Source organism: Caulobacter sp. DWR2-3-1b2 (assembly GCF_049896345.1).
Lineage (GTDB): Bacteria > Pseudomonadota > Alphaproteobacteria > Caulobacterales > Caulobacteraceae > Caulobacter.
The window spans coordinates 281535-507728 of sequence record NZ_JAFCUC010000003.1 but is presented as its reverse complement, the minus strand read 5'-3'; the positions used below and the strand labels follow the sequence as shown (position 1 = coordinate 507728).

Below are 226194 nucleotides of genomic sequence, written 5' to 3'. Positions count from 1 at the left end.
CAAGCAGTTCCGCCGCATCGCAACCCGGTACGACAAGCTTGCAACCACCTTCATGGGCTTCGTAACCCTCGCCGCCATCATGCTATGGCTCAAATAGCTAAATCGTCACTACGGCCTAGTCAACAACGATTGTCATCCCGGATCGGCGCTTCGCTTGTCCGGGATGACGACCGTTTGAGCTAGGCCGCCGCCCGCTTCGAAAAGGGTCGTGTCGCCAGAACTTCCGCCGAAAGATAGGCCTGCGCCTCGACGTCCAGGCCCAGCGTCCGCAAGTCCTCGCACAGCGCCCGACGCGGCTCCTGTTCCAGGAACGCGCCGGCGTCGATGACCAGCACCCCGCCGGGGCGCAGCATGGTCATGGTCGAGGCTGCGGCGGCCCGGGCATCGGCGAGCGTGGAACAGCCGACCACCAGCAGCACGTCGCTCTGTTCGTCGGCGGCGCGACAGGTGGCGCGGCGAGCGGCCTCCACCCGGTCGTAGCCCTTGCGCCAAAGCACGCTCATCGCCTCGCCCGCCTCGGGTCCGGTCACCGCCACGAAACACAGCGGCGTGGCCTGGGCGAGGGTGAGCATGCGCCCTAGCGTGTGGTGGATGCCACCGGTCGGAACGCCCAGCAGGAACTGCGCGGCCTGACGAAATGGGTGGGACGACATGTCGAAACCTCTGGGCTGGTCGGATGCATCACCAGACGCGCCGACCGCCGCAAACTGCGCCAAGGGGACCTAAGGCCTCCATTCCGAAACCCGCCGTCCGCATAAGGGCGGCATAAGGATCAGCCGATGTTCGACGACAACGCCGCCGCCGCGCCGCCCGTCTGGCGACAGATCGACCGCCGTTCCCGCGCCCTGGGCTTCGACATGCCGTCGGAGCCCGACACCGGAGCCATGCTACGCTTCCTCGCGGCTTCAAAGCCGGGCGGCAGGCTTCTGGAGTTGGGAACCGGCACGGGCCTCGCGACCGCTTGGCTGCTGGCCGGGATGGGGCAGGGGGCGTCGCTGGTCTCCGTGGACAGTGATCCAGCGGTCCAGACCGTGGCCCGCGATGTGTTGGGCGGCGACCCACGCGTGACGTTTGCGATTGGCGACGGGCTGGACTATGTGCGCGCTCATCCCCCGGCCGCGTTCGATCTGATCTTCGCCGACGCGTGGCCGGGCAAGTACGAGGGGCTGGACGAGACGCTGGCGCTGCTAAGGCCCGGCGGGTTCTATGTGATCGACGACATGAGCCGCCAACCCAACTGGCCGCCAGGCCATCAACCTCGCGTTGACGCCCTGGCGGCGCGGCTGAAATCCCATCCCGACTTGGCGACCGTGGCCCTGGGCTGGGCGTCGGGCCTGGTCATCGCGGCGAGACGGCCATGATCTGGATTCCCATCACCATCGCCGCCGCTGGCTTCCAGGTGGCCCGCAATGCGGCCCAGCGCTCGCTCATGGGCGGGGCGGGGCCCTGGGGCGCGACGCTGGTGCGGTTCCTGTTCGGCCTGCCCTTCGCAACGCTATTCGCAGCCATTGCTTGGGCCGTGACGCCGGGCGCCAGCGCCCACGCCACGGTGTGGTTCTGGCTGGCTTGCGTGGCCGGGGCGGCCCTGCAGATCGGCGCCACCGCGGCGCTGCTGACCGCCATGCACCGCTCGTCCTTCGCCTTGGGCACGGCCTTGCAGCAGAGCGGCCTGCCGTTCGCTCTCGTCTGGGGCGCTCTGCTGTTCGGCGACAAGATCTCGGCCGTCACCTGGATCGGCGGGCTGATCGCCACCATCGGCCTCGCCGCCTTGACCTGGCCGCGCGGCGGACCGCCGATGCGACGCGGCGCGGTGCTGGCGGGACTGGCCTCCGGCGCGGCCTTCGCCTTGTGCGCCAACTGTTTCCGTCAGGCCGCTCTGGCCTTCGATCCGGCCCATCCGCCGGTCTCGGCCCTGGTGACGGTGATGATCGTCCAAGCCATCCAGACCGTCGCCCTGACGGCCTTCCTGGCGGTTCGCAATCCCGACGCTCTGGTCGCGGTGGTCAAGGCCTGGCGGCGGTCGCTGGGGGCGGGGTTTTGCGGCGCGGTCGCCTCGGGCCTGTGGTTCACCGCCATGGCGCTGAGCCCCGTGGGACCCGTACGAGCGGTCGGGGTGGTCGAAATGCCGATGGCCGCCTTGGCCGGACGCCGGCTGTTCGCCGAGCGGCTGAGCCCCGCTCAGATGGTCTTCGGACTGATCGCGGCGGTCGGCGTGGTCATGGCGGCGCTCGGCTAGAAAACGCCATGTTTCTGGGTTGAACCTCCCGGCGTCGCCGTTCTGCGAAATGAGGTGAGCCAAGCGTTTTAATAGACCTTGAAATCAACGCTTTCGCAGGGCAAACGGGCATCGTCGATACGCTTTACGGCAGTTGGACGACGGCGCGGCAGAGGCTCGCGCTCCCGTCGCGCGGCGAGCGGTCATCACTGGGACGAAAGCCCGCAAATGCGGGAATCATGTTGTCCTCGGGGGGAATTGAAGTAGGAGCCATCTTTTCCCTTCGCCTTCGTCGTCAATACGCCGCAAATGGCTCCGCTTCGCCTACCGATCTCGCCCGCCCCGTCCTACCTGTCCGTCGTACCGCTTCGCCCCCCTATCCCCTCAGTCAGGGCTTTCAATGTTTTCTTCCCTCTTCGGCGTCATTTCCAACGATATCGCCATCGACCTGGGCACCGCCAACACGCTCATCTACATGAAGGGCAAGGGCATCGTGCTGAACGAACCGTCCGTCGTGGCGTTGCGCAATGTCGGCGGCCGAAAGATCGTTCACGCCGTGGGTATCGAGGCCAAGCAAATGCTGGGCCGCACGCCGGGCCACATGGAAGCCATCCGCCCCATGCGTGACGGGGTCATCGCCGACTTCGAAGTCGCCGAGGAGATGATCAAATACTTCATCCGCAAGGTTCACAACCGCAAGGGCTTCGTGAACCCCAAGGTCATCGTCTGCGTGCCGTCGGGCGCCACAGCCGTCGAACGCCGGGCGATCAACGACAGCTGCCTCAATGCGTCCGCCCGTCGCGTGGGCCTGATCGACGAGCCGATGGCCGCCGCGATCGGCGCCGGCCTGCCCATTCACGAGCCGACTGGCTCGATGGTCGTCGACATCGGTGGCGGCACCACCGAGGTAGCCGTGCTGTCGCTGTCGGGCATCGTCTATTCGCGTTCGGTCCGCGTCGGCGGTGACAAGATGGACGAGGCGATCATCAGCTACATGCGCCGTCACCATAACCTGCTGATCGGCGAGACCACCGCCGAGCGCATCAAGAAGGAAATCGGCACCGCCCGCGCCCCGGCCGACGGCGAAGGCCTGTCGATCGACGTCAAGGGCCGCGACCTGATGCAGGGCGTGCCGCGCGAGGTGCGCATTAGCGAAAAGCAGGCCGCCGACGCCCTGGCCGAGCCGGTCGGGCAGATCGTCGAGGCCGTGAAGGTGGCTCTGGAAGCCACCCCGCCGGAACTGGCCAGCGACATCGCCGACAAGGGCATCATGCTGACCGGCGGCGGCGCGCTGCTGCGCGGCCTGGACGCCGAGATCCGCGACCACACCGGCTTGCCGGTCACCGTGGCCGACGATCCGTTGTCGTGCGTGGCCTTGGGCTGCGGCAAGGTGCTCGAACATCCCAAGTGGATGAAGGGCGTTCTTGAATCGACTCTCGCCTAGGCGTCAATTTAATCTGGACGCCGCGGGGGGCGTCGGGAGAACTCGTACGTGCCCTTTCGCGAAGGTCCGCTCGGTGACCTGAAAGTGCCGCTGACCTGGACCGCGGCCGTGGCGTTGATCGTCGCCGTCGTGATCGCGGTGGCGTTCCTGCTGGCCGACCGGCGGGAGAGCCTTCAGCAGCAGGCCTATGGCGTGACCCGCCAGACCATGGACACGGTATCCAAGCCGGTCAGCGGCGCCATCGCCGCTCCAGGGCGCTGGACCGGCCTGGGCGTCGATTTCGTCAGCAGCTACTTCTTCACGGCGTCCGAAAACCGCCGACTGAAGGCCGAGCTCAAGGACATGCGCGGCTATCGCGACCAGTATCTGGCCGAAGTCGACAAGAACGACCGCTATCGCTCGCTGCTGGGCCTGCGCACAGATCCGCCGATCCCGATGGTCGCCGCCCGCGTGGTCATCGACACCCGCGGCCCTTTCGCCAACACTCGCCTGGCCGACGCCGGCGCCGAGCGCGGCGTGGTTGTGGGCAATCCAGTCATGAACGAGCGCGGCCTGGTCGGCCGTGTGGTGGGCGTGGCCAATGGCGCCAGCCGGGTGCTGCTGCTGACCGACATCGCCTCGCGGACGCCGGTGATGATCGACCGCACCAACGCCCGCGCCATCCTGACCGGCGACGGCGGTCCCAATCCCAAGCTGGACTATCTGCGCGGCGCCGATCCGATCAAGGAGGGCGACCGTGTCGTCACCTCGGGCGATGGCGGCGTGGTGCCGCGCGGCTTGCCGGTAGGCGCGGCGGTCAAGGGCCTGGACGGCCGCTGGCGCGTGGTGCTGTTCGCCGACGACACCGCCATCGACTATGTCCGTATCCTGTTGTTCACGGACTTCTCGCAGCTGGCCGACCAGAAAGCGCTACTGGCCCGCAGCCTGCCGCCGGTGACGACGGAAGACCCCAACGTCTCGATCCTCGGCCCAGCCATGGCGCCCAAGCCAGCGACGACCACGCCAGCGACGACCGCGCCAGCGACCTCGCCCAAGCCGGCTACCGCCGGCTCAGCCAAGCCGCCGGCGACAACCTCGGCCACACCCAAGCCCGCAACCGCGCCGCCGAAGCCTGCGGTTTCAAAGCCGGCCGCGCCCAAGCCGCCGGCCACGGTTCCCGCGGCGGCCCAGCCGCCAGGCGGCGCGCTATGAGCATGGGCGGCGCGCGGCCTCTGCATCCCGCGCGCTGGCTGGGCGTGCCGCTGCTGCTGTCGATCTTGGCGACCGTCGTCTTCGCCGCGCCGATCCGCCTCTATGGCCTGCAACTTCCGGAGCCCGTGTTCGCCATGGTCCCCGCCTTTGCCTGGGCCCTGATCCGCCCGTCGATCCTGGCGCCCTTCGCCCTGCTGGTTCTGGGCCTGTTCCTGGATGTGTTCTGGGGCGGGCCTTCGGGCCTGTGGGCGCTGTCGCTGCTGGTGGCCTACGCCACCGCCCTGGCCGGCCGCAACATGATGACCGGCCAGAGCCGGCCAATCATGTGGGCCTGGTTTTCCGGAGTCACTGCCGTGGCGATGATCGGCGGTTTCCTGTTCACCATGCTAGACAGTCTGGCCATGCCCAGTCTGCTGGCCGTGTTCTGGCAATTCCTGGTGACCGCCTTGCTGTTTCCGTTCGCCCACCGGCTGATCGACCGGTTCGAGGACGCGGACGTTCGGTTCCGGTGACGCCATGAGCGAACCGTCCATCTTCTTCTTCGAGGTCAATGAGCGGCAGGGGGTCTTCCACCGCCGGGCGTTTCTGATGGGCGGCCTGGCTGGCGGCGGGTTGCTTGCCTTGGGCGGACGGCTGGCGCAGCTGCAGTTGGTCGAGGCCCAGCGCTATCAGAAGCTCTCGGCCGGCAACCAGTTCAACTACCGCCTGGTGCCGCCGCCCCGCGGCCTGATCCTCGACCGCAACGGCGTGGCCCTGGCCTCGAACCGGCCCAATTTCCGGCTGCTGATCACCAAGGACTCCAAGGATTTCGACGTCGAGGCCTCCCTCGACGACCTGGCCACTCTGGTGCCGATCGACGGTACGCGCCGGTCGCGCCTGATCAAGGACATCGCCCGCGCGCCCAAGAAGGCTCCGGTGGCGGTGATGGAAGACATGACCTGGGAGGAGTTCTCCCGCGTCAACATCCGCGCCCCTGAGCTGCCGGGCGTCACCGCCGACATGGGCGAGGTGCGGGTCTATCCGTTCGGCGGGGCCTTCGCCCACGTGATCGGCTATGTGGCCAAGGTCTCGGATCGCGACCTGGAAAAGGCCAAGGACGAGCCCGACCAGGACCTGCTGCACCATCCGGGGTTCCGGATCGGCAAGGCGGGGATCGAAAAGGCCCTCGACCGCGACCTGCGCGGCCGTCCCGGCGCGACCAAGGCCGAGGTCGACGCCCAGGGCCGCGTCGTGCGCCTGGATCCCGAGGGCGACATCCTGCCGACCGCCGGCAAGGAAGTGCGGCTAACGCTGGACGCCGACATCCAGAACCGCGCGCTGGAAGTGATGGGTGAGGAAAGCGGCGCGATCGTCGTGATCGATATCCGCAACGGCGACCTGCTGGCCATGGTCTCGGCCCCCAGCTTCGACGCCAACCGCTTCGTCAAGGGCCTGTCGGGTCCCGAATATCGCGCCTTGGCCGAATATGAGCGCAAGCCGCTGCTGGACAAGGTGCTGAACGGCACCTTCCCGCCCGGCTCGACCTTCAAGCCGACCGTTGGTCTGGCCGCTCTGACTGCGGGCGTGGACCCCGAGGCGCGGGTCAATTGCGGCGGCAGCTGGTACTATGGCAACCGCACCTGGCGGTGCTGGGAGAAGCGCGGGCACGGCTCGCAGAACATGCACGAGGCCATCAAGAACTCCTGCGACATCTATTTCTACCAGACGGCGCTGAAGGTCGGCCCCGACGCCATCGCGACGACCGCCCGGGCCATGGGCTTTGGCCAGACCTTCGATATCGGCATTCCCGGCCAGAAGAAGGGGCTGGTGCCTGATCGTGCCTGGAAGAAGCGGGCAAACGTCAAAAATCCCCCGAACCAGACCTGGTTTCCGGGCGAGACTCCCAGCTATGGGATCGGGCAGGGGGCTCTGAACGTCAATGCCCTGCAGCTGGCGGTGATGACCGCGCGTCTGGCTAACGGTCGCAAGGCGCTGAACCCGCGGCTTATCAAGTCAGTCGGCGGCGTCGAGCAGCCCAGCGGCGCGGCCGTGCCCGACCTGCCGTTCACGATGGAGCACCTGGCCTATGTGCGCGGCGGCATGGAGGCGGTCGCCAATGACGTGCGCGGCACGGCCTATCGCCAGAGCCAGCTGGGTTTGGGCGACGTCAAGATGGCCGGCAAGACCGGCACCGCCCAGGTCCGCAGCTATGACAAGGTCGCCAACCGCAAGAGCGACAGCGTCGCCTGGAAGCTCAAGGACCACAACCTGTTCGTGGCCTTCGCGCCCTATGATGACCCGCGCTACGCCGTCGCCGTGATCATCGAGCATGGCGGCATGGGCGGCGCCACCGCCGGCGCCCCGCGGGCCCGCGAGGTGATGCGCGTGGCGCTGCTGAAGGATCCCGAAATCCGCGCCCGCATCGAACGCCCCGCGCCGCTGCCTGACGCGCCGGTCGAGGCCGCCGACGGCGCGGTCGAAGGCGCGGCGCCCGAAGATCCCACCGAGGGCGCGCCTCCGCCGCCTCCCGTTCCCGCCCCCGTTCCTGGAACACCCCGATGACCCTCAGCGGCGGCCTCAGCCGGCCCGGCGAACGCGACCGGCCGATCATCAAGTTCATGGAGATCGACTGGACCCTGTGCTTGGTCCTTTGCCTGATCGCAGGCACCGGCGCGCTGATGTTGTTCTCGATCGCAGGCGGCTCGTGGGAGCCTTGGGCCGACAAGCACCTGCTGCGCTTCGGGATCTATTTCGTGTTCATGATCGGCCTGGCCATGCTGGACCTGCGGGTCTGGTTCAGCCTGGCCTATCCCATCTATACTGCGGGCCTGATCCTGCTGGTGCTGGTCGAACTGATCGGCGACGTCTCGTTGGGAGCCCAGCGTTGGCTGCAGCTAGGCCCCCTGAGGTTTCAGCCGTCCGAGGTGATGAAGATCGGCGTCGTCCTGGCCCTGGCTCGCTATTATCACGGCCTTTCGGCCGACAGCGCCCGGCTGTCGTGGAAGCTGCTGGTGCCGGTGGTGTTGATCGGTCTGCCCACCTTGCTCGTCGCTCACCAACCCGACCTGGGGACCGCTGTGCTGATCGCCCTGCCGGGCCTGGCGGTGATGGTGCTGGCCGGCCTGTCGCTGCGCCTGATCATCGGCGGGATCGTGCTGGGGCTCGCGGCCCTGCCGCCGTTCATCTTCTTCGTGCTGCACGACTATCAGCGCAACCGCATCCTGACCTTCCTGCACCCGGAAAACGACCCGTCGGGCAACGGCTATCACATCATGCAGTCGAAGATCGCCCTGGGTTCCGGCGGGCTGATGGGCAAGGGCTTTGGCCTGGGCTCGCAGAGCCAGCTGAACTTCCTGCCCGAGAAACAGACCGACTTCATCTTCGCCACCCTGGCCGAGGAATTCGGCTTCATCGGCTGTTTCAGCGTGCTGTTCCTGTACGGCGTGGCGATCTTCATGGCCCTGCGCATCGCCTCGATCAGCCACAGCCACTTCGGCCGGCTGTCGGCGGCGGGCGTCACCGCGACCTTCGCGCTCTATGTGCTGATCAACGGCGCCATGGTGATGGGCATGGCCCCGGTGGTGGGCGTGCCGATGCCGATGCTGTCGTACGGCGGCACGGTCATGCTGACGGTGATGGTCGGGTTTGGGCTGGTCCAGGCCGTGCGGGTGCACCGCTATACCGAGGTGACCAGCGGCAAGGGTTCGTTGATGTAGGATCTAGGGGGGCGATCACTTGCCCCCTAAGGATCGCTTCGCGATCGTCTTCCCCCAGAGGGGGAAGAGCTCAGGCGCCGGCGCTGGCGCGAAGCTCCGCCCCCTCGCCGCGACAGACGGCGAAGCCGTCAGGTGGGGGCAAGTGGGTGAGCCACCTACTTTCCCTTCAAAGCCCGCCCGGTCATCACCGCCCCCGCCCCGTACTTCCCGCGCAGCCCGTCGATCACCGTCTCGCTTTTCAACGCCTTGCGCTCGTCTCCCGCGAAGAAGTCGTCGGCGGCCCCCTCGGCCGGCACGAAGTCCGTCAGCCCCGCGCCGATCAGGCGATAGTGCAAGCCACCCGGCTCGGCGGCCAACAGCTCACGCGCCACCTGAAACAACGTCCGGGCCGTCTGGATCGGCACCGGCAGAGTGCGGCGACGGGTGCGGATCTTGAAGTCCGGCGTGCGCAGCTTGAGGGTAATGACCCGGCCGGCCACCCCGCCGGCCCGGGCCTGGCGGGCGACCTTCTCGCATAGCGGCCACAGCTCGTCCTCGAGGTCGTCGCGCTTGTAGAGGTCGTCATTGAAGGTGGTCTCGGCGCTGATCGTCTTGCGTTCTTGCTCGGGATCGACCGACCGCACGTCGCGGCCATGGGCCAGGTGATGCAGCCGCAGGCCGCTGGAGCCCAGCACCTTGACCAGCCACTTCAGGTCGGCCGCCGCGATGTCGCCGACCGTGCGCAGGCCCTCCGAGGCAAGGCTGGTGACCGTGACGGGACCCACGCCGGGCAGGATCGACACCGGACGCGACGCCAGGAAGGCCTCGACTCCTACGGCGCCGATCACCGAAAAGCCGCGCGGCTTGTCGAGCTCCGAAGCGATCTTGGCCAGAAACTTGTTGGGCGCCAGGCCGATCGAGACGGTGATCCCCACCTCGGCCTCGATCTCCCGCTGAACCTTGGCCAGCATCACCGCCGGCGGGGCGCCGTGCAGGCGCTCGGTGCCTGACAGGTCGATCCAGGCCTCGTCCAGCGACAGGGGCTGAACCAGGGGCGTCAGGGCCTCCAGCTTGGCCATGATCCGCGCGCTCTCGTGCTTGTACTTGGCGAAGTTGGGCTTGATGACCACGGCGTCGGGGCACAGCTTCAACGCCTTGTACATCGGCATGGCCGAGCGCGGTCCGCTCATCCGGGCGATGTAGCAGGCGGTGGTCACCACGCCGCGCTTGCCGCCGCCGACGATCACCGGCTTGTCGCGCAGGCTGGGATCGTCGCGCTTCTCAACCGAGGCATAGAAGGCGTCGCAGTCCAGGTGGGCCATCGACAGCTGGCCCAGCTCCTCGTGAAAGATCACCCGCGGCGACTGGCAGGACGGACAGCGCGAGACCTTGGCCTCGCCCGTCGCCAGGCAGTCGCGGCACAGGGCTTTCACAAGAAAAGCTTTAGCTCGATGGCCGTCTTGAGGTCCGGCCAGAGATCGATGCGGGTGTGGCGCTCCGGATCGGCAGGGGCGAGGGGGCGCAGGCGTTCGTCGGCCACCATCTGAAAACGGGTGATGGCCGGCGCGCTGGTCGCAACCGAGTCGAGCTGCGGCAGCAGATCGTCGATGAATACCGACGGGCCGCTGGTGCGACTGGCCAGGTCGGCCGCCGACGGTCCCTTGGGGCCGCTGTTGATCACCAGCGGATAGTCGAACCCGTGGGTCTTCAGCCAGCGGGCTCGGGACTGACGGCCGTGCTCAGGGGCGTTGGTTAGAATCACCACGTCGGCCCTGCCCGACAGGTCGGCCAAGGCGTCGGCCGCGCCGATCGCCGGCAGCAGATCGCCAGATCCATCGCGGAAGAAATCATCGAACAGCATCCGCCCGGCGATCAGGTCCAGATGCTCGGTCTCGCCGGGCCGGTAGATGTTCTGGAACAGGGCGTAGCGGTCGAACCGCAGTTCGAAGCCGTGCCGGGCGATGAAGGTCCCGAAGCCGTGCATGAACCGGGCGAGCACCTCATCGACATCGACGATGACGAGCGGCGCATCCGCGCGAACCTTGCAGGTCTGGAGGTCGGTAGAACTGGGTTCCATGATCCAAGGTCGATGTTGGTGAACGCGATTAGCGCGGGCTTAAGGATATTCGTGGCATCTGGAACCCAGAAGCGACGCAAATCCCTCATGCGCCGCCACGGACCGGAATGGTCGGGGTCAGGATGACGAAGAAGGTCCTCATCGTGGAGGATAATGAGCTGAACATGAAGCTGTTTCATGATCTGCTCGAAGCCCAGGGTTACGAGATCTTGCAAACCCGCGAGGGCCTGCAGGCTCTGTCGATCGCCCGTGAGCACCGTCCCGACCTGATCCTGATGGATATCCAGCTGCCGGAGATCTCGGGTCTTGAAGTCACCAAGTGGCTCAAGGAGGACGACGATCTGTCACACATCCCCGTCGTCGCCGTTACGGCATTTGCCATGAAGGGCGACGAGGAGCGCATTCGCGAGGGCGGTTGCGAGGCCTATATCTCCAAGCCCATCTCGGTGTCGCACTTCCTCGACACGATCCGCCGGTTGCTGGAGAGGTAGGCCCGTGAGCGCGCGCATTCTCGTCGTCGACGATATCGACGCCAATGTGCGGCTGCTCGAGGCTAAGCTTTCGGCTGAATATTATCAGGTTTCGACCGCCAGCGACGGCACCACGGCCCTGGCCATGGCGGCGGCCGAGCTGCCCGACGTCATTCTGCTGGATGTGATGATGCCCGGCATGGACGGCTTCACTGTCTGTAAGCGGCTCAAGGAAGACCCGATCACCCGGCACATCCCCGTGGTGCTGGTCACGGCGCTGGATGGCCGCGCCGACCGTATCCAGGGCCTTGAGGCGGGCGCCTCGGACTTTCTGACCAAGCCCATCGACGACGTCATGCTTTTCGCTCGCGTGCGCAGCCTGACCCGCTTCAAGCTGGTGATCGACGAACTTCGCCAGCGCGAGGCTTCGGGCCGCCGCATGGGCGTGATCGCCGGCGCCGCCTCTCGCCTCGACGGCCTGGGCGGCCGGGTGCTGATCGTCGATGACAATGAACGCCAGGCCCAGCGCGTCGCCAACGAGCTGTCGATCGAGCACCGCCCGGTGATCGAGATCGATCCGGCCAAGGCTCAGATCAGCGCCGGCGGGCCGGTCGACCTCGTCATCATCAACGCCGCCGCCAAGAGCTTCGACGGCCTGCGCTTTGCCGCCGGCCTGCGGTCGGACGAGCGCACCCGCCACCTGCCGATCCTGGCCATGGTCGATCCCGATGAGCGGACGCGCCTGGTCAAGGCGCTGGAGATCGGCATCAACGACATCCTGCCGCGGCCAATCGACCCGCAGGAACTGTCGGCCCGGGTCAAGACCCAGATCCAGCGCAAGCGCTACACCGACTATCTGCGCCAGAACCTCGACCACAGCCTTGAACTGGCGGTCACCGACCAGCTGACCGGCCTGCACAACCGCCGCTACATGGCCGGTCAGCTCGATTCGCTGGTCAAGCGCGCGGCCCTGGGCGGCGACCCGGTCGCGGCCCTGCTGATCGACATCGACCATTTCAAGAAGATCAATGACGGCTTCGGCCACGACGTCGGCGACGAGGTGCTGCGCGAGTTCGCCCTGCGCCTGGCCTCCAATGTCCGCGCCATCGACCTGCCTTGCCGCTACGGCGGCGAGGAGTTCACGGTGATCATGCCTGACACCCAGCTGGAAGACGCCCTGCGCATCGCCGAGCGGATTCGCATGCACGTGGCCGGCTCGCCCTTCCGCGTAGCCCACGGGACAGAGTTACTGACGGTGACCATCTCGATCGGTGTTTCGGTCAGCTTTGGCCCCAACGACACGCCCGAGACCCTGCTCAAGCGCGCCGACGAGGCGGTGTACGAAGCGAAAGCCTCCGGACGCAACGCCGTGGTGGGCAAGGCGGCGGCTTAACAGTCGGGGACACGCCCGAGGGCATGTCCCCGACCTTGGATTAAGGCTTCGCCACCAGCCTGATCTCATACAGCCGCGGCCAGAATTTCCCTGTCACGATCAACCGGTCCGTCTCGGCGTCATAGGCGATGCCGTTGAGCACATCGACACCGGCCTGATCCGCGACCGGCAACAGCCCGGTCAGGTCGATCCAGCCCTTCACCTCGCCCGTCAGGGGGTCGATGCGGGCGATGCGGTCGGTCTGCCAGATATTGGCGTAAATCTCGCCCTTGACCCATTCCAGCTCGTTGAGCTGGTCCACCGGCTGACCCTCGTCGGTGACGGTGACGCCGCCGGTTTCCCTGAGTGTCTCGGGATCCAGGAACCGCAGGCGGGAGGTGCCGTCGCTCATGTAGATCTGGTGATCGTCGCGGGTCAGGGCCCAGCCCTCGCCGGGATAGCTGAATTCACCGCGCGTCTCAAAATCGTCGAGACCGTAGACGAAGCCGACCTGGTTCTTCCAGGTCAGCGAGATCAGCCGATCCTTCCAGTCGATGATGCCCTCACCGAAGAATTGGCTGGCGATCGACCGCTCCAGCTGAACCTGGCCGGTTTCGAGGTCGAGCTTGCGGATCGACGAGGCGCCTTCCAGGCCGGTGCTCTCATATAGAAAGCCATTGCGCAGGAAGAGGCCCTCTGTGAAGGCGTGGGGGTCGTGTGGATAGGTGCGCACGACCGCGTAGCCATAGACTGGAGTCGCGGCGCGCGCCTGCGGCGAACAGGCGCTCAGCAGGGTGGCGACAAGCCAGACGGCGAGAAGCGGGAGTTGGCGCATGGCCCAGCTAGGCCTTCCTCAGGCGGCGAAAACAAGACGGGTCGCGAAAGAGAGGGGCAAAGAAAAACGCCCGACCTTGCGGCCGGGCGTCTATCCTATCGAAAAGGGTGGCAAGACCTACTTGATCTTGCCTTCCTTGAATTCGACGTGCTTGCGGATGACCGGATCGTACTTCTTCAGCACCATCTTTTCGGTCTTGGTGCGGGCGTTCTTCTTGGTCACGTAGAAGAAGCCGGTGTCCGCCGTCGAGTTCAGGCGGATCTTGATGGAAGCCGGTTTGGCCATGGTCGAATCCCTGCGATGGTCGCGCAGGTCCCTACGCGGTCGAAATAAGAGGCGCGGAACATACTCACCGGCGGCGCAAAGTCAATTGCCGTGAGCGGGCAATTCCTCCCCCTGTGGGGCAGGTTTCGGCGAAGCCGACGGAGTGGGGCGTGATCGGACGATGGCCAGCTTACGGATCTTCGATCCCGAAACTCCCCCCGCCGGTCGCTGCGCGACCACCTCCCCCACGGGGGAGGGGCTTGATCACAGATAGGTCAGCTGCCGCGCCCCGCGCAGAAACCGCATGAACGGGGCCGGGCGGCCAGAATCCACTAGGCGCTGCTCCACTTCATGAACGACGAAACGGGTGATGTTGGGGAGATCCAGGGCCCGGGCCTCGTCGAAGTCGAACCAGCCGATCTCGTCCAACTCGCCGCAGTCGGGCTGGCGCTCCAGGCTCAGCAGGGCCGAGGCCGGGGCCATGAAGAACCGTGCGTCGAAACGCCGCGTGCGATAGGGCGGGGTGATGGCGCGGGCCACGAAGGCCAGGGAGGCTAGGTCAGGAAGGGCGCCCTGCGCCAGGAACGGCCGCCAGGCGCCGGCGCCTGGGCGCGCGGGCGCGGCCTTGGCCAGCAGCAGGCCCGTCTCCTCGAAGGTCTCGCGCACCGCCGCCAGGGCCAAGGCGCGGGCCAGGCGGGCCGGCGAGGGGTGGCGCGGCTCCAGGGTCAGACGGGCGGCGGCCTCCGGCGCCAGTTCGGTCGCCGAGGGCGCGGCGTAGTCGCCGCGATCGACCCGACCCCCGGGGAACACCCACTTGTCGGCCATGAAGGCCAGGCCGCGATTGCGCCGGCCCATCAGCAGCTGGGGCTTGGGGCCCTCATCGCGGACAATGATCAGGGTCGCGGCGTGGCGCGGCTTCAGCGGTCCGGCGTTCGCGTCGCGCACGTCGCCGTCGTTGCGGGTGTCGAATTTGGCCTCGATCGGCTCATCCATGATGGGGAGCTTAGTCTCGATGCCGCGCGGCGCCAGCCGTCCGTAGCGGCAAGGGTTCGGATTGGGGACATGCCCGTGGGCGTTTCCCTACCAACATCTCCCGCGCTTGACCCTCATCCCCCGTCCGCTCAATCTCGCGCCGCAATCGAGGAGTCGGGGGATGGCCATGTTCGCACGTGTTTCGGGACTGGCGCTGGTCGTCACCCTCTCGACGGGATCGGCCTTCGCCGCCCCCTCCACCGCCCAGGTCGCCGCCGCCGCCAAGGCCGTCCAGCCGAAGGTCGTGGCTTGGCGACGCGACATCCACGAACACCCCGAACTGGGTAACCAGGAGGTCCGCACCGCCGCCCTGGTGGCCAAGGAACTGAAGGCCCTGGGCTTCGAGGTCCGCGAGGGCGTCGGCCGCACCGGCGTGGTCGGCGTGCTGAAAGGCGGCAAGCCCGGCAAGGTGGTGGCCCTGCGCGCCGACATGGACGCCCTGCCGGTCCAGGAAAAGACCGGCCTGCCGTTCGCCTCCAAGGTCACGGCCCAGTGGGAAGGCAAGACCCTGCCTGTCATGCACGCCTGCGGCCACGACACCCATGTGGCCATGCTGCTTGGCGCGGCGACCGTGCTGGCCGGCATGAAGGCCGAGATCCCTGGGACCGTGGTGCTGATCTTCCAGCCCGCCGAGGAAGGTTCGCAAGCCGGCGAAGAGGGCGGCGCCCTGCTGATGATCCGCGACGGGGCGCTGGACCATCCCAAGGTGGACGCCATCTTCGGCCTGCACATCGGTCCCGCCGACGCCAACCTGCTGAACTACCGGGCCGGCGGGTTCTATGCCGGGTCCGAGCGGATGACCATCACCGTCAAGGGCAAGCAGACCCACGGCGCGCGGCCCTGGGCCGGCGTCGACATGGCCAGCGTCGCGGCCGACATCATCCAGGCCTTCAACCAGCTGTCGGCCCGCCAGATCGACGTCGCCGCCTCGCCCACCGTCCTGACGGTCGCCACCATCAACATGGGGGTGCGCAATAACATCATCCCCGAAGACCTGGTGATGACCGGCACCCTGCGGACCTTCAACCCGCAACGCCGCGCCGACGTCATCGACAAGGTCCAGAAGACCGTGGCCGCAATCGGCGAGCGCTATGGCGCCAAAGCCCAGGCCGTGTTCACCCAGCCCTATCCGGTCACCTATAACGACCCGGCCCTGTCGGCCTTCATCAAGGCCAGCCTGGAAAAGGCCTCGCCGGGCAAGGTCGACGACCAGGCGGCCCTGGTCACCGGGGCCGAAGACTTCTCCCGCTATGGCGAGAAGATCCCGGCGGTGTTCGTCCAACTGGGCGGTCGGCCGGCGTCTGTGCCGGCGGCGACGGCGCCGGCCAACCACTCGCCCTATTTCGATGTGGACGAAGCGGTGTTCGAGACGGGCGTGAAGGCCGAGGTGCTGATGGCGCTGGATTATCTGGGACGCAAATAATGGCAATCCTTCTCCCGCAAGGGGGAGAAGGAAGAAGAGCTACCGCCGCGTGCCCCGTCGAACCCCCTTGGGCAGTCCCCCGCGCGGCTTGACCGGCGGGCGCGATCGCACGCCAAGCCTGGGCTTTGGAGCCTTGGGATCGTTCGGCAGGGCGTCGGTCAACATCTCGAACAACAGGCCGCCGGTCACTGGCGTGGCCTCGCGCAGCTTGACCTCGACGCGCAGTCCCAGCGGGAAGCGCTTCCCGGTGCGCTCGCCGACCAGGGCGTGCATGCGGTCGTCGTGGACGAAATATTCTTCCCCCAGCGTCGAGACCGGCACCAGGCCGTCGGCCCCCGTCTCGTCCAGCTTCACGAACAGGCCAAAGCGGGTGACGCCGGTGATCCGTCCACTGAAGGTCGCGCCCACCCGGTCAGACAGGAAGGCCGCGATGTAGCGGTCGGTGGCGTCGCGCTCGGCGGCCATGGCCCGGCGCTCGGCGTGGGTGATGACCTCGGCGGTGTCCTTGATCTGCGAGATGTCCTGGTCGGTCAGGCCGTCGTCGCCCAGCTTCAGGGCGCGGATCAGCGCTCTATGGACGATCAGGTCGGCGTAGCGGCGGATCGGGCTGGTGAAGTGGGCGTAGCGCGCCAGGTTCAGGCCGAAATGGCCCAGATTGTCGCTGGAATAGTGCGCCTGCATCTGGGTGCGCAGGACAACCTCGTTGATGATCGCCGCGTGCGGGCTCTCGCGCGTGTCGTCCAGCAGCTTGTTGAAGCGCGCCGTGGTTGGGGCCTCGCCCTTCGACCACTTGACCTCCAGGGTCTGCAGGAACTCCACCAGGCTCATGACCTTTTCCTGGCTCGGCGTATCGTGCACCCGGTAGATCAGTGGCGTGCGCTTGGCTTCCAGGCTCTCGGCGGCGCAGACATTGGCCTGGATCATCATTTCCTCGATCAGCTTGTGGGCCTCGAGGCTGGGACGGCGGGTGATCGAGGCGATCTCGCCCTCTTTCGTGATGATGATCTTGCGCTCGTCGCTCTCGATGCCCAGCGGCGAGCGCTGCTCGCGGCCCACGCCCATCAGGCGGAAGGCGGCCCACAGCGGCGCCAGGATCGGATCCAGCAGGGGCGGGCCCTTGTCCGGGTCCTGGCCCTCCGGCGGGGCCACGCCGTCGATGGCGGCCTGAGCCTGCTCGTAGGAGAGTTTGGCGGCCGAGCGCATCAGGCCGCGCACGAAGCGGTGGCTCTTCTTGCGGCCTTGGTTGTCGAACACCATCCGCACGGCCAGCGTGGCGCGGTTCTCGCCCTCGCGCAGGCTGCACAGGCCGTTGGACAGCACCTCGGGCAGCATCGGCTCCACCCGATCGGGGAAATAGACGCTGTTGCCCTTCTCGCGGGCCTCGCGGTCGAGGGTGGTGCCCGGGCGCACATAGGCGGCGACGTCGGCGATGGCCACCCAGACGATCCAGCCGCCCAGATTGCCGGCGTCCGGATCGGGATGGGCATAGACGGCGTCGTCGTGGTCGCGCGCGTCGCTGGGGTCGATGGTGATGAACGGCAGGTCGCGCAAATCATCGCGGCCTTCCAGGGTCGGCGGCTTGGCGGCGGCGGCTTCGGCCTCGGCTTCCTCGCTGAAGCCGGTCGGAATGCCGTGGCTGTAGATGGCGATCAAGGAGGCGGCGCGGGGGTGATCCTCGCGGCCGACCACCTCCAGCACCTTGCCGAACTTGGGACCGTAGCGGCCAGACGCCGTGCCCACCTGGGCAAGAACGAGGTCGCCGTCCTTGAGGTCCTTGGCCTCCTGCTCGTTGAGCAGCAGGCTTTCCTTGGACTTGCGGTCGACGGGCTCGACACGGGTCTCGCGGCGGTGCTTGCGGATGACGCCCAGGATCTTGTGGGCGCTCTGGCCCAGGCGCTTGATCAGCCGGGCCTCGGTCTCGCCGTTCTCAAGCACCTCGAAGCGGACCAGCAGGCGATCGCCCATGCCCGGCGCGCCGCCGGCGTTGCTGTCGCCCTTGCCGGGCGCCAGGCGCACCAGCGACAGGTCCTCGCCGCCCTTGGTCAGGCGGACGAACAGGTCGCCGTCGGTGTCGGTCTCGACCACGTCGGCCACGCCGACGGGGGGCAGCGCCCCCGCTTCCGCGAAACCACGTCTCCCGCGCTTGCCCAGGGCGCCCTGGCTTTCCAACTCGCGCAGCATTTCGCGCAACGCCCGGCGGTCGGCGCCCTTGAGGCCGAAGTGACGGGCGATGTCGGCCTTGGCGCTCTCGCCGGCGTCGCGCAGGAAGGCGATCAGCGTCTCGCGATCAGGCAGTCCGGCGGGAGGCTTGGCCGTCTTGGTGGCGGCGGGGAATTTCGAGGATTTGGGCGAGCGCGGTTTAGGCATGGGTGAGGTTTAGCGCGTCGGGGCGGGGATGTCGTTATTCCTGGGTTGGGTCCGCGTCGACGACTGGCGTTTTGCCTGCGGTGGGGATGCGGTGTCCGAAATCGGCTGTTGGATTGGCGGACGCTTTCGGCCTTAGTCGGACTCTAATCGGGCTTAAGGCAGCCCCATCCGTCCATTCTCCCATTCAGCTCTCTAGCGATAATGCTAAGGCTAACTTCCGCATCGGTTATCCCGTCTAGCGAGGGTATCATTTTGCGACTAGCGACGCTGTCCCATGGATGGCTAGCGACAGCTTGGCTCAGTTCGATATCGATCGTGTAGCCTAGGGCTTGAACCCTCTGGGCGAAGGTCAAGGCGGACGCCTCGTCAACGAACACGGCGGTGTAATCAACTACCCGCGCTTTGCTGAGGTCGTCGCCGCGAGCAGCCATGCCTTGAAGCACGATCTCGTTTTCAACTTTCAGAGTGGTGCTCATTGAGGTTGCCTATCCGATCAATGACCCGAGGTCGTCAAGGAGCTGCCGCACTTCCTGCCGCTGTCCGCCCAAGCGTGTCGCGAACTCTGCATCATCGATATCTATACCGTTGCAAACTTCGTTCAGCGCATTGCTGATGAGGGCAAGCTCGTCGCTTGAGAAGCGTACGTCAGCAAACTTGTCGCTTTGGCCAAGCTTGATCATCCGAGCACCTTAGTCTTCATCTGAAGTTAGTTGCGATAGGTCGGTCTGTGCGATCGGGGCCAATGCCGTTCCGCACCACGGACAGAAGCCGATCTCGATGACACTTGAACCGTAACCGTTCTCGCCCGTCCGAACATATAGGCCGTAACCACCACGAACCTCGGCGATCATGGCGTTCGGGCACGCTGCACGATCGCGGTGCAACGCACACACTTGGTTGAGGTCGAAAGCCATTCGGTCACAGCAAGACATGGCCTCCAAGACCGCCAAAACGATCCGGCGTCAATGACCGCAACCAACCCTAGCTGACCTTCAGAACGTCCGCTTCCCAACAAAGCCCGCATCCGCCCCGGATGCGGCCACGCCTTAAAGCCTTGGTGGATCGGAGCTCTGGCGTCTGGCCGAGTCAAGGACGGCCCGAAGGGCCGCCGCGGCGCGGCGACGCGAGAGCGTCGTCCTTGACTCGGCCAGACGCCAGAGCAAGCTCGCCATCAAGGTTTTAAGCCGAGGCCTCGCCGTTGCGGGCGAATGGGAAAGGGGCTGGGCTTTTGGCGTGGGCCGCCGCTCGTGGGGATCGACGCCCCTCCATCCCCACAATCGCCTACCCCAAACCTCAACAATTCCAACGCCCTATAAAATAATCAGCGTCACGACCGCTGGCGCACCCACCACGGCCTCATACTGGACCCTGTCTCCGTCGCGGAGGAGGGCGCTTGGTACCGACCCGAAGCGGCGATGGAGGTGGAACCGAGCGGGGCCGTGCAGGGCCACGCGCGAGGCAGGTGTGGGTTGTCGGAGAAATCCGCCGCCCATCAAAACCTCGCCGGGATCTGCGCGGGTCGACGGGGCCGGGAGTCAAACCGGTCTGTTCCAGGATCTGTCGGAGTCGCTGACGGCCCCTTCCGGGCGACTTTGATCCTGCCCGTCCGAGGGGGAACGACGACCGGGATGAAACAAGCCCTCAATCGTCGTCCCTCGAGACAAACGGTTTCGCGGAGCGGTCGGTCCACGCCGAAACGCAAACTCTAAACCCACGGTCATCCGGGCTTGGCCCGGCCGCTCCGCGCCTCCTCACCCCTTCAGCGGTCGTCCGCGTGAAGCGGCCAAGTCGTGCGTGAACAAGGTCCTCCCCCTGTGGGGGAGGTGTCGGCGAAGCCGACGGTGGGGGGAGTGATCGGATGACGGCCAGAACTGCGATCGACGATCCCAATCGTTCCCCCTTCGATCGCTTCGCGATCGCCTCCCCCACAGGGGGAGGACCTTGGCGATCGGCCCTAGTACAGATCCTCGATGCGCTGCGGCGTGGTCTGGGGCGGGGGTTCGGGCTTCTTTTCGGGCTCGGTGGGGACGGGTGGGGCCTCGACCGCCGGCGCGGCGTCGGCCGGAGTCTCCGCAACGGCCTCGACGGGCTTGGGCTTGGGCGCCTCGACGGGCGGCGGCGGGGCGATGATCGCCACCATCGGCTGGGCGTCGCGGACCGGCACGCCGGAGACCTCGGCCAGGGGCGCGGTCGAGGCCGCCTGGTGGTCTTCCTTCAGCAGCGCGCCCTTCAGGCCGAACGCGAAGCCGCCGACGCTGATCGCCGCCAGGATCAGCACCACCACGGGCAGAGGAAGAGGGCGTTCCAACGACGTCATGAGCCTAGCCTAACCCCCAATCTTCCTCTGACCAAGTGGCCGAGATGCGTTACGCTTCGGCCTTGGCTTTCTTGGCGGCGGGCTTTTTCGCCGCCGGTTTCTTGGTCGCCGGCTTCTTCGCCGGCGCCTTCTTGGCCGGAGCCGCCCCATCGGCCGCGGCGGCCTTGGCCTTGGCGGGCGCCTTCTTCACCGGCTTCTTGCCGCCGCCCTTGGCGACGCGGTCGGCCAGCAGCACCACGGCCTCGGCCAGAGTCATGGCAGCCGGATCGGCGCCCTTGGGGACATTGGCGTTGGTGTCGCCGTGCTTGATGTAGGGCCCAAAGCGACCCGACAGCACCTTCACCGGCTTGCCGTCATCCGGGTGGACGCCCAGGTCGGCCAGGGCAGCGGCTTGTCCCCGCTGAGGACGCCCGCCGCCGGCCCGCTTGTCGGCCAGCAGGGCGACGGCGCGGTTCAGGCCGATGTCGAACACCTCCTCGGCGTTCTCCAGATTGGCGTAGGTGCCCTCGTGCAGCACGAACGGTCCGAACCGGCCGAGGCCTGCGGTGATCTTCTTGCCGTCGTCGGGGTGCAGCCCGACCTCGCGCGGCAGGGACAGCAAGCGCAGGGCCTTTTCCAGGTCCAGCCCCGCCGGAGTCCAGCCCTTGGGCAGGCTCGAGCGTTTGGGCTTGTCGGCGCTGTCCGTCGCCGGCGGCTCCTCGACATAGGGGCCAAAGCGACCGTTCTTCAGCCAGACGGCGCGGCCGGTCTCGGGATTGATGCCCAGCTCCTTGTCGGCGGCTTCCGCCTCGCCCTCGCCTTCGCTCGTGGCCAGTTGGCGGGTGAAGCGGCATTCGGGATAGTTCGAGCAGCCGATGAAGGCCCCGAACTTGCCGACCTTCAGCGACAGCATCCCCGTGCCGCAGGTCGGGCACAGGCGCGGGTCGCTGCCGTCGCCCTTGTCGGGGAAGATGTGCGGGCCCAGCGACTCGTTGAGGGCGTCGAGCACATTGGTGGTGCGCAGCTCGGCGATCTCGCCGACGGCGGCGTGGAAGTCCTTCCAGAAGTCCCGCAGGAATTCCTTCCAGTCCAGCTTGCCGTCCGACACCAGGTCGAGCTTTTCCTCCAGGGCTGCGGTGAAGTCGTACTCCACATAGCGGCGGAAGAACTGTTCGAGGAAGGCGGTGACCAGGCGGCCCTTGTCCTCGGGAATGAACCGCAGCTTGTCCATGCGCACATATTCGCGGTCGCGCAGCACAGTCAGCACCGAGGCGTAGGTCGAGGGGCGGCCGATGCCCAGCTCTTCCATCTTCTTGACCAGGCTGGCTTCCGAATAGCGCGGGGGCGGCTCGGTGAAGTGCTGGTCAGCCCGGGCGTCGATGACCTTGGCGGTTGCCCCCTCCTCGATCAGCGGCAGGCGAGCGCTGTCCTCGTCATCGGCGTCGTCGCGGCCTTCCTCATAGACTGCCAGGTAGCCGGGGAAGAGGATCACCTGGCCCGAGGCGCGCATTCCGGTCTGGCCGTCGCTGCTCTCCAGGTCGACGGTGGTCCGCTCGATGCGGGCGCTCTCCATCTGCGAGGCGATCATCCGCTTCCAGATCAACTCGTACAGGCGGCCCAGATCCGACTCCAGACGCAGCGAGCCGGGGTTGCGGCTCAGGCTGGTCGGGCGGATGGCTTCGTGGGCCTCCTGGGCGTTCTTGGCCTTGGCCTTGTAGTAGCGCGGGGTCTCGGGGACGTAAGATGCGCCATAGACATTGCCGATGACGCTGCGCGCCTCGGCTATGCCTTCGGGCTCCACTGACACGCCGTCGGTCCGCATATAGGTGATCAGGCCGACGGTCTCGCCGCCGATGTCGATGCCTTCATACAGCTTCTGAGCGGCCTGCATGGTGCGTTGGGCCGAGAAACCCAGCTTGCGCGAGGCTTCCTGCTGCAGGGTCGAGGTGGTGAAGGGCGGGGCGGGCGAGCGCTTACCGGGCTTCTTCTCGACGGCGGCGACCTTGAATACGGCCTTTTCGACTGCGGCCTTGGCGGCCAGGGCCGAGCCCTCATTGCCGAGGTCGAACTTGGTGAGCTTCTTGCCCTCGTACTTGACCATCCGGGCCAGGAATGGATCAGCGCCGGCCGTGACATCGGCCTCGACGGTCCAGTATTCCTGGGTCTTGAAGCGCTCGATCTCCAGCTCGCGATCGACGATCAGACGTAGGCATACCGACTGCACCCGTCCGGCCGAACGGCTGCCCGGCAGCTTGCGCCACAGCACCGGCGACAGGGTGAAGCCGACCAGGTAGTCGAGCGCCCGGCGGGCCAGATAGGCCTCGACCAGCTCCATGTCGATGTCGCGCGGATGGGCCATCGCCTCCAGCACGGCGGTCTTGGTAATGGCGTTGAAGGTGACGCGCTTGACCGTTTTGTCCTTCACCGCCTTCTTCTTCTGCAGAACCTCCAGCACGTGCCAGCTGATGGCCTCGCCTTCGCGGTCGGGGTCGGTGGCCAGGATCACGCCGTCGGCGCCCTTCATGGCGTCGACGATGTCGGCGATCCGCTTGGCGCCCTTGGCGTCGGCCTCCCAGTGCATGTGGAAGTCGTTGTCGGGCTCGACCGAGCCGTCCTTGGACGGCAGGTCGCGGATGTGACCGTAGGATGCCAGCACCGTGAAGCCGGGGCCGAGATACTTGTTGATGGTCTTGGCCTTGGCCGGGCTCTCGACGACGACGACGATCATTAGGACTCTGGACCTGGGGAGAAAGGGGTCTGCCTCGGGCGCGCCTTTGGGGCGAACCTTGGACGAAGCGCCGGAAAGTGGGGGCGGCGCCAGGGGTCTGTCAACGTCGGCTGTGGCGAACACCGCATTTGGCGAGCGGCTCTCTCTTAAGAGAGAGGAATATCTCGGCGGCGGTCAGGCGGTTTTGGTCTTGGGCGGTCGCCCGCCCTTAGCGCCGTTGGCACGGGCTGCGGCAGCCTTGGCCGCGGAAGCGCCTCATCCGGCGAGCCTGGCCATGTGAGCCCTGGTTCCGAAGATGCCGGCGGCCAGCCCCGGTATCGACAGATCGACGTCCAGAGCTTCCCAGTGCAGGCCGTACCCTGCCCCCGGAATGACGACCCTCGCCAGCTCTTCATCGGTGGCCGCCTCGAGCCCTTGGCCAAGGCGCGCTGGAAACGCGAAAGCCGATCCGCTGGCCAACTCCACGACAATGCGACCCGTTGGTTGGTCGTAGCGAGCGGAGGCCGCTCTCGGCTCATTCAGGGACAGCTTGTCACCGAGCGCGATGGCGGCGTCGATGTCCGTGTCAGTCGAGTCAGCCATGAACCCCTCTCTAGCGCGCCAGCAAATCGTTACGCAGTTCCCCGACGATCGCCATCGCGCGCCGAATATCCGCGCGCCTCATGTGACGATGCGCATCCCGGAAGCGCGATGAACGGTGAACATCGACAGACTGCCCTATCTTGATGGGTTCAAATCCCCGCCACCATTCCGCCCGGCAGCAACTCCGCCCGCTCCGCCAAGGCCAGCTCCACCAAGGCCGCCATCACCGCCGAGGTCGGGGCGCGGGTGGCGCGGACCAGCTCGTCGCGGGAGACGGGGGTGGGCGAGAGCAGGGCGGCCACCTGGGCGCGCAGAGCGTTGTGGTCGATATCCATCGGCTCGTCGGGATCGTAGGTGCGTTCGCGCTCGCGCAAGGACGCCTGGCCCGACAGCGAGCGCAGCACGTCCTCGACGCTTTCGCAGAGGATCGCGCCCTGGCGGATCAGGTCGTTAGGACCCCTGGCGCGGGGATCGAGCGGCGAGCCGGGCACGGCGAAGACGTCGCGGCCTTGCTCGGCGGCCAGGCGGGCGGTAATCAGCGAGCCGGACTTCAGCTCGGCCTCGACCACAATGACGCCCAGGGACAGGCCCGAGATGATGCGGTTGCGGCGCGGGAAGTCCTTGGCGATGGCCCGCCGGTCGCAGGCGCTTTCGCTGACGATGCAGCCGCCTTCGCCGGCGATCCGGGCGTGCAGGGCGGCGTGTTCAGGCGGATAGATGTCACAGACCCCGCCGCCAAGCACCGCCACGGTGCCGGTCGCCAGGGCGCCCTCGTGGGCCGCGCCGTCTACGCCGCGCGCCAGACCCGAGACGACGACATAGCCGTGCTGCCCTAACTCCGCAGCCAACTGTCGGGCGAAGCGCTGACCGCCGGCCGAGGCGATGCGAGCCCCCACGATGGCCAGACTGGGCTGGGGCAGCAGTTCGGCGTGGCCGAGGCTCCACATCACCGGCGGCGGCGGATCGAGGGCGGCCAGGCGCGAGGGGAAGTCCGGCTCGCAGGCGCAGATCAGCCGCGCACCGAGCCTGGCGCCGGTTTCCAGCTCGCGGAGGATTTCGTCCTCGGGCGGCGAACGCAGGGGCGCCGCCCGACCGGAGCGGCGGGCCAGTTCGGGCAAGGCCTGAAGGGCGCGCTCGGCGGAGCCGAACCGCTGCAAAAGATGCTCGAAGGCGACGGGGCCGACCGTCTCGGTGCGCGCCAGCCTCAACCAGGCAAGGCGCTCAGGGTCCGAGAGGCGGCGAGTCGTCACGCGCCCTCTGTCGTGCTTGGGGGAGGCGGCGCTTCGGCCGTCTTCTTCTTGCCGATGCGGGGCTCCTCGCCCTTCAGCAGCCGGCCAATATTGTCCTTGTGTCGGATGAAGATCAGCACGGCCATGAACAGGCAGAGGACCAGGAACGGATAGGGCTGGTCGGTGGCGAGGGCGAACGGCGCGGCCAGGGCTGCGGCGACCAGGGCGGCCAGGGAGCTGAGGCGCAGCAGGGCCGCCACGGCCAGCCAGGTCACGGCCGCTAGCACGCCCACCGGCCAGCAGGCGGCCAACAGCACGCCGTAGAAGGTGGCCACGCCCTTGCCGCCCTTGAACTTCAACCAGACTGGAAACAGGTGGCCTGTGAAGGCCGCGCCGCCGGCCAGGGCGATGATCGCCGGGTTGCCGTGGCTTAGCCAACGGGCCAGGAGCACCGCCACCACGCCCTTGCCGGCGTCGCCGATCAGGGTAATGGCCGCCAGGTCCTTGCGGCCCGAGCGCAGCACGTTGGTCGCGCCGATATTGCCCGAGCCGATCTGCCGGATGTCGCCCGCCCCGCCTAGCCGCGTGGCGATCAGGCCGAACGGAATCGAGCCCAGCAGATAGCCGCCGAGGATCGTGATCCCGAGGGTCAGGTAGACGGCTTGGGCGAGATCTTGCACGGTTTGCGACCTATGGGTGTGGTGAAGGTTGCCGGGCGTGGCTGGAGCATGGCAAGCGCGAAAACGCCGGTTTCGGCTTTATACCCGAGCGTGCGGCAAGCACTCCACGGTTTTCCCGCCCTGATCTCGGCGCCTCTTCGCGCGGCGGAATATAGAAGGGCGTATCTCATGGCTGTGCGGATCGGTTATCTATCCCTAAATAGGGCCGGTATAGCCTTTCGCCGCAAGCGAGCGTTCAGAAGGATACGCCCCGGTCCCCGCGAGGCCCGTGGCGCCAATGGTCCCCAGCTAAAGAGTTTGCCCTTTGTCCGCTGCACAATCTAACCCTCAGCTGTGGGATACCAAACAGCTCCGCCGGGCGCTTGTTGCGGCGGGCGTCGCCCTTTGGTCATGGAATGTCGACTCCGACCAACTGGTGATGGACGAACTTGGCTATGGCCTTTGGGGCGTACCGATCACCAAGGCGGTGTGTTTCGAGGATCTGTCCGCTCACATCCACCCGGCCGACCGCGACCGGGTTCATGCGGCCTTCGCCGCGACGCGCGGGATCGTCGGCCCCTATGAGATAGATTTTCGCGTCATGGTCGAGGACGAGATCCGGTGGATTTCGGCGCGTGGCCAGGGCGACGACGAGGGGATCATCGCGCGCGTGATGGCCGGAGTGTTCCTCAACGTAACCGGCCGCAAGCAGGCGGAGGAAGCCAACGAACTGCTGGCCGGCGAGATGAGCCACCGCGTCAAGAACCTTCTGACGATCGCCTCGTCCCTGACCGCGATCACCTCGCGCTCAACGGAAACCACCACGGACATGGCTCGTGAGCTGACGGAGCGCTTGACCTCCCTGGGTCGCGCCCATGACCTGGTTCGTCCCATACCCGGCCAGCACGGCAAGGCCGCGCTGCTCGGCGATCTGATTTCCGTCCTTCTCGCGCCCTATGACGACCTCGGCGCGTTCAGCGGCCGCATCCGCGTCTCCGTGCCCCGGATGGGCGTCGGCGAGGCTGCGGCGACCACCCTGGCCCTGGTCATCCATGAACTGGCGACAAACTCCCTCAAATACGGCGCACTCTCGGTCGGGACCGGCACGCTGGACGTGTCGTGCACGGCGCAGGAGCAGGACGTCGTGGTGGTCTGGACCGAGCGCGGCGGCCCACCCGTCAAGGCGCCTGACGGGACCGGAGGTTTCGGCAGCAAGCTCGTGACCCGGGGCATGTCGGCGCAACTGGGCGGGTCCATAACCTATGAGTGGCCCAAGCATGGCGTCATCGCCACGCTGCGGATGCTCAGGGACCGGCTCGCGCGCTGAGAACGGGGTCGTCGCGTCGCCCTGGACTGAAGAGTCGCGACCAGAGACAATCGCTCTATCGAAACAAGCGGCCGACCGGGCCTGATCCAGTCGGCCGCCTTGGACGAAAGCGGAGGTGCGCCTGCGCCGCGTCGCTAGTCTTCCGCCGCTTCCGCTTCGGCCTTGGTCTTGAAGTTGACGCCTTCGTCCTCGGCCGGCGGCGAATAGACGGTAAAGAGCTTCAGTTCGACGTCGCCCTTGTTGATGATGTTGTGCTTGGCGCCCTTGGGGATGACGATCAGGTGGCTCTCGGTCAGCTTCGATCGCGCGCCGTCGACCACGGCCTGGCCCTCGCCCGACGCGATGAACGTGGTTTGGTCGGCGTCATGGGTCTCTTCGCCGATTTCCTCGCCGACGGGGATGCTCATCATGACGATCTGAGCCTGCTTGTCGAAATAGACTTCCTTTTGCCAGTTCTTGTTGGTCGTCGTCAGCTTGATGATGTCTTTGTTGAAGATGGCCATGTCGCGCTCCGCTGGTCTGTGAACCGCGTGAATACCTCAAGGCGCGGGGCGGTTGCGTGGATCGGGGCAGGCCATTCAAATCCGAATTGGCTAGACCGACATGGCGATCCGCTTCGAAAAGGTGTTCGGCGTGCGCGCGGACACCTTGGTGCGGATGCAGGCCGCCTATGATCTGGCCCAGGCGCGGGCTCATGAGGGCGACATCGAGGTCGAACGGGTCGCGGCTGAGTTAGAGACCTAGCCTGAAAAGAGTTTGTGTCCCTCTTTTACGCCGAGCGACGCGCCAAAGCCCAACCAAGTAACCCCAGCTTTTCCGGAAACGGTGGGAACTCCCCCAGTGGAAGCTTGGGCTCCAACCGTTATACCCGGTATAATTATCCACTTGGCCCGCTTACCAAACATCTTCTTGGCGAAACCCTTTGCCGCGCCCTTCGCGAAGAATGGATTCAGCTCCACCGCCCCGCCGACTTCGATTTGACGACGGAGCGTCGTCGATTTCCATCGCGCGTCGAAATCCCTAATAATAGCATTGGCATTGTCGCTGAAAGACTTTGGAGCGGAATATTGATAATTTGCGGCCGTGTAACGTAAGGCAACAATCGCGCCGTCCAATGAAGTGGGCATTGCTATTTTTTACCAATTAGCATTGCACTGAAACGACAGAACACTTCGGCTTTCGCCTATATCGGCGCATATTTTCTGAAGTCGGCAAATGGCCGGCAGATATGAGCCATATATCTTCTTCATTGAAATGTGAAATCGGCCCCCGTTCCTCTGCATTTCAACATAGGATTCTTGAGGCAGAGCAGACAACATCAGATTGCGGATCTCATTTCTCGAATCTCCGGCCTCTCTGTACACGCGAGATAAGTAATAATGCTGCATTGGCTTATCTGTAACGTCGCCGCTCATCGGCGAGTCGGGGCGAAGGCCAGCCGTTGCGGTCGCGTAGAATTTCCCGCCTGGCATTATGTCTTCGAATGGTTTTTCGTCAGAAACCTTCTCTCCGCGGACGGAAAGTTTTTTTTCGATAAGCCGGTTGTCCATATTCAATATCTCTGAAAATAGAGAACAGCTCTCGGCCTTCGATGAAGATACCGAGTACTCTTCATTCGAAATATCAACCTCAGATCTATGCTCACACCCCCAAAGCGCGGCTACCGCAACAACTGATAGGCCGCATGAAATAAAGTTGATCATGCGGTAAGAGTTGAATGCCATCAATTTCACCGCTCTCTCCCCGCCTCTGACACCGTCTTCGCCACCGGCGACCACACAAAATCAATCACCCGCCGTTTCCCCGTCACGATCTCGACCGAAGCGCTCATGCCAGCCGACAGCAAAGCTTGCCGGCCGTCAACCGTAAGACGCGCCCGTGACAGCTTCACCCTGACGGGAAACACCAAGCCCCTTTTTTCATCGACGATGGCGTCCGGCGAGACCTGGATCACTTGGCCGCTCAGCGCGCCGTAGCGGGTGAACGGATAGGCCTCCAGCTTGACGACGGCGGGGTCGCCGGTGTGGACGAAGCCGATGTCGCGGCCCAAAACGAGGGCCTCGACCACCAGGGCCTCGCCGTCGGCCACCAAGGTGACGACCGGCTTGCCGGTCTCGGCCACCTCGCCCAGCGTCGTCACCGAAACGGCCTGGACGATGCCGCCGACCGGGGCGGTCAGGGTCTGCAGGCCGCGCTTCTGCTGGGCCTTGCGCAGGGCGTCGCCCCGGGTGGCGGCCAGGCCCTCGGCCTCGGCGCGTTCCTGGGCGGCCTGGCCGACGAACGACTGGGTCAGCTCCGCGCCGTCGCGTGACAAGGAGCTGACCTGGGCGCGGGCCTCGTCCAGCCGGCCGCGCTGGGCGATCAGGTCCTGCTCGGCGGTGACCATGGCCTGTTCCTGCTGCAAGAGCTTTTGGCGGGCGCCATAGCCCTTGGCCTCCAGCATCTTCTGGTCGTCGAGTTGCCGCTGGAGGATCGGAAGCGTGCGCTCCAGCTTGACGATCTCGGCCTGGGCCGAACGGGCCGAGGCCTCCGCGCCGGCCCGGCGCTCCGGGGCTCACCAGCTTACAGGCGATCGTGAGGGCGTCTGGTCGCTGACGGTGACGAAGAACTGGCGAATGACATTTCGGATCGATGACGCCCTCGCGATCGAGGACATGGACCGGGAGGACTATCGCTGATGGCGCTCAAGCTTCATTCCAGCTTCACCGTCCATCCGGGCGTGTGGCTCCGCACCGAGATCGTCGAGGCCCATGGGCTGAACGTGACCGTGACCGCCGGAAAGCTGAAGGTCACTCGCCAGGCCATGAGCAACCTGCTCAACGGCCGGGCCGGACTGTCGGCCGACATGGCGATCCGCTTCGAAAAAGCCTTCGGCGTGCGCGCCGACACCCTGGTGCGGATGCAGGCCGCCCACGATCTGGCCCAGGCGCGGGCTCATGAAGCGGACATCAAGGTCGAACTGGTCGCGGCTTAGTTAGGCGGTGGAGGCCCGAATAGAGTGTGTGTCCCTGTTTTCATTATTCGCGGGCATTTAAACCTCATCCCCCTTTTTATTTAGATAATATATCAGTTCAAAATCTTTAACCATGAGGCTCCCCACTGCCAACATCACGAATAAGAATATAGACCAAACAAACGGACCCGTTATAAACCTCATCTTAAAAAGATATGATTTAGTTGACAGACTGGATGCAAATTCACTCAGCGCTAGTAATGCGTTCGCAATAACGAATATTGTAGTAATTACGACAATAGGTCGTACTATCGCGCTATGGCCTCCTTTCTTATACTTTGTCTTACCCGGTCCGAACAATTGAGGCTTCGCACCTAAGGCGTTGAAGCTCGCGCCGGCGGCAAACGACACAAATGCAATGAGGGTCAAGCAAACTCCTGAAATATTTGGTAGCGGCTCCCCCACCATTGCCGCCCCAGCACGATATCTTTCAGCAAAATGGATCAAGGGAATAATGGAGGACTTATTTTCAATATTCGCTACGAAGCTATTTTTAGGCCCCGCAATCAAGGCGGCGTCGTAAATAACGCTTAATATTATAAGTAGCCACGCGCTTAACGAGATGATGTTGTTGAACCCCGAAAGCCTGTCCTTCTCGCTCGTTGGTGTCTGAGTGAGTCTGACCGCCCACCACGTCGCGAGGCAGACGAGCGCAACTACGAAAATGACAATAGGCGCGGCGGGAAGCGTATAGAGCAGGATCAACCCGTAGAGCATCATTGTGGAGATCGGCCGCCAATGACCGCTATAGACCTTGGGATTATTTAACACGAACTGCTCCACGATTTTTTTCTGGCTGAACTCGGCCAAGTCGCAGTGCTCGCGATGTTGTCGACAACAATGATCGCCCCACTATTAGACTGCCTCTCACCTTTCTCTTCCCGCCTCGGAAACCGTCTTCGCCACCGGCGACCACACAAAATCAATCACCCGCCGTTTCCCCGTCACGATCTCGACCGAAGCGCTCATTCCAGCGGAAAGCATAGCTCGCCGGCCGTCAACTGTAAGACGCGTCTGCAACAGCTTCACCCGCACAGGGAACACCAAGCCTCTTTTCTCATCGACGATGGCGTCCGGCGAGACCTGGATCACCTGGCCGCTGAGCGTGCCGTAGCGGGTGAACGGATAGGCCTCCAGCTTGACGACGGCGCGGTCGCCGGTGTGGACGAAGCCGATGTCGCGACCCAAAACGAGGGCCTCGACCACCAGGGCCTCGCCGTCGGCCACCAGCGTGACGATCGGCTTGCCGGTCTCGGCCACCTCGCCCAGGGTGGTCACCGAAACAGCCTGAACGATACCGCCGACCGGGGCGGTCAGGGTCTGAAGGCCGCGCTTCTGCTGGGCCTTGCGCAGGGCGTCGCCCCGGGTGGCGGCCAGGCCCTCGGCCTCGGCCCGCTCCTGGGCGGCCTGGCCGACGAACTGCTGGGTCAGTTCAGCCCCGTCACGCGACAGGGAACTGACCTGAGCGCGGGCCTCGTCGAGCCGGCCGCGCGAGGCGATCAGGTCCTGCTCGACGGTGACCATGGCCTGTTCCTGCTGCAAGAGCTTTTGGCGGGCGCCATAGCCCTTGGCCTCCAGCATCTTCTGGTCGTCGAGTTGCCGCTGGAGGATCGGAAGCGTGCGCTCCAGCTTGACGATCTCGGCCTGGGCCGAACGGGCCGAGGCCTCGGCGCCGGAGCGGCGCTCGCCGATCCAGGCGTCCTACCCCTCCGCCCGGTGCACCACTCGCCCGTCGACGATCGTCATCAGCACCTGCCCCTGTAGCCTCCGCCCGTCAAAGGGCGAGTTCTTGGACTTCGACAGCAGTTTGTCGGCGTTGATGATCAGCGGGGCGTCGAGGTCGCAGAGCACCAGGTCGGCCGGGGCGCCAGGGGCGATGCGGCCCGACTGCAGGCCGATCAGGGCGGCGGGGGCCAGGGTGACGGCGCGGATCAGGTCAACCAGCGGCAAGCGCTCCTCATGGTACAGGCTCAGCAGGGCCGGCAGCAGGGTCTCCAGCCCCACGGCGCCCGGCGCGGCCTCGTCATAGGGCAGGCGCTTGTCCTCGGCCGGGGCCGGGGCGTGGGCCGAGACGACGATGTCGATCAGGCCGTCGGCCAGCGCTTCGATCAGCGCTTGGCGATCGTCCTCGCCGCGCAGGGGCGGGGTGACCTTGGCGAAGGTGCGGTAGTCGCCGATGTCCAGCTCGTTGAACGAAAGATGGTTGATCGACACGCTGGCGTGAATGCGCAGCCCCTTGGCCTTGGCTCGGGCCAGGGTTTCCAAAGCCTGGGCGCTGGTGATCTGATCCACCAGCAGGCGTCCGCCGGTGGCCTCCAACAAGGCCACGTCGCGCTCCAGCATGATCCGCTCGGCCATCGGCGAGATCGAGGGCAGGCCCAGGCGGCCGGCGAACTCGCCGCCGATCGCCGCGCCGCCCTTGGCCAGCCAGGGGTCCAGAGGCCGGTGGGCCAGCAGGGTGTCGAAGCCCTTGGCATAGGTCAGGATGCGCTGCATCACCTTGCTGTCGACGATCGGCCGGTCGGCGTCGGTGACATAGACGCATCCGGCTTCGCGCATCAGGCCGATCTCGGCCATTTGCTCGCCGCCCAGCCCCTTGGTCGCCGCACCGGCGCACAGGATGCGGGCGCTGTCGATGTCGCGAGAGCGGCGCAGGATGAAGTCGACGACGCTGGGATCATCGACCGCCGGGTCGGTATCGGGCTGGACGACGAAGCTGGTGACGCCGCCGGCCGCGGCGGCCTTGGCGGCGCTCGCCAGGGTTTCCTTGGTCTCGGCTCCGGGCTCGCCGGTCTTGACCCGCAGGTCGATCAGGCCGGGGGCCAGCATGGCGCCGCCGCAGTCGACGACGCGGACGTCCTTGGACAGCTTGCCGAACTCGCGGCCTTTGGCGACGTCGGCGATCACGCCCTCGGAGACGATGACCCCGCCGGGACCGTCATAGCTGCTCTCGGGATCGACCAGGCGGGCGTTGATCAGGGCCAGGGGCTGGGGGGCGTTCATCTAAAACCTCCGCTCATCCCGGCGAATGCCGGGACCCAGATGGAGTGGCTTTGAGGTGGGTTCCAGGAACGCCGAGTTCTTCCAATCATCCCCTCAGCCTTGGGATCTAGGTCCCGGCATTCGCCGGGCTGAGCGGAAAATAGAGGGACGGACTTCACTTCCCATGCTCCTCGAGCCGATGGGCCAGGCTGGCCAGCACCGCCATGCGGGCGGCGACGCCCATCTCGACCTGGTCCTGGATCAGGCTGATCTCGGGATCGTCGGCGACGTCGGAATCGATCTCCACGCCCCGGTTCATGGGTCCAGGATGCATGACCCTGGCCTTGGGCGCGGCGCGGGCCAGCTTCTCGCGGTCCAGGCCGTAGAAGCGGAAATATTCGCGGGTCGAGGGCACGAAGGCGCCTTGCATCCGCTCCATCTGCAGGCGCAGCATCATCACCACGTCGACCCCGGCGAGGCCGGCCTTCATGTCATGATGGACGGTGACCCCCCAGCGCTCGGCGTGGGCCGGCATCAGGGTGGGCGGTCCCACCAGCCGAACACTGGCGCCGAGCGTGTGAAGCAGGGCCACGTTGGAGCGGGCCACCCGGCTGTGCAGCACGTCGCCGCAGATCGCCACGGTCAGGCCCGAGACCCGGCCGAAGGCGCGGCGGATCGACAGGGCGTCCAGCACCGCCTGCGTCGGGTGCTCGTGCTGGCCGTCGCCGGCGTTGATGACGCTGCCGCTGACCTTCTGGCTGAGCAGACTGGCCGCGCCCGACGAAGCATGGCGCACCACCAGCAGGTCGGGCCGCATGGCGTTCAGCGTGACGGCGGTGTCGATCAGGGTCTCGCCCTTGGTGATCGACGAGGTGCGCGGGCTCATATTGACCACGTCGGCGCCCAGGCGCTTGCCGGCGATCTCGAAGCTGGACTGGGTACGAGTGCTGTTCTCGAAGAACAGGTTCATTAGCGTCCGGCCCTTGAGAATGTCGAGCGACTTGGACGTCTGGCGATTGAAGGCGACGAAGGCGTCGGCCAGGTCCAGCAGATCGGCCGCCTGCGGAGCGTTCAGGTCGCCGGCCGACAGGAAGTGGCGTCGGGGGAATGAAAAGATGCGCTGGAGGATCGGATCGATCGCGGAAGCGGGGTCATGAGGAGCTGGGGGGGCTTTGGCCGTCATGAAACGTGGTCATAGGCGGCTTTGGACGGGGAGGGAAGTGTTCGTCCGTACCGCTCCTCCCCCTGTGGGGGAGGTGGTCGCGCAGCGACCGGTGGGGGGAGGTTTTGGGTCTCTGTCCGGGGTGTGGCGATCGTCCGATTACTCCCCCCTCCGTCGGCTTCGCCGACACCTCCCCCACAGGGGGAGGAGTTTCTTAGCCGTCTCTCAGAACCCCTTGCCCGCTTCCTCGCGCATCCCCCGCATCCGCTCCAGCGCGCCCTGCAGGATCCAGCCGGCGGCCATCTTGTCCACCACCTCGGCGCGGCGCTTGCGGTTGACGTCGTGTTCCTCGATCAACACCCGGGTGACGGCGGCGGTCGACAGGCGCTCGTCCCAGAAGGTGATCGGGATGTGGGGCTGCAGGCGCAGCAGGTTGCGGCCGAAGGCGCGGTTGGACTGGCAGCGCACGCCCTCGGTGCCGTCCATGTTCATCGGCAGGCCGATGACGATGCCGGCCGCCTTGCGGCTGCCCATCAGCTTGAACAGCACCTCGGCGTCTTCGCTAAACTTGGTCTTCTTGATCAGGGCCAGCGGGCTGGCGACCGTCAAGGTGACGTCGGACACCGCCACGCCAATGGTCTTCTCTCCCGGATCCAGCCCGACGATCGGCAGGTAGTCGGGGATGGCGGCGGCGAATTCGGCGATGTCGAGAACGGGCATGGCTGCTCATAACATGCTCCGGCAACCTCGGAACAAGGGAAGCGCTTGTCAAAGCGCCCCTCGCACGGCTAACCCACACGCTCGATTTCCTGGAGGCCCCCATGGCCATTGACGCCGCCACCGTGCGGAAGGTCGCGCGGCTCGCGCGTATCGCCGAACCCGAAGAGCGCATCGAAGCCCTGGTCCAGGAGCTGAACGGCATCATGGCGTGGATCGAGCAACTGGCCGAGGTCGACACCGATGGCGTCGAGCCGATGACCAGCGTCGTGGGCGCCGGCGCCCCGCTGCGCGAGGACGTGGTGACGATGGGCGGCGATGTCGAGGCCGTGACGATCAACGCCCCGAAGTCCGTCGGCGGCTTCTTCGTCGTGCCGAAGGTGGTTGAATAATGAGTGCTCTGACAACCCTGACGCTGAAGGGCGCCCTCGATGGCTTGGAGGCCGGTGAGTTCACCTCGGTCGAGCTGACCCGCGCCCATATCGAGGCCGTCGAGGCCGCGCGGCCGCTGAACGCCTTCCTGCTGGAAACCCCCGACCAGGCCCTGGCCATGGCCGCCGCCTCCGACGCGCGCCGGGCCTTTGGCGTGACCGGCCGCCTGGACGGCATCCCGCTGGGCATCAAGGACCTGTTCTGCACCAACGGCGTGCGCACCACGGCCGCCTCGAAAATCCTCGAGCCCTTCGTCCCGCAATACGAATCCACCGTCACCAGCCAGCTGTGGCGCGACGGGGCGGTGATGCTGGGCAAGCTGAACCTCGACGAGTTCGCCATGGGCTCGTCCAACGAGACCAGCGGCTATGGCCCGGTGACCAACCCCTGGCGCAAGGCCGGCTCCAACCAGGCCCTGACCCCGGGCGGCAGCTCGGGCGGCTCTGCGGCCGCCGTGGCCGCCGACCTGTGCCTGGGCGCCACCGCCACCGACACCGGCGGCTCGATCCGTCAGCCGGCCGCCTTCACCGGCACCGTAGGGATCAAGCCGACCTATGGCCGCTGCTCGCGCTGGGGCGTCGTGGCCTTCGCCAGTTCGCTGGACCAGGCCGGTCCGATCGCCAAGACCGTCGAGGACGCGGCGATCCTGCTGACCTCGATGTGCGGCTACGACCCCAAGGACTCCACCAGCCTCGATGTGCCGGTTCCCGATTTCGCGGCCTTCGTCGGCAAGTCGGTGAAGGGCCTGCGGATCGGCGTGCCCAAGGAATACCGCCTCGACGGCATGCCCGCCGAGATCGAGAAGCTGTGGGAAGAGGGCATTGCTTGGCTGAGGGACGCCGGCTGCGAGATCGTCGAGGTCAGCCTGCCGCACACCAAATACGCCCTGCCGGCCTATTACATCGTGGCCCCGGCCGAGGCGTCGTCGAACCTGGCCCGCTATGACGGCATGCGCTTTGGCCTGCGGGCCGACGGCGCCAACCTGACCGAGGTCTATGAAAACACCCGCGCCGAGGGCTTTGGTGACGAGGTCAAGCGCCGCATCCTGATTGGCACGTATGTGCTGAGCGCCGGCTATTACGACGCCTATTATCTGAAGGCCCTGAAGGTTCGCCGCCGGATCGCCGAGGACTTCGACAAGGCCTGGGAAAAATGCGACGCCCTGCTGACCCCGACCGCGCCCTCGGCGGCTTTCGGCCTGGGCGAGAACAGCGACGACCCGATCGCCATGTACCTCAACGACGTGTTCACGGTGACGACGAACCTGGCGGGTCTGCCGGGCCTGTCGTTGCCGGCCGGCCTGGACGCCAACGGCCTGCCGCTGGGTCTGCAGATCATCGGCAAGCCGCTGGACGAGGGCACGGTGTTCTCGGTGGCGGGAGCCATGGAAAAGGCCGCTGGGTTCAGCGCCAAGGCGGCGAAGTGGTGGTGATCCAGCGCTAGAGCATTTTTCGAGCGAAGTGGTTCCGGTTCGCGTGAAGAAAAATGCGTCAAAACAAAAGATTCGAGCTCACGGCCTGACGCAGTCAGGTCGGGAAATGCTCTAGCCGTAGAGACCAAGAAAAAGGGCGGCCCCGCGAGGAGCCGCCCTTCTTTTTTACGCGATACTTACGCTTACATGGGGGCGTCCGGCGTGGTCGGCGTCGCCACCGGGGCGGGCGTCGGAGCCGGGGCGGCGGCGGCCGGAGCGGCGATCACAACCGGCGCGGCCGGAGCAGCGGCGACCGGAGCCGCTACCGTTGCGCTGACATTCGACGAGGCCGAGCCGGCGTCAAGCAGGGTTTCCGGAGACGCCCGGCGGGCCGGGGCGGCGCGGCGAGCCGGAGCGGCGCGCTTCGTCGTTTCGGCGCGAGCTACCTGAACCGGAGTGGGGGTCGCCATTGTAGGGGCCACAGCTGGCGTCGGGATGACGGCGGGCAATGTGGTTTCCGGCAGCGGGGTCGGCGTCGCCTCGGCCACCTGGGCCGTCGGAGCGATGTCGGCGACGGGGGCTTCGGCAGGACGGCTCATCAAACCCCAGGTAAGGGCCCCGACGGCGATTGCCGCCACAGGCAAGCCGATCAGCAGCGGCAGGTTTGGCTTGCTGGAAGTCTTTCGGGTGTTGGCGCGAGCATAGATCGGCGCGGCCGTGAACAGTGCGGAGCCATCGTCCGAAGCGTTGGAAGCGATATAGGGTTCGCTGGCGTCGAGGTTCAGAACAGCCATGATTTCCTCCTGAGCGTTATTCGAATTCAGGGAGTCAACGAGAGGGAGCGGTGACGGTTCCACTCGGCGTGAAATGGTCCCGGTCTTGACAAGAAGTCGCCATTTTGTCGCTTGGCGCCTTCCAATCCCTTCCTTCACTCTTTCCCTCCCCTTATGGGAAGTGTGGCCCCAGAGGGGTCGGGCGGGGCTACACCATGAGCGTCAAACGCGCGCTAGAGCATTTCCCGACCTGACTGCGTCGGGCCGTGACCTCTAATCTTCTGTTTTTGCGCATTTTTCTTCACGCGAACCGGAATCACTTCGCTCGAAAAATGCTCGAGCCTTGCGAAAGGCCATGACAACCCAGGAAGTTCGCCTGTGGGTACGACGGCTCCGGACACTGAGAGCCAACGGCTTTTACTTCCGGAAGCGGGCGCCGTTCCTCGACTACATCCTCGACTTTGTCTGTTTCGGCCGCCGGCTGATCGTGGAAGTGGATGGCCATCACCATGCTGAGCTGGAACAAGCCGGCCGCGACCAGCGCCGAGATCGGGTTTTGAGCCTTACGGGCTTCCAAACCTTGCGCTTCCCAACCCGTGCGGTGCATGAGGATATCGACCCCGTCATGAGCGTGATTTGTCGTGCTCTCGACGCCGCGAGCCCCACCCGATCCCTTCGGGGCCACCCTCCCCACAAAGGGGAGGGAAGGGAGCTAAACTGAAGTGGCCACCCCTGCGGCCAGGAATTGAGACATGACCGAAACCGCCTCCGCAAAGCAGATCCAAGGCCGCACCGGCCCGTGGGAAATTGTCCTCGGCCTCGAGATCCATGCCCAGGTCGCCAGCAAGTCCAAGCTGTTTTCTGGCGCCGCCGTCGGGTTCGGCGCCGGGCCAAACCAGCAGGTCAGCCTGGTGGACGCGGCCATGCCGGGCATGCTTCCGGTGCTGAACGGCTTCTGCGTGGAGCAGGCGGTCAAGACTGGCTTGGGTCTTAAAGCCCAGATCAATCTGAAGAGCCGCTTCGACCGCAAGAACTACTTCTATCCCGATCTGCCTCAGGGCTATCAGATCAGCCAGTTCGACCAGCCGATCGTCGGCGAGGGCGTCGTCAGCGTCGAGCGCGACGACGGCACGACCTTCGACGTGCGCATCGAGCGCTTGCACCTGGAGCAGGACGCCGGCAAGTCGATCCACGACCTGGATCCCAACGCCACCTATGTGGACCTAAACCGCGCGGGCACGGCGCTGATGGAGATCGTCTCCAAGCCCGACATGCGCACCTCGGAAGAGGCGGCGGCCTATGTGAAGAAAATCCGCACGATCCTGGTCTATCTGGGCACCTGCGACGGAGACATGGAGAAGGGCAACCTGCGGGCCGACGTCAATGTCTCGGTCTGCCGCCCCGGCGCCTATGAGAGGTTCCGCGAGACCGGCAGCTTCAGCCATCTGGGCACGCGCTGCGAGATCAAGAACGTCAACTCCTACCGCTATATCCAGCAGGCCATCGAGTACGAGGCCCGTCGCCAGATCGAGATCCTGGAGGACGGCGGCAAGATCGACCAGGAGACCCGGCTGTTCGACCCGACCAAGGTCGAGACCCGGTCGATGCGGTCGAAGGAAGAGGCGCACGACTATCGCTACTTCCCCGATCCGGACCTGCTGCCGCTGATCCTCGACCCGGCCTGGGTCAAGGCGATTGAGGAAACCCTGCCGGAACTGCCGGACGCCAAGAAGCAGCGCCTGCAGAGCCAGTACGGCCTGTCGGCCTATGACGCTGGCGTGCTGATCATCGAAAGCGACCGCGCCGACTATTTCGAAGCCGCCGCCCAATCTCTTTTCGAAAAGACAGGGGGCCGCGACGCCAAGCTGGTGTCCAATTGGGTGACCAACGAGCTGCTGTCGAAACTGGCGGCGAACGGTCGCGAAATTGCCGCCTCGCCGCTGCCGGCCTCGGACATCGCTCAACTGGTCGAACTCATCGAGAACGGCACGATTTCGTCGAAGATCGCCAAGGAGGTCTTCGAGCACATGTGGGCGGGCGAGGGGCGTCCCGCGCAGATCGTCGAGGCGCGGGGCTTGGTTCAGATCAACGACACGGGCGCCATTGAGGCGGCCATCGACGCCCTGATCGCCGCCAATCCAGACAAGGCCTCGGCCGTGAAGGAAAAGCCCCAGGCCGTCGGGTGGTTCGTCGGCCAAGTGATGAAGGAGACCGGCGGCAAGGCCAATCCGGCGACCGTGAATGAACTGCTGCGGGGCAAGCTGGGGCTCTAGGCCCGACTGACGGAGCGGCGCTCACGGGATTGCCCGGAGCGCCGCCCATCGTTTCAGATCGACGTCACTAGTTATTGATGATGTCGAAGATCAAGCCCGTGGCGATCGCCGCCAGCACGTAGTCGCTACCCGCCCGGTACCAGTGATAGCCCCGGGGCGGCGGACGCAGGCGGTAGTAGCCATAGTCGTTGATCACGTAATCGCCGCCGCGATAGTAGGACGGCAGGTAGCCGCCGCGGCGCCAGGCGGTGTAGCCGGGACGGTAGCCGGGGTGTCCGTAATAGGCGGCCGGCGGCGCGCCATAGCTCCAGCGATTGTTATAGTAATAGCCGTTGTGGCGGCCGTTATCCCAGCGCTTGTCGCTGCGGTCCCAACCGTTGTGGCGACCGTTGTCGTGACGACCGTCATGGCCACCGCCGTCGCCGTCTCGGCCGTCGCCGCGATCATCGCCGCGACCGCCGCGGTCGTGATCCCCGCGGCCACCCTGGTCGCCGCCGCGGCCGTGGCCGCGATTCTGGGCCGAAGCCTCGCTGGCCAGGGCCATCGGGCCGGCCACGGCGGCCACGGCCGCGATAGTGAGTAAAAGACGTTTCATCTCATCCGTCTCCTTTGGTCGGGCCTTTCGGCCGTCTCATCCCTCGTTCTTGAACGACAGAATGCTCCGGTCTCGCTGAACCTGATCTGAACGGCGCGGTCAGGCTAAGGCTCCAACCCATCACCGGCCTTGGCGTGACGCGCGCGCGAGACCATGTTGGAGTCAACGAAGAGGGAAAACAGCATGAGCGGTTCGATCGCACTCTATTACTGGCCTACGCCCAATGGCTGGAAGATCTCCGTCGCCCTGGAAGAGATGGGTCTGCCCTACACCATGGTTTCGGTGAACATCGGGACGGGCGAACAGTTCAAGCCTGAGTTCCTGGCCATCAGCCCCAACAACCGCATGCCGGCGATCGTCGATCCGGACGGTCCCGAGGGCCAGCCGATCTCGGTCTTCGAGTCCGGGGCCATCCTGCAGTATCTGGGTCGCAAGACCGGGCAGTTCTACGGGACCAATGAGCGCGAGCGGGTCGATATCGACCAGTGGCTGATGTGGCAGATGGGCGGCCTCGGTCCGATGGCCGGCCAGACCCACCATTTCCGGCAATATGCGGCCTCGATCGTCAGCGACCAGCGGCAGATCGCCTATGGCGCCGTCCGCTACACCAACGAGACCCACAGGCTGTACGGCGTGCTCAACAAGCAGCTGGACGGGAAGGATTTCATCTGTGGCCAATTGTCCATCGCCGACTTCGCCTGCTGGGGTTGGGTTGTGCCATGGAAAAATCAGGGCATTATTCTGGAAGAATTTCCGCACTTGAAGACGTGGTTCGAGCGCATGGCGGCCCGCGAAGGCGTCGAGCGCGGGTTCAAGCTGGGGGCGGAATTGCGCCGCCCGGCCCTGCAAACCCCCGGAAAAGCGCAGGAAGAGGCCCGAAAGGTGCTGTTTGGCCAGCGCGCTCGTTAACGCGCTGTATACGGGGGTTTACGTCTAGTAACACCGGTGAACGCAACGTAATACCCGTGAAGGGTTTATGTATTCATGGCCAAGATTCATGCTGTCGCCGGCCTTAACTATATGTTCAATCAAGAAGGACTTTTGTGTCTCCACAGAGAGCTTGGCGCGGCCAGAACGACGGCGCGGGCTGCAAGGAGAACCACGGTCATGATGATGAGCATTGAACCACCCGCCGCCATCCACGGCATCCCGCTGCCGACCGCCGACACCTCGGGCGACGAGCTGTTTCGCATGGGCCTGCTCTATTCGACCGGTCAGGGCGGCGCGCCGCTCGACTACGTCTCGGCCCACATGCTGTTCAACCTGGCCGCCATGCGTGGTTCGGTCGAAGCCAAGGTCTATCGCAAGGAAATCTCGCAGGAGATGGCCAGCGAGGATGTCGCCGAAGCGCAGCGCCAGGCGCGCGAATGGCTGGCCAACGGCTGAACCCTGACGGGTTCAGCCCACGCCTTCCCTTTCCCGGACGTCTGAAGCGCCGGGTGGGCGACCTAGAGTATTTCCCGACCTGACTGCGTCAGGCCGTGAGCTCTAATCTTCTGTTTTAACGCATTTTTCTTCACGCGAACCGGAACCACTTCGCTCGAAAAATGCTCTAGTTTCCGTTAAAGCCGTTGACCGCGTAGCTGAAATTGATCGGCAGCAGGTCGCGGAAATATTGCTGCATGAACAGGCCCGCCTCGGCGACCCCGCTGCGCGGCACATAGACGATGTCGAACCGACGTAGCGGCACCAAGTCCGCCCCGCCGCCTGTCATTCCCGAAAGCAGGTTCGCGGTGCGCAGCATCGGACGACCGCCCGGGCCCCGGCGAATGATCACCACCGAGCTGCGCTTGGACGAGGCCTTGAAGCCCCCGGCCTGGATCACCGCCCGCAGGGCGTCGCCGTCGCCGGCCATGTCATAGACGCCAGGATTGCCAACCTCTCCGCCCACGAAAATCTTCAGCGGCGCCGTGGTCTTGACCGACACCTCGACCTTCGGCCGCAACAACTGGGCGCCATAGGCCTGGGTGATCGAGGCCTCAAGTTCACCGATGGTGCGGTCGGCGGCCATCACCGGACCGATCAACGGCAAAGCGACGCGGCCATCGGGTTGGATCACCGCAGACTTGTTCAGCTCGACCGCCGAGGGCACGCGGACATCGATTTCGTCCCCCGGATAGAATCGGTAGTCTGGCTCGTCGTCTGTCCATTCGGCGTAGCCGATGTCGGGAAAATCGGCCGTCGGGCGGGCCGTGGGCGTGATGGGCTCGCCGTCCACGTGGCCGCAGGCCGAAAGACCGCTGGCCAGGAAGGGCAGGGCGAAAGCCGCCGAGAGGATGGTGCGCCTGTGCATGCGGCAAGTCTTAACAGGAATGGGTAACGAAGCCTTAAGGCGCGACCGACCAGGGTAAGGTCGAGACTTGAACCCATCGGATTCGCATGTCGACGACGAGCGCCTGGACCAGCGTGCCGCACGAACCCCCGTCGCGAAGCGACTGGGCGGCGCGCGCCCGCTACGCGCCGACCGATTTCGTCACCTTGCTTTGGCGCGAGCGCTGGCTGATGCTCGGCGTGTTCATGGTGATCTTTTGCATCGGCCTGGCCTTCGCCACCACGATGAAGAAGACCTATACCGCCAGCTCAAGCCTGTTTGTCCGCCTGGGCCAGGAATATGTCTACGAGCCCCGAGCCGGCGACGCCGCGCGGGGCGCGGTGCCGGACGTCGACCAGGTGATCCAGTCGGAAGCGGAAATCCTCGGCAGCAGCGAACTGCGCGAGCGGGTGATCCGCAAGGTCGGCTTTGGCAAGATCTTCCCAGCCCATGCCACCAAATATTCCAGGGCCTCGCCCGAGGGGAAGCGCAAGCTGATCGCCGAGGGACGTGACGCGCTCGCCCGCAACCTGAAGATCGAGACCGCCCCCGACAACTCGATCATCCGGCTGTCCTATTCCAACAAGAACGCCGAGGTCGCCGAGAAGGTGCTCAACACCCTGCTCGAGGAGTATCTGATCTATCGCCGCAGCCTGCTGATCGGCTCCAGCGACAATGGCCTTGAGCGTCAGCGCGACATCTTCGCCGACAAGCTGGCCGAGACCGATACCGCCTATCAAGCCTTCCTGTCGGGCAACAACATCGGCGACTTCACTGCCCAGAAGACGGCCTTGACCCAGCTGCAGGCCCAAGCCGAGTCGCAGAAATACGCCACCGAAGCGCAGCTTCAGGACCGCAGGGGCCGCCTGGCCTCGGTGCGGGGCGAGCTGGCGCGCACGCCAGCCGACATGGTGCTCTATCGCGACAGCGACATGTCTGCGAGCGGCAAGCTGGCCCAGCTGAAGCTGGATCGCGAGGGCCTGCTGTCGCGCTATCGGCCCGGCACCCAACCGGTCCGCGACATCGAGGCCCAGATCTCTCAGCTGGAGCAGGGCATCGCCTCGGGCCGCACTAACGGCGATGGCGCGCGGCGAAGCGGTCCCAATCCGATCTGGCAGACCCTGCAATCCACTCAGAACGACTTGGCGGCCGAGGTCGCGGCCCTGCAACAGGCGCAGGTCGCCTACAGCCAGCAAGTCCAGGACGTGAACCAGCGCCTGCTGCGGTTGTCGGAGCTGGAGCCCACTTTCAACCAGCTCAGCCGCGACCGTGACGTGCTATCTTCCAATGTTCGCGACTTCACGGTCAAGGAACAGCAGGACCAGGCCCAGCGCCGGATGTCGGCCGAGGGCAGCGACAATATCCGCATCGTCCAGCGCGCCGTGGCGCCCTCGACCGGCAAGAGCCTGAAAAAGCCGATCCTGGTCCTGGCCTTCCTGTTCGCCGCGTTCTCGGCCGCCTGCGCCGGTCTCGTGCGGATGCTGCTACGTCCGGGCCTGCAAACTCCGGCTTCGGCCGCGCGCACCCTGAACCTGCCGGTGCTGGCCACGGCGGCCTACAAGCGCTGAAATGAACCTAACAGCCTGGGGCGGCTTTATCAGCTTGGCCCTGGGCGCTTTCGTCGCCTTTCACGCGAAAGCGTTTGGGCCTTAAGGTGAACGGACTTCAACGCGTAGCGATTCGGCGAATGGTGGACTTGAACGTCGAGATGGCTGAGCTGTGGGGGTCCTTGGGCGCCCCCGCGCCCGGCCGCGCGCATGTCGTCCAGTTCGTATCCGCCCGGCGTGGGGAGGGGACTTCGACCGCCGCCCGCGAATTCGCCCGCTTCGCCGCCAAGCGGGCCGGTCGCAAGACCTGGTTGATCGACCTCGACCTCGTCACTTCGCCGCAATACCAGGCCATCGCCGCCGACCCCGAACGCTACGGCGCCATGGGCCCCGGCGCGCCGGCCTCGCCGGACGGCTCGGCCTTTTTTACCGTGCAGCCGCCGGCCCCCAAGCCCGACGGCGGCGTCTGGCCCGACGCCAAGTACCTGACCGCCCATAGCGTCGGTGGGCCGAGCTTGTGGGTTACTCGATTTAACCGCGAGGCCCTGCGCGGCCGCCAGAAGGTCCATATCCTGCCCGGCGTCGAATATTGGTCGGCCCTGCGCCGCCACGCCGAGATCATCATCGTCGATAGTCCCTCAGCTGACACTTCCCAGGCGGCCCTGACCCTGGCCCAGCACATGGACCAGATCGTGATGGTGGTCAGCGCCCAGCAACCCGACGTGCGGCCGCCCGGCCTGTTGCGCGACGCCCTGGCCTCGGCCGGCGGCCGCTGCGCTGGCGTGTTCTTCAACCAGGCCTCGGTCCAGCCGCCCCGTTTCCTGAAGGCCATCCTGCCTTGAGGAGCCCGGCGTGAGCCTCTACGGAACGGCGCCCGCCGCCGCGCCGGCCCGCCTGACCTTCGCCCACATCGCCCTCTTCGCCTTGGCGGTCTTCGCCCTGCTGCTTTATAGCGGCGGCTGGGAATTGCCGTTGGTCGGTGAGAGCGCCACCGAGGCCGGCTCTGCGATCCTGCGAGTCGCCTACCTGCCCGCCTATGCCGCCGGCTTCGCCCTGATCGCCCTGCGGCCTGGCGCGACCTTCCGGGTGCTGATCCGGCAGCCGTTCCTGATCGTGCTGCTGGTCGTGGTTGTCGCCTCGATGGTCTGGTCGGTGAACCCCGACCAGACAGCCCGGCGCTGTTTCGCCTTGGTCTGCACCACCCTGGGCGGCGTCGCCCTGGCGGCGCGGTTTCGCTGGCCGCAGCTGGCCGAGGTGGTGGGAGCGGCCTTCGCGGTCTTGATCATCGCCAGTTTCGTCGTCTGTCTGGCCGTGCCGCGCATCGGGATCATGACCGAGCTTTTCCCCGGCGCCTGGCGCGGCCTTTGGCGCGAGAAGAACGGCCTGGGCGGAAACATGGCCTTCGGCTTCTGCATCCTCTCGGCTGCCGCGCTGCTCAACCCCCGGCGCGCTCACCTGTGGTGGACCTTCGCGGGCCTGGCCTTGGTGCTGGTGCTGATGTCGACGTCAAAGACCTCGCTGGTCTCGCTGGTGCTGGGCATGGGCGCGATCGGCTTCGTGCTAGTGGCCCGCCGCAGCCCCGCCGCTGGAGTCGCCGCCACCTGGGCCGGCGTAACCGGCGTGGTGCTATTGGCCGCCTTCATCCTGTTCGCCGCCGATGTGTTCTTCTCGATCCTCGGCAAGGACGCCACCCTGACCGGCCGCACCAAGATCTGGAGCGCGGTGATGCGCGAGATCGAGGACCGGCCCTGGCTCGGCTATGGCTACCAGGCGGTGTGGGGCGACAAGACCGGCTGGGGCCCCTTTGCCTGGATCAGCAAGAACGCTGGCTTCCAGGCCCAGCACGCCCATAACAGCTGGCTGGAACAGTGGCTGGGCATGGGCCTGGTGGGGTTGATCGCCTGGGGGCTATTCTACTTGCAGACCATGACCTTGGCGGTGATCGCGGTGTTCCGCGACCGGGGCGCGCTGCTCGCCTTCCCCTTCTTGGTCGTCTACAGTCTGGTGGCCCTGACCGAGAGCATCGCGGTGGTCTATAATGACTTTCGCTGGGTGCTGTTCGTGGCCTTCGCGGCCAAGCTGGCCTTCCCGGACCGCGAGATCGAGGCCTAGAGCGGTTTGCTTCCGATGGAAGCAACACCCGAAATTCCTTTTATCCGGGCCTCCGCCGGGATGAGAGGATGAAAAAGCAGCGATCAATTTTCGGCAGATGACCAAGGTTGAGGGTTCCACGCCTCCCCGCAAAGGATAGAAAGGCGCGTGAGCAGTTCGACGCGAGTGGTCACGAAACAAAGTCATTCAAAATCAACGCTCTAAACTTTCTCAATCTTTTTGACGCTCACCCCTTTTGGGCGCCCTCATAATGATCTCACCCCATCGCACGGGGAGGGACGTCGGCCGGCGACCTGACGGGCGGTGGGAAGTGGTCGAGCGGGAAGGCTTGGCCGCCGTGTCTTCTTCGGGAGACGCCCCAAGGTCGGTTCGGAGCAGGTTCGCCCCCGCGGCGACAAAACTTCGGCGCCCGGGTAGGCGGCCGTTGCCAACAGGTACGGGCTGAAATCGCCTGTACGGTCCGGAGGGTCAGCCAACCCTCCGCCCGCCGAGGGCCCACTTCGGAAGCGGGTTAAGACCCCGCGCGCCGATGGCTCTCGTCTGAAGGCCACGCGAAGCGCTCGTCTTCGTCGAAACGGTATCAAATCTGCAAATCCTCCGGGCGGAGCCCGGGCGCTTCGCACCCTCCCCATCCCATCGCAGCTTTGGCGCGTGAGCGTGAACCCGCGCCTGCTGATGGGGACAGGCGCATGCGCCTGTCCCCAATCGTGGCAAAGTCCTCCCCCTGGAGGAGAGGAGCCCTACAGCCCGATCCGCCGCGCGCCTTCGGCCACGGTCACCACGTCGAAGCCCGCCACCAGCGCCCCATCCACCAACCGCTCCAGCGTTCCGATGGTGCAGCCCCACTGGGATGGTTCTGCCGCGACGTCGTGGGTGTAGAGGATCAGCCAGGCGTTGCGGGCATGGGCCTTGTCCAGCCAATCCAGGGCCACGGCCTCGCCGTCCTCGCCCTCGATGCCGACGGCGGGGGCCTGGTTGAGGTCGGCGCCGTTGGCGATCAGACCGTGGTGCAGGGCCCTCAGGGTCTTGAAGCGGCTGGCCAAGGCGGTCTTGGCTGGGCCGGCGACGTCGCCGTAAGGATAGGCGAAGCTGACCGGCTCGCCGACGCCCCAGGTCGCCAGGGCCGCGCTGTTGCGGTCGACGTCGGCCCGGGTCTCGGCCGCCGAGGACTGGCCGCAGTCGAGGTGCGAGAAGGTGTGGCAGGCGATCTCGTGGCCGGCGGCGTGCAACCTCGCGGCGTCCTCACCGGTGGCGAAACGGCCCATGGGCCCGTCGCGGCCGGCGAGGCCGGCCGCGAAATAATAGGTGCCGCGCAGGTCGCGTTGCTCCAGCACCCGGGCTCCGGCCTCGCAGGCCGTGGCGGGGGCGTCGTCAAAGCTGAACGACACCATCGGCCGCTCCAGTTTCACCTTGGCGGGTCGGCGATGGGCCAGGCGGATCAGTCGTCGCCTCAGCTTGCCCTTCAATGTGACGTCGGGCTCGTAGGCGTCGACTTTTTCGCCAATCTCTTCAGCGGGGAAGGTCTGCATCAGACGGCGTCCGAATAGAGGGCGGCGCGATAGAGCCGCATGGCGAGGGCCCGCAGCGGCGTCGGAGCCGCCTCGCAGAGGGCGATGGACTTGAGCATCGGCCGCCAGAGGGGCCGCAAAGGCAAGGGCTTGAGCGCCTTGGCGACACGGTAGCTGGGATAGTTTCGAACCACCGCAAGGTGGCCTTGCACGACCCGCGCGAAGTTGGCCGCTGACTGTTCGTATTTGGCGGCGAGGGCCTGGGCCGTGTCCAGTCCCAGATGGGTGGCCGAATTGTCGATATGGACGATCGGATAGAGCGCCGACACCCGCATGGCCCACTCGACGTCCTCCCACCCCCAGCCGGCGAAGCCTTCGTCGAAAGCCACGGTGTCGAAGACGTCTCGGCGGACCAAGAGGTTGGAGGTGAAGACGTGCTTTTCGGGTTCCCTGGCCCGTTCAGGCGCTGAGGTGCAGTCACTTTTCAGGGCCATGGCCCGGTGCAGGTCGTGCTCGGGCCGGTGGGGCGTCTGGTCCAGGGTAAACCCACCGAAGGCCACGGCCACGTCGTCCCCGGCCAGCGCTGTCCAGCGAGCCAGGAAACCGATCGGGTCGGGCAGCATGTCGCTGTCGAGAAACAGCAGGTGGCCGCCCCGGGCGTGGCGCGCCAGGCGGTTGCGGCCCTTGGCGCGGCCCTCGTTGGACGACAGCACGACCAACCGGGCCGGCAGCGTCATCGTCTCGATGCGCTTGGCCATCCGCTCGACCAAGGCCGCGTCGCCGCCGCCGTCGTCCAGCAGGATGACCTCGGCCTCGACGCCGCGCTCATCGAGCGCCTTGAGCAGGGCGCTGGGATCGTCGCGGAAGGTCGGGATCAGCACCGACAGGCGCGGCTGGGCGCCCGTCTCGGAGAGGGACGTCCAGGCGATGTTGTCGGTCAGGGTTTCGGAAACGACGGTCATGTGGCTCTCAACCGGCGCTGGAGAATTTCGTTCAGGCGGCCGCGCAGGCCACCGGCGTCGACAGCCAGCACCGCGAGGCCATACACCAGGGCGCCGAGCGCGGCCTTGATCAGCAGCTCGACGACCCCGCCGAAGGCCGGCACGGCCAACACAACGGCGCCCATCAAGGCGCAGGCCACACCGGCCTTCAACAGGTTGGACCAGGGCACGGGCAGGGGGCAGACGCGGCGGCCCAGGACACCCGCCCCAATCGCGCCAATCGCGTAGCTGGCGGCGGTTGACCAGAGCGCTCCGTCCAGGCCAAAGCGCGGGATTAGCAAGAGGTTCAGGGCGACATTGGTGCTGGCTGGAATGGCCATGCAGACAATCAGCATCGGGGTCTTCCTACCCAGGGTGAAGGCCTGCAGCAGGTAATAGGTGGTCACGCCCGACAGCCAACCGGCCAAGGCGATCCAAGGCACGACGCCGCCGGCGCCGGCGCTCAGTTGCGGTCCGATCATCACCTGCGCCAACGGACGACCGACCAGGGCCAGGCCCACGGCGGCGGGCAGGGTCAGCAGCACCATGAAGCTGGCCTGCTCGTGAGCGGCGTCCTTCAGGGCGGGGTGGCCGCCGCGCTCCAGGGCCGCGACCATGGCGGGACCACCGGCCATGCCCAACCAAATGAACACCACGTCGAGCGTGCGGCTGCCAAGCGAATAGCCGGCGTGATAGACGCCGACCGCCTTTTCGCCCAGGAAGGCCGCCAACAGGAAACGGTCGGTGGTCGAAAGCACCAAGGCCAGGATCAGCGACAGGGCCACCGGCAGGCCATAGGCGGCATAGGCCTTGGCCATGGCGGCGTCATACCGACCACCCTGGGCGCGGCGCAGGTCGGTCGGTAGCACGAACACCAGGCACAGCAGCGAGATCGCCCCCATGCCGAGGATCGGCGCGGCGCCGCCCAGGCCGACCAAAGCCAATACGAGGCCCAGGGCGAAGCCGCCGATCGTCTGGACGATGTCGAGCAGGGCCGCGCTGGAGACCTCGCCGGACGCGCGGCGGCGCTCCTGCGACAGTTTGGTCAGGCTCTTGACCACGACAGCGGCTAGGGAGGCGGCAACGGCGATCTTCAGCGGAGCGGCCAAGGGCGCGAACTTCAGCACCAGCACCGCGACCACCGGGACGGCCAGGACGAGGGCGAACCACAGGCGATAGATCGTGGCGAAGTGATCGGGCAGCCGGCCGTCGGCCTCCTGCCGCGCATGGAAGCGGGCCATCGCGGCTTCCGTCCAGGTGAGCAGGATCGTCTGGGTCAGGCTGAGCGCCGAGAAGGCGAGGGCGTAGACGCCATACTGCTCAGGCGTCAGGACACGGGTAAACAGCACGATGGTGAGCAGGCCCACCACGCCTTGAGCGATATTGACCGGCAGGTATCCCAGTACGCCACGCCAGAACATGATCGGGTCCTCAGCGCACCGCCGACCGGTCCCCGAGCAGGCAGGGGATGGTCATGGCGATAATGTAGAGGTCCAGCCAGAACGATTGGCGCTCGATGTAGTCCACGTCCAGGGCGACACGCTCCTGGACCAGCTGCGCCGTATCGACCGGGCCGCGCGAGCCGTTGATCGCCGCCCAGCCGGTGACGCCCGGCTTCATGCGGTGGCGGTGGGCATAGTGGGCGACCAGCTTGGCCGACTCCACGTCGCCGCTCTTCATGCCGATGGCGTGGGGGCGGGGGCCGACCATCGACATCTCGCCCTTCAGCACGTTGAACAGTTGGGGCAGCTCGTCGAGGCTGGTCTTGCGGATGAACTTGCCGACCTTGGTGACGCGGTCGTCATTGGCGCTGACTTGGCGGGCGGCCTTGGCGTCGGCCATCTCGTGTCGCATCGACCGGAACTTCCACACCAGGATGGCCTCGTTGTTGAAGCCGTGGCGACGCTGGCGGAAGAACACCGGGCCAGGGCTGTCCAGCTTGATGGCGAGGGCCACCAGCAGCATGATCGGCGAGGCGACCAGCAGGCCCAGCCCGCCGACCACGATGTCCTGGGCGCGTTTTGCGATGGCGCGGCGAGCGTCAGTGGTCGCGCCCGACAGGTCGACGAAGCGGGCCAGGGAGGCGCTACGCTGGGCCTCGTGACCCACGTCTACGAACAGGCTGACCGGGTTAGGCAGCACTTCCAGCCGCTCAACCAACTGGCGGACGCGGGCCTCGGCCGAGGAGCTCACCGCGATGATCACCCGGTCGACATAGGGCATGATGCGGTGGTCGATCAGGGCCGTGGTGTCGCCCAGAACCGGCACCCCCATGACCTGGGGCGGGGCGCGGTCGGCGCGGTCGTCGAACACGCCCAGCACATTGACGTCGCCAGTGGCCAGGGCGGTGCGGATGAAGCGCTCGGCATTGACCGTGGCGCCCACGACCACGACGTTGGGAGTCAGGCGACCCTCGCGACGGCCGTGATCAACGGCGCGCCACCAGATCGTGTGGAGAAGGCCGGTCACGGCGACCAGGGCCGCGCTCCATCCCGCGACGACGAAAAGGGGCGCGGCGCGAGCCTCGCCAAAGCCTAGGGTGGCGGCCAACACCACCAGGGCCGTCGCGCCATAGGCGGCCAGCAAGCGCAGGCCATGGCGGCGGAAGCTGTCGCGGCGATGGAAGGCGTAGGCCTCGAGCGCGTAGAGGACGGGCACGAGGGCCAGGGCGCCCAGCACCAGCGGCGCGAAGGCGGCGGCCGGCAGGTGGGTGATCATCATGGTCGCGGCGGTCGTCGCCGCCACGGCGAGCGCGTCGACCATCCGAAAGGCGCGGGAAAGACTGCGGACCTGCATGCGAGCCCGGGCCGGCACCAGGCGGCCGGGACGGAACGGGCCGCGCCGACCGACGCCTACGGCGTCTTCGTCCTCGATCATCGGCAAGGTCGGCGTCGTCTCGACGTCGGCCGCCGGGACATCTTCGGTCTCGAATGATTGTGCGATCGCAGACGACATGAGGCCCCAAGCCCGTTGTAAAACAGGGTTCAGGCTAGTCTCGCGGTCTGAGCTTCACGTTAACGCGGATTTTTCCGATAGCTCGATTGTCACGGCCCGGCGAACAGGCTATCGAACCGCTCCCCTCTCAGGAGGAGACGTGGCCGAGAGGCTGAAGGCACCGCTTTGCTAAAGCGGCATACCCCAAAAGGGTATCGAGGGTTCGAATCCCTCCGTCTCCGCCACCACCCCATCCATGGGCGTCCACCAATGTCCAGGCGGGTCCGTTAAGCCCCGTATTTCATTGAGTAAATCTCGAACTCGTGTCTGGACGCGTCCAGGCTGATCCAGCACCGTCGGCTCGGCTTCTTGAGCGCCTTACGGCTCTGCAGGTTCGACGACTCGATGAGCCCGGTTGGTATCCGGACGGGGGAGGCCTGTACCTACAGGTCAGCGGCGAGGCGGGGCGGTCGTGGGTTTTCCGCTATTGGAAAGGGGATCAGGAACGTCGAACGGGCCTGGGACCGCTGCATTCGGTCACCCTCAGCGAAGCGCGGGGACTGGCCCGCGACGCTCAAAGGCTGCGGCTAGCCGGCCTGGATTCGATCGACGAGCGTCGGAAACGTGAGGCGGCGGAGGCGCAAGACAACGCTGTCAATGTCAGCTTCGACAACGCGGTCGATGCCTTCATCGAAGATAACAAGGCGTCCTGGCGCAACGACAAGCACGTTAAACAGTGGAAAAGCACCCTGACGACCTACGCCTCGCCGCATATGGGAGGACTGGATGTCAGCACGGTCGAGACGTCCCATGTGCTCTTGGCGATCAAGCCCATCTGGGCCAGCAAGGCCGAGACGGCGAGCCGGGTTCGAGGCCGCATTGAGAACGTGATCGACTGGGCCACAGCTCACGGTCACCGCGAGGGCGACAATCCCGCCCGATGGAACGGCCACCTCGACAAGATCCTTCCGGCCAAGTCCAAGGTTCGATTGGTCAAGCACCACGCGGCGCTGCCGTTTTCCGAGATCGTGGCGTTCATGACGAACCTGGCGGCCGTGCGCGGCGTGGCGGCGCGGGCGCTGGAGTTTACGATCCTCACGATCGGACGCACCAACGAGATCCTCGGCGGTGTCTGGGAAGAGATCGATCTTGCCAAGGCCCTCTGGACTATTCCCGGCGAGCGGATGAAGGGAGGCAAGGAGCACCGAGTGCATCTGTCAGCACCGACGATCGCCATTCTCGAAGGGCAATTGGTCCGCCGGCGGCGCGCTCAGACGTATCTGACGGGAGAGCAGGCGGCGTTGGCCTCGCCCATAGGTCCCATCTTCCCAGGTCTTCGACCGGGCAGGGGTCTATCCAACATGAGCCTGCTCAAGGTGCTCAAAGATCTTGGCCGAGGCGATCTTACAACCCATGGCTTTGGGAGCACCTTCCGCGACTGGGCGGCGGAAACCAGGGATTATCCTGGCGAACTCGTCGAGATGGCCTTAGCGCACACCATCGGAAACAAGGTCGAGGCCGCCTATCGTCGTGGCGATCTGTTCGAAAAGCGTCGGACGCTTATGGACGATTAGGCGGCGACCTGCTTCGCAAGGGCGGCCTAGACAATCGGGCAGTGTCTTCGAGGCGATCGAGATAGGCCACCAGCTCTGTATGTCGAACCAAGGTTCGCGCGCCGTCTTTCAGAACGCGGATGTCGCCAGCGGCGACGAGCTCATAAAATCGACTTCGGCTTATCGCCAGCGCATCAGCGGCTTCCTTTACCCGGTACGCCAAGCGCCCAAGGCTGCCCAATTGGGGGGAGGAGGTGGGATCCGCTTGCATGTCTGGCCCTTGTCGGTCGCAGCCATGATTTCGTCCCGCAAGAATGTTAGCGCAATGCGCTCCGAGCCGCGATCGTACTGTGGCGTGCAGTGACAGGCGTTCGGCGGTTGCGGACCCTGGCGGTGATCGACAACTGCACCCGCGAGTACCTGGCTCTGGTGCTGACACTTCGCTGTCAAGGCTCAGCCAGCCCATCCCAGCCCAACGCCGCCACGACCTTTTCGACGGCCTCCCGGAAGGGTTCGGCGTCGACAGTCTCCCGAACGGCCCCGGCCCCGGCCTTGCGGGGAAAGGTGGTCAGATTGCGATAGGCCATCATCGCCGCCAGCCTGCCCTTGTCGGCCAGCGCGGCGACGCAGAAATCCTCGCCCGGAACCAGGCTTTGGAGCAGGAGGGTAGGGGTAAAGCCCAGCGCCTCGACCTGCTCGATCGCCTCGTCAGTCGACCCCGCGATGCTCACCCCCGGCCACCGGCTCCGTCGCTGGGCTTGACGATGAGCGGGTATTCCAGCGTCGGCGCCAACCGCGTCAACGCCGCGCGGTCCGGCACGATCCGGGTCCTCGGGGCCGGAAGATCATCGCTTTCGACTAGCTTGGCCAAATGGTCCTTTGGATGGACAACACTGATGCTCTTCCACAACGGCGCGGCGAGCTTGACCGCGGGCTCGAAGCGCGCGCGGTGGCGTGCGATCAACTCGCCCTCTGTGAACACGGGCATCAGGACGTAGGGGCGTTCATCGCGCAGCGCATATTCGCGCACGGCGGCTTCCAGTTCGTCGAGGAAATCGTCGGGCCGAAGCTTCCAGGGCGCGACGGTGAAGGTCTCCTTCACATGCTTTGAGAACGACATCACCGCCAGGTCGACATCGTCGCACCCTATGACCTCGACACCGCGCTGGGCCAGCGAGCGAGCAATGACCAAGGCCATCAGGCTTCGGCCGTAGGTGAGGATGACCCGACCGTTCGAGGCCAGGGGAAGTGTTCGGACAAAAGTGTGCTCCGGCTAAGGCAGAGCTTTAGCGATCCGGTGGGGCGGTTGGTTCCCATGTGTATTGCGAGCAGCCGTTACGATGAATGGCAACGCGAAAACGCCAGGTGTCGACGCCATGGCGCGCACGGTCGGCGCCGCGGCCGCGCAGGAACCGGCCCGTCCGCAGACAGCGATGACTTATCGCGTCCGCTGCACCGGGCGCGTCCGCCGGGTCTGGACATCGGGACCCTCGGCGGGGGCGGCCGACGGGTCTAGAGCGGCGTGCTTGCGGTGCGCCAGCCAGGTTTCGATCTCGCCCAGATCCCAGATCCCAGATCCCAGATCCCAGATCCCAGATCCCAGACCACGCAGCAGCGGGTCAGCGAAAACCGGCGGGGAAATTCTCCGCGACGCTCCATCTCATAGATGGTCGTGTCGGTGAGCGGCTCGATCTTGCGCAATTCTGGCCGGCGGATGGCGCCGGTGGCGGGCAGGGCGCCCACGGGACGGGGCGGCGGCGCGAGGTCTTGCGGCATGGCAGGCTCGCTTTTGGCCCATAGTTCAAGGCCTTGCCCACGCAGCAAGCGACCATAAGGTCAAGGTGGGCTCTGGCGTGGAAAGACAGGCGTTCGGCGGTTTTGGAACGCGCCTCCTCGTGGTCTTGACATCGGCTCCGCAGGCGGCGCGGGTGCTTGGTTTGGGGATGCCAGGGCGACCGGCCGGCAAAGGGGTGTCTCCTGGAGACCCTGAGACCGCGGTGCAAACGCCCCAGCGCCTTTGGGGCGATCTCAGGCCCGTTGGGCCTGCGGACCGTGAGCCCGTCGATCTCGTCGAGCCCGGCGTCCTCACCGGGATGCAGACACTGCGGCGCTAGTCGGGGCGGCAGGGTCCACCTTTTGCAAACGCTTCGCCAGAGGTTCACGCCGAGCGCTTTCGCGCCCGGCTTCACCCAATATCGAGAGCGGCCGGCGGTCACGCTCGGTCCCGCGGCTTTCGCCGCTCCCACGGGCGCGACGCCTGGCGGGCGCCCCCAAGACAAGGAATGGGGGTCGCCGCCGGCCGCTCGACGCCGCCTCCCGCCACGCGCATGCGCGGGCTCCTGTGCAGGCTTCATTTTTCGAAGAGCGATCACGAGGTGATCGCGTGGCTTGGGGCTCCGCCCCTGGCGCACTTCGGATCGGCTTCCGCCCAGCTTCGGTCGCTACGGGAGCGGTCGACAGGCTGGGCAGCAACGCCCTGCAGCCGGGTCCCCGCGAAGCCGCCCCTCCGTTTGCACCCCCGGTCTCGCCGACGGGCAGGGGTTCAGGCGCGCCTTGCGCCTGCACCCCTGCCCAAGGAAAAAGACCATGACCCAAGTTCAAGACACCGCCCGCGCCCCAGCCGTGAAGGCCGGGCGCGTTCCGGTCCAGCCCGGTGAGGTGCGTGACATCGCCCTCAACAAGTTGAAGGCCTCGCCGCGCAACGCGCGGCGTGTCGGCCATTCGGCCGAGGATATCGAGGCCCGCGCCGCCAGCATCCGCTTCAAGGGCCTGCTCCAGCCCCTGGTGGTCGAGCCGGAGGTGAGGGAAGGCGGCCAGGAAAGCGGCTACTACCTCGTCACCATCGGCGAAGGTCGCCGTCAGGCCCTCAAGCTCCTGGCCAAGCGCAAGCTGCTGAGCAAAACTGAGCCTGTGCGCTGCGTGGTCGATACGACCAACGATCCCGCCGAGATTTCCTTGGATGAAAACATTTCGCGTCGGGACAAGGGCGTCGTTGACCTCCAGGCCGCCATCAACCGCTTCGTCGCCGATCACAACCAGCAGCCCAAGCCCTTCGTCTGGACCGCCGACCCCGACAAGATCATCGCCGCCGCCGCCCGTGGGCACCAAACGTTGGAATCAATCCACTAGCGGCCGAGGTGGACCAAGCCGAAGTCGTCGCGGAGCTTGACGCCGAAGTCGTCGAGACTGTCGCGGCCCAGGCGGTCGCGGTCGCGGCCGAATAGGCGAGGGCGGGGCGGTCCAAGACCGCCCCGCCTTTTCCACGATGTTGAAAGCTGGGGTGGCCGATCCTTGGGATCGACCACTTTCTGTGCGTGGATGGACGCGCGCAGGCGCGCCGGCGCGCCGGGCGAGCAAGGCCCGTGCGCCACCCGACCACGCTCAAACCGGTTTGGCGTGTGCCGGTCTTCGCGTGAGGGCGATGGGTTCATCGCCACCAGGCCGCGATCGAATGCGGCGTGATCAAGATTCTCAAATATTCGGAGATGTGATAGATTTTCGCGAACGGTGACGGATTCCCGCAAGCGGGCCGCAGCCCGGTGATCGAATTTCGCGGGGTTTGAAATGGGTGAATGGCCTACGCGCGCGGTGACCGAGTTTCGCGGTCGCGCCCTTCCCGAGCCCGGGGAGCTCGCCGGCTACGCCGCGCTGATCGCCCGCTATGACCTCGTCCTGCCGCTTCCGGTCCAAACGGCCGCCATCGCCGCCCGCCACCATCCCGTCTCGACCCCCGACTGGCTGATGCTGACACCCCGGCACCGGCCGGAGGCGACGCTCGCCGCTCAGCTGACCCTGGCCTTGCGCTATGAAGGCGTCGACCTGCAGGTGCTGTCCAAGCTGTTCGACCAAGTCGCGTCTTCCGACATCGAGGCGATCGTCAGGGCCACGCCGACCGGCGCCTTCGCCCGCCGCCTCTGGTTCCTCTACGAATGGCTGACGGGCGGCCAGCTCGATCTGCTTGATCCCGGCAAGGTCCGGCTGGTTCCGGTGCTGGATACCGACCAGCAATACGCTCTGGCCGTCGCCGAGCCTTCGCCCCGCCACAAGGTCCTCAACAACCTGCCGGGCACGGCGGCCTTTTGCCCGCTGGTCCGCAAGACCGCCGAACTCATCGCCTATGGCGACAAGGCCCTGGGCGAGCAGGCGCGCGACGCGATGGGCCGGGTGCGGCCCGACCTGATGGCGCGGGCGGCAGCCTTCATTCTGCTGAGCGACTCCAAGTCCTCTTTCGCCATCGAGGGCGAGCGGCCGACCGGGCAGCGCGCCGCCCGCTGGGGCCAGGCCATCGCCCAAGCCGGGGCGCGGCCGCTGGATCTGGCGGAGCTTGATCGCCTCCAGGAGGTGGTCATTGGCGACGCCCGGTTCGTTCGCCTGGGTCTTCGGGACGAGGGCGGCTTTGTCGGCGTCCACGACCGCGACAGTAACATCCCGCTTCCCGACCATGTCAGCGCCCGCCCTGATGATCTCCGGAGCCTGATCGACGGCGTGGCGGCCTTCGCCGAGCGCGCGGCGCGCGGCGGCATGGATCCGGTGGTGGCGGCGGCCAGCCTGGCCTTCGGTTTCGTCTATATCCACCCCTATGTGGACGGGAACGGCCGGCTGCACCGCTGGCTGATCCATCATGCCTTGGCCCGCGCCGCCTATAGCCCGCCAGGCCTGGTCTTTCCGGTCAGCGCCGCGATCTTGCGTCAGATCGACCGCTACAAGGCAGTCTTGGAGTCCTACTCGGCGCAGCTCCTGCCATTCATCGATTGGCGCGCCACCGACACCGGCAACGTCGAGGTGTTGAACGACACCGCCGCCTTCTATCGCTATTTCGACGCCACCGCCCACGCGGCCTTCCTCTATGCCTGCGTCGAGCAGACCATCGAGCAGGACCTGCCCCAGGAGGTCTGGTTCCTTCAGGCCTTCGACCGGTTCAGCCAAGACGTTCAGCAGATCGTCGATATGCCGACGGGCGAGGTCGAACTGCTGCGCAAGTTCCTGGACCAGGCCGGCGGCCAGCTCTCCGAACGCGCTCGCGGGAGGGAGTTCGAGGCCCTGACGGAGGGCGAGGTCGAACGGATCGAAGCGCTCTACGCCCGAGCCTTCGACAAGGGGCCAGGCTAGGCCGGCGACCGGCGACTGCGGCCAGGGGGCGAACTTTCTGGACGGGGGTCACCGGCGGCGACCCATTCGGCGGCCTCCCGCGAGCGGAACGAGCTCCAAATCCTGGAAGCCTCACCTGCGGGCCGCGATCCCTTGGGATCGATCGCTCGCTTCGTCTGTCTATTTCCAGGCCCCGCGCCGGGCTTGCCTGGCTTCGGCCTCGGCGGCGGCATAGGCGCCCTTGCTGTAGCGCCGGTATTCCGTGGCCAGGCCCGAGTGGATCAGGGCGGCGTTGATGTCGGGCGTGGCGTCCGACCAGCAGCGGGCGACGCTGCGGCCGTAGCGGTCATGGTCGACAACGCGGCAACCGACGCGGCCCGGCGGCCCCGTGTCAGCGTGATCAGCAAGTCTCGCGCCTCATAGGCCAGCGGCTCGGCCGTTGTCGTGCCGCGCTTCACCTCGGGCGCATCGACCCCGAACAGCCGGATGCGATCGGATCCGCAGCGCAAGGTGTCGTCGTCATGCACGGTGGGCGCGGTGCATGCGATCAGCCCGGCGGCGAGGGCGGCGAGGGCAGTCATGTCGCCGCTATACCCTGTGTCGCCTCCGTCGCCAGCCCTCGCGCGCCGCGCCCGCCCCGCCGGATCGGCGGAGAGGCTGGCCGCTTAGTCCGCCTTGGGCGCGTTGCTGCGCGACCAGACCAGGCTGTGGACGCCGTCGATGACGACCAGGCCGTCCTTGATCGCGGTGGGGACGACGGCCGTCCAGCTTGACCGGCAGATAGTCGTTCTTGGCCCAGCCGGCCACCTTCCAGGTCACGCCACCCCCCCCCTTGCCGGCGAACACCCGACATGGGGTCATATTCTTACCGGCCAGGTCGGCGACTGGGCGTGACTGGACTGCCCTGAACTCGATGGGAAAGGGGCGGACGTCGCCCAAGACGCGCTGTCAGATTGGACGGTGAAAGCGCCGATGGCCGCCATCCTGGCCTCTCCAGGAGACCTTTGCCGGGCTCGCCGACCGCCGTCCGCTTCTTGCCTGATCTAACCGGGGACCGGTCCGCTCCCACAACCTCACAGCCTGCCTTTCTTCCCCTGGGGCGCACGGCGCGCCTTGGCCCCATTCCTCGCGAGACAAGAAACTTATACCAAAAGCCCCTGACTCCGACAGGATTCCCTGACTGGCCGGACAGTGATTCACTCTCGTGGTTGCAAGGGAGATTGTGGATGTCCGCCATCAAGCTTCGAGTCGATTATGACGCGGCGCGGACCCGTCGGCTGGCGGCGCGGGCCAAGGATCCAGATCAGGTGCGGCGCCTGCTGGCGCTGGCGGCGGTTTATGAAGGCCGCAGTCGAGCCGAAGCGGCTGAGTTGGCCGGCATGGACCGGCAGATGCTGCGGGACTGGGCGCTGCGGGACTGGGCGCTACGGGACTGGGCGCTGCGGTTCAACGCCCTGGGTCCGGAGGGCCTGATCAACCGTCCGCCGACGGGCGCCCGGCGATGTCTGTCGCCGCAACAGGAGCAGGCCCTGGGCGCGCTGGTGGAGGCCGGGCCCGAGGCAGCGGGGCGCAAGGGCGTGGCGGGCTGGCGGTGTTGCGATCTGCAGACGGCCATCGCCGAACGCTTCGGGGTGAGCGTGCACGAGCGCACGGTTGGCAAGCTGCTCAAGCGGCTGGGCTTTTCGCACATCACCACCCGGCCCCGGCATTATCGCCAGGACGTCCAGGCCCAGGTGGATCTTAAAAAAACTTCGCAGGGGCGCTGGCGCGTATTCAATCTGGCCTGACGCCCGGCACGCCTGTCGAGGTCTGGTTCCAAGACGAGATGCGGGTCGGTCAAAAGACCCACCGCACGCGGGTCTGGGGCAAGGCCGGGACGCGGCCCCGCCAGATCGCCGACCTGCGGACCGGTTGCGCCTATCTGTTCGGGGCCATCTGTCCCGCGCGTGGGGTGGGCGCGGCCTGGGCCTGCGAGAAGGCCAACACCGCCGCCATGCAACTCCAGCTCGACGAGATCGCCCTGCAGGTCGCCCCAGGCGCCCATGGCGTGGTCGTCCTCGACCAGGCCGGATGGCACACCACCCAAAAGCTGAGACCGCCCGACAACCTCACCCTGCTGCCCCTGCCGCCACGCTCGCCCGAGCTCAATCCCGCCGAGAACGTCTGGCAGTATCTGCGACAGCGCTTCCTCTCCAACCGGGTGTTCGACGACGACGACGCCATCGTCCAAGCCATCTGCGAAGCCTCCAACAGCCTCATCGACGAGCCAGACCGCATCAAATCCACCGGTCATCGCCAATGGGCCACAGGTTCACGCTAGGGGCGATTGGTATTAGCACCTGCGACATCCAGTCTCACCGACCACAACGCTGCATTGCATCCGCCGCTCATCCCGTGGGTGGTCTCGACAAGAGTCTACTACAGATTGCGTCCTGCACGATGGCGGGGCGAAATCCGTTGTGAAGGCTGGGCCTCAACAGGGTGTTGGGGACGCGAGAGCGCAATTTGTTCACCGCTAATCGATACGCAGGCACAGCAAAGCTACAGGGGGTGACGAGATGAAAGCCAGGAAGGCTCCGAAGCAACCCGGGCGCGATCTCAGCGGGAGCATTGCCCGTCACGGGGCCGAAATCACCCTGCTGGCGCTGCTGTTGCTTACGGTAGCCGTGATTGGCTTCCAGCGGCAGATTTTCGGCCGCGACATCCTGATCTCCCAAGCGACGGCTGGAGAGTTCCTTTACAGCGGCTATGCGGATCAGGCGAGCGGCGGCGCCTCAACACTAGAAGATGCAGATAAACCTCTGCGCTTTACGTGCGCTTTGAGACCTGGCGCGCCTAGCATGTATTGTGGTTACGAGGTGGCGTTCGACGGATATGGGACACGCCCCGGGCTAGACCTCCGTAACCTAGACAGCATCGAGCTTGAATTTGCCTATAGCGGACCCCCGTCGACGGCCCGCCTGGGCCTGAAGAACCGCGACGACCGGTACTCCAAACCGGGGGACCGCTCGACAAATAAAGTCAACAAAGTAGATTTCAGTCTAAAGCCAGGGGGGCAGAGGCTAGTCTTTCACGCAGAGGACTTCAGCGTCGCTGAATGGTGGCTACAGGGCAAAAATCTTCAGCCCGAGTTGGCGAGACGTCAGCTGGACAACATCGTTGGAATCGAGATCTCGACCGGGGCCTCAGCTGCGCCTGGGCGGTACGCGTTTCGTCTCAATTCCATCAAGCTCCGGCGTTCGGCCGCGACGCCTGCGCAACTCTATCTGGGCATCCTCGTCGTGTGGGGCGTAGCGCTGCTGCTTTACATGCTCGTTCGTTTCCGAAAGGCCAGGCAGGACACAGCCGTGCTGAAGCAAGCCAAGGCTGCGGCCGAACGAGCCAGCCGGGCCAAGTCAGACTTCCTGGCTAGTATGAGCCACGAGCTGAGGACGCCCCTGAATGCAATATTGGGCTATGCCCAGTTGCTCCTGCGCGCTGACCTGTCGGCCGGCCATGTGGAGCCGGTTCGAACGATCCACCGCAGCGGAAAGCATCTACTCTCCCTAATCACTGACCTGCTCGACCTCTCAAAAATCGAAGCGGGCAAGATGCAATTGCATCCCGCGCCGACCGACTTGCAGGCGATGGCTGCTGGCGTTTGCGAGATGATAGGCGTGCGGGCCGAAGAGAAGGGACTTAAATTCAACTGTCTGATCGACGACGACGTGGTCAGCGCCGTTCAGGCCGACGAAAAGCGCCTGCGTCAGATCCTTCTGAACCTGCTGTCTAATGCGGTCAAATTCACCGAGGAGGGGAGGGTGTCGCTGGTGGTGAGCCACTTGCGGCGCACTGAACAGAGCGCGACCATCCGATTTGAAGTCCAGGACAGCGGCCCCGGGATTGCAGAGCACGAGCTGGAGCTAATCTTCCGCCCCTTCGAGCAGGTGGGCGCCGTGGGCACTCAGGAGGGCGGTACGGGGCTTGGGCTGACGATAAGCCGGCAGTTCGCTGATTTGATGGGTTCCAGCATCGAAGTGCGCAGCCGCGTCGGGCAGGGCACAAGTTTCTGGTTCGACGTGACATTCCCTCTGGCAGAACGACCCGCAGCGGCTGGCAGGTTGGCGATCGAGCAGGTCCGGGGATATTCCGGCCCCCGCCGCCACGTACTTGTGGTGGATGACAACAACGACAGCCGTAACGTTGTCCGGGATCTACTGATCCAGCTCGGGTTTGAAGTTTCCATCGCAGCCAATGGCGTCGAGGCGCTGCAGCGGGCGCAAGCCGTATCGCCTGACTTGATCTTGATGGACCTGAGGATGCCCGTCCTGGACGGGCTTCAGACAACGGCCATGCTGCGCATGATGGATTCTTTGAAGGGCATCGCTGTCTTGGCGAACTCAGCCGACAGCCCCGAACATGCCGAGAGCAGTGCGCTCGCCGGCGGAGCTAACGCCTTCATAAGCAAGCCCATCGACAACTCAGAGCTGCTGGACGCTCTGGGACGGCTGCTTAAGCTTGAATGGACGTTGGAGGACGGACAGTTGCAAAGCCAGTTGTCGCCTACGTGCGGCGGCGAGCCCATGGTTCGGTTGACCCACCTCAAAACGGTTGAAAACGTGGCGGTAGACGAGCCTCTGCGGATTCTTCTCGCCGAGGACAACGCCGCCAACCAGCAACTCATCACCGCCATGCTGGAAGGTACCAGGTTTGACTTGAAAATAGCGGCCAACGGGGCCGCAGCCCTAGGCGCCTTTCAGGACGGCAAGTTCGATCTCGTGCTGATGGATGTTCGGATGCCTGAGATGAACGGCATCGAAGCGACCCGGGCGATGCGTCTCTGGGAAGAGGCCCACGGCCGATCGCGAACTCCGATCATAGCTCTGTCGGCCGACGCGGCGAGCGAGTTTTTGGTCGAGTACCGCAAAGCCGGCATGGATGGGCACCTCGATAAGCCCATACGGCTTGATGAGCTATTTGGGTTGCTCCAACGGGTTGCAGATCGAGACCTCTAGGACCTTGTAGTCGCGGTCTAACGACAAACCGCGGAGCCCGGCGCATGTTGTTTTCGGGCCGGAGCTCGCGATTGCGGCTTTCGGCTCAACGTCCGGAATCTGGAGCCGACTGAGTTTCCGCATCTGTTTAGGTTTCTTGGACGCCCGCCAGGCGCGGCGACGGGGCTGACCCCGAGGGCGGGTGTCTGAGAAAGCTCGAAGTCTGACCCGCGGGATGGCGGTAGCAGCCTATGGGGATTTGAGCGGCGCGCTGGTCCCGTGGGGTCGCGGGCGATGCGCTGTTGGCCGTTGTCGCTGCTGCAGGCGGCCGGTTTGGTCCGTTACGATGCCGCTGATGATGCTCTAGAGGCAGTTCACCACCCTTCTCAAGGATCTGCATGTGCTTTTGCTCCGGCGGCCAGCATTGCCAGCACCGGGTGCAACCCCATCATTTCAGGGCGTGAATCGAGGATCCGAGTAGACCGAAATCCATGTCGGCCGAGGAAAGCGCACGATCCATCACCCGGTTCCAACGTCCGACGTGTCGCCTGACGAGGACCAACAACATAAGCCATAAGGGTGACGAGCAGCCGCCGTCAGGGGCGACGAAGGGCTTGGGGCTCCGCCCTCGGCGCGCTTTGGATCGTCTTCCGCCCAGCTTCGGCCGGCTTTGCCGGCCTGCCAGCCGGGTCCCCGCGAAGCCGCCCCTCCGCTTGCACCCCCGGTCTCGCCGACGGGCAAGGGTTCATGTTGAACCCCTGCTTTAAGGATGAAGATCATGGGACAAGCCACTGAAAAGCTGAAACCCCGCATCCATGTCGCCTGTCTGGCGGCCTATAACAACGGCTGGCTGCACGGCGTCTGGATCGATGTCGAGGATGACGCCGACGCCGTGCGAGACGCCACCAACGCGATGCTGAAGGCCTAGCCCGTGGCGGGCGCCGAGGAGTACGCCATTCACGATCATGAGGGCTTTGGCGGGGTTGAGATCGCCGAATATGCCGGGGTCGACAAGGTGGTGGCGATCGCCAGTTTCCTGCGCGAGCGTGGGACCCTGGGGGCCTTGGTGCTGGAGCACTTCTGTGGGGACGTGGATGCTGCGGCGAGCGCACTGGACGAGGACTATCGTGGCGTCTTCGAAAGCCTGGCCGACTGCTATCAGGAAATGACCGAGGAAACCCTGACCATCCCGGAGGCCTTGCGCCTCTATATCGATTGGGAGGCCATGGGGCGGGACGCGCGGCTGAACGGGGAGGTCTTCACCGTGGAGACCGCCCACGACGAGGTCCATGTTTTCTGGTCGCGCTAGGCGCCGGGCAGGAGGTACATGAGCGCCCAGGCGGCCGCGCCGACGATCAGCGTCACGGCGAGCAGGCTGGCCCAACCGGCGGGGGTCAGCAGGCGGGCGGTGGGGCGAAGGCGAGGGGGCATGGAGAGAACCTAGAGCAGGGCGGAACGGCGCGCTAGCCGATCAGCGCCGGTTGGGGCAGGCGCTCGGCCGGCGCGGCTTGGAAATTGGACACCGTCACCCCGACCAGGCGGACGCCCTTGGGCGAGGGCAGGACCGAGCCGATCAGGTCGCGGCCCAGGCGGCGCAGGTGCTCGCGGTCCGCCACCGGGCCGGGCGCCGAGCGGCTGCGGGTCGCTTGCTGGAAATCGGCGAACTTGATCTTCACCGTCACCGTGCGGCCAAACGCCTGGGCGGTCTCGCACCAGCCCCAGACCTTGTCGGCCAAGGCCAGGACCTCCGCCTCGATGGCGGCCGGGTCGGTCAGGTCGGTCTCGAAGGTGGTCTCCGAGCCCGATGACTTGCGCACTCGCTCGCCATTGACCGGGCGATGGTCCTCGCCGCGCGCTATGGCGTGGTACCAAGGCCCAGACTTACCGAAATGCTGCTGCAGGAAGGTCAGCGACTGGCGGTTCAGGTCCTCGCCGGTGTGGATACCCAGGCGCTTCATCTTAGCTTCGGTCACCGCGCCGACGCCATAAAAGCGGCCGATCGGCAGGGTCTGGACAAAGGCTTCGCCCTTGCCCGGCGCGACCACGAACTGGCCGTTGGGTTTTCGCTGGTCGGAGGCCAGCTTGGCCAGGAATTTGTTGTAAGAAATCCCCGCCGAGGCCGTCAGGCCCGTGGCCTCCAGGATGCGGGCGCGGATTTCCTTGGCCGTGTCGGTGGCGGTGGCCAGGCCCGCGCGATTGGCGGTGACATCCAGATAGGCTTCGTCCAGCGATAGCGGTTCGATCAGGTCGGCATAATCGGCGAAGATCTCGTGGATCTGGCGTGAGACGGCCTTGCAGACCTCGAACCTGGGCGGCACGAACACCAGCTGCGGACACTGGCGCAGCGCCGTGGTCGAGGGCATGGCCGAACGCACCCCAAATTGGCGCGCCTCGTAGCTAGCGGCGGCCACCACTCCGCGTCGCGCTCCATGGCCAACGGCAAGCGGGCGGCCCTTCAGGCTGGGATCGTCGCGCTGTTCCACCGACGCGTAGAAGGCGTCCATGTTGATATGGATGATCTTGCGAGGGGGCGCGGTCATGGCGACTCCAGTCTAGCAAGGGGAGAACGGAACAGGAACTGTTCGCTGCTTGAGCCTAGCTTCACCCCCGGCCAGCGGCCGTCGGGTTGACCGGGAGGGATGGGCGAGCTCTGCTCCGCTCGGTGAGGTAGGCATAGATAGGGCAGGTCGGTTGATGGAGGTTCCGCGGCGGACGACGCTGACCTCGGCCCTCGCACTGGCCGCCGGGCGTACGACATCTTGGGCCGATCCGCCGCCGCGCCGTCTGAGCAATCCCCAGGCCTCGAACGAGGCTCGCGCCCTCTACAGCTCTCTCTGGAGCCTCTACGGCCGCAAGACCCTGACCGGCCAGCAGGAAGGCGTGGGCCACGCCACCCCGCTCGAGCTCGACGACATCGCCAAGGTGACCGGTCGCCAGCCCGCGATCCTCGGTCTGGACTACATCGATCCCCGCGACAACACGGCGGTCAATGACCGCGTCACGGCCTGGCGTGGCTCGGGCGGCATCGTCACCCTGTGCTGACACTGGGGCGCTCCCGATATCGGCGCGGGCTACGAGAATTCCAAGAAGGACTTCGACCTCGTCGCCGCGCTCAAGCCCGGCACGCCGCAGAACATCGCCTTGCATCGTGATCTGAAGCAGATCGGCTACCTGCTGGCCGTCCTACGCGATCGGCGCGTGCCGGTGCTCTTGCGACCGCTCCACGAATTTTCGGGCGACTGGTTCTGGTGGGGCAAGCACGGCCCCGACGCGTTCAAGGCGCTCTGGGCGCTGATGTACGACGAGTTCACCTATCGTCGTGGGCTGGGCAACCTGATCTGGGTGTTGGGTTGGTCGGGCCAGAATGTCGATCCGGCCTGGTATCCGGGGCGTGAACGCGTCGATGTCGCCGGAGCCGACATCTATGCCGAGGATCACGGCAACCTCGCCCCGATGTTCGGCAAGGTCAAAGACATCGTCGGCGGCAGCGTGCCGATCTGCTTGCACGAGAACGGCCATATTCCGGATCCAGCCCTGATTGGCCCGAAGCCGATTGGTTTTGGTTCATGACCTGGCATACGCGATGGCTGACGGATCCAACCCAGAATGACGCTGCACGCCTGAAGGCTACTACGGCTCGCGGTGATATCTGACCAAGGACGAGTTGCCCAAGCCGTTCGGGGGGCCGGGGGTGAGCTTTTGAAGGATTCCCGCCGCCGCCGCAGAATCCCGCGTAGAAGAAGCGACCGCACATCCCGGAACGCATTCACGCCCCAACAAGCTGGCGACAAAACCGTATATAGAACCGTGTATAGCGAAAACTGCGTCTTTATAACACATTGAAATAGCGGAAGAAAAAATTGGATAGGGCGGACTCCGTCTCCGCCAACCCCCCAGTGACGATCGCGTTTGCTGATGGACCGAGCCTGTTCACGTCTTGGCTACGTCCTCAAAGCTCGTCGGTCTCGACCACGAAGCCTTGGAGCAGCGCCGGTCCAAATGCGGTCGTGATCGCCGCGTCGGTTGCGTCGCGGCCGCGGGCCATCAGGATGCGGCCGATGCGAGGGGTGTTGTGGCGCGCATCAAAGGTGCGCCAGCCGCCATCGAGATAGGCCTCGAACCAGGCGCTGAAATCCATGGGCGCATCGACGGGCGCAATTCCGATGTCGCCAAGGTAGCCGGTGCAGTAGCGGGCGGGAATGTTCATGCAGCGACAGAGCGTGATGGCGAGGTGGGCATAGTCGCGACAGACACCGCGCTGCTCCTCATTGGCCTGCCAGGCGGATTTCGTCGCCCTGGCATGGGCATAGCCAAACGCGATGCGGTCATGGGTGTAATCGACGATCGCCTGGACCAGCGCCCAGCCGGGGGGAATGTTTCCAAACAACGACCAAGCCAGGTCGCTGAGGGTGTCGGTCTCACAATATCGACTGCCCAGCAGGAACACGATCACGTCGTCGGGCAGGTCCTCGATTCGGGAGGCCGGGGCGTTGAGCAGGACCGGGTCGGGCGCCCCGCTGTCGCGGGCGATGAAATCAGCGGCGATCACCGAACGGCCTTGCGGCAGCACGACCCGACTGCAGAGATTTCCAAATGCGTCGACATAGCTGGAGAGTCGGACGTCCCGGTCGATACGGATGGTGTCGGGCGCTTCCAGGTGGCCTTGACGGTCGGGATGGACGTTGAGCATCAACAACATCGGCGTGGGCGCCGGGCAGTCATAGGTGATCTGAAAGCCCGCCTTGATGCGCATCGCGTTGTCCTGAGGGTCTAGCTGGCCAGGGCAACGTCCGTGCTTGACTGGGGTTGCTGAGCGAATGGTGAAGTCGAGGCCATGGCGCGATCATGCTCGCTCAGCACCTCGACCTCGACTTCCATGCCCAGGCAATCACCAGCTTCACCAGACCATCCCCCAGAGAGGGGCAGGGCTTGGCGGGGATCGCGAGCGATCGCCACGCGGATCAGATCGGCGTTGCCGACGATGCCGTTGGTCGGGTCGAACTCCACCCAGCCACAGGCCGGCAGGTAGACCCGCACCCAGGCGTGGGTGTGCCCGCCGCCCAGCTTGGCGGGCAGGCCGGCCGGTCGCGGTGGGCAGTAGAGGTAGCCGCTGACGAACTGGGCGGCCAGGCCGAGGGAACGGACCGCTTCCATCATCAGCACCGCGAAATCGCGGCAGGTTCCAGTGCGCAGCGCCAAGGTCTCGGCGGGGCATTGCGCGTGGCCCTGGAGCCGCGGGGCATAGCGAAACTCGCTGTAGATCGCCTGGGTCATATCGGCCAGAAGGGTCTGCAGAGCGGTGCGGCCGTCGTGGCGCAGGAAACTGCGCGCCCAACGCTCCAATGCGCCTTCGGAATCGGGGTGCTGGCGCTCCATCGATCGCAGCAGGTCGGGCATGTCTTCGGGGCTATAGGCGAAGGGCATCGTGCCGCCATAGGCCTCGATCTCGCCGTCGACCCCGGCGAAGGCGGGCAGGGGTCGGTGATCGAGAGTCACGCGGCTTTCGAACGACAGTTCGCTGGCCCGCTCGGCGAAGCGGGCGATGGTGACGCAGTTGCCGAACACGTCATGGACGTAGCGGACTTGGCTGGGCTCGGGACCGATCACCAGCTCCGTGCTGATCACGCGCTGGTCATAGCTCTCCAGCGGTCGAAACATCATGCGGTGTTCGCCAAACGCCACCGGCTTGCGATAGCGATAACGAGTCAGATGACGGATCGAGAGGATCGACATTGCAGCAAGGTGAGGGAGACTCGGGCGATGCGTCGATGAGGCTGCTGGTCGCGGGCGACATTGATCCGGTCGCTGTCGATAATCCGGGCGGTTCTTCGGATATTTTGCTGCTGGGCGATCATGCCGGGCGACTCATTCCAGGCCGGCTAGGCGATCTGGGTCTGGACCCCGCCGAACTGGAGCGCCACATCGCCTGGGACATCGGCGTCGCGGGCCTCGGCGCGCGCCTGGCTGGCCGACTAGACGCCGTGTTCCTTCGCCAGACCTATTCCCGGCTGGTGATCGACTGCAACCGCTGGCGCGGCGCGGCGGGGTCGATCCCGGCGGTCAGCGACGGCGCGGCGGTGATGGGCAATTTCGCGCTTGACGCCGCGGCGCGCCGTGCGCGGGAGGCCGAGATCTTCGCGCCCTATCATGCGGCGATCGCCGCCGAGCTCGATCGCCGGGCGGAGCGGCCGACCCTCATCGTCTCCCTCCACAGTTTCACTCCCACCCTCGCGGGCAGTGCGCGGCCCTGGCGCTTTGGTGTCCTGCACCGGCGTGACTCCGCGTTTTCGGCCGCGGTGCTCCAGGCCCTTACCGCCGCATCCGGAGACGATGTGGGTGACAATCAGCCCTACGCCATGGACGACACGGATTTCACGATCCCCCACCACGCCGACGCGCGCGGACTGGACTATCTCGAGCTGGAGGTTCGGCAAGATCTGATCGCGGACGCCGAAGGGCAGGCGCGCGTCGCCGATCTCCTCGCGCCCGTCCTTGCGGCCGGCCAACATGAGGGGCGAGCGCGCTAACCTCGCGCCTTTCCTTTCAGCGCCACCCCGTGGCCTGTGACGCCGAATTCAGCTGGCTGCCGGCGCGGGAGTTTCTCCGCCGCCAGCGGCCTTGGCGTCATCGAGCTTGCGGGCCATGGCCGCCGAGACGTTATCGGCCGCCTTGCGAACGCCCTCATAGAGCCGCTCGTCGAGCTCGTTCATGCGACGGGTAAACGCCGAATCCGGACCGATGCTGTCATTGATCCGGCGGCCCAGGACGCTCAGCTCGTCTTGCAGGCGCCGACTAACCGCGTCGAAGTCCCCCTGCGCCTGCGACCCCTCGCCGAGGCTGACGCGCACGGCCTTGGCGATATAGCCCGAACGCGTCATGCCGCCGGCCGAAGCCGCCGCGTCCAGGCGCTGCACCAGCCGTTCACCCAGCGAGATGTTCACGCGGATAGGGGGATCATCGACCGTGACATCGACAGGGATGGGCATCGCGCCGACCTGAGGCGTGATCTGTTCGATCGGCGTCGCGGACGGCCAGGCGTCGCCGTCCGTCTCGAACGCTTCGAGGCGTTCGATGAGCGCCTGCCGGGCGTTGATCAGCAGTTCGGCCAAGCCGCCACCGCTGACGGCGCAGTCGGGAAGGTCGTGGAAGTGCGCCTTGTAGCCGTCCGCCTGACCGCCGGAAACGAGCGCGACATAGATAACCGTGGACATGACCCAATCCCTTCACGAAAGCCTGATTGAGCAAATTGTGTAGTTTTGCGCAATTTCAAGGGGAGGGAGGGAACATTGAGGCGCGCTAGTCTTGCGTCGCCGCCAAAGTGATGGCCTGCGAGCCTCGTCCCCAACTTTGGCGGAGCACGGCCCCCGCGTTCCTTCGCCGGGGCCACCCGTTGCGACGCCGCGCAGGCTAGAGCGCGCGGAACTCACTGATCTCCGCAAGGGCCGCGCGGTCTTGCAGGATCGCCAAGCCACCGTGCACCTCCACCAGGCCGTCGCGCCGCAATTGTTGAAGGGTCCGATTGACGTGAACGAGGCTGAGGCCCAGAGCGTCCGCCAGAATTTCCTGCTTCACGGGCAGGCGAAAGCTGTCGCCATAGGTCTCGCCAACCTCCGCCAGGCGCGCATGAAGCTCCAGAAGGAGGTGCGCGCAGCGCTCGTAGGCGGTTTGCCTGCCCAGGCGCACTACCTGATTGATCAGCCGTGTCTGCTGCTGATCCGACGCGATGGCCAGAGCGCGGCTCAGACCGGGTGATCCCGTGATCTGGCCGATCAATGATGGCCGGACCCGCTGAACGCTCACGGCCGTCACGGCGGTGATTTTCGTGCTTTCGCGGGATTGGGTCAGCAAATCAAACCCCACGGCATCACCAGGAAGCAGGAACGCCACCACCTGACGGCGCCCGTCGTGGAGTTCCCGCGACAGGCACGCCCATCCAGACAGCAAGAAAAATGGCGGGGCGCCCGGCCGTGATGGATGCAAGACCTCGCCCGTCTGATAGCCGACGGGCGCATGCAGCAGCGTGTCCAGAAGCGCGATTTCGCTGTCCTGCACGCCGAACGCCTGTAGTCGGCGCGTGAAGCTGCGCTCGGTTGACGTCAACGTGGAATGAGAGTTAGCGCTCACCACGGTTCAGTCCTCTAGCGAGCTTCACAGCAACGCCGGATGCAGTATTTTTCCGAACCCTGCTTTGCGCATACTCGCTCCAACACTTGGCGAGCCCCGTCCCGAACATACCCTGTGCCGATGCGAGAGCTAGGTCGAGTCGGAATGGGCGGTGGCGTTGCTTTTTTCCTTGGACCGGAATGCTATGATGTTCTGAACACAGCGAGGGACGATGGCGACGCTTGCGGGAGCGATGAACGGCCCAGGCGCGGATCGCTTGTCAGCGTTGCCCTGGGAGCAGACGCCGCTGGGCCCGCGCGCGGACTGGCCGGGTAGCCTCTGCGCGGCCATCGACCTCATGTTGGGCGCCGGCGCGCCGGGCGCCCTGTTCATCGGTCCACAGCTGGTGCAGATGCACAACCTCGCTTTCGACGCCCTCTATCGCGATGGTTCGGCGGCCACCCGCGCCTTGGGCCGATCCCTCAAGCGGGATGATCCGGACAGCAGCCTGGCCAAGGCGGCGGGCGAGGTGTTCGCCGGGCGCAGCATCCTGCTGGCCAGCCAAGGCTGGACGATCGGCGCATCGCCGGGGACGCCAGCGTTCAATCTGTCCTGCGCCCCGATCCGCGACGAGAGCGGGCAGGTGGGCGCGATGCTGGTGCTGGCCTTTCCAGTGACCAGTCCAGCCAGGCTCGACGCGGGCGCGTCCATCAGCGAACTGCAGCATCGCGTGCGCAATCTCTTGGCCGTGGTCAGGTCGCTGGTCGCGCGAAGCGCGGAGAGCAGCGACACGGTGGAGGATCTGGCCGCCCACCTGGACGGCCGCATCGCCGCCGTGGCGCGCGTCCATGGCGTGCTGTTGCGCAATCCCCATGCGGGTGTCGATCTCGAAGGCATGATCCGCGACGAGCTGTTGACCCAGAGCGCCGATCAGGACCGGCTGAACCTTGGCGGACCCGAGATCGTCTTGCCGCCCAAGGCGGCTGACCTGATGACGCTGGCGATCCACGAGCTGGCGACCAACGCCACGAAATTCGGCGCCCTGTCCCAAGCCTCGGGAAAACTCGACATCACCTGGAAGCTGGATCAGGCTGGAGCGCGAGGGCAACAACTCGAACTGGTGTGGATGGAGTCGGGCGTCGCGATCGCCAGCCAGGCTCCGCGTCGGCAGGGTTTCGGAACTAATCTGCTGAAACGTCGACTACCCTACGAACTCGCGGGCGAAGCCGACATAGAGTTTCGCCCTGGCGGCGTGGTTTGTCGGATCGCCTTCCCGCTCGCGCCCGTCGCCGCGATGGGGTCCTCAAGTGTGGGGGGCGTGACGACGACGGCGGGGGACGACGCATGACGACTTCAAAGAGCCTTGCTGGCATGGACGTGCTGCTGGTCGAGGACGACTACTATCTCGCCGATGACACCCGCCGGGTCTTGGCGGCGGCGGGCGCCAATGTCGCCGGCCCCTATGCGCGCGTGGCCGAAAGTCTCTCACGCGTGGCGCAAGGCCGGGTTGATTGCGGCGTCCTGGACATCAATCTGGGTGAGGGGCCTTCGTTTATCATGGCCCGCGCGCTGAAGCAGCGCGACGTGCCCTTCGTGTTCGCCACCGGCTATGGGCGAGAGGTCCTGCCCGACGATTTCAACGAGGTGGAGCTGCTTGAAAAGCCGGTGGATCCCCGGCTGCTGATCGACGCTGTCGCCAGAGCCTGCCGCAAGCATGAGACCTCGGAAGTCTGAGCCTCGGAAGTCTGAGCCTCGGCGCGGCGAGCCTCAGCGGCCAAGGGGCGGGCGTCAGGATCATCCGCGCTCCGCCAAGAGCAGCGACTTCAACTGTCAAACATCCACGGGCTTGATCAAGATCGTGACGTCCTCGTACCTCGTCGGAATGGAATCCTGCTCGTATCCGGTGGCGAAAACATACGGAGCGCCGAAGTTTGTGAGCATGCCAGTGGATAGACCATCTCCCCGCGCAGGTTGATATCCAGCACCGCGCCATCCACCGGCGTGGTCTCGATCAACGCGATGGCCTGCGCCGGTTGACCGATGGGGCCGACCACCTCGGCGCCGAGGTCGGTCAGCGCGTCGGCCAGGATGTCGGCCAGCAGATACTCGTCCTCGACTACGCGCTGGGCTCGCACGTCGCGGCGCTGGGGCTAAGCTTCGCGCGGGACGGCGGCTTTGGCGGGGCCTTCGCCCACGGCGCGTTCGTGGGTGAGCATGGCAGTTGGAACCGGCAGGACCTCTCTGGCTACAAGGTCGTCTGGGTCCCGTTCTCGGGTGGCAAGCCGGCGGGCAAGCCGGTCGACTTCGTCACGGGCTTTCTCGATCAGAACGGCCATGCGCGCGGCCGCCCTGTGGGTGTCGCCTTCGATCCGAAGAAGCGGATCCTGCTGATCGCCGACGATCTCTCCAACACGGTCTGGCGAGTCGCTCCGGGGCAGTGAAGGATGGCAAGCGGCGGAGATGCATCCAGACGGGGGCGGGCGCGTATTCCAGTGAGCGGAATGACGTGAAGGAGGCCGCGCCGCACTTGCTTAGCTTGTCGCGGCGCCTACATGCCCCGTGCCGGTCTCCGGCAGGAGACTGGAATGATCGGCGCTTTGGCGAGAAACTCGAACCTGTTTTCGCTCTCGCGGGTCGCGGGCTTGCTCGTGGCGAGCGGCTTGGCGTTTTCAGCGTCCCCGGTTGGAGCGCAAGCCTTGCCCGAAGGCGCCGCCTCGACGGTCGTCGAAAGCGTGGCGCAAGTCCCCGCCAACGAGCAGCTTGGTTATGATCCGCTCGAGCGCGTCAACCGCGCCAGCTATGGCTTCAGCATGGGGGTGGACCGAGCCTTGATCGGCCCGATCGCCCACGGGTACATGAAGGTGACGCCGACCCCGGTGCAACATCGCGTCAGCGCGGTGGTCTATAATCTGGGCGAGCCCAGCACCGCCTTGAACGACATCCTGCAAGGTCACCCCAAGCGCATGGGCGTCACCAGCTCGCGTTTCCTGATCAATTCGACGATCGGCCTGCTGGGCCTGTTCGATGTGGCCGCCAAGCTGGGCCTGCCGCCGCACGACGCTGATTTTGGCCAGACCTTCGGCCGCTATGGGGTCAAGGCCGGCCCCTATCTCTATGTGCCGATCATGGGGCCGCTGCATTTCCGCGAGGGCGTGGGCCGGGTATTCGACTTCGCGACCGATCCGGTGGCCATGGTCGGCGGCGGCTGGAAGACCACTTTCGGCGCGACCCGCCTGGTCGCCCAAACCGTCGATACGCGCAGCAGCGCCGACAACGCCTTCCGGGCGCTGGACGACTCGCTCGACCCCTACGTAGCCGCGCGATCCGCCTATGGACAGCATCGCGAGGCCCTGGTGCGCGAGGCCACGGGCGAGGTTCAGGTTTTGCCGGACTTCGATGACGCGCCGCCCGCCAATGCGCCCGCCACGCTGAGCCCGACAGGAAAACCATGACCGATCTGGAAGCGACCTCCATGAAATCCCACCCCACGCGCCGCATGGCCGTTGCCGCCCTCGCCGGCCTCGGCGTGCTGTGGCAGGCCACGCCCGGCCTGGCGCAAGCGAGCCGCAGCCCGCAAGCTGAGCAGTTTGTGCAGGTCAAGGCCCAGCGCGTCATTGGCGTGCTAGCCGACAAGGGCCAGAACGTCGCGCAGAAGAAGGCGACCTTCCACGCGGCGATCGACGATCTGGCCGACGTGCCGAAGATCACCAATTTCGTGTTGGGCAAGTATGCCCGGACGATCACGCCGGACCAGCGCCAGCGCTTCTCCGCCGCGTTCCGCGTCTATGCCGAGGGCGTCTATCAGAACCGGATCGACGACTATCACGGCGAGACACTGAAAGTGACGGGCTCGACCGTTCGCAAGCCGGGCGACGTGATCGTCAACACCGTGATTTCCGGCGGCCAGGTGGGTCAGCCCGTGCCGGTGGCCTGGCGGGTGATGGGCGGCGGAGCGTCGTGGAAAGTGGTCGATGTGCAGTTCAAGGGGGTGTGGCTGGCCATCACCCAGCAGCAGGACTTCGTTTCGACGATCGATAACGCCGGCGGCAATGTCGACGTGCTGATTTCACAGCTGCAGCGCGACGCCCGGCGTCCCGCCGCGCGCAAATAGACCAAGACCGGGGCGGGCCGTTCGGGCGGCCGCCCCGCTGGCTTCGAAAGGATATGGGCTTGCGCGAACAATGGGCCGAGACCCTGATGGGTCTCCTCGTCCTCGTCCTCGCGGCGGGGTTTCTGGTCTACTCGCTGAGCGTGGGCGACGTGGGAACCAAGCCGGGCGGCTATGAGGTGACGGCCAGGTTTGGCCAGGTCGGTTCGTTGGCGCCGGGCTCCGCCGTCAGCGTGGCGGGGGTCAAGGTCGGCACTGTTTCGGAAATCAGACTGGATCCGAAGAGTTTCCTGGCCGTCGCCAAGCTGAGCCTGGACAACGACGTCAAGCTGCCGGCCGATTCCACCGCCAAGGTGACCAGCGACAGCCTGCTGGGCGGCGTTCACGTATCGATCGCGCCAGGCGGAGCGATGGGGAACATCAAGCCGGGCGGCGAGATTGAGAACACCCAAGGCGCCGTGGATCTGTTCGGGCTGATCGGCTCGGTGATGCGACCGCAGGGCGCCGCTACCGAGGCTGCGCCGACCGCGACGCCCGCCGTTCCAGCCGCCGCGACCGTGCCGGCGGAAAGCTACTGAGATGACCGCCGGTGTCGCGGCGCTCCCCGCCGTCTTCAAACCCTTCCGCGTCATCGGACACTCGACACTGGCCGCTCTGCGCATGGTGGGCTCGGTCGGGGTGTTCGCGCTGCGCGGCCTGATCTCGGTATTCACCCTGCCGTGGTTTCCCCAGCAGTTCTTGCGCCAGTTGGTCGCCATCGGCTTCTTCTCGCTGCCGGTGGTGGGACTGACGGCGATCTTCACCGGGGCCGCCCTGGGCCTGAACATCTATACCGGCGGCGGGCGGTTCAACGCCGAGCAGGTGATGCCGCAGATCGTCGCCTTGGGGATCACGCGCGAGCTCGGACCCGTGCTGGCGGCCCTGATGCTGGCCGGCCGGGTCTCGGCGGCCATCGCGGCCGAGATCGGGGCCATGCGGGCCACCGAGCAGATTGACGCCATGCGCACGCTCTCGACCGATCCGTTTCGTTACCTGGTCGCGCCGCGCCTGCTGGCCGCGACCCTGGTGCTGCCGCTGCTGACCCTCGTCGCCGACATCATCGGCGTGGCCGGCGGCTGGCTGGTGGCGGTGCGGATACTGGACTTCAACTCGACGGTCTACATCCGCAACACCGCCAATTTCCTGCAGCTGTGGGACGTCGGGTCGGGCCTGATCAAGGCGGCCGTGTTTGGCTTCATCGTGGCGCTGATGGGCTGCTATCACGGCTATAGCGCCAAGGGCGGGGCGCGCGGGGTCGGCCGGGCGACCACCCATGCGGTGGTGTCGTCAGCCATCCTGATCTTCGCCTCCGACTATTTCCTCACAACCCTGTTCACCCGCGCATGACTGATATCGCCAAACTTGAGTGGCGGAGTGTCCGCAAACGGTTCGACGGCGGCGCGCCGGTGCTGGACGGACTGGATCTCAGTGTCGCCGCCGGCCGTTCGCTGGTGATCATCGGCGGCTCGGGCCAGGGCAAGTCCGTGACCATCAAGGTGGCCATGGGCCTGATGCAGGCCGACGCCGGCCAGGTGCTCGTCGATGGCCAGAACATCAACGCCCTGGGTGGCAAGGCGCGGCGCGAATTGTTCTCGCGCATCGGCGTGCTGTTCCAGGGCGCGGCCCTGTTCGACAGCCTCAGCGTCTGGGAGAACGTCGCCTTTCGCCTGATCAACGCCGACGGCGTGTCCCGCAAGGACGCCAAGGAACGGGCCATCGAGGCGCTGGGCCGTGTTCGGCTGGGCGCCGGCGTCGCCGACTCCTATCCCTCGTCGCTGTCTGGCGGCATGCAGAAGCGGGTCGGCCTGGCGCGGGCCGTGGTGACCAATCCCGAGATCCTCTTTTTCGACGAGCCGACGACAGGCTTGGACCCCATCACCTCGGCGGCGATCAACGAGCTCATCGTCGATCAGGTTCGGGGCCTGGGCTGCACGGCGGTGTCGATCACCCACGACCTGGCTTCGGCCCGGACGATCGGCGACCAGATCGCCATGCTGCACGACGGCAAGATTGTCTGGACCGGCTCGCCCGCAGAGCTGGACCTTACCGACAATCCCTATGTGCGCCAGTTCGTGGACGGGCGCTCCCTCGGCCCCATGACGAGCGCGGTCTAGGCGACAGCGCGCCTTTCGTTGGCGGTCGCGCTCGTGGCGGTCGTCGTCGGCTGACACGGTCACGCTGGATATCGGCGAGATGTCGTTCGCCAGCCTCCGCGACCAGACCGACCGCACCTTCGCCCGGTTGGCCCAGGACAAGAGGCTGGACCTCTTCGTCAGTATCGCCCCGGCCCTGCCGCGCTCAATGTACACCGACGACAAGCGCCTGCAGCAGGTGAAGAACCTGCTGTCCAACGCCCCCAAATTCACCCAGGAAGGTTCGGTGCGCCTCCCCATCGCCCGCGCCGCCGACGGCTGGGCGCTGGGCAATGACCACCTGAACAAGGGGGGCCAGGTGCTCGCCTTCTCGGTCGAGGACACCGGCATCTGGCCAGCACGGCGGGGTCGTCCTCGACTACCAGCACCCGCTTGCTGCCGCGAGTCAGCTCGTCCGAGCACTGCTTGTCTTCCGGGATACCTCTAGAGCATTTCCCGACCTGACTGCGTCAGGCCGCGAGCTCTAATCTTCTGTTTTGACGCATTTTTCTTCACGCGAACCGGAACCACTTCGCTCGAAAAATGCTCTAGCCGAAAAACCGGCAAGTTCCTGCCGGCGGATTCGGCCGCGCGCTACGAGACCCTGGGATGGGTATTCTTCCAGACGGCGGCGATCGGTTCGATGTTTGGCCAGCTGGGTTTTTTCCACCGCTTTGCCGGTCGCGAATACGAAGACAAGCGCCCTCGCGATCGCTACGCCGCCGAGCCCAGGCGCTTGCTGGGCGTGTTGGAAACCCGGCCGGCGGGCCGCGACTGGATCATGGGCGACGACTACACCATCGCCGACATCGCCACTTTGGGCTGGGTGCGTAACCTGATCGGCTTCTATGACGCGGGCGACCTGGTCGACTAGGCCATCCTTGAGAACGTACCGGCCTGGCTGGCGCGAAGCCTGGCTCGCCCGGCCGTGCAACGCGGCCTGGAGCTGCCGAAACGCCCCCAGGGTCGCGTCCCATGCGTCCACTACCCTCGGGGGTGGCCCCGCCCCGCCGACGCGCACGAACGTGACAGGTAATCTTAACGCGTTTCGTTGACCATGCGGCGCGAGGTCGGGCGAGCGGGCCGGCGCTGTCGGAGGGGCAGATGGATCACCACGAAGCGCGACGCCTGCGGGACCTCCAGGACTATGGCGTTCTGGACACATCGCCAGACATCGCCTTCGACCGTCTGACCCGCCTGGCGGCCGACCTGTTCGACGTCCCCATCGCCCTGGTTTCCCTGACCGATGCGGATCGGCAGTGGTACAAATCCCGCGTGGGCTTGGATATCTGCTCCTCGCCGCGCGAAGAGGCGTTCTGCGCCCACGCCATCACCTTGGAGCCGAACGCGGTGATGGTGGTCGAGGACGCGAGCCTTGATCCCCGTTTCGCGAGCTACCCTTCGGTCGTGGGCGACATGGGTGTGCGCTTCTATATCGGCGCCGTCCTGACCTCGCCGCAGGGCTTTAATCTCGGCACCCTCTGCATCGTCGACATGAAGCCTCGGCCGCGCCCCACCGAGCGGGAACTTGACCGGCTGCGCGCCTTGGCCGGCATCGCGGTCGACGAGCTGGAACGGGTTCGTGTCACGCGCCTGAGCTGGGAGCAATCCCGCCTGCTGCGCCTGGCCGAGACCATGTCCGCCGTCGCTCACTGGCGTTATGACGTGGTGTCCGGCGACCTGTTCTGGTCTCCGTTGGTCTATGAGACCCTCGGGTTCGATCCGGCGACCCATGCGCCGCCCTTCGCCTCCGGCTTGCAGGCCTTCCATCCCGATGACCGGCCCCTGGTCGAGGGTCAACTGGCCGCCGCAATCGCGTCGAAGGGGCAGGGCAGCTTCCAGGCGCGCGTCATCCGTCCGGACGGCGAGACACGGATCGTGCAGTCCAGGGCCGGCTGCGAATTCGACGAATGGGGCGAAGTGGTCGCACTGATCGGCCTGCTCCAGGACGTTACCGAGCAGGTCATGAGCCTCGATAGCCTGACCGCCAGCGAGGCCCGCTACCGGTTGCTGGCCGAGAACACTTCCGACATCATCGTGCGCACCGACCTCGACGGGGTGCTGCTCTACGTGTCGCCCGCCGTTAGGGCCATGGGCCGCGATCCCGAGGAGATGATCGGCACGACCGGCGACACCCTCGTCCACCCCGATGACTTGCAGCGCTTTCGGGCCAATGCGGCGGTCCTGGGGGCCGGCGTGGTCGACACGGCCGGCAATCGCCAGCACCGCTTCCTGACCGGAGATGGCCGCTGGATCTGGCTGGAAGGCAACCCCCAGGTCATCCGCGACGCCGCGGGGCGGCCCTTGGAGATCGTCAACGTCTTCCGAGACGTGACGGAACGCCGCACGCTGCAGGAGCAGGCCGACCGGATGGCGCGCCTCACGGCCCTGGCCGAGGAGGTTGGCGGCATCGGTCATTGGCGCATCGAGGTCGGCTCGGGCGAGGTGACCGGGTCGCCGCATGTCGCCACCCTCTATGGGCTCGACCCTGACGCCGTGCCCCGCGTCGAGCACTTCGTCGAAGCCGTTCATCCCGACGACCGGGCGGCGCAACGAACCCGAGCCCGGCTGGCGTTCGAGCAGGGCGTCGACTGGAAGTCGGCCGTGACGCGTGTTCTCCTGCCGGATGGCGGCACGCGCTATCTGGAAGGCCATGGCTATTGCGAGCGTGACGCGGCCGGGGCCGTGGTCGCGGTGTTCGGCACGATGATGGACATCACCGATCGCGTCATGGCCGACGCGGTCCGCGCCGAGGGCGAGGCCCGTTATCGCGCGATGTCGGAACGCGTGCTCCTGGCCACCCAGGCGGGGCAGATAGGCATCTGGGAACGGAACCTCCAGACCGACGCCCTGGTCTGGGACGACAAGATGCACGCGCTCTATGGTGTGGAGCCGGGCGAGGATCTGACGTTCGAACGGTTCGCCGCCGCCCTGCATCCTGAGGATCGCCAGGATCAGCTGATCGCCGCCCAGGCGGCCGTCGACAACGACGCGCCCTTCAACACCGAGTTCCGGGTTGTTCGGCCAGACGGCGAGGTGCGGTCGATCCGCGCTCTCGCCACGGTGGTCCGCGACGCCGCGGGCTCGGCGCTACGGATGGTCGGCACCAATTGGGACGTCACCGCGGTGCGCAACCTGGAACTGTCGTTGCGGGCGAGCGAGGACCGGGCGCGCAACATCATCGCCAATGCGCACCAAGCCATCGTCACCGCCGATGAAACCGGTGTGATCACCGGTTGGAACCGGCACGCTGAGTTGACCTTCGGCTGGAGCGGCGACGAGGCGATCGGGGCTGAAATCGCGATGCTGCTGCCAGGCGGTGATGCCGATCTGGACGCTTTCCTTGGGGCGCGGCTGGGCGAGAACATCGACCAGCGCGTCGAGCTGATGGCCCGGCGCAAGGACGGCGCGGACTTCCCTATCGAGCTTGCCGTCAGCGCGGTGCGCGACGCGGCGGGCTGGGAAATGACCGCCCTGATGCACGATATCAGCGAGCGCCGGGCTCAACTGGAGCTGTTCGAGAACGCCTTTGAACACGCGGCGATCGGCAAGGCCTTGGTGGGTCTGGATGGCGGATTCCTCAAGGTCAATCCGACCCTTTGCGCCATGATCGGCTATTCCAAGGAGGAACTGCTGGCTCTGGACTTCCAGGCCATCACCTATCCCGACGACCTGGACGCCGACCTCGACCTCTTTGCGAACCTGCGCGACGGCCTGATCTCCACCTACCGGATGGACAAGCGCTATTTCCGCAAGGACGGATCGATCATCTGGGTGCAGCTGGTCGTCTCGCGCGTCGACAATCCCGACGGCTCGCCCCGCCACTACATCTCGCAGATCGAGGACTTCACGGCCCGGCGTCAGGCCGAGGCGGCCCTGAAGGACAGTGAGGCGCGCTACCGGCTGATGGCCGAGAACACCACGGACATGATCCTGACCGCCGACCTGACCGGCGCGATCACGTTCGTGGCCGCCTCGTGCGAGGTCCTGACCGGCTATGCGCCCCCCGAGTTGATGGGCCGCAGCGCCGCCGACCTGGCCCATGCGGACGAACGGCAGCGGGTTCGGCGGGTCTATCGCAACCTGATTACGGGGGGCCCCACCGAACGGGTGCGCTGGCGCGTGCTGCACAAGGCTACTGGCCAATTCGTGTGGCTGGAGTCCAATCCGTCCGTTCTGCGACACCCGGTCACCGAGGCGCCGACCGGCTTCCTCGACGTGATCCGCGACGTGACACAGCAGGTGGTGCAAGAGGAGGCCCTGGCCGCCGCGCGCGCCGAGGCCGAGGTCGCCGCCGCAGTGAAGGGCGAGTTCCTGGCCAATATGAGCCACGAGATCCGTACGCCGCTAACCGCGGTGATCGGCTTCTCGGGCCTGCTGACCCAGCGCCCCGAACTGGACGCGCTGTCTCGCCGTTTCGTCCAGCGGGTCTCAAGCGCCGGCCAGGCCCTGCTGGCGATCGTCAATGACATCCTCGATTTTTCCAAGCTGGAGGCGGGCCAGGTCGATATATCACCGCAGCCGGTCTCGCCTCTGTCGGTGGCCTGTGACGCCCTGGCCCTGTTCACGCCCCAAGCCGACGAGAAGGGGTTGTGGTTGGAGTGCGAGGCCGAGGGCGAGTTGCCTGACCTTGTGATGATCGACCCCGATCGCGTGCGGCAGGTGCTGCTGAACCTGATCGGCAATGCGGTGAAGTTCACCGAGCGCGGCTCGGTTCGCCTAGTCGTCGCCTACGAGGCGGCAGCCGAGCGCTTGTGCGTGCGGGTCGAGGATACCGGAGCGGGGATGAGCGTCGACCAATTGGAGAAGCTCTTTCAGCGCTTCTCGCAGGTGGACGCCTCATCGACTCGCAAACACGGCGGAACGGGTCTTGGCCTGGCGATCTCCAAGGGCCTGACCGAGGCCATGGGCGGCGGTATCGCCGCCATCAGCGTCCCGGGCGCGGGCTCGGTGTTCTCGTTCCACGTCGCCGCGCCGATCGGTGCGGCCCAGGCCGAGGCGACGCAGGACGACGTCCAGTTCAGAAGCCTGGACGGGGTCCGGGTGCTGGTGGTCGATGACAATCTGGTCAACCGGGAGCTGGCCCGCACCGTGCTGGAGAGCGTGGGCGCCGAGGTTGGTGAAGCGGCAAGCGGCCAGGCGGCGGTCGAGGCTGCGGAGTTGCAGCCGTTCGATTGCATCCTGATGGATCTGCGCATGCCGGGTCTGTCGGGCCCCGACGCCCTGCGGAAAATTCGCGCGGGGCTCGGACCGAACCAAAACGTGCCCATCCTGGCCTTTACGGCCGACGCTGATCGACAAGGCCAGGACTACCCCGATTTCGACGGATTGGTTTCCAAGCCCATCCTGGCGCTGGAACTCATCCGCGCGGTGAGCGCCTGCACGGACTGGAACGACACGCCTTTTGAAGCCGGCGACCACGGTGCGGACGGGACCCACGGCAAGGCGGGCGTCTGATCTTGCGCCGCACACGGATTCTGGTGGTCGAGGACGATCCGATCATCCTTGACCTGATCACCACCCGGCTCGACCTGGCTGGCTATGACACCTATTTTGCCCGCGACGGCATGGAAGGTTTCAGTCGGCTTCGGGAACTACGCCCGGCGGCCATGGTGCTGGACATCAACATGCCCAGGCTGGACGGGTTCGGCCTCTTGAAGAAGATGCGCCAAGAAGAGATGCTCGATCACACCCCGACCATGGTGTTGACCGCCCGCAACCAACCCGACGACGTCAAGCAGGCGATCGCCCTGGGCGCGCGGGACTTCTTGGCCAAGCCGTTTCGCGACGATCAATTGCTCTCCCGGATCGGTCGCCTGCTGCGCAGGGCGCCGACTCGGCCACCCAAGACACCGGAACCGACGCTCGAGGACGATCCCGACACGATCCTGCTGTAGCGCTGTCGATCGGTTCGGGACACACAGCGTCCCACGCCATTTCCAGCTAGAGCATTTTTCGAGCGAAGTGGTTGCGGTTCGCGTGAAGAAAAATGCGTCAAAACAAAAAATTAGAGCTCACGGCCTGACGCAGTCAGGTCGGGAAATGCTCTAGGCCCGCGCCCCCGTCGTCAGGGACGGGTGGGAAACGACGGGATTCGGATCCGGCTAAAGCCTCAACAGGGCTGCCCACCGGACGCGGACGGATAGCGATGGCGCGGAGCGATCGGCTTCGTCAAAACGGTACCAAACTCACAACTCCGAACGATTTCCGGCGCTCCGCGACCCTTTCCATCTCTTCAGCGGCAGCCCGGGTGAAGTCCTCCCCCCGTGGGGGAGGACTATTCGGGAAACCCCGTTCACTTTTTATTCTGCTCCGCCTTGAACCAGAGTGGGGGAACACTCAAGTTGCTTATTCGTTGAGCTCATCGGGTGGTCGCGGCCCCTGACCAAGGGCCGCCAGGAGAGCGCATGAGTCCCGACGACACATCTGGCAGGGAGGCCTCCCAGGCCCCCGCCATCGCCCTGGTCGATCGCTACCTAGCCGTGCGACGACGCACCGAGGCCCTGGCTCAGCCCTTGTCGCCCGAGGACCAGGGCGCTCAGTCGATGCCGGACGCCAGCCCGGTCAAATGGCACCGCGCCCACACAGGCTGGTTCTTCGAGACCTTCCTGCTGACGCCGTTTCTGCCTGGCTATCAGGTCTTCGATCCGGCCTTCGGCTACCTGTTCAATTCCTACTACGAGGCCGTAGGGCCCCGCCAGCCGCGCCCTCTCCGCGGCCTGATCACCCGGCCATCGGCGGGCGAGGTTGGCGCCTATCGAGCCCATGTCGACGCGGCCATGGTCCGCCTGCTGGCCACTTCACCCACGGCGGAGGTGATGAGCCGACTGGATCTGGGCCTGGCCCACGAGGAGCAGCATCAGGAGCTGATCCTAATGGACCTGCTGCATCTTTTCGCTCAGTCGCCGCTGCAGCCTGCCTATCGCCCGCAACCCCTTCCGCAACGCCCAGCCGCCGACGAGGCGCGCTACGTCGCCTTCGACGGAGGATTGGTCGAGATCGGCGACGCCGGCCCGGGTTTTGCCTTCGACAACGAACGGCCCCGCCACCGGGTCTTTCTTGAATCCTACCGCCTGGCCGACCGCCTGGTGACCAATGGCGAATGGCTGGCCTTCATGGCCGATGGCGGCTATCGCCGGGCCGAGTTGTGGCTCTCGGACGGCTGGGCGGCGGTGGCCGACGAGGGCTGGGACGCGCCGCTCTATTGGCGACGGGAGGAGGGCGCGACCTGGTCGGTCATGACCCTGGCCGGCCGCCAGCCCGTCGACCTGGAGGCTCCGGTCGGCCATGTCAGCTACTACGAAGCCGCCGCCTTTGCCCTCTGGACGGGACGCCGCCTGCCGACCGAAGCCGAGTGGGAGGCCGCCGTTGGCTCGCACAAGGGGCAGGCGCTGCGCCAGACCTTCGGCGAGGCTTGGCAATGGACCGCCAGCCCCTATGTCGCCTATCCCGGGTTCAAGCCGGGCGGCGGCGCGCTGGGCGAATACAACGGCAAGTTCATGATCAATCAGATGGCCCTGCGAGGCGGCGCCGCCGGAACCGCGCCTGGCCACACCCGGCTATCGTATCGCAACTTTTTCCACCCAGCCAAGCGCTGGGCGTTCACGGGGGTCCGCTTGGCCGGCGACATGAGCCCACTGGATCGCGAGACCGCGACGCCGGCCTCGACCTTCCTGGAAGACGCCGTGACGGGGCTGACCGACCATCCCAAGACCCTGCCGGCCAAATATTTCTACGACGCCGAAGGCTCGCGCCTGTTCGAGGCGATCTGCGACCTGCCGGAATATTACCCGACCCGTACAGAGACGGCGCTGCTGCGCCGGATCGCGCCGGAGATCGCCGCCCGGGTCATGGAAGGCGCGGTCCTGGTCGAATTTGGCAGCGGGGCTAGCACCAAGACTCGGATTCTACTCGACGCCATGCCGCAAGTGGCTGTCTACGCACCGATCGACATCAGCGAGACGGCGGTTGAGGAGGCCAGCAAGGCGATCCGACGTGACTATCCCGGCCTGATCGTCGCGCCACTGGTCGATGACTTCACCCGCGCCTTCCGCCTTCCCGCCGCCGCGCGCGGACGGCCGGTGACGGGGTTTTTCCCGGGATCTACGATCGGCAATTTCGCGCCGGCCGACGCCGAGATTTTTCTGCGTGGGGCGCACACCCTACTGGGCGAAGGCGCGATGTTCGTTGTCGGGGTCGATATCGCCAAGAGCGCGGACGTCCTGGTGCCGGCCTACGACGACGCTCAGGGGGTCACCGCGGCGTTCAACAAGAACGTCCTGGCTCGGATCAACAGCGAACTAGGCGGTGATTTCGACCTAACCGCCTTCGATCACCGCGCGGTCTGGAACCCCGACGAAAGCCGCATGGAGATGCATCTGGTCAGCCAAGTAGACCAGGTCGCGCATTTGGCTGGACGGGAGGTCGCTTTCACGGCCGGGGAGACGATCCACACCGAGAACTCTTACAAATATGCGGCCAATGCCTTCGTGGAATTGGCCCACCGCGCGGGCTGGAAGGTCGCGGCGCGCTGGATCAGCGACAGCCCGAGTTTCGGGGTCTTTGCTCTAGCCGGCTAAGGCGAGCGGTATGCGAGACGGAGGCGGGGGCGGCCGCGACCCGGAGGCCGCGGCGCGCCTGGTTTCAGGCGTCGCGGCCGGAAAGACGCCCGCCGCCGCGCGACGAGGAGCCGCCCTTGCGGCCGGCATTGGCCGCCAGGTCGCGATCCTTCGCGAAGCTCCGCTTTTCGCTGGGAACACTGGCCCCGCCTTTGCGCGCGATCTCGCGTCGACGCTCGGGGTCCATGGCGGCGAAGCCTCTACGGCCGCGTGGCCGTTCGCTGTCGAGGTCCATAGGTTGCTCCTAATCGGGACTGGTCACGGGGGGAAACGGGGCAGGTTGGGCGTCATAGGGCCGGTCGTCGCCCGGCTGAACGGGGGGATCGCTCATCGGCACTTCGTCGGGCATTGAGCCCGGGTCGTACTCGGGTTGCGACGGCTCGAGCGGCGGTGGTGCGTCGGGGTCGGTCACTGGCGTCCTTCCACATGTTCCAGTGAAGTAACCGGTGAAGTCGCGATCGGTTCACCCGACGGGTGACACAAAATTGCAGAGTTTCGCGTTAACTATTGGACGGGCAAAGTGAACCCATGACGAAGTCACGGAAGACCACGCCGGAAAGCGCAGCAATATCGCGCCATTGGCGACTGATGGCGGCCTTCGGGGCCGGCGTTTTGGGCTGGCTCGCGGCCCGTCATCTGAACGCACCCGTCAGCAGCCACATGCTGATCGGGTGGGATGTCTGCGCACTGACTTTTGTCGTGACGACGTGGCATCTGTTTCTGACCGCCGACGAAGCCGAGGTCCGCCGCCGCGCCGCCGTCGAGGACGAGAAGCCGACGCTGATCCTGTTGATCGTACTGGCCGCCATCCTGTCCAGCTTGGTGGCGGTGGTGGCCGCGATGCTGAACGCCCGCACGGCCAGCGCGAGCACCCAAGGCGTCACCGCGGCCTGCGCCGGAATCACCCTGGTGCTGTCATGGGTGATCCTGCACTCGGTGTTCACGCTGCACTACGCCCATCGCCATTTCGGCGACGGGACGGACAAGCCGGGGTTCCTGTTTCCAGGCGAGCCGGCCAGCACCTATCTCGACTTCGTCTATCTAGCCTTCAGCATCGGCGCGACCTTCCAGGTCTCGGACAACAACGTCCTGACCCGGAAACTGCGAAACCTCGTCACCGCCCAGGCGGTCTGCGCCTATTTCTACAACACCGCTGTCCTGACCCTGGGGATCAACATCATCGCCGGGTTGGTGGCGTCCTAGGCGGGTCCTCGCCGCGACCCTGAGCCGGAGTGCGGGGCAGTCCAGCCAGTCGCAGCCGGCCATCACCGTCGCTGTCGAGCAGGATAAAGCGAGACCGGGCGGCGCGGATCGCCTCGTCGCGGCTGATACGGCGATCGAAGTCGCTATCGGCGCCCATCACCGGCTGCGGCTCGTTGAGCAGACCGTATGGCGCTGCGCCCTGCAGCATCCCGCCGATGGGGCCTCCGCGACGGCCGCCGAGACCACCGCCGCCGGGCCCCTCCTGCCCGCCACCTCGGCCACCGCGAGGCGGTCCGTCGGCGTCTTGCCGGCCAGGACCTCGAAGGCCGGCCCCCTGGAACGCCCTGACGATCTCGGGCGCGATCTCGGCTTCGTAGTGAGAGACCTCGAACCCGTCGATGACGCCGCTGTGGTCAGTGTCGACCAGACCGAAGAAGCGCGCGGCGTCAGCCACGAACTCGGCGCGGGTCACCATGCCGTCATGATCGGTGTCCGCGCCGGCGAACCAGGCCGCCACGGGGTAGGGCGCGCCGGCCTCGGCCCGGAAGGGCTCGCCGGCCGGGCTGACGAACACCTGCCGACGCGCGAGCCGGGGGCCGTCATTGTCGTCCGACGGTCGAGCGCGCGGCGCCTTTCCCCAGTCACCGCGCGGGCCGTCCTGCGGCGGGCCCGAAGCGCAGGCCGCCAGGCATAGGGCGGCGAACATCAGAATGCAGGTAGCGCGAAGGCGGGTCATGGTTTCCATTCTTCCGATGAACCGCGCCCGCATGTCTGGCGTATGGCGCAGCTTTTGCGTCACCGTAACAAAACTGACTTTAGAACGGTAGTTCGACCCGGGCGCGCAAACCGCCGGTGGGGCGGTTATGCAAGGTGACGTCGCCGCCATGGGCTCGGGCCACCGAACGAACGACGGCTAAACCCAGCCCGATGCCGCCGGTTTCGCGGTTGCGTGAAGGCTCGCTGCGGAAGAACGGCTCGAACACCCTATCCAGCTCCGTCGGCGCGATGCCGGGACCGTCGTCGTCGATCTCGATCACCGCCAGAAGATCCTTGACGTGCACACGGCCTTGCACCGAGCCTCCGTACTTGAGGCCATTGTCGACAAGGTTGGTCAGCAGCCGACGCAGGGCCACGGGGTCGCCGTCGATGATGATCTTCTCGCCACGCTCGACCACCGCCTGGCCGCCGGTCTCGGCGGCCTCGTCTATGACGCTCTCGAGCAGCGAGGCCAGTTCCAGCTTGGTGCGCTCGGCCGGGCGGGTCGTGTCGCGGACGAAGGCCATGGTGGCGGCGATCATCGCCTCCATCTGGTCGATGTCCGAGGCGAGCTTTGCGCGGATGTCGTCGGGCGTCGCCTCGATCCGAAACCGAAGGCGGGTCAGCGGCGTCCGCAGGTCATGGGCCACCGCGCCGATCATCGCCGTGCGATCCTCGACATAGCGGCGCAAACGCTCCTGCATCATGTTGAAGGCGTTGGAAGCGGCGATCACCTCGGCCGAACCCGACAGCGTCAGCGGCGCGGCGCGGGGATCCCGCCCCAGGCGCTCGGCGGCTCCGGCGAAGGCGCTGATCGGACCCGACAGGCGCCGGGCGAACAGCCAGGCCAACGGCGATACGCAAAGCACCGAAAGGGCCAGGATCAGCAGGATTCGCTGCTGCCAGCTGTCGAAGCGGAACGCCGGCTTGGGCTCGACGATCGTCCATCGGCCGTCGTCCTGCTGAATGGCCAGCTTGAAGTCGCCGAAGATGAAAGGCTCTTCGCGGGCCAAGTCCAGGCGCGGCGGCCGGTGCGCGGGACCGTCTGGGCCATCTCCCGAACGGCCGCCTGGACCGCCGAAATTGCCAGCCGGGCCACCCGGGCCACCCGGGCCACCGGGCCCACCCGGTCCCCTTGGGCCCTCCCGACCGCGAGCCTCGCCGTCTTGTGGCGGCAGGCGTTGGAGCTGGTTGCGTTTCTGATTGCGGACGAAGAACCGAGGTCCGGTGTCGACGTCAATCTCGATCCTCGCCGGATCGGTCCCGATCTCGCGGGCGAGCGCGGTCTTGAATTCGGAGCGGCGACGGTTATCGACCAAGCCACGGATGGGCTTGGAGCGCGGGCGAACGACCAGGGCGCGGCCGTCCCGCGACTGCACGGTCTGGCCGGTCTTCAAGGCCCGAGTGATCTCGCTCAGCCGATAGAATTCGGGCGGCGGCGGTGGCAGGGTGAAGACCACCGCGATGGCGATCAATTGCGCCGCGACCAGGGTGACAATCACCAGACCCAAGGCCTGGACGAACAGCGGCGCGCTGCTGGGTCCCCTTGGCCTAGGCCCCGGAGCCCGGACGCTCTCGATCATGGCGTGCGGGTGACCTTGGACGTGAACATGTAGCCTTCGCTACGGATGGTGCGGATCAGCTCGCCGCCGCCGCCATCGTCCAGCTTGCGGCGCAGGCGGCTGATCTGGACGTCGATGGCCCGGTCATAGGCGTCGCTTTCGCGGCCACGGGCCAGGTCAAGCAGCTGATCGCGGGTCAGCACCCGTTGCGGACGTTCGACGAAGGCGCGCAGCAGCGAGAACTCGCCGCTCGACAGATTGACGACCACCGATTGGGGCGAACGCAGCTCGCGGCGCACCAGGTCCAGCCGCCAGCCGGCGAACTCGCAGGCCGCGCCCATGCCGTCGTCGACGGCGCGCGGCTCCTGGCGTCGGCGCAGCACAGCGCGGACCCGGGCCAGCAGCTCGCGAGGATTGCAGGGCTTGGGCAGATAATCGTCGGCGCCGAGCTCCAGGCCGACGATGCGGTCAGTCTCCTCGCCCATGGCCGAGAGCATGATGATGGCCGGCCCGTCGGCGGCCGACAGTCGGCGGCAGATGGCCAGGCCGTCCTCGCCAGGCAGCATGATGTCGAGCACGATCAGATCGACGGGACCGCGGGCCAGGGCCTGCTCCATCGTTCGGGAGTCCGAGGCGGTGTCGATGGCGTAGCCGTGGCGACCCAGGAACTCGGCCACGACGTCGCGGATGCCGGGATCGTCATCGACGATGAGGATGCGGGCGCCTCGAGCCGCGTCGGGCCCGGTCTGGGACACGACGTGGGCGGAGGTTGGCGGGGCCGACGACGTCGCGGGATCTTGCGAACTTTCCATGACTTGCTTTTTCCACGCCCCCGTCTCCAGCAGATTTCACGGCTGAAACAGGGGCGCAACCCGTCCGTGCGAGCGGGGTCGCAATGTTGCCCGCGAACCAGTTGCTAACCCGGCGAGTTGTTGACCGGGGCGGCGTAGTCCCGGCCCTCGATATTCATCGACTCGATCGCCAAGTCGCTGACGAAGGGGTTGCTGCGCTGCTCGGCCCCGAAGGTCGACATCGGGCCGTGGCCCGGCACGAACTGCACGTCGGCGCCCAGCGGCCACAGCTTGCCAGTGATGGCGTCCAGCAGGTCTTGGTGGTTGCCGCGCGGGAAGTCGGTGCGGCCGATCGAGCCCTTGAACAGCACGTCCCCCACCTGGGCGAAGCGCGCCTCGCGATGGAAGAAGATCACGTGGCCCGGCGTGTGACCGGGGCAGTGCAAGACCTCGAACTCGGTCTCGCCCAGGGTGACCACGTCACCGTCATCCAGCCAGCGGTCGGTGACGAAATTGCGGGCTTCCGGCACGCCGTAGCGCTCGCCGGTCTCCTGGATCTGGTCGATCCAGAATTGATCGTCCCTGTGCGGCCCCTCGATCGGAACGCCGGTCAGACGCTTGAGCTCGGCCGCGCCGCCGGCATGGTCCATGTGGCCGTGGGTGATCCAGATCTTTTCCAGGGTCAGGCCGTTGTCGGCCAGGGCCTTCATCAGGCGCGGCACCTCGCCGCCCGGATCGATCACCGCCGCCTTCATCGTCTTGGCGCACCAGACGATCGTGCAGTTCTGCTGCAGCGGCGTGACCGGCGCGATAACGGCGCGGATCGGCATTTCGGCCATGGGGCGACTCCAAACGAAACGGGCGGAGATCCGAGGATCTCCGCCCGTCCGAATTAAGGCTTGTCAGCCCAAGATCAAGACCGTTCCTCGGGCGAGCCGGGGGCCGGCGCACCTGGCATCGGAGCCACGCCCGTGGCCGGCGCATCCTCGTCCAGTTCATGGACCTCGCCGCGCAGGCCGCGACCGACATGGCTCTTGCGATAGCCGTAGGCAAAATAGAACAGCAGGCCCACGCCGCCCCAGATCGGCAGCACGAGGATCGATTCCAGCGGTAGGTTGAAATAAAGGAAGGTGCAGCCGGCCAAGGCGATCGGGGCCACGAGCCAGATCGCCGGCGTCTTGAACGGACGCGGACGGTTGGGGTCCTTCACTCGCAGCACCATCACCGCGACCGCCACCATGAAGAAGGCGAACAGCGTGCCGGAGTTGGAGATATCGGCCAACCGGCCGACCGGCAAGAACGCCGCGAGGACCGCCACGAAGATGCCAGTGGCAATCGTGACGATGTGCGGCGTCTTCCACTTGGGGTGGATCGCGGCCAGCTTCTCGGGCAGCAGGCCGTCGCGGGCCATGACGAAGAAGATCCGGGTCTGGCCATAGATCATCATCAGGATGACCGAGGGCAGGGCCAGGTTGGCGGCCAGGCCCAGCAGGTAGCCGGCGAGCGGGAAGTTGACCTGACGCAGGACGTGGGCGAGGGCCTCGTTCGAGCAGACCAGGCGATCGGCGTTCGACGCCAGGTTACAGGCCGTCTGGAAGGCGGCCGAACCGGGCTGGACGGCTTCGCCGGCCGCGCCGATGACCGGTTGGGCGCCGATGGCGCCGACCGCGCCGGCGGCGACCAGCAGGTAGAAGATGGTGCAGATGCCCAGGCTGCCGATCAGGCCGATCGGCACGTTGCGCTGCGGGTTCTTGGTCTCTTCGGCGGCCGTGGAGACCGCGTCGAAGCCGACATAGGCGAAGAAGATCGAGGCGGCGGCGCCGAACACGCCCATGCCCGACGTCCCATGCGGGCCGAACCAGCCATTGGGCGCGAAGGGCTGGAAGTTGCCGTTCTTGATCAGGGGGAGGGTCAAGACGACGAAGACGGTGAGCGCCGCGACCTTGATCGCGACCAGGACGGCGTTGACGGTGGCGCTTTCCGTGGTGCCGCGCACCAGCAGGGCCGTCACGGCCAGGGCCACGACGATCGCGGGCATGTTGACGATCCCGTGGCTGAAGTCGGCCACCGGCATGAAGCCGTTGAGCGACCAGGCGGGACCGGCTCGCAAGGCGTCGGGCCAGTGGAAGTGCAGGGCGTGCTCGATCATGCCGAGGAAGTAGCCTGACCAGCCCACCGACACGGCGCTGGCCGCCACGGCATATTCGAGGATCAGGGCCCAGCCGACCATCCAGGCCAGCAGTTCGCCCATGACGGCGTAGGTATAGGTGTAGGCCGAGCCCGAAACCGGCAGCATCGAGGCCAGTTCCGAGTAGCAGAGGGCTGCGAAGGCGCAGACCGCCCCGGCGATCACGAAGCTCAGCATCATGCCCGGGCCGGCCTTCTGCGAGGCGGCGGCGGTCAGGACGAAGATACCCGTGCCGATGATGGCGCCGACCCCCAGCAGGGTGAGCTGTATGGGGCCGAGTGAGCGATGCAGCGACTTCTTCTGAGCCGTGGCCAAAATCGCATCCAGTGACTTAACGCGCCACATATTCCCTCCAGAGACCCGCGGCTCCCCCAGGGGCCGCGTAGACAAATTTTGCGGACCGTGGCCCGGTTAACAGGACGCGGTCAAGGCAAAGCGGAGGGGGTGCGTAATTGTTCGCCCCTCTGTGCGCAATATGAGCCAGGACCTGCCGGGCGGATGTTGCGCCGCAGCACGCTCGTGAACCGTTGCTGCTTCTGGCTTGTGCAGGCGACCGGCTTGGTGATTTTCGCGCTCGCGGCTAAACCGCCTCCGTGACCCTTCCGATCCACGAGGCCTTGCCGGCCCTGAAGTCCGCCTTGGCGAGACGCGAGGCCGCCGTACTGGTCGCGCCGCCGGGCGCCGGCAAGACCACGGTCGTGCCCCTGGCCTTGGCGGACGAGCCCTGGGTGGCGGGCCGCAAGATCGTCATGCTCGAACCCCGGCGCCTGGCGGCCCGAGCGGCGGCGGCGCGGATGGCCCAGAGCCTGGGCGAGGCCGTGGGCGAAACCGTCGGCTTCCGGGTGAGGTTGCAGTCCAAGGTCTCCGCAAGGACCCGCATCGAGGTGGTGACCGAAGGGGTGTTCACCCGGATGATTCTTGATGATCCGGGCCTGGACGGCGTGGCGGCGGTGATTTTCGACGAGTTTCATGAGCGCAGCCTCGACGCCGACCTGGGCCTGGCCCTGGCCCGCGACGCCCAAGGCCTGGTGCGCGAGGACCTGAAGATCCTGGTGATGTCGGCCACGCTGGATGGGGCGCGGATCTCGGCCCTGCTCGGCGAGGCGCCGGTCGTCGAGAGCCAGGGGCGGATGTTCCCGGTCGAGACGCGGTATCTGGGCCGGGACGAACGCCCCCAAGCCTCAGGCATGCGATTTGAGGAACGGGTCACCCGCGCCGTGGAGCGGGCCTTGGCCGAGGAGGCGGGCAGCGTGTTGGTCTTCCTGCCGGGTCAGGGCGAAATCCGCCGCGTCGAGACCTTGCTCCGCGAGCGGCTGCGGCGGCCTGAGGTCGATATCGCGCCGCTTTATGGGGCGCTGGACCCCGCCGAACAGGATCGCGCCGTGTCGCCCGCAGCGCCGGGCCGTCGCAAGGTGGTGCTGGCGACCTCGATCGCCGAGACCAGCCTGACCATTGAGGGCGTCCGGGTGGTGATCGACAGCGGCCTTTCACGCGTGCCGCGCTTTGATCCCTCCAGCGGCCTGACGCGGCTGGAGACCGTGCGGGTCAGCCGCGCCGCCGCCGACCAGCGCCGGGGCCGGGCGGGTCGCACCGAGCCAGGCGTCTGTTATCGCCTGTGGGACGAGCCGGAGACCCGCGCCCTGCCGGCCTTCGCGCGGCCCGAGATCCTGGAGGCCGACCTGTCGAGCCTGGCCTTGAACCTGGCCCGGTGGGGAGCCCGCGATGCCTCGGCCCTGGCCTTTCTTGACGCCCCGCCGGCCGCCGCCTTCAATGAGGCCCGGATCCTGCTGGGTCGGCTGCAGGCCCTGGACGGGCAGGGCGGCCTGACCGCCCACGGCAGGGCCCTGGCCGACATGCCGCTGGCGCCGCGCCTGGCCCACATGGTGGTGCGGGCCGCCGCCTCGGGCCAGGCCCAGCGGGGCGCGGAGATTGCCGCCGTGCTCAGCGAGCACGGGCTGGGCGGCCGCGATGTCGATCTGCGCCATCGGCTGGAAAACTTTGGCCGCGACCGCTCGCCTCGGGCGAAGGACGCCCGAACCCTGTCCGAACGCTGGGCGCGCTCGGCGGGCCGGCCTTCGGGCGCCGTCAAGCTGGATGACGCCCTGCTGCTGGCCGAGGCGTATCCGGAAAGGGTGGCGAGGGCCCGGGGCAAGATCGGGGAGTTTCAACTGGCCGGCGGGCGAGGGGTCTATCTGGAGCCGACCGACGCCCTGGCCCGCGAGACCTGGCTGGCGGTGGGCGAGCTCGGCGGCGGCGAGGCCCGCGACCGCATCCTGCTGGCAGCCCCTCTGGAGGAGGCCGCTCTGCGCGAGGCCTTCGCCGACCGGCTGACCGCTGAGGATCGGTTGGAGAGCAGCCTTGGCGGCAAGCTGCGCGCCAAGCGCCTGTTGCGCCTCGGCAAGCTGGTGGTCGAGGAGCGCTGGCTCGACAAGGTGAATCCAGCCTTGGTGGCCAAGGCCTTGCTGGACCGAGTGGGGCGCGAGGGTCTGGCCGCAGTGCCGCTTGGAGAGGCGGCAGAGGGTTTGCGTCGTCGGACGGCCTTCCTGCGCGCCTTCGATCCCGAGACCTGGCCCGACCTTTCGGACGCCGCCTTGCTGGCCCGCCTGGCCGAGTGGCTTGAGCCTCTGCTGGCGGGTCGCTCGTCGCTGGCCGCGTTGAGCGACGGGATACTGGCGGACGCCTTGCGAGGCCTGATCCCCTGGGAAGCCCAGCGAAAGCTCGACGTCTTGGCGCCAACCCGGTTCACGGCGCCGACCGGCTCCAGCTTCGCCATCGACTATGGCGCCGACGGCGGGCCGCGTGTCGATGTGCGGGTGCAGGAACTGTTCGGCCTGACCGCTCATCCCACCGTGGCCGGCGTGCCGCTGGTGCTGGCCCTGCTGTCGCCGGGGCACAAGCCGATCCAGATCACGCGAGACCTGCCGGGGTTCTGGAAGGGGTCCTGGCGCGAGGTGCGCAGCGAGATGAGAGGGCGGTATCCGAGGCACGTCTGGCCGGAGGACCCGGCCGCCGCCGCGCCGACGACCCGGGCCAAGCCTCGGGGGACTTGAATGTCCTCCCCCACGGGAGGAGGACTTCACGCGGATCGCCGCTGAAGAGCTTGGGGAGGGTGCGAAGCGCCCGGGCTCCGCCCGGAGGTTTTGCGGTAGATGTACCGTTTCGACGAAGACGAGCGCTTCGCGCGGCCTTCAGACGGGAGCCATCAGAGCGCGGGGTCTTAACCCGCTTCCGAAGTGGGCCCCCGGCGGGCGGAAGGCTTGCGAACCCTCCGGACCGTGCGGGCGATTTCAGCCCGCACCTGTCGGCTTGTCCGCCTGCCCTGAGCGCCGGAGCTTCGTCGCGACCAAGGCGAGCCTGCTCCGAACCGACCTGGGGCGTCTTCCGAAGAAGACACGGCGGCCAAGCCTTCCCGCTCGACCACGCCTCACCGCCCGTCAGGTCGCCGGCCGACGTCCCTCCCCGTGCGATGGGGTGAGATCATTATCGGGGTGGTCAGAGAGGGTGAGGATAAGAAAAATCGAGAAAGTTTAGAGCTCTGATTTTGCTGGACTTTGTTGGGCATCCACTCGCGTCGACCTTCACTGGGCGCCCTGACGCGTTGAAGGGCTCGACCTTGGCTAAGTCGCGCCAAGGCTTAGCAGATCAGGTCGATTCCACGTCGCTCTCGGCTTCTGCGGCGGCTTCGATGGGCGGACAGTCGGGAAGGGCGAGCAGGTCGTGAGGCTCGTTGCGGTCATTGGCGGTCTTCAGATAGCGGCAGCCCGTGCGGCTGTTCAAGGCCTCGACCTTCACGGCCTCGCCGTCGCGCATGACGAAGAACCGCCACTTGCCGCTGTCGACGAGCTTGATCGCCTCCTTGATCGTCAGCGTCCAGGGCTTGGCCATGCCGCCGCCGATATGGGTGATCCGTTCATAGGTGCTGTGGCGCCCGTTTGTGGCGACGCAGGTGATTTCGGCGCGTTTGATCATGGTCTTTTCTGTAGAGAGGCAGCTGACGCAGCAGCACCGACAGGCTTGGCGACGACGCGCGAAGCGGGTGGCGCAGACGAGAGCGGTCTGCCGATGGGACGGCGCTGAAATTTAACGCGCCCACACCTATAGCACGCTTCTAGCTCGGCTGCTTGGATCTCTGACAAAACGGCGCTCGCGAACCGTCCGACTACCCCGTGACCGTGTAGATCATGATCCCCGTGGCCACCGAGAGGTTCAGACTGTCGGCCCGGCCCCGCATGGGGATTTTGACATTGACGTCGCAGGCGGCGGCCAGTTCGGGCGGCAGGCCCTGTTGTTCGTTGCCCATCAGGATCAGCGACGGCTTTACGTAGTCGGCGCTCTTGTGCTCAACGGTGGCGCTCAGCAAGGTGCCGATCACCGACCCCGGCCAGTCTTCGCGCCAGGCCAGGAACTCCTGGATCGAGGCCTTGGCGATCTTGACCGCGAAGATCGAGCCCATGGTCGCGCGCACGCCCTCGACAGAATAGGGATCGACGCAGTCGCCGACCAGGATCACCCCGCCGCAGCCGGCCGCGTCAGCGGTGCGGATGACGGTGCCCAGATTGCCGGGATCACGCACGGCCTGCATGGCCACCCAGCACGGCGCGCTTTGGGGAACGATGGCGCTGAGCGGGGTGTAGACCTGCTGGAACACCCCGGCGACGGCCTGGGGGTTGTCGCGGCGTGACACCTTCTCGAGGATCTCGCGATTGACCTCGATGACCTCGCCCCCGGCCTTGAAGCAGGCCTGGGCGGCCTTGCGCAGCATCGGGTGATCGGCCGCGTCGGGCCCGTACATCAGGATCTTGGGCGGGTGGCCGCAGTCGATTGCCTCGATGACGATCTTCAGGCCCTCGGCCAGGAATAGGCCGCTCTCCTCGCGCTCCTTGCGCATGTGCAGGGCGCGGACGGCCTTCACCGTGGCGTTTGAGAGGGAGGTGACGGTCTTGGTCATGATCTGGCTCCCACCGCGCTGTCCGAAGACCAGCGGGCAAAGAACGACAGGCCGATCTGGCGGTCGCCCTTCTCCTCGACCAAGGAGAGCTCGCCCCAATCGATGACCCCGCCGCGACCCTTCAGCTCCTGGGCCAGCAGGCCCGACATCGCCGCGCCCGAGACCCGGGCCGCATAGGCGTTCATCAGCAGGAACGAGGCGTCGGGGGCCAGGAGCCGCGCGCAGTTCGCGGTGAGTTCGGCCAGGTCCTCGAACAGCCGCCAGACCTCGCCGTCGGCCCCGCGGCCAAACTTCGGCGGGTCCAGGATAATGCCGTCATATTGCGAGCCGCGCCGCACCTCGCGGGCCACGAAGCGGCGGGCGTCCTCGACGATCCAGCGGATCGGCTTCTCGGCCAGGCCGGCGAAGGCGGCGTTGTCGCGGGCGAAGCCAACCGACTTCTTCGAGGCGTCCACATGGGTGACGGCCGCGCCTGCCGCCGCGCAGACCAGGCTGGCCACGCCCGTATAGCCAAACAGGTTCAGCACCTTGGGCTGGCGCATCTTGAACGCCCTAACGCGGGCGTCCTGCCAGGCCCAGTTGGCAGCTTGCTCTGGGAAGAAGGCCAGGTGGCGGAACGGTGTGAACTGTCCGTGGAACTTCGCCTCGCCCCAGGCCAGGTCGAATTTCTCAAGGGCGCGACCCTTGAAGCGCCAGCGGCCGGCCTCATCCTCGTCGGAAGGGTCGAAGATGGCGTCGGCGTCATCCCAGGCCTTGGCGTCGAGCCGGGGCGTCCAGAAACACTGCGGTTCCGGACGCACCACGGTGTAACGGCCATAGCGCTCCAGCTTCCTGCCGTGGCCGCTGTCGAGCAGGGCGTAATCGGCCCAGCCGGTGGTGCGCATGACAACGGGGGAGGCGGCGATCGTCGGGTCCATGGCCCGCCAATACGCGCTCAGGGCAAGGTGCGTCCAGTCTTGGAGGCCGTTCTGGGCGTATGGGGTGTCTTGTCCCAGTGGAACGGCGCGACCACGAACTGCACGGCGGCCCTGGCGGCGGCCACGCTCTGCAGAGGCCAATAACCCACCGCACCGAACAGCGTGAGATAACGAGGCTTGCCGCCGGCTCGCTCCAAGCCGCGCACCCCGGCGATTGAGGCGCAGCACCAGCCGAACACCAGCACCACCACGTCCTCGCCGGCGATCACCTGATGGAAGCCCAGCGACGCGGCGACGATCTTGGCGAGGATCCAGAGCAGCAGCGGACCGTGCAGGTGCGACGACGCCACCGACAGGGCCAGGGTCAGGATCAACGAGGCCAGGCCGCGCGGGGTCCTGGCCGCCGGCCCGCGCAGGTGCACCGCCAGGGTCTGGATGTGGCCCTTCACCCAACGCGCCCGCTGCGGGAACCAAGGCTTCAAGGTGGGCGGGGTCTCATAGGTGGGCGAGGCGATGACGCCCAGCCGGTAACCCTGGGCGGTCAGTCGAAAGCCGATATCGGCGTCCTCGGTGACGTTGTAGGGGTCCCACCCGCCGATGGCGCGCAGAGCGTCGCCGCGAAAGTGGTTGCTGGTGCCGCCGAGCGGGAAGGGCAGGCCCCAGCGGGCCAGGGCCGGCTGCAGCACCTCGAACTGGACGGCGTATTCCAGGGCGAACTGGTCGCCGATGAATCGTCGGTCGGCCTCGATGCGCAGGGGCGCCTGCAGGCACGCCAGGTCCTCACGCTCGGCCGCGAAGCGGGCGGCGGCCTCGCGCAGTTGGCCCGGATGCGGCGCGTCCTCGGCGTCGTAGATCACCACCAGCCCTCCGCGCGCCCACTCAAGGGCGTGGTTGCAGGCCCGCGGCTTGGTCTGGGGTGAACCGGGCGGCACGATCAGTACCTGGATAAAGGTCGGCAGAGGCAGGGCCTGGAACGCGGCCTGGGTCGCATGGTCGCTGGCCTCCAGGGCGATCAGCACCTGCAGCCGGTCGCGGGGATAGTGCAGGCGCGACAGGTTCTCGACCAGCTCGGCGGCGACCGAAGCCTCATGGAACAAGGGACAGATCACGGTGTAGACGGGCAGGGCGTCGTCCTCGGGGTCCGGCGGGGTGACGATGACGCGCGGCGTACAAGCCGCCGCCAGCTTGATTACGGCGCTGAGCAGAAAGCCGACCATAAACGTCCAACGGCACAACTCGGCCAGCAGGGACGGCTGGGTGAGGGCAAGGGTCAGAACCGCAATGGCCAGACCACCAAGCGTGACCATCTGGGCCGTCGAAAGCCGGCGATGCGCGCCGTCCGCCAAGGGCTGGGCCGGGGATCCGGCCTCCGGCGGCGGCGGCGTGCGTCCGACCAGCGTCGGCGGCTGTCGCTCCTCTCGCGCCATCGCTCCCCCGTTGCGCTCGCAGAAATTCCAGCGTGCAGATAGCGAATATTCAACCCTTGGCTGTCAAATGCAAAAACACACGTTTTTCGGAAATCTGTCGGGGAGTTGCGGCGACTGTGTGATTCCCGTTTAGTGTCGGGTTCGGGGATAGCCGAGGGGAACGCTAAATCGTGACGGTCGCGTTGAAGAAGCCGCACAAGTCGGCGCGCAAGCCCAAGGGCGACGGGCACCTGCGTCGCGGTGAGATCTTGGCCGCGGCCGAGAGGATCTTCATCGCCGAGGGCTATGCCGGCGCGACGATCCGCAAGATCGCCGACGCGGTGGGCGTGTCATCAACGGCCCTCTACATGCACTTTCGCGACAAGGACCAGATCCTGCTGGAGATCAGCGACGACGCGATTGGCCAACTGCTGGCCGTCAATGTCGACATCGCCCACCGTCCGATCGACGCGGTGTCGCGGGTCAAGCTGATGCTGAAAGCCTATATGCGCTTCGCGCTCGACAACCCTAACACCTACCAACTGGTGTTCTGTGGGTCGCGCGACGTGATCTCCAAGGAAAAGCAGGCCGCCACCGCCGACCTGGGCGACCGCTGCTTCGAAGAGTTCAGCGGCCCGATCCACGAGATCGCCGCCTCCGGACGCCTGCGCACCGGATCGGGCGAGAGCGCCGCCCAGGTGCTGTGGGCGGCGTGCCACGGCCTCGTGGCCCTGATGATCACCATGCCCGACCGGGACTGGGCGCCGCGCGAGGAACTCATGCAGGTCACGCTCGACGGCCTGCTGCACGGCTTGGTCACGGACTAGGTTGATGCGTGCTGGCCTGGCCGCCCTGTGCGTCGGCGGTCTGTTGGCCATGGCGGGGCCCGCCGCAGCCCAGCGCGTGATGTCGCTGGATTCCTGCGCCGATCAATATGTGCTGGCCCTGGCGCCGCGCGAGACGGTCGTCGGCCTGTCGCCGCGCAGCGATGCGCCCGACTCCTTCCTGCGCGTCCAGGCCAAGGGGCTTCCTCAGCGGCGCACGACGATCGAGTCGGTGCTGGGGGCGCGGCCCGACGTGGTGGTGCGGCAGTGGGGCGGCGACGCGCGGCTGACGGCGGCGCTGGCCCGGCGCGGCATCCGCACCATCAGCCTCGACGACGCCAGCGACTTCGACGGCGTGCGCGCCAATGTCCGCAAGGTGGCCGGGGCGCTAAGCCGCCAGGGGGCGGGGGAGGCTCTTCTGACTCGCATGGATGGCAAGCTGGCGCGGGCGGCCGGGGCGGGGCGGGGACGCAGCGCCTTCTATCTGACGCCCGGTGGCTATACGGCCGGACCGAACACCATGATCGACGCCATGCTGAAGGCGGCCGGTTTCACCAACGCCTCGACCCAGCCCTATTTCTCGCCCGCGCCCTTGGAACGACTGGTGGTGGCGCCGCCCAAGGCGGTGGTCCTGGGCTTCTTCGACCTGACGCGGGCGGGCGCGGACCGCTGGGGTCCCGGGCGTCACGCCGCGCTGCGCAAGGCCACCGGCGGACGGGTGATCGCTTCGCTGCCGGGCGCCCTGCTCGGCTGCTCGGCCTGGTTCGCCGCCGACGGCGCTGAGGCCCTGGCCAAGGCGACGCGGCGATGAGTACCCGCCGTCTTGAACTTCTGCTCCTGCTGATCCTGGTCCTGACAGCCGTGGTGGCGATCTCCCTTGGGGAAAGTCCGCTGTCGGCCGCGCAATACCATCAAGCCCTGACACAGCCGGGCTCTCCGCCCGGCGAGGTGTTGTGGGCCATCCGCTTGCCGCGCGTGGTCATGGCCGCCCTGACCGGAGCCGGCCTGGGGCTGGCGGGAGCGGCGATGCAGGGCCTGCTGCGCAACCCGCTGGCCGAGCCGGGCGTGCTGGGCGTTTCGGCCATGGCGGGGTTGGGCGCGTCTCTGGCCATCGCCGGCGGCCTGGCGGCCTTGCCTGGCGCGGTCGAGCTCAGCGCCCTGGCCGGGGCCCTGCTGGCCGGCGCGGCGGTGGTCGGGCTTGCGGCGCGGTTTCGCGAGCCGGAAGTGCTGATCCTGTTCGGCGTGGCGCTTTCGGCCTTCGCCGGCGCCCTGACCGCCTTGGTCTTCAACCTTTCGCCGTCGCCGGTGGCCATGGCCGAGGTGCTGGCCTGGCTGATGGGATCGGTCGAGAACCGGGACATCACCGACATACTGCGCGCCCTCGCACCGATGGCGGTGGGGGCGGGGCTCTGTTTCTACGCGGCCCAGGGCCTGCGCATGCTGACCTTGGGCGAGGAGGCCGCGCAGATGTCGGGATTGCCAATGGCCCGGCTGCGGATGGCGACGGTTGCCGGCTCGGCTCTGCTGGCCGGGGCGGCGGTGGCCGCGGCGGGCGTCATCGGCTTCGTGGGCCTGGCCGCGCCGCACTTGGTAAGGGCCTCCGTGCGCGATGATCCAGGCAAGATCCTGCGGCCCTCGGCCCTGGCCGGGGCGCTACTGCTGGTCATCGCGGATCTGGCGGCCCGGTTGATCCCGTCCGAGCAGGAGCTGAAGCTGGGCGTGGTCACCGCCCTGTTTGGCGCGCCGGTCTTCGCCTTGCTGGCCTGGCGCGCGGCGCGGAGCTGGCGGTCGTGATGGCGGCCTGGACCATCGAAGGCGCCCAAGCCCGACACAATGGGGCCCGGCGCGGCAAGGCCTCGGTGCTGGACGACGTGTCGCTGAGCGTGGCGCCCGGTGAGGTGCTGGGTGTCGTCGGTCCTAACGGCGCGGGCAAGACCAGCCTGCTGCGTGCGGGTCTGGGCCTGATGCCGCTGGAAGCCGGGCAGGCGCTGCTCGGCGGGCGGCAGGTGGCCGGCCTCAACCCGGTCGAACGCGCCCGCCTGGTCGGCTATTTGCCGCAGGAACGCCGCCTGGCCTGGAACCTGCGGGCCGTGGACGTCGCCGCCCTCGGCGCGCCGGACCTGCCGCCCGGCGAAGCCTTGGCCGTCGCCCGCGAGCGGCTGGCAAGAGTAGGGATCTCTGAGCTGGTCGACCGCGGCGTGCTCGACATGTCCGGCGGCGAGCGGGCGAGGGTGCTGCTGGCGCGGCTATTGGCCACCCGTGCGCCTTTGCTGGTCGCCGACGAGCCGGTGGCGGGCCTGGACCCAGACGCTCAACTGCTAACTCTGGACCTTCTGCGCGCCGAGGCGGCTGGTGGGGCGGCGGTGGTGGTGACGCTGCACGACCTGGGCTTGGCGGCGCGATGCTGCGACCGGGTCGTGGTGCTGAACCACGGGCGCGTCGCGGCCGATGGCGCGCCGATGGAGGCCTTGTCACCGGCGGTGCTCGAAGCGGTGTTCAAGCTGGATGGGGCGCTGATCGACACGCCGGCGGGCGTCGTGGTGGCCGCCAGACGAACCCTCTCCCTCTCTGCTAGCCCTCTGGGAGAGGGTCTCTCACATCCAGCCTATCGCGTGCCCGGCACGTAGCCGCCGATCGGGATCGCCGTCGTCGCGGAAGCCGCCGCCGCGCCGGGGCCCGGCGTCGCATAGCTATACCCACCCCGCTTCAGGTCGGACGACAAGGTCAGCGGCGCGACATTGCCGTTCAGCCGCGCCCGGTAGACCATGGTCGTCTCGAGCGTGCGCATCACATAGTTCCGGGTCTCGGAAAACGGGATGCACTCGATGAAGTCGAGCGGGTCGGTGGCGGCGCCGCGCGGGTCGCCGCACAGGGCGGTCCACTGGGCGGGGCGGCCTGGACCGGCGTTGTAGGCGGCGGCGGCCATGACGTAGGAGCCGCTGAACGTGCTGACCATGCTGCCCAGATAGGTTGAGCCCAGGCGCATGTTGTAAACGGGATCGGACAGGCGATCGACGCTATGGCTCTCGCCGAGTTGACGGGCCACCAAGGCCGCAGTGGCCGGCATCAATTGCATCATGCCGCGCGCCCCGGGCGCGGAGCGGGCGTTGGGGTCGAAATTGCTTTCCTGGCGCGAGATCGAATAGACGAAGGCCGTCTCGGCCGCGCCCGGTCCCGGCGTGAAATGCTGGTTCAGCAGCGGATAGCCGCGCTCGGCCAGGATGAAGCCGCGTTGGGCGGCGGTGCGCACGGCGCGCATGGCCACATCCTGGTCGCCATAGCCCCGCGCCAGGTCCACCAGCAAAGCCTCCTCCTCGGCCGAGGGCAGTTGATCGTCGATATAGAGCACGAACGCCCGGAACTGATCGCGAGCGCCGACGGCCATCAGGGCGCGGGCGGCGCGCACCAGCTCGCGGCCCTCGAAGCGGGCGCGGTCGGCTTGGGTGATGGTCGGGTCGCGTTCGAGCCGAATCTCCTTCAGTCCCGCCTTTTCGGCGGCCAATTGGCCGTAGAAGGTGGTGATGTAGCGCGAGCCTTCCGAATAGAAGCCCTTGGCGGCGATCTGGTCGCCCTGCGCCTCGGCCGCGCGGCCTTGCCAGTAGAGGGCCCGGCCGCGGGTGATCGGCGAAGCGCCGATCGCGGCGATTCGGGCGAAGTGGTCTGCCGCGTCGTCGGGGCGCCTCAGGCGGGTCAGGGCGATCCAGCCGGCGTAGAACTCGCTCTCGGCCGCGTCCGACCCGCTTTTCAGGTGAGCGTCGGCGGCAGCGTAGGCCCCGGCGCTGTCGCCCGCCTTCAGCGCGCCGACCACCAGTTGCTTACGCTCGCGCCAGATGGCCGAGGCCGCCTCGTCGGTCGGCGGCGGATTGGCGAACTGGCGCACCAGTGGCAGGGCCAGGGTGTCCATCCCCGCGCGGCGCAGATAGGCGGCGCGCTCGAAGGCCACGCCCGGCGACGCCTGTTGGCCAGGCGTGAGGGCGGCGTAGAGGGCGTTTGCGTTGCCGACGTTGGACCGCAGGGCGATCCGCGCCTGGGCGACGGCTTGTTGGTCATAGGGCAGCAGGGCAACCATGTCGCGCGCCGCCGGTCCTTGCGCGCCGTATAACAGGATGTCGGCCCGCCGCACGTGATCGTCGGGGGTCAGCACTGAGCCGAACCGAGCCAACATCCCGCGCTGGGCGTCCAGTTCGAACACCTCGTCGCGCCAGAAACGGCGAATCACCCGTGCGGCGTCAGAACCGCGTGCAGCCGCCTGGTAGGCGGCGGCCATCGCCATGGCGCCCTCGGCGGTCTTCGGATCGCTGCCGCCGAACCAGGCGATCACCCGCTCGGCGTCGAGGCCCGAGGTGGCCAGGGCCTTCTCCGTCGCGTTCTCGCGGCGAATGGCTTTCGGCCAGCCGGACAGGTCGCGGCGGGCCTGGTCCAGTTCGAAGAAGCTCATGCTCTCGGCGCCGGCGTCGACCAGAGCCCACAGGGCGATCTTGCGCGACAACGGGTCCTGGATGCCGCTCATCGCCATGCGGATGGTCGACGGGTCGCGGCTGGTCACCGCCGTGCGCAGATTGGCTGCGTCCGCCTCGGCGGGGGTGGCGTAGCTGGCGGTTGGCGGGGTGGTGATCAGGCCGCGCGGCATGGCCGAGCCGGTATAGGGCTGGGGCGCGCCCGGCAGATCGGCCGCGTCCTGGTCTTGGGCCAAGGCGACGCCGAAGAGCGCCACGACACCAATCCCGCCCAGCACAACTTTAGCCAACCCTGACGCCAAAACGCGGTCTCCTTCGATTTCCTTGCCCTTTTCAGGGGCATGCGGGGCCGATTTGCGGCGACCTCGCCAGTCTTTCACAGCTATAGACCGCTTCGCCGGGGATTGACCCCCTCGGAAACGAACCCAAATCCCTATACGAGCTTCAAGGACCGGTTGCGGGACCCGGGGGCCCAGACATATTGTCCGCCCCCATCCTCAGGCCGCAACCGTCGCGGCGCGTTTCTCACGGCAAATTGCAACTCATGGCTCATTCTCCGTTCAAGGGCGTCATTCCGGCGCTGGTCACGCCCTTCCGCGACGGCGCGCTGGACGAGACAGCGTTCGTGGCGCTGGTCGAACGCCAGATCGCCGCCGGCGTGCACGGCCTGGTGCCGGTCGGCACCACCGGCGAGACCGCCACCCTCAGCCATCAGGAACACAAGCGCGTCGTCGAACTGTGCGTGCGGACCACGCGAGGCCGCGTGCCGGTGATCGCCGGCGCGGGCTCGAACTCGACCGCCGAGGCGATCGAGCTGGTCGCCCACGCCAAGGCGGTCGGCGCCGACGCGGCCCTGGTGGTCTCGCCCTACTATGTACGGCCAAGCCAGGAGGGTATCTATCTGCACTACAAGGCGATCAATGACGCCGTGCAGCTTCCGGTGCTGGTCTACAACGTGCCGAGTCGTACGGGCTCGGACATCACCAACGAAACCCTGGCCCGGCTGTCCAAGCTGCCCAACATCGTCGGCATCAAGGACGCCACCAGCGACATGACCCGGCCCAGCCTGCAGCGCGTGTTGTGCGGCCCCGACTGGGTAATGCTGTCGGGCGACGATCCGACGGCGCTTGGCTATGTGGCCCATGGCGGCCACGGGGTGATCTCGGTGACCTCCAACGTCGCGCCCGAGGCCTGCGTCACCTTCATCAACGCTGCCTTGGGCGGTGAGTGGGAGACCGCTCTGTATTGGCAGGACCGGCTGGTGCGGCTTCACAAGGCGCTCTTCCTCGACGCCTCGCCGTCGCCGACCAAGTTCGCCATGGCCCACCTCGGCCTGTGCGAGGCGACCGTGCGGCTGCCGATCTCAGCGTGCGATGAGGCGGTGAAGCCGCTGATCCTCGAGGCCATGCGCGAGGCGGGTCTGGTCTGATGACCAAGCCGATCGCCGAGAACCGCCGCGCGCGGTACGACTATTTCATCGAAGAGACGTTCGAGGCCGGCATCATGCTGACCGGCACCGAGGTCAAGTCGCTGCGCGTGGGCCGCGCCAACATCGCCGAGTCCTACGCCTCGGTGGAAGGGCGCGAGATCAAGTTGATCAACGCCGACATCCCGCCCTACGGCCAGGCCAACCGCTTCAATCACGAGCCACGCCGGCACCGGAAACTGCTGCTGCACCGCAAGCAGATCGACAAGCTGATCGGCGCCGTGCAGCGCGACGGGCGGACCCTGATCCCGCTGAAAATCTACTTCAACGACAAGGGTCTGGTGAAGCTCGAGATCGGTCTGGCCAAGGGCAAGAAGAACCATGACAAGCGCGAAACCGAAGCCGCCCGCGACTGGCAGCGCGACAAGGCGCGGCTCATGAAGGGCGATCGGTCGGATTAATCGCCTGCTCATCGCCCAGGCGATCAGCGAGGGCGCCGCTCTTGAATTAACTGCCAAGCCGAGACCAACCCGCTGCGGTCAGCTGTAACGCTGAGCGCTCTCAGCCTCTCTGCGGGTTCGACGCGCCACGCGGGTCTGACAGCCCTGGCAAGCAGCGCTGGACAAGATCGTGTAAGTGTATATTCACTCTTATAAGTGTGTGCTCACTTATCTCAAGGACCTTTGGAAGGAGACGGCCATGCGTTCACTTGTCACTCTCGCTTGCCTCGCGAGTTTCGCCGCGCCCGTGGCGGCCTTCGCACAGGATAGCGTCCAGAACGGCTCCAACGCCGCCAAGGCCTCCACTGAGGTGGTCGCCGGCCTCGGCGCCTCCGGCGTCCAGACCCTCTCGGCCGTGGCCGTGCTGCCTCTGTCGGTTGCCGCAACGGGATCGGTGGTGACGGGGGAAAGCCTGGTCGCATCGGGCGTCGGCGCCGGCCAAATGGCGGGCGGCGCGACCGCCTTCGCCTCGACGCCCTTACCCGTGACTAACAAAGTCATCGTGGCCCAACCCGCGCCACGGCTGCCTCACGACGCCCAGCCACCCGCCGCCAAACCGTAGGAGTCCGCGATGACCCCGCATCGTTTTCACGGAAGGGCGCTCGCCTTGGCCGTGGTCGCCCTGACGTTGATCGTACCGATCCTGCCCGCGCCAGTGCAAGCGCAGGACAGCGTCTCGACCTCGGGCGCCTTGACCCATTTCACCCCCGCCGAGGTCGCCCGCTTCTCCAAGCAGATCGAGGGCGACCTGGCCGGCCGCGGCGCACGAGTGGCGATCGTCTTCCGGGCGGGACGGGCGCGCGAGGCGCTTCCCAAGGGCATCGCCTATTCTCACGGCGCGTTCTGGGTGTATCGCGACGTCAAGACCGCCGAGGGCAAGGTCGAACACGGCTATGCGGTCTATAATCTCTATGCGGGGGACGGAAAGGCGTGGCCCACCACCGTATCGCGGCTGGTCCAGGATTTCCCCTACGACTTCACCAGCGGCTCGACCGTGGACGACGTCGCCGTCATCGTGCCCTCGCCGGAAGTGCAGCGCCGTCTGCTGGCGGTCATCGATTCCCCGACCTACGCGGCCCTGCATAATCCGGCCTATTCGACGATTGCCAATCCGCTGTCGCCGAAATACCAGAACTGCAACGGATTCATGCTCGACGTGATCGCTTCGGCCGTCTGGGACACCACCGACCGTGACCAGATTCGCGCCGACCTGCGGGCTCACTACACGCCCACCAAGATCCAGACCGGTCCGGTCTTGCGGTTGCTGGCGCCGCTGGCCGACGCCCGGCTGAGGACCGACGATCATTCGGGGCCGCTGCGCACCGCGACCTATGAAAGCATCGCCGCCTTTATGCGCGACAACGGCCTGCTCAGCGACGCCTACAGCCTGACCTTCGCGCGGTAGCGGATCTAGGCCGGCTTGGTCGCCAGCCAGATCACATGCCGCGCGCCACGGCCCTTGTGGGCTCGCACGCCAACTTCCTCAACGGCATAGCCCGCACGCTTCAATCGGTTGGTGAAGGCCGTGTCGCGGGTCGAGGACCAGACCTCCAGAAGGCCGCCAGGACGCAGGGCGCGTTTGGCGTCAGCCAGGCCGGCGGGGCTGTACAGGCCGTCGTTTTCCTTGCGGCTGAGGCCGCCCGGCCCGTTGTCGACGTCGAGCAGGATGGCGTCCCAGGCGGCCTCGCCCGCGCCGATCAGCGCGCCGACGTCGCCTTCGTGGATCGTCGCGCGAGGATCCGACAGGCTGTTGCCGTAAAGCGCGCCCAGCGGGCCGCGCGCCCAGGCGATGACGCCGGGCACGAGTTCGGCGACGACGATCCGGGCGTCATCCCCGAACGCGCCCAGCGCCGCGCGCAGGGTGAAACCCATGCCCAGGCCGCCTATCAGCACACGCGCCTTTGACCGTGCGCCGACCCGCTCGAAGGCCAGGGTGGCCATGGCCTCTTCCGAACCGCTGAGCCGGCTGTTCATCAGCTCGATGCCACCGGTGATGATGGAATATTCGGTCCCCCGCCGCATCAGCCGCAGCGCGTCGCCGTCGCCGTCGCCGGGGACCTGGGCGGTATCAAGATGCTGCCAGGGGATCATGGGGACTCGCGATTGGGGACAGACACTCATTGCCCGGGTGGTGGTCGATGATCAACGGTTGTGGGGTGAGTGTGTGCCCCCGCCGTCCTAGCCGCTTGACGCAAGGCTCCAGCGGCGCGACCCTCAAGCTAACAATGATAACCTAGGGAGGATCCGCCATGGCCGACGGTACATCGCCGATCGTTACGTCACTCAAGGACCAGGTCAGCGAGGCGGAGTGGAAGGCCCGCGTCGATCTGGCCGCGCTCTATCGGCTGGTCGCGTTGCACGGCTGGGACGACATGATCTTCACCCACGTCTCGGCCCGCATTCCCGGGCCCGAGCACCATTTCCTGATCAACCCCTACGGCATGTTCTTCGGCGAAATGACCGCTTCGATGCTGGTCAAGGTCGATCTGGACGGCAATGTCATTGACAAGACGCCGTACTTCATCAATCCGGCGGGCTTCACCATCCATTCGGCGATCCACGCCGCGCGGGAAGACGCCCACTTCGTCATGCATCTGCACACAGACCAGGGCGTGGGCGTTTCGGCCAACCGCGACGGCCTGTTGCCGCTGTCGCAGCAATCACTAATTGTCTTGCCTCAGCTCGCTTATCACGACTATGAAGGCATTGCGCTCAACCTAAACGAACGGGAACGCCTGGTGGCCGACCTCGGCGACAAAAAGCTGATGATGTTACGCAACCACGGCACACTGTCGGTGGGCATGACGGCGGCCGAGTGTTGGCTGGGGATGTTCTTCCTCGAACGCGCCTGCGCCCAGCAGGTGATGGCGCTCAGCGCCGGTCCAGGCAACGTGCTCCACGCGCCCGAGAATGCTCAAGCCGAGGTCCGCAGCCAAACCGGCATGGGCATGGGCATGATCGCCGGCCTGGCCTGGCCCGGCTGTATCCGCAAGCTCGACCGGGAGTCTCCCGGCTACGCAGATTGACGCCGAGACGGCGAAAACGATGGGCCGCTGCGATCCTGGCGATCGCGGCGGCTTTCTTTTGCGCGCTGCCCCACGCCGCCCAGGCGGGCGCCTGGCCCATGTCGGACGGCCACGGGCTGGCGATCCTGAAATACGAGGACCAGCAGGCTGACGAGGGGTTTGATCCCGCCGGCCAGTTGCTCGCCATCGATCATCGCCGTGACGAGAGCCTGTCGCTCTACACTGAGTATGGACTGACGAAGCGTCTCACCCTGCAGGCCAAGGCCGGGGTGACCCGCGGCCACGACCGTTTCGTGGCCTATGATGGACGGGGGCCGATCGAACTGGGGCTGCGATACGCCGTGGTGCGTACGGATCGATCAGTCGTCAGTTTTTATCTGGGCGCCGCCAAGGACGGAGTGGGGCGCAACGCTGGCTACGCCGCGCCGGGCAGGGGCGACGCCGTCCTGGAAGCCCGGCTGCTGGCGGGGACGTCGCGCGACTGGCGCGGACGCCACGTGTTCGGAGACCTCCAGGTCGCGCGGCTCAAGCGGAGCGGCCTGGCCGACGAGACGCGCCTCGACGCCACCCTGGGCCTTCGTCCCGCAAAGTCCTGGCTATTGCTGGCCCAGACCTATGCCGGCAAGGCGGACTCTCGACCCATCGGGTCGCGCTGGATCAAGAGCGAGTTATCGGTGGTTCGTGACCTGGGCGATTGGAGCGTGCAGGCTGGGTGGCGGCAGACGCTAGCCGGTCGGGAGACTCCGGCCGATCGGGGTGTCGTCCTGGCGGTCTGGCGCAGGTTCTGACTGTTTCAAAACTGAGACATCCGGTCATCTGTGTGTCACTGGACGCGGGTTAGAGCAGGCGGCATATGAGCCACAGTGCACAAGCTAGGCCGACTCTCCTCGGCGCCCGGAGCTTTTCGTGATCCGCAGACACTTCTTTCTCGTCGCGGCGGTCGTCGCTGTTCTGCTGATGCTGCTGGTCGGGGGGCTCAAGCTGGCCTTCGGCGGCAAGGCCCCCAACCAAGGCGGGCCCGGCGGCGGTGGGGGTGGCGGTCGCGCCATCGCCGTGTCGCAGATCACCGTCAAGCCGCGCGATTTCACCGACCGGGTGGAAGTGCTGGGCGTGGCCAAGGGCCGCCAGTCGGTAACCATCACCTCCAACACCGCCGAACTGATCACCAACGTGCACTTCAGTGACGGCCAAGCTGTCTCCAAGGGCCAGGTGCTGGTCGAACTGAAGGCCGACCAGGAGAACGCCGGCATCGCCGAGGCCCAGGCCCGCTACGCTCAAGCCGACCGCGAATACACGCGATGGAAGACCCTGGCCGACAAGGGGATCGCCCCACGCGCCACCGCCGAGCAATATCTGGCCGCCCGCGACACCGCCCGCGCGGCCGTCAGCTCGGCCAGCGCCCAAAAGCTGGACCGGGTAATCCGCGCGCCGTTCTCGGGCGTGGTGGGCATTTCCGACATCGCGCCGGGCGCCTTGATCAGCCCCGGAACGCCGATCGTCAGTCTGGACGACGTTTCGATGATCCGCGTCGATTTCTCGGTGCCCGACCGCTATCTGCCGATCCTGCGCAACGGCCTGATGATCACCGCCGCGCCGGACGCCTTGCCGGGCGAGACCTTCACCGGCCGGATCGCCCAGATCGACACCCGCATCGACCCCGCGACCCGCGCCCTCAAGGCTCGGGCCGAATTTCCCAATGCTGGCGGGCGCTTGAAGCCTGGCATGCTGATCAAGGTCGGCATCGACCAAGGCCAGCACCAGGCCCTGGCCGTACCGGAAGCCGCCATCCAGTTCGAGGGGACCCAGGCCTCGGTGTTTCTGATCGCCAAGGGCCCCAAGGGCCAGGTCGCTCGTCGCACCACGGTGCAGACCGGCCTGTCGTCCGATGGGTTTGTCGAGATCGTCTCGGGCCTGAAGGCTGGTGACAAGATCGTCGGCGACGGCCTGAACCGCGTGCAGGATGGCGCGCCGATCGGCGGCGGACAGCCGGGCGCGGGCAAGGATGACAAGGCCCAGGGCGGCCAGCCCGGCAAGAAGGCCGGCTGATGCTTTCCGACCTTTCCGTACGCCGCCCAGTCTTCGCGGCCGTCGTCGCGATCATCCTGTGCGTGATCGGCCTGGCCGCGTTCAGTAGCCTGGCCATCCGTGAGCTGCCCAATGTCGACCCGCCGGTGGTGTCGATCTCGACCACCTATACCGGCGCCTCGGCCGAGGTTATCGAGGAGCGCATCACCCAGGTGATCGAGCGCCAGGTGGCCGGCATCCAGGGCATCGACCGCGTCAACAGCTCCTCGCGCGACGGCCGCTCGCAGATCACCATCACCTTCACCCTGGATCGCGACCTCGACGCGGCCGCCAACGATGTGCGCGACGCCGTCAGTCGGGTGACCTCGAACCTGCCCGACCAGGCCGATCCGCCACAGATCGCCAAGGCCCAGGCCGACAGCTCGCCCATCGTCATCCTGAACCTGACCTCAAAGACCCTCTCGCCGCTGGAATTGGCCGACTATGCCGACCGCTATCTGGTCGAGCGCCTGTCGACCGTGCCGGGCGTGGCCCAGGCCGGCTTGAACGGCCAGCTCTACGCCATGCGCATCTGGCTCGATCCCGACGCCATGGCGGCGCGCGGCGTGACGGTCGATGACGTCGAGGCCGCGCTGAACAGTCAGAACGTCGAATTGCCGGCAGGGGCGCTGGAGGGTGACTCCAAGGACTTCACCATCCGCGTCGCCCGCAGCTACTCCAAGCCCGAGGACTTCGTGAAGCTGCCCCTGCGTCCGGCCGACGCTGGCGGCTTCGTGATCCGCCTGGGCGACGTGGCGCGGGTGGAGGAGGGCTCCAACGAGCGCCGCAAGATCTTCCGCGGCAACGGCGTCAACCAGGTCGGCATCTTCCTGACCCGCCAGTCCCAGGCCAATGACGTGGCCATCTCCAAGGTGGTCGACAAAGAACTGGTCGAGATCAACAAGACGCTGCCGATCGGCACCCAGCTGATCAAGGCGGTCGACAATTCGATCTTCACCGCCGAGGCGATCCACGAGGTGTGGGTCACCATGGGCATTTCGATCGGCCTGGTGGCCCTGGTCAACCTGGTGTTCCTGGGCAGTTGGCGCTCGGCCCTGATCCCCTCGATCATCGCGCCGATCTGCATCCTCTCGACCTTCATCATCCTGGCGCCGCTGGGTTTCTCGCTGAATCTGCTGACCCTGCTGGCCCTGGTGCTGGCCGTCGGCCTGGTGGTCGATGACGCCATCGTCGTGGTCGAGAACATCCAGCGGCGCGTGGACGAGGGCGAGCCGGCCAATGTCGCGGCCCTGCGCGGCACCCGGCAGGTTTTCTTCGCCGTGGTGGCCACCACCATCGTGCTGATCTCGGTGTTCGCGCCGCTGATGTTCCTGCCCGGCTATATCGGTCGGCTGTTCGTCGAGCTGGCCGTGGCCATCGCCGCCGCCGTGGCCTTCTCGGCCCTGCTGGCGCTGAGCCTGTCGCCGATGCTGGCCTCTAAGCTGCTGAAGCCCGCCTCGGGCGGCAGTTGGTTCAACCGCAAGGTCGACCACGCGATGGACCGGTTGAAGGACAGCTATCGCCATTCGCTGGAACGCCTGCTCGCCGCCCGCGCGGGCGCCATCGGGACGGGTGCCGTGGTGTTGGTCCTGGCCCTGGTGGCCGGCGGCCTGTTCGTCGCCCTGCCGCAGGAGCTGGTCCCCGCCGAGGATCGCGGCCGCGTCGATATCTCGATCAACGGGCCCGAGGGCGCGGGGTTCGACTACACGGTCAAGGCCGCCAACGCCGTCGAGAAGCAGCTTGAAAAGTACCGCGCCGACGGCGTCGCCGCACGGACCATCATCGCGGTGCCGCGTTTTGGCCAGAACCAGTTCAACACCGGCAATGGCGTGCTGGTGCTGAAGGGCTGGGGGGAGCGGAACAAGACCGCCGACCAGGTGGCCGCCGAGCTCAACAAGACCCTGAGCAAGATCACCGGCGTGCGCGCCGTGGCCAGTGTGCGCGGTGCCTTCCAGCGTGGCGGAGGCGGTGGCGGCGGCACCAATGTCGACCTGATCGCCACCGGCAACGACTATGTCGAGCTGGCCAACTGGCTGAAGCCGATCCTGGCTCAGGCCCAGGACAATCCGGGCCTGTCCCGTCCCCGCATCGACTATGAGCCCACCTCGCCGCGCCTGTCGGTGCAGATCGACCGCGACAAGGCCGCCAGCCTGGGCATCTCGGCCCAGTCGATCGGTCGGGCCCTGGAGACGATGTTCGGTTCGCGCCGGGCAACGACCTACATCAAGAACGGCCAGGAATACGACGTCATCCTGCAGTCCAGCCTCGAGCAGCGCCGCAGCCTGGCTGACCTGGACCGGCTGCAGGTGCGCACCCAGTCGGGCGCGCTGGTGCCGCTGTCGACCGTGGTCACCACCCAGCTGCGGGGCGACGCTCCGGACCGTCCACGCGTCGATCGCCTTCGCTCGGTGACCCTGACAGCGCAGCTGTCGCCCGGCTACACCGTCGGCGACGCGGTGAAATTCTTGCAGGACCAGGCCGCCGCCAATCCGAGCCCCGGCGTCAGCGTCAAGTGGGGCGGCCAGGCCAAGGACTTCCTGGAAGCCTCCGGCGCCGTCGGCATCGCCTTTGGCCTGGCCCTGCTGCTGGTCTTCCTGGTGCTGGCCGCGCAGTTCGAAAGCTGGATCCACCCGGCCGTCATCATGCTGACCGTGCCCCTGGCCGTTCTGGGCGGGCTGTTTGGCCTGCTGATGACCGGTTCGACCATCAACACCTACAGCCAGATCGGCCTGATCATCCTGGTCGGCATCGCCGCCAAGAACGGCATCCTGATCGTCGAGTTCGCCAACCAGCTGCGCGACGAAGGCCTGAAGGTGAAGGAGGCCGTGATCGAGGCCGCCGCTCTGCGCCTGCGGCCGATCATCATGACCTCGATCGCCACCGCCATGGGCGCCCTGCCGCTGATGCTATGGACCGGGGCGGGGGCGGGCAGCCGCAAGACCATCGGGGCGGTGATCTTTACCGGCGCGATCTTCTCCACCCTGCTGACACTGTTCATCGTCCCGGTGTTCTACAACCTGCTGGCCCGCTTCACGAAGTCTCCGGAGTGGACGTCGCGGCAGATCGAGGACTATGAAGCTCGCGAGAAGAGTGGTGAGGGGCAAGCCTCACCCGTCTGACCCGGGTGAGGAAGCATGGCTGAAGCCGTATTGGCGGCGAAGCGGCAGGAGCTTGCGCTTCTGCGTCGCATCGAGGAACGCATTCTCTGGCTGGCCTCTTGGACCATCCACAACGCCAACCACCTGCGCGAGAGCCGCGACGGCCTGAAGGTGGGCGGCCACCAGGCCTCCTGCGCCTCGATGACCACCCTGATGACCGCGCTCTACATGAAGGCGCTGCGGCCGCAGGATCGCGTGGCGGTCAAGCCGCATGCCAGCCCGGTGTTTCACGCCATCCAGCACCTGTTCGGCCGCCAGAGCCTGGACAAGCTGAAGGCGTTCCGCGCCCTGGGCGGGGCGCAGTCCTATCCGTCACGGACCAAGGACGTCGATGACGTGGATTTCTCCACCGGCTCGGTCGGCCTCGGCGTGGCCATGACCGCCTTCGCCTCGCTGACCCAGGACTACCTGGCGGCGCGCGGGTCGGTGAAGCCCGAACGGATGGGCCGGATGATCTCGCTGCTGGGCGACGCCGAGCTGGACGAGGGCAATATCTACGAGGCCCTGATCGAGGCTTGCAAGCACGACATCCGCAACACCTGGTGGATCGTCGACTACAACCGCCAGAGCCTGGACGCCACCACCAAGGACCGGATGTTCACCCGCTACGGCGACATCTTCGAGGCGGCCGGCTGGACGGTCGAGACGCTGAAATGGTCCAAGCGCCAGCGCGAGGCCTTCGCCAAGCCCGGCGGCGCGGCGCTGAAGACCTGGATCGAGACCGCCCCCAACGACCTCTATGCCGCCCTCAGCTACCAGGGCGGCGCGGCCTGGCGCGAGCGGTTGACCGCCGATCTGGCGGGCGAGGCCGAGACCCTGGCCTTGATCGCAGCCTACAAGGACCTCGACCTGGCCGAACTGATGACCGAGCTGGGCGGTCACTGCATGGAGACCATACTGGAGGCCTTTGAGCGGGCCAGTCAGGACGACGCCCCGCGCTTCTTCATCGCCTACACCGTCAAGGGCCTGCGCCTGCCGTTCCAGGGGCATAAGGACAATCACTCAGGTCTGATGACCGAGACCCAGATCTCGCAGCTGCGCGGCCGGCTAGGCGTGGTCGAGGGCGAGGAGTGGGACGCGCTGTCGGGGCTATCGGCCGCCGAGCACACCGCCCTGAAGGGCCTGGTCGCCCGCGCGCCGTTCGCCGCCAATGTCGAGCGCAACCACGTCGCCCCGATCATCGCCACGCCGACAGCGGACGAGCTTCTTGTCCCTGTTCTGGGCGGCGGCGAGCAGTCGACCCAGGCGGCGTTCGGCAAGGTGATGTTCGAGATCTCGCGGCGCGACGACGAGTTCGCCGGGCGGGTGGTGACCACCTCTCCCGACGTCACGGTCTCGACCAATCTCGGCGGGTTCGTGAACCGCCGGGGCGTATTCCAGCGCCGAGCGCATGAGGACGTCTTCAAGCGCTGGCGCATCCCCTCGGCCCAGGTGTGGTCCAAGGCCGAGACCGGCCAGCATGTCGAGTTGGGCATCGCCGAGAACAACCTGTTCATCGCCCTGGCCGCCTTGGGCCTGACCGCGCCGCTGTTCGGCGAGCGGCTGTTCCCGGTCGGCACGCTATACGACCCGTTCATCGCTCGGGGCTTGGACGCCTTGAACTACGCCTGTTACCAGGACGCCCGCTTCCTGCTGGTGGCCACGCCCTCGGGCCTGACCCTGGCCCCCGAAGGCGGCGCGCACCAGTCGATCACCTCGCCGCTGATCGGCATGGGCCAGCCGGGGCTCGACAGCTATGAGCCGGCCTTCGCCGACGAGACGGCGGTGCTGATGGCCCACGCCTTCGATCAGATCCAGGCCAAGGACGGGACCTCGACCTATCTGCGGCTCTCCACCCGGGTGATCAGCCAGCCCGAGCGGGCGGACGACGCCTGGCGCCAGGGCGTGATCGACGGCGCCTACTGGCTGCGGCCCCCGGCCCCCGGCGCGCGCCTGGCCATCGCCTATGCCGGGGCCCTGGCCCCCGAGGCCCTGGCGGCCTTCGAGGCGGTGCTGGAGGACGAGCCCGGCGCGGGCCTGCTGGCCATCACCTCGGCCGACGTGCTGCACCGCGACTGGACCGCCGCCGGCCGCTCGCGCTGGACCGACGGCGCGGCCCGCACCTGCACCATCGAGACCCTGCTGGGGCCGCTGGCGCGCGGCGCGGGCCTGGTGACGGTGATCGATGGCGCGCCGTCCACGCTATCGTGGCTGGGTTCGGTGCGCGGCATGCGGCTGCGGGCCCTGGGTCTGGAAACTTTTGGCCAGTCGGGCGACCTGCAAGACCTCTACGCCAAGTACCGCCTCGACGCCGACGCCATCCTGGACGCCTGCGCGGACGTGATGATCTAGCGCCGCTCGTCCCCTAGCTCGACCGCCTGGATCAGGTCTTCCAACACCGTGTAGGTCGCGGTGACCCGGGTGTCGGACCACAGGTGGCCCGAGTGGTCGTGGATGGACACCTGCAGCTCGGTGCTCAGGCGGCCGTCGGGCAGGTCCGTCACCGTCAGCAGATCGACGGCGGGGGCCATGGTCTCGAACAGGCGCTGGTAGAAGGCCCGCACGGCGGCCGGCCCCACCAGCTCGCCTCCGTCCAGATAGTCGAGGAAACGAACGTCGGGATGAAACAGCCTCATCAACCCGTCGAGATCGCGGCGATCCAGGGCGTCGTGCAGGCGGACGATCAGGGTGTTCGCTTCGCTCATGGTCGTCAGGTCCTGACCAGGGGTTCGGTGTCCATGCGCGCGATCAGACCGTCCCGGAGCGTGTAGTAATGTCGCACGCAGGTATCGGACCACAGCTTGCCGGTCGAGGCGTTGTGGACGGTCTGGTGGATATCGACGGCGATCCGGCCATCCGGTTGGACGGCGAAGGCCGAGGCGGCCAGCTCAACCCGGATCGACCGGTTCGTCTCCATCCAATAGGCCTCCATCGCGTCCTGCCCGATCACGCGCCCGGCGCCGGTCTGGTTGGGCCAGTCGATGTCGGCCGTGACTAGGGTCGAGAAAGCCACCCAATCGTTGCGGTTATAGGCGTCGAAGAATCGGGTGAGCAGCGCCTGGGCGTCTTCCATGGCTAGGTCGGGGGCGGCTTGTAACCGCTCTCCACCTTCAGATAGGCGATCAGGTCGATGCGGTCCTTGGGGTCGTGCAGGCCGGCGAAGGTCATCTTGGTGCCCGGCAGGTAGGTGCGCGGGTTGTCGAGCCACTTGTCCAGATGCTCGGCGTCCCAGGTGAAGCCGGCGGCGGCCACGGCGGACGAGTAGCTGTAGTCGGCCTTCGACCCCGCCTTGCGGCCGAACACGCCATGCAGGTTGGGGCCGGTCATGTTTGGCCCGCCCTCGGTGATGGTGTGGCACGAGCGGCAGAGGGCGAACTTGCTCTGGCCGTTCAGCAGGTCGCCGGTGTTGTAGGGGGCGGGGAGGGCGCCCAGCAGGGCCTGTCTTTCGGCGTCGGTGGGGGCCGCGGCGGCCGAACTGGCGCCACCCGCGCCCGAAGCCCCGCTTGGCGCCTTCGAGCAGCCCGTCAAAATTACGCAAAGAGCCGCGGTCGCGGCGAAATGGAACAGACGCATCAAGGGTCCCCAACTGTCATTATGTCGCAAGCTCTGCGGCGGCGCGCCGCATTCATTTTCTCACCCAACTGTGGGCCCGACGGCCAATATATAACGTTGTTATCCTGACAATGTCTCGCCACAGTTAGGCGCGCGCCCTGCGACAACGATCGCTATCTTACAGAATGCAAACGCAAAATGCCCGATTGCAAACCGTGGGTATGCACATAAAAAATTGACCGGAATTAACCATAAACGTACCCCTGATGAGGCCAGGGGGGCTGCCCTGGCGACCGGGATGGAAGCAAAATCATGGACTGGAACGAAGATCGCACCGCCACCCTCCGCAAGCTGTGGTTGGAGGGCATGAGCGCCAGCCAGGTGGCGAGACAATTGGGCGGCGTCAGCCGCAGCGCGGTGATCGGCAAGGTTCACCGCCTGGGCATCACCGTCCGCGACGTCCCCGCGCGCCAACGCAATGTGGTCCGCACCGCCAGCCGGGCTCAACCCCGCGCCCGCGACGTCCGCGAACTGACCAGCGCCGCGCGCCCGGTCATCCGCTACACCGCGCCGGTTGTCGAGATGACCGCCACCTCGAGCATATTGGGCCTCGAGACCCATTCCTGCCGCTGGCCGATCGGCGACGTCGACTCCCACGACTTCGGCTTCTGTGGCCGGGACAAGACCGCCCGCGCCTCCTACTGCGAAGACCATGCCCGCGGGGCGTTCCGCAAGCTGTCCTCCCCGGCCCAGGTCAAGGCCTGGGGCGCGCAACCCGCCCGCCTGGCCCAGTACAACGCTTGATCCGCCCTGACGCTGCAACCCGCTTCTGGAACGACCCCCATGAACATGGTCTTCATCGAAAACACCGCCGGCAGCAGCCAGGTCATCACCATCATCGAGGAGTTCGCCGGCCACTCGGTGTCGCGCGACCTCAACCCCGGTGAGAACACCCACATCCCGGTGGGCCAGTTCAAGTCGATCGTGGTGCGCGACACCTATCCCGACGACTGGTTGACCCGGGCCCGCGCCCGCAACGCGACGATCCCCAACTGACCACGAACCGAGCGGAGCGCGCGCGTCAGACGGGCGCCGCCCCCCTTCTCGAAGGCGAAAAACACAACGGCCCCGCGAAACCGCTCGCGGGGCTTTTTCGTGGGCGGAACCCCCATGGTTACTGTTACGTTAGGGTCGGAGAACGGTGGTAGATGATCGTTCACGCCACGGGGACCGGCGTCGGGCGTTTCCAAAATGTGCATTCGGGCGTGACGCGCGGGTGATCCGCGCGCCATGATTGTGCGACGGCTTAGCTTGTGGGATGAAAGCGCCCGGACGGCATGGGGGAACCATGTCAGATCACGATCAGGGGGAGGCCTGCGGTTTGCCGTTACCGACCTATGTCGGCTATCTGATGTATCAGACCGAGCAGCATCGGCGCGCCCTGGCGGCCGACTGCATCGCGCAACACGGCCTCAACTTCAGTAAATGGGTGGCCCTGGCCTCGCTGTCGCGGTTCGGCGAGTGCTCGATGACCCGCCTGGCCAAGCTGTCGGCCGCCGACCGCACCACCCTGACCCGCTCCATCGACGGCCTGATCCGCGAAGGCCTGGTCGAGCGCGGAGCGCAAGCCTCCGACCGCCGCAAGGTGGTGGTGCGCCTGACGACCGCCGGCGAAGAGTTGCTGGACCGCGTCCGCGAGGACATCCACCCGATCCACCAGGAAGTCTGCGCCGAACTCACCGAAGAGGAACAGGCCAACCTGGCGACCTACCTGCAGAAGATCCTCAGTGGACTGATCACAGAGCCGGAGTGGAAGCACGAGGTGCTGTCTTACGGCCCCGCGCCGTATGGGGGGGCTTGGGGGAGGGGGTAGGGAGCTACTCACGCCCCTCCCACACCGCTCATCCTCGACGAAAGTCGGGACCCAAGCCGAGTCTGCCGGCTTCGCTCTGAGAAGACAGCCCATCTCATCTTGGGTCCCGACTTTCGTCGGGATGAGCGGAATTTGGGGTAGACGGATGACCCCTAATCCTCGCCCTTCGGCCGCCCCCGCAACGCCTTCACCCCCGCCCGTTTCCCCTTCGTCTCCAGCCGCTTGAGCTTGCTGGAATAGGTCGGCTTGGTCGGTCGCCTCGGCTTCGGCTTCTCCGTCGCCTTGCGGATCAGCTCGACCAGCCGTTCGCGGGCCTCCTGGCGGTTCATCTCCTGGGATCGGCTGCCCTGGGCGAACAGCACCAGCACGCCGTCGAGGGTTATGCGGCTGCCGCCGAGCGCTTCAAGGCGTGTCTTGACGTCCTCGGGTAAGTTCGGGGAGCCCCGGACGTCGAACCGTAGCTCGATCGCCGTCGAGGTCTTGTTGACGTGCTGGCCGCCGGGCCCCGAGGCGCGGGCGGCCTTTTCGACGATCTCGTCGTCCTCGATCCGCAGCCAGGACGTGATCTCGATCATTTGACCACGCGCCGCGCCTTGACCACGGCGGTGTCGAGCGCCTGCAGGAACTTGGAGCGGTCGTTGGGGCCAAAGGCCTTGGGGCCGCTGGTGATCTCGCCCATCGAGCGCAGGTGCTCGCCGATCATCCGCGAGGCCAGGGCCGAGCCGATGGTGTCCATGGTGAACAGCCGCCCCGTCGTGTCCAGGGCCTGGCCGCCGGCCTTCAGCACCCGGTCGGCCAGGGGGATGTCGTTGGTGATCACCACGTCGCCGGGGCCGGCCCGCTCGGCGATCCAGTCGTCGGCGATGTCGGGACCCGCGTCGACCACGACCTGCTCGATGGCCGGGGTCAGGGGCGTGCGGATCCAGCTGTTGGAGACCACGAAGGTCTTCAGGCCATAGCGGGCGGCGACCTTGTAGACCTCGTCCTTCACGGGGCAGGCGTCGGCGTCGATATAGAGGATTGTTTTGTCAGGGACGGGGGTCATGACCCGTCTCGTAGCGCCTTCCCCAGCTTGGCGCCAAGCGTGGTGACGGCCTCGACCGCCACGGGCGAGACATGGGTGAAGTTGGCGAAGCCGTGGGCCTGTTTGGCGTAGGTGGTCAGGTCGACCGCGATCCCGGCCGCCTCCAGCTCTTCGGCATAGAGCATGGCGTCGGGCAGGACCGGGTCCAGTCCCGTGCCACAGACCAGGAAGGTGGCCGGGGTGGTTGGGCCGACGGCGTCCAGCAGCGATGGGGCGGCCGCGCCGGCCAGCTGGGCGTTGATATAGGCCACGGCCAGGCGACCGATCAGCCGGGCGTCGCGCAGCAGGGTCTGGCTCCACATAGCATCGTCCAGATGCAGCAGCGGATAGAAGAAGCCCTGGGCGCGCACGGCGCCGGGGCGCTCAGCATTGGCCTCGGCCGCCACGGTCGCCGCCAGATAGGCTCCGGCGCTGTCGCCCGCCACGGCCAGGCGGTCTGGATCGACGCCCAGGTCGGCGGCCTCGCGCAGCAGCCAGGCGAAGGCCGCGCGGGCGTCGTCGATCTGCGACGGGAAGGGGTGTTCGGGCGCCAGGCCATAGCCAGCCGAGATCACCCGCGCGCCCGAGGCGTCGGCCAGGCGATGGCACAGGGCGTCGTGGGTCTCGATGTCGGAGATCACGAAGCCGCCGCCGTGGAAGAACAGGATGGCCGGGCCGGGCGTCGCCGCGCCCATCGGCACGTAAAGCCGCGCGGGGCGCCAGCCGGTGGCGGCGGGATAGTCGAGATTGCGGATCTGAGCCAGGCGCGGCAGCTTGTGGTCGCGTCGTGCTGTCGCCAACCGAACGGCCTGCCGGACGCGGTCGAGTCCGAACCGATGGACGCCAGAGACCCGCTCGGCGAAGAGGCTGTGCAGAGGCGCGATCATGGAATTCACTTGCTGGGTGTGCGAGTGAATACTTACATATCCTGAGTTGGGCGTCTAGTGGTCCCGCTTGGCGGGCGCTCGCGGCTGGGTGGGTCGAACACGGCTAAGGCCTTGGCGGGGGTTGAGCCTTCAAATTCGCCTACAGCGCGAACAGTCGGTACGGAAAATTCGCTCAGATTTTAAGCACAACATGGTTGCCTGTGTGCTTTGGCGGCGGCCTGGCGATAGCGGTCACGTCGCCGGCAAAAGGCCCGGTCGCCGCCTTGAACCTCGGCGCGGGACCATTAGGTATCCATCCGTGGAGCCGCCTCTGGCCGCTCCTGCCCTTCCTGGGCGTTTCCTCCCTAATGACTGCCCGGCCTTCGCGCCGGGCTTTTTTTTGCCCTTTGGTCAGGCGTTGATCGACGGACGGGAGCGGCGGTCGTAAGCTTGGTCCTCAAGCGTGGAGACCCAGTATGGACAAGGCCGAACTCAAGAGTGTCGTCGAGCGACACAAGCAGGAACAGGACGCCTTGGAGGCGCGGCTGACGGCGATGCGCAACGGCGAACTGCACGTCGGCTCCAGGACCGGCGATGGCGAGACGATCGATGAGACCCACGTCCACATCAGCGAGCTGGAACGCCTGCGCGGCTGGCTGGCCGAAAACGTCGCCCGGTATGAGGCGCTGCTGGGGGCCTAGGAACGGAAGTGGTGCCGGTTACAGGAATCGAACCCGTGACCTTCGGTTTACAAAACCGCTGCTCTACCAGCTGAGCTAAACCGGCCAATCCGCCTTGGCGACGGGGCGTTCTCCATAGCCGCAAGGACGGGTGCCGGGCAATGGCCTTCGGAGAGCGCACAGCCGTCATTGCCGCATCGTTAAACCAAGCTAAGGTGCTCTCAAACAACTGTTCGGGGAGTGGCGGATGCGAGTTCGGTTGATGATGGCGGCGGCCCTGGCCGTCCTGAGCCTGACGGGCGCCCCGACGTGGAGCGTGGCGAACGCGGCTCCTGCGGCGACCCTGGCCACGGCCAGTCCCGAGGCGGAAGGCTTTTCGTCCGAGCGCCTCAAGCACCTGAACGTCCACATGCAGGCGCTGGTCGATGGCGGCCACGTGCCGGGCGCGGTCACGATGGTGGCGCGTCACGGCAAGATCGTCAGCTACGAGGCCTTCGGCAAGAAGGCCTTCGACGGCGCGCCGATGACCAAGGACACGGTCTTCCGGATCTATTCACAGACCAAGCCTGTCACCGGCGTGGCGATGATGATCCTGTTCGAGGAGGGCAAGTGGCGTCTCGATGATCCGGTCACCCAATATGTGCCGGAATTCGCCAACCTGCGGGTCTACAAGAGCCAGAACGCCGACGGGACCTTCGTCACCGAGCCCCTCTCGCGCCCGCCGACCCTGCGCGAGATCATGAGCCACACCGGCGGCTTCGCCTATGGTCTGCGCACGGATCAACCGGTCGAAAAGGCCTACCGCGACAGCGGTCTGCTGAGCTCCAAGACCAGCCAGGCCTTCCTCGACACCCTGGTCAAGCTGCCCCTGGCCAGCCAGCCGGGCACGGAATGGCGCTACAGCGTCTCGGTCGACATCCAGGGCCTGATCATCGAGCGTCTGTCTGGCATGAGCCTGGCCGATTTCATGAAGACCCGGATCTTCGACCCGCTGAAAATGACCGACACCGCCTTCTGGATGCCGCCCGAAAAGGCCGATCGCCTGGCCGCGCTCTATGTGCCCAATCCCAAGACCGGCAAGCTGATCGCGGCCGACAACTTCATGGTGCTGGATGTCACCAAGCCTCCGGCCGTGGCCTCGGGCGGCGGCGGCCTGGTCTCGACCACGGCGGACTATGCGCGCTTCGCCCAGATGCTCCTGAATGGCGGCGAACTAGACGGCAAGAGGATCCTGGCCCCGGGCACGATCAAGCTGATGGCCAGCAATCACCTGTCCGACATCGTGATGGGCGCGCCGGACGCCTCGTTCTCGCTGGCCAAGGGCGTGGGTTTTGGCCTGGACTTCGCGGTGGTCGCCAATCCGGCGCGGGCCGGCACGCTTCAGGGCGAGGGGAGCTACAGCTGGGGCGGCGCGGCGGGGACCTGGTTCTGGATCGACCCGAAGAACGACCTCTTCATGTTGGGCATGATCCACATCCTGGCCAAGGAGTTCGACCCGTCCCTGAAGCATATCGACGATGACGCCGCCACCCTGGTCTACCAGGCCCTGGTCGATCCGGCGAAATAAGCCGCTGGCGCAAGCTGGCTAACAAAAACAAGACTTAGGGAGCGCCCCATGAAGGCCGCCGTCTATTACGAAACCGGTTCGCCGGACGTCTTTCGCTACGAGGACGTCGTCGATCCACCCTGCTATCCCAGCGGCGTGGTGATCCGCGTCGAGGCCGTCAGCATCGAGGGCGGCGACACCCTCAATCGCGGCGGCGGAGCGATGGCTGGTAGCCCGCACATCGTTGGCTACCAAGCGGCCGGCGAGATCATCGAGGTCGGGGCCGAGGTCACGCACCTGAAGGTCGGCCAGAAGGTCGTGACCGTGAACGCCTTCGGCTCGCACGCCGAGCTGCGCAGCGTGCCGGCCCGCAACGCCTGGCCCATCCCCGACGGTTTCGACATCCGGCAGGCTTCGGCCATCCCCGTGCCGTTCGGCACGGCGCACGAGTGCCTGTTCGGGGCCGGACATCTGAAGGCCGGCGAGACCGTGCTGGTCCAGGCCGGGGCCGGAGCGGTCGGTATCGCCGCGATCCAGCTGGCCAAGCGGGCCGGGGCCACGGTGCTGGCCACCGCCTCCAGCGACGGGCGGCTGGAGAAGCTCAAGGCCTTGGGCCTCGACCACGGCATCAATTACAGCCGCGACGACGTGGTCGAGCAGGTGATGAAGCTGACCGGCGGCAAGGGCGTCGATCTGGTGGTCGATCCGGTCGGCGGCTCGACCCTGCAGGGCAGTATCGGGGCGCTGGGCTATCGCGGCCGCATCTCGCTGGTCGGCATGGCCGGGCGCGAGCCGACCAAGGTGGATGTTTCCTCGCTAATGGGCGGCAACCGCTCGCTGACCGGCGTGTTCCTCGGCGCCGAGATCATGACCGACCGCGTCCACGACATGATCCAGCAACTGATCGACGAGGCCGCGCGCGGCGAGCTGCAGGTGGTGATCGACCGCACCTTCCCGCTGTCGGAAGCCGCCGCCGCCCACGCCTATATCGAGAGCCGTCAGGCTGTCGGTCGGGTGCTGCTGATCCCGGAAGCACGCGACAAATGACCAATAGAGTGCTCGCCCACACGGGCGCCAAATATCCGATCGTCCAGGCTCCGATGGGCTGGATCGCACGCTATCCGTTGGCCAGCGCGGTTTCGCGGGCCGGAGGTCTGGGGATCATCGAGACCTCGTCCGGCGAGACCGAAAACTGCAAGGCCGAGATCCGCAAGATGGCTGACAGCGGCCTGCCGTTCGGGGTCAACCTGCCGATCCTGTTTCTCAAGGACGACGCCATGCTGCGCTTCGTCTGCGAGAGCGGGGTGAAGTTCGTCACCACCTCGGCGGGCAGCCCGGCCAAGTTCATCGGACCACTGAAGGAGGCCGGCATCATCGTCTATCACGCCGTGCCGACGGTCGATGCGGCGGTCAAGTGCGCCGAAGCGGGGATCGATGGTTTGGTGGTCGAGGGCGCCGAGGGTGGGGGCTTCAAGAACCCCGAGGAGGTCTCGACCCTGGTGTTGCTGCAGGCCATCCGCGCCCGGGTCGACGTGCCGCTGATCGCCGCCGGCGGCATCTGCGACGGACGCGGCATGGCCGCCGCCTTCGCCCTGGGGGCCGAGGCCGTGCAGATGGGCACCCGCTTCGTCAGCGCCGCCGAGAGCCCGGTGCATGACAATTACAAGGCTGCGATCACCGGGGCAAAGGAGACCGGCACCTGGATCCTCAACAAGAAGGCCAGCCCGTGCATCCGCGCCCTGAAGTCTGAGCGCACCCGTGAGATCCACGACGCCGGCCTGATGCCGCCCGACGCCCTCAAGGGCATTCTGGGCGTCTATTTCGGCGGCGACATGGAGGCGGCGCCCGCCTTGGCCGGCCAGACGGTGGGTCTGATCGACGAAGTGAAGCCCGCCGCCCAGATCATCGACGAGACCGTCGCCGAGTTCTTCGAAATCACCCAGCGACTGGGCGCGCTCGCCGCCAGCCGCAGCTTCTGAGAGACACCACCATGATGCAGAACCTGTTTTCCCTGAAGGGCCGCGTCGCCCTGGTCACCGGCGGCTCGCGCGGCATCGGCAAGATGATCGCCGAGGGCTTCCTCACCTACGGCGCCCGCCGCGTCTATGTCTCGGCCCGCAAGGCCGCCGCCTGCGACGCCGCCGCCGAGGAGCTGTCGGCGATCGGCGAATGTATCTCACTGCCGGCCGACGTCTCGACGCTGGAAGGCATCAACGGCCTGGTGGCGCGGATCGCCGAGCGCGAGGACAAGCTCGATATCCTGGTCAATAACGCCGGCGCCGCCTGGGGCGCACCCTTCGACGAGTTTCCCGAGAGCGGCTGGGACAAGGTCGTCGACCTCAACATGAAGACCCCGTTCTTCCTCACCCAGGCGCTGATTGGCCACCTGCGGGCGGCGGGCAAGGATCATGTGGCCAAGGTGATCAACATCGCCTCGATCGACGGCCAGTCGGTGGCGCATGAGGAGACCTATCCCTACGGCGCGTCCAAGGCTGGCTTGCTGCACATGACCAAGCGCATGGCCTTGCGCCTGGCCCCCGACAACATCGCCGTCAGCTGCATCGCGCCCGGCGCCTTTGCGTCCGACATGAACAAGGTGGCTCGTGACCATTCCGACGCGGTGTCCAAGAGCATCCCGGCCGGCCGCATCGGCACGACTGAGGACATGGCGGGGGCGGCAATCTACCTGGCCTCGCGGGCCGGTGACTATGTGACGGGCTCGGCGGTGACCGTGGACGGCGGGGTCAGCTTCGCGCGGTGATCCGCGGCTGGGGCAGGCGCATGCGCCTGTCCCCAATCGTCGCTAAGGCTTACCCGGCGCGGGAAAACCCGCCAGCTCGGCGGGTTCGGCGTCGCTGAGCTCAACCCCGGCGTTGCGAGTCCCGCCGCCGCTGAGCGGCTTGGGCGGACGGGCGCCGCGTTCGCGGGCCGACATCAGAGCCCAGCCACCTGGCTTGAGGATCTCCAGCGGCGAGTAGCGGGCCTTGTAGGCCATCTTCTCGCTGCCTGGCACCCAATAGCCGAGATAGACGTAGGGCAAGCTGTTCACGCCCGCCTGGACGATATGGTCCAGGATGATGAACGAGCCCAGGCTGCGCTTGACCTGGGTGGGGTCGTAGAAGCTGTAGACCAGCGACAGGCCGTCGGCGAGCACATCGACCAGCACGCAGGCGATCAGGTCGCCAGGGCCCCGATCCTGAGAGCGCAAACGGTATTCGATAAGGTGGGTGCGAACCGCCGTGTCCTCGACCATGGCCACATAGTCGGGCCAGGTCATCTCGGCCATGCCGCCGTCGGCGTGGCGGGTCAGCAGGTACCGGCGCAGCAGTTCGAACTGTTCGAGCGTCGCCTCTGCCTCGACCAGGTGGCGTTGAAGGTCGCCATTGCGGCCCAGGACCTTGCGCTCCGAGCGCGAAAGGACGTATTCGCCGGCCGGTGCGCGGGCCGACTGGCAGGCACGGCAGGTCTCGCAAGCGGGGCGGTAAGCGATGTTCTGCGAGCGGCGGAAGCCAACCTGGGTCAGGCTGTCATTGACGGTCGGGCCATCGGACAGCGGCAGGTGGGCGAAGACTTTCCGTTCCTCGCGGCCCGGCAGATACGGGCACGGCGTGGGCGCCGTCAGGAAGAAGCGCAGCTGTCGCGTGGGGAAATGCTGCGTCACGGAAAGCGCCTGTTCCTCTAGGGAGCCCGGTTGGGGGCTGATAAGCGATTAGGCGGTATCTGTGAGGCTTGCGCAAGCTGCGCCGCAGCCAAGAGCGGCTTAGCGCCACAGGTCTGGTCAGAGGCCATCGGGAAGCACTGGCTTTTCGCGCAGAAGCACGATGGACATACGTCGGTTGCCCGCCAGAGTGGGGTCGTCCGCATATAGCGGCTCGGAATTGGCCTTGCCCGACACTTGGTAGATGCGGTCTTCGTCGACGCCCACGCTGCGCAGCACCTGGCGCGAGGCGTCGGCGCGTTCTGCCGACAGGGACCAGTCGCTGTCGGCGCGCTTGCCGTCCGGGCTGGCGCTGGTGTGCCCCGAGATGGTGATGCGGTTGGGCAGTTGGTTGATCACCTTGGCCACGGCGCGCAGCAGGATCCGGGCCCGGTCGTTAGGTTCGCGCGAGTTCTCCTTGAACATCGAGCGGCCGTCCTGGTCGATCAGCTGGATGCGCAGGCCCTCGGGGGTCTGGTCGATCATGATCTGCTTCGACAGCTCGGCCAGCTCCGGCATGTCCTGCAGCGACTGGCGCAGCGATTGGGCGGCCGAGGCGAAACTGTCCTGCTCCTTCTTGGCCAGGGCGTCACGCAGGGCTTGCTCGCTGGCCGAGTCGAGGCTGGCGGCAGTCGAGCTCTGGCCGTCCTTGGTGGTTTCGGTCGGGGCCTCGGGGGCCATCTGCTGGATCACCGACATCTTGCCGTCGGCCTTGGCGCCGTCGTCGCCCAGCGAGGTGCCGCCCAGAATGCCGCCCGAGCCGCTGGTGCTGGACGAGATCGAGGCCGGCGCGAAATAGTCGGCGATGCCTGCCTTCTGTTCGGGGCTGGTGGTGTTGAGCAGCCACATCAGCAGGAAGAAGGCCATCATCGCGGTCACGAAGTCGGCATAGGCGACCTTCCAGGCGCCGCCGTGGTGACCCCCACCGACGACCTTCTTGACCTTCTTGATGATGATCGGCTGTTCGCCGCTGACCGCCATGGTGCTTAAGCCTGCTTAACCCAGTTCGATGGAACCTGAGGCCTGGACGTTAAAATGGCGTTGCGATCAGGGCCGGGAAGGGCGATGTCGGACCCGCTTTCACAGGGAGTTGGCGGCATGAAAACGGCGTTTATCGGTCTGGGCGTGATGGGCTACCCGATGGCGGGCCACCTGAAGACCGCCGGCCACGAGGTTTCCGTCTTCAATCGCAGCCCCGACAAGGCCCGTCGCTGGGCCGCCGAGCACTGCGGCGCGGCCTTTGAGACCGTCGAGGAAGCTGTCGGAGGCTGCGAGCTGGTCGTGCTGTGCGTGGGCAATGACGACGACGTCCGCAGCGTTGCGGCGAGGGTGCTTCCGGCGATGGGCGAGGCGGGCGTGATCGTCGACCACACCACCACCTCGGCCGTCGTTGCGCGCGAGATGGCCGAACTGGCGGGCCAGAGCGGCCGGTTCTTCATCGACGCGCCGGTCTCGGGCGGACAGGTCGGCGCGGTGAACGGTCAGCTGACGATCATGGCGGGCGGCGACGCCGCCGCCTTCGCGCGGATCGAGCCGGTCATCGACGCCTATGCCAAGGCCATCCGGCGGATGGGCGAGGTCGGCACGGGCCAGCTGACCAAGATGTGCAACCAGATCGCCATCGCCAGCCTGGTTCAGGGCGTCGCCGAGGCCCTGCACTTCGCCAAGCGCGCCGGCCTGCCGACCGATGACGTGCTGGCCGCGATCTCCAAGGGCGCGGCCCAATCCTGGCAGATGGAAAACCGTTGGGCGACGATGGCGGAGGGCAAGTTCGACTTCGGCTTCGCCGTCGACTGGATGCGCAAGGATCTCGGCATCGCCTTGGACGAGGCGGCCCGCAACGGCGCGCGCTTGGAGTCCACGGCGATGGTCGATACCTTCTACAGTGAGGTTCAGGCCTCGGGCGGAAATCGCTGGGATACGTCCAGCCTCGTGGCCCGGTTGGAGAAGTAGATCATGCGCAAGCTTGCGACTGCTCTGGCGGCCTGCGCCGCGTTCCTGGCCTCCGCCGCCATTGTAGCGCCTGCTTGGGCCGCGCCCGCCATCGCGCCCAAGGAAGGCAACTTCGTGGTGCGGGACTTCAAGTTCCGTTCTGGCGAGACCCTGCCGGAGTTGAGGCTGCACTACACCACGTTCGGCGAGCCCAAGCGCGACGCTGCCGGCCATGTGACCAATGCGGTCATGGTGCTGCATGGCACCGGCGGCACGGGCAAACAGTTCCTCAATCCGGCGTTCGCCGACACGCTTATGGCGCCTGGCGGCCTGCTGGATCCGGCCGAGTACTATGTGATCCTGCCGGATGGCATCGGCCACGGCCAGTCGTCCAAGCCCAGCGACGGCCTGCGCGCCAAGTTTCCCAAGTACGACTATGACGACATGGTCCTGGCGCAGTATCTGTTGCTGACCCAGGGGCTAAAGGTCGATCACCTGCGGCTCCTGCTTGGGACCTCCATGGGCTGCATGCATGGCTTCGTCTGGGGCGAGACCTACCCTGACTTCGCCGACGCCCTGGCTTCGTTCGCCTGTCTGCCCAATGAAATCGCCGGCCGCAACCGGATCTGGCGCAAGCTGTTGATCGACGCCGTCACCCAGGACCCGGCCTGGAAGGGCGGCGACTATGTGCAAGAGCCCAGGGAAGGCCTGCGCACCGCCCTGGGCCTGCTGATGGTGGCCGGCCTCGCGCCATTGCCGACCCAGATCGCTCAGCCGACCCGTGACGCCGCCGACAAGTTCGTCGACGACTATTTCGCCGCTCGCCTGTCGGCGCTGGACGCCAACGACCTGATCTACCAGGTGGCCGCGTCGCGGAACTACAACCCGTCGCCAAGGCTGGACTCGATTACCCAACCGGTGCTGTGGATCAATTCGGCCGACGACTTCATCAACCCGCCGGAACTGGGCATCGCCGAGGTCCAGGCCAAGCGGCTGAAGCATGGGACGTTCGTGCTGCTGCCAGCGTCCGAGAAGACGCGCGGCCATGGCAGCCACACCATCGCGGCCCTGTGGAAGGACCGGTTGGCCGCGTTGATGAAGGCGACTGAGCGGTAGCCATAAATCCTCCCTGAGGGAAGGATTTGCTCCTCCGCCGCCCCCTTCAGCACGGGCGACTGTCGCCAAGGTCGGCGTGGATCGAAGCGTTCGCGCGGCCGGGCGCCTCGGAACGATCCAGGACGCCCGCCGCGGTGGGCGACTACCGCCCCTCGACCCAGAGGCTCAAGGGCTGCTTCTCCTCGTGGCGCACCAGGATGGCGTAGCCGACCGCGAACACCGCGATCCCTACGGCGACCGCCCCCAGGAAGCCGCCCGGCGTGGCGAAACACACGGTCAGGGCCGAGATGACCGTGGCCAATCCCAGCATGCACCATCGCAGCAGGATGCTGAATCCGTGATAGGTCTGCTCGTGGGCCAGCAGATCGGGTTTTCCGGCGTCGTTGAAGTCGGCGTCCATCGCGTTACCTCCATGGGCACGGTCTCGGGCCGTCGTACGCGGCCTCGGGCCGAACACTGGACCCGAGACTACGCCTGTTTTGGCTCGCGCGCGAGGGCGCCCAGCGGCGGCCCGAACTCAGCCCAGCTTCTCGGCCGCCCATGGCGCGAAATAGCTGATGATGCCCGCGGCGCCGGCCCGCTTGAAAGCGGTCAGGCTCTCGAGGATGGCCCGTTCCTCGTCGATCCAGCCGTTCATGCCGGCGGCCTTGATCATCGCGTATTCGCCCGACACCTGGAAGGCGTAGGTGGGTATGCGGAATTCCTCGACCAGGCGGCGCAGGATATCCAGATACGGCATGCCCGGCTTGACCATGACCATGTCGGCCCCTTCGGCGATGTCGAGGGCCACCTCGCGGATCGCCTCCTCGGTATTGGCGGGGTCCATCTGGTAGGTCTTCTTATCGCCCAATCCTTGACCATTGGGGCCGGCCGACAGCTTGGCCGAGCCGATGGCGTCGCGGTAGGGGCCGTAGAAGGCCGAGGCGTATTTGGCGGCGTAGGACATGATCATGGTGTCCTGGAAACCCGCGCCCTCCAGGGCCGCGCGCAGGGCGCCGACCCGGCCGTCCATCATGTCGGAGGGGGCCAGGATGTCGGCCCCCGCTTCAGCCTGCATCAGCCCCTGTTCGATCAGCCGCTCGATGGTGGGATCGTTGAGGATGCGGCCGCCCTCGACCACGCCGTCGTGGCCATGGTCGGTGAAGGGGTCGAGCGCCACGTCGCACATGATGCCGACCTCGGGGGCGGCGTCCTTCATGGCCTTGACGGCGCGGGGGATGACGCCGTCGGGATCGGCGGCGATCGAACCCGTTGCGTCCTTCCGCGAGCCGTCGATGTGCGGAAAGATGGCGATGGCGGGAATGCCGAGGTCACGGGCTCGCACGGCGGCCTTGGCGGCGTCCTTGACCGACAGGCGTTCGACTCCCGGCATCGAGGCCACGGGGATGGTCCCTTCGCCCTCATGCACAACCATCGACCAGATCAAGTCGGACGGGCGAACCTCGGTCTCGCGCACGAGGCGGCGGGTCCAGTCGGCCTGGCGCAGGCGGCGCAGGCGGGTGGCGGGGTAGGGGGCAAGCGGCGGTGTGGTCATGGTCTAGGGTTTCGCGCGAGAGCGGGCGCGAGGCAAGACCGGTCGCGTGCTTAAGGCGCGTAGGTCGTAGCGTTGCTGGCCTGCTGGACGCCGTCGATGCGGGTCCAGATCTGCGACTTGCACAGCACATTGCCCAGGACGCAGCCCTTGGCCTTCATGGTGTGGGCGTCGAGGAACTCGGCGGTGCCGTTCAAGGTGACCTTCAGGGTCGGCACGAAGACCTTGCCGCGCATGTTGCCATGGCCGGCCGGCTCGAAGTCGCGCAGCAACTGCTGGCCGATCAGGGTGTTGTAGCCACTCTTGCGGGCGTCGGCCTGGGCCTTGGGGCTGGCATAGACCACATAGCCGCAGGTGCTGGCGCCGCAACTGCGGATATCGACGCGCACGCTGTCGTGCGGGTTGCGCCATACGCCCATGTCGGCCGCCTGCGCGGGGGCCGTGGCGATACCGAACATGGCCGCGAGCACGGCGAAGAAAGCAATGAACTTGCGCATGACGAAAATACGGCGCCTCCGATGCCGGGTGATCTGAGGCGGTGAGGGTTAAGGATCAAGAGCCCGCAGCCTTTGGTTCGCGATTTTCTTCGCGCTGCGGCCTTCAAAGTCAGCGAGTGGGATATGATTGACACACTCGCCGCCGCGCGGCAGGTCAGCGGATAAGAAGGTGGTGGGGTTCACTCTGCCCGCACAGGAGGATTTCGCGCATGGATTTCGCACTCAACGAGGATCAGCGCGCGATCCAGGACATGGCGTCGGGCTTCGCGGCGGAACGGCTTGCCCCGCACTCGGCCGCGTGGGACGAGCACAAGCACTTCCCGGTCGACGTGCTGCGCGAGGCGGCCGGCCTGGGTTTCGCCGGCATCTATGTTCAGGACGACGTTGGCGGCAGCGGGCTTTCGCGCCTCGACGCCTCGATCATCTTCGAGGCCCTCAGCTATGGCGACGTGCCGACGGCGGCCTATCTGACCATCCACAACATGGCCTCGTGGATGATCGACCGGTTCGGCTCGGACGCCCTGCGCCAGCGCTACCTGCCACGCCTGACCACCATGGACCTGATCGCCAGCTATTGTCTGACCGAGCCGGGCGCGGGCTCCGACGCCGCGAGCATGCGCACCACGGCGCGGTTGGACGGCGACCACTATGTGCTGAACGGCGGCAAGGCCTTCATCTCGGGCGGCGGCGTCTCGGACCTCTATGTGGTCATGGCCCGCACCGGCGCGGACGGAGCCAAGGGCGTCTCGGCCTTCGTGGTCGAGAAGGGGACGCCCGGCCTTAGTTTCGGGGCCAACGAACGCAAGATGGGCTGGAACGCCCAGCCAACGGCGGCGGTGAACTTCGACGACTGCCGTGTGCCGATCGCCAACCGCATCGGCCAGGAAGGCGAGGGCTTCCGCTTCGCCATGATGGGCCTGGACGGCGGACGGCTGAACATCGCCTCGTGCTCGCTGGGCGGCGCTTCCTTCGCGCTCGACACCGCCAAGGCCTATCTCGAGACCCGCAATCAGTTCGGCAAACCGCTGAAGGAGTTCCAGGCCCTGCAGTTCAAGCTGGCCGACATGGCCACCGAGCTGGAGGCCGCCCGCCTGATGGTCCGCCGCGCCGCCCACGCGCTGGACAACAACGACCCGCAAGCCACCAAGCTCTGCGCCATGGCCAAGCGCTTCGCCACCGACGCCGGCTTCCAGGTGGCCAATGACGCCCTGCAACTGCACGGCGGCTACGGCTATCTGCAGGACTATCCGCTGGAGCGCATCGTCAGGGATCTCCGGGTTCACCAGATCCTGGAAGGCACCAATGAGATCATGCGGGTGATCATCGCTCGCGAGATGTTCCGGCAGTAGTCCGCGAGAGTCAGGCCTTGGCCCGGCGGCGGCGCGGGACCCGGACGATCGCCTCGCCGCCCATGATCAGGTCGTCGCCGACGAAGCCTTCGCAGTTCAGGGTGACCCGTGCGCTGACCTCGTCGATGGCGGCGACCGTGACGCGGGAGATCACGACATCGCCGATCCGCACCGGCTTGTGGAACGCCAGGGTCTGGGACAGATAGATCGCCCCCGCGCCCGGCAGGATGGTGCCGACCAGGGCCGAGCCGAACGAGGCCGACAGCAGGCCGTGGGCGATCCTGCCGCGATAGGCGGTCTTGGCCGCGAAGGCCTCGTCCATGTGGACGGGATTGAAGTCGTCCGAGGCCTCGGCGAATTTCTGAATACGCTCTTCGGTGATGGCCACGCGCTTTTCGGCGATCATCCCGACGCGGAGTTCTTCCAGTATGTAGCCGCCGGAGGAATGAGGTTCGATCATACCGTCGCCGTTAGCGGCCATGGCGCGCGGGCGCCAGCGAAAATGCACGCGCATTCGTGCCCATTCCACCAGGGCGTCCGATGGGACGCGTCGAGACGAGGCGACATCCGCCGCGTTCCGGACTATGCCGAGCGCCTTCGCAGCCTGGAACGCGCCCCGTGATCTATCTCTGTCGCCACGGCCAGACCGCCTTCAATCGCGAGCAGCGCCTGCAGGGGCAGATGGAATCGGACCTGACGCCCCTGGGCCGCGCCCAGGCCAGCGCGATGGGCGATCTGCTTGGGGACCTGATCGCCCGAGACCCGCCCGCGCCATGGCGGATCGTCGCCAGCCCCTTGCGCCGGGCGCGGGACACGGCGGGGATCATCGGCGAGCGCCTCGGTCTGCCCGTGGAATTCGACGATCGATTGATGGAGTTGACCGTCGGCGATTGGGAGGGCCGGCTGCGGGACGAGCTGGCCCGCGAGCATCCCGAGGCCTTCGCCGACCGGCAGTGGTTCTTCGGCGCGCCCGGCGGCGAGACCTATGACCAGGTCATGGCCCGCGTGTCGGACTGGCTCGCCGAGCAGGCCGCCGAGCCCGAGCGGCGGCTGATCGTCATCAGCCACGGCATCGCCGGCCGCCTGCTGCGCGGGGCCTATGCGAGCCTATTGCGGGGCGAAGTCCTGGAGCTGGACGTGCCGCAGGACGCTCTTTACCGACTGTACGCCGGCCAGATCGACCGTTTCGACTGCGCGCCCGTCGAAGACCCCGAACTATCCAGGGACACCGTATGAACGCCCAACCCGAAGTCCTCGTCCGCGTTCAGAAAAACGTCGGCCGGTTGACCCTGAACCGGCCCAAGGCGCTGCACGCCCTGACGCAAAACATGTGCGAGATCATGATCGGCGCCCTGCTAGCCTGGCAGGAAGATCCCGAGATCGAGATGGTCATCATCGACCACAGCGGCGAGCGCGGCTTCTGCGCCGGCGGCGACATCCGCATGCTGGCCCACAGCGGAGCGGGCGACGGCGCCGAGGCGCGGGCCTTCTTCCACACCGAGTACCAGCTGAACCACCTGCTGTTCACCTATGAGACCCCGGTGGTGGCCATGCTGGACGGGGTGGTGATGGGCGGCGGGGTCGGGATCTCGATGCCGGCCTATTACCGGATCGCCACCGAGCGCACGACCTTCGCCATGCCCGAGACCGGCATCGGCCTGTTCCCCGACGTCGGTGGCGGTTGGTACCTGCCGCGGCTGCCGGGCAAGGCTGGTCTGTGGCTGGCCCTGACCGGGGCGCGAATCAAGGGGGCCGACTGCCTGCGCCTGGGCGTCGCCACCCACTTCGTTGAGTTCGGCGCGGTCGAGGGGTTGAAGAAGGCCATCGTCGCCGACCCGCGTCGCATCGACGACATTCTGAAGAAGTACCGCGCCGATGCCGGCAAGGCCCCGCTGGTCAGCATCGAGCAGGACCTAAATCGCCTGTTCGTCGGCGACAGCGTCGAGCAGATCTTCGAATTCCTGGAAGCCGACAGCAGCGACTGGGGCAAGGCCCAACTGGCCGTGATGAAATCGAAGTCGCCCCAGACCCTGAAGGTCGCCTTCCGCCAACTGGAGACCGGCGCCGCCCTGACCGACTTCGCCGACAACATGGCCATGGAATATCGCATCGGCGCCCGCGTGGTCCAGAAGCACGATTTCATCGAGGGCGTGCGGGCGGTGATCATCGACAAGGACAACGCCCCGCTCTGGGATCCGGCACAGCTTGAAAGCGTTACCGACGCGATGCTCGATGAGATTTTTGCGCCCCTTCCGGCCGATCAGGAATGGTCGCCGCTGACGTAGCGTGGTTGGTGCGCTAGCTTGCCCACAACAAGAAGATGTCCGCCGGAAGGAATACCTATGCGTAAGCCGCTACTCAGCCTCGTCGCCGTGCTCGCCCTGGCGGGCTGCGCCACCACGCCGATGGGTCCGATGGAGGCCCCGCCGCCCCCGCCGGCCGATGCGCCCTCCGCCGTTCCCGCCAATATCGCCATGGCGCTGTCGGACCCATCGCGCCCCGCCGCCGACATGGTCCGCGATGAGCTGCGCCTGCCGGGCCAGACCCTGGCCTTCGCCGGCGTCAGGCCAGGCGCCAAGGTCGCCGACCTGATCCCGGGCAGCGGTTACTTCACCCGCATCTTCTCGAAGGCCGTCGGGCCGCGCGGCCATGTCTACGCCTATGTGCCCGACGAGCTGACCAAGCTGGCCAAGCGCGAGCCGGCCGTGAAGGCCATCGCCGCCGACCCCAACTACCGCAACGTGTCGGTGATCCTCGACACCCTGCCCAGTTTCGGCGCTCCCGAGCGACTGGACCTGGTGTTCACCGCCCAGAACTATCACGACATGCACGACAAGTTCATGGGCCCGGCCGACCTGATGGTCGTCAACCGCCAGGTCTTCAAGGCGCTGAAGCCGGGCGGCGTCTATCTGGTGCTGGACCATTCGGCCGAGCCCGGCTCGGGCCTGCGCGACACCGAAACCCTTCATCGCATCGACCCCGAGGCCGTGAAGCGCGAGGTCACCGCCGCCGGCTTCATCTTCGAGGGCGAGAGCCGCGTGCTGCGCGACGGCTACGACACCCGCAAGCTCAGCGTCTTCGACCCGTCGATCCGCGGCAAGACCGACCAGTTCATCTACAAGTTCCGCAAGCCGGCCGGGGCGCGATAGGGCGCCTTGCGTCCTTCGAGGCTTCGCCTTCGGCTCGCACCTCAGGATGAGGAACATCGTTGCCAGGAATTCCTCATCTTGAGGCGCCTTCGAAGCAGGCCTCGAAGGACGCACCGCGCTAGACGCAATGGTAAGAACCGCGCCCCATGAGGCGCGGTTCGCATTTGGGAGTTCGAACATGACCCGCATCGCCTTCATAGGGCTGGGCAACATGGGCGGCGGCATGGCCGCCAATCAGGCCAAGGCCCAGCATCACGTCTCGGCATTCGACCTGTCGGCGGTGGCGCTGGAAAGAGCCGTGGCGGCGGGGTGTCATGCGGCGGGCTCGGTAGCTGAGGCGGTGGTAGACGCCGAGGTGGTGATCACCATGCTGCCGGCCGGTGCTCACGTGCGCGGCGTCTATGGCGACCAGATTCTGGTCCATGCGCCGAAAACGGCCCTGTTGATCGACTGCTCGACGATCGACGTCGAAAGCGCTCGCGCCGTGGCAGGCCAGGCGAGGGCGGCGGGGTTTCGGTTCGCCGACGCGCCGGTATCGGGCGGGATCATGGCGGCCGAGGCCGGGACTCTGGCCTTCATGGTCGGTTGTGAGGCGGACGACTTCGCAGCCGTGGAAGCCGCGCTGGCCCCGATGTCGCGGGTGACGATCCACGCCGGCGACCCGGGGGCGGGGCAGGCGGCAAAGATCTGCAACAACATGCTGCTGGGGATCTCGATGCTGGGAACCTGCGAGGCCTTCGCCCTGGCCGAGAAGCTGGGCCTGGCCGCAGACCGGTTCTTCGAAATCGCCACCAAGTCGTCAGGCCAGTGCTGGTCCGTTTCGACCTATTGCCCCGTGCCCGGTGTCGGCCCCTCCACCCCCGCCGATCGCCAGTACGAGGGCGGCTTCGCCACCGCCATGATGTTGAAAGACCTGAAGCTGGCCCAGGACGCCGCCGCCAGGGCCGGCGCCTCGATCCCGATGGGGGCCCAGGCCGAGGCGCTGTACGCCCTGTTCGACGGCAACGGATTTGGCGGAAAGGACTTCTCGGCGGTGCTGCAGATGTTGCGCGGAAGGCTGTCGGAGCTGAACTGATCCATCCGAGACGCGACTGGCTCGCAAGTGGCCGTGTTCGCTGACGAAAGCGTGCGTCCATTCGCGCGATATTTGCCGTTAGGTAGACGTCCTTATGTGGACAGGGGGCGTCGCCGGTGCGAAAAGCCAAGCCTTGTGAAGGGACCGATCGGACTTGTCGAAGTCCGTCGTGTGAAGACGCCATGGACTACAAAGCCGCGTTCCGCAGCGCCGTCGATCAGATCCGCGATGAAGGCCGCTATCGGGTATTCGCCGATGTGAAGCGCCATCGCGGCGCCTTTCCGCGCGCCACCTGGACCCGTCCGGACGGCTCGGAAAGCGACATCGTGGTCTGGTGCTCGAACGACTATCTCGGTCAGGGGCAGAACCCCGTCGTGCTGGACGCCATGCACGTGGCGATCGACCAGCATGGCTCGGGCTCGGGCGGCACGCGCAACATCTCCGGCACCAACCATCACCATGTTGAGCTGGAGGCCGAGCTGGCCGATCTGCACGGCAAGGAAGCGGCCCTGCTGTTCACCTCGGGCTACGTCTCCAACGAGGCCAGCCTGTCGGCGCTGCAGAAGATTCTGCCGGATCTGATCATTTTCTCCGACGCCCAGAACCACGCCTCGATGATTGCCGGCATCCGCAACGGTGGCTGCGAGCGCCACATCTTCCGTCATAACGACTTGGCCCACCTCGAGGCGCTGCTGATCGCCGCGCCGGCCGACCGGCCCAAGCTGATCGCCTTCGAGAGCGTCTATTCCATGGACGGCGACATTGCCGACCTGGCCGGCACCGTGGCTCTGGCGAAGATGTACGGCGCCATGACCTATCTCGACGAGGTCCATGCCGTGGGCATGTATGGCGAGCGCGGCGGCGGCGTCGCCGAGCGCGACGGCCTGATGGACCAGATCGACATCATCGAAGGTACGCTGGGCAAGGCCTTTGGCGTGATGGGCGGCTACATCACCGGCGACACCGTGGTGGTCGACGCCATTCGCCTGGTGGCCTCGGGCTTCATCTTCACCACCTCGCTGCCGCCCGCGCTTACTGCGGGGGCCTTGGCCAGCGTCAGGTGGCTCAAGCAGCACCCGGAGGTCCGCGAGGCCCACCAGGAGCGCGCTCAGACCTTGAAGGCGATGTTCAAAGCCGCGGGCCTGCCGGTGATGGAAAACGACAGCCACATCGTGCCGGTGTTGGTTGGAGATCCTCATCACACCAAGCTGATCAGCGACATGCTGCTGGCCGACCACGGCGTCTATGTCCAGCCGATCAACTATCCGACCGTGCCGCGCGGCACCGAACGCCTGCGCTTCACCCCAACGCCGTTCCACACCGACGACATGATGCGCAAGCTGGTCGGCGCGATGGAGAAGCTTTGGGCGCATTGCAACGTCGCCCGCATGGGCGGCCACGCGGCTTGACTTCACAATTCCTCCCCCTGTGGGGGAGGTGTCGGCAAAGCCGACGGTGGGGGGCGTGGTCGACCAATGGCCGGCCCTACGATCTTCGACGCCAATCTCCCCCACCGATCGCTATGCGGACGCCTTGCCCACAGGGAAGGACTTTCGTGGCCGCTAACGCCCCCGCATCTTGCCCTTGCCGAGCCCGATCTGCTTGGCGAAGTCGGACCGCCGTTCGGCATAGGCCGGGGCCACCATCGGATAATCCCCGGGCAGCGACCATTTGCGGCGGTAGTCCTCGGGGCTCATGTCATAATGAGTGCGAAGGTAGCGCTTGAGCATCTTCAGTTTTTGGCCGTCTTCCAGGCAGACGATGTGGTCGCGCTGCACCGAGCGCGAGACCGGCACGGCCGGCTTGCCGCGGCCGACGACCAGCGCAGCCTCGGCGGTCCCGAGCGCCGAAAGCGTCTCGTGAACCGAGCGGATCAGGTCGGGAACCGCCGTCCGGGCCACGGTGTTCTGCGCGACATAGGCCGCCACGATGCTGGCGCTCAGGCCGAGGATGTCGATGTCGCCGTCGTTGGTCTCAGCCTCGCCGTAAGCCATCGTATTCCATCCCACCTTGGTGTTCTAAGATCGCCCGGCACCCGGCATGCCAGCCCTGCTGACCCGGTTACCTTCGCAACGCGTCCCCGCCACGCGTGGTTCCCGGATTGATCGCGGCGCGAAGGGGGTTAAAGAGAGCGCGACCGAACTCCCGCCAAGTCCGCTAAATCGATATCCTTCAGTCTCCCAGCCCCAGGAGAGCGTCAATGACCGCACCGGCCCATAACATCACCGCCGACAAGAACGCCTTCTTCGGCGCTGATCTGGCCGCGATCGATCGCGACATCTTCGATCGCATCGGCCTGGAGCTGGCTCGGCAGCAAAACCAGATCGAGCTGATCGCCTCGGAGAACATCGTCTCGCGCGCCGTGCTGGAGGCTCAGGGCTCGATCCTGACCAACAAGTACGCCGAGGGCTATCCGGGCAAGCGCTACTACGGCGGCTGCGAATATGTCGACGAGATCGAGACCATCGCCATCGAGCGGGCCAAGCAGCTCTTCGGCGCGGGCTTCGCCAACGTTCAGCCGCACTCGGGCTCACAGGCCAACCAGGCGGTGTTCATGGCGCTGCTGCAGCCCGGCGACACCTTCCTGGGCATGGATCTGGCGGCCGGCGGCCACCTGACCCACGGCTCGCCCGCCAACCAGTCGGGCAAGTGGTTCAAGCCGGTGTCCTATACCGTGCGCCAGCAGGACCAACTGATCGACTATGACGCCGTCGAAGAGGTCGCGGTGCGTGAGCAGCCCAAGCTGATCATCGCCGGCGGCAGCGCCTATAGCCGCCAGATCGATTTTGCCCGGTTCCGCCAGATCGCCGACAAGATCGGGGCCTATCTGATGGTCGACATGGCCCATTTCGCGGGTCTGGTGGCTGGCGGCGCCTTCCCCAGCCCCATCCCCCATGCCCACGTGGTCACCACCACCACCCACAAGACGCTGCGCGGTCCGCGCGGCGGCTTGGTGCTGACCAATGACGAGGCGATCATCAAGAAGGTCAATTCGGCGGTGTTCCCCGGCCTGCAAGGCGGTCCGCTGGAGCATGTGATCGCCGCCAAGGCCGTAGCCTTCGGCGAGGCGCTGCGCCCCGAGTTCAAGGCCTATGCCCAGCAGGTGATCGACAACGCCCGCGCGCTGTCGGAGGCCCTGCAGACGCAGGGCGTCAATATCGTCTCGGGCGGCACCGACAGCCACCTGATGCTGGTCGACCTGCGGCCCAAGGGCGTGACCGGCCGCGACGCCGAGCATAGCCTCGAACGGGCCAACATGACCTGCAACAAGAACGGCGTGCCGTTCGACACCGCGCCGTTCACCGTCACCTCGGGCATCCGCCTGGGGACGCCGGCCGGCACCACCCGTGGCTTCGGCACGGCCGAGTTCACCCGCGTCGGCCAGCTGATCGGCGAGGTCGTGAATGGCCTGGCCGCCAATGGTCCGACCGGCAATGGCGAGATCGAGGCTCTGGTCCGCGAGGAAGTGCTGGCCTTGACGGCGCGGTTCCCGATCTACAACTAATAGACCTAAGTCGGGCGGGAGGGCCTAGATCATGCGCTGCCCGTTCTGCGGTCATATGGAAAGTCAGGTGAAGGACAGCCGCCCGTCGGAAGATGGGGCGGCCATCCGGCGACGGCGGCTATGCCCTGAATGCGGCGGCCGCTTCACCACCTTCGAGCGGGTGCAGCTGCGCGAATTGACCATCGTCAAGCGCTCGGGCCGGCGCTCGCCCTTCGACCGCGAGAAGCTGGTGCGTTCGATCTCGATCGCCACGCGCAAGCGGCCGGTCGATCCCGAGCGCGTCGAACGCATGGTCAATGGCATCGTCCGCCAGCTGGAAAGCCTGGGCGAGACGGAGCTTCCGTCGTCGGCCGTGGGCGAAATGGTCATGAAGGCGCTGAAGTCGCTCGATGACGTGGCCTATGTCCGCTACGCGTCAGTTTATCGCGATTTCCGAGAAACCAGCGACTTCGCGAAGTTTCTCGGCGCGGAAGGCCTAAGCGACGTCACCGAGGAGGAGCTATAGGCGCATTCTACGATTCGGTTTTGACATCGACGCCGGCACTCTGCGATTTGATTTCGGCGGCGAGGCCGCCGGGGTCTACGATTCGATTTTGCGACGGCGCCTTTTGATGCGAAGTGACCGGTCCCGTCGAGGAGAGTTCAGAGGACTATGGTGGAAGACAAGATTCGCCTGCTGATCGTGGAGGCCCGTCGTTATTCGGGGCTTTCCGACGCGTTGCTGCAGGGTGCGGCGCAGGCGATCGACGCCCAGGGCGCTGAGTACGACGTGATCACCGTGTCCGAGTCGATGCAGATCCCGACCGCCATCGCCCTGGCCGAGGAGGCGGGTCATCGTCCCGTTGGCGTGCGCTATGACGGGTTCGTGGCGCTGGGTGCGATCATTCGCGGCGAGACCTACCATGCCGAGGTCATGGCCAACGAGACGGCGCGGGGCCTGAACGACCTGTCGTTCGGCAAGCGTCTGGCGATCGGCTATGGCATCGTCACCGTCGACGAAGAGCAGCAGGCCTGGAGCCGGGCTCGCGTCTCGGAAGGCGATCGCGGCGGCAAGGCCGCCAAGGAGTGTCTGGAAATCATCGGCTTGAAGCGTCAACTGCTGGGACTGGCGCGATGAGCAAGGGCGATCGCATCCAGCCTCGCTCCGTGGCTCGCCTGGCCGCCGTGCAGGCGCTGTATCAGATGGAAGTCTCGGGCGTCGGCGTCGACGCCGTGGTTCGCGAATTTACCGAGCACCGCTTTGACCGCGACGTCGATGGTCCGGACGGCGACCAACTGGCCGCCGCCGACGAGACTTTCTTCGCCGAACTGGCCAAGGGCGTGGTGGCTCACCAGGGCGAGGTCGATCAGGCCATCGTCAAGCGCCTGGCCTCCAACTGGAAGCTGGAACGCCTGGACGCCACCGCTCGCGCCATTCTGCGTTCCGGAGCCTATGAACTGCTGCACCGCCCCGACGTACCCAAGGAGGTGGTGATCGACGAATATGTCGAGATCGCCAAGTCCTTCTTCGAGGGTTCCGAATCAGGTTTCATCAATGGCGCCCTGGACGCTATCGCGCGTGACGCCAGAAGCTGACGACGACTGGTTCGCCGAGCCGACGCCGGAAACGGCGGCGGTCGATGACGCGTGGTTCGACGAGGCCGTGTCGCCGGCCGAGGCGCTGGCGGTCAACGAATTCGGCCTGATCGAGCGCCTCTTGCGACCGTTGACGCGGGGCGACGCCGCCGCGCTGGACCTGCTGGACGACGCCGCCGTGCTGCCCTCGCGGCCCGGCTATGACCTGGTGATCACCAAGGACGCCATGGTGGCGGGTGTGCACTTCCTGGCCGGCGAGGACCTGGACGTGGTGGCCAAGCGGCTGCTGCGCACCAACCTGTCTGACCTGGCGGCCAAGGCGGCCACGCCCTATGGCTATTTCCTGGCGGTGGGCTGGCCTTCTGCCACCACCCTGCAGGATCGCGAGACCTTCGCCCGCGGCCTGGCCGAGGATGGCGAACTTTACGACGTCAGCCTGCTGGGCGGCGACACTGTGACCACCTCCGGCCCGATGGTGGTCTCGGCCACCTTTCTGGGCTGGGTGCCCAGCGGCGACGCCGTGTTGCGCAAGGGCGCCCAGGTCGGCGACCGGCTGATGGTGTCGGGGACGATCGGCGACGGCTGGCTGGGCCTGCTAGCCCACTGGGGCGAGGTCGAGGACCCCGACGGCGGCTTGGTGCGACGCTATCGCCTGCCGCCGCCGCGCCTGGCCATCCGCGACGCCCTGAAGGCCTATGCCCGCGCCGCCGCCGACGTCTCCGACGGCCTGCTGGCCGACGCCGCCCATGTGGCCAAGGCCAGCGGCCTGCGGGTCAAGGTCGACCTTGACCGCCTGCCGCTGTCACCCGGCGCTCGCCACTGGCTCAGCGCTCAACCTGAAGCCGGCGAGGCGCGGATGTCTCTGGCCTCGGGGGGCGATGACTACGAGATCGTCTGCGCCGTCGATCCTACCGACGTAGCCGCCTTCCAGGCCGCCGCCATGGCCGCCGGCGTGCCGGTCCGCGATATCGGCGAGTTCGTGGAAGGCGAGGGGATCTGCGCCCTGTTCAAGGGCAAGGACATCACCCCCGAGCGGCTGGGCTGGCTGCACGGGTAGATTGGGCCTGACGTGCGAAAGGCCGAGACGCGAGGTCTCGGCCTTTCTACTTGCCCCGTAAACCGGGGCTCGAGCTCTCGCCCTGCGACCAAATCGGGGCCACGTCCTGAAGCGCAGCGGCGGCTTGGGTGGTTTGTATCGGCTGGATGGCGCCGTCATAAGGTCATGTTTAACCGAGCGGTGTAGCTTTGTCGCGAGTATGGGTGACGGATTGCTCTCAAGGTTGAGTTCATGGTCCTCGACGCGATTGGAAACGGCGCAAGTCACCAAACGTCAAGCCTTCCTGGTTAAGCCAGCAGCATGGCCCATCCCTCGCTCACCTCACGCCGCGCCCTCCTGACAGCCTCGCTGGCCTTGCTGGCGACGCCGGCCTTCGCGCGCTCGGCCAAGAAGGAAGAGAAGGGCAAGGAAGGCGGGGCCAAGGTCGATCCGATCATCACGCTGCAGTCGATGGCCCTGCCGGTCATCGCGAATGGCCAGCTGGTCAACTACGTCTTCCTGCATATGAGCATCACCCTGAACACAGGCGTGCCAGTCACGGTTTTCGCGGGCAAGGAGCCGATGCTGCGCGACGCCATGGTCCGCGAGGCTCACGCCAAGCCCTTCACGCGCCCCGACAGCTATGTCGCCCTAGACGAGGCGCGCTTGAAGGCCTCGGTGCTGCGCGAGACCAACGGGCTGATTGGGCCTGGAAAAATCGCCAAGGTCACGGTTCTCAAGCAGATTCCGCGCCACTTCATGGCCCCGCCGACCAAGGCCGCGGCCCAGACCGGCGCCAAGCCGGCGCGCCCGCCCGAGCCACCGTCGAACCCCAACATAATCCCCTAGGCGCAGCCCCTTCAGCCGAACGCCGTTCCCGCAGGCGGTTGCGCCGACCGCGACCATTTGGCAGTGTCTCGACCTTGGCGTCGAACCGGCGCCATCAGGGAGCATCGAGGGGGCATGAGGCCATAGGCCCGCCCGTCGTCTGCGGCCGGGGGCGGTCCTAGCGACCGTGGTCCTGCCGGAGCGGCGAACCCTCTCGTTTCGAAACGCGGAGAGGGCAATTTACTTATGAGTTCTTGGCTTTACGTGGCCATAGGGGCCGGGCTGCTGGCGGTGCTTTACGGCGCTGTTCAATCAGCCGCTTTGATGCGGGCGTCGCCCGGCAATGCAAAGATGCAGGAGATCGCCGCAGCGATCCAGGAAGGGGCCCAGGCCTATCTGAACCGTCAGTACACAACGATCGCCATCGTCGGGGTGGTGGTCATCGCCCTGCTGGCGTTCTTCTTCAAGTCCTGGGAGCAGCCCGTCGGCTTCGCCTTGGGTGCGATCCTATCGGGCGCGGCGGGTTTCGCGGGCATGCTGATCTCGGTGCGGGCCAATGTCCGCACCGCCCAGGCCTCGTCCGAGAGCCTGGCGGCCGGCCTGAAGATGGCCTTCACCTCCGGCGCCGTGACCGGCATGCTGGTGGCGGGCTTCGCCCTGATCGGCGTGGCCGGCTATTTCGCCGTCCTGATGCAGACGGGCCATGCCGGCACTGACCGCGTCGTGGTCGACTCGCTGGTGTCGCTGGGCTTCGGGGCCAGCTTGATCTCGATCTTCGCCCGTCTGGGCGGGGGCATCTTCACCAAGGGCGCCGACGTGGGCGGCGATCTGGTGGGCAAGGTCGAGGCCGGCATTCCGGAAGACGACCCGCGCAACGCCGCGACCATCGCCGACAATGTGGGCGACAATGTCGGCGACTGCGCAGGCATGGCCGCCGACCTGTTCGAGACCTATGCCGTGACCACGGTCGCCACCATGGTGCTGGCGGCGATCTTCTTCCGCGGCGCCGGTGTCGAGATCGTCAGTTCGATGATGCTGTTGCCGCTGGCCATCTGCGCGGTCTGCATCATCACCTCGATCATCGGCTCGTTCGCCGTACGTTTGGGCAAGAAGCAGAATATCATGGGGGCCCTCTATCAGGGCCTGATCGTCACCGGCGTGCTGTCGATTCCGGCGGTCTGGTACGTGATCCATCAACTGGTGCCGAACGCCGTCACCGTGGGGACGCGCACCTTCGACGCCGACAGCCTGTTCTACTGCGGCCTGGCCGGCCTGGCCGTCACAGCCGCCATCGTGGTGATCACCGAATACTACACCGGCACCAATTTCCGCCCGGTGAAGTCGGTCGCCCAGGCTTCGGTCTCAGGCCACGGCACCAACGTGATCCAGGGTCTGGCCATGTCGCTGGAATCCACGGCCCTGCCGGCCCTGACCATCATCGTCGGCATCCTGGTGACCTATAATCTGGCGGGCCTGTTCGGCATCGCCATCGCCACCACAACCATGCTGTCCCTGGCGGGCTTCATCGTCGCCCTGGACGCTTTTGGCCCGGTCACCGACAACGCCGGCGGCATCGCCGAGATGGCCGGCTTGCCGCCGGAGGTCCGCGTCACCACCGACGCCCTGGACGCCGTGGGCAACACCACCAAGGCCGTCACCAAGGGCTACGCCATCGGTTCGGCCGGCCTGGGCGCCTTGGTGCTGTTCGCCGCCTATACCGAGGACCTGAAGTTCTTCTCGGCCAACGCGGCGCCGGGCAGCTTCTTCGAGGGCATGGGGCCGGTGACCTTCGACCTGTCCAACCCCTACGTGGTGGTCGGGCTGCTGTTCGGAGGGCTGCTGCCCTTCCTGTTCAGTGGCATGTCGATGACCGCCGTGGGCCGGGCCGCCGAGGCCGTCGTGGCCGAGGTGCGTCGCCAGTTCCGCGAGAACCCGGGCATCATGACCTATGAGGTCAAGCCGGAATACGGCCGGGCGGTAGACATCCTGACCAAGGCGGCGATCCGCGAGATGATCGTGCCGTCGCTCCTGCCCGTCGTGTCGCCGATCGTGCTGTTCTTCGTGATCAAGGCCATCGCCGGCAAGGTCGACGCCTTCGCCTCGCTCGGCGCCATGCTGATGGGCGTGATCGTCACCGGCCTGTTCGTCGCCATCTCGATGACCAGCGGCGGCGGCGCCTGGGACAACGCCAAGAAGGTGATCGAGGAAGGCTTCACCGACAAGGACGGCGTCCTGCACACCAAGGGTTCGGAGGCTCACAAGGCCGCCGTCACCGGCGACACCGTCGGCGACCCCTACAAGGACACCTCGGGTCCGGCTGTGAATCCGATGATCAAGATCACCAACATCGTGGCCCTGCTGCTGCTGGCGATCCTGGCCCACGGCGTCTGATCTCTTCTACAGCCTGATACGACGACGCCCCGGAGGCTTCCTCCGGGGCGTTTTTCGGTTTGGGTTCAACGCCAGCCGTTGGCCGCGACGGTGATCACGGTCCTGGCGCTGATCAGTACATGTCTTCGGGGTCCAGCGCCGCGCCGACGATGCCGCGCCGCTCGGCGCCTTCGTAGCCGTGGTCGATCCGGCGCCGACGGCAGGGGCCGAAATACCCACTGACCCGCACGAAATCGCGCGGGTTGTTGATCACCTCGTTCACTCGGTGCAGCACGCCGCGGGCGGTGAGGGGCTTGGCCAGGAACTCGGTGACGCCGGCCATGCGGGCCTCGTCCAGGCTGGCGCGGGTGGCGTGGCCGGTGACCATGATGATCGGCGTATAGGGATTGCTGCTGGCCGGCGAGGTGCGGATCCAGCGGATGAACGCCAACCCGTCGACCGGCTGCATCATCAGGTCGGTGAAGATGATGTCGACCTCGCGCTCGGTGACGGCCTTGAGGGCCTCGACGCCGTCGGCGGCCTCGATGATCTTGCGCACGCCCAGTGACTTGAGCACCGCGCCGATGATCTCGCGCATCGGCGCGTTGTCGTCGATGATCAGCACCGTCAACGGACGCAGATCTGGCGCGCTCACAATGCATTCCCCCGGCGAAGATCGGCGCAGCGGCGTTGGGCCGCTGCGCCGTTGCATGGCAAGGTAGCGGCGTCGTTGTTGATAAACCGTTGATGCGGCCGGTCAAATCTATCGGAATTTCAGCCAGTTATACCTGGCGGCTGCGTCGCGCCGGATACAGTCTTAGCGGCGGTCCTGCGGACGATTGCCGGGGGTGTCCTGATCGTCGTTCGGCAGCATACCGCCGCGGCCGACCGTGCCCAGCAACTGTTCCAGAATCGTCATCTCGCGGCCGCGGGTCGGGGTCTCGTGGCCGCTATAGGCGATGACCTTGCCGTCCTTCAGCGTGTAGGTGTCCACAGACGCGACCTTTTCGTCGGCCGCGCTGAACTTGATCGCCACCACGTCACGCTTGATCACGCGCGGCTTGTAGAAGGCCACGCGGTCAGTGGTCTGCGAGATATAGTACCAGGCGTTGGTGTCGAAGGTGGAGATGGTGGAGGGCGAACCCAGCTTCTCCGTCACCGTCGACTTGCTGTCCTCGCCGATCTTCATGTCAGCGGGCTTGGCTTCGATGGCCTGAAAGCCGGAATAGCTCGTCAGCGGCGTGCAGCCTCCGGTGACGGCGGCGAGGCCGATGACAGCGGCGGCGAGAACGACGGGACGAAACATGCAGGCTCCGGTACCTGGAAAGGCTGACTTTGACCTATCGCCCGCGCGGGCTTAGTTCAATGGTCCGTGTGGGTCGGATGGCGAAGTTAGTTCGGTGTCGCGGCGAAATCGAGGCGAAGTGATGATTCTAGATCGGTTGCTCAAACCCAGGCCCGCCAAGGCGGCGGGGGGCAAACTCTATGCCTCCGCGGTGGCCCAGGCCCGGTCGGCGCCGCTGTATGTCCAGATGGGCGTGCGCGACTCGCTGGAGGGCCGGTTCGAGCTGTTCACCCTGCATGTGGTGCTTTTGCTCGAGCGCCTGAAAGGTCAGGGCGAGACGGCGGCCGAGCTTTCCCAGGCGACGTTCGACGCCTATGTGCGTGGCCTTGATGACGCTTTCCGCGAGATCGGTGTGTCCGACACCGCCGTCGGCAAGAAGATGAAGAAGCTGGCCGGGGCCTTCTATGGCCGGTTGAAGGCCTTCGACGAGTCGGCGGCAAGCCTGCCCGATAGCGCCGCCCTGTCCGGGATGCTGGCCCGCACCGCCTTCGAGGAACGCGGCGAGGGCGACGTGGCCGCCTTGACCGCCTACGTGATCGCCGCGCGCGATCATCTGGCGGCCCAGCCGGTGGAAAGCTTGATGCAAGGAGACGTCCAATGGCCGAAGGCGTGATCAATCCCTGGCCCTTCAGCATGACGCTTGGGCGCATGGGCCGCGGCCAGGATCTGCGCTTCGAGCCTGACGAGGCGATCCGCAAGGACATCGCCAAGACCCTGAACCTGGTGTCGCTCGACGCCTTGGAGGCCGAGATTTTCCTGCGGCCGTGGATGGACGGGGCCGAGGTGTCTGGCCTGATTCGCGCCCGCGTTGTGCAGACCTGCAGCGTCTCGGCCGACGAGTTCGAGGAGCCGATCGAGGCGCGGTTCTCGGTCCGCGTCCTGCCCGCGACCAGCGAAAACACCTCGCCCGACGAGAGCGGCGACCTGGCGTTGGATCCCGACGGCGACGATCCGCCTGACGTGCTGGAGAACGAGACCATCGATGTCACGGGTTATGTTCTGGAGCATCTGGCTTTGGAGCTGGATCCCTTTCCACGCAAGCCGGGCGCCGTCTTCGAGCCCCCGCCCGAACCGGTCGATCTGTCGCCCTTCGCCGGGTTGAAGGCCCTCAGGGCAGATCCCGGACCAGGCGGGGAAGGGGCCTGAATGGCTCTTGCCTGAGCTTGCGTGATATTTTCGCGGCTGTATCGTCCTGCCGCCTTGATCCAGCGGTACGCCGCTCCAGGAGCCTTTAGCGCCTCGTGCCTCAACCCGTAGTCATTTCGATCGACGCCATGGGCGGCGATCACGGCCCATCCGTGATCGTGCCCGCCGTGGCGATCGCCGCCCAGAACCAGTCCGACGTGCGTTTCCTGCTGCATGGCGACCAGACCCTGCTGAACGCCGAACTGGCCAAGTCGCCGGCCGCCCGAGCGATCAGCGAGGTGCGCCACACCGACAAGGCAATCTCGATGGACGAGAAACCCGCCCAGGCCATGCGCCGGGGCAAGGGCTCGTCGGTGTGGAACGCGGTCGAGTCCTTGCGCGGCAACGAGGCCCAGGCCGTGGTCTCGGCGGGCAATACCGGCGCCCTGATGGCGATCTCCAAGTTGATCCTGCGCATGGGGGCAGGGCTGGAGCGCCCGGCCATCGTCGCCAGCTGGCCGACCATGAACGGCGTCTCGGCGGTGCTGGACGTCGGCGCCAATGTCGAAAGCGACGCCGCCCAGCTGGTCGAGTTCGCGATCATGGGCGCGGCCTTCCACCACGCGGTTCACGGTTCGGAGCGGCCGACCGTCGGCCTGCTGAATGTGGGCTCCGAGGACCAGAAGGGCCATGAGGAGGTGCGCGAGGCGCACGCCATCCTCAAGCAGACCACGCTGGACTTCGACTATCGCGGCTTCGTTGAGGGCACCGACATCGCCAAGGGCACGGTCGACGTGGTCGTCACCGACGGCTTCACCGGCAATGTCGCCCTGAAGACCGCCGAGGGCCTGGCGCGGTTCTTCTCCGCCGAGATCAAATCGACCCTGACCTCCGGACCGCTGGCCATGCTTGGGGCGCTGATCGCTTCGAGCGCCTTGAAGAAGATGCGCCAGCGCCTCGATCCAGGCCGCGTCAACGGCGGCCCGCTGCTGGGCCTCAACGGCATCGTGGTCAAGAGCCACGGCGGGGCCGACGCCACCGGCTTCGCCTCGGCCATCCGGGTGGCGGTGGACCTGGCCCGCAGCGACTTCACGGCCGAGATTGACCGCAACCTGAAGCGCCTGACCGAAAGCGGCCTCAAGCCTGGCGCGGAAACCAAAGCTGAAGGCGCTCCGGGCGCGCAAGTCCAGGGAGTTTCCGAGTGAGCGTGATGCGTAGCGCCGTGACCGGCGTCGGGGCCCATCTGCCTGACAATGTGGTCACAAATAGCCAGCTGGCCGAGACCGTCGACACCAGCGACCAATGGATCGTCGAGCGCACCGGCATCCGCCAGCGCCACAAGGTGGCCGACGACCAGCCGGTGTCTGACCTGGCCTTCCGCGCCGCCCAGCAGGCGCTGGAGAAGGCCGGCAAGACCGCCGCCGACGTCGATCTGATCATCGTCGCCACGACCACGCCGGACATGACCTTTCCGGCCGTCGCCACCATCGTCCAGCGCAAGCTGGGCGCGCCGGTCGGCATCGCCTTCGACATCCAGGCGGTGTGCTCGGGCTTCGTCTATGCGCTCAGCGTCGCCGACGGCTTCGTGGCGCGTGGCCACGCCAAATGCGCGCTGGTGATCGGGGCCGAAGCCATGACCCGGCTGATGGACTGGACCGACCGCGGCACCTGCGTGCTGTTCGGCGACGGGGCCGGCGCGGTGGTTCTGGAGCCGCGCGAAGGGCAGGGGACCACGGCCGACCAGGGCCTGCTGGGCTTTGCCCTGCGGGCGGATGGGACCAAGCAGGACCTGCTCTATGTCGACGGCGGCCCCTCGACCACCGGCACGGTCGGCAAGCTGCGGATGCTGGGCAACCAGGTGTTCAAGCACGCGGTGATCAACATCTCCGAGGCGATCCACGCGGCCGCCGAGGTGGCGGGCGTGACAATCCCCGAAGTCGACTGGTTCATTCCGCATCAGGCCAACCAGCGCATCCTGGCCGGCGTCGCACACCGCGTGGGCATTGACGAGGACAAGGTGATCTCCACCGTGGCCCTGCACGCCAACACTTCGGCGGCCTCCATCCCGTTGGCCTTCGCCCAGGGAATCGCCGACGGCCGCATCAAGCCGGGTCAGCTTTTGCTGCTTGAGGCGATGGGCGGCGGCCTGACCTGGGGCGCCTGCGTCATTCGTCTTTGAGCAAGAGCTTGCGCCCTTTATGGCCAAGCTTGGCTGTTTTCTGGGGTCAGCTTGGCTCATCGCCTGAAGTCCTGGCGCTCAGCCTTTGACTCCATGCGATAATCACGGCATGCAGGCTTGAGTTGATGAGAGCGTGTCGCACGAACGGGGCTCGATCCCGGTTTCGTGTGCAGGCTCTGGGGTTTGTCAATCCAGCGTAAGGGGGCGTCATGAAAGGCGCGACATTGACCCGGGCCGACCTCTGCGAGGCGGTCCATGAGGAAGTCGGTCTGACGCGGCAGGATTGTGCCGGTCTGGTCGAACGGACCCTCGATCTAGTCGCGGAAGCGCTGGAACGGGCGGAAACCGTCAAGCTATCCGGATTTGGCGTCTTCCAGGTTCGCGACAAGCGCGCCCGGATGGGCCGCAATCCCAAGACCGGAGAGCCCGCCGAGATCGAGCCCCGCCGGGTGATCGGTTTCCGGGCCTCGCAAGTCATGAAGGCGCGAATCGACCGCGCCCTCGGCGGCTAGGGATTTGATGCGGTGGCGAAGGGGCCCAACGCCTTCCGCACGATTTCCGAGGCCGCTGAAGAGCTTGGCGTGCCACAGCACGTGCTACGCTTCTGGGAAACCAAGTTCTCGTTCATTCGCCCGATGAAGCGGGCCGGCGGGCGGCGGTTCTACCGCCCGCAGGACATCGCCGTGCTGAGCGGCGTCCGCGCCCTGCTGCACGCCGAGGGCTACACCATCAAAGGCGTGCAGAAGCTGCATCGCGACCAGGGGATCACCCACGTGGTCGCCGCTGGCCTGGACGACAACAGCTCGGCCTCGCTCGACCTCCTCGTTGACCTGCCCGTCGATTCCCTGCCGCCGGCCAAGCTGGGTGACGACCGGCGCGATCGGCTGACGCTGGCGCTCGGCGATCTGACGGCCGTCAAAGCCCGGCTGGACGGGCTTTTGCGGGGCCTCTGAGCCGTGCCGAAAATCGCTCAGGAAACTCATTGCCCCCGGCAAGGCTCGCCCCTATAAGGGCGCTCCTTCCGTGTCGGAGCGTGGCGCAGCCTGGTAGCGCACTTGACTGGGGGTCAAGGGGTCGCAGGTTCAAATCCTGTCGCTCCGACCATTTCCTTCACCGGGAATGAGACCGGAAGAACGGAAAGGCCGCCTGAAAAGGCGGCCTTTTTCGGTTTCGGGCTTGGCCCAACTTGCCCCCTACGGGTCGCTTCGCGACCGTCTTCCTCCCATGGGGGAAGAGCTCAGGCGCATGGGGCGCCGCCCCCTATGGGAGCGGACAGGCGGCGAAGCCGCCAGGTGGGGGCAAGTCCGTGCTTCTCAAAGCTTCTCATCCGCCTTGCCCATCCAGGACATCAGCGGCATCAGCGGCAAGCCCCAGCCCAGGCCCGTGACCGCGAAATAGAGCAGGTGGATGGCGCGATTGTCCGGCAGGTAGTCGTAGAGGCTGGTGACGGCCCAGACATAGGCGGCCAGGAACACCATGATGCCGATCCCACCGATCAGTTTACGCACTCTTGCGGGAATTTGGCGGGCGGGGATGAGGGGAGCGCTCAAGCGGGTCTCCGGAAGACACTCGAAAAAATGCCAAGGATGGCAAGGAAGAAGATCGCCCCCACGCTGGAGACCAGCAGGCTTCCCAGGAAGCCGTCGAGCCGCAGGCCCAGGCGCTGGGCGATGAAGGTTCCGATGAACGAACCGACCACGCCGATCAAGAGCTTGGTGAACAGCGCATGGCGACGGGCCAGCACCAGGTCGGCGACCCAGCCGGCCAATATGCCGATAACGACCGCCACGAAGACGCCCACGCCGCTCATTCGATAGTCTCCGATCCCGTGCCCGCGCAAGCATCGCACGCCCAGCCTTACGCGTCATGAGGCCATGGACGCGAGCCTTCGTCGGGCGTAGGCAAGGCTTCGCCGCATTTCGGCCCTCAACTGACGTTCTTTCCGGCGACCATGACGTCCTTCCTGCGTTCCGACCGTTCAAGGCCCGTGGCCGTCTGGCTGTTCGTCACGGCCCTCCTGGTGTTTGCCATGGTGGTGGTGGGCGGCGCGACGCGCCTGACCGACTCGGGCCTGTCGATAGCCGAGTGGAAACCGATCATGGGCGCGCTGCCGCCGATGTCGGACGCCGCCTGGCAAGCCAATTTCGCGCTCTACCAGCAGATCCCCCAGGCCAGGCTGGTCAATGCGGGCATGACCCTGGAGGCTTACAAGGGCATCTTCTGGTGGGAGTGGGCGCATCGGCTGCTCGGCCGGGTGGTCGGCGTGGTGTTCGCCGTGCCTCTGGCGTTCTTCCTCGTCAGACGCATGATGCCGCGGCGGCTGATCTGGCGCTGCGTGGCCATGCTGGCGCTCGGCGGCCTGCAAGGCTTGATCGGCTGGTGGATGGTGTCCAGCGGCCTGGGCAAGGACAACACCATGCTGGTGCAGGTCGCGCCGGAACGCCTGGCGACCCATCTGGGCTTGGCCCTGGCCCTGTTCGTGCTGCTGATCTGGACGGCTCTCGACGCCTGGTCCGGCTCGCCCCGTGTCGAGGAACGCACAAACTGGCGGGGCTGGGCGCTGGGCTTTCTGGGCGCGGTGTTCCTGCAAAGCCTGCTGGGCGCCCTCGTGGCCGGCAATGACGCGGGCCTGGTCTATAACGACTGGCCACTGATGAACGGCGCGCTGGTCCCGGCCGAATATGCCGGCCACGGCCTCTGGGGCACTCTCGCCCACAGTCAGGGCGCGGTGCAACTTCATCACCGGCTGATGGCCTACGCCCTGTTCGTCGCGGCGATCATCATCGGTGTGGCCGCCGCGCGCTCCCGCCGCCTGCCGCAGGATGGCAAGACCCTGGCCTTCGTGCTGCTCGCCGCCGTCTGCCTGCAGGCCGGTCTGGGGATCTGGACCCTGATGGCCGCCGTGCCCGTGGCGCTGGGCGTGCTGCACCAGGCCGGCGCGGCGATGCTGCTCGCCACGGCGACGGCCTTCGCCTGGCGGGTGAGGCGGCCCTAAAGCCACTGACGCACAATGAACTGTCACGAAACGCCAGCACACGACGTTTCGACGTCTCTAGCTGGAGCTTGCCCGTGATCCGCGCTTCCCATCTGCTGGCCGGAGCCCTGCTCCTGACCGCGCCCGCCCTGGCCCTGGCCGCGTCGAAGCCCATCCCCAAGCCCCCGGCGCCGATCATCAACGCCGCGCCCGGCGACCCCTATTTCAAGTCCGGCGAGGCCGCCCTCGCCAAGGCCCTGATGGTCAATCCCAAGACCGGCAAGGCCAAGAACGTCATCCTGTTCCTTGGCGATGGCATGGGCATCTCCACGGTGGTGGCTAGCCGGATCTATGAAGGCCAGCAGCGCGGCGTCGACGGCGAGAGTAACAGCCTGGCGTTCGAGAAACTGCCTTGGACGGCGCTGTCCAAGACCTACAGCCACGACACCCAGGTCACCGACAGCGCCGCGGGCATCACCGCCATCACCACGGGGGTCAAGACCCGCAACAAGATCATCGGCCTGACCGGCCAGGCCAAGCCCGAGGACTGTTCCAGCGAGGCCGGTCAGCGCGTCCAGACCATCGCCGAACTGGCCAAGGTCCATGGCCTGTCAGCCGGCGCTGTCACCACCACCCGCATCACCCACGCGACCCCCGCAGGGACCTATGCCCACACGGCCTACCGCGATTGGGAAGGCGACGCCGACATGCCGCTGGAGGCCGTCAAGGCCGGCTGCCGCGACATCGCCCGCCAGCTGGTGGAGGCTCCAATCGGCCAGCGCCTGGACGTCGCGATGGGCGGCGGGCGCTCGCGCTTCCTGCCCGAGGTCAAGGACGGCAAGCGGACGGACGGCCGCGACCTAACGGCCGAGTGGCTGAAGGCCCCGAACGCGGCCTATGTGACTACCGACACCGAGCTGGCGGCGCTTGACGCGTCCAAGACCGGCCCGGTGCTGGGCCTGTTCGCCAACGAGCATCTTCCCTATGAGGTCGAGCGGCCGGTGCTAGGGCAGGGCGTGCCGACCCTGGCGGCCATGACCACCAAGGCCATCGACCTGCTGTCGCAGAACCCCAAGGGCTATTTCCTGCTGGTCGAGGGCGGCAAGATCGACATGGGCAGCCATCTGAACAACGCCCACCGCACCCTGACCGAGACCGTCGAGTTCTCCAAAGCGGTCCAGGCGGCGCTCGACAAGGTCAATCTCGACGAGACCCTGGTGATCGTCACCGCCGACCACAGTCACGGGCTGGTGATCTCCGGCTACGCCGCCCGCAACGCCCCGATCCTGGGCCTGGCGGGCAATGAGGGCGACCCGGTCTTGGCCGGCGACGGCAAGCCCTACACCGTGCTGAGCTTCGCTACCGGCCCTGGCGGGCCGGAGGGCTCGAACCTCCGCGCCGACCCGGCCAAGGAAGACACCGACGACATCGACTACCATCAGAACGCCACGGCCTTTTTGGGCAGTTCCGCCCATTCGGGCGAAGATGTCGGCGTGTTCGCCGACGGGCCGGGGGCCTATCTGGTTCATGGCGTGGTGGAGGAAAGCTACCTCTTCCAGGTCATGCGGCATGCCTATGGGTTTGACGCACAATAAGAACCGTCATCCTCGGGCTTGTCCCGAAGACCCCTTGGTCCGCCTCATCATCGGTAGCTATTCGGGGCGCTGCGTTCGCGGCGCCCCTTTCTGCGTTTCAACGACGGTTGAAACAGGGGTCCTGGGTACAAGTCCGAGGATGACACCATAAATACGGTATTATAATACCGCAACACGAAATCCCTTATCCTGTAAGGGTTTGCGGACTTTCTCGCGCAGCCATTGTTGACAGACCGAGAACCCTCCTGTACCTGCCGCCCTTCACGCAGACGGAGCCGCCTTCCTTGGGTCCCGACGCACAAGGAATACGGATCAATCCCATGCAAAAGACCACGGCTTCCCTGAAGCCCGCCGAGGTCGAGAAGAAGTGGATCGTGGTCGACGCCCAGGACGCCGTTGTCGGCCGCCTGGCGACGTTCATCGCGATGCGCCTTCGCGGCAAGCATCGTGCTGACTACACCCCCAACGTCGACTGCGGCGACTTCGTCGTCGTGATCAACGCCGACAAGGTGAAGTTCACCGGCAAGAAGATGGACGACAAGATTTACTATCGCCACACCGGGCACCCGGGCGGCGTCAAGTCGACCACCCCGCGCAAGCTGCTGGAAGGCCGCTTCCCCGAGCGCGTCCTCGAAAAGGCCGTCGAGCGCATGCTGCCCAAGGAAAGCCCCTTGGCCCGCAAGCAACTGACCCACCTGCTCATCTACAACAACGGTGAGCACCCGCACCAAGCGCAGAGCCCGGAAGCGATCGACTTCGCTGCGCGCAACGCCAAGAACACCCGGAGCGCCTAAGTCATGTCCGAAGCTCAAGGCTTTGACGCGCTGGCCAGCCTGTCCAGCAACCCCGAAGCGGCCGCTCCGGCCGTCCAGAAGCTCGACGCCCAAGGCCGCGCCTACGCGACCGGCAAGCGCAAGAACGCGATCGCCCGCGTCTGGATCAAGCCCGGCAAGGGCACGATCACCATCAATGGTCGCGATCAAGAAGTGTATTTCGCCCGCCCCGTGCTGCGGATGATGATCGCCCAGCCCTTCCAGGTCACCGACCGCGAAGGCCAGTTCGACGTCGTCGTCACCGTCGAGGGTTCGGGCCTGTCAGGCCAGGCCGGCGCGGTGCGCCACGGCCTGTCCAAGGCCCTGACCTATTACGAGCCCGGCCTGCGCGCCGCGCTGAAGCCGCATGGCTTCCTGACCCGCGACAGCCGCGTGGTCGAGCGTAAGAAGTACGGCAAGGCCAAGGCCCGTCGTAGCTTCCAGTTCTCGAAGCGCTAGGCGCTTCCGCATTTTCGGAGAAAGAGGCCGCAGTTTCTGCGGCCTCTTTTTTTGCCTGAAAACCCGAATCTGCCAGTAGGTTGCCGCACCCGTCGGTGGCCGCTGTCACGCTTCTCGCGACACGCTCCATCTCGCTGAACAAGTCGAGGTTGTCGTGGACGTCAGTCAGGTCGTGAGAGACTCCATCCTGCGGTTGGGCGCCAAGCGCGTCATGCTCCAGAACGCCAAGGATTCTCTGGAAACCATCGTCCTGGGATCGGAGCAGGGCGACTCGGCCTTCGATCCCGCCTACCTGCCGGGTTCGTTTAACCTGTGCTACCGATCCCTCGACCTCAAACATTGCTACTATCTGTACCGCCGGGTCACCGACCTCTGTCCAAACCTCAAGAATATCGTGTTGTTCTATTCGATGTTCTCGCCTGGCCACGTCCTTGAGCGCAGCCCCGACGACAGCGACATAGGGCCGTTGGTCAGCGCGCTGTTCGAGTTGGACGTCGAGTATCAGGCCGACAATCTCAACGCCTTGGCCAAGGCCCTGACGCGGCAATTGCAGGACGGCATGGCCGCCACCCTGGCCCGGGAGGCTGTCCAGCTGGACGGCTATGACGGGTTCCAGCCGGCCGATAGGAGCGTGGCCCCGGCGGCGCAGTTTGATCGTCGTGTGCTGTCTCACATCCGGATGAACTACGAAACCGGCGCGGACTATTACCTGCTGAAGATCCTGGCGATCGCGAGCAATCTCGGCCACAGCGTGCACATCGTCATCCCGCCGGTCACCGGGATGTACCGCGAGGCCGTCGGCGCACGCTCCAGCATCATCTTCCGGGAATTGATCGAGGTCGTCGGCTCATTCCCGTGGCGCGTGCCGGTCAAGGTGCTGAACGCCTACGACGACGAGGCCTACGAGGACGCCTTCTTCGTCGACAGCGATCATCTGGACGCGCACGGCAAGGGGACAAGGATGCTGTCCCAGACCATCGCCGATCAGGTTGGGGCCAACGAGGCCGCCGCCTAGCTTCGCTCGCGGCCGCCATGGGACAAGAGATCCGTTTCGTTCCCCGGCTGACTAGGCTAGATCGTCCGCTCTTGTTGGATCGATTAGGGACGGCGCATGGCCCCCAAGGTTTTCATCGACGGCGAAGCTGGCACCACCGGCCTGCAGATCCGCGAGCGCCTGGTCGGCCGCAAGGACCTGCAGTTGGTCTCGATCGATCCGGACAAGCGCAAGGATGCAGACGCTCGCAAGGCGATGCTCAACAGCGCCGACGCGGTGATCCTGTGCCTGCCCGACGAGGCGGCCGTCGAGGCCGTGGCGCTGATCGACAATCCGAAGGTCAAACTGATCGACGCCTCGAGCGCCCATCGCACCGCGCCAGGCTGGACCTACGGCTTTCCAGAACTGGACGAGGATCAGCGCGGCAAGGTCGCCCGGTCGAACCGGGTGTCGAACCCGGGCTGCTACGCGACCGGCGCCATCGCCCTGGTTCGCCCCCTGGTTTCGGCCGACGTGATCGCGCCGGACCTGCCGCTGAGCTTCAACGCTGTGTCGGGCTACACTGGCGGCGGCAAGGCGATGATCGCCGAGTTCGAGGACCCGTCCTCGCCGAACTACACCAAGGTCCCGTACCGCCTCTACGCGCTGGGCCTGAGCCACAAGCACCTGCCCGAGATCCAGTCGCACGGTGGCCTGCTGACCCGGCCGATCTTCACCCCCGCCGTCGGGCGCTACGCCCAGGGCATGCTGGTGGAGCTGCCGCTGCACCTGTCGATGATGAACACTAGCGTTGGCGTGGCCGACGTGCATGGCATTTTGGCCGATCACTATGCGCGCGAGCCCTTTGTCGAGGTCGCCTCGATCGCCGAGGCCAAGACCCTGACGACCCTTGATCCAGAGGGGTTGAACGGCACCAATCGCCTGAAACTGTTCGTGTTTGGCTCGGATACCAGCGGCCAGGTTCGCTTGGTGGCCCTGCTCGACAACCTCGGCAAGGGCGCCTCGGGCGCGGCGGTCCAGAACCTCAACCTGATGCTGGGCCTGAAGGAAGGCGCGGGGCTTTAGGGCTCGTCCGCCGTCAGGACGGCGCCTCATGTGTATCAGTGTGTACAGGATTGACTGAACACCCGTGAGTGTTCCTACACACGCGGATAGCCGCGACATCATCACGGCGCTCAAGGCCGATGGCTGGGCTGAAGTCGCGGGTCGCGGCTCGCACACCCAGTTCAAGCCTTCGACTGAACCGGGTCGCGTGACTGTGCCTCATCCGACGAGAGACATTCCCATTGGAACGCTGCGCTCCATCGAGCGTCAGTCCGGATTGGCCCTGAGGTGAGCGAGATGGCCAACTACATCGCCCTGATCCACAAGGACGCCGACAGCGACTATGGCGTCTCGTTCCCCAATTTCCCCGGCGTGATCTCGGTGGGGACCTCGTTGGACGACGCCAGCGCCATGGCCGAAGAGGCCTTGGCGCTGCACGTTGCAGGTCTGATCGAAGACGGAGACGCCATCCCCGAGCCGTCCTCTCTAGAGGGTGTCATGGCCGACGTCGGCAACCGTGACGGCGTGGCCATCATCGTGCGCCTGGCCACCGAGGCGAAAAAGGCGGTGCGCGTCAACATCACCCTGCCGGAAGACGCCCTCCGCGACATCGACCGCTTCGCCGAAGCGCACGGTTTGACTCGGTCGGGTTTGCTGGTTCAGGCCGCTAGGCGGATGATGGAAAGCACTTAGGCAGTTCGTTTGTTGGGCTCAAGCGCCGGGCAAATGAGTGTGTGTCCCTCTCTCCCACCTATATTGCGTGTTGCTTGTATAAATTCAGCATAATACGATGCGCGTGCAATTGGCGCTATATTTTGGCTGAGTTTTAGTTTCGAGTCGGTGAGCCAGTTTTGCCACTTTGTAATATCAGCCATATTAATCAGTCCGCGTCCAAATAACGTATTCGCCATTAACCTTGTCTAGGAGGCCGTTCTTAACGATATTCCACACTTCAATTCTTACCATGAATGCTCCGGCGTCGGGATTCACGGTGCCGTCGTAAAGTATTTGGCCGCTGCCCACGACCGTCTCGGGGGAGTCGTTTGAACCCGAGACGAGAGCGAGATCGACGCCATTGCCGTCGTGCTCTGGCCAAGGCGCGGTTGCGCTGACGGGGCTATGGGGCCTCACTTGAATTCCCGATAGATCTCGTGGCTCGAAAGTCACCCACCGCCACCCAGGCTTCGGAGGCACGACCTCGGCGACCTCCTTATCTGGGTCCAGGCGGAAAGCAGTACCGGTCTCCACATCGAGCGCACCCAAAAGGTGAGGGTCACGCGGATACATCATCAGAATATTCGCGGTGGCTCGCGCCACCACAACCGAACCAGACTTGGTTATTCGCGTTAGTGTAAACGGCCGCGCCGCGTCGGGCTGTTGTTCTTTGATATTAGACGCGTAGATGACGGCCTGCCCGTCCGAAGTTCGAGTGCAACGAAGCGACGAGCCGATCGCCGATGCGCCGTTCGTTACGGTTTCGTCCAGATCGATTTCAAGCTCTGGCTGAATTCGCCGGAGGTCCAGAGAACCGAAGTCGCTTGGCTGATAGGGATAGATTCGAACATGTCGGGGATAGGACTTCAGGCGCACCTCATGTTCGAACTGCCTGGGGTCGACGCTGACGACCATCAGGCAGCCCGCCGTCGCATTTGCCTCGACGGATTCGATAACGTCGATCCCAAACGGGCTTATTGTGTGGAGTGACAGTTCGCCGGTCATGAGGTTGGCGACTTTCAACACGTAGTCGCCAGGCGCTGAACTGTAAAATTTGACAAGGCTGGCCTCGCCACCACGAGTCTCGATCCAGTAGGATAGCATTGGCGTTACGTCGGGAATTTCCCGTAGCGCTTCATTCGGCCTGGTGCGTGGAGACACTATCAGACGGCCGTCATTGCAGGTCCAAATCAGTAGACCGGAATGAGTCACGAAGCCTACCGGCGTTGCGCCCCCACATGGTCCATCACCAATCACCGTTATGGGACCCAAGGCCTCTTCTCCCGAACGAACACCCGCGCCTACCGGATTTGCTTCGCAACCCGTAATCGCAATCGCGGCCAAAAGACCCAAAAGTATTCTCACCGCTCTCTCCCCGCCTCGGAAACCGTCTTCGCCACCGGCGACCATACAAAATCAATCACCCGCCGTTTCCCCGTCACGATCTCGACCGAAGCGCTCATCCCAGCCGACAGCAAGGCTTGCCGGCCGTCAACCGTAAGACGCGCCCGTGACAGCTTCCCCCTGACGGGAAACACCAACCCGCGCTTTTCGTCGACGATGGCGTCCGGCGAGACTTGGATCACTTCGCCCGACAGCGTGCCGTAACGGGTAAACGGATAGGCCTCCAGCTTGACGACGGCGCGATCGCCGGTGTGGACGAAGCCGATGTCGCGGCCCAAAACGAGGGCCTCGACCACCAGGGCCTCGCCGTCGGCCACCAGCGTGACGATCGGCTTGCCGGTCTCGGCCACCTCGCCAAGCGTGGTCACCGAGACGGCCTGGATTATGCCGCCGACCGGGGCGGTCGGGGTCTGCAGACCGCGCTTCTGCTGGGCCTTGCGCAGCGCGTCTCCGCGCGTGGCGGCCAGGCCGGCAAAGCCGAGCGGCCAGACGTCAAGCCGCGTCTGAGCGCACCCTCACGAAGCTGCCGGGCGCGTCCTCGAGCGGCTTCAGCGGTCCCTTGGCGGGATCACGGGCCGCGACCAGCTTGCCCGACCTGGCCTTCAGCCAAGTCGCCCAATGCGGCCACCACGACCCGGCATGCTCCTCTGCGCTAGCTCGCCAGCCTTCGACCGAACCGGGCAGGTGTTCGTTGGTCCAATGCTGATACTTCATGGCGTCCGGGTGGTTGATCACGCCGGCAATGTGGCCTGAGCCGGCCATGGTGAAGGTCACCGGGCCGCCGAAGGCCCGCGCGCCGCGATAGACGCTGCGGAACGGGGCGATGTGGTCGTCCTTGGACGACTGGACATAGATCGGGGTCTTGACCTTCGACAGGTCCAGCTTCACCCCGCCCAGGGTCAGGTGGCCCTGAGTCAGGGCGTTGTCCCTATAGAAGTTGCGCAGATAATAGAGGTGCAGGGCCTTGGGCATGCGCGTCTGGTCGGCGTTCCAGAACAGCAGGTCGAAGGGCCGCGGCTCCTTGCCCATCAGGTAGTTGTTGATGAAGAACGACCAGATCAGGTCATTGCCGCGCAGGCTGTTGAAGGTGTCGGCCATCGACTGGCTGGGCAGGTAGCCGCCCTGGGCGTCGATCTGCGCCTCGATGGTCTTGATCCAGGCCTCGTCGGTGAACAGCAGCAGGTCGCCGGCCTCGGAAAAGTCCTGTTGGGCGGCGAAGAAGGTGGCCGAATTGATCCGCTTGTCGCCCTTGGCGGCCATGTGGGCCAGGGCGCAGGACAGCAGGGTGCCGCCGATACAGTAGCCGACGGTGTTGACCTTATCGACGCCCGTCTGGGTCATCACCTGCTGGGTGGCGTCGTAGATCCCTTCGAACATGTAGTCCTCGAAGGTCTTGTCGGCCTGGCGGTTGTCGGGATTGACCCACGAGGCGACGAACACCGTGAAGCCTTGGCCCGTGAGCCATCGGATCATCGAATTTTCGGGGCGCAGGTCCAGAATGTAGAACTTGTTGATCCACGGCGGGAAGATCAGCAGCGGGATCTCGTGCACCTGATCGGTGGTCGGTTGGAACTGCAGAAGTTGCAGGATGTCGTTCTGGTAGACGACCTTGCCCGGCGCGGTGGCGACGTTCTCGCCCACCCTGAACTTGGCCAGGTCTGTCTGGCTGATGGCCAGTTGGCCGCCGCCGCGCTCCAGGTCAGCGGCGAAGTTGGCCATGCCGCGCACCAGGCTCTCGCCGTTGCTCTGGCGCACCTCGCGCAAGGCGGCGGGGTTGGAGATCAGGAAGTTCGACGGCGAGAACGCGTCGGTCAGCATCTTGGTGAAGAACTCGACCCGGCGCTTGGACGCGGGATCGACGCCCTCGGCTTGTGAGACCAGGTCGTTCAGCCAGTTCGACGACAGCAGGTAGCTCTGCTTCATCATGTCGAACATCGGGTTGGACGCCCAGTCCGGATCGCTGAATCGCTTGTCGCCGGCGGCAGGGGTCACGATCGGCTGGGTGGGCTCGCCGGTCATCTTGCGAGCGGCTGACTGCCACAGGTCCATGTAGCGGCTGAAGAGATCGGCCTGGGCTCGCAGCAGCCGGTCCGGCTGAGCGGCCAGGCTGGTCATCACTTCGTTGAAGGCCGGGCCGACATGGAAGGGGTCGGGGCTCAACGCGGCGGGACGGTCGGCCTGGCGCAGGGCGGCCTCGGCGATCGCGCCCTGGGCGGTGACGGCCGCGCGGGCCAGGTTGGCCGACAAGGTCTCCATCATCTGCCGTTGGTGGGGCGACAGAAACGCCTCGAAGTCGGGCATGGCGGCGGCGGAGCCCCTCGGCGCCTCTGGTGGCGGCGCCCGGCGCGTCGTCGATTCGGCTGAGGCTGAGGCTGCGGCGGCGCGGGAGTCGGGCTCGGGCTTGCGCTTCGGCGAAACCTTGGGGGCGGCCTTCGCCTTGGTCTTGGGGGCCGCGGGCGCCCCATCTGCCTTGGGCGCGGCTCTTTTACGGGGTTTGGGGGAGGTTTCGATCTTGGCCATGGGCTTCCTTCCACCGTCTTATCAGGGCCATCTCGCTTGCGCGGTTCGGATGGCCTTTCACTCGCCGCGATCATCGCATAAGACCTGAGACAAGATGAACGACGAAACCGGTAAAACCGTACGTCTTGGCGTACTTTTCTGCGGCGCGGCCCTCGGGCTCGCCGCCTGCGCGTCGCCATTCACGCCGCCGCCAGCCGATCCGAGTTCCCCGGTCGCCGCCGCCGCGAACGCCGCGGCCAAGGGCTCCGGGCACGCCAAGAAGCCGAGCTTCTCCGATATCCCGGCGATCCCGACCGACGTGCGCACCCCGGTCCAGTTCAAGAAGGCCGTCGGCGCCGAGAAGGCCGCCGCCGACCAGCTGAAGCGCGACACCGCGCCCAGCACCTGGACCCTGTCGGAAACCGACGCCTACGCCACCAAGGCGCGCAGTGTCGCCAAGGTCCCGGCCAGCGACATCCCCACCGACGCCGACCGCGCCGAGACCGAAGCCTTCGCCAAGGCGGCGCGCGCCCGAGCGACCGCGCCTCCGTCCAAGCCCCAATAGGGCGACGGAGGCATAAATTTCCTTGAACTGGCTTGGCGAGGCCCCGCTCGGGGTCTATCCATGCCCGACAATTCGCTCCAGGCGCGCCGAAGCGGCGCAATGAGCCATCATGACCTCCGATTTCCACCGTATCCGTCGCCTGCCGCCATACGTCTTCGAAGAAGTGAACAAGATCAAGGCGCGGCTCCGCGCCGAGGGGACCGACATCATCGACTTCGGGATGGGCAATCCTGACATGCCGACCCCCAAGCACATCGTCGACAAGCTGATCGAGACCGCGCGCGACCCCAAGGCCGGCCGCTACTCGGCATCCAAGGGCATCGCCGGGCTGCGCAAGGCCATGGCGGGCTATTACGATCGCCGGTTCGGCGTGAAGCTGAACCCCGACACCGAGGTGATCGCCACCCTGGGCTCGAAGGAAGGCTTCGCCAACCTGGCCCAGGCCCTGACCGCGCCGGGCGACGTGATCATCTGCCCCAACCCCGCCTATCCGATTCACGCCTTCGGCTTCATCATGGCCGGCGGGGTGATCCGCCACGTGCCGGCCCTGACGCCCGAGCAGTACCTGTCCAATATTAGTCGGGCGGTGAAGCATTCGGTGCCGCCGCCCAGCGTGCTGATCCTGTCCTATCCGTCCAACCCGACCGCCCAGTCGGTGGATCTGGACTTCTACAAGGACGCCGTGGCCCTGGCCAAGAAGCACGACCTGCTGGTGATCAGCGACGTGGCCTATGGCGAGATCTATTTCGAGAATAATCCGCCGCCCTCGATCCTGCAGGTCAATGGCGCGCGAGATATCGCTGTCGAGGTCAATTCGCTGTCCAAGACCTACGCCATGGCCGGCTGGCGCGTGGGCATGGTGGTCGGCAACGCCCGTATCTGTTCGGCCCTGGCGCGGGTGAAGTCCTATCTCGACTACGGCGCCTATACGCCCGTGCAGGTGGCCGCCGCCGCCGCCTTGAATGGTCCGCAAGATTGCGTCGACGAGATCCGCGGCATCTATAAGAGCCGTCGCGACACGCTGGTGTCGTCGATGAAGCGGGCGGGCTGGGACATCCCCAATCCGCCGGCCTCGATGTTCGCCTGGGCCAAGATTCCGCCGGCTTACGAGGCCGCCGGGTCGATGCTGTTCTCGCGCCTGCTGATCGAGGAGGCCGGCGTGGCGGTCGCCCCCGGCATCGGCTTTGGCGAGTATGGTGAGGGCTATGTGCGCATCGGCTTGGTGGAAAACGAGCAGCGGATCAAGCAGGCCGCCCGCAACGTCAAGAAGTTCATCGCCAACGCCGACGCCATCCTGGCCAAGGCGCACAACAAGATGGAACAGGCCTAGCTGACGCCAAGGGCATCACTCTTTTCCGTCTCCCCGGCGAAGGCTTGGTCCCGGCCTTCGCCGGGGAGATGGTTGGGGGGCTGGGTCCGGTGCGATGCAAGGCCAAGAAACGAGACAGAACATGACACAAAAGACCTGGCGCATCGGCGTCGCCGGCCTCGGCACCGTTGGCGGTGGGCTGCTGCAGTTCCTGAGCGAGCGTCCAGACTTCGCGCCGGCCGGCGACCGCGCCATTGTGACGGCGGTCTCGGCCCGCTCGCGCTCGCGGCCGCGCACGGTCGATATCTCTGGCCTGACCTGGTTCGACGATCCGGTGGCGCTGGCCTCGTCGCCGGATGTCGACCTGTTCGTCGAACTGGTCGGCGGCAGCGATGGTCCGGCAAAGGCCGCTGTCGAGGCGGCTCTGAAGCTGGGTAAGCCTGTGGTCACCGCAAACAAGGCCCTGATCGCCGAGCACGGCGCCGAACTGGCTGGCCTAGCCGAGGCCAATGGCGCGCCGCTGCTGTTCGAGGCCGCCGTGATGGGCGGCACGCCGGCGGTGAAGATGCTCCGCGAGGCGATGGTCGGCGACGACGTGATCAGCGTGGCCGGCATTCTCAACGGCACCTGCAATTTCATCCTCTCGGAGATGGAGAAGACCGGCCGATCGTTCGCCGAGGTGCTGCGCGAGGCCCAGGCCCTGGGTTACGCCGAATCCGACCCGACCATGGACGTCGACGGCTTCGACGCCGGACACAAGATCAGCATCCTGGCCGCCTTGGCCTTCGGCTGCGCGCCCAATTTCGGCGCCGCCGAGATTGAGGGCGTCAGCGAGGTCGAGCTTCTCGACATCAGGCTGGCCAAGGACCTGGGCTACCGTATCAAGCTGGTGGCCAGCGCCGCCAAGACCGACGACGGCGTGGCCGTGAAGGTCCATCCCAGCCTCACCCCGCTGGAGCATCCGCTGGCCCAGGCCGGCGGGGCGCTCAATGCGCTGTTCATCGAGGGCAAGCGGATCGGCCGGATCTACATCCAGGGACCCGGCGCCGGCGCGGGCCCGACCGCCGCCGCCGTGGCCGCCGACATCGCTGACGTGATGACCAACGCCGTGCGCCCGGTGTTCCAGGCCCCGGCCGGCCAACTTAAACCCTTCGTGGCCGTCGATCCCTCGAAGTCGGTCGGCAAGGCCTATCTGCGGATCATGGTCCGCGACGAGCCGGGCGCCATCGCCGCCATCTCCGAAACCCTGGCCGAATGCGCGGTCTCGATCGACAGCTTCCTGCAGAAGCCCGTCGAAGGGGCGGGGGGCGTGCCGATCGTGCTCGTCACCCATGCGACTCCCGAATCCAATCTCCTGGACGCGATTAGCCGCATCGAAAAACTGCACGCCGTGCTAGAGCGTCCCCGCCTTTTGCGCGTAGCGCGCATCTGAGAACCGCGAAAAGCGGTCGGAAGTTCAAGCCTCGCATAGGCTGGGAGACGTTGATGAGTTCGAAGACCCTGGACCGCTCGCTGGTCCTGGACGCGGTGCGCGTGACCGAAGCCGCCGCCATCGCATCCTGGACCAAGGTGGGGCGCGGCGACGAAAAGGCGGCCGACCAGGCCGCCGTCGACGCCATGCGCAACGCGCTCAACGACCTCAACATCAACGGTGAGATCGTCATCGGCGAAGGCGAGCGCGACGAAGCGCCCATGCTCTATATCGGCGAGAAGGTCGGCACGGGCAAAGGCCCCAAGATCGACATCGCGCTGGATCCGCTGGAGGGCACCACCCTGGCGGCCAAGGCCATGCCCAACGCCCTGGCGGTGATGGCCTGGGCCCCCAAGGGCACCCTGCTCAACGCCCCCGACACCTATATGGACAAGATCGCCTGCGGGCCTGGCCTGCCGGCCGGGGTCATCGACCTGGACAAGTCTCCGGCTCACAACGTGCTGTCCCTGGCCGCCGCCAAAGGCGTGGATCCCTCGCACATCACTGTCTGCGTGTTGGACCGTCCGCGTCACGCCGAGATCATCGCCAGCATTCGCTCGGTGGGGGCGCGGCTCTATCTGATCACCGATGGCGACGTGGCCGGAGTGATCGCGACCACTGATCCTTCGACTGGCATCGACCTCTATGTCGGGTCCGGCGGCGCGCCCGAGGGCGTGCTGGCCTGCGCGGCGCTGAAATGCGTGGGCGGCCAGTTCCAGGGCCGGCTCCTCTTCCGCAACAGTGACGAAAAGGCTCGGGCCGCACGGTGGGGCATCACCGAACTCGACAAGAAGTACGACCTGCACGACATCGTCCGGGCCGACGCCATCTTCGCCGCGACGGGCGTTACCTGGGGCAATCTGCTCGACGGGGTGACTTATAAGGACGGCTTCGTCCACACCCACACCCTGGTGATGAACTCCTCGACCGGCACCGTCCGCGAAGTGCGGATGAAGCGGAAGGTCTAGGCTTGGTTTTCGCGCGCCTTGTCGCGCGGGCGTCGCCCTTTTTAGGTCATAACCGCGCCGCCGCCGTTCGGCGGCTGAGCCGTCGTTGGCTCGCGTCTTCCCATTGACTAAGGTCGCGGCGAATCCCGCCGCCATTCGAGGCCCTGCATGACCACCCTGATCACCCTCGCCGACCATCTGGCCGCCGAGCGGACCGCCGACGACGCGGTCAAGGACGTGGTCGCCGCGGTCGCCGCCGCCTGCGTCCAGATCAGCCGAGTCGTCGCCTCGGGCGCGATCTCGGGCAGCCTCGGCGCGGCCGGCCAGGTCAATGTGCAGGACGAGGAGCAGAAGAAGCTCGACATCATCACCAACGACATCTTGCGGGACGCCCTGAAGGCCTGCGCGCCGGTGGCGGGCCTGGCCTCGGAGGAACTGGAAGAGATCGAGACCACCGGCCGGGAAGGGGGCTTCCTGGTCACCTTTGATCCGCTGGACGGCTCCAGCAATATCGACGTCAATGTCTCGGTCGGCACGATCTTCTCGATCCTGCCCGCGCCGACGGCGGGCGTCCCGACCGAGGCCGACTTCCTGCAGCCCGGCCGCCAACAGGTGGCGGCCGGCTATGCCGTCTACGGCCCCCAGACCATGCTGGTGCTGACCCTGTCTACGGGTGTGACGGGCTTCACCCTCGACGCGGACGGCGTCTGGCGGCTGACCCACGGCGACATCGTGATCCCCGCCGACACCGCCGAGTTCGCGATCAACATGTCCAATCAGCGCCACTGGGCGCAGCCGGTGCGGCGCTATATTGACGGCTGCCTGGCGGGCAAGCCGGGGCCGCGCGGCAAGAACTTCAACATGCGCTGGGTGGCCTCAATGGTCGCCGACGTCCACCGCATCGCCATGCGCGGCGGCGTCTTCCTGTATCCCTGGGACGCCCGCGAGCCTGATAAACCGGGCAAGCTGCGCCTGCTCTACGAAGCCAACCCGATGTCGCTGATCGTCGAGCGGGCCGGCGGCAAATCGACGCTCGACGGGGTCACGCCGATTCTGGACGTCCAGCCCACCAAGCTGCACCAGCGCGTGCCGGTGGTGCTGGGCTCGGCCAATGAAGTGGACCAGGTGGGGGCAGGGTAATCACTCGAGCCGGCCAAGAATCCCTCTCTCATGGAGAGAGGGAGGGGCCCGCCGCCGGAGGCGGTGGGAGGGTGAGAGGTTACACTCTCTCCGATCGGAGCACGGCAAGGTTCGTCCGCTGTGGCGCTGGGTCTGGCGAAGGTGGCGGTCGCTGGTAGCCGCATCCATGGCGAGAGCTCGGGACTGACCCCTGGAGGTGTTCAACGGCAGAATTCCGGATTTTCTGGTTGGCGGCGAAACCTCTCACCCTCCCACCGCTTCGCGGCGGGCCCCTCCCTCTCTCAAAAAGAGAGGGTTCTTTCGCTGTGTCCGCGCCTGACGCACCGCCGCCCTATCTTCCGTCGTCGCGCCACATGGAGCGAATCCGTCAAAGTGGGTAGGCTTGGAGCATGACCAAGAACGTCCAGAACGCTCATTCCAGCCGCTTCCCCGCGCGGGAGGCCTGAGCCATGGCCGACGGCGCCGCCGCCCCTATCGACACCGCCCATTTCCTCGACGTCTCCCGATCGCTGAGCGGCCGGGCCTGGCGCGAGCGGCCGGGCGATGCCGCCGCAGCGCGCAGCCACCAGCAGGTCCACGGCCTGTCCGAGCCCCTGGCCCGGGCCCTGGCCTCGCGCGGGATCGGGGTCGATCACGCCGAACACTATCTGCGGCCCACCCTGAAGGCGCTGTTCCCCGACCCCTCCAGCTTCACCGACATGGATATGGCGGCGACGATCCTGATCGACGCCTTGGAGCGCGGCCGCTCGACCATGGTGTTCGCCGACTATGACGTCGACGGCGCCACCAGCGCCGCCCAGTTGGTGCGGTGGTTTCGGCACATGGGCGTCGAGCTGCCGATCTATATTCCCGACCGCCTGACCGAGGGCTACGGCCCCAGTCCCGCGGCCTTCAAGACCATCCGCGCCACCGGCGCCGAGCTGGTCGTCACGCTGGACTGCGGCGCGGCGGCCTATGACGCCATCGCCAGCGCCGCCACCATCGGCCTGGAAGTGGTGGTGATTGATCACCACCTGATGCGCGAGGACCCGCCGGCAGCCGCCGCCGTGGTCAATCCCAACCGGCCGGGTTGCCAGAGCGGGCAGGGGGTGCTGGCCGCCGCTGGCGTGACCTTCGTGCTGCTGGTGGCGCTCAACCGCGAGGCCCGCAAGCGCGGCCTGTTCAGCGAAGACCGTCCCGAGCCCGACCTGCGCCAGTGGCTCGACCTGGTGGCCATGGGTGAGGTCTGCGACGTCACTCAGTTGGTCGGTTTCAATCGCGCCCTGACGACCCTGGGCCTGCGCACCATGTCCAGCTGGGGCAACCCCGGCCTCAAGGCCCTGTTCGAGGTGGGCAAGGGTTCCGGCCCCGCCTCGGTGTTCCATGCCGGCTTCATCCTGGGGCCGCGCATCAACGCCGGCGGCCGGATCGGACGTTCGGATCTCGGCGCGCGCCTGCTGTCTACGGACGACCCCGAAGAGGCCCGGATGCTGGCCGAGGAGCTGGACGGCCTCAACACCGAGCGCAAGGCGGTCGAGGCCGGCGTGGTCGAGGAGGCCGCCGCGGTTCTCGAGCGCGGCAGCAACTTCAATCCCGACGCTCCGGTCATCGTGGTGGCGGGGGAGGGGTGGCACCCCGGCGTCATCGGCATCGTCGCCGGGCGCCTGCGCGAGCGCTATCGCAAGCCGGTGGTGGTGATCGGCATCGACCGCGCCGCCAATGTCGGCAAGGGCTCGGGCCGCTCGCAGCCCGGCGTCAATCTCGGCGCGGCGATCCAAGCCGCCTTCGAGGCGGGCTTGCTGATGGCCGGCGGCGGCCACGCCATGGCCGCGGGCCTGTCGATGCGCCCCGACGCCATCCCCGAATTCCGCGCTTTTCTCGAAGAGCGCCTGGCCAGCGAGATGGACGCCGTGGGCGTCGAGGGCGTGGATATCGACGCCCTGGTTCAGCCGCGCGCCGCCAACCGCGCCCTGTGGACCGAATTTCAGCAGATGGCGCCGTTCGGTCCTGGCAATCCCGAGCCGATGTTCGCCCTGGCCGGCGTGCGCCCCGAGCGGGCGATGGCGATGAAGGGGGGGCACGTCCGCATGGATCTGGTCGGACCGTCGGGCGACCGAATCAAGGCCATCGCCTGGCGCTGCGCCGAGACCGATCTGGGCCGGCGCCTTCTGGCGGGCGGCGGCGCCCTGCATGTGGTCGGTCGTCTGAAACCGGACGATTATATGGGCCGCGAAGGGGTGCAACTGGAGATCGAGGACGCCGCCGACCCCCGCATGCGCACCGCTTGAAAAAACTACACCGGGTCGCTTGCGCCTCGGGGGGAAGCTTTGTATATCGCCTGCTCTTCGCGGCCACGTGGTCCCTTCGTCTATCGGTTAGGACGCCAGATTTTCATTCTGGAGAGAGGGGTTCGACTCCCCTAGGGACTACCACCGCCAAGCCTACTTAGACTTTACATGCGAATACCCGCCTGATGCAGGCGCCGTGGTCCCTTCGTCTATCGGTTAGGACGCCAGATTTTCATTCTGGAGAGAGGGGTTCGACTCCCCTAGGGACTACCACCACGACCATCACCCAGGTTTATGTCGGTTTTGAAGCCGCGACGAAATGTCGCGGCTGTCACCTGATGGGCAATCCCCCTCAATTGGTTATTGACGGCTCTCCTCACGCGAGAACAGTGTTATTCAGTGGTGCTCGCCCCTTGGGCTGTTTGGGCGGGCCAGAGGGGCGGAATGTCTGGTTTCGATTTCGAAGCATCGGGATCGCACGAGGAATTCGTGCGGATCAGCGGGCGCGTGAAGTGGTTTGATACGGGCAAGGGTTACGGTTTCATCGTGCCCGACGATCCGGGTCAAACCGGCCTGAAGGACGTGCTGCTGCACGTCACCTCGCTGCGCAACTGCGGGCGGGAGTCGGCGCTCGAGGGCGCGGTGATCGTTTGCGACGTGGTCAAGCGCCCCAAGGGCTGGCAGGTTTCGGAGGTGGTCGACCTGGACGAAAGCGCCGCCAGCGACTCCATAGAGCGTCCCAAGCGGCCGTTCGGCGACGCCGGCATGGGCTTGCGCCGCGAGCGCGACAGCTTCCGACCGGGCATCGACAGCGGGCGTCAAGCGCTGGAGCCTGTCGGACCGGCCGAGCGCGCCAAGGTGAAATGGTTCAACCGCACCAAGGGTTACGGCTTCGTGGTTCGCGACGGCCAGCCTGGCGATATCTTCGTGCATATCGAGACCCTGCGTCGCGGCGGCCTTGAAGACCTCCAGCCCGGTGAAGACGTGATGGTGCGCTTCGCCGATGGACCTAAGGGCCTGGTCGTCGCCGAGATCACCGCCGCCGACGACTGACAGGGCGGCCACGTTTTCGCCATCGCGTGCAGCGTCCTATTAGGACATATCGCGAGAACGGCTTGGCGAGATATCCAACGAGATGGGCAAGGCGTGATGACGACTCTGGGACGACGGGTTCCGGGACGGCAGGTCATCGTCCTGATGTTGCTCGGCGTGGCCTTGGTGGCCGCGCCCGCCGAGGCCTTCCAGGCCAAGCCCAGGCCGGCCGGCGTCGCCGGCAAGCCCACCAGCAGGCTCGACACCGTCGAAATCCGGACCAGCCGGGGTTCGGCCAAGTTCACGGTCGAGCTGGCCGTCAGCCGCGCCGAACAAGAGCGGGGGCTGATGTTCCGCAAGTCCCTGGCGCTCGATCGCGGGATGCTGTTTCCGTATAACCCGCCCCAGCGGGCGGCCTTCTGGATGAAGAACACCCTGATCCCGCTCGACATCATCTATATCGCGCCCAATGGCCGGGTGCTGTCGATCGCCCGCAACGCCGTGCCGCACGATGAGACTCCGCTGCCGTCCGGGGGCGTGATCGGCGGTGTGCTGGAAATCCCCGGCGGCCGCGCGGCCCAGCTGGGCATCCTGCCCGGCGATCGGGTGCTCAACAAAATCTTCCCGAAAGGCTGAGTTCCGCCGGAAACCGTGCTCGGATGCGTTGCTCCGCGCGGCGAAGCCCTGTAGAGCACGCGCCTGCCGGTGTTCCGGAGCGTAGCGCAGCTTGGTAGCGCATCTGGTTTGGGACCAGAGGGTCGCAGGTTCAAATCCTGCCGCTCCGACCACCGCAGGCCCTTTTTGGGTGATAGATCGACCTGGAGAGGCTCATGCTCGCGCGCATCTACCGCCCCGCCAAGACCGCCATGCAGTCCGGTAAGGCCAAGACCACGCATTGGGTGCTGGAGTTCGAACCGGCCTCGGCCAGACGGTCCGACCCGCTGATGGGCTGGACCCAGTCGAGCGACATGAACGGTCAGGTCCGCCTCGACTTCGAGACCCGCGAAGAGGCCGTGGCCTACGCCCAGCGTCACGAAATCTCGTTCCAGCTGTTCGAGCCCAAGACGCCCAGGCGGATCATCAAGGCGTACGCCGACAACTTCGCCGCCGGCCGTCGCCAGCCTTGGACGCACTAGGCTTTCCGCCTCAACATTTCCGCCCGAAGACCACGAAGTCGGGCCTCAAGGTCCGCGCCCTTAGCTCAGATGGATAGAGCACTCGCCTTCTAAGCGAGCGGTCGCTGGTTCGAATCCAGCAGGGCGCGCCACCTGCCGCGTGCCGGATGGTTCCTCCGTTCGAGGAGGCCCACCAAGCCGGGATGGACAAGTCGTGCAACAAGACATGCGGGTTGGCGAAGGGCGGCTGGCTTCACGTCGGTGTTGATTCGCCAAGATTGAACAATGTTGACCAAGCGAACCAATCCTCGTTCTCCCTGCAATTCCAGGTGGGTGACTGCGCCGATCAATCATGGGTTGGTCTGGCGTAAACATACGAAATTACAGCCAATTTTCCTTGCGGACGTATTCTGAGGCGCCTGCCTTCAACATTGCTTGCATGCACAGCAAATTTGTCTATGCGAGGCTTTGAGTAGTCTTGCCGCTGACGTTCGCGCAGCAAATATCGTAAACGCGCCATGTTTTAGCTATGCGTCATCATTGGTTTTGTTAATTAATATATTTTCAAAAAATTAGACTTCACGTTTTTGCTAAGTGAGTTAGGCTTGTAGATATCAAGTGCACGCTGAGGGGGTGTTACGGCGTGTAGCCTGGAAGGTGTACTGGATGCTGACCCCTAACTCTATCCTCCGAGTGCCGCCTCGTTCGGGCGCTCGCCGGATAGAGAGTCATGACCGAAGGCTCAACGATCGAGCGCCTCGCCACCCGCTCCGCCTGGCTGGTCGCCATCGCCGGCGTGCTCTGCGTAGCTGGCGTCGCCATCGTCATTCCGCTTAGCTTCCAGGCCCAGGCCCAGGCGCTGTTCGCCCTGACCACGATCATCATCGTCATCGTGGCCAATCGCGCCTCGCAATCGCGGCATCTGACCATCGCTCTGTCCCTCGTCTCGGTGATCGTCAGCACGCGATACGTCTGGTGGCGCACGACCGAGACCCTGCATTTCCGCACGCCGGCCGAGACGTTCTTCGGCATCGGCCTTTACATGGCCGAAATCTACGCCTGGATGATCATGCTGCCGGGCTATTTGCAGACCGCCTGGCCTCTACAGCGCCCGGTCCGGCCCCTGTAAGGCCCGCCCGCCATGTGACCAAGGATCGACGTCTTCATCCCGACCTATAACGAAAGCCTGGAGATCGTGCAGGATACCGTCCTGGCGGCGATCGGCATGGACTATCCGCGCGATCGTTATCAGGTCTATCTGCTGGACGACGGCAAGCGACCCGCGTTCAAGGCCTTCGCCGAAATGGCCGGGGCGATCTACATCACGCGTCCAGACAACAAGGGCGCCAAGGCCGGCAATCTGAACCATGCCCTGGAGCAGACCGCTGCGGAGCTGGTCTGCATCTTCGACTGCGACCCATCCCCACGCGCGCCTTCCTGCAGATGACTGTCGGCTGGTTCCAGGAGGATGCTCGCCTGGCCTTGCTGCAGACACCCCACCACTTCCATTCGCCCGATCCGGTGCAGCGGAACCTGCAGACGGTGCGCGACATTCCCGGCGAAGGCGACCTGTTCTACGGCGTCGTCCAGCCTGGCAACGACCTGTGGAACGCCGCCTTTTTCTGCGGCTCCTGCGCGGTGCTCCGGCGCTCGGCCCTCGCGCCCATACCGCCCTGAAACAGCAGTGACGGTGCTGGAACACCGCCTTCCTGGAAATCCGCTTGTCGGCGGGGCTGGCGACCGAACGCCTGGCCCTGCACATCGGTCAGCGCATCCGCTGGGCGCGGGGCATGGACCCAAATCTTCCGGATTGACATCCGCTGCTCGGCAAGGGGCTGACCCTGCCTCAGCGAGCCAGAAAGGTCGCAAGGATCTGGCGGCCGACCCCTATCGCCGGGTCCTGGCCGCCGAGCCTGGCAATGCGGCGGCCCGCCAGGGTCTTGCCGCGCTCAGCAACCCGAACGCCCCCATTGCGAAGGGCCAGGCCAGCGGTTTGAGCCAGGCGCGCGCCCTGGCCCAGCGTGGTGAGACCGCAGCGGCGGCGGCCGCCTACCGCCAGACGTTTGGGGGCTCGATCCCGCCGAATTCCGCGGCGCTGGAATATTTTCAGACCCTGGCGGGCGCGCCGGGCGGCCTTGCCCAGGCCCAGGAGGGCCTGCGGTCGCTGGCCGCGCGCAAGCCTGGCGACACCAATGTGTAACTGGCCTTGGGCCAGGCCCTGACCTATCGTGAAGGCGCCCGCCGCGAAGGCGTGGCGCTGCTGTCGAAGCTGTCGATCAGCGGGGGGCGACCGCCGCCAAGGCCGCGGCCGCCTGGCGCCAAGCCCTGATCTGTACCGATGTCGCCCCACGCAACGCTGGCCTATTCAGCGACTATCTCGCCGCCCATCCCGGCGACGCCGACATCGGTCGCAAATTGGCCGACGCCAATCGCCCGGTCTCGGCCAACGCCAAGCCGGCCGTTGATCCCAGCGCCAAGGGGCGAGCCGAGGGCTTCGCGGCGCTCCAGCGCAATGATCTGGCGGTGGCCGAGGCGCGTTTCTTGGCCGCGATCACCCGCCGGTCCAATGACGCCGACGCGCTGGGCGGCCTGGGCTTGGTGCGCCTGCGCGGTCAGCGCTTCGCGGAAGCCGCCGGCCTGCTCGAACGCGCCGCTCGCGCGAGCCCGGGCTCGGCAAGCCGCTGGAGGGAAGCCCTGACCAGCGCCAGATTCTATGCCGGCCTGCAACAGGGCCAGGCCGCCCTGAACCAGGGCCGCGCCGTCGAGGCCGGGCGGGCGCTGCGGCCGCTCACCGGTCCGGCCTATCCCGAGCGCGCCATGGCCCAGGGTTTGCTGGCCGAAGCCCTGCGCCGCCAGGGCGAGGCGGCGCAGGCCGAGACCGTCTATCGCCAGATCCTGGCCGTCGCGCCGGGTCAGGTTGAGGCGCAGCAGGGCTTGGTCCAGGCTCTGCTCGACCAGAACCGGTCTGGCGAAGCCGAGGCCCCGGCCGACCAGTCGCCTGCTTTCCAACTCGACGCCAGCGGCCAGAGCGCCGTGCGCGGTCGCCTGGACCACGACCGCGCCAACCGGTTATGGGCCAACGGCGACCTATCGGGGGCCAACACCGCGTTCGAGGCCGCCTTGGCCGCCGCGCCCGGCGATCCCTGGGTTCGTCTGGACTTCGCGCGCTTTCTGGCCGGACAGGGCGAGGCCGCCGCCGCCCAGGGATTGATGGCGCCCGTGGCCTCGAGCGCCAATCCCGAACACATCCAGGCCGCCGCCCTGTTCGCGGACCAACAAGGTCGTCCCGCGGACGCCCTGATGCTGATCAACCGCGTATCGCCCACCCAGGTCACCCCGGCGGTGGCCGCGCTGCGGTCGCGGCTGGAGATCGACGCGGCCATCCAGCAGGCTCAGCGCGGCGGCGGCGCTGGATATCTGCGCTCCGTGGCGACGCGTTCCGACCTGCCGGTCGAGACCAGCGGCCGGGTGGCCGTGGCGCTTTACGAGATGGGCGACGAGCAGACGGCGCTGGCCCTGGCCCAGGAAGCCCTGATGGCCGGCGTCACCGAGCCGCCCGCGAGCTATGACGGCATGGTCACGGTCCTGGCCCGCGCTGGTCGTGACGCCGAGGCCGCCGCCCTGATCCGCCAGGCCGCAGCACGGGCCGGCTCGACGCAACAGGGGATGCAGGGTGTCGCCGACCTGACCGCCACGCTCGGCGCCGAGCGGGCCGACCGTCTGCGCCAGGCCGGCGTCGCCTTTCCGTTCACGGGCCGCAACGGCCGGGGCGGGGAGGCCGCCGCGCCGCCGCCCGCGACGACCTATGCGCCGCCCCTCTATGCCGCGCAGAGCGAAGGCAACACATTCGCCCTGGCCCCGGCGGCCAGCGACCCCGTGGTCAGCGACATCGACCGGCAGATCGCCGAACTGACCGCCAGAACGGCCGTCGAGGTTTCCGGCTCCGCCAAGTTTCGCACCCGTTCGGGCGAGGCGGGTCTCGGCAAGCTTGACGAGCTATCGGCCACGGCCTCGGCCGCCACCTCGCTGGGCGGCGCGCGGTTCACGGCCTCCATCTCGCCGGTCAGCATCGACGCCGGCACGCCGGGCGGCAGCGCCGAGCAGCGGTTCGGCGCCAATCAGATCACCAATGCTCGCGCCATCGTCGGGGCCTATGCGCCGGTCTATCGAAGCGCCGGGACCCAGAGCGCCTCGGGCGCTGCGGTGAACCTGGGGGTCAAGGCCGGCGATTTCGCCGCCGACATCGGGACCTCGCCCCTTGGCTTTGGCAAGGTCGACGCGGCGGGGGGCGCCGCTTGGTCGCCGCGTCTTGGACCCTCTGGTCAGGCCAAGCTGTGGGTCGAGCGCCGCCCGGTGACCGACAGCGTCATCGCCTATACCGGAGCCCGCGACCCGGTGACCGGCGAGCGCTATGGCCGAGTCATGCGCAGCGGTGGCGGGGTCAGCCTGTCGTACGATGCCGGCCAGGCTTGGCTACCGCTCATGGCGGAGGTCCTGGCCGGACCTACGGCGCCTGGCTTAATGACCAGGGCAGCCTTGGCGCGGCGACCATTTGCCGCGATCCGCGCGCTCGGCCCCTGGTGTTCGAACACCGGGCTTAGGCTGGTGCGGATGATGGCGATCGCCTTGGGCGGCGGGGCGGGCGCCTGCGCGCGGCCCTCGGATGGCTGGGCGGCGTTCAAGGCCGCCTATGTCTTGCAAGACGGCCGCGTCGTGGATCCCGAGAACGGCGGCGTCAGCCACAGCGAGGGCCAGGGCTGGACCATGCTGCTGGCCGAGGCGCACGGCGACCGCCAGACCTTCGACCGCGCCTGGGGTTGGACCCAGGCCCACCTCGCGCGCGAGAAGGCCCCGCTGCTGGCCTGGTGATATGATCCGCGGGCGACCCCGGCGGTGGCCGACGAGAACAACGCCGCCGACGGGGATATCTTTGTCGCCTGGGCGCTGCTGCGGGCCGGCCGTCGCTGGCGCGAACCAGAATACCTGGCCGCCTCGGCCCGGCTGCGTGGCGCGGTGGCCGACCGGCTGGCCGTCGAGATCGGTGGCCGTACGGTGCTCCTGCCCGGCGAGGAAGGTTTTCGCGGCGCCGGCGGGGTGACGACCAACCCATCCTACTTCGTGCTGCCGGCCTTGCAGGACTTCGCCGAGGCCGACGGCGGCGGCGCGCCCTGGCGCAGCCTGATCGCAAGCGGCCTGATTCCGGCGCGTGACGGACGCTTCGGTTCGCACAACCTGGCACCCGACTGGCTGCTGGTCGGCGTCGATGGACAGATTTTTCCAGCCCCGGACAAGCCCCCGCTGTTCGAATTCGAGGCGATCAGGGTGCCGCTTTACATTGTTTGGGGTGGCGAGGACGCCCTGGCGGCGAGCGAGAAAACCTTTTGGCGCCAGGCGTTGCGGGCCGGCAAGCGTCCGCCGGCCTGGGTCAATTTGTCGAGCGGCCAAGTCGCCGAATTTACTATATCAAGCGGGGGTGCCGCCATCGCCGCCCTGGCCCTGAATGACACGAAGGTCCGGACCGTCGCGGGGGCGACACCGGATCACGCCTACTACGCCTCGGCCTTGACCCTGCTCGCCGATCTGGCGGCTCGGGAGACGGAGGAGCGGCGCCCTTAACCCCTGGGCCGTGCGATCGCGCGGCGGAGTGGTGTCATGCCCCGTGACATCAATCGTCTCTTTTCGATGATCAATCAGGCCGACCTGCCCTATCAGGTCTTCGAGGACCAGAAATGGGACGCGGTGCAGATCGCCGAGCCTGCGCTCGCGGTCAAAAGCCCGTCTTTTCCGACACCGGATCGTGCGGCCAACGAAGATGCGCGGCAGGCCCATGTCGGCCTGTTTCGCGCCTATAATGTCGAAGCGGCGCTGGTCGCTCCCCGCGGCACGCCGTTGGCCGGGATTTTCAACCGGATGAGCAAGCGTTAGCGCTTCTCTCGCTCTCTAGAGCATTTCCCGACCTGACTGCGTCAGGCCGTGAGCTCTAATCGTTTGTTTTGAAACATTTTTCTTCACGCGAACCGGAACCACTTCGCTCGAAAAATGCTCTAGCCACGACCGTCGCTCAGGAACTAAGCGCGGTTATCGGAACAGGTCTCCGCATTCCTTGTTGGGACGTCGGCAGACAAATCCTCGTATTTGAAGGCGGAAACGGCGCGGGAAACGGCGCCGCGTCGCCGGGTGGCCCGCTTTTGTGGCAAGTCCCATGGCCGCAGGCGACCGGCGCTGCTTCGCTCCAGTATTACGATTGCGCAAACTCGTAATATGCGGAACCCTGGTCTCCAGCGAAATTCGAGGGAGACCGCTCATGAGCACCCTGTTCACCCGCAAGCGTTTCATCGCCGCCCTGGCGGTATCCTGCCTGGCCCTGGCCTCGTGCGGAAAGCCGGCCGAGAAGACCGCGACCCCAGCGACACCCGTCGCGACCGCCGCCAAGACCGACTACAAGATCGGCTGGACCATCTATGCCGGCTGGATGCCCTGGGCCTACGCTCAGCAGTCGGGCATCGTGAAGAAGTGGGCCGACAAGTACGGCGTGCAGATCGAGTTGGTGCAGATCAACGACTATGTCGAGTCGCTGAACCAGTTCTCGGCCGGCAAGCTGGACGGCGTCACCGCCACCAACATGGACGCCCTGACCGTGCCCGCCGCCGCCGGCAAGGACACCACCGTCCTGATGATCGGCGACTATTCCAACGGCAATGACGGGGTGATCCTGAAGAACGGAACGACCCTGGCCCAGATCAAGGATCGACCCGTCAACCTGGTCGAGCTGTCGGTCTCGCATTACCTGCTGGCCCGCGCCCTGGAGATGGCCGGGCTGAAAATGGCCGACGTCAAGACGGTCAACACCTCCGACGCCGACATCGTCGGCGCCTATGGCGCGGCCGACACCAAGGCCCTGGTGACCTGGAACCCGCAGCTGTCGGAAGTAAAGAAGATGCCGGGCGCCACCGAGGTGTTCGACAGCTCCAAGATCCCCGGCGAGATCCTCGACGGCCTGATGGTCAGCACCGAGGCCTTGAAGGCCAATCCCAACCTGGGCAAGGCGCTGACCGGCATCTGGTACGAAGTCACGGCCCTGACCGTCGCCCAGACCCCTGAAGGCAAGGCGGCGCGCGAGGCGATGGCCAAGCTGTCGGGCTCCGACCTGGCCGGCTTCGAGAACCAGCTGAAGACCACCTACCTCTACGCCACGCCCCAGGCCGCCCTGGCCGCAACGGTCAGCCCAGACTTGATCACCGCCAACGACCGCGTCCGCAAGTTCAGCTTCAACATGGGGCTTTTTGGCCAGGGCGCGAAGTCGGTGGACGACATTGGCATCAGCTTCCCGGGCGGCAAGACCCTGGGCGACCCGGCCAATGTGAAGCTGCGCTTCGATCCGACCTATGTTCAGCAGGCCGCCGACGGCAAGCTATAGACCTTTCAATCCGTCTCCCCGGGAAGACGGAAGTTAGGACGCCCCTTTTTCGAGACAGCCAAGGACCCAACCCCGCCCCATGCGCCGATTGTTGAACGTCAGACCAGGACGCGGCCTCGGCGTCTTGTTGGGCCTCGTGCCGCTACTGGCGGTGGCGCTGGTCTATCTGATGGCCTCCCAGGCCCGCCATGCCGAGAACCCACGCGACAAGCTGCTGCCCACCCCGACCGCCATGGTCGAGGCGGTGCAGTTGATGGCGAAGGTCGATCCCCTGACCGGGGACGCCCCGTTGGTGGTCGACACTGTGGCCAGTCTGCGCCGGATCGGGATCGCCCTGACGTTATCGACCGGTACGGCCCTGGTGCTGGGCCTCGGCCTGGGGCTGCTGCCCCTGTTGCGCGCCAAGTTCGGGCCGCTGGTGGCGGCCATCGCCGTGGTGCCCCCGATCGCCGTTCTGCCGATCCTGTTCATCGTCTTTGGCCTGGGCGAGACCGCGAAGATCGCCCTGATCGTCATCGGCATTACCCCGGTCATGGTCCGCGACCTCGCCGCCCAGGTCGCCGCCATCCCGGAAGAACAGCTGGTCAAGGCCCAGACCCTGGGCGCCAGCACCTGGCAACTGGCCCTGCGCGTGGCGCTGCCCCAGGCCATGCCGCGGCTGATCGACAGCCTGCGCCTGTCGCTATGCCCGGCCTGGGTCTATCTGATCTCCGCCGAAGCCATCGCCGCCGATGTGGGCCTGGGTTACCGGATCTTCCTGGTCCGCCGCTATCTCTCCATGGACATCATCCTGCCCTACGTCGTCTGGATCTCGATTCTGGCGGTGCTGATGGACTGGGCGCTGCGCACCGCCAGCCGCCGGGTCTATCCGTGGGCGCATCCGGCGCGGAGCCGCTGAGATGGCCCTGCTGACCTTCCGCAATGTCTGGGTGGAGTACGGCGACAAGGTCGTGCTCGAAAATGTCGACCTGTCGATCGGGGAGGGCAGCTTCGTTTCCATCGTCGGTCCGTCCGGCGCGGGCAAGAGCACCTTCCTGCGCCTGGCCTTGGGCCAAGAGGCGCCGACCAAGGGCGCGATCGACCTTGACGGCCGCAAGCTGCGCGCCGAACCGGGACCGGATCGCGGCGTGGTGTTTCAGAAATATTCGGTGTTTCCCCACCTGAGCGCCCGGGACAATGTCGTGTTCGGCCTCGACTGCGCTGGCTCGCCGCTCCTTGGCCGCCCGTCGGGGGCCAAGCGTCGCGCCGCCCAGGAGCAGGCCGACGCCATGCTGGCCGCCGTCGGTCTTGGCGACAGTGGCGACGTCTATCCCGCCCAGCTCTCGGGCGGCATGCAGCAGCGCCTCGCCATCGCTCAGGCCCTGATCAAGAGACCGCGCATCCTGCTGCTCGATGAACCGTTCGGCGCCCTGGACCCAGGCGTTCGCCTGGACATGCATGAGTTGATCACCGGCCTTTGGCGCGAGCACGGCCTGACGATCATGATGGTCACCCACGACATCAAGGAAGCCTTCAAGCTGGGCACCCGCGTCCTGGCCTTCGACAAGCGGCGGCGCGATCCTCAGGCCCCGCACCGCTACGGCTCGACGGCGGTCTATGACTTCCCGTTGGACAAGCCGGGTGCGGTGGGGCCTGAGGCGCTGGCGGGATTGGGGAAGTAGCCCTGACCAGTCATGCCCCCTAATACTTGCCCCCACCTGACCGCTTCACGGTCTGTCCGCCCCCATAAGGGGCGGAGCTCTGAGCTCTTCCCCCTGTGGGGGAAGACGATCGCGAAGCGATCCGTAGGGGGCAAGTGGGTGAGGTTCGCTAAGCCAGCGAAGCGATATAGGCTCGCCAGCCGCCCAGTTCGGTAATGTCGGTCGCGCCATTCAGCGCCCGCGGCTCCGCCACGAAACCCTTGACCGAGGTCCCGTCCTCCAGGGTCACTGTCCCGATCGCCAGCGGCGCCGGGACCTCGGCGACGAAGGACCCGAAAGCCTCAAAATCCAGTTCATAGACCTCTACCAGGATCGATGACCCTCCGTCCCCGACATGGATCAGGGCCGGCTTCGGCGGCGTCGTCTCGGCCATGGCGTAGAGCCTGTAGGCCTGCGCAGTCCTGGTGGCCGAGACCAGCCGGGCCTCGCGCGAGGTCAGCTGCCAGTGCAGGGGCATGCCGGCGAGGTGGGCGCCGACCACGGCCAGCTTCACGCCGGGCTTGCGCAGGGTCAGGTCGAGCGGGGGCGTGTCGGCCATGGGGAAGGTCTCCAGGTAGCGCTCGGCCAGGGCCAGCAGCGCGCGGTCGGCGAAGGCCGGTCCGATCAGGGTGACGCCAAAGCCCGTCCCGTTCTCACGGAAGCCGGCGGGGACGGCCAGGGCGCTCATGTCGAGCAGGTTCACGAAATTGGTGTAGAGGCCGAGATTGGCGTTCAGCGCGATCGGCTCGGCCAGCACTTCCTTCAGGCGGTAGACGGTCGGGGCGGTGGGTAGCAGGAGCACCTCGACCGCGTCCCAGATCGGCTCGGCGGCGCGGCGATAGGCTTCCAGGGCGTAAAGGCCGTTGAAGGTCTCGACGCCGCTGACCGAGAGCCCGCCCTGGACGATGGTCCGCACCGTCGGATGGATCGCGCCGGGCTTGTCGCGCAGCAGGCCCCCGACGGCGGCGGTGCGTTCGGCGACCCAGGGGCCGCTGTAGAGCAGCTTGGCGCAGTCCAGCAGCGGGGCGATGTCGATCTCGATGGGCGCGCCGCCGGTGGCGGTGAAGCGGGCGATCGCGGCGGCGTAGAGGGCGGCGGACTGCTCGTCGCCCATGAAGAGGCGCTGGTCTTGCTTAGGAACGCCGAAGGCGAACCCCCTCCTGCCCTCCGGGCCACCTCCCCCAGAGGGGGAGGATTTAGGCTGTGCGCCCGCCAGATGCTCTCCCCCTGGGGGAGCTGTCGCGGAGCGACCAAGCGGGCCTTCCGGCGCCCGCCGAGAATAGTCATCCCCGACGTCGAACGCCGTCAGCACCTCGTCGACCAACGCCGCGCCCGCCAGGTCGGCGGTGAACACGCTGACGCAGTCCAGCGACCGGCAGGCCGGAACGACGCCCCGCGTGCTCCACCGGCCTTTGCTGGGCTTGAGCCCGATCAGGTGATTGAAGGCGGCCGGCACGCGGCCCGACCCGGCGGTATCGGTGCCGAGCGAGAAAGCGACCAAGCCGGCCGCGACGGCGACGGCCGAACCGGAGCTGGAGCCGCCGCTGACATAGTCTTGGTTGAACACACACAGCGGCGCGCCGTAGGGGCTGCGGGCCCCGACCAGGCCAGTGGCGAACTGGTCGAGGTTGGTCTTGCCGATCAGCACGGCGCCGGCCGCGACCAGCAGCTCGACCACGGTCGCCGAGCGGTGCGGCGCGTAGGCGAAGGCCGGGCAGGCGGCGCTGGTCGGCAAGCCGCCGACGTCGATATTGTCCTTCACAGCGAAGGGAACGCCGGCCAGGGGCAAACTTTCGCCTGCGGCGATCCGGGCCTCGACGGCGCGAGCCTGGGCTAGAACGGTTTCTGTCGGCAGGCGCAGGATCCAGACTTGCGGCTGAATCAAGTCATAGGCGGCGACCGAGTCGAGCGCCGCTTGGGCGATCGCGATCGCGCTGGCTCCGGCGTTGACCGCGTCAGCGATCGCGACGACGGACAGACGCTGAAAGTCGCTCATGCCGCCGCTTCCAGATCGGGCGCGATGGCGACGATCGGTGCGCCGGCGGCGATGGCCCGGGCGGGCTGAGCATAGACGGCGGTGACGACGCCGGCCGTGGGACTGTTGACGTCCACCTCGGCCTTCATCGCCTCGATCACGGCGATCACCGCTCCGGCCTCGACCCGCTGCCCGGGCGCGACCAGCACCTTCCAGACATTACCGCCGAGTGGGGCCTCGACCAGGTCGCTGCCGTCCGGCGCCGTGACGGCCACCGCGTCGCCGGCGTCGTCGCTCACACTGGACAGGGCCTCGACCCGCGCGAACTCGCCCTTGGCCTCCCAGTCGGCGCGCTCGGCGTCGAAGGCGGCCTGGCGGGTGGCCTGGAAGCTGGCGATGCTGTCCGCGTTCTCGGCCAGCATCTTGCGGTAGTCGGACAGGCGGAAGGTCTCTTCCTCAATGCGGATCTGGCGACGGCCCAGCGGGAAGTCGCGACGCCACTCGGCCAGTTCCTCGGCGCTGACCGGGAAGAAACGGATCTGGTCGAAGAACCGCAGCAGCCACGGCTTGCCGTCGGTGAAGGCTTCGGTCTGCCGCCAGGTGTTCCAGACCTGGATGGTGCGCCCGAACAGCTGGTAGCCGCCTGGACCCTCCATGCCGTAGATGCACATATAGGCCCCGCCGATCCCGACGACATTGGGCGGGGTCCAGGTGCGGGCCGGGTTGTACTTGGTGGTCACCAGGCGATGGCGCGGATCGACCGGGGTGGCGACCGGCGCGCCCAAATAGACGTCGCCCAGACCCATCACCAGGTAGCGGGCGTCGAAAACGATGCGCTGGACATCGTCAATGCTGGCCAAGCCATTGACGCGGCGGATGAACTCGATGTTGTCGGGGCACCAGGGCGCGTCGTCCCGGACGGCCTGCATGTACTTGTCGATGGTCTGTCTGATGGCCGGGTCGTTCCAGCTCAGAGGCAGGTGGACCACGCGTGAGGGGATCTCGAAGTCATCCAGCCCCCCCAGCCGCTCCTCGACCGCGACCAGGGCGGCCAGCAGGTCGGCCTGGGTCAGGCGGCGGCTGTCATAGTGGACCTGCAACGAGCGGATGCCGGGGGTCAGGTCGATGACGCCGGGCAGGGCTAGGCTCTGGAGTTCCAGCAGCAGGGCGTGGATGCGCAGCCGCAGCTCTAGGTCCAGCACGATGGGGCCGTACTCGATCAACAGATGTTGGTCGCCCTGGCGGCGGTAGAGGACGCGGGGCCGGTGGCCTTGTTCGGGCAGCTCCCGAAGAACAGGGTCTCCCCCCTCCGTCGGCTGCGCCGACACATCCCCCACGGGAGGAGGACTTTCGTTCAACGCCTCCCCTTGTGGGGGAGGTGGCCCGCAGGGCCGGTGGCGGGAGTCGTTGAGCGTTTCGAGCAAGGTCTCCTGCTCGGCCAAAGCCAAGGCCGCCGCCGCATCATTCACCACCTCGAACCGCACCGTATCGCCTGGCGCAAGCTGTCCAGCCTTCCACAGGTCCGCCTGGATGATCACGAACGGACAGACGAACCCGCCCAGCGACGGCCCATCGGGCCCCAAAATGATCGGCATGTCGCCGGTGAAGTCGATGGCGCCGATGGCATAGGCGTTGTCATGGATGTTGGATGGATGCAGCCCGGCTTCGCCGCCGTCGCGCCTCGCCCATTGCGGCTTGGGTCCGATCAACCTCACGCCGGTGCGGTTGGAGTTGTAGTGGACCTTCCAGTCCGTGCCGCCGATCATCGCCACGTCGGCCGGCGTGAAGAAGTCCGGCGCGCCGTGCGGGCCGGGCAGGACGCGGATGGTCCAGGCCTTGGTCGGGACGGGGCGCAGGGACGATGGCAGGGATGAGGTCGGGGACACGCCCATGGGCGTGTCCCCGTCAGCCAAGCGCAGGACGTCGCCGGCCGTCAGGCTTCGGCCGGCATGGCCGCCGAAGCCACCCAGGGTGAAAGTCGAGCGACTGCCCAGATAGGTCGGCACGTCCAACCCGCCCTGGAACAGCAGGTAACCGCGCAGGCCAGCGCCGACCACGCGGCCGATCTTCAGGGTCTGGCCCGGCGCCACAGCGAAGGACGCGTAGGCTGGGGCCGGTTCGCCATCGAGCTTGGCGTCGAACGCGGCGCCCGTCAGGCAGAGGACCGCCGGGCGGTTGAACTTCAGGGTCGGGCCGAGGGCGGTGATCTCCAACCCGGCGGCGAGTTCGCCATTGCCCAGCAGCCGGTTGCCCAGCCGGAAGGCGAGGGCGTCCATCGGGCCGGACGGCGGGACGCCCACGTCCCAGTAGCCCTGGCGGCCAGGCCAGTCCTGGACGGTGGTGGCCGGCCCGCCGCTGAGCACCTGAATGGTGTCGGGCGCCCAGACTATGCCCTCGAGGGCACGGGTCGAGACCTCGCCGCTGACGAAAGCTTCGGAGCGGACGACGGTGCGCAGCCAGTGCAGATTGGTCTCGATGCCGGCCAGGCGCGTCTCGTCCAGCGCCGACTGCAAGGCCGCCACGGCAGCGGGGCGGTCTTCTGCCGTGACGATCAGCTTGGCCAGCAGCGGGTCGTAGAAGGCGCTGACCTCGGTTCCGTCCACCACCCAGCCGTCGGAGCGGACCCCGTCCGGGAACGACACTTCCGTCAGCACGCCGGAGCTGGGGCGATAGTCCTGGGCCGGGTCCTCCGCATAGAGCCGGACCTGGATCGACGCGCCCTTCGGCTCGGGCGGCGGGCCGTCGAGGAAGCTGAAGTCGCCGGTCGCGCCGCGCACCATCCACTCGACAAGGTCGACGCCCGTCACCTGCTCGGTGACTCCATGCTCGACCTGTAGCCGGGTGTTGACCTCCAGAAAGAAGAAGTCGTCGCGTTCGGCGTCGTACAGAAACTCCACCGTGCCGGCAGAGCGATAGTCCGCCGCCGAGGCCAGGCGCACGGCGGCGTCCAGCAGGGCGGCGCGGGTGGCGGCGGGCAGGCCGGGAGCGGGGGTTTCCTCGACGACCTTCTGGTTGCGCCGCTGCAGCGAGCAGTCGCGCTCGCCGAGGGCCATGACCTTGCCTGCCCCGTCGCCGAACACCTGGACCTCGACGTGGCGAGCCTGGCGGACATAGCGTTCGAGAAACACTCCGCCATCGCTGAAATTGCCGGTCGCCAGGCGCTGGACGGCGGCGAAGGCCTCGGCCACCGCCTCGGCCGTCTCGCAGACCCGCATGCCGATGCCGCCGCCGCCGGCCGTGGCCTTCAGGATTACGGGGAAGCCGATGCGCTCGGCGGCTTCCAGGGCGGCGGCTGGATCGACCAGCAGGTCGGTGCCGGGCGCCAGCGGCACGCCGTGGGCCTGGGCCAGGTCGCGGGCCGTGTGCTTGAGGCCGAAGGCGCGGATGTTGGCGGGCGTAGGGCCGATGAAGGCGACGCCCGCCGCCTCACAAGCCTGGGCGAAGTCGGCGTTCTCGCTGAGGAAGCCGTAGCCCGGGTGAATGGCCTGGGCGCCCGCTGCCTTGGCCGCCGCGAGGATCAGGTCGCCCCGCAGGTAGCTCTCGGCGGCCGGGGCCGGACCGATCCGCACGGCCTCGTCCGCGAGACTGACATGCAGCGAGCCGGCGTCGGCGTCGCTGAACACCGCTACGGACTTCACGCCCATGGCTTTCAGGGTGCGGATGATCCGGCAGGCGATGGCGCCCCGGTTTGCGATCAGGACCTTGTGGAAAGGAATCTTGTCGAGCATGGGCGCGGCTATTCCGAAACGATCATGCGCACGGGCGTCGGATTGAAGCCGTTGCAGGGGTTGTTGATCTGCGGGCAGTTGGAGACCACCACCACCACGTCCATCTCGGCCCGCAGATCGACATAGAGTCCGGGGGCCGAGATGCCGTCGACGATGCCCAGGGCCCCGTCGGCCTCGACGGGCACGTTCATGAACCAGTTGACGTTGCTGACCATGTCGCGCTTGCCGCGGCCGTGGCGGGCGTTGGCGATCAGGAAGTTCTCGACGCAGGCGTGCTGGGCCTTGGTGTGGTGGCCGTAGCGCAGGGTATTGCTCTCGCAGGAACAGGCCCCGCCGATAGTGTCGTGATAGGCTACGGCCGTTGCGGTAATGGTCATCATCGCCGCGCCCTCGTTGGACAGCAGCACCGAGCCCTCGCGCAGGAAGACGTTGCCCTGGGCGGCGACGGTGTCCTGGGCGCTGTAGCGTTCGGCGTCGTCGGCGGCGCTATAGGCCAGGAAATCGACGGCCTGATTGCCCTCAAGATCGACGATCCGCAGGGTCTGGCCGGCCGTGATCGTGTGCAGCCACGGGGCGCGGGCGGCGACGACTTCGTCGTGGACGATGTTTCCCAGGGGCGGGGCAGAGAGGGTCATGGCGCTCACCGGCTGAAATAGTCTTCGACGTTGAGAAAGGCCCTCAGGCCCTCCGGCGTCGCGTTTCGGATCCTGTCGGATTCAGGGGTGATGGGCCCGCGCCAGGCGGTGGCCCGCAGCGGTGTGACGACATAGTCTGGACGCGGATCAAGCACGTGCGGGCAGTTGGCGACCACGACGATCAAGTCCATCTCGGCGCGCAGGGTGACGAACCGGCCGGGCGGGTAGGGGCCGATGTCGATCAGCGTGTCGCCGCCCTGGGCGATGCGCACGGCCTTGAACAGGTTCAGGCAGGGATGGATGTCCTTGCGCCCCAGGCCGAACTTGGCGACGCCCAGCGACAAGCGGTCGCGGGCGTTGGGATGGGCGCCGTGATTGAAGCCGTCGCCATACCTCCGCGCGTTGCTCGCCTGGTTCGAAGCCCCGCAGAAGGCGTCGTGCGTTTCGGCGGTGTCCTCCACCAGGCTGGCCAGCACCCGGCCCATGTCGGACAGCAACAACCGGCCTTGGCCGAGGTAGCCGTTCCACTGGACCTTCAGGGTGTCGGCGATATTGAGTCGCTCGACCGGACGCTCGGCGTTGAACAGCAGCAGGGACGCGCTGGCGTCGCCGGCCAGGTCGGTCAGGCGGAGGCGGGTTCCGCGGGCGATCTGCCGACTGGCGTAGCCGCCGGGGGCGATGGTTTCGTCCCAGACCACCTCGGCCGACGCCACGCCGTCCGGCAGGTCGGTCGCCGCCTTGGCCGGCACCGTCGGCATCGCTTCGGCGCGGGTTCCGGCCTGGGCGCGGGCATGGGCCTGGGCGGCGTAGGGATCGGCGGTGTTCAGGTCGCTCATCCGGCCACTCCGTCGTGGTCGCCATGGGCGTGCAGCGGCGGTAGCAGGGCGGTGGTGGTGACCAGCTTGATCTGTTGCACGCCGCGCACCTTGCGCAGGTCGTCGCACAGTTGCTGCAGGCGCTCGAACGGCCCCTGGACCAGCAGCACCTCCATGGCCTGATCGTCCTCGAGGAAGACGTTCTGGGCCGAGATCACCTCTTTCACATAGCCCAGCTGGGTCTGGGCTAGGGCGTGTCGCACGCGACCGCTCTCGGCGCGGTAGATCAAGGTGATTGTCCCGGCCAGCACGGCGTCGGAGCGCGCGCCGCTGTGCTCGGCCAACTCATGGCGGATCAGCTCGGCGATCATCTGCGAACGACTGGGCAGGCCGCGCTCGGCGACCATGGCGTCCAGTTGGTCCAGCAGTTCGGCCGGCAAGCTGACGCTCAGGCGCGCCAGGGTGGAGGAGGGCATATCCATGCCCTCCAGCTAGATCGAGTATTACGTAAATCGCAATACGTAATATCAAACTTTCACGAGCTTGCCGCGCCCTGCCCGAAAATTGCGCTAGGCGTTGCGGGCGCTGACGCCGATCACCACCGAGGCCGGCTTGAGGCCAGGCGCGCTGGCGACGACGCGAAGCTGCCCCGGTTCGCGTTGCGTGCGGACGATCGCTTGGCACAGGCCGTTGAAGGCCTTGCGCTGGCTGGCGACGTCCGGCTCGTGGCTGGCGGGATTGCCGTTGCCAACCCCAATCACCTGGCCGGGGCCTGTCACCGTGAAGGTGACCGAGTCGTCGGCGCGAGGCGCGGGACGCCCCTTGGCGTCGAGCACCTCGACCTTGAGGATCGCCACGTCCTGGCCGTCGGCGGTCAGGCGCGAGCGGTCGGTCGTAAAGCGCAGGGCGGCGGCCGGGCCAGCCGTTTCGCGGCGTTCGCGCAAGATGACCTTGCCGGCCTTGTAGCCATGGGCCTCGATCACGCCAGGCGCGTAGAGGACCGACCACTCGACGTGGTGATTGGGGACGACGTCGCGAACGCCCTGGCTCTTGCCGTTGAGAAACAGCTCGACCTTGTCGCAATTGCTGTGGGCCCAGACGGCGATCGGCTGGCCCTCGCGGCCTTCCCAGTTCCAGTGCGGCAGCAGGTGCAGCAGCGGCTCGGGCCGCCACCAGGCGCGGTAGTAGTAGTAATTGTCCTTTGGGAAGCCGCAGGTGTCGAGCGCGCCGAAATGCGAGCTGATGCTCGGCCACCTGTTGAAAGGCGTCGGCTCGCCGCGATAGTCAAACCCGGTCCAGATAAAGCCGCCGGCCATCCACGGGCGGTCGGCCGCGTGGCTCCACCACAGTTCGGCGGTGGTGGCCCACCACGGGTGCTCGGTGTCGTAGGCGGGTACATAGAGCTTGGCGTCATCGCGGGCGTATTGGCCGCGCGTGGCGACGGTGCTGGCGCTCTCGGTGCCGATGATCGGCACGTTCGGGAACTTCGCGTGGAAGTCGTCCATCTTCTCGTGGCGATAGTTGAAGCCCTGGACGTCAATCACCGCGCTGATGCCTTCGCCAAACCCCGAGTCCATGGCCGCGATGACCAGGCGGGACGGATCCAGGCGATTGACCAGGCGCTTCATGGTCGTCGCCACCTTGGCCCCGCGCGCCGTGCCCTGCTGAGGCTCCTCATTACCGATCGACCACAGGATGACGCTGGGGTGGTTGCGGTCGCGGCGGACCAGCCGTTCGAGCTCGTCCATCGACGTGGGATCGCTGGACATCCGGCGCGCTTCGTCAATGACAAGCATGCCCAGGTGGTCGCAGGCGTCCAGCAACTCGGGCGTCGGCGGATTGTGCGCGGCGCGGTAGGCGTTGCAGCCCATGCTTTTCAACTGTTCCAGCCGCCAGACCTGCAGGGCGTCAGGGATCGCAGCGCCCACGCCGGCGTGGTCCTGGTGATTGCAGGTTCCCTTCAGCTTCACAGACTGGCCGTTGAGCAGAAAGCCCTTGTCGGCGTCAAAGGCGATGGAGCGGACGCCAAACCGCGTGACGAACCGATCGACCACGGCAGCGCCGACCTTGACCTCGGTCAGCAAGCTGTAGAGGTGGGGAGTCTCCAGCGACCACAGAACCGGGCTGGCGATGTGGGCGGTCTGCGACAGCGACTGGCGCTCCCAGCCCGGCAGGCGACCCTGAGCGGCGGTCAGCGCCAGCACCGGCTTGCCCTGAGCGTCGACCACGCTCTGCACGAGCTCGTACTCGGCAGGCGCGGCGCCCTCGTTGATGAGATCTGTGTCGATCGACAGGGTCCCGTCGATCTTGGCGCGTACGAACACGCCCCACTGCGGCACGTGGACCGCGGCGGTCTTGACCAGCCAGACGTGACGATAGAGGCCCGCGCCCTCGTAGAACCAGCCCTCGCCGATCGAGGCGTCGACCCGAACCACCAGGCTGTTGTCTCCGCCGAGATTGGCGATGTCGGTGACGTCGACACGGAAAGGACTGTAGCCGCTGTCCTCGTGGCTCAGCACGTAGCCGTTGACGATGACCAGGGCATCGCGGAACGCTCCGTCAAACTCGATCGACAATCGCTTGCCGGCGTCGGTGGCGGGCAGGGCGAAGGTCTTGCGGTACCAGCCGACGCTGGTCTCGGGAAATTCGCGGCCCAGAGGCTTGTAGCCATGGGCGGCGCGAAGGTCCTCGTCGTCGGGCTTGCCGGACGGGACGAACGCGGGGTTGTCGACGAACGGCAACTCCACGCCCCAGTCGTGGGGCAGGGTGACCGGCGTCCAGGCGCTGGCGTCGAACTTAGGATCGGAAAGCTGGCTGACCTGCCAGTTGGCGGCGGTCGCGCCGGCCTTGGCATAGGTTCTCTGGTTGGCGCCGTAGCCGAAGTCGCGGGCCGGATCCTGGGCATGCCCCAGCTTGAAGCGCCAGTCGAAGTCGAGCGAGCGACGCTCGCGGGGCGAAAGGTCGATGGCGGGCTGTGCGGGCGTCGAAGGCGTGGCGGCGTTCGCGGACGACGCGGCGGCCAGGGTGGTCACGCCCACGGTGGCGACCAGGGCATCACGTCGGCTGAAATCGACCATCGGGTTTCTCACGCGAAAGGCAAAAAAAGGGGAGGAAGCGAGAAGCTTCCTCCCCAGTCGCAGGATCATCGGGGAGGCGTGATGAATCCCAGAGCTAAAAGTCCAAAGATCTAGAACTTCACCGTCACATCGGCGAGGAAGCGGCGGCCGTAGACGTCGTAACGGCCGATCCGGTTGGGATCGTTGTCGCGGTACATACGCAGGGCCTCGTTGGTCAGGTTGTTGACCTGGAAGCGCACGCCGATGTGGTCATTGATCTGGTACGACGAGCTGAAGTCGAGCGTCTTCTCGGTCTCCAGGGTCTGCAGGTCCGCGCCGCTCCAGCCGTAAATCACCGTCATCGGGCTGTGATACTTGTAGCCCAGTCGCGCCTCGAGCGGGCCGTGGGCGTACCACAGGTCGACCGTGGCGGTGTTCTTGGCCAGGCCCGTCATGTCGAGGGGATTGTTGGCTGGCGAGAACTCCTTCAGGTCGGAGTCGACGTAAGCGTAGTTCGAATAGATCCCGAAATTGGCCAGCGGGCCGGGCAGGAAGAAGAACGGCGTCTGGAAGGTCAGTTCCAGGCCCTGGATATAGCCGCCGCCGCCGTTGGTCGGGCTGGCGACGGCGTAGGTGATGCCGTTATAGACGACCGGGGTCTGCTTCCAGCCGATATAGGAGCTGACGTCCTTGTAGTAGTAGGACGCGGCGATCAGAGCCTCCGGACGGAAGTACCATTCAGCCGAGGCGTCCAGCTGAACGGCCTCGAACGGGTCGAGCTTGGGGTTGCCGGCGCTGCCGGTATAGGGCGACCAAGTGGTCAAGGTGCGGCTGGCGCGAAGTTCGTCCAGCGGCGGGCGGGCGATGACCTTGGCCAGGCCCAGGCGCAACACCTTGCCATCACCGAAGTCGAACTTGGCGTTCGCCGACGGAAGGAAGTCAGTGTGCCGGCTGCCCACCACCACGGACGCGACCGCGCCCGTGGTGTCGGCTCGGAAGCCGGTGCTTTCGGATTCGGTGCGAACCACGCGGGCGCCGATGTTGCCGGTCAGCCAGGCGCCGCCGACGCTGTCGCCCGCGAAGTTCAGCTTGCCATAGCCCTCATAGACCTTCTCGTGGACGCTCCAGTCCTCGGCGGGCTTGTCGGCGGCGCGACTGAACGCGTTGGCGCCGTAGGCGATGGCCGCGATCTTGTCGATGTCGCCGGTCAGTATGGCCGGGAGGTTCGCGCCCTTGCCGATCGTATATGCGGTGAACAGATTGGCCGGCACGGTCACGCCAGTCGGCGCGGGCGAATAGCCCGCCGCCCCGTGTTCCTTGGTGCGATCCGAGGCGCGGACGCCGAACTGCACGCTCTTGAACGGAACGCCTTCCAGCTGGCGGGTGAAGTCGAGAGCGGCGGCCTTTAGTTCATCGTTCAGATGCTCGGGCCCGTCATGCGAACCGTACTGGTTGGCGTACTGCGCGAGGCTGATGGTGGGGGCGCTGGTGGTGATGGTCGGGGTCTGGCCGGCCCGGGTGTCGAAGGTGGTCCAGTCTGGATAAGCCTCGACCCGCACGCCCTTCCAGGAATTGGTGCGTTCGGCCTTGGAATAGGAGACGTCGCCGGCCATGGTCCATTGGTCGTTGGTCCATTTGCCGTTGAGGCCGCCAGCCAGCAGGTCCTTGTCCTCGGTATAGTGCGACAGCACGGTGGTCACCGAGCTGTAGGGCAGGCGAGCGGCGACCACGGTGTTGTTGATCAGGGTGTAGGACGCGCCGGGCGCGGTGTAGTCGCCCCGGTTGCCGTTGTTCCAGTTGCCCCAGTTGTTGCGGCCCCAGACGGTCTGGTCCTGAAGTTCGGAAATCTTGATCTTCGAATAGAGGACGTCGCCCTTCAGCTCGAACTGGTCGGTCGGCCGCCATTGCAGGCCGCCCGAGACGCCGGTGCGCTTCTGGTCGATGCGGCTGGCCGACTCTTGCGCGCCCCACGGGGTGGCGTCCAGCTTGCCGTCGCCGTTCAGGTCGCCGCTGTAATCGCTGGCGCCGGCTGGCGGGCGGGCGATCGAGTCGTTGTAGCCCCAGCCCGTGAACGAGCCGTAGCCGTTCTTCTGCCGCTGGCTGGTCAGGCCCAGCACGATAGCCAGATCGTCGTTGAATTTGTGCACCAACGAGCCGCTGCCCCGGTAGCCGGTGGTGCCGTAGTTCGGGATGTCCTTGCCGCCGTCATAATAGACCGGGCCGGCGCGTAGCACGAATTCGGGGCCCTTGTAGTCGAGCGGGGCGATCGTATCGATGTTGATGGTGGCGGCCACGCCGCCGGCGATCAGGTCGGCCGACTGCGACTTGTAGACCTGCACGCCCGAGACGACCTCCGACGGATAGATTTCCCAGCGCACGTTGCGGTCCGGCTCGGACGAGGCGACTTCGCGGTTGTTGATCGTGCCGAGCACCAGGCGAGCGCCCAGGCCGCGCACGACGGCCTGGCTGTCATTGCCGCGGTCGCGGGTGGCGTTGACGCCGGGCAGGCGGGCGATGGACTCGGCGATGGTGACGTCTGGCAGCACGCCAATGTCCTTGGCCGAGATGGCCTCGACCACCTTGTCCGAGCCCTGTTTCACCGCCAGGGCGTCGCGCATGCTCTTGCGAACGCCGGTGACGACGATTTCGTCGACCTGAGCGGCGTTGGCTGGCGCGGGAGCGGTTTGCGCGTAGGCGCTGGCGGCGGCCATCATGGCCATGCCGCTGACAGCGGCGAGCAACTTGTAGTGAGACATCGGTGGTTCCCCCGTGTGGCGACGGCGCCGCGTTCCGTGACGCGGCTGCTCTCTCGTTCTGATGCGAATGGATCGGTCCAGCGCTGAAAGTCCGCCGGTTCAGTTGGGTGCGGGATTCGCACCGAAATTCTCCGCGCTTCTGCCGAGCGCTCCTCGACCGGTGTCTTCTTCCAGTCGAGAATTTCTATTTATCATATCAATCACACATGACAAGCCTCGAACGTTTTGGGGCGATGCTATCGCGCTGAACGGCAAGAAAGTCGCTGAAAACGTGGGCCGTTAGGGCAGCGGAACGACGGCGGCGCGTTGCCCGATGGCGGCGGCGACGGCGGGTGAATCGGCGACCTCGTCTGACGCCTCCGCCGTGGCCACGGTCACCGCAGCGCCCGGCATCAGGTGGGTGCGATAGACGAAGGCGTCGCCCTCGCGTGTCATGGGCCTGGGTCCAACGCCGCCCAGGAAGTCGCCGTCAATGAAGGCGGCGTCCGTGGTCGCCTTGGTCTTGAAGGTCACCTCGACGGGAAGGACATAGGCGGTCTTGAGCCAGTCGGCGCCCTCCAGGGCCTGGCCCTTGAAGTCGAACAGCGCCGCGTTCTCCCAGTTGGAGCCCTTGCCCCAGCGGGTGCCGCAGGTCTTGGTCGAGAGCCAGGACGGCTCCCAGTAGAAGACCCCCGTGCCGCCGCTCGCCAGAACCAGCTGGGTCAGGTCGATCAGGTATTTTTTCTGGCCCGCCGGGGTGGCCGGATAGCCGGCGATGAGCGAGTCTTCGCCCAGCAGATTGGGCGAGCTGTCGGCGTTGGCGGTGGTGAACGGGTAGGCGGTCTCCACCACCAGCACGTCGGCGGCATAGGTATTGCGCAGGCGGTTGATGGTCTGGCCCAGTTGCGCCATCGAGCGCTTGGACCACTTGCTGTAGTAGCTGATCCCAATGATGTCGAAATCGCTGACCCCGGCCTTGGCGGCGGCGGCGAACCAGGGCTCGACGTTCTCGGGTTGGGCGATGTGCAGCATCACGCGCGGCTTGATCTTGCTCTCAGCGCCCGCGTCGCGCACGGCCTTGATCCCGGCGTTGAACAGCAGGGCGTTGCGGTCCCAGTGGATCGGCTCCTTGGCCTTGGCCAGGCTTGAGACGATCTCGCCATTGGTCTCGTTTCCCACCTGCACCAGTTCGGGCATCAGGCCTTCGCGGTCCAGTTCCGTCAGGGTGTCATGGGTAAAGGCGTACAACGCCTTGGCCTGGTCCTGCGTCGATAGCTTGGCCCACGCCTTCGGGGCCAGCTGCTTTTCACCATCGGCCCAGTCGTCGGAATAGTGGAAGTCGAGCAGCACCTGCAGGCCGGCCCGCTTGGCGCGGCGGATGCTGCGCTTGACGTCGGCGAGGTTGGAATACTTGGTCCAGTCCGGGTCGTTCCAGATACGAATCCGCGCCACGTTGGCGCCCGCCGCCTTGAAGAACTGGTATTGATCGACCGGCTTGCCACCGGACCGATAGACCGCGCCGCAGTCGTCCATTTCGTTGGCGTAGGAGATATCGACGCCCATATAGATCGGGGGCTCGGCGGCTTGCGCGACGCCAAGGGTCAGCAAGCTAGCCGCCAGGGCAACGATTATACAGTGGCGCGGGTGTCGCATGTCTATCCCCCTCAATACCGCGGCTCACGCCGGAACTGGCGGACACTCATCGCATTGATATTATAAATCAAGAGGGGTTTTGGTGGCTTAGCGTCTTTCGGCGCCGTTAATCAAGGCGTCGGTGCGCAATTGGCGGGCTGAATCGGCAAGAGGCTCGGCGCGCCACGCTATGCGCTCCCGCGGGGCTCGGGAGGAACCTACGCCAACCGCATGCGCGTGCTCGTGATCGATCCAGACCCCGCCAGAGCCGCCCTGGTCGCTGAAGGACTGCGGGGCGTGGACCCGTTGGAGGTCCGCAAGGCGGCGACTTATGACGAGACGGAAGTGGCGGCCTTCGCACCGGACGTCGTGGTGATCGCCTCCGACAGCCCTGATCGCGACACGCTCGACAGTCTCCGTGAAATCAGCCCCAGCAGTCAGCGCGCGGTTGTGATGTTCGTCGACCGATCCGAGCCAGGTTTGGCCGAGCAGGCCGTTCGGGCCGGCGTCGCGGCCTATATCGTCGATGGGTTGTCTCCGGCCCGGGTGCGGCCGATCCTCGACGTCGCCATGAGCCGTTTCGCCCTGATCCAGCAGTTGCGCGGCGACCTGGCCAAGGCCAAGGCCGACCTTGAGTCGCGCAAGACGGTAGAGCGGGCCAAGGGCCTGCTGATGAAGGAGCGTGGCCTGGACGAGGACGGCGCCTATCGCTTGCTGCGCAAGCTGGCCATGGATCGCGGCAAGCCGATCGGCTCGGTGGCCGCCGACCTGCTGGCCTTCGCCGGCGTGCTGAAGGGGGACGCGTCGTGAGCGGGCTGGCCGACCTGACGCTGGGCTTCATCCCGCTGACCGATTGCGCGCCGCTGGTGGTGGCCAAAAGTCTGGGCCTGTTCGCCCAAGAGGGGCTGGAGGTCTCGCTCAGCCGTGAAGCCTCGTGGGCGACGATCCGCGACAAGGTGACGGTCGGCGCGCTCGACGGCGCCCACATGCTGGCGCCGATGGCCTTGGCCTCGGGACTGGCCAGCGACGGCTCGGGGGCGCCGATGCTGGCGCCCCTGGCCCTGAACCTGAACGGCAGCGCCATCACCGTCTCGCTCGGCCTGGCCGCCGCCATGCGTGCGCTGGATCCCGAGGGCATGGCGGCGGAGATCATCACCGCCCGTCCGCTGGCTCGCTTGGTTGAGCAGCGCAAGGAGCATGGCGCGCCGCCACTGATTTTCGCGGTGGTCTTCCCCCATTCGATGCACAATTACGCCCTGCGCTACTGGCTGGCGCAAGCGGGCGTCGATCCTGATCGCGACGTTCGACTGGTGGTGACGCCGCCGCCCCGCATGGTCGATCATCTCCAGTCCGGCGGCATCGACGGCTTCTGCGTCGGCGCGCCCTGGAACGCGGTGGCGATGAGCCAAGGCGTCGGCGAGATGCTGATCAAGGCATCGACGTTCTGGCCGGGCGGGCCTGACAAGGTGTTCGGCCTTACGCAGGCCTGGGCCGAGCGTCATCCCGGCGAACTGCGCGCCGCCTTACGGGCCTTGCTGCGCGCCGCAGCCTGGTGTGACGAGCCTGGCAATCACGCCGAACTGGTGGCGCTGCTGTCGCGTCCCGAGCACGTCGGCGCCGAGCCCGAGGTCGTGGCGCGAGCTCTGCGGCAGGAGATCGTCTTCCATCGCGGGGCTGCGGGCCTGCCCCGCCGAGAGCACGCCCTGTGGTTCCTGTCGCAGATGGTGCGCTGGGCTCAGGTCGCCGACGACCTTGATCTCGCAGCCGTCGCCGACCGGGTCTATCGCCCGGACCTGTTTCGCGAGGCGGCCTTATCGCTCGGGCCGATCCTGGGCCCGGCTCAGGCGTTTGAGGACGGCGCGGCGTCAGTTCCGGCGGCGCTGTTCGACGGGGTCAGCTTCGACCCCGGTGATGCCCGTGGCTATGCCGCCGGGTTTGCGATCAGCCGAGCCCGCGCCTAGGCGATCGTCCGCTCGGGCGCAGCTCGCCCCAAAGAATTGCTCATGCTTGAAGCATCGACGCTGTCCGTTTGCTGAGCAACCGCGCGATCCAGGCCTATCGACACCGCGACGCGGCATGGCGCGTGACAACGCCGGGCCCTCGACACTCCACTAGCATCAGGCCTCCGGACAACGAAGTTCGTGGCTGCCAGAGACGACCGCTCGGATGCGGTCACCCGCCCGAGGCGTTCGCGCCTCGCTCTCGCAGACACGCAACATCCGAGGCGTATCATGCTCTCCCGTGATTTCCTGAAGGCCGGCCATGCGCCGACCCTGTTCGCCGCGTTCCTGTATTTTGACCTGAGCTTCATGGTCTGGGTGATCCTGGGCCCGCTGGGCGTGGCCATCGCCAAGGACTTCCATCTCGACCCCGCCCAGAAGGGCCTGATGGTCGCCATCCCGGTTCTGGCGGGGGCGGTGCTGCGCCTGGTCAACGGCGTGCTGGTCGATCGGATCGGTCCCAAGAAGACCGGGATGATCAGCCAGTTGATCGTGCTGACCGGCCTCGTCGCAGCGTGGCTGCTGGGCATTCATAACTACCACCAGGTCTTGGCCCTGGGCGTCGTGCTCGGCGTGGCCGGCGCTTCGTTCGCCGTGGCCCTGCCGCTGGCCTCGCGCTGGTATCCGCAAGAATATCAGGGGCTGGCCCTGGGCATCGCCGGGGCCGGCAACTCCGGCACAGCCCTGGCCGCCCTGTTCGCGCCGCTGTTGGCCAAGGCCTTTGGCTGGCAGAACGTGATCGGCCTGGCCGCCATCCCGCTCGCCGTCGCCTTTGTCGTCTACATGCTGCTGGCCAAGGACGCTCCCGAGCAACCTGCCCCCAAGACCCTGCCCGAATATATGGAAGTGCTGAAGGTTCCGGACGCCTGGTGGCTGATGCTGCTCTACGCGGTGACCTTTGGCGGCTTCGTCGGCCTGGCCTCGTCCCTGACCATCTATTTCAACTCGGAATATGGGCTGACCCCGGTGATCGCCGGCTTCTTCACCGCCGCCTGCGTGTTCGCCGGCTCGTTCATCCGTCCGGTCGGCGGGGCCCTGGCCGACCGCTTCGGCGGGGTGCGAACCCTGACCATTGTCTTCGCCTTGGCCGCCGTCGGCCTGGCGGCCGCCAGCTTCCAGATGCCCTCGGCTTGGATCGCCTTGGCCGTGCTGATGTTCTCGATGCTGGCCCTGGGCGCCGGCAATGGCGCGGTGTTCCAGCTGGCGCCGCAGCGGTTCCGCAAGGAAATCGGGGTGATGACCGGGCTGATCGGCATGACCGGCGGCATCGGCGGCTTCTACCTCGCCTCGACGCTGGGCATGGCCAAGAAGCTGACCGGCTCCTATCAGCTCGGCTTCCTCGGTTTCGCGGCCCTGGCGGTGTTCGCGCTCTTCGCCCTGCTCGGTCTCAAGGCGCGCTGGCGCTTGGTTTGGCCGACACTGCACGGCGCCGACGCCCGTCCGATCCGTGTCTGATCCCTTTTCCTTCCCAGTGAGCAGAACCATGACCAAGGAAAAGCTGGTCGTCATCGGCAACGGCATGGCCGGTTGCCGGGCGGTCGAAGAAGTCCTCAAGCGCGATCCGGGCCGCTACGAGATCGCCATCTTCGGGACCGAGCCGCGGGTGAACTACAACCGCATCATGCTGTCGCCAGTGCTGGCGGGGGAAAAGTCCTTCGCCGACATCGTGATCAATGACGAGGCCTGGTACGCGGATAACGCCATCGCCCTGCATGCCGGCCGCGCCGTCACGGCGATTGACCTGGAAGGCCGCAAAGTCGCCGCCGAGGGCGGGCTGGAAGTTGCCTATGACAAGCTGATCCTGGCCACGGGGTCTGACCCGTTCCGTCTGCCGTTGCCCGGCATCGATCTTGCGGGCGTGGTCACCTTCCGCGACTTGGACGACGTCGAGTCCATGATCGCCGCTTCTGGCAAGCCCGGCGCCAGGGCCGTGGTGATCGGCGGCGGTCTGCTGGGCCTGGAGGCCGCCTACGGCCTGGCCCGTCGCGGCATGGCGGCCACCGTCGTCCACCTGATGGACGTCTTGATGGAACGCCAGCTGGACGAGAGCGCCGGCTTTTTGCTGCGCGAGGCCCTGGCGGAGCGCGGCGTCGAGACGGTGCTGGGCGCTCATTCCGAGGAGATCCTTGGCATGGACGGCCAGGTCGTGGGCCTCAAGCTCAAGGATGGCCGCGTCCTGCCGTGCGACCTGCTGGTCATGGCCGTGGGCATCAAGCCCAACGCCAGCCTGGCCAGGGCGGCGGGCCTGGCCGTCAATCGCGGCGTGGTCGTCGATGACGCCATGCGCACCTCCGATCCGGCGGTTTTCGCCGTGGGCGAATGCGCCGAGCATCGCGGCAATTGCTACGGCCTGGTCGCGCCGATCTGGGAGATGTGCCGCGCGCTGGCCGGGTCGCTGACCGACGGGGAGGGGGCCTATCAAGGCTCGGTTCTGTCGACCCGCCTGAAGGTTTCGGGCGTCGACGTGTTCTCGGCCGGCAAGTTTTCGGGTGGCGAAGGCTGCGAGGACATCGTGTTCCGCGACGCAGGACGCGGTGTCTACAAGCGCGTCGTCATCGAGAACGGCAAGCTCGTCGGTTCAGTTCTGTTCGGCGACGCCATCGACGGCAATTGGTACTTCGACCTGATGCGGACCGGAACGTCGGTCAAGGACATCCGCGAGACCCTGATCTTCGGCCAGGCCATCACGGAAGGGCTGTCCGGCCTGGACCCTAATGCGGCCGTTGCGGCCATGCCCGATACGCAGGAAATCTGCGGCTGCAACGGTGTCTGCAAGGGTTCGATCGTCGCGGCCATCACCCTCCAGGGCCTGACGACCGTGGACGACGTGAAGGCGGTGACCAAGGCCTCGGCCTCGTGCGGCTCTTGCACCCCGCTGGTCGAGCAGGTGCTGAAACTGACCCTGGGAGACGGTTTCAAGGAACAGACCGGCCCCAAGCCGATGTGCAAGTGCACCCACAAGCCGCACTCGGACGTCCGCACGGCCATCGTCGAGTACGACCTGAAGTCGATGCCAGCCGTGATGCAGGCCATGGAGTGGACCACGCCCGACGGCTGCGCCTCGTGCCGACCGGCCCTCAACTACTACCTGCTCTGCGCCTGGCCGTCGGAATATCGCGACGACAAGCAGTCGCGCTACATCAACGAGCGGGTCCACGCCAACATCCAGAAGGACGGCACCTATTCGGTCGTTCCCCGGATGTGGGGCGGCATGACCACGCCCGACGAACTGCGGGCCATCGCCGATGTCGCCGACAAGTTCGCGATCCCGGCGGTCAAGGTCACCGGCGGCCAACGGATCGACCTGCTGGGCGTCAAGAAGGACGACCTGCCGGCCGTCTGGGCCGACCTCAACGCCGCCGGCATGGTCAGCGGCCACGCCTATGCCAAGGGCCTGCGCACGGTGAAGACCTGCGTCGGCAGCGACTGGTGCCGGTTCGGCACCCAGGATTCCACCGGCCTGGGCATAAGGCTGGAGAAGTTCCTGTGGGGCTCGTGGGCCCCGGCCAAGGTCAAGCTGGCGGTGTCGGGCTGTCCCCGAAATTGCGCCGAGGCCACCTGCAAGGACTTCGGCGTGGTCTGCGTGGATAGCGGCTTCGAAATCCACATCGGCGGCGCCGCCGGCCTGCACATCCAGGGCACCAAGGTGCTGACCCACGTCGCCTCGGAGGACGAGACCGTCTGGGTGATCGCCGCAGCCATGCAGCTGTACCGCGAAGAGGGCTGGTACCTGGAGCGGGTCTACAAGTGGATGGCTCGGGTTGGCCTGGAGACCATTCAGGCCAAGGTCACGGATCCCGAACCCCGCAAGGCGCTCTACGACCGCTTCGTGTTCTCGCAGCGCTTCGCCCGCATCGACCCCTGGGCCGAACGCGTGGCCGGCCGCCACAACGAGGAGTTCACCCCCATGAGCCGCCGGATGGAGTTCGCCCCCGCATGAACGCGCCCCTGAAATCTCCGGTCTGGATCGATGTCGGCGCGGTGACGGACATTCCGCGTCGCGGGGCCCGTCGCGTCACCAGCCCCTGCGGTGACATCGCCATTTTCCGAACCGGTGATGGCGAGGTGTTCGCCCTGATGGACGCCTGTCCGCACAAGGGCGGTCCGCTGAGCCAGGGCATCGTCCACGGCCGCGCCGTGGCCTGCCCGCTGCACAATTGGTCGATTGACCTGGCCTCGGGCGAGCCCATGGGCGCCGACAAGGGCAAGGGCTGCACGCCGGTGGTGCCACTGGAAGTGCGCGACGGCCGTCTGATGCTCAGTCTGGCGACGGCGCCGGCGATACGGGGGGCCTGATGGCAGACGGCGGCGGCGCGCTCACGATCAAGACCGCCTGCCCCTATTGCGGGGTCGGTTGCGGCGTGAGCGGCGCTGTCGGTGAGAGCCGAGCCTTGTCCGTGACCGGCGACGCCGCTCATCCCGCCAATCTCGGCCGCCTCTGTTCCAAGGGCGCGGCGCTGGGCGCGACGGTGGGGCTGCAGGGCCGGCTCCTTGAGCCGACCATTGGCGGCAAGGTCGCGTCCTGGAGCGACGCCACGGCCCTGGTCGCCAAGCGCTTCAAGGACACCATCGCCAAGCACGGGCCCGACAGCGTGGCCTTCTATGTCTCGGGCCAACTGCTGACCGAGGACTATTATGTCGCCAACAAGCTGATGAAGGGCTTCATCGGCTCGGGCAATATCGACACCAACAGCCGGCTCTGCATGGCCTCGGCGGTGGCGGCCCACAAGCAGGCGTTCGGCGCCGACCTGGTGCCGGGCTGCTATGAGGACCTGGATCTCGCCGACCTGGTGGTGTTCAGCGGCCACAACGCCGCCTGGACCCATCCGGTGCTGTTTCGGCGCATGGAGGCCGCCAAGGCGCGAGGCCAGAAGCACGTGGTCATCGACCCGCGCCGCACCGACACCGCCGAAGGCGCAGACCTGCACCTGGCCATCGCCCCGCAAAGCGACGTGCGACTGTGGAACGGTCTGCTGGCCGACCTGATCCGGCGGGGGGCCATCGACCGCGATTACATCGCCGCTCACGTCAATGGCTTCGCGGATGTCGAGACGGCCCTGGCCGAGCTAAATCAGTCGCCCGCCGCCGTGGCCGCCGACTGCGGCGTGCCGGTGGAAGACTTGCTGACCTTCTACGAGCTGTTCGCCGCCCATGAGCGCACGGTCAGCCTGTTTTCCATGGGCGCCAACCAGTCGGCCCAGGGCACGGCCAAGGGGCTGGCGATCCTCAATGTCCACCTGGCGACGGGGCGGATCGGCAAGCCAGGGGCCTGCCCGTTCTCGATCACCGGCCAGCCCAACGCCATGGGCGGGCGCGAGACCGGCGGCATGGCCAACACCCTGGCCGGCCACATGGACTTCGCCCCCGCCGACCGCGACCGCGTCGCCCGCTTCTGGGGGGCGCCCGACACCGCCCGCGCCCCGGGCCTGAAGGCCGTCGACATGTTCGAGGCGGTCCATGCGGGCAAGATAAAGGCGATCTGGGTGATGGCCACCAACCCGGCCGTCTCGATGCCCGACGCCACCCGGGTGCGCGAGGCGCTGGAGCGCTGCCCGTTCGTGGTGGTGTCGGACTGCGTAGACACCGACACCACGGCCTTCGCCGACGTCAAGCTGCCGGCCCTGGCCTGGGGCGAGAAGGACGGGACGGTGACCAATTCCGAGCGCCGGATCTCGCGGCAGCGGGCGCTGTTCCCGGCGCCTGGCCAGGCCCGCGCCGACTGGCGGATCGTCGCCGACGTCGGACGCGCCATGAGCTTCGATGGATTCGGATGGCCGTCTCAGGCCAGGGTCTTTCGCGAGTGGGCGCGGATGACGGCCTACGAGAACGAGGGGCGGGTCTTGAACCTGGCGGGCCTGGCCGCCCTGACGCCGGAGGCCTATGCGGCGCTGTCGCCCCTGCAGTGGCCCGTGACGGCGGACGGCCAGGGCACGGCGCGGCTGTTCATCGACGGCCGGTTCCAGACGCCAGACGGCCGAGCCCGCATGGTCCCGACCCGGCCGCGCGGCCCAGCGGACGCCGTCGACGCGGCCTTCCCGCTCTCGCTGAACACCGGTCGCATCCGCGACCAGTGGCACACCATGACCCGCACCGGCTTGGCTCCCGACCTGTGCCGCCACGCGCCCGAACCGTTTGTCGAGGTCCATCCGGCAGACGCCGAGGCCGCGGGCCTCAAGGACGGCGCCCTGACCCGGATCATCACCGTGCGCGGCGAAGCCGTGGTCCTGGCCAAGCTCACCGACCGTCAACGGCCGGGCAGCCTGTTCATGCCGATGCATTGGACCAACGCCTTCGCGCCGTCCGGCCGCGCCAATCCGCTGGTGGCAGCTAATCTCGACCCGACCTCGGGACAGCCGGAGTTCAAGCACACCCCCGCCCGGATCCGCGCCCATCGCGAGACCTGGAAGGGCTTTTTTCTGACGCGGTCCAGCCTCGCATCCCCCACGGGGTTGGACCTCGTCTGGCGGCGCATCCCGCAGGACGCCTGCCAGCAACACGAGTTCGCCGGTCGGGGCGATGAGGCCGAGCGCGCCGCCCTGCGCAAGGCGCTTGTCAAAGGCCTGACCGGCGAACTCGTGACCTACGAAGACGCCGCCACCGGCGCCCGGCGCGACGCCTGGGTCGAGGATGGGCGGCTGGTCGCTGTGCTGTATGTCACCCTGGCCGGTCGTCTGCCGGCGCGGGACTGGTTGGCCGAGCTGTTCGCTGAACCGGTGCTCAGTCCTGAAGCCCGCTCGGCGCTGTTGTTTGGCCGTCCGCCCGGCGCGCCGATCGACGAGGGACCGATGGTCTGCGCCTGCCTGAAGATCGGCGCAAGGGCCGTTCAGGCCGCGATCGTCGCGGGGGCCATCAGTCCTGACGCGGTCGGCGTCGCGACCGGGGCAGGGACCAACTGCGGCTCCTGCCGCCCCGAGATCGCCCGCATGATCGCCGCGTCGGTCGTCATCCCGCCCGTCAAGGAGACCCTCCATGTCGCATGATGCTCAAGCCGGCCGCGTCCTGCTGGTCGGCGCCGGCCCGGACCCCGTGGACCTGATGACCGTCCGCGCCGTTCGCGCCGTCGAGAGCGCCCAGGCCCTACTCTACGACGCCTTGATCTCGGATGACGCGATCGCCCTGGCCCCGCCCGGCTGCGTGCGCATCCAGACCGGCAAGCGGGCCGGCAGGCTCAGCATGCACCAGGACGAGATCAACCGGCTGATGCTGCGCCTGGCCCGCAAGGGCCTGCGGGTGGTGCGGCTCAAGGGCGGCGATCCGTCGATCTTCGGCCGGGTGGGCGAGGAGTCAGCGTTCCTCCAGGGCCACGGCGTCCCGGTCGAGGTCGTGCCGGGGGTCACCGCCGCCTGCGCCGCCGCCGCTCAGTTTGGCTTCCCCCTGACCCATCGCGGCGAGGCGCGACGGGTGGTGTTCGCGACGGCGCGACTGGAGGCCGGCGCCTTGGCTGGCGATTGGAGCGCCGCGTCCGATCCGGAAGCCACGATGGCCATCTATATGGGCGGCGAGGTCGCGGGCGCGCTGAGTGAACGGATGATCGCCGCCGGCTGCTCGCCAGACACTCCGGCGGTGGCCGTGGAGCAGGCGGGCGGCGTCGAGGCGCGGCTCTATCCTTGTACGCTGGGCACATTGGCGGCGGCGCTGGGCGAGACGCGCGGCGGTCCGGTGCTGATCGTCATCGGCGAGGTCGCCGCCCAGGCCAGGAGCGCGGGCGATGTCCTTGAAGAACTGTCGCGCGCCGTGGGCTAAGGTTTCAGCGGGATTGGTCCTGGAGCTGGATCCACCCCGCTGGCTGGCGATGCGTGCGCTTGACCAGATCGTCGCGTAGCGGGGCATAGCGCGGGTCCATCAGGCTGGCCAAGGCATAGGTGCCGACCGCATTGACGGGATCCCACGGGTGCGGCGCATATTCCTTCTGACCCGCGCCGGCGCGGTCGCGGTCGAACTGGACCTTCGAGTTGGCGAACTCGATATGGATCTTTTCGCCCTTGGCGTAGGGCGCCAGCCAGTCGAGCGCGCCGGGCAGGTTGGCGCCGGCGGCGTTGCGCCAGGTGAACCAGTCCTCGCCATGGGCGCGAGCCGACAGCGTCGCCATCATCAGTGGGTCCAGGTCGTAGGTGACGTAGTGGATGGCGTCGCGCTCGTGGAAGTCGTGCACTGTGCCGTCGGCCAGCAGGTTGGTCGTGACTTGGGCGCTAAAAGCCGCCCGGGCCCGGTCGATCAGCTTGGCGTCGGCGACCTGGAAAGCCGCCATCGTGGCCAGCTTGACGCGGTGGCTCTGCCAGTTGGTGTCGAAATTGCGCGGCTTGCCATCCATGGCGTCGAGATAGCCGACAGCCATGCGCCGCCAGAACCCATCGAGCTTGGCGCGGGTCATCGTGGGCAGGTCGGCCTCAGTCAGGTCATAGGCCATGATCAGGGCGTCGAAGCCGGTCTCGTCGATCGGGTTGAAAGACATCTGATAGACGTCGGCCCAGTTCTCCAGATAGCGGCCAGCCTGGTCGAGATAGGCCCGGTCGCCCGTCAGCCGCCAGGCCAAAGCCAGGTTCAGCACGATCGGCTGGTCCTCCTTGGCCGTCACGCTGATCTCGCGAATGCCCTTGCCGGGTAGGGTGCCCTCGGTATGCAGCAGAGGGATCGCGCCGGGCGGACGGGTCAGGGCGGCCTTGGCCTTGCTCAGGACGTCCGCTGCTGCGGGGGCTGCGGCGCCGCCCTTGGCGTAGGCCGAACCCAGCAGGGCGTAGTCGGCCGCCAGGGCCGGCGAGGCCAGTAGCGCCAGGGCGCAGGCCGCGCCCATCAGCAACGTCTTCATGTCACGCGTCTCTTTGGACAAAGACATGAGGCTGGGCGCGGAGCCCGGCCTCACAGGGGAACTACAGACTAAAAGGTGGCCCGCAGGGTCATCTGGTAGGTGCGGCCGTCATAGTCGATCCGGCGCGGCAGCATCGGATCGCTCTCGTATTCCGAACGGGTTGCGTCCGTCAGGTTGAATGCGTCGACCGACAGCGTCAGGTCGTCGGTGAACTTGTACGAGGCCGAGGCGTCTAGCTGGCTGCGCGCCTTGACGGTGCGGGCGTCGCCGACGAACGAATTGCCGGCGGCCAGATCGTATTTGTCGCGCCAGTTATAGACCAGGCGGGCGCCGAACTTTGCCCCTTCATAATAGCCGATGAAATTGAGATTGTTCTTCGAAACGCTGGGCAGGGTGATCGCCTTGCCCGCCTGGTCCTTCCCATCGATCGACGTGTAGGAGTAGTTGAACGCGCCGCCGAAATCCTTCCAGAAGCCGGGCAGGAAATCGAAGTTCTGCTGGATATTGAACTCGACGCCGGTGACCGTCATCGCGTTCTGGTTGGTCTGGCCGCTTATATTGACCTGGGCTTGCCTGACCGTCCCGCCTGCGCCCGTGAAGGTGTTAGAGCTCCTGCAGACTGGCGTGCCGCCCGAGTTGTCGATCGTCAGCGTACCCAGATTGACGTCCAGGCCTGGGATCTGGCCCGAGGCGGGGCAAAGCAGCGTCGGATCGGTGATCGGGCCGATATAGCCGTCAACCTTCTTGCGGTAGGTCGCCAGCGAGATCAGGCCGCCTGGTCGGTTGTACCACTCCAGGGACAGGTCCACAGAGTCGGAAGTGTAGGGCTTCAGGCTCGTCGCGCCGATGGTCACCGTGTAGACCGGATCGACCGGCGGAGTCAGGTCGACCGGGCTCTGGACATAGGTGGTCGGCACGATGTCGCGTGGCTGCGGGCGCACATAGGTCGAATAGGCCGCGAAACGCAGGATCAGGTCGTCGCGCAGGTCCGCCGCCAGGATCAGCGACGGCAGCCAATAGTCATAGTTGCGTGTCGTCGTCTTGGTGGTCTGTCCGTGGTTGATCGGACCGGGCGCGACCGACTGGGCGGCGGCGCAGTTGGTGCAGTTCAGCGCGACAATCTTGTTGTCGGTATATTCATAGCGAACGCCCAGGGCGCCGTGCACCGGAATGCTGAACATTTCGGTCTTGAACTTGGCTGTTGCATAGGCCGAGTAGACGTCGTTCTCATTGGTGAAGTTGTTGTTCCAGTAGTTGCCGTCCCAATAATTGTTCACAAAGCCATAGGGCGTCAGGAACACGCCAGGCGCGCCGAAGGCGAACTGGCCGGGCAAGCCGGTGGGATTGGTGGTGGTGTTGCGGGGCGCGGTGTTCACCGGGGTCAGGATCGACAGCATTTGCTTGACGTCCACGCCCATCCAGTTGGACGTCGCCCCCGAAGCCTGGCCGCCGAAGAAATCGTTGGCGTAGCTCAGCTGCGAGGCCATGGCCGGCGTGATGTTCTGGGTCTGGGCGCCCAGCGAAGTGTTGCGCGAACCCGACGAGGTGAACTTCAGGCTCTCGGCGCGGCCGCCAAACTGTAAGCTGGTCAGGAAGCGGCCATCCTCGAAAGTGCGCTCCAGGTCGAGTTGAGCCGAATCCAGGTCGTTCTTGGCCCGGCCGTTTGTGCCGGTGATGCCGAAGCGGTCGGCGGGCGTGTTCGCCGCCGCGCCGGGCATCTGGGCGCCGGCCTGGGTGGCGGCGCTGGCGAGCGCCGGAATGTTGTAGGGCGTCGTCGCCAGGTGTGTGGCGTGCGGGGTGGCCAGGGTGGCCATGTAGTTGGCCAGGTCGGCGCCACCCAGGGCGACCGACGTGGTGATGCCGTTTAGCCCGCCCGCGCCGAGGTTGCGGTAGGGGTTCTGGACGATGTCGAACTCGATCTGCTTGGCTTGGGCCTTGGCGCGCGAGACGGTCAAATTGGCGGTGGCGCGCCATTCGTCGTTCTTGAACTCGACGGTCGGGTTGATGGCCCAGGTCTGGTTCAGGGCCGGCTCCGAGCGGATGGAGTCGAAGGTGTTGATGTTGGCGGCCGAGAACGAGTTGACATAGGCGCGTGGACCGTTCGGCGTCTGCACGATGTAGGGGGCGCCGAGATTGCTGATCCTGGCGACGGCCGAGGTCGCCGTCAGGCCGGTATTGGTGCCCTGGCCCGCGCCGGCGTCGATATAGAGCAGGTTATTGGTGGCCTGGCTCAGCTTGCGCCGGGTGATGAAGCCGTTGGCGCCGAACTTCCAATCTTCATTGATGCGCCACTCGAAGCCCGTGGCGGCCGACAGGGTCGTGCCGCGGTTGAACTTGACGAGCTGGCGGGTCTGGCTGGGATAGTAGACGGGGGCCAGGCCGTTCGGGAACTGCGAGGTGTAGCTGGCGGGCAGCGACGCCTGGAGAGCGTCATAGGCGGCGTTCTGGCCGGCGACATAGGCGCCGGTGTTGTTGACCACGGCCTGTTGGCCACCCAACTGGATCGAGCCCAGCCGGTTACCCCACGAATTGACGGTGATCGAGTCGCGGCGGAACTTTTCGTCCTTCCAGGCGACCACGCCGAACACCGCGAAGTCGTCGGTCAGGTGCTTGTTGTAGCCCAGCGAAGCCAGCGGGCTGCCCAGGTTGCCCAGGTCGTTGTACTCGTAGGAAAGCTTGGCGAAGCCGCCGTCCTTGCGGCCCAGGGCAGGGGCGATGCGCAGGTCGATATTGCCCGACAGGCCGCCGGCCAGGTCCGATGCCATGGGCGACTTGATGACATTGATGGCGGTGAAGATGTCGGAGTTGAAGGCGCCCAGCGGGGTTGAGCCGTTCAGGACCGGGTCGGCGAAGGCGCCGCCGTTCAGGGTGGTGCGCGCGAAGGTTCCGGGCAGGCCGCGCAGGCTGATCGTGGCGTTGCGGCTGTCGGCCTCGCGGTTGATCTGGATGCCCGGGATGCGCTGGATGGCTTCGCCGACATTGAGGTCGGGGAAGCGCCCCAGGCCGTCCGACGAGATGCCGTCCGAGATTTGCAGCGTGTCGCGCTTGGTGGCGATGGCGTTGGCGTAGGCCGCGCGGAAACCGGTTACCACGACGGCGTCAACGGTGTCGACCGGAGCGGCGGCCTCGGGCGTCGCGGCGGGCGTCTGTTGCGCCTGGGCGGTCGAACCCAGGGCGACGGCGGCGCATGAGGCCAGCAGCGTCGCGCGAAGGACGAGCATATTGAAATTGGATGTCATCTTTAGCCTCCCCAGAGGCGCGTCTGTGTTTGGCGCCGTTGACGAACTTATCCGACCAGTCGCCGCGTATGTCAACGAAATGGTATTACCACTTTGCACAATTCGCCGGAAGCGTGGTAAGGCCAAAGTGGAGGGATTGGTTATCACCGCCGTGCGGTCGGAATCGGCCGTGGCGACGAAATGCGTCCGGTCGATGAACGCCTGGCTCCGTCGACGTTGCACGCATTCCAACTTCCAACCTGCGTCGCGGTCGCCTAGTACTGGTACCGCTACCGTCGAAAAAATGACGGTGCGGGAGAGAAGCATGATCCAGACTCGTCGGACACTTGGCGCGCTCGCGGCTGCCTTGCTCATCGTCAGTCCGTTCGCGGCCGGCGCCCAACCGCCCAGTACGAAAACTCACTGGGTGGGGTCGTGGGCGGCCTCGCAGCAGGTTCCGGAGCCACAGAACGCGCTGGCGCCGCAAGACCTCGCCGACGCGACCCTCCGGCAAATCGTTCGTTTGACGGGGGGAGGGCGGCAGGTTCGCGTCAGGTTGTCCAACGTCCACGGCACGGCGCCTCTTCGGTTCGCCTCTGTGCATGTCGCCAAGCCCCTCTCGGTGAGCAGCCCGCGAATCGATGTCGCGACCGACCATGCCGCGACCTTCTCTGGTCAGACCGAAGTCGTGGTGCCGGCGGGCGCGGAGTATCTTTCCGACCCGATCGACCTGTCGGTCGCACCCCTGTCGGACTTGGCGATCACCGTCTACCTGCCAGCCTCGCCAGAGCGGCAGACCAGCCATCCCGGATCGCGAGCGACGTCCTATGTGCTGGCCGGTCAGCATGTGGCGGACGCCGACCTGCCGGGCGCCAAGACCGTCGATCACTGGTTCGCGCTGTCGGGCGTCGATGTGGTCGGTCAGACGCGCGGCGCGGTCGTGATCCTGGGCGACTCGATCACCGACGGCTACGGCGTGGCGCCCAACAGCAACCTGCGCTGGCCCGATCATCTCGCCGCCCGACTGCAAGCATCAGCCAAGACCCGCCATCTGAGCGTTCTCAACCAGGGGATCGGAGGCAACCGCGTGTTGCGGGACGGTTCGGGGCCCAACGCCCTGGCCCGCTTCGAACGCGACGTGCTCTCGCAGACGGGCGTCGCCTATCTGATCGTGCTGGAAGGGGTGAACGACCTGGGCGTGCTGACCCGCGACGCGCCGGCGACCCCGGAGGCCCACGCAGCCTTGGTGCGCGACATGACCGGCGCCTATGGCCAGATGATCGAGCGGGCCCGCGCGCGCGGGATCAAGGTTATCGGGGCGACCATCCTGCCCTATGCCGGTTCGGCCTACTACCATCCCACGGCGGTCAACGAGGCCGACCGCCAGGCGATCAACGCCTGGATCCGCGCGCCTGGCCATTTCGACGCCGTCATCGACTTCGACCTGCTGATGCGTGACCCGGTTAAGCCGGAGCGCCTCAACGCGGCCTATGACAACGATGGCTTGCACCCCTCGATGGCCGGCTACAAGGCCATGGCGGACGCAATTCCGCTGTCGTTGTTCGACCACTGATCTCTGCAAACGAAGATGTCTGACCAATGGGTCTGGCATCATCCGTCAATTTATGAGACCGGTAACATCCGATGACTTGAGCGGGCGTGTCCGCCCTTCCATACTGCCAACCAGCCAAGGCGTTCGCGCCGGATGAGAGACCGATCACGGTCCGATCAAAGCGGGGAAACCAAGACCATGAGCCAGACCTTCACGCGCCGCACCCTTGGGGTCAGCCTTGCCGCCCTGGCCGCCGCCTCGGCGCCCGCCGTGCGCGCGGCCGTCCCCGCCAAGGGCGGCAAGCCGCTCTACAAGGATGCCGCCCAGCCGATCGAACTGCGTGTTCGCGACCTGCTGTCGAGGATGACGCTGGAAGAGAAGGCGGCCCAGCTGATCGGCATCTGGCTCACCAAGGCCAGGATCCAGACGCCCGAAGGCGATTTCTCGCCCGCAGAGGCCAGCAAGAACTTCCCCAACGGCCTGGGGCAAATCTCGCGCCCTACCGACCGCAAGGGACTGAAGCCCGCCACGGTGGTCGACGCCGCCGCCGGCGCTGATGACGGCTCGGTCGGCCGCAACGCCAAGGAAACCGCGCACTACACCAACGCCGCCCAGAAGTGGTCGATGGAGCAGACGCGCCTGGGCATCCCGATGCTGATGCACGACGAGGCCCTGCACGGCTATGTAGCCCGCGACGCCACGAGCTTCCCGCAAGCCATCGCCCTGGCCTCGACCTTTGACCCCGAAACCGTCGAGAAGTGCTTCGCCGTGGCTGCTCGCGAGATGCGCGCCCGGGGCTCCAACATCGCCCTGGCTCCGGTGGTCGACGTGGCGCGCGACCCGCGTTGGGGCCGCATCGAGGAGACCTATGGCGAGGATCCGCACCTGTGCGCCGAGATCGGCCTGGCGGCGATCCGCGGATTCCAGGGCCGGACCCTGCCGCTGGCGCCGGACAAGGTGTTCGTCACCCTCAAGCACATGACCGGCCACGGCCAGCCCGAGAATGGCACCAATGTCGGCCCCGCCCAGATCGCCGAGCGCACCTTGCGCGAGAACTTCTTCCCGCCGTTCGAACGGGCGGTGAAGGAGCTGCCGGTCCGTTCGGTCATGCCGTCGTACAACGAGATCGACGGGGTTCCCTCGCATGTCAATCGCTGGCTGCTGCATGATGTTCTGCGCCAGGAGTGGGGCTTCAAGGGCGTGACGATGAGCGACTATTTCGCCATCAAGGAGCTGATCGCCCGTCACAAGCTGACCGACAGCCTGGCCGACACCGCCGTGATGGCGATGAACGCCACCGTCGATGTCGAGCTCCCCGATGGCGAGGCCTATGTCCTGCTGCCCGAGTTGGTGAAGTCGGGCCGCGTGCCGCAGTCATCGGTCGATGAGGCGGTGGCGCGGGTGCTCGCGATCAAGTTCGAGGGCGGCCTCTTCGAGAACCCCTATGCCGACGAGAAGACCGCCGACGCCAAGACCGCGACGCCCGACGCCATCGCCCTGGCCCGTGAGGCCGCCCGCAAGGCCGTCGTGCTGTTGAAGAACGACAAGGGTCTGCTGCCGCTCGACCCGACCAAGTTCAAGCGCCTGGCCCTGCTGGGCACGCACGCCAAGGACACCCCGATCGGCGGCTACAGCGACACCCCGCGCCATGTGGTGTCGATCTATGAAGGCCTGCAGGCCGAGGCCAAGAAGAGCGGCTTTACGCTCGACTATGCCGAGGCCGTGCGCCTGACCGAGGCCCGCATCTGGGCTCAGGACGAGGTGAAGCTCGCCGACCCGGCCATCAACGCGCGACTCATCGCCGAGGCGGTCGAGGTGGCGAAAAGGGCCGACGTCATCGTCATGGTGCTGGGCGACAACGAGCAGACCAGCCGCGAAGCCTGGGCCGACAACCACCTGGGCGACCGCGACAGCCTCGACCTGATCGGCCAGCAGAACGACCTGGCCAAGGCGATCTTCGATTTGGGCAAGCCGACCGTGGTGTTCCTGCTGAACGGCCGTCCGCTGTCGGTCAACCTGCTGGCCCAGCGCGCCGACGCCCTGGTCGAGGGTTGGTACCTGGGCCAGGAGACCGGCAACGCCGCCGCCGACATTCTGTTTGGCCGCGCCAATCCAGGCGGCAAGCTACCGGTCAGCATCGCCCGCGACGTGGGCCAACTGCCGATCTTCTACAACCGCAAGCCCACGGCCCGGCGCGGCTATCTGTTCGACGAGACGACGCCGCTGTATCCGTTCGGCTTCGGGCTCTCGTACACCACCTTCGACATTTCGGCCCCGCGCCCGGCCCAGGCCGCGATCGGTCCCGGCCAGAGCGTCAAGGTCGAGGTCGATGTCACCAATACCGGCAAGGTCGCTGGTGATGAAGTCGTGCAGCTCTACATCCACGACGAGGCCGCTTCTGTGACCCGCCCTGTGCTGGAGCTCAAGCACTTCAAGCGGGTGACCCTGGCCCCCGGCGCCAAGACGACGGTGACCTTCGAGGTCTCGCCGATGGACCTGTCGCTGTGGAACCTGGAGATGAAGCGGGTGGTCGAGCCGGGGAAGTTCACCCTGCTGTCGGGCCCGAACTCGGTCCAGTTGAAGCCGGCGACGCTGACGGTCACGGCTTAAACGAGTCCGCTCCATACGATTGGGGACAGGCACATGGGCCTGTCCCCATCCCGCGCGCAGCTCTGCCGGCATAAAAAGGGAGGTCGGCATGATCCGCACCGCCATCACCGCTCTGACCCTGGCCGCCGCCCTGGCGACGGGCGTGGCGCTCGCCACGCCCGTCCACGCCGCCGGGCCTGCCGCCGCAAGCTCTGCCACCTTCCCCCTGATCGCCGCCCGCCGCTCGGCCCGGATCGAGACCGACGTCACCGACTGGCCCGGCGTGCTGCGCGCGGTGAACGACGTCCGCTCCGACCTCGGCAAGCTGTCAGCCGACGCCCAGCCCGCCAAGGACGCGCCGCTGGTGATCATTGGCACCATTGGCAGGAGCCCGGCCATCGACGCCCTGATTGCTTCGGGCAAGCTCGACGTAACCGGCGTCACCGGCCAGTGGGAGGCTTTCGTCCAGCAGGTGGTCGAGAACCCGCGCCCTGGTATCGCTCGCGCCCTGGTCATCGCCGGCGCCGACAAGCGCGGCACGATCTTTGGGGCCTATGACCTGATCGAGAGGGCGGGCGTGTCGCCCTGGGCCTGGTGGGCCGACGTGCCGGTCCCCGTCAAGGCGGAGGTCGCCGTCGCGTCCGATCGCCGCGTACAGAAGCCGGGTGTAAAGTACCGCGGCCTCTTCCTCAACGATGAGGACCCCGCGCTGATGGGCTGGGCCAAGGCGACTTTCGGCGGGGTCAACCATGACTTCTACGCCAAGGTCTATGAGCTGACCCTGCGGATGAAGGGCAACTTCCTGTGGCCCGCCATGTGGGGCAAGGCGATCTATGACGACGACCCGCTGAGCGCGCCGCTGGCCGACGAATACGGCGTCGTGCTGGGCACGTCGCACCACGAGCCCATGGGCCGCGCCCACGTCGAGTGGGAGCGCTACGGCCAGGGGCCTTGGGACTATGCCAAGAACCCCAAGAGCCTACAGGACTTCTGGCGCGAGGGCGTCACGCGGCTGGGCGCCAACGAGAGCCTGATCACGGTCGGCATGCGCGGCGACGGCGACGAGCCGATGAGCGCGGGCACGGCCACCAAGCTGTTGGAGACCGTCGTCGCCGACCAGCGCAAGATCATCGGCGAGGTGACCCGCAAGGACCCGTCGCAGACGCCGCAGGTCTGGGCCCTCTACAAGGAGGTGCAGGACTATTACGACGCCGGCATGCGCGCGCCAGACGACGTGACCCTGCTGTTCTCCGATGACAACTGGGGCAACATCCGGCGGCTTCCGGAGCGGGGCAAGACCCGACGGGGCGGCTACGGCGTCTACTATCATTTCGACTATGTGGGCGGCCCCCGGAACTACAAGTGGCTCAACACCAACCAGGTCGAGCGCGTCTGGGAGCAGATGAAACTGGCCAAGGACTACGGCGCCGACCGGCTGTGGATCGTCAATGTCGGCGACCTCAAGCCCATGGAATTGCCGATCGAGTTCTTCCTCGACATGGCCTGGGGTCCGGACGCCATGCCGGTCGACCGGATGTCGACCTATACGCACGGCTGGGCCGCAGCGCAGTTCGGACCCGAGCACGCCGACGAGATCGCGGCCTTGCTGACCGGCTACACGAAACTCAACGCGCGCCGCAAACCCGAGCTGATCGACGGCGCGACCTTCAGCCTGGTCAATTTTCGCGAGGCCGAGCGCGTCGAAGCGGAGTGGGGCGACCTGGAACGCCGCGCCGACGCATTGCGCAAGGCGCTGCCCAAGGATCAGGACGACGCCTTCTTCCAGCTGGTCTGGTTCCCGATCCAGGCCAGCGCCAACCACACCCGGCTCTACATCGCCGCCGGCCGCAACGCGCTGTACGCGAAGCAGGGGCGGATGGCGGCCAATGACGAGGCGGCGAAGGTCCAGGCCCTGTTCGACCGCGACGCTCGACTGGTCCAGCAGTGGAACCATGACCTGGCGGGCGGCAAGTGGCGCGAGATGATGAGCCAGACCCACATCGGCTACACGTCGTGGCAGCAGCCATCGACCAACATCGTCCCGGCGACCCTGACGGTCGCGCCCTCGACGGGGTTCGGCGTGGTGATCGAGGGGCAAGGCGCGGCGGTCGACGCCGGCGCGGACCTGCCGCCCCTGGCCCGCGACGGCGTCGCCAGCCGCTGGATCGATGTGTTCGCCCGGGGCGCCGGGCCGCTGGCCTTCAGCGTGAAGACCGCCGAGCCCTGGCTCAAGCTCGCTCCCGGCCCGGCCGCCGCTAACGGCGACACGCGGCTGGAGGTGTCGGTTGACTGGAACACCGCGCCGATCGGCATGCACCGCGCGGCCATCGCAATCACTGGCCCCGACGGCAAGGCGGTTACCGTCACGGCCGTGGTCGACAACGGTCCCCGCAAGGTCGCCAAGGGCGTGTTCATCGAAGCCGGCGGTCCGCTGGCCATCGAGGCCGAGCACCATGCGCGAGCGACCGGGACGGGCGGCGTGAGTTGGACCACCATACCGGGCCTGGGCCGCACCCTGTCGGGCGTCACGACCTACCCCTCGACCGCGCCGTCCAGCGCGCCGGGGCAGGGGCCTTATCTGGACTACGTCGTCGACCTGGCCCAGGCGGGCGCCTTCGACCTGTGGGTCTTCACCGCCCCCAGCCTAGATTTCCGTGGCGGCGGCGGTCTGCGCTACGCGGTGTCGCTGGACGACGCGCCACCGGTGGTCGTCAACCTGCACGAGGGCGAAACGCGGACCGGCGAAGGCCAGAAGGGCTGGGAGAAGGCCGTGGCCGACAACGCGCGGGTGCAGCGGTTGCGGCTGACGGCGGGCAGGGCGGGCGCTCATCGTATCCGCCTTTGGCGGGTGGATCCCGGCGTGGTGTTCGAGCGCTTGGTGATCTCGCGTGGCGACCTGCCGGAAAGCTATCTCGGCCCAGCCGAAGGGCGACGGCGATGACCCGCGCAGCCACACGGCGGGGGCGATCTGCGTGGTAGAGCATTTCCCGACCTGACTGCGTCAGGCCGTGAGCTCTAACCTTTTGTTTTGACGCATTCTTCTTCACGCGAACCGGAACCACTTCGCTCGAAAAATGCTCTGGAGCGTGTTTGGTTTACACAGATGCATCGCTCCAATTCCCCGACTTCCCGGCGAAGGCCGGGACCCAGATTCATCCAGAGCCTCTCGTGGGTTTCACCTTGGCCCCGGCCTTCGCCGGGGAGACGGAATATTTGGATGCCGATTCAATCTGAATCAAAGGCGTGCTAGATGGCGACCCGCTTGGCGATCGCGCTGCGACGGGCGTTGGTTTCCTGTTGGGCGCGTTGCACGGCCTCGGTCTCGGTGGCGTGCAGCAGGTGTTCGATGACCCGCTCCAGATGGTCGCGCATGGCCTGGCGCGCGGCGGCGGGGTCGCGGGCCTTGAGCGCCTCGAACACCCGGCGGTGCTCGACGATGCGCGGCTCGAGCCCCATGCCCCGGGCGCGGGTCAGGATGTTGCGGGCCAGGGGCGAGCGATCGCGCCACAGCCAGAGGTTCTCGATGGTGGCGATGATCGCGCCGTTGCCCGAGGCCCGCGCGATGACCATGTGAAACTCACGATCGGCGTCCTCGCCCTGGATTTCCTCCTCGCGCGCCATCCGTCCCATCAGCGCCTCGAGCTCGGCGATCTGGGCGTCGTCGATGGCGGTGGCGGCCAGGGCGGCGGCCTCGCCCTCGAACAGGCGGCGGGCCTCGATCAGTTCAAAGGCGCCGATCTCCGTGTCGAGCTCGCTGCTGGTCGGGGTGGCGGGACGGACGCTGCCGGTGACGTAGATGCCCAGGCCGTGACGGGCTTCGATCATGCCCAGCATTTCCAGGGCGATCATCGCCTCGCGCAGGGTGGGGCGGCTGACGCCGAACTGCTCGGCCAGTTCACGCTCGGTCGGCAGGCGATCACCAAGCTTGTACCGGCCGCTCTCGATGGCCTCGGCTATGGTATCGGCGATCCTGCGGTAGAGCTTGACGTTTTCGGCCATGGCTTTCGTCAGGTTCCTGGCGGGCCGACCGGCCCCTTCGACTCGCGGCACCATAGCCGACCTGCCGGGCGCGGGCTATTTTTTGACACCGGTTGCACGAGCCCGCGACGAACGTCGTGACAGCGTCACCAATCATGCATCGAGCCGTCCTCGCGGCGGGCGATGGGCAGATAGGCGCGCTTGTAGGGATGTTTAGCAGCCTCGGCCTCGTCGATATCGACGCCCAGGCCGACGGCCTCGCCGGGGTGCAGCATGCCGTCGTTAAAGGTGTAGGCGTGTGGGAACACAGCGTCGGTCGCCTCGGTGTGGCGCATATATTCCTGGATGCCGAAATTGGGGATCGACAGGTCGAAGTGCAGGGCGGCGGCCATGGTGATCGGCGACAGGTCCGTCGCGCCATGGCAGCCGGTGCGCACATGATGCAGGTCGGCGAAACTGGCGATCTTCCGCAGATGCGAGATGCCGCCGGCATGGACAACGGTGGCGCGGATATAGTCGATCAGCTGTTCCTCGATCAGCTGCTTGCAGTCCCAGATCGAGTTGAACACCTCGCCCACGGCCAGGGGCGTGGTGGTGTGCTGGCGGATCAGCCGGAAACTGGCCTGGTTCTCGGCGGGGACCGCGTCTTCCATCCAGAACGGCCGATAGGGCTCCAGGTCCTTGCCCAGACGGCCAGCCTCGATCGGAGTCAGGCGGTGGTGCACGTCGTGCAGCAGGTGGATGTCGTCGCCGAGTCTGTCGCGGGCCGCCTCGAACAGGCCCGGCACGCTGCGCAGGTACTTCTCGGTTGACCACAGGCTTTCGGTCGGCAGGTCGCCGTCGGCGGGTTCGTAGGTGAACTTGTCCTTGGAAACCCCATAGACCGATTTCAGGCCCGGGACGCCCGACTGCAGGCGGATAGCCTTGTAGCCCCGCTCGGCATAGACGGCGGCGTTGTCGAGGGTCTCCTCGATGGTCGCGCCATTGGCGTGGCCATAGACCATCACGCCCGTCCGGCAGGCGCCGCCCAGCAATTGGTAGACGGGAAGGCCGGCGATCTTGCCCTTGATGTCCCACAGCGCGGTATCGACCGCGGCGATAGCGGCCATGGTCACCGGACCCCGACGCCAGTAGGCGCCCTTGTAAAGATACTGCCAGATGTCCTCGATCTGGTGAGCCTCGCGGCCGATCAGCATCGGAACGACATGGTCGCCAAGATAGCTCGCCACCGCCAATTCGCGGCCGTTGAGCGTCGCGTCGCCGATCCCGTGCAAGCCGTCGCTCGTCTCGACCTTCAGGGTGACGAAGTTGCGACCCGGGGAGCAAACGATGACTTTGGCGGCGGTAATCTTCGGCATGGGTTGCTTTCGTTGATTCAGCCTACCGATAGCCGAATGGTAGCGATATCGGTCTAAAGGAGAGGTGGGGGTTGTCAACCCATTGGTCTGACCAATAATTGCACCGTGTCTCGACCTTTGATCTCCCCGGATGTAACACGAGGTAGCGGTATCACGGCTCAAGGCCCGTCGCGCGTCTTGCAACGACGGTCCAGGGCCGCCACGGAGGAAATATGCGGCTCACGACGTTGATGCGGGACCTGTGCCTGGCCGGCTGTTTACTGTCGTTTGGCCTCGCGGCGCCGGCCGCCGCGCGAGCCGAGGATGGCCACGATCTCTGGCTGCGCTATCGCCCGCTCCCGCTAAACCAGCGCCCAGCGCCGCGCGCGATCGCCGCGACCACCGAAACGCCCACGCTGAACGTCGCCCGGGCGGAGCTCGAGCGCGGCCTGACAGGCCTGACGGGCGCGGCGCCGGCCAGCGAGGCCGGGGCGACGATCCTGCTGGGCACGCCGTCCGACACGCCCGCCGTCGCAGCCCTGAACCTGCCCCTGAAGGGTGCGGGCGCGGAAGGCTATCTGATCAGGACGGTCGGCAAGACCACGGTCATCGCGGCCAACAGCGACATCGGCGTGCTCTATGGCGTTTTCCACTATCTGCGCCTCGTGCAGACGGGTCAGGGGGTCGACAGGCTCGACATCGCGTCCGCGCCAGCGGTTCAGCATCGCCTGCTGAACCATTGGGACAACCTGAATGGCACGGTGGAGCGGGGTTATGCCGGCGCCTCCCTGTGGGACTGGTGGAAGCTGCCGGACTACAAGGACCCCCGCTATGTCGACTATGCCCGCGCCAACGCCTCGATCGGCGTCAATGGCACGGTGCTCAACAACGTCAACGCCAAGGCCGACAGCCTGACCGCGCCCTATATCGCCAAGGCCGCCGACCTGGCCGAGGTCTTCCGGCCCTATGGGATCAGGGTCTATCTGTCGGCCCGCTTCTCGGCCCCGATCGAGATCGGCGGCCTGAAGACCGCAGACCCACTGGACCCGGCCGTGCGCGCCTTCTGGAAAACCAAGGCCGACGAGATCTACAAGGCCATTCCCGACTTCGGCGGCTTCCTGGTGAAAGCCAATTCCGAGGGCCAGCCGGGCCCGCAGGACTATGGCCGCACCCATGTCGATGGCGCCAACATGTTGGCCGACGCGGTGGGGCCCCACGGCGGGATCGTGATGTGGCGGGCCTTCGTCTATTCCCACGAGCAGCCCGACGACCGCGCCAAGCAGGGCTATAGCGAGTTCAAGCCGTTCGACGGCCGATTCCGTGACAATGTCATCGTCCAGGTCAAGAACGGGGCGATCGACTTCCAACCGCGCGAGCCGTTCCATCCGCTGTTCGGCTCCATGCCCATGACCGCCCTGGGCCTGGAGTTCCAGATCACCAAGGAATATCTCGGCTTCGCGACCCACCTCGTCTATCTGGGCCCACTCTACGAGGAGACGCTGCGGTCGGACACCGATGCGAAGGGCAAGGGCTCGACCGTGGCCAAGGTGGTGGACGGCGCGCTGGATGATCATCGCCAGACGCTGATGGCCGGGGTCGCCAACATCGGCGCCGACCGCAATTGGACCGGCTCGCAGTTCGACCAGGCCAATTGGTACGTGTTCGGCCGCCTGGCCTGGGATCCGGAAGCCTCCAGCCGCGACATCGCCGCCGACTGGGCGAAGATGACCTTCTCGACCGACCCGCGCTTTGTCGAGCCGGTCGTGACGATGATGATGGGCTCGCGCGAGGCCGCGGTGGACTACATGACCCCGCTGGGCCTGCACCACCAGATGGGCCGCAGCCATCACTATGGCCCGGGTCCGTGGGTGACAGGCGGGCCGCGCGCCGACTGGACCAGCGTCTACTACGCCAAGGCCGGTCCAGATGGCGTCGGCTTTGACCGCACGGCGACCGGCAGCAACGCCGTGGCGCAGTACGCGCCGGTGGTGGCCCAGCGGTTCTCGGACCTGAAGACGGTCGATGAGAGGGACCTGCTGTGGTTCCACCATGTCCCGTGGGACTACCGCCTGAAGTCGGGCGTGAGCCTGTGGGACGGCATGGTGACCCACTATTCGCGCGGCGTGTCCTATGTCGATGGCATGGGCAAGACCTGGGAGACGCTTGCGCCCTATGTGGACCCCGAGCGCCACGCTCAAGTCGCCAGCTTCCTGGCCATCCAGCGCCATGAGGCCCAGTGGTGGCGCGACGCCTCGATCGCCTATTTCCAGACGTTTTCGAAGCGCCCGCTGCCGGCGGGCGAGGCGGCTCCGGCCCATTCGCTGGAGTATTATGAGAGCCTGAACTTCCCCTATGCGCCAGGGAATTGAGGGGGTGGTGATGGTCCTCCCCCTGTGGGGGAGGCGATCGCGCAGCGATCGGTGGGGGGAGTTTTTAGGGTCGATCGACCCACAAGCTGCCGCCTGACGATCACTCCCCCACCGTCGGCTGCGCCGACACCTCCCCCACAGGTGGAGGACTAAAAAAAGCGGCGTGTCCGGGGACACGCCGCTGGGGAACGCGAGGGAGGGAGGTTCGCGTAAGTCTAGAACTGACCCCGGATGCCGATCAGATAGGTCGGACCCGGGTCATAGAAGGTGTAGGTGGCGTTCGGATACTGGAACGCCTGCCGCTGGGTTTCGCTGGTGATGTTGATGGCGTTGAAGGTGATCTGCGCACCACCCAGAACCGGCAGGGTGTAGCTGGCCGACAGGTCCATCTGCTTGTAGGCGTCGGTTTTGATACGGGCCGTCGGCACGCTGTTCTGGTTTGGGCCAGAGCTGATCTGAGCGTCGTTGTAGTTGTAGGACACCCGCAACGTCAGGCCGTGGTTCTCGTAGTAACCCGTCAGGTTGTAGGTGTAGGGCGACACGCCCAGGGCCACCACGCCGCCGGTGCCCGTCTGGTTGACGCGGGTATAGTTGGCGGTGAAGCCAGCGCCGTCCAGCAGGAAGTCCAGGGGCTGGACCCAGTTCAGCTCGTAGCCGCGGATGGTCAGGTCGGAGCCGGAATTGACCTG

At 66.6% G+C, this 226194-nt stretch carries 207 protein-coding genes, 7 tRNA genes and 8 pseudogenes (1 of these 222 cut by a window edge); 133 read left to right on the top strand and 89 right to left on the bottom strand.

Features of this window, described 5'->3' with window-relative positions; genetic code table 11:
• Positions 1-97 (top strand): annotated as a pseudogene (locus ACP694_RS11725) (IS5/IS1182 family transposase); the annotation flags it as partial.
• Between the two features lie 82 nt (positions 98-179).
• On the opposite strand, the gene ACP694_RS11720 reads toward ACP694_RS11725, so the two are convergent.
• Complete coding sequence (locus ACP694_RS11720) at positions 180-653, bottom strand: hypothetical protein (RefSeq protein ID WP_426012542.1); 474 nt, start codon at positions 651-653, stop codon at positions 180-182.
• 126 nt (positions 654-779) lie between these two features.
• On the opposite strand from ACP694_RS11720, the gene ACP694_RS11715 reads away from it, so the two are divergent.
• The 7 genes from ACP694_RS11715 (at position 780) to rodA (ending at position 8545) form a co-directional block, all read left to right on the top strand.
• Positions 780-1361 carry an O-methyltransferase gene (locus tag ACP694_RS11715; protein WP_426012540.1) on the top strand — a complete coding sequence of 194 codons (582 nt, stop codon included), beginning with the start codon at positions 780-782 and terminating at the stop codon, positions 1359-1361.
• On the top strand, positions 1358-2236 hold the full coding sequence (locus ACP694_RS11710) for an EamA/RhaT family transporter (RefSeq protein ID WP_426012538.1): 879 nt from the start codon (positions 1358-1360) through the stop codon (positions 2234-2236). The genes ACP694_RS11715 and ACP694_RS11710 overlap by 4 nt, the downstream gene beginning before the upstream one ends.
• A 379-nt stretch (positions 2237-2615) precedes the next feature.
• Complete coding sequence (locus ACP694_RS11705) at positions 2616-3659, top strand: rod shape-determining protein (RefSeq protein ID WP_004623009.1); 1044 nt, start codon at positions 2616-2618, stop codon at positions 3657-3659.
• Positions 3660-3707: 48 nt separating this feature from the next.
• Positions 3708-4850, top strand: a complete 1143-nt coding sequence (mreC, locus tag ACP694_RS11700; RefSeq protein ID WP_426012536.1) for a rod shape-determining protein MreC — start codon at positions 3708-3710, stop codon at positions 4848-4850.
• On the top strand, positions 4847-5362 hold the full coding sequence (locus tag ACP694_RS11695; RefSeq protein ID WP_426012534.1) for a hypothetical protein: 516 nt from the start codon (positions 4847-4849) through the stop codon (positions 5360-5362). The genes mreC and ACP694_RS11695 overlap by 4 nt, the downstream gene beginning before the upstream one ends.
• 4 nt (positions 5363-5366) lie before the next feature.
• A complete protein-coding gene (gene mrdA, locus ACP694_RS11690; protein WP_426012532.1) occupies positions 5367-7391 on the top strand; it encodes a penicillin-binding protein 2 in 2025 nt (674 codons plus the stop codon).
• Positions 7388-8545, top strand: coding sequence for a rod shape-determining protein RodA (gene rodA / locus ACP694_RS11685; RefSeq protein ID WP_426012530.1), 1158 nt, complete (start codon positions 7388-7390; stop codon positions 8543-8545). Before mrdA ends, rodA begins: the two co-directional genes overlap by 4 nt.
• Before the next feature lie 155 nt (positions 8546-8700).
• Here rodA and ACP694_RS11680 read toward each other — a convergent pair whose 3' ends face one another.
• Positions 8701-9957, bottom strand: coding sequence for a DNA polymerase IV (locus ACP694_RS11680; protein WP_426012528.1), 1257 nt, complete (start codon positions 9955-9957; stop codon positions 8701-8703).
• Positions 9954-10601 (bottom strand): hypothetical protein, encoded by a 648-nt coding sequence (locus ACP694_RS11675; protein ID WP_426012527.1) that lies wholly within the window; start codon positions 10599-10601, stop codon positions 9954-9956. Before ACP694_RS11675 ends, ACP694_RS11680 begins: the two co-directional genes overlap by 4 nt.
• A 122-nt stretch (positions 10602-10723) precedes the next feature.
• Between ACP694_RS11675 and ACP694_RS11670 the strand changes: the two genes are divergently transcribed.
• The gene (locus tag ACP694_RS11670) at positions 10724-11092 is read left to right on the top strand and encodes a response regulator (RefSeq protein ID WP_426012525.1); all 369 of its coding nucleotides are present in this window, start codon (positions 10724-10726) and stop codon (positions 11090-11092) included.
• A gap of 4 nt (positions 11093-11096) precedes the next feature.
• Complete coding sequence (locus ACP694_RS11665; protein WP_426012524.1) at positions 11097-12464, top strand: PleD family two-component system response regulator; 1368 nt, start codon at positions 11097-11099, stop codon at positions 12462-12464.
• Between the two features lie 40 nt (positions 12465-12504).
• Here ACP694_RS11665 and ACP694_RS11660 read toward each other — a convergent pair whose 3' ends face one another.
• The 3 genes from ACP694_RS11660 to ACP694_RS11650 all read right to left on the bottom strand — a co-directional run bounded on the left by ACP694_RS11660 (position 12505) and on the right by ACP694_RS11650 (position 14535).
• Entirely contained in the window at positions 12505-13278 is a 774-nt protein-coding gene (locus tag ACP694_RS11660) for a glutaminyl-peptide cyclotransferase (RefSeq protein ID WP_426012522.1), read from the bottom strand.
• Between the two features lie 117 nt (positions 13279-13395).
• Positions 13396-13563, bottom strand: a complete 168-nt coding sequence (rpmG, locus tag ACP694_RS11655) for a 50S ribosomal protein L33 (protein ID WP_007673017.1) — start codon at positions 13561-13563, stop codon at positions 13396-13398.
• Positions 13564-13806: 243 nt separating this feature from the next.
• A complete protein-coding gene (locus ACP694_RS11650; RefSeq protein ID WP_426012521.1) occupies positions 13807-14535 on the bottom strand; it encodes an NUDIX hydrolase in 729 nt (242 codons plus the stop codon).
• 166 nt (positions 14536-14701) lie between these two features.
• On the opposite strand from ACP694_RS11650, the gene ACP694_RS11645 reads away from it, so the two are divergent.
• Positions 14702-15997, top strand: a complete 1296-nt coding sequence (locus ACP694_RS11645) for an amidohydrolase (RefSeq protein WP_426012591.1) — start codon at positions 14702-14704, stop codon at positions 15995-15997.
• A gap of 39 nt (positions 15998-16036) precedes the next feature.
• Here ACP694_RS11645 and rnr read toward each other — a convergent pair whose 3' ends face one another.
• The 9 genes from rnr to plsY all read right to left on the bottom strand — a co-directional run bounded on the left by rnr (position 16037) and on the right by plsY (position 25879).
• Entirely contained in the window at positions 16037-18364 is a 2328-nt protein-coding gene (rnr, locus tag ACP694_RS11640; protein ID WP_426012519.1) for a ribonuclease R, read from the bottom strand.
• A gap of 143 nt (positions 18365-18507) precedes the next feature.
• The gene (locus tag ACP694_RS11635) at positions 18508-18840 is read right to left on the bottom strand and encodes a ribonuclease E inhibitor RraB (protein WP_426012517.1); all 333 of its coding nucleotides are present in this window, start codon (positions 18838-18840) and stop codon (positions 18508-18510) included.
• A gap of 9 nt (positions 18841-18849) precedes the next feature.
• Entirely contained in the window at positions 18850-19044 is a 195-nt protein-coding gene (locus ACP694_RS11630) for a hypothetical protein (protein ID WP_426012515.1), read from the bottom strand.
• Between the two features lie 9 nt (positions 19045-19053).
• On the bottom strand, positions 19054-19296 hold the full coding sequence (locus tag ACP694_RS11625) for a DUF6980 family protein (RefSeq protein WP_426012589.1): 243 nt from the start codon (positions 19294-19296) through the stop codon (positions 19054-19056).
• A 1022-nt stretch (positions 19297-20318) separates the two neighbouring features.
• Positions 20319-20681 (bottom strand): hypothetical protein, encoded by a 363-nt coding sequence (locus ACP694_RS11620; protein ID WP_426012514.1) that lies wholly within the window; start codon positions 20679-20681, stop codon positions 20319-20321.
• 49 nt (positions 20682-20730) lie between these two features.
• The gene (topA, locus tag ACP694_RS11615; protein WP_426012513.1) at positions 20731-23388 is read right to left on the bottom strand and encodes a type I DNA topoisomerase; all 2658 of its coding nucleotides are present in this window, start codon (positions 23386-23388) and stop codon (positions 20731-20733) included.
• Between the two features lie 255 nt (positions 23389-23643).
• Complete coding sequence (locus ACP694_RS11610; RefSeq protein ID WP_426012511.1) at positions 23644-23970, bottom strand: DUF2442 domain-containing protein; 327 nt, start codon at positions 23968-23970, stop codon at positions 23644-23646.
• Positions 23971-24119: 149 nt separating this feature from the next.
• On the bottom strand, positions 24120-25220 hold the full coding sequence (dprA, locus tag ACP694_RS11605) for a DNA-processing protein DprA (protein WP_426012509.1): 1101 nt from the start codon (positions 25218-25220) through the stop codon (positions 24120-24122).
• Complete coding sequence (gene plsY / locus ACP694_RS11600; protein ID WP_426012507.1) at positions 25217-25879, bottom strand: glycerol-3-phosphate 1-O-acyltransferase PlsY; 663 nt, start codon at positions 25877-25879, stop codon at positions 25217-25219. The genes dprA and plsY overlap by 4 nt, the downstream gene beginning before the upstream one ends.
• Before the next feature lie 418 nt (positions 25880-26297).
• Between plsY and ACP694_RS11595 the strand changes: the two genes are divergently transcribed.
• Positions 26298-27185: a sensor histidine kinase gene (locus ACP694_RS11595; protein ID WP_426012587.1), complete on the top strand. Its 888-nt coding sequence runs from the start codon at positions 26298-26300 to the stop codon at positions 27183-27185.
• Between the two features lie 134 nt (positions 27186-27319).
• Here the strand turns inward: ACP694_RS11595 and ACP694_RS11590 are convergent, their stop codons facing one another.
• Positions 27320-27688: a cupin domain-containing protein gene (locus tag ACP694_RS11590; protein ID WP_426012506.1), complete on the bottom strand. Its 369-nt coding sequence runs from the start codon at positions 27686-27688 to the stop codon at positions 27320-27322.
• 100 nt (positions 27689-27788) lie between these two features.
• Between ACP694_RS11590 and ACP694_RS11585 the strand changes: the two genes are divergently transcribed.
• A complete protein-coding gene (locus ACP694_RS11585) occupies positions 27789-27929 on the top strand; it encodes a helix-turn-helix transcriptional regulator (RefSeq protein ID WP_426012504.1) in 141 nt (46 codons plus the stop codon).
• On the opposite strand, the gene ACP694_RS11580 is transcribed toward ACP694_RS11585, so the two are convergent.
• The 3 genes from ACP694_RS11580 to ACP694_RS11570 are packed head-to-tail and all read right to left on the bottom strand — an operon-like array spanning position 27926 to position 29676.
• Positions 27926-28312, bottom strand: coding sequence for a hypothetical protein (locus ACP694_RS11580; RefSeq protein WP_426012502.1), 387 nt, complete (start codon positions 28310-28312; stop codon positions 27926-27928). The genes ACP694_RS11585 and ACP694_RS11580 overlap by 4 nt on opposite strands.
• A 9-nt stretch (positions 28313-28321) precedes the next feature.
• Entirely contained in the window at positions 28322-28918 is a 597-nt protein-coding gene (locus ACP694_RS11575) for a hypothetical protein (protein WP_426012500.1), read from the bottom strand.
• On the bottom strand, positions 28915-29676 hold the full coding sequence (locus tag ACP694_RS11570) for an HlyD family type I secretion periplasmic adaptor subunit (protein ID WP_426012585.1): 762 nt from the start codon (positions 29674-29676) through the stop codon (positions 28915-28917). Before ACP694_RS11570 ends, ACP694_RS11575 begins: the two co-directional genes overlap by 4 nt.
• On the opposite strand from ACP694_RS11570, the gene ACP694_RS11565 reads away from it, so the two are divergent.
• The gene (locus tag ACP694_RS11565) at positions 29666-29863 is read left to right on the top strand and encodes a hypothetical protein (protein WP_426012498.1); all 198 of its coding nucleotides are present in this window, start codon (positions 29666-29668) and stop codon (positions 29861-29863) included. The genes ACP694_RS11570 and ACP694_RS11565 overlap by 11 nt on opposite strands.
• Positions 29863-30159, top strand: coding sequence for a HigA family addiction module antitoxin (locus ACP694_RS11560; protein WP_426012496.1), 297 nt, complete (start codon positions 29863-29865; stop codon positions 30157-30159). Before ACP694_RS11565 ends, ACP694_RS11560 begins: the two co-directional genes overlap by 1 nt.
• 57 nt (positions 30160-30216) lie before the next feature.
• Here the strand turns inward: ACP694_RS11560 and ACP694_RS11555 are convergent, their stop codons facing one another.
• From ACP694_RS11555 to ruvX, 5 genes are all read right to left on the bottom strand, one after another.
• The gene (locus tag ACP694_RS11555; RefSeq protein WP_426012494.1) at positions 30217-31008 is read right to left on the bottom strand and encodes a hypothetical protein; all 792 of its coding nucleotides are present in this window, start codon (positions 31006-31008) and stop codon (positions 30217-30219) included.
• A gap of 57 nt (positions 31009-31065) precedes the next feature.
• Positions 31066-31890 carry an HlyD family type I secretion periplasmic adaptor subunit gene (locus ACP694_RS11550; RefSeq protein ID WP_426012583.1) on the bottom strand — a complete coding sequence of 275 codons (825 nt, stop codon included), beginning with the start codon at positions 31888-31890 and terminating at the stop codon, positions 31066-31068.
• Positions 31891-31899: 9 nt separating this feature from the next.
• Positions 31900-33201 (bottom strand): dihydroorotase, encoded by a 1302-nt coding sequence (gene pyrC, locus ACP694_RS11545; RefSeq protein WP_426012492.1) that lies wholly within the window; start codon positions 33199-33201, stop codon positions 31900-31902.
• A 154-nt stretch (positions 33202-33355) separates the two neighbouring features.
• Positions 33356-34363, bottom strand: coding sequence for an aspartate carbamoyltransferase catalytic subunit (locus ACP694_RS11540; protein ID WP_426012490.1), 1008 nt, complete (start codon positions 34361-34363; stop codon positions 33356-33358).
• A 204-nt stretch (positions 34364-34567) separates the two neighbouring features.
• Positions 34568-35062, bottom strand: a complete 495-nt coding sequence (gene ruvX / locus ACP694_RS11535) for a Holliday junction resolvase RuvX (RefSeq protein ID WP_426012488.1) — start codon at positions 35060-35062, stop codon at positions 34568-34570.
• A 101-nt stretch (positions 35063-35163) separates the two neighbouring features.
• On the opposite strand from ruvX, the gene gatC reads away from it, so the two are divergent.
• Both gatC and gatA read left to right on the top strand, forming a co-directional pair.
• Positions 35164-35451 carry an Asp-tRNA(Asn)/Glu-tRNA(Gln) amidotransferase subunit GatC gene (gene gatC, locus ACP694_RS11530; RefSeq protein WP_426012486.1) on the top strand — a complete coding sequence of 96 codons (288 nt, stop codon included), beginning with the start codon at positions 35164-35166 and terminating at the stop codon, positions 35449-35451.
• On the top strand, positions 35451-36923 hold the full coding sequence (gatA, locus tag ACP694_RS11525) for an Asp-tRNA(Asn)/Glu-tRNA(Gln) amidotransferase subunit GatA (protein ID WP_426012484.1): 1473 nt from the start codon (positions 35451-35453) through the stop codon (positions 36921-36923). Before gatC ends, gatA begins: the two co-directional genes overlap by 1 nt.
• Positions 36924-37105: 182 nt before the next feature.
• On the opposite strand, the gene ACP694_RS11520 is transcribed toward gatA, so the two are convergent.
• On the bottom strand, positions 37106-37696 hold the full coding sequence (locus tag ACP694_RS11520; protein ID WP_426012482.1) for a hypothetical protein: 591 nt from the start codon (positions 37694-37696) through the stop codon (positions 37106-37108).
• A gap of 334 nt (positions 37697-38030) precedes the next feature.
• Between ACP694_RS11520 and ACP694_RS11515 the strand changes: the two genes are divergently transcribed.
• Together ACP694_RS11515 and gatB are read left to right on the top strand one after the other, a co-directional pair.
• Positions 38031-38396 (top strand): endonuclease domain-containing protein, encoded by a 366-nt coding sequence (locus tag ACP694_RS11515; protein WP_426012481.1) that lies wholly within the window; start codon positions 38031-38033, stop codon positions 38394-38396.
• Between the two features lie 31 nt (positions 38397-38427).
• Positions 38428-39948, top strand: coding sequence for an Asp-tRNA(Asn)/Glu-tRNA(Gln) amidotransferase subunit GatB (gatB, locus tag ACP694_RS11510; RefSeq protein WP_426012480.1), 1521 nt, complete (start codon positions 38428-38430; stop codon positions 39946-39948).
• A gap of 67 nt (positions 39949-40015) precedes the next feature.
• Here gatB and ACP694_RS11505 read toward each other — a convergent pair whose 3' ends face one another.
• Entirely contained in the window at positions 40016-40543 is a 528-nt protein-coding gene (locus ACP694_RS11505) for an RcnB family protein (RefSeq protein WP_426012479.1), read from the bottom strand.
• 183 nt (positions 40544-40726) lie between these two features.
• Between ACP694_RS11505 and ACP694_RS11500 the strand changes: the two genes are divergently transcribed.
• Together ACP694_RS11500 and ACP694_RS11495 are read left to right on the top strand one after the other, a co-directional pair.
• On the top strand, positions 40727-41452 hold the full coding sequence (locus ACP694_RS11500; RefSeq protein WP_426012477.1) for a glutathione S-transferase N-terminal domain-containing protein: 726 nt from the start codon (positions 40727-40729) through the stop codon (positions 41450-41452).
• Between the two features lie 198 nt (positions 41453-41650).
• Positions 41651-41929 (top strand): sel1 repeat family protein, encoded by a 279-nt coding sequence (locus ACP694_RS11495; protein WP_426012475.1) that lies wholly within the window; start codon positions 41651-41653, stop codon positions 41927-41929.
• A 166-nt stretch (positions 41930-42095) separates the two neighbouring features.
• On the opposite strand, the gene ACP694_RS11490 is transcribed toward ACP694_RS11495, so the two are convergent.
• The gene (locus ACP694_RS11490; protein ID WP_426012473.1) at positions 42096-42836 is read right to left on the bottom strand and encodes a polysaccharide biosynthesis/export family protein; all 741 of its coding nucleotides are present in this window, start codon (positions 42834-42836) and stop codon (positions 42096-42098) included.
• A gap of 86 nt (positions 42837-42922) precedes the next feature.
• Here ACP694_RS11490 and ACP694_RS11485 point away from each other — a divergent pair, with 86 nt between their 5' ends.
• The 3 genes from ACP694_RS11485 to ACP694_RS11475 all read left to right on the top strand — a co-directional run bounded on the left by ACP694_RS11485 (position 42923) and on the right by ACP694_RS11475 (position 46513).
• On the top strand, positions 42923-44422 hold the full coding sequence (locus ACP694_RS11485; RefSeq protein ID WP_426012472.1) for a GumC family protein: 1500 nt from the start codon (positions 42923-42925) through the stop codon (positions 44420-44422).
• Between the two features lie 119 nt (positions 44423-44541).
• Entirely contained in the window at positions 44542-45243 is a 702-nt protein-coding gene (locus ACP694_RS11480) for a sugar kinase (protein ID WP_426012471.1), read from the top strand.
• A 10-nt stretch (positions 45244-45253) separates the two neighbouring features.
• On the top strand, positions 45254-46513 hold the full coding sequence (locus tag ACP694_RS11475; RefSeq protein WP_426012469.1) for an O-antigen ligase family protein: 1260 nt from the start codon (positions 45254-45256) through the stop codon (positions 46511-46513).
• A gap of 740 nt (positions 46514-47253) precedes the next feature.
• Here ACP694_RS11475 and ACP694_RS11470 read toward each other — a convergent pair.
• The 4 genes from ACP694_RS11470 to ACP694_RS11455 are packed head-to-tail and all read right to left on the bottom strand — an operon-like array spanning position 47254 to position 51956.
• Positions 47254-48042 carry a polysaccharide deacetylase family protein gene (locus ACP694_RS11470; RefSeq protein ID WP_426012467.1) on the bottom strand — a complete coding sequence of 263 codons (789 nt, stop codon included), beginning with the start codon at positions 48040-48042 and terminating at the stop codon, positions 47254-47256.
• Entirely contained in the window at positions 48042-48983 is a 942-nt protein-coding gene (locus ACP694_RS11465; RefSeq protein WP_426012465.1) for a glycosyltransferase family 2 protein, read from the bottom strand. The genes ACP694_RS11470 and ACP694_RS11465 overlap by 1 nt, the downstream gene beginning before the upstream one ends.
• Positions 48980-50422 carry a polysaccharide biosynthesis C-terminal domain-containing protein gene (locus ACP694_RS11460; protein WP_426012463.1) on the bottom strand — a complete coding sequence of 481 codons (1443 nt, stop codon included), beginning with the start codon at positions 50420-50422 and terminating at the stop codon, positions 48980-48982. The genes ACP694_RS11465 and ACP694_RS11460 overlap by 4 nt, the downstream gene beginning before the upstream one ends.
• Before the next feature lie 10 nt (positions 50423-50432).
• Positions 50433-51956 (bottom strand): exopolysaccharide biosynthesis polyprenyl glycosylphosphotransferase, encoded by a 1524-nt coding sequence (locus tag ACP694_RS11455; protein WP_426012461.1) that lies wholly within the window; start codon positions 51954-51956, stop codon positions 50433-50435.
• Between the two features lie 133 nt (positions 51957-52089).
• Between ACP694_RS11455 and ACP694_RS11450 the strand changes: the two genes are divergently transcribed.
• A tRNA-Ser gene (locus tag ACP694_RS11450) sits at positions 52090-52180 on the top strand.
• Between the two features lie 78 nt (positions 52181-52258).
• Positions 52259-53509, top strand: coding sequence for a tyrosine-type recombinase/integrase (locus ACP694_RS11445; protein ID WP_426012459.1), 1251 nt, complete (start codon positions 52259-52261; stop codon positions 53507-53509).
• Here ACP694_RS11445 and ACP694_RS11440 read toward each other — a convergent pair.
• The 4 genes from ACP694_RS11440 to ACP694_RS11425 form a co-directional block, all read right to left on the bottom strand.
• On the bottom strand, positions 53496-53759 hold the full coding sequence (locus ACP694_RS11440) for a helix-turn-helix domain-containing protein (RefSeq protein ID WP_426012457.1): 264 nt from the start codon (positions 53757-53759) through the stop codon (positions 53496-53498). The two genes, ACP694_RS11445 and ACP694_RS11440, sit on opposite strands and share 14 nt — an antisense overlap.
• 175 nt (positions 53760-53934) lie before the next feature.
• A complete protein-coding gene (locus ACP694_RS11435) occupies positions 53935-54219 on the bottom strand; it encodes a hypothetical protein (RefSeq protein WP_426012455.1) in 285 nt (94 codons plus the stop codon).
• Positions 54216-54686, bottom strand: a complete 471-nt coding sequence (locus ACP694_RS11430) for a hypothetical protein (protein ID WP_426012453.1) — start codon at positions 54684-54686, stop codon at positions 54216-54218. Before ACP694_RS11430 ends, ACP694_RS11435 begins: the two co-directional genes overlap by 4 nt.
• A 314-nt stretch (positions 54687-55000) precedes the next feature.
• Positions 55001-55264 carry a helix-turn-helix transcriptional regulator gene (locus ACP694_RS11425; protein ID WP_426012451.1) on the bottom strand — a complete coding sequence of 88 codons (264 nt, stop codon included), beginning with the start codon at positions 55262-55264 and terminating at the stop codon, positions 55001-55003.
• A gap of 810 nt (positions 55265-56074) precedes the next feature.
• Here ACP694_RS11425 and ACP694_RS11420 point away from each other — a divergent pair.
• The 3 genes and pseudogenes from ACP694_RS11420 to ACP694_RS11410 all read left to right on the top strand — a co-directional run.
• Positions 56075-56398: pseudogene (locus ACP694_RS11420) on the top strand (ParB N-terminal domain-containing protein); the annotation flags it as partial.
• Positions 56399-56476: 78 nt separating this feature from the next.
• A pseudogene (locus ACP694_RS11415) lies at positions 56477-56617 on the top strand (IS630 family transposase); the annotation flags it as partial.
• A gap of 435 nt (positions 56618-57052) precedes the next feature.
• Positions 57053-58597, top strand: a complete 1545-nt coding sequence (locus ACP694_RS11410; protein ID WP_426012449.1) for a Fic family protein — start codon at positions 57053-57055, stop codon at positions 58595-58597.
• Between the two features lie 159 nt (positions 58598-58756).
• Here the strand turns inward: ACP694_RS11410 and ACP694_RS11405 are convergent.
• Positions 58757-58882, bottom strand: a pseudogene (locus tag ACP694_RS11405) (thermonuclease family protein); the annotation flags it as partial.
• The gene (locus tag ACP694_RS11400) at positions 58858-59157 is read right to left on the bottom strand and encodes a thermonuclease family protein (protein WP_426012447.1); all 300 of its coding nucleotides are present in this window, start codon (positions 59155-59157) and stop codon (positions 58858-58860) included. The pseudogene ACP694_RS11405 and the gene ACP694_RS11400, both read right to left, overlap by 25 nt.
• A gap of 645 nt (positions 59158-59802) precedes the next feature.
• On the opposite strand from ACP694_RS11400, the gene ACP694_RS11395 reads away from it, so the two are divergent.
• The 3 genes and pseudogenes from ACP694_RS11395 (at position 59803) to ACP694_RS11385 (ending at position 64858) form a co-directional block, all read left to right on the top strand.
• Positions 59803-60896, top strand: a protein-coding gene (locus ACP694_RS11395) for an IS630 family transposase (RefSeq protein WP_426012446.1) whose coding sequence is annotated in 2 segments (ribosomal slippage) — positions 59803-60319 and positions 60319-60896 — 1095 coding nt in all. Because the reading frame shifts where the segments join, the coding sequence is not laid out codon by codon here.
• A 238-nt stretch (positions 60897-61134) separates the two neighbouring features.
• Positions 61135-63570: a response regulator gene (locus tag ACP694_RS11390; RefSeq protein ID WP_426012445.1), complete on the top strand. Its 2436-nt coding sequence runs from the start codon at positions 61135-61137 to the stop codon at positions 63568-63570.
• Between the two features lie 748 nt (positions 63571-64318).
• Positions 64319-64858, top strand: a pseudogene (locus tag ACP694_RS11385) (antirestriction protein ArdA).
• Here the strand turns inward: ACP694_RS11385 and ACP694_RS11380 are convergent.
• Both ACP694_RS11380 and dinB read right to left on the bottom strand, forming a co-directional pair.
• Entirely contained in the window at positions 64855-64980 is a 126-nt protein-coding gene (locus ACP694_RS11380) for a hypothetical protein (RefSeq protein ID WP_426012443.1), read from the bottom strand. The pseudogene ACP694_RS11385 and the gene ACP694_RS11380 overlap by 4 nt on opposite strands.
• Positions 64981-65012: 32 nt before the next feature.
• Positions 65013-66089, bottom strand: a complete 1077-nt coding sequence (gene dinB, locus ACP694_RS11375; RefSeq protein WP_426012441.1) for a DNA polymerase IV — start codon at positions 66087-66089, stop codon at positions 65013-65015.
• A 154-nt stretch (positions 66090-66243) separates the two neighbouring features.
• Here dinB and ACP694_RS11370 point away from each other — a divergent pair.
• Positions 66244-67119 (top strand): annotated as a pseudogene (locus tag ACP694_RS11370) (glycosyl hydrolase).
• Between the two features lie 379 nt (positions 67120-67498).
• Here the strand turns inward: ACP694_RS11370 and ACP694_RS11365 are convergent.
• Both ACP694_RS11365 and ACP694_RS11360 read right to left on the bottom strand, forming a co-directional pair.
• Positions 67499-68302, bottom strand: coding sequence for a transglutaminase-like domain-containing protein (locus tag ACP694_RS11365; protein ID WP_426012439.1), 804 nt, complete (start codon positions 68300-68302; stop codon positions 67499-67501).
• 17 nt (positions 68303-68319) lie between these two features.
• Positions 68320-69282, bottom strand: a complete 963-nt coding sequence (locus ACP694_RS11360; RefSeq protein ID WP_426012437.1) for a transglutaminase family protein — start codon at positions 69280-69282, stop codon at positions 68320-68322.
• A 35-nt stretch (positions 69283-69317) separates the two neighbouring features.
• Here ACP694_RS11360 and ACP694_RS11355 point away from each other — a divergent pair, with 35 nt between their 5' ends.
• Positions 69318-70076: an N-formylglutamate amidohydrolase gene (locus ACP694_RS11355; protein WP_426012435.1), complete on the top strand. Its 759-nt coding sequence runs from the start codon at positions 69318-69320 to the stop codon at positions 70074-70076.
• Between the two features lie 48 nt (positions 70077-70124).
• Here ACP694_RS11355 and ACP694_RS11350 read toward each other — a convergent pair whose 3' ends face one another.
• Positions 70125-70760, bottom strand: coding sequence for a type II toxin-antitoxin system HicB family antitoxin (locus ACP694_RS11350; protein WP_426012433.1), 636 nt, complete (start codon positions 70758-70760; stop codon positions 70125-70127).
• A 196-nt stretch (positions 70761-70956) separates the two neighbouring features.
• Positions 70957-71601 carry a Crp/Fnr family transcriptional regulator gene (locus tag ACP694_RS11345; protein ID WP_426012432.1) on the bottom strand — a complete coding sequence of 215 codons (645 nt, stop codon included), beginning with the start codon at positions 71599-71601 and terminating at the stop codon, positions 70957-70959.
• A gap of 328 nt (positions 71602-71929) precedes the next feature.
• Here ACP694_RS11345 and ACP694_RS11340 point away from each other — a divergent pair, with 328 nt between their 5' ends.
• The 13 genes and pseudogenes from ACP694_RS11340 to egtB all read left to right on the top strand — a co-directional run bounded on the left by ACP694_RS11340 (position 71930) and on the right by egtB (position 86510).
• A complete protein-coding gene (locus ACP694_RS11340; protein ID WP_426012430.1) occupies positions 71930-73000 on the top strand; it encodes a sensor histidine kinase in 1071 nt (356 codons plus the stop codon).
• Positions 72997-73386, top strand: a complete 390-nt coding sequence (locus ACP694_RS11335; RefSeq protein ID WP_426012428.1) for a response regulator — start codon at positions 72997-72999, stop codon at positions 73384-73386. Before ACP694_RS11340 ends, ACP694_RS11335 begins: the two co-directional genes overlap by 4 nt.
• Before the next feature lie 299 nt (positions 73387-73685).
• Positions 73686-74093 carry a hypothetical protein gene (locus ACP694_RS11330; protein ID WP_426012426.1) on the top strand — a complete coding sequence of 136 codons (408 nt, stop codon included), beginning with the start codon at positions 73686-73688 and terminating at the stop codon, positions 74091-74093.
• Positions 74094-74348: 255 nt separating this feature from the next.
• Complete coding sequence (locus ACP694_RS11325) at positions 74349-75104, top strand: MlaA family lipoprotein (RefSeq protein WP_426012424.1); 756 nt, start codon at positions 74349-74351, stop codon at positions 75102-75104.
• The gene (locus ACP694_RS11320) at positions 75101-75763 is read left to right on the top strand and encodes an MlaC/ttg2D family ABC transporter substrate-binding protein (RefSeq protein ID WP_426012422.1); all 663 of its coding nucleotides are present in this window, start codon (positions 75101-75103) and stop codon (positions 75761-75763) included. The genes ACP694_RS11325 and ACP694_RS11320 overlap by 4 nt, the downstream gene beginning before the upstream one ends.
• 53 nt (positions 75764-75816) lie before the next feature.
• A complete protein-coding gene (gene mlaD, locus ACP694_RS11315; protein WP_426012420.1) occupies positions 75817-76338 on the top strand; it encodes an outer membrane lipid asymmetry maintenance protein MlaD in 522 nt (173 codons plus the stop codon).
• Between the two features lies 1 nt (position 76339).
• Positions 76340-77146, top strand: a complete 807-nt coding sequence (locus ACP694_RS11310; RefSeq protein ID WP_426012418.1) for an MlaE family ABC transporter permease — start codon at positions 76340-76342, stop codon at positions 77144-77146.
• Positions 77143-77913, top strand: a complete 771-nt coding sequence (locus ACP694_RS11305; RefSeq protein WP_426012417.1) for an ABC transporter ATP-binding protein — start codon at positions 77143-77145, stop codon at positions 77911-77913. The genes ACP694_RS11310 and ACP694_RS11305 overlap by 4 nt, the downstream gene beginning before the upstream one ends.
• Positions 77914-77992: 79 nt before the next feature.
• Complete coding sequence (locus tag ACP694_RS11300; protein WP_426012415.1) at positions 77993-78379, top strand: hypothetical protein; 387 nt, start codon at positions 77993-77995, stop codon at positions 78377-78379.
• Between the two features lie 102 nt (positions 78380-78481).
• Positions 78482-78892, top strand: a pseudogene (locus tag ACP694_RS11295) (glutathione binding-like protein); the annotation flags it as partial.
• A gap of 143 nt (positions 78893-79035) precedes the next feature.
• Entirely contained in the window at positions 79036-83388 is a 4353-nt protein-coding gene (locus ACP694_RS11290) for a PAS domain S-box protein (protein WP_426012413.1), read from the top strand.
• Between the two features lie 2 nt (positions 83389-83390).
• Entirely contained in the window at positions 83391-83828 is a 438-nt protein-coding gene (locus ACP694_RS11285) for a response regulator (RefSeq protein ID WP_426012412.1), read from the top strand.
• A 510-nt stretch (positions 83829-84338) separates the two neighbouring features.
• Complete coding sequence (egtB, locus tag ACP694_RS11280; protein ID WP_426012410.1) at positions 84339-86510, top strand: ergothioneine biosynthesis protein EgtB; 2172 nt, start codon at positions 84339-84341, stop codon at positions 86508-86510.
• 64 nt (positions 86511-86574) lie between these two features.
• On the opposite strand, the gene ACP694_RS11275 is transcribed toward egtB, so the two are convergent.
• Positions 86575-86784, bottom strand: a complete 210-nt coding sequence (locus ACP694_RS11275; protein ID WP_007675496.1) for a KGG domain-containing protein — start codon at positions 86782-86784, stop codon at positions 86575-86577.
• A gap of 293 nt (positions 86785-87077) precedes the next feature.
• Here ACP694_RS11275 and ACP694_RS11270 point away from each other — a divergent pair, with 293 nt between their 5' ends.
• Positions 87078-87752, top strand: coding sequence for a DUF1345 domain-containing protein (locus tag ACP694_RS11270; RefSeq protein ID WP_426012408.1), 675 nt, complete (start codon positions 87078-87080; stop codon positions 87750-87752).
• On the opposite strand, the gene ACP694_RS11265 is transcribed toward ACP694_RS11270, so the two are convergent.
• The 5 genes from ACP694_RS11265 to ACP694_RS11245 form a co-directional block, all read right to left on the bottom strand.
• Positions 87727-88488, bottom strand: a complete 762-nt coding sequence (locus ACP694_RS11265) for a hypothetical protein (protein WP_426012406.1) — start codon at positions 88486-88488, stop codon at positions 87727-87729. The two genes, ACP694_RS11270 and ACP694_RS11265, sit on opposite strands and share 26 nt — an antisense overlap.
• Positions 88489-88567: 79 nt before the next feature.
• Positions 88568-90091 (bottom strand): ATP-binding protein, encoded by a 1524-nt coding sequence (locus ACP694_RS11260; RefSeq protein WP_426012404.1) that lies wholly within the window; start codon positions 90089-90091, stop codon positions 88568-88570.
• On the bottom strand, positions 90088-90882 hold the full coding sequence (locus ACP694_RS11255; RefSeq protein ID WP_426012402.1) for a response regulator: 795 nt from the start codon (positions 90880-90882) through the stop codon (positions 90088-90090). Before ACP694_RS11255 ends, ACP694_RS11260 begins: the two co-directional genes overlap by 4 nt.
• Positions 90883-90986: 104 nt before the next feature.
• Positions 90987-91700: an MBL fold metallo-hydrolase gene (locus ACP694_RS11250; RefSeq protein WP_426012400.1), complete on the bottom strand. Its 714-nt coding sequence runs from the start codon at positions 91698-91700 to the stop codon at positions 90987-90989.
• 74 nt (positions 91701-91774) lie between these two features.
• Entirely contained in the window at positions 91775-93394 is a 1620-nt protein-coding gene (locus ACP694_RS11245) for an amino acid permease (protein WP_426012398.1), read from the bottom strand.
• 248 nt (positions 93395-93642) lie between these two features.
• Between ACP694_RS11245 and hrpB the strand changes: the two genes are divergently transcribed.
• Positions 93643-96099 (top strand): ATP-dependent helicase HrpB, encoded by a 2457-nt coding sequence (hrpB, locus tag ACP694_RS11240; RefSeq protein ID WP_426012396.1) that lies wholly within the window; start codon positions 93643-93645, stop codon positions 96097-96099.
• Between the two features lie 592 nt (positions 96100-96691).
• Here hrpB and ACP694_RS11235 read toward each other — a convergent pair.
• The 4 genes from ACP694_RS11235 to ACP694_RS11220 all read right to left on the bottom strand — a co-directional run bounded on the left by ACP694_RS11235 (position 96692) and on the right by ACP694_RS11220 (position 100341).
• Complete coding sequence (locus ACP694_RS11235; protein WP_426012395.1) at positions 96692-97018, bottom strand: DUF3892 domain-containing protein; 327 nt, start codon at positions 97016-97018, stop codon at positions 96692-96694.
• Positions 97019-97208: 190 nt separating this feature from the next.
• Positions 97209-98000, bottom strand: a complete 792-nt coding sequence (locus ACP694_RS11230) for a TrmH family RNA methyltransferase (RefSeq protein ID WP_426012581.1) — start codon at positions 97998-98000, stop codon at positions 97209-97211.
• Entirely contained in the window at positions 97994-98914 is a 921-nt protein-coding gene (locus ACP694_RS11225) for a class I SAM-dependent methyltransferase (RefSeq protein ID WP_426012393.1), read from the bottom strand. Before ACP694_RS11225 ends, ACP694_RS11230 begins: the two co-directional genes overlap by 7 nt.
• Positions 98915-98931: 17 nt before the next feature.
• Positions 98932-100341, bottom strand: a complete 1410-nt coding sequence (locus ACP694_RS11220) for a glycosyltransferase family 2 protein (RefSeq protein ID WP_426012391.1) — start codon at positions 100339-100341, stop codon at positions 98932-98934.
• 170 nt (positions 100342-100511) lie between these two features.
• Between ACP694_RS11220 and ACP694_RS11215 the strand changes: the two genes are divergently transcribed.
• The 4 genes from ACP694_RS11215 to ACP694_RS11200 are packed head-to-tail and all read left to right on the top strand — an operon-like array spanning position 100512 to position 103771.
• The gene (locus ACP694_RS11215) at positions 100512-101147 is read left to right on the top strand and encodes a TetR/AcrR family transcriptional regulator (RefSeq protein ID WP_426012389.1); all 636 of its coding nucleotides are present in this window, start codon (positions 100512-100514) and stop codon (positions 101145-101147) included.
• A gap of 4 nt (positions 101148-101151) precedes the next feature.
• A complete protein-coding gene (locus ACP694_RS11210) occupies positions 101152-101955 on the top strand; it encodes an ABC transporter substrate-binding protein (protein WP_426012387.1) in 804 nt (267 codons plus the stop codon).
• A complete protein-coding gene (locus ACP694_RS11205) occupies positions 101952-102938 on the top strand; it encodes a FecCD family ABC transporter permease (RefSeq protein WP_426012385.1) in 987 nt (328 codons plus the stop codon). The genes ACP694_RS11210 and ACP694_RS11205 overlap by 4 nt, the downstream gene beginning before the upstream one ends.
• A complete protein-coding gene (locus ACP694_RS11200; RefSeq protein WP_426012383.1) occupies positions 102935-103771 on the top strand; it encodes an ABC transporter ATP-binding protein in 837 nt (278 codons plus the stop codon). The genes ACP694_RS11205 and ACP694_RS11200 overlap by 4 nt, the downstream gene beginning before the upstream one ends.
• Here the strand turns inward: ACP694_RS11200 and ACP694_RS11195 are convergent.
• Complete coding sequence (locus ACP694_RS11195; RefSeq protein ID WP_426012381.1) at positions 103750-105903, bottom strand: transglycosylase SLT domain-containing protein; 2154 nt, start codon at positions 105901-105903, stop codon at positions 103750-103752. The two genes, ACP694_RS11200 and ACP694_RS11195, sit on opposite strands and share 22 nt — an antisense overlap.
• Positions 105904-106145: 242 nt before the next feature.
• Here ACP694_RS11195 and dapA point away from each other — a divergent pair, with 242 nt between their 5' ends.
• The 4 genes from dapA to ACP694_RS11175 all read left to right on the top strand — a co-directional run bounded on the left by dapA (position 106146) and on the right by ACP694_RS11175 (position 108932).
• The gene (dapA, locus tag ACP694_RS11190) at positions 106146-107030 is read left to right on the top strand and encodes a 4-hydroxy-tetrahydrodipicolinate synthase (RefSeq protein ID WP_426012379.1); all 885 of its coding nucleotides are present in this window, start codon (positions 106146-106148) and stop codon (positions 107028-107030) included.
• Positions 107030-107488: an SsrA-binding protein SmpB gene (gene smpB / locus ACP694_RS11185; RefSeq protein WP_426012377.1), complete on the top strand. Its 459-nt coding sequence runs from the start codon at positions 107030-107032 to the stop codon at positions 107486-107488. Before dapA ends, smpB begins: the two co-directional genes overlap by 1 nt.
• A 238-nt stretch (positions 107489-107726) precedes the next feature.
• Complete coding sequence (locus ACP694_RS11180) at positions 107727-108089, top strand: hypothetical protein (RefSeq protein WP_426012376.1); 363 nt, start codon at positions 107727-107729, stop codon at positions 108087-108089.
• 9 nt (positions 108090-108098) lie between these two features.
• Positions 108099-108932: a DUF2145 domain-containing protein gene (locus ACP694_RS11175; protein WP_426012374.1), complete on the top strand. Its 834-nt coding sequence runs from the start codon at positions 108099-108101 to the stop codon at positions 108930-108932.
• 5 nt (positions 108933-108937) lie between these two features.
• On the opposite strand, the gene ACP694_RS11170 is transcribed toward ACP694_RS11175, so the two are convergent.
• Positions 108938-109618 (bottom strand): spermidine synthase, encoded by a 681-nt coding sequence (locus ACP694_RS11170; protein WP_426012372.1) that lies wholly within the window; start codon positions 109616-109618, stop codon positions 108938-108940.
• Positions 109619-109776: 158 nt separating this feature from the next.
• Between ACP694_RS11170 and ACP694_RS11165 the strand changes: the two genes are divergently transcribed.
• The 5 genes from ACP694_RS11165 (at position 109777) to ACP694_RS11145 (ending at position 118106) form a co-directional block, all read left to right on the top strand.
• Positions 109777-110553, top strand: coding sequence for a class II aldolase/adducin family protein (locus ACP694_RS11165; protein ID WP_426012371.1), 777 nt, complete (start codon positions 109777-109779; stop codon positions 110551-110553).
• A 98-nt stretch (positions 110554-110651) separates the two neighbouring features.
• Positions 110652-111341, top strand: coding sequence for a hypothetical protein (locus ACP694_RS11160; protein ID WP_426012369.1), 690 nt, complete (start codon positions 110652-110654; stop codon positions 111339-111341).
• 118 nt (positions 111342-111459) lie between these two features.
• Entirely contained in the window at positions 111460-112599 is a 1140-nt protein-coding gene (locus tag ACP694_RS11155) for an efflux RND transporter periplasmic adaptor subunit (protein ID WP_426012367.1), read from the top strand.
• Entirely contained in the window at positions 112599-115736 is a 3138-nt protein-coding gene (locus ACP694_RS11150) for an efflux RND transporter permease subunit (protein ID WP_426012365.1), read from the top strand. The genes ACP694_RS11155 and ACP694_RS11150 overlap by 1 nt, the downstream gene beginning before the upstream one ends.
• Positions 115737-115751: 15 nt before the next feature.
• Positions 115752-118106, top strand: a complete 2355-nt coding sequence (locus ACP694_RS11145; RefSeq protein ID WP_426012363.1) for a transketolase — start codon at positions 115752-115754, stop codon at positions 118104-118106.
• Here the strand turns inward: ACP694_RS11145 and ACP694_RS11140 are convergent.
• The 3 genes from ACP694_RS11140 to ACP694_RS11130 are packed head-to-tail and all read right to left on the bottom strand — an operon-like array spanning position 118103 to position 119327.
• Entirely contained in the window at positions 118103-118459 is a 357-nt protein-coding gene (locus ACP694_RS11140) for a nuclear transport factor 2 family protein (RefSeq protein ID WP_426012361.1), read from the bottom strand. The two genes, ACP694_RS11145 and ACP694_RS11140, sit on opposite strands and share 4 nt — an antisense overlap.
• Before the next feature lie 5 nt (positions 118460-118464).
• Positions 118465-118827 carry a nuclear transport factor 2 family protein gene (locus ACP694_RS11135; protein ID WP_426012359.1) on the bottom strand — a complete coding sequence of 121 codons (363 nt, stop codon included), beginning with the start codon at positions 118825-118827 and terminating at the stop codon, positions 118465-118467.
• A gap of 2 nt (positions 118828-118829) precedes the next feature.
• Positions 118830-119327 carry a c-type cytochrome gene (locus tag ACP694_RS11130; protein WP_426012358.1) on the bottom strand — a complete coding sequence of 166 codons (498 nt, stop codon included), beginning with the start codon at positions 119325-119327 and terminating at the stop codon, positions 118830-118832.
• A gap of 291 nt (positions 119328-119618) precedes the next feature.
• Here ACP694_RS11130 and ACP694_RS11125 point away from each other — a divergent pair, with 291 nt between their 5' ends.
• From ACP694_RS11125 to ACP694_RS11115, 3 genes are all read left to right on the top strand, one after another.
• Positions 119619-120110 (top strand): GcrA family cell cycle regulator, encoded by a 492-nt coding sequence (locus ACP694_RS11125; RefSeq protein ID WP_426012356.1) that lies wholly within the window; start codon positions 119619-119621, stop codon positions 120108-120110.
• 39 nt (positions 120111-120149) lie between these two features.
• On the top strand, positions 120150-120362 hold the full coding sequence (locus ACP694_RS11120; protein ID WP_426012355.1) for a hypothetical protein: 213 nt from the start codon (positions 120150-120152) through the stop codon (positions 120360-120362).
• 292 nt (positions 120363-120654) lie between these two features.
• Complete coding sequence (locus tag ACP694_RS11115) at positions 120655-121179, top strand: MarR family winged helix-turn-helix transcriptional regulator (protein WP_426012353.1); 525 nt, start codon at positions 120655-120657, stop codon at positions 121177-121179.
• A gap of 152 nt (positions 121180-121331) precedes the next feature.
• Here the strand turns inward: ACP694_RS11115 and arfB are convergent, their stop codons facing one another.
• From arfB to ACP694_RS11100, 3 genes are read right to left on the bottom strand one after another with little or no spacing between them, the layout of a single operon-like run.
• Entirely contained in the window at positions 121332-121754 is a 423-nt protein-coding gene (gene arfB / locus ACP694_RS11110) for an alternative ribosome rescue aminoacyl-tRNA hydrolase ArfB (RefSeq protein ID WP_426012351.1), read from the bottom strand.
• Positions 121751-122224 carry a YaiI/YqxD family protein gene (locus tag ACP694_RS11105; RefSeq protein WP_426012349.1) on the bottom strand — a complete coding sequence of 158 codons (474 nt, stop codon included), beginning with the start codon at positions 122222-122224 and terminating at the stop codon, positions 121751-121753. Before ACP694_RS11105 ends, arfB begins: the two co-directional genes overlap by 4 nt.
• Positions 122221-123129, bottom strand: a complete 909-nt coding sequence (locus tag ACP694_RS11100; protein ID WP_426012348.1) for an alpha/beta hydrolase — start codon at positions 123127-123129, stop codon at positions 122221-122223. The genes ACP694_RS11105 and ACP694_RS11100 overlap by 4 nt, the downstream gene beginning before the upstream one ends.
• A gap of 455 nt (positions 123130-123584) precedes the next feature.
• Here ACP694_RS11100 and ACP694_RS11095 point away from each other — a divergent pair, with 455 nt between their 5' ends.
• Positions 123585-123809, top strand: a complete 225-nt coding sequence (locus ACP694_RS11095; protein ID WP_426012346.1) for a hypothetical protein — start codon at positions 123585-123587, stop codon at positions 123807-123809.
• 9 nt (positions 123810-123818) lie between these two features.
• Here the strand turns inward: ACP694_RS11095 and ACP694_RS11090 are convergent.
• A tRNA-Thr gene (locus ACP694_RS11090) sits at positions 123819-123894 on the bottom strand.
• A 141-nt stretch (positions 123895-124035) separates the two neighbouring features.
• On the opposite strand from ACP694_RS11090, the gene ACP694_RS11085 reads away from it, so the two are divergent.
• Genes ACP694_RS11085 through ACP694_RS11070 form a run of 4 tightly spaced genes read left to right on the top strand, consistent with a single transcriptional unit; the run spans position 124036 to position 128095 of the window.
• Positions 124036-125355 (top strand): serine hydrolase domain-containing protein, encoded by a 1320-nt coding sequence (locus tag ACP694_RS11085; RefSeq protein WP_426012344.1) that lies wholly within the window; start codon positions 124036-124038, stop codon positions 125353-125355.
• Positions 125356-125403: 48 nt separating this feature from the next.
• On the top strand, positions 125404-126381 hold the full coding sequence (locus ACP694_RS11080; RefSeq protein ID WP_426012343.1) for a quinone oxidoreductase family protein: 978 nt from the start codon (positions 125404-125406) through the stop codon (positions 126379-126381).
• Positions 126378-127313: an NAD(P)H-dependent flavin oxidoreductase gene (locus tag ACP694_RS11075; protein ID WP_426012341.1), complete on the top strand. Its 936-nt coding sequence runs from the start codon at positions 126378-126380 to the stop codon at positions 127311-127313. Before ACP694_RS11080 ends, ACP694_RS11075 begins: the two co-directional genes overlap by 4 nt.
• A 14-nt stretch (positions 127314-127327) precedes the next feature.
• Positions 127328-128095 (top strand): SDR family oxidoreductase, encoded by a 768-nt coding sequence (locus ACP694_RS11070; RefSeq protein ID WP_426012579.1) that lies wholly within the window; start codon positions 127328-127330, stop codon positions 128093-128095.
• Positions 128096-128137: 42 nt separating this feature from the next.
• Here the strand turns inward: ACP694_RS11070 and ACP694_RS11065 are convergent, their stop codons facing one another.
• Positions 128138-128995 (bottom strand): arginyltransferase, encoded by an 858-nt coding sequence (locus ACP694_RS11065; RefSeq protein ID WP_426012339.1) that lies wholly within the window; start codon positions 128993-128995, stop codon positions 128138-128140.
• Between the two features lie 117 nt (positions 128996-129112).
• Entirely contained in the window at positions 129113-130012 is a 900-nt protein-coding gene (locus ACP694_RS11060) for a flagellar motor protein MotB (RefSeq protein ID WP_426012337.1), read from the bottom strand.
• An 84-nt stretch (positions 130013-130096) separates the two neighbouring features.
• Here ACP694_RS11060 and ACP694_RS11055 point away from each other — a divergent pair, with 84 nt between their 5' ends.
• Entirely contained in the window at positions 130097-130984 is an 888-nt protein-coding gene (locus ACP694_RS11055; protein ID WP_426012336.1) for an NAD(P)-dependent oxidoreductase, read from the top strand.
• 3 nt (positions 130985-130987) lie between these two features.
• Positions 130988-132079 carry an alpha/beta fold hydrolase gene (locus tag ACP694_RS11050; RefSeq protein ID WP_426012334.1) on the top strand — a complete coding sequence of 364 codons (1092 nt, stop codon included), beginning with the start codon at positions 130988-130990 and terminating at the stop codon, positions 132077-132079.
• Between the two features lie 142 nt (positions 132080-132221).
• On the opposite strand, the gene ACP694_RS11045 is transcribed toward ACP694_RS11050, so the two are convergent.
• From ACP694_RS11045 to ACP694_RS11035, 3 genes are all read right to left on the bottom strand, one after another.
• The gene (locus tag ACP694_RS11045) at positions 132222-132479 is read right to left on the bottom strand and encodes an aa3-type cytochrome c oxidase subunit IV (protein ID WP_426012332.1); all 258 of its coding nucleotides are present in this window, start codon (positions 132477-132479) and stop codon (positions 132222-132224) included.
• A gap of 117 nt (positions 132480-132596) precedes the next feature.
• Positions 132597-133613, bottom strand: coding sequence for a porphobilinogen synthase (gene hemB / locus ACP694_RS11040; RefSeq protein WP_426012330.1), 1017 nt, complete (start codon positions 133611-133613; stop codon positions 132597-132599).
• Between the two features lie 50 nt (positions 133614-133663).
• Entirely contained in the window at positions 133664-134107 is a 444-nt protein-coding gene (locus ACP694_RS11035; RefSeq protein ID WP_426012328.1) for a DUF2147 domain-containing protein, read from the bottom strand.
• A gap of 209 nt (positions 134108-134316) precedes the next feature.
• On the opposite strand from ACP694_RS11035, the gene ACP694_RS11030 reads away from it, so the two are divergent.
• Positions 134317-135456: an isobutyryl-CoA dehydrogenase gene (locus ACP694_RS11030; RefSeq protein WP_426012326.1), complete on the top strand. Its 1140-nt coding sequence runs from the start codon at positions 134317-134319 to the stop codon at positions 135454-135456.
• Positions 135457-135466: 10 nt separating this feature from the next.
• Here the strand turns inward: ACP694_RS11030 and ACP694_RS11025 are convergent, their stop codons facing one another.
• Positions 135467-135916, bottom strand: coding sequence for a MaoC family dehydratase (locus ACP694_RS11025; RefSeq protein ID WP_426012324.1), 450 nt, complete (start codon positions 135914-135916; stop codon positions 135467-135469).
• 158 nt (positions 135917-136074) lie between these two features.
• Here ACP694_RS11025 and ACP694_RS11020 point away from each other — a divergent pair, with 158 nt between their 5' ends.
• From ACP694_RS11020 to hemA, 5 genes are all read left to right on the top strand, one after another.
• Complete coding sequence (locus ACP694_RS11020) at positions 136075-136692, top strand: histidine phosphatase family protein (RefSeq protein ID WP_426012322.1); 618 nt, start codon at positions 136075-136077, stop codon at positions 136690-136692.
• Positions 136689-137741, top strand: coding sequence for an enoyl-CoA hydratase/isomerase family protein (locus tag ACP694_RS11015; protein WP_426012320.1), 1053 nt, complete (start codon positions 136689-136691; stop codon positions 137739-137741). Before ACP694_RS11020 ends, ACP694_RS11015 begins: the two co-directional genes overlap by 4 nt.
• Before the next feature lie 57 nt (positions 137742-137798).
• Entirely contained in the window at positions 137799-138605 is an 807-nt protein-coding gene (locus ACP694_RS11010) for a class I SAM-dependent methyltransferase (RefSeq protein ID WP_426012319.1), read from the top strand.
• 178 nt (positions 138606-138783) lie between these two features.
• Complete coding sequence (mmsB, locus tag ACP694_RS11005; RefSeq protein WP_426012317.1) at positions 138784-139680, top strand: 3-hydroxyisobutyrate dehydrogenase; 897 nt, start codon at positions 138784-138786, stop codon at positions 139678-139680.
• A 182-nt stretch (positions 139681-139862) separates the two neighbouring features.
• The gene (hemA, locus tag ACP694_RS11000) at positions 139863-141089 is read left to right on the top strand and encodes a 5-aminolevulinate synthase (protein ID WP_426012315.1); all 1227 of its coding nucleotides are present in this window, start codon (positions 139863-139865) and stop codon (positions 141087-141089) included.
• A gap of 153 nt (positions 141090-141242) precedes the next feature.
• Here hemA and ACP694_RS10995 read toward each other — a convergent pair whose 3' ends face one another.
• Entirely contained in the window at positions 141243-141674 is a 432-nt protein-coding gene (locus tag ACP694_RS10995; RefSeq protein WP_426012313.1) for a MucR family transcriptional regulator, read from the bottom strand.
• A 206-nt stretch (positions 141675-141880) separates the two neighbouring features.
• Between ACP694_RS10995 and glyA the strand changes: the two genes are divergently transcribed.
• The 7 genes from glyA to ACP694_RS10960 all read left to right on the top strand — a co-directional run bounded on the left by glyA (position 141881) and on the right by ACP694_RS10960 (position 149015).
• Complete coding sequence (gene glyA, locus ACP694_RS10990; RefSeq protein WP_426012311.1) at positions 141881-143185, top strand: serine hydroxymethyltransferase; 1305 nt, start codon at positions 141881-141883, stop codon at positions 143183-143185.
• A gap of 31 nt (positions 143186-143216) precedes the next feature.
• Positions 143217-143690 (top strand): transcriptional regulator NrdR, encoded by a 474-nt coding sequence (gene nrdR, locus ACP694_RS10985; RefSeq protein ID WP_426012309.1) that lies wholly within the window; start codon positions 143217-143219, stop codon positions 143688-143690.
• A 147-nt stretch (positions 143691-143837) separates the two neighbouring features.
• Complete coding sequence (locus tag ACP694_RS10980) at positions 143838-144302, top strand: 6,7-dimethyl-8-ribityllumazine synthase (RefSeq protein WP_426012307.1); 465 nt, start codon at positions 143838-143840, stop codon at positions 144300-144302.
• Positions 144299-144760: a transcription antitermination factor NusB gene (nusB, locus tag ACP694_RS10975; RefSeq protein WP_426012306.1), complete on the top strand. Its 462-nt coding sequence runs from the start codon at positions 144299-144301 to the stop codon at positions 144758-144760. Before ACP694_RS10980 ends, nusB begins: the two co-directional genes overlap by 4 nt.
• The gene (thiL, locus tag ACP694_RS10970) at positions 144720-145817 is read left to right on the top strand and encodes a thiamine-phosphate kinase (RefSeq protein ID WP_426012304.1); all 1098 of its coding nucleotides are present in this window, start codon (positions 144720-144722) and stop codon (positions 145815-145817) included. The genes nusB and thiL overlap by 41 nt, the downstream gene beginning before the upstream one ends.
• Before the next feature lie 300 nt (positions 145818-146117).
• Complete coding sequence (locus ACP694_RS10965) at positions 146118-146645, top strand: hypothetical protein (RefSeq protein ID WP_426012303.1); 528 nt, start codon at positions 146118-146120, stop codon at positions 146643-146645.
• A gap of 225 nt (positions 146646-146870) precedes the next feature.
• Positions 146871-149015 carry a sodium-translocating pyrophosphatase gene (locus tag ACP694_RS10960; protein ID WP_426012302.1) on the top strand — a complete coding sequence of 715 codons (2145 nt, stop codon included), beginning with the start codon at positions 146871-146873 and terminating at the stop codon, positions 149013-149015.
• 112 nt (positions 149016-149127) lie between these two features.
• On the opposite strand, the gene ACP694_RS10955 is transcribed toward ACP694_RS10960, so the two are convergent.
• Entirely contained in the window at positions 149128-149649 is a 522-nt protein-coding gene (locus ACP694_RS10955; protein ID WP_426012300.1) for a response regulator, read from the bottom strand.
• A gap of 162 nt (positions 149650-149811) precedes the next feature.
• A complete protein-coding gene (locus ACP694_RS10950; RefSeq protein ID WP_426012299.1) occupies positions 149812-150300 on the bottom strand; it encodes an outer membrane protein assembly factor BamE in 489 nt (162 codons plus the stop codon).
• A gap of 121 nt (positions 150301-150421) precedes the next feature.
• On the opposite strand from ACP694_RS10950, the gene ACP694_RS10945 reads away from it, so the two are divergent.
• The 7 genes from ACP694_RS10945 to ACP694_RS10915 all read left to right on the top strand — a co-directional run bounded on the left by ACP694_RS10945 (position 150422) and on the right by ACP694_RS10915 (position 154747).
• Positions 150422-150952 carry a ubiquinol-cytochrome C chaperone family protein gene (locus ACP694_RS10945; RefSeq protein ID WP_426012577.1) on the top strand — a complete coding sequence of 177 codons (531 nt, stop codon included), beginning with the start codon at positions 150422-150424 and terminating at the stop codon, positions 150950-150952.
• Complete coding sequence (locus ACP694_RS10940) at positions 150937-151485, top strand: YceD family protein (RefSeq protein WP_426012298.1); 549 nt, start codon at positions 150937-150939, stop codon at positions 151483-151485. The genes ACP694_RS10945 and ACP694_RS10940 overlap by 16 nt, the downstream gene beginning before the upstream one ends.
• Before the next feature lie 95 nt (positions 151486-151580).
• Positions 151581-152669, top strand: a complete 1089-nt coding sequence (plsX, locus tag ACP694_RS10935) for a phosphate acyltransferase PlsX (protein ID WP_426012296.1) — start codon at positions 151581-151583, stop codon at positions 152667-152669.
• A complete protein-coding gene (locus ACP694_RS10930) occupies positions 152666-153643 on the top strand; it encodes a beta-ketoacyl-ACP synthase III (protein WP_426012294.1) in 978 nt (325 codons plus the stop codon). The genes plsX and ACP694_RS10930 overlap by 4 nt, the downstream gene beginning before the upstream one ends.
• A gap of 209 nt (positions 153644-153852) precedes the next feature.
• The gene (locus tag ACP694_RS10925; RefSeq protein ID WP_426012293.1) at positions 153853-154155 is read left to right on the top strand and encodes an integration host factor subunit alpha; all 303 of its coding nucleotides are present in this window, start codon (positions 153853-153855) and stop codon (positions 154153-154155) included.
• Positions 154156-154167: 12 nt separating this feature from the next.
• Positions 154168-154596, top strand: a complete 429-nt coding sequence (locus ACP694_RS10920) for a MerR family transcriptional regulator (RefSeq protein WP_426012291.1) — start codon at positions 154168-154170, stop codon at positions 154594-154596.
• A gap of 74 nt (positions 154597-154670) precedes the next feature.
• Positions 154671-154747: transfer RNA gene (locus tag ACP694_RS10915), tRNA-Pro, on the top strand.
• 209 nt (positions 154748-154956) lie between these two features.
• Here ACP694_RS10915 and ACP694_RS10910 read toward each other — a convergent pair.
• Positions 154957-155193 carry a DUF2842 domain-containing protein gene (locus tag ACP694_RS10910; RefSeq protein ID WP_426012290.1) on the bottom strand — a complete coding sequence of 79 codons (237 nt, stop codon included), beginning with the start codon at positions 155191-155193 and terminating at the stop codon, positions 154957-154959.
• Positions 155190-155453, bottom strand: a complete 264-nt coding sequence (locus ACP694_RS10905) for a GlsB/YeaQ/YmgE family stress response membrane protein (RefSeq protein ID WP_426012288.1) — start codon at positions 155451-155453, stop codon at positions 155190-155192. Before ACP694_RS10905 ends, ACP694_RS10910 begins: the two co-directional genes overlap by 4 nt.
• Positions 155454-155594: 141 nt before the next feature.
• Here ACP694_RS10905 and ACP694_RS10900 point away from each other — a divergent pair, with 141 nt between their 5' ends.
• The 8 genes from ACP694_RS10900 (at position 155595) to ACP694_RS10865 (ending at position 162214) form a co-directional block, all read left to right on the top strand.
• The gene (locus ACP694_RS10900) at positions 155595-156638 is read left to right on the top strand and encodes a COX15/CtaA family protein (protein ID WP_426012286.1); all 1044 of its coding nucleotides are present in this window, start codon (positions 155595-155597) and stop codon (positions 156636-156638) included.
• Between the two features lie 74 nt (positions 156639-156712).
• Complete coding sequence (locus ACP694_RS10895; RefSeq protein WP_426012284.1) at positions 156713-158212, top strand: alkaline phosphatase; 1500 nt, start codon at positions 156713-156715, stop codon at positions 158210-158212.
• A gap of 320 nt (positions 158213-158532) precedes the next feature.
• Positions 158533-159006, top strand: a complete 474-nt coding sequence (rplM, locus tag ACP694_RS10890; protein WP_426012282.1) for a 50S ribosomal protein L13 — start codon at positions 158533-158535, stop codon at positions 159004-159006.
• A gap of 3 nt (positions 159007-159009) precedes the next feature.
• Positions 159010-159483 (top strand): 30S ribosomal protein S9, encoded by a 474-nt coding sequence (gene rpsI, locus ACP694_RS10885; RefSeq protein ID WP_426012280.1) that lies wholly within the window; start codon positions 159010-159012, stop codon positions 159481-159483.
• Between the two features lie 172 nt (positions 159484-159655).
• Positions 159656-160498, top strand: a complete 843-nt coding sequence (locus ACP694_RS10880) for a hypothetical protein (RefSeq protein ID WP_426012278.1) — start codon at positions 159656-159658, stop codon at positions 160496-160498.
• Between the two features lie 96 nt (positions 160499-160594).
• Positions 160595-161542, top strand: coding sequence for an N-acetyl-gamma-glutamyl-phosphate reductase (gene argC / locus ACP694_RS10875; RefSeq protein WP_426012276.1), 948 nt, complete (start codon positions 160595-160597; stop codon positions 161540-161542).
• 64 nt (positions 161543-161606) lie between these two features.
• Positions 161607-161813 carry a type II toxin-antitoxin system HicA family toxin gene (locus tag ACP694_RS10870; protein WP_426012274.1) on the top strand — a complete coding sequence of 69 codons (207 nt, stop codon included), beginning with the start codon at positions 161607-161609 and terminating at the stop codon, positions 161811-161813.
• Between the two features lie 5 nt (positions 161814-161818).
• Positions 161819-162214 carry a type II toxin-antitoxin system HicB family antitoxin gene (locus ACP694_RS10865; protein WP_426012272.1) on the top strand — a complete coding sequence of 132 codons (396 nt, stop codon included), beginning with the start codon at positions 161819-161821 and terminating at the stop codon, positions 162212-162214.
• A 183-nt stretch (positions 162215-162397) separates the two neighbouring features.
• On the opposite strand, the gene ACP694_RS10860 is transcribed toward ACP694_RS10865, so the two are convergent.
• The 3 genes from ACP694_RS10860 to ACP694_RS10850 form a co-directional block, all read right to left on the bottom strand.
• Entirely contained in the window at positions 162398-163339 is a 942-nt protein-coding gene (locus ACP694_RS10860; RefSeq protein WP_426012271.1) for a hypothetical protein, read from the bottom strand.
• A gap of 257 nt (positions 163340-163596) precedes the next feature.
• A complete protein-coding gene (locus ACP694_RS10855) occupies positions 163597-164055 on the bottom strand; it encodes an HlyD family efflux transporter periplasmic adaptor subunit (RefSeq protein WP_426012575.1) in 459 nt (152 codons plus the stop codon).
• Between the two features lie 76 nt (positions 164056-164131).
• Complete coding sequence (locus ACP694_RS10850) at positions 164132-166159, bottom strand: class I poly(R)-hydroxyalkanoic acid synthase (protein ID WP_426012269.1); 2028 nt, start codon at positions 166157-166159, stop codon at positions 164132-164134.
• Positions 166160-166253: 94 nt separating this feature from the next.
• Here ACP694_RS10850 and ACP694_RS10845 point away from each other — a divergent pair, with 94 nt between their 5' ends.
• The 22 genes and pseudogenes from ACP694_RS10845 (at position 166254) to ACP694_RS10740 (ending at position 185062) form a co-directional block, all read left to right on the top strand.
• Positions 166254-166703: a hypothetical protein gene (locus ACP694_RS10845; RefSeq protein ID WP_426012267.1), complete on the top strand. Its 450-nt coding sequence runs from the start codon at positions 166254-166256 to the stop codon at positions 166701-166703.
• A gap of 109 nt (positions 166704-166812) precedes the next feature.
• On the top strand, positions 166813-168033 hold the full coding sequence (locus ACP694_RS10840; RefSeq protein ID WP_426012265.1) for an LL-diaminopimelate aminotransferase: 1221 nt from the start codon (positions 166813-166815) through the stop codon (positions 168031-168033).
• Between the two features lie 121 nt (positions 168034-168154).
• Entirely contained in the window at positions 168155-169444 is a 1290-nt protein-coding gene (locus ACP694_RS10835; protein ID WP_426012263.1) for a homoserine dehydrogenase, read from the top strand.
• 53 nt (positions 169445-169497) lie between these two features.
• A complete protein-coding gene (gene glpX / locus ACP694_RS10830; RefSeq protein WP_426012262.1) occupies positions 169498-170451 on the top strand; it encodes a class II fructose-bisphosphatase in 954 nt (317 codons plus the stop codon).
• 147 nt (positions 170452-170598) lie between these two features.
• Entirely contained in the window at positions 170599-171570 is a 972-nt protein-coding gene (locus ACP694_RS10825) for a class 1 fructose-bisphosphatase (protein ID WP_426012261.1), read from the top strand.
• A 449-nt stretch (positions 171571-172019) separates the two neighbouring features.
• On the top strand, positions 172020-173837 hold the full coding sequence (gene recJ, locus ACP694_RS10820) for a single-stranded-DNA-specific exonuclease RecJ (protein WP_426012259.1): 1818 nt from the start codon (positions 172020-172022) through the stop codon (positions 173835-173837).
• 69 nt (positions 173838-173906) lie between these two features.
• Positions 173907-173981: transfer RNA gene (locus ACP694_RS10815), tRNA-Glu, on the top strand.
• Between the two features lie 54 nt (positions 173982-174035).
• Positions 174036-174110, top strand: a tRNA-Glu gene (locus ACP694_RS10810).
• Between the two features lie 171 nt (positions 174111-174281).
• On the top strand, positions 174282-174890 hold the full coding sequence (gene cspD, locus ACP694_RS10805; protein WP_426012258.1) for a stationary phase survival cold shock domain protein CspD: 609 nt from the start codon (positions 174282-174284) through the stop codon (positions 174888-174890).
• 96 nt (positions 174891-174986) lie between these two features.
• Positions 174987-175505, top strand: coding sequence for a DUF192 domain-containing protein (locus tag ACP694_RS10800; protein WP_426012257.1), 519 nt, complete (start codon positions 174987-174989; stop codon positions 175503-175505).
• 75 nt (positions 175506-175580) lie between these two features.
• Positions 175581-175657: transfer RNA gene (locus ACP694_RS10795), tRNA-Pro, on the top strand.
• A 42-nt stretch (positions 175658-175699) separates the two neighbouring features.
• The gene (locus ACP694_RS10790) at positions 175700-176005 is read left to right on the top strand and encodes an ETC complex I subunit (RefSeq protein WP_426012255.1); all 306 of its coding nucleotides are present in this window, start codon (positions 175700-175702) and stop codon (positions 176003-176005) included.
• A 54-nt stretch (positions 176006-176059) separates the two neighbouring features.
• Positions 176060-176136, top strand: a tRNA-Arg gene (locus tag ACP694_RS10785).
• A gap of 578 nt (positions 176137-176714) precedes the next feature.
• Entirely contained in the window at positions 176715-177113 is a 399-nt protein-coding gene (locus ACP694_RS10780) for a hypothetical protein (RefSeq protein WP_426012253.1), read from the top strand.
• A gap of 24 nt (positions 177114-177137) precedes the next feature.
• A complete protein-coding gene (locus ACP694_RS10775; protein ID WP_426012574.1) occupies positions 177138-177431 on the top strand; it encodes a glycosyltransferase in 294 nt (97 codons plus the stop codon).
• The gene (locus ACP694_RS10770) at positions 177428-177661 is read left to right on the top strand and encodes a hypothetical protein (protein ID WP_426012252.1); all 234 of its coding nucleotides are present in this window, start codon (positions 177428-177430) and stop codon (positions 177659-177661) included. Before ACP694_RS10775 ends, ACP694_RS10770 begins: the two co-directional genes overlap by 4 nt.
• Before the next feature lie 133 nt (positions 177662-177794).
• Complete coding sequence (locus tag ACP694_RS10765; protein ID WP_426012251.1) at positions 177795-178184, top strand: hypothetical protein; 390 nt, start codon at positions 177795-177797, stop codon at positions 178182-178184.
• 215 nt (positions 178185-178399) lie between these two features.
• Positions 178400-181600: pseudogene (locus ACP694_RS10760) on the top strand (glycosyl hydrolase family 8).
• Between the two features lie 36 nt (positions 181601-181636).
• Positions 181637-181909 (top strand): hypothetical protein, encoded by a 273-nt coding sequence (locus tag ACP694_RS10755; protein WP_426012249.1) that lies wholly within the window; start codon positions 181637-181639, stop codon positions 181907-181909.
• A gap of 379 nt (positions 181910-182288) precedes the next feature.
• On the top strand, positions 182289-183401 hold the full coding sequence (locus ACP694_RS10750; protein WP_426012248.1) for a putative urea ABC transporter substrate-binding protein: 1113 nt from the start codon (positions 182289-182291) through the stop codon (positions 183399-183401).
• Between the two features lie 79 nt (positions 183402-183480).
• Positions 183481-184299, top strand: coding sequence for an ABC transporter permease (locus ACP694_RS10745; protein ID WP_426012246.1), 819 nt, complete (start codon positions 183481-183483; stop codon positions 184297-184299).
• Between the two features lies 1 nt (position 184300).
• Entirely contained in the window at positions 184301-185062 is a 762-nt protein-coding gene (locus tag ACP694_RS10740; RefSeq protein ID WP_426012245.1) for an ABC transporter ATP-binding protein, read from the top strand.
• Positions 185063-185210: 148 nt separating this feature from the next.
• On the opposite strand, the gene ACP694_RS10735 is transcribed toward ACP694_RS10740, so the two are convergent.
• From ACP694_RS10735 to ACP694_RS10700, 8 genes are all read right to left on the bottom strand, one after another.
• Entirely contained in the window at positions 185211-187076 is a 1866-nt protein-coding gene (locus ACP694_RS10735; RefSeq protein ID WP_426012244.1) for an allophanate hydrolase, read from the bottom strand.
• Positions 187073-190783: an urea carboxylase gene (gene uca, locus ACP694_RS10730; protein WP_426012242.1), complete on the bottom strand. Its 3711-nt coding sequence runs from the start codon at positions 190781-190783 to the stop codon at positions 187073-187075. The genes ACP694_RS10735 and uca overlap by 4 nt, the downstream gene beginning before the upstream one ends.
• Before the next feature lie 8 nt (positions 190784-190791).
• Positions 190792-191418, bottom strand: coding sequence for an urea amidolyase associated protein UAAP2 (locus ACP694_RS10725; RefSeq protein ID WP_426012241.1), 627 nt, complete (start codon positions 191416-191418; stop codon positions 190792-190794).
• 5 nt (positions 191419-191423) lie between these two features.
• Entirely contained in the window at positions 191424-192254 is an 831-nt protein-coding gene (locus tag ACP694_RS10720) for an urea amidolyase associated protein UAAP1 (protein WP_426012240.1), read from the bottom strand.
• Positions 192251-192715 (bottom strand): CopG family ribbon-helix-helix protein, encoded by a 465-nt coding sequence (locus ACP694_RS10715; protein ID WP_426012238.1) that lies wholly within the window; start codon positions 192713-192715, stop codon positions 192251-192253. Before ACP694_RS10715 ends, ACP694_RS10720 begins: the two co-directional genes overlap by 4 nt.
• Positions 192716-192802: 87 nt before the next feature.
• Complete coding sequence (gene galA, locus ACP694_RS10710; RefSeq protein ID WP_426012236.1) at positions 192803-195310, bottom strand: beta-galactosidase GalA; 2508 nt, start codon at positions 195308-195310, stop codon at positions 192803-192805.
• A 110-nt stretch (positions 195311-195420) separates the two neighbouring features.
• A complete protein-coding gene (locus ACP694_RS10705; protein ID WP_426012234.1) occupies positions 195421-198045 on the bottom strand; it encodes a TonB-dependent receptor in 2625 nt (874 codons plus the stop codon).
• A gap of 279 nt (positions 198046-198324) precedes the next feature.
• A complete protein-coding gene (locus ACP694_RS10700; RefSeq protein WP_426012232.1) occupies positions 198325-199632 on the bottom strand; it encodes a glycoside hydrolase family 53 protein in 1308 nt (435 codons plus the stop codon).
• Between the two features lie 255 nt (positions 199633-199887).
• Between ACP694_RS10700 and ACP694_RS10695 the strand changes: the two genes are divergently transcribed.
• The 7 genes from ACP694_RS10695 (at position 199888) to cobA (ending at position 209399) form a co-directional block, all read left to right on the top strand.
• Entirely contained in the window at positions 199888-200466 is a 579-nt protein-coding gene (locus ACP694_RS10695) for an ANTAR domain-containing response regulator (RefSeq protein ID WP_426012230.1), read from the top strand.
• On the top strand, positions 200463-201617 hold the full coding sequence (locus ACP694_RS10690; protein WP_426012228.1) for a CmpA/NrtA family ABC transporter substrate-binding protein: 1155 nt from the start codon (positions 200463-200465) through the stop codon (positions 201615-201617). The genes ACP694_RS10695 and ACP694_RS10690 overlap by 4 nt, the downstream gene beginning before the upstream one ends.
• Positions 201618-201887: 270 nt before the next feature.
• Positions 201888-203111, top strand: coding sequence for a nitrate/nitrite transporter (locus ACP694_RS10685; protein ID WP_426012226.1), 1224 nt, complete (start codon positions 201888-201890; stop codon positions 203109-203111).
• Positions 203112-203139: 28 nt separating this feature from the next.
• Positions 203140-205596, top strand: coding sequence for a nitrite reductase large subunit NirB (gene nirB / locus ACP694_RS10680; protein ID WP_426012225.1), 2457 nt, complete (start codon positions 203140-203142; stop codon positions 205594-205596).
• Positions 205593-205952 carry a nitrite reductase small subunit NirD gene (nirD, locus tag ACP694_RS10675; RefSeq protein WP_426012224.1) on the top strand — a complete coding sequence of 120 codons (360 nt, stop codon included), beginning with the start codon at positions 205593-205595 and terminating at the stop codon, positions 205950-205952. The genes nirB and nirD overlap by 4 nt, the downstream gene beginning before the upstream one ends.
• Complete coding sequence (locus ACP694_RS10670; RefSeq protein WP_426012223.1) at positions 205952-208636, top strand: molybdopterin-dependent oxidoreductase; 2685 nt, start codon at positions 205952-205954, stop codon at positions 208634-208636. The genes nirD and ACP694_RS10670 overlap by 1 nt, the downstream gene beginning before the upstream one ends.
• Positions 208626-209399, top strand: a complete 774-nt coding sequence (gene cobA, locus ACP694_RS10665) for a uroporphyrinogen-III C-methyltransferase (RefSeq protein WP_426012222.1) — start codon at positions 208626-208628, stop codon at positions 209397-209399. The genes ACP694_RS10670 and cobA overlap by 11 nt, the downstream gene beginning before the upstream one ends.
• Before the next feature lie 4 nt (positions 209400-209403).
• Here cobA and ACP694_RS10660 read toward each other — a convergent pair whose 3' ends face one another.
• Positions 209404-210462 (bottom strand): alginate lyase family protein, encoded by a 1059-nt coding sequence (locus ACP694_RS10660; RefSeq protein ID WP_426012221.1) that lies wholly within the window; start codon positions 210460-210462, stop codon positions 209404-209406.
• A 68-nt stretch (positions 210463-210530) separates the two neighbouring features.
• Positions 210531-213701 (bottom strand): TonB-dependent receptor, encoded by a 3171-nt coding sequence (locus ACP694_RS10655; protein WP_426012220.1) that lies wholly within the window; start codon positions 213699-213701, stop codon positions 210531-210533.
• Positions 213702-214302: 601 nt separating this feature from the next.
• Between ACP694_RS10655 and ACP694_RS10650 the strand changes: the two genes are divergently transcribed.
• The 3 genes from ACP694_RS10650 (at position 214303) to ACP694_RS10640 (ending at position 220762) form a co-directional block, all read left to right on the top strand.
• Complete coding sequence (locus ACP694_RS10650; RefSeq protein WP_426012219.1) at positions 214303-215253, top strand: SGNH/GDSL hydrolase family protein; 951 nt, start codon at positions 214303-214305, stop codon at positions 215251-215253.
• 177 nt (positions 215254-215430) lie between these two features.
• Positions 215431-217842 (top strand): glycoside hydrolase family 3 N-terminal domain-containing protein, encoded by a 2412-nt coding sequence (locus ACP694_RS10645; RefSeq protein ID WP_426012217.1) that lies wholly within the window; start codon positions 215431-215433, stop codon positions 217840-217842.
• Between the two features lie 88 nt (positions 217843-217930).
• Positions 217931-220762, top strand: a complete 2832-nt coding sequence (locus ACP694_RS10640) for a glycosyl hydrolase 115 family protein (protein ID WP_426012215.1) — start codon at positions 217931-217933, stop codon at positions 220760-220762.
• 305 nt (positions 220763-221067) lie between these two features.
• On the opposite strand, the gene ACP694_RS10635 is transcribed toward ACP694_RS10640, so the two are convergent.
• Together ACP694_RS10635 and manD are read right to left on the bottom strand one after the other, a co-directional pair.
• Complete coding sequence (locus tag ACP694_RS10635; RefSeq protein WP_426012214.1) at positions 221068-221820, bottom strand: FadR/GntR family transcriptional regulator; 753 nt, start codon at positions 221818-221820, stop codon at positions 221068-221070.
• A gap of 125 nt (positions 221821-221945) precedes the next feature.
• A complete protein-coding gene (manD, locus tag ACP694_RS10630) occupies positions 221946-223157 on the bottom strand; it encodes a D-mannonate dehydratase ManD (protein WP_426012212.1) in 1212 nt (403 codons plus the stop codon).
• A gap of 230 nt (positions 223158-223387) precedes the next feature.
• Between manD and ACP694_RS10625 the strand changes: the two genes are divergently transcribed.
• Positions 223388-225505, top strand: a complete 2118-nt coding sequence (locus tag ACP694_RS10625) for an alpha-glucuronidase family glycosyl hydrolase (protein WP_426012572.1) — start codon at positions 223388-223390, stop codon at positions 225503-225505.
• 215 nt (positions 225506-225720) lie between these two features.
• On the opposite strand, the gene ACP694_RS10620 is transcribed toward ACP694_RS10625, so the two are convergent.
• Positions 225721-226194, bottom strand: the 3' end of a protein-coding gene (locus tag ACP694_RS10620; RefSeq protein ID WP_426012210.1) for a TonB-dependent receptor. The gene runs 2469 nt beyond the window's last position; the window shows 474 of its 2943 coding nt (coding positions 2470-2943); its start codon lies beyond the right edge, outside the window — the gene reads right to left on this strand; the stop codon is at positions 225721-225723.

Excerpts from the sequence above, each read along its gene's own strand:
- ACP694_RS11290 (WP_426012413.1), top strand. The coding sequence starts at position 79,036 with ATGGATCACCACGAAGCGCGACGCCTGCGGGACCTCCAGGACTATGGC.
- glpX (WP_426012262.1), top strand. The coding sequence starts at position 169,498 with ATGAGTTCGAAGACCCTGGACCGCTCGCTGGTCCTGGACGCGGTGCGC.
- ACP694_RS10635 (WP_426012214.1), bottom strand. The coding sequence starts at position 221,820 with ATGGCCGAAAACGTCAAGCTCTACCGCAGGATCGCCGATACCATAGCC.
- ACP694_RS11130 (WP_426012358.1), bottom strand. The coding sequence starts at position 119,327 with ATGCGTCTGTTCCATTTCGCCGCGACCGCGGCTCTTTGCGTAATTTTG.
- rpmG (WP_007673017.1), bottom strand. The coding sequence starts at position 13,563 with ATGGCCAAACCGGCTTCCATCAAGATCCGCCTGAACTCGACGGCGGAC.
- ACP694_RS10725 (WP_426012241.1), bottom strand. The coding sequence starts at position 191,418 with ATGACCCTCTCTGCCCCGCCCCTGGGAAACATCGTCCACGACGAAGTC.
- nusB (WP_426012306.1), top strand. The coding sequence starts at position 144,299 with ATGAGCAAGGGCGATCGCATCCAGCCTCGCTCCGTGGCTCGCCTGGCC.
- ACP694_RS11080 (WP_426012343.1), top strand. The coding sequence starts at position 125,404 with ATGAAGGCCGCCGTCTATTACGAAACCGGTTCGCCGGACGTCTTTCGC.
- ACP694_RS11465 (WP_426012465.1), bottom strand. The coding sequence starts at position 48,983 with ATGACCGTCGTTTCCGAAACCCTGACCGACAACATCGCCTGGACGTCC.
- rodA (WP_426012530.1), top strand. The coding sequence starts at position 7,388 with ATGACCCTCAGCGGCGGCCTCAGCCGGCCCGGCGAACGCGACCGGCCG.
- ACP694_RS10715 (WP_426012238.1), bottom strand. The coding sequence starts at position 192,715 with ATGGATATGCCCTCCTCCACCCTGGCGCGCCTGAGCGTCAGCTTGCCG.
- ACP694_RS11175 (WP_426012374.1), top strand. The coding sequence starts at position 108,099 with ATGACCCCGCATCGTTTTCACGGAAGGGCGCTCGCCTTGGCCGTGGTC.
- ACP694_RS11430 (WP_426012453.1), bottom strand. The coding sequence starts at position 54,686 with ATGGCCTTGGTCATTGCTCGCTCGCTGGCCCAGCGCGGTGTCGAGGTC.
- ACP694_RS11105 (WP_426012349.1), bottom strand. The coding sequence starts at position 122,224 with ATGACCCCCGTCCCTGACAAAACAATCCTCTATATCGACGCCGACGCC.
- ACP694_RS11390 (WP_426012445.1), top strand. The coding sequence starts at position 61,135 with ATGAAAGCCAGGAAGGCTCCGAAGCAACCCGGGCGCGATCTCAGCGGG.
- ACP694_RS11025 (WP_426012324.1), bottom strand. The coding sequence starts at position 135,916 with ATGATCGAACCTCATTCCTCCGGCGGCTACATACTGGAAGAACTCCGC.
- ACP694_RS11095 (WP_426012346.1), top strand. The coding sequence starts at position 123,585 with ATGGACAAGGCCGAACTCAAGAGTGTCGTCGAGCGACACAAGCAGGAA.
- smpB (WP_426012377.1), top strand. The coding sequence starts at position 107,030 with ATGACCAAGCCGATCGCCGAGAACCGCCGCGCGCGGTACGACTATTTC.
- ACP694_RS11305 (WP_426012417.1), top strand. The coding sequence starts at position 77,143 with ATGACTGATATCGCCAAACTTGAGTGGCGGAGTGTCCGCAAACGGTTC.
- ACP694_RS10720 (WP_426012240.1), bottom strand. The coding sequence starts at position 192,254 with ATGAGCGACCTGAACACCGCCGATCCCTACGCCGCCCAGGCCCATGCC.
- ACP694_RS11710 (WP_426012538.1), top strand. The coding sequence starts at position 1,358 with ATGATCTGGATTCCCATCACCATCGCCGCCGCTGGCTTCCAGGTGGCC.
- ACP694_RS10845 (WP_426012267.1), top strand. The coding sequence starts at position 166,254 with ATGAACGACGAAACCGGTAAAACCGTACGTCTTGGCGTACTTTTCTGC.
- ACP694_RS10965 (WP_426012303.1), top strand. The coding sequence starts at position 146,118 with ATGGCCCATCCCTCGCTCACCTCACGCCGCGCCCTCCTGACAGCCTCG.
- ACP694_RS11210 (WP_426012387.1), top strand. The coding sequence starts at position 101,152 with ATGCGTGCTGGCCTGGCCGCCCTGTGCGTCGGCGGTCTGTTGGCCATG.
- ACP694_RS11030 (WP_426012326.1), top strand. The coding sequence starts at position 134,317 with ATGGATTTCGCACTCAACGAGGATCAGCGCGCGATCCAGGACATGGCG.
- ACP694_RS11645 (WP_426012591.1), top strand. The coding sequence starts at position 14,702 with ATGTTCGCACGTGTTTCGGGACTGGCGCTGGTCGTCACCCTCTCGACG.
- ACP694_RS10625 (WP_426012572.1), top strand. The coding sequence starts at position 223,388 with ATGCGGGACCTGTGCCTGGCCGGCTGTTTACTGTCGTTTGGCCTCGCG.
- ACP694_RS10825 (WP_426012261.1), top strand. The coding sequence starts at position 170,599 with ATGACCACCCTGATCACCCTCGCCGACCATCTGGCCGCCGAGCGGACC.
- ACP694_RS11070 (WP_426012579.1), top strand. The coding sequence starts at position 127,328 with ATGCAGAACCTGTTTTCCCTGAAGGGCCGCGTCGCCCTGGTCACCGGC.
- ACP694_RS11310 (WP_426012418.1), top strand. The coding sequence starts at position 76,340 with ATGACCGCCGGTGTCGCGGCGCTCCCCGCCGTCTTCAAACCCTTCCGC.
- egtB (WP_426012410.1), top strand. The coding sequence starts at position 84,339 with ATGAGTCCCGACGACACATCTGGCAGGGAGGCCTCCCAGGCCCCCGCC.
- ACP694_RS10780 (WP_426012253.1), top strand. The coding sequence starts at position 176,715 with ATGACCGAAGGCTCAACGATCGAGCGCCTCGCCACCCGCTCCGCCTGG.
- dinB (WP_426012441.1), bottom strand. The coding sequence starts at position 66,089 with ATGACCGCGCCCCCTCGCAAGATCATCCATATCAACATGGACGCCTTC.
- rpsI (WP_426012280.1), top strand. The coding sequence starts at position 159,010 with ATGTCCGAAGCTCAAGGCTTTGACGCGCTGGCCAGCCTGTCCAGCAAC.
- ACP694_RS11275 (WP_007675496.1), bottom strand. The coding sequence starts at position 86,784 with ATGGACCTCGACAGCGAACGGCCACGCGGCCGTAGAGGCTTCGCCGCC.
- ACP694_RS11515 (WP_426012481.1), top strand. The coding sequence starts at position 38,031 with ATGACAACCCAGGAAGTTCGCCTGTGGGTACGACGGCTCCGGACACTG.
- ACP694_RS11620 (WP_426012514.1), bottom strand. The coding sequence starts at position 20,681 with ATGACGTCGTTGGAACGCCCTCTTCCTCTGCCCGTGGTGGTGCTGATC.
- ACP694_RS11180 (WP_426012376.1), top strand. The coding sequence starts at position 107,727 with ATGCGTTCACTTGTCACTCTCGCTTGCCTCGCGAGTTTCGCCGCGCCC.
- ACP694_RS10905 (WP_426012288.1), bottom strand. The coding sequence starts at position 155,453 with ATGAGCGGCGTGGGCGTCTTCGTGGCGGTCGTTATCGGCATATTGGCC.
- ACP694_RS11135 (WP_426012359.1), bottom strand. The coding sequence starts at position 118,827 with ATGGAAGACGCCCAGGCGCTGCTCACCCGATTCTTCGACGCCTATAAC.
- ACP694_RS11255 (WP_426012402.1), bottom strand. The coding sequence starts at position 90,882 with ATGGAAAGTTCGCAAGATCCCGCGACGTCGTCGGCCCCGCCAACCTCC.
- ACP694_RS10745 (WP_426012246.1), top strand. The coding sequence starts at position 183,481 with ATGCGCCGATTGTTGAACGTCAGACCAGGACGCGGCCTCGGCGTCTTG.
- hemA (WP_426012315.1), top strand. The coding sequence starts at position 139,863 with ATGGACTACAAAGCCGCGTTCCGCAGCGCCGTCGATCAGATCCGCGAT.
- ACP694_RS10750 (WP_426012248.1), top strand. The coding sequence starts at position 182,289 with ATGAGCACCCTGTTCACCCGCAAGCGTTTCATCGCCGCCCTGGCGGTA.
- ACP694_RS11050 (WP_426012334.1), top strand. The coding sequence starts at position 130,988 with ATGCGCAAGCTTGCGACTGCTCTGGCGGCCTGCGCCGCGTTCCTGGCC.
- ACP694_RS11500 (WP_426012477.1), top strand. The coding sequence starts at position 40,727 with ATGAGCGGTTCGATCGCACTCTATTACTGGCCTACGCCCAATGGCTGG.
- ACP694_RS11595 (WP_426012587.1), top strand. The coding sequence starts at position 26,298 with ATGGACGAACTTGGCTATGGCCTTTGGGGCGTACCGATCACCAAGGCG.
- nirB (WP_426012225.1), top strand. The coding sequence starts at position 203,140 with ATGACCAAGGAAAAGCTGGTCGTCATCGGCAACGGCATGGCCGGTTGC.
- gatB (WP_426012480.1), top strand. The coding sequence starts at position 38,428 with ATGACCGAAACCGCCTCCGCAAAGCAGATCCAAGGCCGCACCGGCCCG.
- ACP694_RS11045 (WP_426012332.1), bottom strand. The coding sequence starts at position 132,479 with ATGGACGCCGACTTCAACGACGCCGGAAAACCCGATCTGCTGGCCCAC.
- ACP694_RS11035 (WP_426012328.1), bottom strand. The coding sequence starts at position 134,107 with ATGCGCAAGTTCATTGCTTTCTTCGCCGTGCTCGCGGCCATGTTCGGT.
- ACP694_RS11635 (WP_426012517.1), bottom strand. The coding sequence starts at position 18,840 with ATGAGCACCACTCTGAAAGTTGAAAACGAGATCGTGCTTCAAGGCATG.
- ACP694_RS11490 (WP_426012473.1), bottom strand. The coding sequence starts at position 42,836 with ATGCACAGGCGCACCATCCTCTCGGCGGCTTTCGCCCTGCCCTTCCTG.
- ACP694_RS11170 (WP_426012372.1), bottom strand. The coding sequence starts at position 109,618 with ATGATCCCCTGGCAGCATCTTGATACCGCCCAGGTCCCCGGCGACGGC.
- ACP694_RS11055 (WP_426012336.1), top strand. The coding sequence starts at position 130,097 with ATGTCGGACCCGCTTTCACAGGGAGTTGGCGGCATGAAAACGGCGTTT.
- ACP694_RS10995 (WP_426012313.1), bottom strand. The coding sequence starts at position 141,674 with ATGGCTTACGGCGAGGCTGAGACCAACGACGGCGACATCGACATCCTC.
- arfB (WP_426012351.1), bottom strand. The coding sequence starts at position 121,754 with ATGATCGAGATCACGTCCTGGCTGCGGATCGAGGACGACGAGATCGTC.
- ACP694_RS11320 (WP_426012422.1), top strand. The coding sequence starts at position 75,101 with ATGACCGATCTGGAAGCGACCTCCATGAAATCCCACCCCACGCGCCGC.
- nrdR (WP_426012309.1), top strand. The coding sequence starts at position 143,217 with ATGCGCTGCCCGTTCTGCGGTCATATGGAAAGTCAGGTGAAGGACAGC.
- ACP694_RS11140 (WP_426012361.1), bottom strand. The coding sequence starts at position 118,459 with ATGAGCGAAGCGAACACCCTGATCGTCCGCCTGCACGACGCCCTGGAT.
- ACP694_RS11625 (WP_426012589.1), bottom strand. The coding sequence starts at position 19,296 with ATGTCTTGCTGTGACCGAATGGCTTTCGACCTCAACCAAGTGTGTGCG.
- ACP694_RS10945 (WP_426012577.1), top strand. The coding sequence starts at position 150,422 with ATGATTCTAGATCGGTTGCTCAAACCCAGGCCCGCCAAGGCGGCGGGG.
- ACP694_RS10960 (WP_426012302.1), top strand. The coding sequence starts at position 146,871 with ATGAGTTCTTGGCTTTACGTGGCCATAGGGGCCGGGCTGCTGGCGGTG.
- argC (WP_426012276.1), top strand. The coding sequence starts at position 160,595 with ATGGCCCCCAAGGTTTTCATCGACGGCGAAGCTGGCACCACCGGCCTG.
- ACP694_RS11220 (WP_426012391.1), bottom strand. The coding sequence starts at position 100,341 with ATGGCGCGAGAGGAGCGACAGCCGCCGACGCTGGTCGGACGCACGCCG.
- ACP694_RS11300 (WP_426012415.1), top strand. The coding sequence starts at position 77,993 with ATGTCGTTCGCCAGCCTCCGCGACCAGACCGACCGCACCTTCGCCCGG.
- ACP694_RS11675 (WP_426012527.1), bottom strand. The coding sequence starts at position 10,601 with ATGGAACCCAGTTCTACCGACCTCCAGACCTGCAAGGTTCGCGCGGAT.
- rnr (WP_426012519.1), bottom strand. The coding sequence starts at position 18,364 with ATGCCTAAACCGCGCTCGCCCAAATCCTCGAAATTCCCCGCCGCCACC.
- ACP694_RS11580 (WP_426012502.1), bottom strand. The coding sequence starts at position 28,312 with ATGCCCACTTCATTGGACGGCGCGATTGTTGCCTTACGTTACACGGCC.
- ACP694_RS11660 (WP_426012522.1), bottom strand. The coding sequence starts at position 13,278 with ATGCGCCAACTCCCGCTTCTCGCCGTCTGGCTTGTCGCCACCCTGCTG.
- ACP694_RS10850 (WP_426012269.1), bottom strand. The coding sequence starts at position 166,159 with ATGGCCAAGATCGAAACCTCCCCCAAACCCCGTAAAAGAGCCGCGCCC.
- mrdA (WP_426012532.1), top strand. The coding sequence starts at position 5,367 with ATGAGCGAACCGTCCATCTTCTTCTTCGAGGTCAATGAGCGGCAGGGG.
- hemB (WP_426012330.1), bottom strand. The coding sequence starts at position 133,613 with ATGACCACACCGCCGCTTGCCCCCTACCCCGCCACCCGCCTGCGCCGC.
- ACP694_RS11335 (WP_426012428.1), top strand. The coding sequence starts at position 72,997 with ATGACGACTTCAAAGAGCCTTGCTGGCATGGACGTGCTGCTGGTCGAG.
- ACP694_RS11540 (WP_426012490.1), bottom strand. The coding sequence starts at position 34,363 with ATGACGGCCAAAGCCCCCCCAGCTCCTCATGACCCCGCTTCCGCGATC.
- ACP694_RS11010 (WP_426012319.1), top strand. The coding sequence starts at position 137,799 with ATGCGTAAGCCGCTACTCAGCCTCGTCGCCGTGCTCGCCCTGGCGGGC.
- mlaD (WP_426012420.1), top strand. The coding sequence starts at position 75,817 with ATGGGCTTGCGCGAACAATGGGCCGAGACCCTGATGGGTCTCCTCGTC.
- ACP694_RS10655 (WP_426012220.1), bottom strand. The coding sequence starts at position 213,701 with ATGACATCCAATTTCAATATGCTCGTCCTTCGCGCGACGCTGCTGGCC.
- ACP694_RS11480 (WP_426012471.1), top strand. The coding sequence starts at position 44,542 with ATGGTGGACTTGAACGTCGAGATGGCTGAGCTGTGGGGGTCCTTGGGC.
- rplM (WP_426012282.1), top strand. The coding sequence starts at position 158,533 with ATGCAAAAGACCACGGCTTCCCTGAAGCCCGCCGAGGTCGAGAAGAAG.
- ACP694_RS10640 (WP_426012215.1), top strand. The coding sequence starts at position 217,931 with ATGATCCGCACCGCCATCACCGCTCTGACCCTGGCCGCCGCCCTGGCG.
- ruvX (WP_426012488.1), bottom strand. The coding sequence starts at position 35,062 with ATGCCCGTTCTCGACATCGCCGAATTCGCCGCCGCCATCCCCGACTAC.
- ACP694_RS11460 (WP_426012463.1), bottom strand. The coding sequence starts at position 50,422 with ATGTTCTGGCGTGGCGTACTGGGATACCTGCCGGTCAATATCGCTCAA.
- topA (WP_426012513.1), bottom strand. The coding sequence starts at position 23,388 with ATGATCGTCGTCGTCGTCGAGAGCCCGGCCAAGGCCAAGACCATCAAC.
- ACP694_RS11245 (WP_426012398.1), bottom strand. The coding sequence starts at position 93,394 with ATGTGGCGCGTTAAGTCACTGGATGCGATTTTGGCCACGGCTCAGAAG.
- ACP694_RS11455 (WP_426012461.1), bottom strand. The coding sequence starts at position 51,956 with ATGTCGTCTGCGATCGCACAATCATTCGAGACCGAAGATGTCCCGGCG.
- gatA (WP_426012484.1), top strand. The coding sequence starts at position 35,451 with ATGAGTGCTCTGACAACCCTGACGCTGAAGGGCGCCCTCGATGGCTTG.
- manD (WP_426012212.1), bottom strand. The coding sequence starts at position 223,157 with ATGCCGAAGATTACCGCCGCCAAAGTCATCGTTTGCTCCCCGGGTCGC.
- ACP694_RS11125 (WP_426012356.1), top strand. The coding sequence starts at position 119,619 with ATGGACTGGAACGAAGATCGCACCGCCACCCTCCGCAAGCTGTGGTTG.
- ACP694_RS11670 (WP_426012525.1), top strand. The coding sequence starts at position 10,724 with ATGACGAAGAAGGTCCTCATCGTGGAGGATAATGAGCTGAACATGAAG.
- ACP694_RS11350 (WP_426012433.1), bottom strand. The coding sequence starts at position 70,760 with ATGTCCACGGTTATCTATGTCGCGCTCGTTTCCGGCGGTCAGGCGGAC.
- galA (WP_426012236.1), bottom strand. The coding sequence starts at position 195,310 with ATGGTCGATTTCAGCCGACGTGATGCCCTGGTCGCCACCGTGGGCGTG.
- ACP694_RS11380 (WP_426012443.1), bottom strand. The coding sequence starts at position 64,980 with ATGCCCCCTCGCCTTCGCCCCACCGCCCGCCTGCTGACCCCCGCCGGT.
- ACP694_RS11270 (WP_426012408.1), top strand. The coding sequence starts at position 87,078 with ATGACGAAGTCACGGAAGACCACGCCGGAAAGCGCAGCAATATCGCGC.
- ACP694_RS10840 (WP_426012265.1), top strand. The coding sequence starts at position 166,813 with ATGACCTCCGATTTCCACCGTATCCGTCGCCTGCCGCCATACGTCTTC.
- ACP694_RS11520 (WP_426012482.1), bottom strand. The coding sequence starts at position 37,696 with ATGGCTGTTCTGAACCTCGACGCCAGCGAACCCTATATCGCTTCCAAC.
- ACP694_RS10705 (WP_426012234.1), bottom strand. The coding sequence starts at position 198,045 with ATGTCTCACTACAAGTTGCTCGCCGCTGTCAGCGGCATGGCCATGATG.
- ACP694_RS11410 (WP_426012449.1), top strand. The coding sequence starts at position 57,053 with ATGGGTGAATGGCCTACGCGCGCGGTGACCGAGTTTCGCGGTCGCGCC.
- ACP694_RS11505 (WP_426012479.1), bottom strand. The coding sequence starts at position 40,543 with ATGAAACGTCTTTTACTCACTATCGCGGCCGTGGCCGCCGTGGCCGGC.
- ACP694_RS11365 (WP_426012439.1), bottom strand. The coding sequence starts at position 68,302 with ATGCGCATCAAGGCGGGCTTTCAGATCACCTATGACTGCCCGGCGCCC.
- ACP694_RS11695 (WP_426012534.1), top strand. The coding sequence starts at position 4,847 with ATGAGCATGGGCGGCGCGCGGCCTCTGCATCCCGCGCGCTGGCTGGGC.
- ACP694_RS11360 (WP_426012437.1), bottom strand. The coding sequence starts at position 69,282 with ATGTCGATCCTCTCGATCCGTCATCTGACTCGTTATCGCTATCGCAAG.
- ACP694_RS11150 (WP_426012365.1), top strand. The coding sequence starts at position 112,599 with ATGCTTTCCGACCTTTCCGTACGCCGCCCAGTCTTCGCGGCCGTCGTC.
- ACP694_RS10735 (WP_426012244.1), bottom strand. The coding sequence starts at position 187,076 with ATGAGCGACTTTCAGCGTCTGTCCGTCGTCGCGATCGCTGACGCGGTC.
- ACP694_RS10860 (WP_426012271.1), bottom strand. The coding sequence starts at position 163,339 with ATGCTATCCTACTGGATCGAGACTCGTGGTGGCGAGGCCAGCCTTGTC.
- mmsB (WP_426012317.1), top strand. The coding sequence starts at position 138,784 with ATGACCCGCATCGCCTTCATAGGGCTGGGCAACATGGGCGGCGGCATG.
- ACP694_RS11115 (WP_426012353.1), top strand. The coding sequence starts at position 120,655 with ATGTCAGATCACGATCAGGGGGAGGCCTGCGGTTTGCCGTTACCGACC.
- ACP694_RS11225 (WP_426012393.1), bottom strand. The coding sequence starts at position 98,914 with ATGGACCCGACGATCGCCGCCTCCCCCGTTGTCATGCGCACCACCGGC.
- ACP694_RS10835 (WP_426012263.1), top strand. The coding sequence starts at position 168,155 with ATGACACAAAAGACCTGGCGCATCGGCGTCGCCGGCCTCGGCACCGTT.
- ACP694_RS11585 (WP_426012504.1), top strand. The coding sequence starts at position 27,789 with ATGGCGATCCGCTTCGAAAAGGTGTTCGGCGTGCGCGCGGACACCTTG.
- ACP694_RS11250 (WP_426012400.1), bottom strand. The coding sequence starts at position 91,700 with ATGGCCGAAATGCCGATCCGCGCCGTTATCGCGCCGGTCACGCCGCTG.
- nirD (WP_426012224.1), top strand. The coding sequence starts at position 205,593 with ATGAACGCGCCCCTGAAATCTCCGGTCTGGATCGATGTCGGCGCGGTG.
- ACP694_RS10900 (WP_426012286.1), top strand. The coding sequence starts at position 155,595 with ATGACGTCCTTCCTGCGTTCCGACCGTTCAAGGCCCGTGGCCGTCTGG.
- ACP694_RS11425 (WP_426012451.1), bottom strand. The coding sequence starts at position 55,264 with ATGCCGCAAGACCTCGCGCCGCCGCCCCGTCCCGTGGGCGCCCTGCCC.
- ACP694_RS11265 (WP_426012406.1), bottom strand. The coding sequence starts at position 88,488 with ATGACCCGCCTTCGCGCTACCTGCATTCTGATGTTCGCCGCCCTATGC.
- ACP694_RS10685 (WP_426012226.1), top strand. The coding sequence starts at position 201,888 with ATGCTCTCCCGTGATTTCCTGAAGGCCGGCCATGCGCCGACCCTGTTC.
- cspD (WP_426012258.1), top strand. The coding sequence starts at position 174,282 with ATGTCTGGTTTCGATTTCGAAGCATCGGGATCGCACGAGGAATTCGTG.
- ACP694_RS11650 (WP_426012521.1), bottom strand. The coding sequence starts at position 14,535 with ATGGATGAGCCGATCGAGGCCAAATTCGACACCCGCAACGACGGCGAC.
- ACP694_RS10800 (WP_426012257.1), top strand. The coding sequence starts at position 174,987 with ATGACGACTCTGGGACGACGGGTTCCGGGACGGCAGGTCATCGTCCTG.
- gatC (WP_426012486.1), top strand. The coding sequence starts at position 35,164 with ATGGCCATTGACGCCGCCACCGTGCGGAAGGTCGCGCGGCTCGCGCGT.
- recJ (WP_426012259.1), top strand. The coding sequence starts at position 172,020 with ATGGCCGACGGCGCCGCCGCCCCTATCGACACCGCCCATTTCCTCGAC.
- ACP694_RS11015 (WP_426012320.1), top strand. The coding sequence starts at position 136,689 with ATGAACGCCCAACCCGAAGTCCTCGTCCGCGTTCAGAAAAACGTCGGC.
- glyA (WP_426012311.1), top strand. The coding sequence starts at position 141,881 with ATGACCGCACCGGCCCATAACATCACCGCCGACAAGAACGCCTTCTTC.
- ACP694_RS11160 (WP_426012369.1), top strand. The coding sequence starts at position 110,652 with ATGTCGGACGGCCACGGGCTGGCGATCCTGAAATACGAGGACCAGCAG.
- ACP694_RS11495 (WP_426012475.1), top strand. The coding sequence starts at position 41,651 with ATGATGATGAGCATTGAACCACCCGCCGCCATCCACGGCATCCCGCTG.
- ACP694_RS10865 (WP_426012272.1), top strand. The coding sequence starts at position 161,819 with ATGGCCAACTACATCGCCCTGATCCACAAGGACGCCGACAGCGACTAT.
- ACP694_RS11715 (WP_426012540.1), top strand. The coding sequence starts at position 780 with ATGTTCGACGACAACGCCGCCGCCGCGCCGCCCGTCTGGCGACAGATC.
- ACP694_RS10660 (WP_426012221.1), bottom strand. The coding sequence starts at position 210,462 with ATGAAGACGTTGCTGATGGGCGCGGCCTGCGCCCTGGCGCTACTGGCC.
- pyrC (WP_426012492.1), bottom strand. The coding sequence starts at position 33,201 with ATGAACGCCCCCCAGCCCCTGGCCCTGATCAACGCCCGCCTGGTCGAT.
- ACP694_RS11145 (WP_426012363.1), top strand. The coding sequence starts at position 115,752 with ATGGCTGAAGCCGTATTGGCGGCGAAGCGGCAGGAGCTTGCGCTTCTG.
- ACP694_RS11400 (WP_426012447.1), bottom strand. The coding sequence starts at position 59,157 with ATGACTGCCCTCGCCGCCCTCGCCGCCGGGCTGATCGCATGCACCGCG.
- ACP694_RS10695 (WP_426012230.1), top strand. The coding sequence starts at position 199,888 with ATGCGCGTGCTCGTGATCGATCCAGACCCCGCCAGAGCCGCCCTGGTC.
- ACP694_RS11205 (WP_426012385.1), top strand. The coding sequence starts at position 101,952 with ATGAGTACCCGCCGTCTTGAACTTCTGCTCCTGCTGATCCTGGTCCTG.
- ACP694_RS11085 (WP_426012344.1), top strand. The coding sequence starts at position 124,036 with ATGCGAGTTCGGTTGATGATGGCGGCGGCCCTGGCCGTCCTGAGCCTG.
- ACP694_RS11630 (WP_426012515.1), bottom strand. The coding sequence starts at position 19,044 with ATGATCAAGCTTGGCCAAAGCGACAAGTTTGCTGACGTACGCTTCTCA.
- ACP694_RS10670 (WP_426012223.1), top strand. The coding sequence starts at position 205,952 with ATGGCAGACGGCGGCGGCGCGCTCACGATCAAGACCGCCTGCCCCTAT.
- ACP694_RS11485 (WP_426012472.1), top strand. The coding sequence starts at position 42,923 with ATGTCGACGACGAGCGCCTGGACCAGCGTGCCGCACGAACCCCCGTCG.
- dapA (WP_426012379.1), top strand. The coding sequence starts at position 106,146 with ATGGCTCATTCTCCGTTCAAGGGCGTCATTCCGGCGCTGGTCACGCCC.
- ACP694_RS11060 (WP_426012337.1), bottom strand. The coding sequence starts at position 130,012 with ATGGCGGTCAGCGGCGAACAGCCGATCATCATCAAGAAGGTCAAGAAG.
- ACP694_RS10940 (WP_426012298.1), top strand. The coding sequence starts at position 150,937 with ATGGCCGAAGGCGTGATCAATCCCTGGCCCTTCAGCATGACGCTTGGG.
- ACP694_RS10790 (WP_426012255.1), top strand. The coding sequence starts at position 175,700 with ATGCTCGCGCGCATCTACCGCCCCGCCAAGACCGCCATGCAGTCCGGT.
- ACP694_RS11440 (WP_426012457.1), bottom strand. The coding sequence starts at position 53,759 with ATGCAAGCGGATCCCACCTCCTCCCCCCAATTGGGCAGCCTTGGGCGC.
- ACP694_RS11470 (WP_426012467.1), bottom strand. The coding sequence starts at position 48,042 with ATGCAGACCTTCCCCGCTGAAGAGATTGGCGAAAAAGTCGACGCCTAC.
- ACP694_RS10925 (WP_426012293.1), top strand. The coding sequence starts at position 153,853 with ATGAAAGGCGCGACATTGACCCGGGCCGACCTCTGCGAGGCGGTCCAT.
- uca (WP_426012242.1), bottom strand. The coding sequence starts at position 190,783 with ATGCTCGACAAGATTCCTTTCCACAAGGTCCTGATCGCAAACCGGGGC.
- ACP694_RS10645 (WP_426012217.1), top strand. The coding sequence starts at position 215,431 with ATGAGCCAGACCTTCACGCGCCGCACCCTTGGGGTCAGCCTTGCCGCC.
- ACP694_RS11165 (WP_426012371.1), top strand. The coding sequence starts at position 109,777 with ATGGCCGACGGTACATCGCCGATCGTTACGTCACTCAAGGACCAGGTC.
- ACP694_RS11720 (WP_426012542.1), bottom strand. The coding sequence starts at position 653 with ATGTCGTCCCACCCATTTCGTCAGGCCGCGCAGTTCCTGCTGGGCGTT.
- ACP694_RS11590 (WP_426012506.1), bottom strand. The coding sequence starts at position 27,688 with ATGGCCATCTTCAACAAAGACATCATCAAGCTGACGACGACCAACAAG.
- ACP694_RS11610 (WP_426012511.1), bottom strand. The coding sequence starts at position 23,970 with ATGGCTGACTCGACTGACACGGACATCGACGCCGCCATCGCGCTCGGT.
- ACP694_RS11075 (WP_426012341.1), top strand. The coding sequence starts at position 126,378 with ATGACCAATAGAGTGCTCGCCCACACGGGCGCCAAATATCCGATCGTC.
- cobA (WP_426012222.1), top strand. The coding sequence starts at position 208,626 with ATGTCGCATGATGCTCAAGCCGGCCGCGTCCTGCTGGTCGGCGCCGGC.
- ACP694_RS11260 (WP_426012404.1), bottom strand. The coding sequence starts at position 90,091 with ATGATCGAGAGCGTCCGGGCTCCGGGGCCTAGGCCAAGGGGACCCAGC.
- ACP694_RS11235 (WP_426012395.1), bottom strand. The coding sequence starts at position 97,018 with ATGATCAAACGCGCCGAAATCACCTGCGTCGCCACAAACGGGCGCCAC.
- ACP694_RS10740 (WP_426012245.1), top strand. The coding sequence starts at position 184,301 with ATGGCCCTGCTGACCTTCCGCAATGTCTGGGTGGAGTACGGCGACAAG.
- ACP694_RS11355 (WP_426012435.1), top strand. The coding sequence starts at position 69,318 with ATGAGGCTGCTGGTCGCGGGCGACATTGATCCGGTCGCTGTCGATAAT.
- ACP694_RS10950 (WP_426012299.1), bottom strand. The coding sequence starts at position 150,300 with ATGTTTCGTCCCGTCGTTCTCGCCGCCGCTGTCATCGGCCTCGCCGCC.
- ACP694_RS11100 (WP_426012348.1), bottom strand. The coding sequence starts at position 123,129 with ATGATCGCGCCTCTGCACAGCCTCTTCGCCGAGCGGGTCTCTGGCGTC.
- ACP694_RS11560 (WP_426012496.1), top strand. The coding sequence starts at position 29,863 with ATGGCGCTCAAGCTTCATTCCAGCTTCACCGTCCATCCGGGCGTGTGG.
- ACP694_RS11705 (WP_004623009.1), top strand. The coding sequence starts at position 2,616 with ATGTTTTCTTCCCTCTTCGGCGTCATTTCCAACGATATCGCCATCGAC.
- ACP694_RS11120 (WP_426012355.1), top strand. The coding sequence starts at position 120,150 with ATGAACATGGTCTTCATCGAAAACACCGCCGGCAGCAGCCAGGTCATC.
- thiL (WP_426012304.1), top strand. The coding sequence starts at position 144,720 with ATGGCGCCCTGGACGCTATCGCGCGTGACGCCAGAAGCTGACGACGAC.
- ACP694_RS10770 (WP_426012252.1), top strand. The coding sequence starts at position 177,428 with ATGACTGTCGGCTGGTTCCAGGAGGATGCTCGCCTGGCCTTGCTGCAG.
- ACP694_RS10980 (WP_426012307.1), top strand. The coding sequence starts at position 143,838 with ATGGTGGAAGACAAGATTCGCCTGCTGATCGTGGAGGCCCGTCGTTAT.
- ACP694_RS10755 (WP_426012249.1), top strand. The coding sequence starts at position 181,637 with ATGCCCCGTGACATCAATCGTCTCTTTTCGATGATCAATCAGGCCGAC.